The 226,824-nt window shown below is 65.2% G+C and carries 210 protein-coding genes, 1 tRNA gene, 1 pseudogene and 1 riboswitch (2 of these 213 cut by a window edge); of the genes and pseudogenes, 97 read left to right on the forward strand and 115 right to left on the reverse strand.

The window, feature by feature from the left end:
• Positions 1–135: the 5' end (the start) of a threonine synthase gene (thrC, locus tag HAP40_RS35200; protein WP_166812645.1), read on the reverse strand. It extends 1,284 nt beyond the left edge of the window; the window shows 135 of its 1,419 coding nt (coding positions 1–135); it begins with the start codon at positions 133–135; its stop codon lies beyond the left edge, outside the window.
• A gap of 556 nt (positions 136–691) precedes the next feature.
• Positions 692–1,336, reverse strand: coding sequence for a response regulator transcription factor (locus HAP40_RS35205; protein WP_008541266.1), 645 nt, complete (start codon positions 1,334–1,336; stop codon positions 692–694).
• Positions 1,337–1,421: 85 nt separating this feature from the next.
• On the opposite strand from HAP40_RS35205, the gene HAP40_RS35210 reads away from it, so the two are divergent.
• Positions 1,422–2,762 (forward strand): histidine kinase, encoded by a 1,341-nt coding sequence (locus HAP40_RS35210; protein ID WP_166812643.1) that lies wholly within the window; start codon positions 1,422–1,424, stop codon positions 2,760–2,762.
• Here HAP40_RS35210 and HAP40_RS35215 read toward each other — a convergent pair.
• From HAP40_RS35215 to coxB, 9 genes are all read right to left on the reverse strand, one after another.
• Entirely contained in the window at positions 2,759–3,124 is a 366-nt protein-coding gene (locus tag HAP40_RS35215) for a nuclear transport factor 2 family protein (protein ID WP_166812641.1), read from the reverse strand. The two genes, HAP40_RS35210 and HAP40_RS35215, sit on opposite strands and share 4 nt — an antisense overlap.
• A 103-nt stretch (positions 3,125–3,227) precedes the next feature.
• The gene (locus HAP40_RS35220) at positions 3,228–3,992 is read right to left on the reverse strand and encodes an SURF1 family protein (RefSeq protein WP_166812637.1); all 765 of its coding nucleotides are present in this window, start codon (positions 3,990–3,992) and stop codon (positions 3,228–3,230) included.
• A complete protein-coding gene (locus tag HAP40_RS35225; RefSeq protein ID WP_166812635.1) occupies positions 3,989–4,390 on the reverse strand; it encodes a DUF983 domain-containing protein in 402 nt (133 codons plus the stop codon). Before HAP40_RS35225 ends, HAP40_RS35220 begins: the two co-directional genes overlap by 4 nt.
• A 100-nt stretch (positions 4,391–4,490) precedes the next feature.
• Positions 4,491–5,387 (reverse strand): cytochrome c oxidase subunit 3, encoded by an 897-nt coding sequence (locus HAP40_RS35230; protein WP_166812633.1) that lies wholly within the window; start codon positions 5,385–5,387, stop codon positions 4,491–4,493.
• A 78-nt stretch (positions 5,388–5,465) separates the two neighbouring features.
• Positions 5,466–6,119, reverse strand: a complete 654-nt coding sequence (locus HAP40_RS35235) for a cytochrome c oxidase assembly protein (protein WP_166812631.1) — start codon at positions 6,117–6,119, stop codon at positions 5,466–5,468.
• A gap of 5 nt (positions 6,120–6,124) precedes the next feature.
• Complete coding sequence (locus HAP40_RS35240) at positions 6,125–6,289, reverse strand: CoxF protein (RefSeq protein WP_166812629.1); 165 nt, start codon at positions 6,287–6,289, stop codon at positions 6,125–6,127.
• A gap of 7 nt (positions 6,290–6,296) precedes the next feature.
• Positions 6,297–7,241, reverse strand: a complete 945-nt coding sequence (locus tag HAP40_RS35245; protein WP_166812627.1) for a heme o synthase — start codon at positions 7,239–7,241, stop codon at positions 6,297–6,299.
• A gap of 61 nt (positions 7,242–7,302) precedes the next feature.
• Positions 7,303–8,928 carry a cytochrome c oxidase subunit I gene (gene ctaD, locus HAP40_RS35250; protein ID WP_166812625.1) on the reverse strand — a complete coding sequence of 542 codons (1,626 nt, stop codon included), beginning with the start codon at positions 8,926–8,928 and terminating at the stop codon, positions 7,303–7,305.
• 87 nt (positions 8,929–9,015) lie between these two features.
• The gene (gene coxB, locus HAP40_RS35255; RefSeq protein ID WP_166812623.1) at positions 9,016–9,855 is read right to left on the reverse strand and encodes a cytochrome c oxidase subunit II; all 840 of its coding nucleotides are present in this window, start codon (positions 9,853–9,855) and stop codon (positions 9,016–9,018) included.
• 449 nt (positions 9,856–10,304) lie between these two features.
• Here coxB and HAP40_RS35260 point away from each other — a divergent pair, with 449 nt between their 5' ends.
• The 5 genes from HAP40_RS35260 to HAP40_RS35280 all read left to right on the forward strand — a co-directional run bounded on the left by HAP40_RS35260 (position 10,305) and on the right by HAP40_RS35280 (position 14,102).
• Complete coding sequence (locus HAP40_RS35260; RefSeq protein ID WP_166812621.1) at positions 10,305–10,838, forward strand: invasion associated locus B family protein; 534 nt, start codon at positions 10,305–10,307, stop codon at positions 10,836–10,838.
• A gap of 116 nt (positions 10,839–10,954) precedes the next feature.
• Positions 10,955–12,382 (forward strand): metalloprotease TldD, encoded by a 1,428-nt coding sequence (gene tldD / locus HAP40_RS35265; protein ID WP_166812619.1) that lies wholly within the window; start codon positions 10,955–10,957, stop codon positions 12,380–12,382.
• Positions 12,379–13,158, forward strand: coding sequence for a signal peptidase I (gene lepB, locus HAP40_RS35270; RefSeq protein WP_166812617.1), 780 nt, complete (start codon positions 12,379–12,381; stop codon positions 13,156–13,158). The genes tldD and lepB overlap by 4 nt, the downstream gene beginning before the upstream one ends.
• Positions 13,159–13,181: 23 nt before the next feature.
• Positions 13,182–13,523 carry an MmcQ/YjbR family DNA-binding protein gene (locus HAP40_RS35275; RefSeq protein ID WP_166812615.1) on the forward strand — a complete coding sequence of 114 codons (342 nt, stop codon included), beginning with the start codon at positions 13,182–13,184 and terminating at the stop codon, positions 13,521–13,523.
• A 12-nt stretch (positions 13,524–13,535) separates the two neighbouring features.
• A complete protein-coding gene (locus tag HAP40_RS35280; protein WP_166812613.1) occupies positions 13,536–14,102 on the forward strand; it encodes a nucleotidyltransferase family protein in 567 nt (188 codons plus the stop codon).
• A gap of 42 nt (positions 14,103–14,144) precedes the next feature.
• On the opposite strand, the gene HAP40_RS35285 is transcribed toward HAP40_RS35280, so the two are convergent.
• From HAP40_RS35285 to HAP40_RS35295, 3 genes are all read right to left on the reverse strand, one after another.
• Positions 14,145–14,738, reverse strand: a complete 594-nt coding sequence (locus HAP40_RS35285; protein WP_166812611.1) for a PAN domain-containing protein — start codon at positions 14,736–14,738, stop codon at positions 14,145–14,147.
• Positions 14,739–14,852: 114 nt separating this feature from the next.
• The gene (locus tag HAP40_RS35290; protein WP_166812609.1) at positions 14,853–16,223 is read right to left on the reverse strand and encodes a glutamate--cysteine ligase; all 1,371 of its coding nucleotides are present in this window, start codon (positions 16,221–16,223) and stop codon (positions 14,853–14,855) included.
• A gap of 96 nt (positions 16,224–16,319) precedes the next feature.
• Entirely contained in the window at positions 16,320–16,817 is a 498-nt protein-coding gene (locus HAP40_RS35295) for a MarR family winged helix-turn-helix transcriptional regulator (protein ID WP_166812607.1), read from the reverse strand.
• A gap of 126 nt (positions 16,818–16,943) precedes the next feature.
• Here HAP40_RS35295 and gstA point away from each other — a divergent pair, with 126 nt between their 5' ends.
• Positions 16,944–17,558: a glutathione transferase GstA gene (gstA, locus tag HAP40_RS35300; RefSeq protein WP_166812605.1), complete on the forward strand. Its 615-nt coding sequence runs from the start codon at positions 16,944–16,946 to the stop codon at positions 17,556–17,558.
• Between the two features lie 112 nt (positions 17,559–17,670).
• Complete coding sequence (locus tag HAP40_RS35305; RefSeq protein WP_166812603.1) at positions 17,671–18,015, forward strand: hypothetical protein; 345 nt, start codon at positions 17,671–17,673, stop codon at positions 18,013–18,015.
• Positions 18,016–18,069: 54 nt separating this feature from the next.
• On the opposite strand, the gene HAP40_RS35310 is transcribed toward HAP40_RS35305, so the two are convergent.
• From HAP40_RS35310 to HAP40_RS35325, 4 genes are all read right to left on the reverse strand, one after another.
• Positions 18,070–20,283, reverse strand: a complete 2,214-nt coding sequence (locus HAP40_RS35310) for an FAD-dependent oxidoreductase (protein WP_166812601.1) — start codon at positions 20,281–20,283, stop codon at positions 18,070–18,072.
• A 149-nt stretch (positions 20,284–20,432) separates the two neighbouring features.
• Positions 20,433–21,641, reverse strand: coding sequence for an acetyl-CoA C-acetyltransferase (locus HAP40_RS35315; RefSeq protein ID WP_166812599.1), 1,209 nt, complete (start codon positions 21,639–21,641; stop codon positions 20,433–20,435).
• A gap of 56 nt (positions 21,642–21,697) precedes the next feature.
• Complete coding sequence (locus HAP40_RS35320; protein WP_166812597.1) at positions 21,698–23,488, reverse strand: acyl-CoA dehydrogenase C-terminal domain-containing protein; 1,791 nt, start codon at positions 23,486–23,488, stop codon at positions 21,698–21,700.
• Positions 23,489–23,583: 95 nt separating this feature from the next.
• Positions 23,584–23,967: a nuclear transport factor 2 family protein gene (locus HAP40_RS35325; protein ID WP_166812595.1), complete on the reverse strand. Its 384-nt coding sequence runs from the start codon at positions 23,965–23,967 to the stop codon at positions 23,584–23,586.
• Between the two features lie 196 nt (positions 23,968–24,163).
• On the opposite strand from HAP40_RS35325, the gene HAP40_RS35330 reads away from it, so the two are divergent.
• From HAP40_RS35330 to HAP40_RS35345, 4 genes are all read left to right on the forward strand, one after another.
• Complete coding sequence (locus HAP40_RS35330) at positions 24,164–24,751, forward strand: PadR family transcriptional regulator (RefSeq protein ID WP_166812593.1); 588 nt, start codon at positions 24,164–24,166, stop codon at positions 24,749–24,751.
• A 390-nt stretch (positions 24,752–25,141) separates the two neighbouring features.
• On the forward strand, positions 25,142–28,582 hold the full coding sequence (locus tag HAP40_RS35335; protein ID WP_166812591.1) for a tetratricopeptide repeat protein: 3,441 nt from the start codon (positions 25,142–25,144) through the stop codon (positions 28,580–28,582).
• 202 nt (positions 28,583–28,784) lie between these two features.
• Complete coding sequence (locus HAP40_RS35340; protein ID WP_166812589.1) at positions 28,785–29,702, forward strand: sulfite exporter TauE/SafE family protein; 918 nt, start codon at positions 28,785–28,787, stop codon at positions 29,700–29,702.
• Positions 29,699–30,469: a TIGR02186 family protein gene (locus HAP40_RS35345; protein ID WP_166812587.1), complete on the forward strand. Its 771-nt coding sequence runs from the start codon at positions 29,699–29,701 to the stop codon at positions 30,467–30,469. The genes HAP40_RS35340 and HAP40_RS35345 overlap by 4 nt, the downstream gene beginning before the upstream one ends.
• Before the next feature lie 107 nt (positions 30,470–30,576).
• Here HAP40_RS35345 and HAP40_RS35350 read toward each other — a convergent pair whose 3' ends face one another.
• Complete coding sequence (locus tag HAP40_RS35350; RefSeq protein WP_166812585.1) at positions 30,577–31,350, reverse strand: MBL fold metallo-hydrolase; 774 nt, start codon at positions 31,348–31,350, stop codon at positions 30,577–30,579.
• Between the two features lie 12 nt (positions 31,351–31,362).
• A complete protein-coding gene (locus tag HAP40_RS35355) occupies positions 31,363–32,274 on the reverse strand; it encodes a DMT family transporter (protein ID WP_166812583.1) in 912 nt (303 codons plus the stop codon).
• 100 nt (positions 32,275–32,374) lie between these two features.
• Here HAP40_RS35355 and HAP40_RS35360 point away from each other — a divergent pair, with 100 nt between their 5' ends.
• Entirely contained in the window at positions 32,375–33,238 is an 864-nt protein-coding gene (locus HAP40_RS35360; RefSeq protein ID WP_166812581.1) for a LysR family transcriptional regulator, read from the forward strand.
• Positions 33,239–33,376: 138 nt separating this feature from the next.
• On the opposite strand, the gene pdeM is transcribed toward HAP40_RS35360, so the two are convergent.
• From pdeM to HAP40_RS35380, 4 genes are all read right to left on the reverse strand, one after another.
• Entirely contained in the window at positions 33,377–34,048 is a 672-nt protein-coding gene (pdeM, locus tag HAP40_RS35365; RefSeq protein WP_166812579.1) for a ligase-associated DNA damage response endonuclease PdeM, read from the reverse strand.
• A 53-nt stretch (positions 34,049–34,101) separates the two neighbouring features.
• A complete protein-coding gene (locus tag HAP40_RS35370) occupies positions 34,102–36,687 on the reverse strand; it encodes a ligase-associated DNA damage response DEXH box helicase (RefSeq protein WP_166819228.1) in 2,586 nt (861 codons plus the stop codon).
• A 194-nt stretch (positions 36,688–36,881) separates the two neighbouring features.
• Positions 36,882–38,111, reverse strand: a complete 1,230-nt coding sequence (locus tag HAP40_RS35375) for an ABC transporter substrate-binding protein (protein WP_166812577.1) — start codon at positions 38,109–38,111, stop codon at positions 36,882–36,884.
• 116 nt (positions 38,112–38,227) lie between these two features.
• Entirely contained in the window at positions 38,228–39,154 is a 927-nt protein-coding gene (locus HAP40_RS35380) for a class I SAM-dependent DNA methyltransferase (RefSeq protein ID WP_166812575.1), read from the reverse strand.
• A 135-nt stretch (positions 39,155–39,289) separates the two neighbouring features.
• Between HAP40_RS35380 and HAP40_RS35385 the strand changes: the two genes are divergently transcribed.
• The 5 genes from HAP40_RS35385 (at position 39,290) to HAP40_RS35405 (ending at position 44,750) form a co-directional block, all read left to right on the forward strand.
• A complete protein-coding gene (locus HAP40_RS35385; protein WP_166812573.1) occupies positions 39,290–40,327 on the forward strand; it encodes a ligase-associated DNA damage response exonuclease in 1,038 nt (345 codons plus the stop codon).
• Positions 40,324–41,985 carry a cisplatin damage response ATP-dependent DNA ligase gene (locus HAP40_RS35390; RefSeq protein WP_166812571.1) on the forward strand — a complete coding sequence of 554 codons (1,662 nt, stop codon included), beginning with the start codon at positions 40,324–40,326 and terminating at the stop codon, positions 41,983–41,985. Before HAP40_RS35385 ends, HAP40_RS35390 begins: the two co-directional genes overlap by 4 nt.
• A gap of 376 nt (positions 41,986–42,361) precedes the next feature.
• Positions 42,362–42,667, forward strand: a complete 306-nt coding sequence (locus HAP40_RS35395; protein WP_166812569.1) for a DUF6460 domain-containing protein — start codon at positions 42,362–42,364, stop codon at positions 42,665–42,667.
• A gap of 21 nt (positions 42,668–42,688) precedes the next feature.
• A complete protein-coding gene (locus HAP40_RS35400) occupies positions 42,689–43,423 on the forward strand; it encodes an MBL fold metallo-hydrolase (protein WP_212286898.1) in 735 nt (244 codons plus the stop codon).
• Between the two features lies 1 nt (position 43,424).
• Positions 43,425–44,750 carry an MATE family efflux transporter gene (locus tag HAP40_RS35405; protein ID WP_166812567.1) on the forward strand — a complete coding sequence of 442 codons (1,326 nt, stop codon included), beginning with the start codon at positions 43,425–43,427 and terminating at the stop codon, positions 44,748–44,750.
• A 121-nt stretch (positions 44,751–44,871) separates the two neighbouring features.
• Here the strand turns inward: HAP40_RS35405 and HAP40_RS35410 are convergent, their stop codons facing one another.
• Together HAP40_RS35410 and HAP40_RS35415 are read right to left on the reverse strand one after the other, a co-directional pair.
• Positions 44,872–45,969: a quinone-dependent dihydroorotate dehydrogenase gene (locus HAP40_RS35410; protein WP_166812565.1), complete on the reverse strand. Its 1,098-nt coding sequence runs from the start codon at positions 45,967–45,969 to the stop codon at positions 44,872–44,874.
• Positions 45,966–46,310, reverse strand: a complete 345-nt coding sequence (locus HAP40_RS35415) for a DUF952 domain-containing protein (RefSeq protein ID WP_166812563.1) — start codon at positions 46,308–46,310, stop codon at positions 45,966–45,968. The genes HAP40_RS35410 and HAP40_RS35415 overlap by 4 nt, the downstream gene beginning before the upstream one ends.
• Before the next feature lie 215 nt (positions 46,311–46,525).
• On the opposite strand from HAP40_RS35415, the gene HAP40_RS35420 reads away from it, so the two are divergent.
• Positions 46,526–47,179, forward strand: coding sequence for a S24 family peptidase (locus HAP40_RS35420; RefSeq protein WP_166812561.1), 654 nt, complete (start codon positions 46,526–46,528; stop codon positions 47,177–47,179).
• Between the two features lie 188 nt (positions 47,180–47,367).
• On the opposite strand, the gene HAP40_RS35425 is transcribed toward HAP40_RS35420, so the two are convergent.
• The 5 genes from HAP40_RS35425 to HAP40_RS35445 form a co-directional block, all read right to left on the reverse strand.
• Positions 47,368–49,011: a lysine--tRNA ligase gene (locus tag HAP40_RS35425; protein WP_166812559.1), complete on the reverse strand. Its 1,644-nt coding sequence runs from the start codon at positions 49,009–49,011 to the stop codon at positions 47,368–47,370.
• Positions 49,012–49,193: 182 nt separating this feature from the next.
• Complete coding sequence (locus HAP40_RS35430) at positions 49,194–50,129, reverse strand: transporter substrate-binding domain-containing protein (protein WP_166812557.1); 936 nt, start codon at positions 50,127–50,129, stop codon at positions 49,194–49,196.
• Between the two features lie 260 nt (positions 50,130–50,389).
• Positions 50,390–50,980 carry an SCO family protein gene (locus HAP40_RS35435; RefSeq protein WP_166812555.1) on the reverse strand — a complete coding sequence of 197 codons (591 nt, stop codon included), beginning with the start codon at positions 50,978–50,980 and terminating at the stop codon, positions 50,390–50,392.
• A gap of 24 nt (positions 50,981–51,004) precedes the next feature.
• Positions 51,005–51,196 (reverse strand): hypothetical protein, encoded by a 192-nt coding sequence (locus HAP40_RS35440; RefSeq protein WP_166812553.1) that lies wholly within the window; start codon positions 51,194–51,196, stop codon positions 51,005–51,007.
• A 102-nt stretch (positions 51,197–51,298) separates the two neighbouring features.
• A complete protein-coding gene (locus HAP40_RS35445) occupies positions 51,299–51,820 on the reverse strand; it encodes a hypothetical protein (protein WP_166812550.1) in 522 nt (173 codons plus the stop codon).
• A 266-nt stretch (positions 51,821–52,086) separates the two neighbouring features.
• On the opposite strand from HAP40_RS35445, the gene HAP40_RS35450 reads away from it, so the two are divergent.
• From HAP40_RS35450 to HAP40_RS35465, 4 genes are all read left to right on the forward strand, one after another.
• Positions 52,087–53,745, forward strand: coding sequence for an FAD-binding dehydrogenase (locus HAP40_RS35450; RefSeq protein ID WP_166812548.1), 1,659 nt, complete (start codon positions 52,087–52,089; stop codon positions 53,743–53,745).
• A gap of 3 nt (positions 53,746–53,748) precedes the next feature.
• The gene (locus HAP40_RS35455) at positions 53,749–54,666 is read left to right on the forward strand and encodes an alpha/beta hydrolase family esterase (protein WP_166812546.1); all 918 of its coding nucleotides are present in this window, start codon (positions 53,749–53,751) and stop codon (positions 54,664–54,666) included.
• A gap of 100 nt (positions 54,667–54,766) precedes the next feature.
• Positions 54,767–55,117 (forward strand): RidA family protein, encoded by a 351-nt coding sequence (locus tag HAP40_RS35460; protein ID WP_166812544.1) that lies wholly within the window; start codon positions 54,767–54,769, stop codon positions 55,115–55,117.
• Positions 55,118–55,268: 151 nt separating this feature from the next.
• Positions 55,269–55,634: a nuclear transport factor 2 family protein gene (locus HAP40_RS35465; protein ID WP_166812542.1), complete on the forward strand. Its 366-nt coding sequence runs from the start codon at positions 55,269–55,271 to the stop codon at positions 55,632–55,634.
• 180 nt (positions 55,635–55,814) lie between these two features.
• Here the strand turns inward: HAP40_RS35465 and HAP40_RS35470 are convergent, their stop codons facing one another.
• The 11 genes from HAP40_RS35470 to HAP40_RS35520 form a co-directional block, all read right to left on the reverse strand.
• The gene (locus HAP40_RS35470) at positions 55,815–56,663 is read right to left on the reverse strand and encodes an amidohydrolase family protein (RefSeq protein WP_166812540.1); all 849 of its coding nucleotides are present in this window, start codon (positions 56,661–56,663) and stop codon (positions 55,815–55,817) included.
• A gap of 3 nt (positions 56,664–56,666) precedes the next feature.
• On the reverse strand, positions 56,667–57,644 hold the full coding sequence (locus HAP40_RS35475) for an aldo/keto reductase (RefSeq protein WP_166812538.1): 978 nt from the start codon (positions 57,642–57,644) through the stop codon (positions 56,667–56,669).
• Positions 57,645–57,751: 107 nt separating this feature from the next.
• Entirely contained in the window at positions 57,752–58,684 is a 933-nt protein-coding gene (locus tag HAP40_RS35480; RefSeq protein WP_166812536.1) for a sugar-binding protein, read from the reverse strand.
• A gap of 88 nt (positions 58,685–58,772) precedes the next feature.
• On the reverse strand, positions 58,773–59,855 hold the full coding sequence (locus HAP40_RS35485) for an ABC transporter permease (protein WP_166812534.1): 1,083 nt from the start codon (positions 59,853–59,855) through the stop codon (positions 58,773–58,775).
• Complete coding sequence (locus HAP40_RS35490; RefSeq protein WP_166812532.1) at positions 59,855–60,613, reverse strand: ATP-binding cassette domain-containing protein; 759 nt, start codon at positions 60,611–60,613, stop codon at positions 59,855–59,857. The genes HAP40_RS35485 and HAP40_RS35490 overlap by 1 nt, the downstream gene beginning before the upstream one ends.
• A gap of 12 nt (positions 60,614–60,625) precedes the next feature.
• Positions 60,626–61,948 (reverse strand): xylose isomerase, encoded by a 1,323-nt coding sequence (xylA, locus tag HAP40_RS35495; RefSeq protein WP_166812530.1) that lies wholly within the window; start codon positions 61,946–61,948, stop codon positions 60,626–60,628.
• Positions 61,949–63,403 carry a xylulokinase gene (gene xylB / locus HAP40_RS35500; RefSeq protein ID WP_166812528.1) on the reverse strand — a complete coding sequence of 485 codons (1,455 nt, stop codon included), beginning with the start codon at positions 63,401–63,403 and terminating at the stop codon, positions 61,949–61,951.
• Positions 63,404–63,488: 85 nt separating this feature from the next.
• Positions 63,489–64,547 carry a LacI family DNA-binding transcriptional regulator gene (locus tag HAP40_RS35505; RefSeq protein WP_166812526.1) on the reverse strand — a complete coding sequence of 353 codons (1,059 nt, stop codon included), beginning with the start codon at positions 64,545–64,547 and terminating at the stop codon, positions 63,489–63,491.
• A 90-nt stretch (positions 64,548–64,637) separates the two neighbouring features.
• Positions 64,638–65,102: a GNAT family N-acetyltransferase gene (locus tag HAP40_RS35510; protein ID WP_166819227.1), complete on the reverse strand. Its 465-nt coding sequence runs from the start codon at positions 65,100–65,102 to the stop codon at positions 64,638–64,640.
• Positions 65,103–65,104: 2 nt separating this feature from the next.
• A complete protein-coding gene (locus HAP40_RS35515) occupies positions 65,105–65,617 on the reverse strand; it encodes a GNAT family N-acetyltransferase (RefSeq protein WP_166812524.1) in 513 nt (170 codons plus the stop codon).
• A complete protein-coding gene (locus HAP40_RS35520) occupies positions 65,617–66,198 on the reverse strand; it encodes a helix-turn-helix domain-containing protein (protein ID WP_166812522.1) in 582 nt (193 codons plus the stop codon). Before HAP40_RS35520 ends, HAP40_RS35515 begins: the two co-directional genes overlap by 1 nt.
• 173 nt (positions 66,199–66,371) lie before the next feature.
• On the opposite strand from HAP40_RS35520, the gene HAP40_RS35525 reads away from it, so the two are divergent.
• Entirely contained in the window at positions 66,372–67,364 is a 993-nt protein-coding gene (locus HAP40_RS35525; RefSeq protein WP_166812520.1) for an alpha/beta fold hydrolase, read from the forward strand.
• Between the two features lie 37 nt (positions 67,365–67,401).
• Here HAP40_RS35525 and HAP40_RS35530 read toward each other — a convergent pair.
• Positions 67,402–67,475 (reverse strand) — tRNA-Gly (locus tag HAP40_RS35530).
• A gap of 173 nt (positions 67,476–67,648) precedes the next feature.
• Here HAP40_RS35530 and HAP40_RS35535 point away from each other — a divergent pair.
• The 6 genes from HAP40_RS35535 to HAP40_RS35560 all read left to right on the forward strand — a co-directional run bounded on the left by HAP40_RS35535 (position 67,649) and on the right by HAP40_RS35560 (position 71,292).
• Complete coding sequence (locus tag HAP40_RS35535; protein WP_166812518.1) at positions 67,649–68,227, forward strand: methylated-DNA--[protein]-cysteine S-methyltransferase; 579 nt, start codon at positions 67,649–67,651, stop codon at positions 68,225–68,227.
• A gap of 95 nt (positions 68,228–68,322) precedes the next feature.
• A complete protein-coding gene (locus HAP40_RS35540; protein WP_166812516.1) occupies positions 68,323–69,162 on the forward strand; it encodes a helix-turn-helix domain-containing protein in 840 nt (279 codons plus the stop codon).
• A 48-nt stretch (positions 69,163–69,210) separates the two neighbouring features.
• Positions 69,211–69,651 carry a hypothetical protein gene (locus HAP40_RS35545; RefSeq protein WP_166812515.1) on the forward strand — a complete coding sequence of 147 codons (441 nt, stop codon included), beginning with the start codon at positions 69,211–69,213 and terminating at the stop codon, positions 69,649–69,651.
• A gap of 103 nt (positions 69,652–69,754) precedes the next feature.
• A complete protein-coding gene (locus tag HAP40_RS35550; protein WP_166812513.1) occupies positions 69,755–70,114 on the forward strand; it encodes a VOC family protein in 360 nt (119 codons plus the stop codon).
• A gap of 174 nt (positions 70,115–70,288) precedes the next feature.
• On the forward strand, positions 70,289–70,687 hold the full coding sequence (locus tag HAP40_RS35555) for an SRPBCC family protein (protein ID WP_166812511.1): 399 nt from the start codon (positions 70,289–70,291) through the stop codon (positions 70,685–70,687).
• Between the two features lie 113 nt (positions 70,688–70,800).
• A complete protein-coding gene (locus HAP40_RS35560; RefSeq protein WP_166812509.1) occupies positions 70,801–71,292 on the forward strand; it encodes a hypothetical protein in 492 nt (163 codons plus the stop codon).
• On the opposite strand, the gene HAP40_RS35565 is transcribed toward HAP40_RS35560, so the two are convergent.
• The 4 genes from HAP40_RS35565 to HAP40_RS35580 all read right to left on the reverse strand — a co-directional run bounded on the left by HAP40_RS35565 (position 71,289) and on the right by HAP40_RS35580 (position 75,812).
• On the reverse strand, positions 71,289–72,734 hold the full coding sequence (locus HAP40_RS35565; RefSeq protein WP_166812508.1) for an MATE family efflux transporter: 1,446 nt from the start codon (positions 72,732–72,734) through the stop codon (positions 71,289–71,291). The two genes, HAP40_RS35560 and HAP40_RS35565, sit on opposite strands and share 4 nt — an antisense overlap.
• Before the next feature lie 166 nt (positions 72,735–72,900).
• Positions 72,901–73,956: a hypothetical protein gene (locus tag HAP40_RS35570; RefSeq protein WP_166812506.1), complete on the reverse strand. Its 1,056-nt coding sequence runs from the start codon at positions 73,954–73,956 to the stop codon at positions 72,901–72,903.
• 139 nt (positions 73,957–74,095) lie between these two features.
• Positions 74,096–74,506, reverse strand: a complete 411-nt coding sequence (locus HAP40_RS35575; RefSeq protein ID WP_166812504.1) for a PAS domain S-box protein — start codon at positions 74,504–74,506, stop codon at positions 74,096–74,098.
• A gap of 169 nt (positions 74,507–74,675) precedes the next feature.
• Entirely contained in the window at positions 74,676–75,812 is a 1,137-nt protein-coding gene (locus tag HAP40_RS35580; RefSeq protein WP_414645359.1) for a 2'-deoxycytidine 5'-triphosphate deaminase, read from the reverse strand.
• 80 nt (positions 75,813–75,892) lie between these two features.
• Positions 75,893–75,972: riboswitch (SAM riboswitch) on the forward strand.
• Positions 75,973–76,046: 74 nt separating this feature from the next.
• Between HAP40_RS35580 and HAP40_RS35585 the strand changes: the two genes are divergently transcribed.
• The gene (locus HAP40_RS35585) at positions 76,047–77,234 is read left to right on the forward strand and encodes an O-succinylhomoserine sulfhydrylase (RefSeq protein WP_166812500.1); all 1,188 of its coding nucleotides are present in this window, start codon (positions 76,047–76,049) and stop codon (positions 77,232–77,234) included.
• 140 nt (positions 77,235–77,374) lie between these two features.
• Here the strand turns inward: HAP40_RS35585 and HAP40_RS35590 are convergent, their stop codons facing one another.
• The 3 genes from HAP40_RS35590 to HAP40_RS35600 are packed head-to-tail and all read right to left on the reverse strand — an operon-like array spanning position 77,375 to position 80,394.
• Positions 77,375–78,346 carry an SGNH/GDSL hydrolase family protein gene (locus HAP40_RS35590; protein WP_166812498.1) on the reverse strand — a complete coding sequence of 324 codons (972 nt, stop codon included), beginning with the start codon at positions 78,344–78,346 and terminating at the stop codon, positions 77,375–77,377.
• Between the two features lie 12 nt (positions 78,347–78,358).
• A complete protein-coding gene (locus tag HAP40_RS35595; RefSeq protein WP_166812496.1) occupies positions 78,359–79,138 on the reverse strand; it encodes an SGNH/GDSL hydrolase family protein in 780 nt (259 codons plus the stop codon).
• Entirely contained in the window at positions 79,138–80,394 is a 1,257-nt protein-coding gene (locus HAP40_RS35600) for an OpgC domain-containing protein (RefSeq protein WP_166812494.1), read from the reverse strand. Before HAP40_RS35600 ends, HAP40_RS35595 begins: the two co-directional genes overlap by 1 nt.
• A 181-nt stretch (positions 80,395–80,575) precedes the next feature.
• Between HAP40_RS35600 and apaG the strand changes: the two genes are divergently transcribed.
• Entirely contained in the window at positions 80,576–80,968 is a 393-nt protein-coding gene (gene apaG / locus HAP40_RS35605; protein WP_166819226.1) for a Co2+/Mg2+ efflux protein ApaG, read from the forward strand.
• Between the two features lie 235 nt (positions 80,969–81,203).
• Here apaG and HAP40_RS35610 read toward each other — a convergent pair whose 3' ends face one another.
• From HAP40_RS35610 to HAP40_RS35620, 3 genes are all read right to left on the reverse strand, one after another.
• Positions 81,204–82,211, reverse strand: coding sequence for an Hsp33 family molecular chaperone (locus HAP40_RS35610; protein WP_166812492.1), 1,008 nt, complete (start codon positions 82,209–82,211; stop codon positions 81,204–81,206).
• A 258-nt stretch (positions 82,212–82,469) separates the two neighbouring features.
• Positions 82,470–83,393 (reverse strand): ornithine carbamoyltransferase, encoded by a 924-nt coding sequence (gene argF, locus HAP40_RS35615; protein ID WP_166812490.1) that lies wholly within the window; start codon positions 83,391–83,393, stop codon positions 82,470–82,472.
• The gene (locus tag HAP40_RS35620) at positions 83,393–84,601 is read right to left on the reverse strand and encodes an aspartate aminotransferase family protein (RefSeq protein ID WP_166812488.1); all 1,209 of its coding nucleotides are present in this window, start codon (positions 84,599–84,601) and stop codon (positions 83,393–83,395) included. The genes argF and HAP40_RS35620 overlap by 1 nt, the downstream gene beginning before the upstream one ends.
• A 470-nt stretch (positions 84,602–85,071) precedes the next feature.
• Here HAP40_RS35620 and HAP40_RS35625 point away from each other — a divergent pair, with 470 nt between their 5' ends.
• A complete protein-coding gene (locus HAP40_RS35625; RefSeq protein WP_008541008.1) occupies positions 85,072–85,584 on the forward strand; it encodes a GcrA family cell cycle regulator in 513 nt (170 codons plus the stop codon).
• A 244-nt stretch (positions 85,585–85,828) separates the two neighbouring features.
• Here HAP40_RS35625 and phoB read toward each other — a convergent pair whose 3' ends face one another.
• The 11 genes from phoB to HAP40_RS35680 all read right to left on the reverse strand — a co-directional run bounded on the left by phoB (position 85,829) and on the right by HAP40_RS35680 (position 95,804).
• Positions 85,829–86,536 carry a phosphate regulon transcriptional regulator PhoB gene (phoB, locus tag HAP40_RS35630; protein ID WP_008143479.1) on the reverse strand — a complete coding sequence of 236 codons (708 nt, stop codon included), beginning with the start codon at positions 86,534–86,536 and terminating at the stop codon, positions 85,829–85,831.
• Between the two features lie 22 nt (positions 86,537–86,558).
• A complete protein-coding gene (phoU, locus tag HAP40_RS35635; RefSeq protein ID WP_166812486.1) occupies positions 86,559–87,275 on the reverse strand; it encodes a phosphate signaling complex protein PhoU in 717 nt (238 codons plus the stop codon).
• 11 nt (positions 87,276–87,286) lie between these two features.
• Entirely contained in the window at positions 87,287–88,108 is an 822-nt protein-coding gene (gene pstB, locus HAP40_RS35640; protein ID WP_166812484.1) for a phosphate ABC transporter ATP-binding protein PstB, read from the reverse strand.
• Positions 88,105–88,950 carry a phosphate ABC transporter permease PstA gene (pstA, locus tag HAP40_RS35645; RefSeq protein ID WP_145642195.1) on the reverse strand — a complete coding sequence of 282 codons (846 nt, stop codon included), beginning with the start codon at positions 88,948–88,950 and terminating at the stop codon, positions 88,105–88,107. Before pstA ends, pstB begins: the two co-directional genes overlap by 4 nt.
• Before the next feature lie 4 nt (positions 88,951–88,954).
• Entirely contained in the window at positions 88,955–89,944 is a 990-nt protein-coding gene (gene pstC / locus HAP40_RS35650; RefSeq protein ID WP_166819225.1) for a phosphate ABC transporter permease subunit PstC, read from the reverse strand.
• A gap of 161 nt (positions 89,945–90,105) precedes the next feature.
• The gene (gene pstS, locus HAP40_RS35655) at positions 90,106–91,119 is read right to left on the reverse strand and encodes a phosphate ABC transporter substrate-binding protein PstS (RefSeq protein WP_166812482.1); all 1,014 of its coding nucleotides are present in this window, start codon (positions 91,117–91,119) and stop codon (positions 90,106–90,108) included.
• Between the two features lie 144 nt (positions 91,120–91,263).
• Positions 91,264–92,562: an ATP-binding protein gene (locus tag HAP40_RS35660; RefSeq protein ID WP_166812480.1), complete on the reverse strand. Its 1,299-nt coding sequence runs from the start codon at positions 92,560–92,562 to the stop codon at positions 91,264–91,266.
• A gap of 33 nt (positions 92,563–92,595) precedes the next feature.
• Positions 92,596–93,651, reverse strand: coding sequence for a lysylphosphatidylglycerol synthase domain-containing protein (locus tag HAP40_RS35665; RefSeq protein ID WP_166812478.1), 1,056 nt, complete (start codon positions 93,649–93,651; stop codon positions 92,596–92,598).
• A complete protein-coding gene (locus HAP40_RS35670; protein WP_166810870.1) occupies positions 93,652–93,963 on the reverse strand; it encodes a hypothetical protein in 312 nt (103 codons plus the stop codon).
• Positions 93,964–94,104: 141 nt separating this feature from the next.
• Positions 94,105–94,407 carry a hypothetical protein gene (locus HAP40_RS35675; protein ID WP_166819224.1) on the reverse strand — a complete coding sequence of 101 codons (303 nt, stop codon included), beginning with the start codon at positions 94,405–94,407 and terminating at the stop codon, positions 94,105–94,107.
• Positions 94,408–94,409: 2 nt separating this feature from the next.
• Positions 94,410–95,804: an OmpA family protein gene (locus HAP40_RS35680; RefSeq protein WP_166812476.1), complete on the reverse strand. Its 1,395-nt coding sequence runs from the start codon at positions 95,802–95,804 to the stop codon at positions 94,410–94,412.
• Positions 95,805–95,969: 165 nt separating this feature from the next.
• On the opposite strand from HAP40_RS35680, the gene HAP40_RS35685 reads away from it, so the two are divergent.
• Entirely contained in the window at positions 95,970–97,028 is a 1,059-nt protein-coding gene (locus tag HAP40_RS35685) for a polysaccharide deacetylase family protein (RefSeq protein WP_166812474.1), read from the forward strand.
• Positions 97,029–97,271: 243 nt separating this feature from the next.
• Positions 97,272–98,072 (forward strand): SDR family oxidoreductase, encoded by an 801-nt coding sequence (locus HAP40_RS35690; RefSeq protein ID WP_166812472.1) that lies wholly within the window; start codon positions 97,272–97,274, stop codon positions 98,070–98,072.
• 190 nt (positions 98,073–98,262) lie between these two features.
• Here HAP40_RS35690 and boxB read toward each other — a convergent pair whose 3' ends face one another.
• The 5 genes from boxB to HAP40_RS35715 form a co-directional block, all read right to left on the reverse strand.
• The gene (gene boxB, locus HAP40_RS35695) at positions 98,263–99,714 is read right to left on the reverse strand and encodes a benzoyl-CoA 2,3-epoxidase subunit BoxB (RefSeq protein ID WP_166812470.1); all 1,452 of its coding nucleotides are present in this window, start codon (positions 99,712–99,714) and stop codon (positions 98,263–98,265) included.
• A gap of 150 nt (positions 99,715–99,864) precedes the next feature.
• Complete coding sequence (boxC, locus tag HAP40_RS35700; RefSeq protein ID WP_166812468.1) at positions 99,865–101,553, reverse strand: 2,3-epoxybenzoyl-CoA dihydrolase; 1,689 nt, start codon at positions 101,551–101,553, stop codon at positions 99,865–99,867.
• A 119-nt stretch (positions 101,554–101,672) separates the two neighbouring features.
• Positions 101,673–102,194, reverse strand: a complete 522-nt coding sequence (locus HAP40_RS35705; RefSeq protein ID WP_166812466.1) for a DUF309 domain-containing protein — start codon at positions 102,192–102,194, stop codon at positions 101,673–101,675.
• 21 nt (positions 102,195–102,215) lie between these two features.
• On the reverse strand, positions 102,216–103,034 hold the full coding sequence (locus tag HAP40_RS35710) for an alpha/beta fold hydrolase (protein WP_166812465.1): 819 nt from the start codon (positions 103,032–103,034) through the stop codon (positions 102,216–102,218).
• 115 nt (positions 103,035–103,149) lie between these two features.
• Positions 103,150–104,691 carry a benzoate-CoA ligase family protein gene (locus HAP40_RS35715; protein ID WP_166812463.1) on the reverse strand — a complete coding sequence of 514 codons (1,542 nt, stop codon included), beginning with the start codon at positions 104,689–104,691 and terminating at the stop codon, positions 103,150–103,152.
• 122 nt (positions 104,692–104,813) lie between these two features.
• Between HAP40_RS35715 and HAP40_RS35720 the strand changes: the two genes are divergently transcribed.
• Entirely contained in the window at positions 104,814–105,722 is a 909-nt protein-coding gene (locus HAP40_RS35720) for a helix-turn-helix transcriptional regulator (protein WP_166812461.1), read from the forward strand.
• Positions 105,723–105,724: 2 nt separating this feature from the next.
• Positions 105,725–106,120, forward strand: a complete 396-nt coding sequence (locus HAP40_RS35725) for a group II truncated hemoglobin (protein ID WP_166812459.1) — start codon at positions 105,725–105,727, stop codon at positions 106,118–106,120.
• Between the two features lie 6 nt (positions 106,121–106,126).
• Here the strand turns inward: HAP40_RS35725 and HAP40_RS35730 are convergent, their stop codons facing one another.
• On the reverse strand, positions 106,127–106,906 hold the full coding sequence (locus HAP40_RS35730) for a cobalamin B12-binding domain-containing protein (RefSeq protein WP_166812457.1): 780 nt from the start codon (positions 106,904–106,906) through the stop codon (positions 106,127–106,129).
• A gap of 166 nt (positions 106,907–107,072) precedes the next feature.
• On the opposite strand from HAP40_RS35730, the gene HAP40_RS35735 reads away from it, so the two are divergent.
• The gene (locus HAP40_RS35735) at positions 107,073–107,753 is read left to right on the forward strand and encodes a transglutaminase-like domain-containing protein (protein WP_166812455.1); all 681 of its coding nucleotides are present in this window, start codon (positions 107,073–107,075) and stop codon (positions 107,751–107,753) included.
• Positions 107,754–107,831: 78 nt separating this feature from the next.
• On the opposite strand, the gene HAP40_RS35740 is transcribed toward HAP40_RS35735, so the two are convergent.
• The 4 genes from HAP40_RS35740 to HAP40_RS35755 all read right to left on the reverse strand — a co-directional run bounded on the left by HAP40_RS35740 (position 107,832) and on the right by HAP40_RS35755 (position 111,074).
• The gene (locus tag HAP40_RS35740; RefSeq protein WP_166812453.1) at positions 107,832–108,164 is read right to left on the reverse strand and encodes a PRC-barrel domain-containing protein; all 333 of its coding nucleotides are present in this window, start codon (positions 108,162–108,164) and stop codon (positions 107,832–107,834) included.
• Between the two features lie 113 nt (positions 108,165–108,277).
• On the reverse strand, positions 108,278–108,538 hold the full coding sequence (locus tag HAP40_RS35745) for a hypothetical protein (protein WP_166812451.1): 261 nt from the start codon (positions 108,536–108,538) through the stop codon (positions 108,278–108,280).
• Entirely contained in the window at positions 108,492–110,225 is a 1,734-nt protein-coding gene (ybaL, locus tag HAP40_RS35750) for a YbaL family putative K(+) efflux transporter (RefSeq protein ID WP_166812449.1), read from the reverse strand. The genes HAP40_RS35745 and ybaL overlap by 47 nt, the downstream gene beginning before the upstream one ends.
• Positions 110,226–110,288: 63 nt before the next feature.
• Positions 110,289–111,074, reverse strand: a complete 786-nt coding sequence (locus tag HAP40_RS35755) for an IclR family transcriptional regulator domain-containing protein (RefSeq protein WP_166812447.1) — start codon at positions 111,072–111,074, stop codon at positions 110,289–110,291.
• A 111-nt stretch (positions 111,075–111,185) separates the two neighbouring features.
• Here HAP40_RS35755 and HAP40_RS35760 point away from each other — a divergent pair, with 111 nt between their 5' ends.
• The 3 genes from HAP40_RS35760 (at position 111,186) to HAP40_RS35770 (ending at position 114,742) form a co-directional block, all read left to right on the forward strand.
• Positions 111,186–112,544: an aromatic ring-hydroxylating dioxygenase subunit alpha gene (locus tag HAP40_RS35760; RefSeq protein ID WP_166812445.1), complete on the forward strand. Its 1,359-nt coding sequence runs from the start codon at positions 111,186–111,188 to the stop codon at positions 112,542–112,544.
• A gap of 113 nt (positions 112,545–112,657) precedes the next feature.
• Entirely contained in the window at positions 112,658–114,094 is a 1,437-nt protein-coding gene (locus HAP40_RS35765) for a glutamine synthetase family protein (protein ID WP_166819223.1), read from the forward strand.
• 291 nt (positions 114,095–114,385) lie between these two features.
• Positions 114,386–114,742: a hypothetical protein gene (locus HAP40_RS35770; RefSeq protein WP_334270870.1), complete on the forward strand. Its 357-nt coding sequence runs from the start codon at positions 114,386–114,388 to the stop codon at positions 114,740–114,742.
• Positions 114,743–114,776: 34 nt separating this feature from the next.
• Here the strand turns inward: HAP40_RS35770 and HAP40_RS35775 are convergent, their stop codons facing one another.
• The 7 genes and pseudogenes from HAP40_RS35775 to HAP40_RS35805 all read right to left on the reverse strand — a co-directional run bounded on the left by HAP40_RS35775 (position 114,777) and on the right by HAP40_RS35805 (position 120,233).
• On the reverse strand, positions 114,777–115,490 hold the full coding sequence (locus tag HAP40_RS35775; protein ID WP_157330819.1) for an ABC transporter ATP-binding protein: 714 nt from the start codon (positions 115,488–115,490) through the stop codon (positions 114,777–114,779).
• Positions 115,483–116,250: an ABC transporter ATP-binding protein gene (locus HAP40_RS35780; RefSeq protein ID WP_166812443.1), complete on the reverse strand. Its 768-nt coding sequence runs from the start codon at positions 116,248–116,250 to the stop codon at positions 115,483–115,485. Before HAP40_RS35780 ends, HAP40_RS35775 begins: the two co-directional genes overlap by 8 nt.
• On the reverse strand, positions 116,243–117,187 hold the full coding sequence (locus HAP40_RS35785) for a branched-chain amino acid ABC transporter permease (protein ID WP_166812441.1): 945 nt from the start codon (positions 117,185–117,187) through the stop codon (positions 116,243–116,245). The genes HAP40_RS35780 and HAP40_RS35785 overlap by 8 nt, the downstream gene beginning before the upstream one ends.
• A pseudogene (locus tag HAP40_RS35790) lies at positions 117,184–118,102 on the reverse strand (branched-chain amino acid ABC transporter permease). Before HAP40_RS35790 ends, HAP40_RS35785 begins: the two are co-directional and overlap by 4 nt.
• Before the next feature lie 430 nt (positions 118,103–118,532).
• A complete protein-coding gene (locus tag HAP40_RS35795; RefSeq protein ID WP_166812437.1) occupies positions 118,533–118,748 on the reverse strand; it encodes a hypothetical protein in 216 nt (71 codons plus the stop codon).
• A gap of 1 nt (position 118,749) precedes the next feature.
• On the reverse strand, positions 118,750–119,409 hold the full coding sequence (locus HAP40_RS35800) for an acyl-homoserine-lactone synthase (RefSeq protein ID WP_166812435.1): 660 nt from the start codon (positions 119,407–119,409) through the stop codon (positions 118,750–118,752).
• 86 nt (positions 119,410–119,495) lie between these two features.
• Complete coding sequence (locus tag HAP40_RS35805) at positions 119,496–120,233, reverse strand: helix-turn-helix transcriptional regulator (RefSeq protein ID WP_166812433.1); 738 nt, start codon at positions 120,231–120,233, stop codon at positions 119,496–119,498.
• 164 nt (positions 120,234–120,397) lie between these two features.
• Here HAP40_RS35805 and HAP40_RS35810 point away from each other — a divergent pair, with 164 nt between their 5' ends.
• The 10 genes from HAP40_RS35810 to HAP40_RS35855 all read left to right on the forward strand — a co-directional run bounded on the left by HAP40_RS35810 (position 120,398) and on the right by HAP40_RS35855 (position 130,395).
• The gene (locus HAP40_RS35810; protein ID WP_166812431.1) at positions 120,398–120,574 is read left to right on the forward strand and encodes a hypothetical protein; all 177 of its coding nucleotides are present in this window, start codon (positions 120,398–120,400) and stop codon (positions 120,572–120,574) included.
• A 216-nt stretch (positions 120,575–120,790) separates the two neighbouring features.
• A complete protein-coding gene (locus HAP40_RS35815) occupies positions 120,791–121,729 on the forward strand; it encodes a LysR family transcriptional regulator (RefSeq protein ID WP_166812429.1) in 939 nt (312 codons plus the stop codon).
• 132 nt (positions 121,730–121,861) lie between these two features.
• Positions 121,862–122,740 carry a shikimate dehydrogenase gene (locus tag HAP40_RS35820; RefSeq protein ID WP_166812427.1) on the forward strand — a complete coding sequence of 293 codons (879 nt, stop codon included), beginning with the start codon at positions 121,862–121,864 and terminating at the stop codon, positions 122,738–122,740.
• Positions 122,741–122,796: 56 nt separating this feature from the next.
• A complete protein-coding gene (locus HAP40_RS35825; RefSeq protein WP_166812425.1) occupies positions 122,797–123,927 on the forward strand; it encodes an ABC transporter substrate-binding protein in 1,131 nt (376 codons plus the stop codon).
• Between the two features lie 186 nt (positions 123,928–124,113).
• Entirely contained in the window at positions 124,114–124,989 is an 876-nt protein-coding gene (locus tag HAP40_RS35830; RefSeq protein WP_166812423.1) for a branched-chain amino acid ABC transporter permease, read from the forward strand.
• Complete coding sequence (locus HAP40_RS35835; protein ID WP_166812421.1) at positions 124,986–125,984, forward strand: branched-chain amino acid ABC transporter permease; 999 nt, start codon at positions 124,986–124,988, stop codon at positions 125,982–125,984. Before HAP40_RS35830 ends, HAP40_RS35835 begins: the two co-directional genes overlap by 4 nt.
• Entirely contained in the window at positions 125,981–126,724 is a 744-nt protein-coding gene (locus HAP40_RS35840) for an ABC transporter ATP-binding protein (protein WP_166812419.1), read from the forward strand. Before HAP40_RS35835 ends, HAP40_RS35840 begins: the two co-directional genes overlap by 4 nt.
• Positions 126,725–126,734: 10 nt before the next feature.
• Positions 126,735–127,472: an ABC transporter ATP-binding protein gene (locus HAP40_RS35845; RefSeq protein WP_166812417.1), complete on the forward strand. Its 738-nt coding sequence runs from the start codon at positions 126,735–126,737 to the stop codon at positions 127,470–127,472.
• Positions 127,469–128,527 carry a Gfo/Idh/MocA family protein gene (locus HAP40_RS35850; protein WP_166812415.1) on the forward strand — a complete coding sequence of 353 codons (1,059 nt, stop codon included), beginning with the start codon at positions 127,469–127,471 and terminating at the stop codon, positions 128,525–128,527. Before HAP40_RS35845 ends, HAP40_RS35850 begins: the two co-directional genes overlap by 4 nt.
• Positions 128,524–130,395 (forward strand): bifunctional sugar phosphate isomerase/epimerase/4-hydroxyphenylpyruvate dioxygenase family protein, encoded by a 1,872-nt coding sequence (locus tag HAP40_RS35855; protein WP_166812413.1) that lies wholly within the window; start codon positions 128,524–128,526, stop codon positions 130,393–130,395. The genes HAP40_RS35850 and HAP40_RS35855 overlap by 4 nt, the downstream gene beginning before the upstream one ends.
• Before the next feature lie 40 nt (positions 130,396–130,435).
• Here the strand turns inward: HAP40_RS35855 and HAP40_RS35860 are convergent, their stop codons facing one another.
• Positions 130,436–130,726, reverse strand: coding sequence for a hypothetical protein (locus tag HAP40_RS35860; RefSeq protein ID WP_166812411.1), 291 nt, complete (start codon positions 130,724–130,726; stop codon positions 130,436–130,438).
• Positions 130,727–130,937: 211 nt separating this feature from the next.
• Positions 130,938–132,110, reverse strand: a complete 1,173-nt coding sequence (locus tag HAP40_RS35865) for an ABC transporter substrate-binding protein (RefSeq protein WP_166812409.1) — start codon at positions 132,108–132,110, stop codon at positions 130,938–130,940.
• A 299-nt stretch (positions 132,111–132,409) separates the two neighbouring features.
• Between HAP40_RS35865 and HAP40_RS35870 the strand changes: the two genes are divergently transcribed.
• Complete coding sequence (locus HAP40_RS35870; protein WP_166812407.1) at positions 132,410–133,672, forward strand: NAD(P)/FAD-dependent oxidoreductase; 1,263 nt, start codon at positions 132,410–132,412, stop codon at positions 133,670–133,672.
• 168 nt (positions 133,673–133,840) lie between these two features.
• Here HAP40_RS35870 and HAP40_RS35875 read toward each other — a convergent pair whose 3' ends face one another.
• The 3 genes from HAP40_RS35875 to HAP40_RS35885 form a co-directional block, all read right to left on the reverse strand.
• Positions 133,841–135,052 carry an ABC transporter substrate-binding protein gene (locus HAP40_RS35875; protein WP_166812405.1) on the reverse strand — a complete coding sequence of 404 codons (1,212 nt, stop codon included), beginning with the start codon at positions 135,050–135,052 and terminating at the stop codon, positions 133,841–133,843.
• Between the two features lie 86 nt (positions 135,053–135,138).
• The gene (locus tag HAP40_RS35880) at positions 135,139–135,462 is read right to left on the reverse strand and encodes a 2Fe-2S iron-sulfur cluster-binding protein (RefSeq protein ID WP_166812403.1); all 324 of its coding nucleotides are present in this window, start codon (positions 135,460–135,462) and stop codon (positions 135,139–135,141) included.
• Between the two features lie 11 nt (positions 135,463–135,473).
• Positions 135,474–136,694: a cytochrome P450 gene (locus tag HAP40_RS35885; RefSeq protein ID WP_166812401.1), complete on the reverse strand. Its 1,221-nt coding sequence runs from the start codon at positions 136,692–136,694 to the stop codon at positions 135,474–135,476.
• Between the two features lie 83 nt (positions 136,695–136,777).
• Between HAP40_RS35885 and HAP40_RS35890 the strand changes: the two genes are divergently transcribed.
• Complete coding sequence (locus HAP40_RS35890) at positions 136,778–137,284, forward strand: MarR family winged helix-turn-helix transcriptional regulator (RefSeq protein WP_166812399.1); 507 nt, start codon at positions 136,778–136,780, stop codon at positions 137,282–137,284.
• Between the two features lie 232 nt (positions 137,285–137,516).
• Here HAP40_RS35890 and HAP40_RS35895 read toward each other — a convergent pair whose 3' ends face one another.
• A complete protein-coding gene (locus HAP40_RS35895) occupies positions 137,517–139,367 on the reverse strand; it encodes a feruloyl-CoA synthase (protein WP_166812397.1) in 1,851 nt (616 codons plus the stop codon).
• 148 nt (positions 139,368–139,515) lie between these two features.
• On the opposite strand from HAP40_RS35895, the gene HAP40_RS35900 reads away from it, so the two are divergent.
• Together HAP40_RS35900 and atzF are read left to right on the forward strand one after the other, a co-directional pair.
• The gene (locus HAP40_RS35900) at positions 139,516–140,010 is read left to right on the forward strand and encodes a MarR family winged helix-turn-helix transcriptional regulator (RefSeq protein ID WP_166812395.1); all 495 of its coding nucleotides are present in this window, start codon (positions 139,516–139,518) and stop codon (positions 140,008–140,010) included.
• A 179-nt stretch (positions 140,011–140,189) separates the two neighbouring features.
• Positions 140,190–141,995, forward strand: coding sequence for an allophanate hydrolase (atzF, locus tag HAP40_RS35905; protein WP_166812393.1), 1,806 nt, complete (start codon positions 140,190–140,192; stop codon positions 141,993–141,995).
• A 147-nt stretch (positions 141,996–142,142) separates the two neighbouring features.
• Here atzF and HAP40_RS35910 read toward each other — a convergent pair whose 3' ends face one another.
• The 10 genes from HAP40_RS35910 to ugpB form a co-directional block, all read right to left on the reverse strand.
• Positions 142,143–142,865: a GntR family transcriptional regulator gene (locus HAP40_RS35910; RefSeq protein WP_166812391.1), complete on the reverse strand. Its 723-nt coding sequence runs from the start codon at positions 142,863–142,865 to the stop codon at positions 142,143–142,145.
• A gap of 4 nt (positions 142,866–142,869) precedes the next feature.
• Complete coding sequence (hpxZ, locus tag HAP40_RS35915; protein WP_166812389.1) at positions 142,870–143,262, reverse strand: oxalurate catabolism protein HpxZ; 393 nt, start codon at positions 143,260–143,262, stop codon at positions 142,870–142,872.
• 1 nt (position 143,263) lies between these two features.
• The gene (locus HAP40_RS35920; protein ID WP_166812386.1) at positions 143,264–144,658 is read right to left on the reverse strand and encodes an AtzE family amidohydrolase; all 1,395 of its coding nucleotides are present in this window, start codon (positions 144,656–144,658) and stop codon (positions 143,264–143,266) included.
• Between the two features lie 7 nt (positions 144,659–144,665).
• The gene (locus HAP40_RS35925; protein ID WP_166812384.1) at positions 144,666–144,845 is read right to left on the reverse strand and encodes a DUF4089 domain-containing protein; all 180 of its coding nucleotides are present in this window, start codon (positions 144,843–144,845) and stop codon (positions 144,666–144,668) included.
• A gap of 29 nt (positions 144,846–144,874) precedes the next feature.
• Positions 144,875–146,650 carry a dipeptide ABC transporter ATP-binding protein gene (locus tag HAP40_RS35930; protein WP_166812382.1) on the reverse strand — a complete coding sequence of 592 codons (1,776 nt, stop codon included), beginning with the start codon at positions 146,648–146,650 and terminating at the stop codon, positions 144,875–144,877.
• A gap of 106 nt (positions 146,651–146,756) precedes the next feature.
• Positions 146,757–147,656, reverse strand: a complete 900-nt coding sequence (locus HAP40_RS35935; protein ID WP_166812380.1) for an ABC transporter permease — start codon at positions 147,654–147,656, stop codon at positions 146,757–146,759.
• Between the two features lie 3 nt (positions 147,657–147,659).
• Positions 147,660–148,673: an ABC transporter permease gene (locus tag HAP40_RS35940; RefSeq protein ID WP_166812378.1), complete on the reverse strand. Its 1,014-nt coding sequence runs from the start codon at positions 148,671–148,673 to the stop codon at positions 147,660–147,662.
• Positions 148,674–148,924: 251 nt separating this feature from the next.
• Positions 148,925–150,547, reverse strand: a complete 1,623-nt coding sequence (locus HAP40_RS35945; protein ID WP_166812376.1) for an ABC transporter substrate-binding protein — start codon at positions 150,545–150,547, stop codon at positions 148,925–148,927.
• A 349-nt stretch (positions 150,548–150,896) separates the two neighbouring features.
• Positions 150,897–151,844 (reverse strand): aminoglycoside phosphotransferase family protein, encoded by a 948-nt coding sequence (locus HAP40_RS35950; protein ID WP_208024850.1) that lies wholly within the window; start codon positions 151,842–151,844, stop codon positions 150,897–150,899.
• Positions 151,845–151,999: 155 nt separating this feature from the next.
• The gene (gene ugpB, locus HAP40_RS35955; protein ID WP_166812372.1) at positions 152,000–153,340 is read right to left on the reverse strand and encodes a sn-glycerol-3-phosphate ABC transporter substrate-binding protein UgpB; all 1,341 of its coding nucleotides are present in this window, start codon (positions 153,338–153,340) and stop codon (positions 152,000–152,002) included.
• A gap of 194 nt (positions 153,341–153,534) precedes the next feature.
• Here ugpB and HAP40_RS35960 point away from each other — a divergent pair, with 194 nt between their 5' ends.
• The 11 genes from HAP40_RS35960 to HAP40_RS36010 all read left to right on the forward strand — a co-directional run bounded on the left by HAP40_RS35960 (position 153,535) and on the right by HAP40_RS36010 (position 165,890).
• On the forward strand, positions 153,535–154,524 hold the full coding sequence (locus tag HAP40_RS35960) for a TRAP transporter substrate-binding protein (RefSeq protein WP_166812371.1): 990 nt from the start codon (positions 153,535–153,537) through the stop codon (positions 154,522–154,524).
• A gap of 6 nt (positions 154,525–154,530) precedes the next feature.
• Positions 154,531–156,609, forward strand: coding sequence for a sensor histidine kinase (locus HAP40_RS35965; RefSeq protein ID WP_166812369.1), 2,079 nt, complete (start codon positions 154,531–154,533; stop codon positions 156,607–156,609).
• On the forward strand, positions 156,579–158,327 hold the full coding sequence (locus HAP40_RS35970) for an ATP-binding response regulator (RefSeq protein ID WP_166812367.1): 1,749 nt from the start codon (positions 156,579–156,581) through the stop codon (positions 158,325–158,327). The genes HAP40_RS35965 and HAP40_RS35970 overlap by 31 nt, the downstream gene beginning before the upstream one ends.
• 4 nt (positions 158,328–158,331) lie before the next feature.
• Positions 158,332–159,069: a response regulator gene (locus tag HAP40_RS35975; protein ID WP_166812365.1), complete on the forward strand. Its 738-nt coding sequence runs from the start codon at positions 158,332–158,334 to the stop codon at positions 159,067–159,069.
• A 366-nt stretch (positions 159,070–159,435) separates the two neighbouring features.
• Positions 159,436–160,047 (forward strand): sigma-70 family RNA polymerase sigma factor, encoded by a 612-nt coding sequence (locus HAP40_RS35980; protein WP_166812363.1) that lies wholly within the window; start codon positions 159,436–159,438, stop codon positions 160,045–160,047.
• Positions 160,048–160,389: 342 nt separating this feature from the next.
• Positions 160,390–161,088, forward strand: a complete 699-nt coding sequence (locus HAP40_RS35985; protein WP_166812361.1) for a cytochrome c biogenesis CcdA family protein — start codon at positions 160,390–160,392, stop codon at positions 161,086–161,088.
• A 31-nt stretch (positions 161,089–161,119) separates the two neighbouring features.
• Complete coding sequence (locus tag HAP40_RS35990) at positions 161,120–161,683, forward strand: thioredoxin family protein (protein WP_166812359.1); 564 nt, start codon at positions 161,120–161,122, stop codon at positions 161,681–161,683.
• Between the two features lie 109 nt (positions 161,684–161,792).
• Positions 161,793–162,776: a hypothetical protein gene (locus HAP40_RS35995; RefSeq protein ID WP_166812357.1), complete on the forward strand. Its 984-nt coding sequence runs from the start codon at positions 161,793–161,795 to the stop codon at positions 162,774–162,776.
• Between the two features lie 90 nt (positions 162,777–162,866).
• Positions 162,867–163,841, forward strand: coding sequence for a hypothetical protein (locus HAP40_RS36000; protein ID WP_166812355.1), 975 nt, complete (start codon positions 162,867–162,869; stop codon positions 163,839–163,841).
• Between the two features lie 364 nt (positions 163,842–164,205).
• Positions 164,206–164,799 (forward strand): L,D-transpeptidase, encoded by a 594-nt coding sequence (locus HAP40_RS36005; RefSeq protein ID WP_166812353.1) that lies wholly within the window; start codon positions 164,206–164,208, stop codon positions 164,797–164,799.
• 53 nt (positions 164,800–164,852) lie between these two features.
• Positions 164,853–165,890, forward strand: coding sequence for an amino acid ABC transporter substrate-binding protein (locus HAP40_RS36010; protein WP_166819221.1), 1,038 nt, complete (start codon positions 164,853–164,855; stop codon positions 165,888–165,890).
• A gap of 304 nt (positions 165,891–166,194) precedes the next feature.
• On the opposite strand, the gene HAP40_RS36015 is transcribed toward HAP40_RS36010, so the two are convergent.
• Positions 166,195–167,334, reverse strand: coding sequence for an acyl-CoA dehydrogenase family protein (locus HAP40_RS36015; protein WP_166812351.1), 1,140 nt, complete (start codon positions 167,332–167,334; stop codon positions 166,195–166,197).
• Between the two features lie 129 nt (positions 167,335–167,463).
• The gene (locus HAP40_RS36020) at positions 167,464–168,678 is read right to left on the reverse strand and encodes an acyl-CoA dehydrogenase family protein (protein ID WP_166812349.1); all 1,215 of its coding nucleotides are present in this window, start codon (positions 168,676–168,678) and stop codon (positions 167,464–167,466) included.
• Positions 168,679–168,815: 137 nt separating this feature from the next.
• Here HAP40_RS36020 and HAP40_RS36025 point away from each other — a divergent pair, with 137 nt between their 5' ends.
• Together HAP40_RS36025 and HAP40_RS36030 are read left to right on the forward strand one after the other, a co-directional pair.
• A complete protein-coding gene (locus HAP40_RS36025; protein ID WP_166812347.1) occupies positions 168,816–169,361 on the forward strand; it encodes a carboxymuconolactone decarboxylase family protein in 546 nt (181 codons plus the stop codon).
• A gap of 89 nt (positions 169,362–169,450) precedes the next feature.
• Positions 169,451–169,945 (forward strand): VOC family protein, encoded by a 495-nt coding sequence (locus HAP40_RS36030; protein WP_166812345.1) that lies wholly within the window; start codon positions 169,451–169,453, stop codon positions 169,943–169,945.
• 91 nt (positions 169,946–170,036) lie between these two features.
• Here HAP40_RS36030 and HAP40_RS36035 read toward each other — a convergent pair whose 3' ends face one another.
• Complete coding sequence (locus tag HAP40_RS36035; RefSeq protein ID WP_166812344.1) at positions 170,037–171,275, reverse strand: MFS transporter; 1,239 nt, start codon at positions 171,273–171,275, stop codon at positions 170,037–170,039.
• A 222-nt stretch (positions 171,276–171,497) separates the two neighbouring features.
• Positions 171,498–172,745, reverse strand: a complete 1,248-nt coding sequence (locus HAP40_RS36040) for an MFS transporter (protein WP_166812342.1) — start codon at positions 172,743–172,745, stop codon at positions 171,498–171,500.
• 209 nt (positions 172,746–172,954) lie between these two features.
• On the opposite strand from HAP40_RS36040, the gene HAP40_RS36045 reads away from it, so the two are divergent.
• Complete coding sequence (locus tag HAP40_RS36045; protein WP_166812340.1) at positions 172,955–175,024, forward strand: prolyl oligopeptidase family serine peptidase; 2,070 nt, start codon at positions 172,955–172,957, stop codon at positions 175,022–175,024.
• Between the two features lie 116 nt (positions 175,025–175,140).
• On the opposite strand, the gene HAP40_RS36050 is transcribed toward HAP40_RS36045, so the two are convergent.
• Entirely contained in the window at positions 175,141–175,812 is a 672-nt protein-coding gene (locus HAP40_RS36050) for a DUF938 domain-containing protein (RefSeq protein ID WP_166812338.1), read from the reverse strand.
• Positions 175,813–176,072: 260 nt separating this feature from the next.
• Here HAP40_RS36050 and soxX point away from each other — a divergent pair, with 260 nt between their 5' ends.
• The 11 genes from soxX (at position 176,073) to HAP40_RS36105 (ending at position 185,739) form a co-directional block, all read left to right on the forward strand.
• A complete protein-coding gene (gene soxX / locus HAP40_RS36055; RefSeq protein ID WP_166812336.1) occupies positions 176,073–176,426 on the forward strand; it encodes a sulfur oxidation c-type cytochrome SoxX in 354 nt (117 codons plus the stop codon).
• A 25-nt stretch (positions 176,427–176,451) separates the two neighbouring features.
• Complete coding sequence (gene soxY / locus HAP40_RS36060; protein ID WP_166812334.1) at positions 176,452–176,943, forward strand: thiosulfate oxidation carrier protein SoxY; 492 nt, start codon at positions 176,452–176,454, stop codon at positions 176,941–176,943.
• A gap of 15 nt (positions 176,944–176,958) precedes the next feature.
• A complete protein-coding gene (soxZ, locus tag HAP40_RS36065) occupies positions 176,959–177,270 on the forward strand; it encodes a thiosulfate oxidation carrier complex protein SoxZ (protein WP_166812332.1) in 312 nt (103 codons plus the stop codon).
• Positions 177,270–178,133: a sulfur oxidation c-type cytochrome SoxA gene (soxA, locus tag HAP40_RS36070; protein ID WP_166812331.1), complete on the forward strand. Its 864-nt coding sequence runs from the start codon at positions 177,270–177,272 to the stop codon at positions 178,131–178,133. The genes soxZ and soxA overlap by 1 nt, the downstream gene beginning before the upstream one ends.
• Positions 178,130–178,438, forward strand: a complete 309-nt coding sequence (locus HAP40_RS36075; RefSeq protein ID WP_166812329.1) for a hypothetical protein — start codon at positions 178,130–178,132, stop codon at positions 178,436–178,438. Before soxA ends, HAP40_RS36075 begins: the two co-directional genes overlap by 4 nt.
• A gap of 157 nt (positions 178,439–178,595) precedes the next feature.
• Complete coding sequence (gene soxB / locus HAP40_RS36080) at positions 178,596–180,347, forward strand: thiosulfohydrolase SoxB (protein ID WP_166812328.1); 1,752 nt, start codon at positions 178,596–178,598, stop codon at positions 180,345–180,347.
• On the forward strand, positions 180,347–180,802 hold the full coding sequence (locus tag HAP40_RS36085; protein WP_414645360.1) for a hypothetical protein: 456 nt from the start codon (positions 180,347–180,349) through the stop codon (positions 180,800–180,802). Before soxB ends, HAP40_RS36085 begins: the two co-directional genes overlap by 1 nt.
• Before the next feature lie 136 nt (positions 180,803–180,938).
• Complete coding sequence (locus HAP40_RS36090) at positions 180,939–181,976, forward strand: MBL fold metallo-hydrolase (RefSeq protein WP_166812324.1); 1,038 nt, start codon at positions 180,939–180,941, stop codon at positions 181,974–181,976.
• 88 nt (positions 181,977–182,064) lie between these two features.
• Entirely contained in the window at positions 182,065–182,235 is a 171-nt protein-coding gene (locus HAP40_RS36095; RefSeq protein WP_166812322.1) for a hypothetical protein, read from the forward strand.
• 358 nt (positions 182,236–182,593) lie between these two features.
• A complete protein-coding gene (locus tag HAP40_RS36100; protein WP_166812320.1) occupies positions 182,594–183,802 on the forward strand; it encodes an MFS transporter in 1,209 nt (402 codons plus the stop codon).
• Positions 183,803–184,023: 221 nt separating this feature from the next.
• A complete protein-coding gene (locus HAP40_RS36105; protein ID WP_166812318.1) occupies positions 184,024–185,739 on the forward strand; it encodes an N-acyl-D-amino-acid deacylase family protein in 1,716 nt (571 codons plus the stop codon).
• 194 nt (positions 185,740–185,933) lie between these two features.
• On the opposite strand, the gene HAP40_RS36110 is transcribed toward HAP40_RS36105, so the two are convergent.
• Complete coding sequence (locus HAP40_RS36110; RefSeq protein ID WP_166819220.1) at positions 185,934–187,256, reverse strand: MFS transporter; 1,323 nt, start codon at positions 187,254–187,256, stop codon at positions 185,934–185,936.
• 146 nt (positions 187,257–187,402) lie between these two features.
• On the opposite strand from HAP40_RS36110, the gene HAP40_RS36115 reads away from it, so the two are divergent.
• The 4 genes from HAP40_RS36115 to HAP40_RS36130 are packed head-to-tail and all read left to right on the forward strand — an operon-like array spanning position 187,403 to position 192,000.
• Positions 187,403–188,056 (forward strand): ABC transporter ATP-binding protein, encoded by a 654-nt coding sequence (locus tag HAP40_RS36115; RefSeq protein WP_166812316.1) that lies wholly within the window; start codon positions 187,403–187,405, stop codon positions 188,054–188,056.
• Positions 188,053–190,515 (forward strand): FtsX-like permease family protein, encoded by a 2,463-nt coding sequence (locus HAP40_RS36120; RefSeq protein ID WP_166812314.1) that lies wholly within the window; start codon positions 188,053–188,055, stop codon positions 190,513–190,515. Before HAP40_RS36115 ends, HAP40_RS36120 begins: the two co-directional genes overlap by 4 nt.
• Entirely contained in the window at positions 190,505–191,587 is a 1,083-nt protein-coding gene (locus tag HAP40_RS36125) for a lipocalin-like domain-containing protein (RefSeq protein WP_166812312.1), read from the forward strand. Before HAP40_RS36120 ends, HAP40_RS36125 begins: the two co-directional genes overlap by 11 nt.
• A 26-nt stretch (positions 191,588–191,613) precedes the next feature.
• Positions 191,614–192,000, forward strand: a complete 387-nt coding sequence (locus HAP40_RS36130) for an MAPEG family protein (RefSeq protein ID WP_166812310.1) — start codon at positions 191,614–191,616, stop codon at positions 191,998–192,000.
• 138 nt (positions 192,001–192,138) lie between these two features.
• Here the strand turns inward: HAP40_RS36130 and HAP40_RS36135 are convergent, their stop codons facing one another.
• The 3 genes from HAP40_RS36135 to HAP40_RS36145 form a co-directional block, all read right to left on the reverse strand.
• A complete protein-coding gene (locus tag HAP40_RS36135; protein ID WP_166812308.1) occupies positions 192,139–193,329 on the reverse strand; it encodes an ABC transporter substrate-binding protein in 1,191 nt (396 codons plus the stop codon).
• 267 nt (positions 193,330–193,596) lie between these two features.
• A complete protein-coding gene (locus tag HAP40_RS36140) occupies positions 193,597–196,761 on the reverse strand; it encodes an efflux RND transporter permease subunit (RefSeq protein ID WP_166812306.1) in 3,165 nt (1,054 codons plus the stop codon).
• A complete protein-coding gene (locus HAP40_RS36145) occupies positions 196,758–197,957 on the reverse strand; it encodes an efflux RND transporter periplasmic adaptor subunit (RefSeq protein WP_166812304.1) in 1,200 nt (399 codons plus the stop codon). Before HAP40_RS36145 ends, HAP40_RS36140 begins: the two co-directional genes overlap by 4 nt.
• Positions 197,958–198,260: 303 nt before the next feature.
• Here HAP40_RS36145 and HAP40_RS36150 point away from each other — a divergent pair, with 303 nt between their 5' ends.
• From HAP40_RS36150 to HAP40_RS36180, 7 genes are all read left to right on the forward strand, one after another.
• The gene (locus HAP40_RS36150; RefSeq protein WP_166812302.1) at positions 198,261–199,415 is read left to right on the forward strand and encodes an iron-containing alcohol dehydrogenase; all 1,155 of its coding nucleotides are present in this window, start codon (positions 198,261–198,263) and stop codon (positions 199,413–199,415) included.
• An 18-nt stretch (positions 199,416–199,433) separates the two neighbouring features.
• Entirely contained in the window at positions 199,434–200,984 is a 1,551-nt protein-coding gene (locus tag HAP40_RS36155) for an AMP-binding protein (RefSeq protein ID WP_166812300.1), read from the forward strand.
• A 370-nt stretch (positions 200,985–201,354) separates the two neighbouring features.
• A complete protein-coding gene (locus HAP40_RS36160; RefSeq protein ID WP_166812298.1) occupies positions 201,355–202,953 on the forward strand; it encodes an ABC transporter substrate-binding protein in 1,599 nt (532 codons plus the stop codon).
• 42 nt (positions 202,954–202,995) lie between these two features.
• Positions 202,996–203,943: an ABC transporter permease gene (locus HAP40_RS36165; protein WP_166812296.1), complete on the forward strand. Its 948-nt coding sequence runs from the start codon at positions 202,996–202,998 to the stop codon at positions 203,941–203,943.
• 9 nt (positions 203,944–203,952) lie between these two features.
• A complete protein-coding gene (locus HAP40_RS36170) occupies positions 203,953–204,846 on the forward strand; it encodes an ABC transporter permease (protein WP_166812294.1) in 894 nt (297 codons plus the stop codon).
• A complete protein-coding gene (locus HAP40_RS36175; protein WP_166812292.1) occupies positions 204,846–205,853 on the forward strand; it encodes an ABC transporter ATP-binding protein in 1,008 nt (335 codons plus the stop codon). Before HAP40_RS36170 ends, HAP40_RS36175 begins: the two co-directional genes overlap by 1 nt.
• Entirely contained in the window at positions 205,850–206,836 is a 987-nt protein-coding gene (locus tag HAP40_RS36180; protein ID WP_166812290.1) for an ABC transporter ATP-binding protein, read from the forward strand. The genes HAP40_RS36175 and HAP40_RS36180 overlap by 4 nt, the downstream gene beginning before the upstream one ends.
• Here HAP40_RS36180 and HAP40_RS36185 read toward each other — a convergent pair.
• The 8 genes from HAP40_RS36185 to HAP40_RS36220 all read right to left on the reverse strand — a co-directional run bounded on the left by HAP40_RS36185 (position 206,808) and on the right by HAP40_RS36220 (position 216,695).
• On the reverse strand, positions 206,808–207,521 hold the full coding sequence (locus tag HAP40_RS36185; protein WP_246741217.1) for a hypothetical protein: 714 nt from the start codon (positions 207,519–207,521) through the stop codon (positions 206,808–206,810). The genes HAP40_RS36180 and HAP40_RS36185 overlap by 29 nt on opposite strands.
• Before the next feature lie 307 nt (positions 207,522–207,828).
• Positions 207,829–209,805, reverse strand: a complete 1,977-nt coding sequence (locus HAP40_RS36190) for an acetyl/propionyl/methylcrotonyl-CoA carboxylase subunit alpha (protein WP_166812288.1) — start codon at positions 209,803–209,805, stop codon at positions 207,829–207,831.
• Positions 209,802–211,418, reverse strand: a complete 1,617-nt coding sequence (locus HAP40_RS36195; protein WP_166812286.1) for an acyl-CoA carboxylase subunit beta — start codon at positions 211,416–211,418, stop codon at positions 209,802–209,804. The genes HAP40_RS36190 and HAP40_RS36195 overlap by 4 nt, the downstream gene beginning before the upstream one ends.
• A 110-nt stretch (positions 211,419–211,528) precedes the next feature.
• Positions 211,529–212,395 (reverse strand): 3-keto-5-aminohexanoate cleavage protein, encoded by an 867-nt coding sequence (locus tag HAP40_RS36200; RefSeq protein WP_166812284.1) that lies wholly within the window; start codon positions 212,393–212,395, stop codon positions 211,529–211,531.
• A gap of 210 nt (positions 212,396–212,605) precedes the next feature.
• Positions 212,606–213,406 carry an AraC family transcriptional regulator gene (locus HAP40_RS36205; protein WP_166812282.1) on the reverse strand — a complete coding sequence of 267 codons (801 nt, stop codon included), beginning with the start codon at positions 213,404–213,406 and terminating at the stop codon, positions 212,606–212,608.
• Between the two features lie 213 nt (positions 213,407–213,619).
• Positions 213,620–214,276 carry a glutathione S-transferase family protein gene (locus HAP40_RS36210; RefSeq protein ID WP_166812280.1) on the reverse strand — a complete coding sequence of 219 codons (657 nt, stop codon included), beginning with the start codon at positions 214,274–214,276 and terminating at the stop codon, positions 213,620–213,622.
• On the reverse strand, positions 214,276–215,433 hold the full coding sequence (locus HAP40_RS36215; protein ID WP_166812278.1) for an acyl-CoA dehydrogenase family protein: 1,158 nt from the start codon (positions 215,431–215,433) through the stop codon (positions 214,276–214,278). The genes HAP40_RS36210 and HAP40_RS36215 overlap by 1 nt, the downstream gene beginning before the upstream one ends.
• Before the next feature lie 125 nt (positions 215,434–215,558).
• Entirely contained in the window at positions 215,559–216,695 is a 1,137-nt protein-coding gene (locus HAP40_RS36220) for an acyl-CoA dehydrogenase family protein (protein WP_166812276.1), read from the reverse strand.
• A gap of 269 nt (positions 216,696–216,964) precedes the next feature.
• Between HAP40_RS36220 and HAP40_RS36225 the strand changes: the two genes are divergently transcribed.
• Entirely contained in the window at positions 216,965–218,515 is a 1,551-nt protein-coding gene (locus tag HAP40_RS36225; protein ID WP_166812274.1) for an acyl-CoA synthetase, read from the forward strand.
• 76 nt (positions 218,516–218,591) lie between these two features.
• Positions 218,592–219,815 carry an ABC transporter substrate-binding protein gene (locus HAP40_RS36230; RefSeq protein ID WP_166812272.1) on the forward strand — a complete coding sequence of 408 codons (1,224 nt, stop codon included), beginning with the start codon at positions 218,592–218,594 and terminating at the stop codon, positions 219,813–219,815.
• A 77-nt stretch (positions 219,816–219,892) separates the two neighbouring features.
• Here HAP40_RS36230 and HAP40_RS36235 read toward each other — a convergent pair whose 3' ends face one another.
• Positions 219,893–220,663, reverse strand: coding sequence for a helix-turn-helix transcriptional regulator (locus HAP40_RS36235; RefSeq protein ID WP_166812270.1), 771 nt, complete (start codon positions 220,661–220,663; stop codon positions 219,893–219,895).
• A gap of 186 nt (positions 220,664–220,849) precedes the next feature.
• Between HAP40_RS36235 and HAP40_RS36240 the strand changes: the two genes are divergently transcribed.
• The 4 genes from HAP40_RS36240 to HAP40_RS36255 all read left to right on the forward strand — a co-directional run.
• Positions 220,850–223,111, forward strand: coding sequence for a marine proteobacterial sortase target protein (locus tag HAP40_RS36240; RefSeq protein ID WP_166812268.1), 2,262 nt, complete (start codon positions 220,850–220,852; stop codon positions 223,109–223,111).
• Between the two features lie 176 nt (positions 223,112–223,287).
• The gene (locus HAP40_RS36245) at positions 223,288–223,857 is read left to right on the forward strand and encodes a class GN sortase (RefSeq protein ID WP_166812266.1); all 570 of its coding nucleotides are present in this window, start codon (positions 223,288–223,290) and stop codon (positions 223,855–223,857) included.
• A 136-nt stretch (positions 223,858–223,993) separates the two neighbouring features.
• Positions 223,994–226,213 (forward strand): acetate--CoA ligase family protein, encoded by a 2,220-nt coding sequence (locus HAP40_RS36250; RefSeq protein ID WP_166812264.1) that lies wholly within the window; start codon positions 223,994–223,996, stop codon positions 226,211–226,213.
• 152 nt (positions 226,214–226,365) lie between these two features.
• Positions 226,366–226,824 carry the 5' portion of an MlaD family protein gene (locus HAP40_RS36255; protein WP_166812262.1) on the forward strand. 363 nt of this gene lie beyond the right edge of the window, so only the first 459 of its 822 coding nucleotides appear in the window; it begins with the start codon at positions 226,366–226,368; its stop codon lies off the right edge, out of view.

The raw sequence follows: 226,824 nt of genomic DNA on the forward strand, positions 1-226,824 counted from the left end.
GGCGATCGTGTCGGCCGAAAGCTGCGGCCAAACGGACGGCACGTACAGGCCGCCATCCCGGGCGAGCCCGGTCAGCATCACGTCACAGAAGCCGAGTTCGGGGGCCTCGCCCCGGGTCGAGATATAGCGAGTCAAACTGCCCTCCAAAGGCCGACCAAGCCTGAGCTCACCCGTTAAGCCTTTGATTTTACGAAAATACTTGTTAACAGCCAGAGGCTTTGGGCCACCATAAAGTGTTTTGCTGCATCGGGAAACCGCTTCCGGTCGCCGCCCCTTGCCCAATGAAAAATGAAAAAGGGCTGCGGCATCGCCGCAGCCCTTCTCTTGGAAGGTCTGTCGTTGTGTGCAGACCGGTTTGCCTCGTCCGGGGTCTCCGACCCACAAACCTGTTCGTCCAAGCCTTCGCCAGCTGTCGTCAGATCGTCAAGAGCCAAAACGGCAGGCGAGCAAAAATGTTCCTGTTCTTCCCGGCCCGGTCAGCGCTTCTTTCGCGTCCGCAAGCCATGGCACGCTTCATATTGCCGCTTCTTCCCGAAATATCAGCGCCGCGAGGAACGAAATGCCCTGGCGACCGATTGGGGTCTGCGGATGGCGCCGCCCATCGTCCATGCATTGCCCGGCCGATGGCGACGCCGATCCGTCGACCGAACCCGCTGCATCCTGGAGCAGCCGGTTCGGTCACCGGCGGCGGTCAGTTCATCCCGATCTCCACGGCGATCCGGATCAGGTCGGAATGGTTCTTGGCTCCTAATTTCTGCTTGAGCAGGGACGTGGTGTTCGCGACGGTCTTGTAGGAGATGCCCAGCGCCTCGGCGACCTCGACGATCTTGTCGCCGCGTCCGAGCAGGCGAAGAATCTCGAGCTCCCGCGGTGTCATCTGCGAGGCCGGATTGGCCTTGATCGCCGCGCCGGAAAACGTCACGGCTTCCGCAAGCTGCGGCGAGATGAAATTGTCGCCCGCGACCACCTTGCGTACTGCCTTCAGCAGGATCCTGGGATCGTCGCCCTTGGAGACATAGCCCTGCGCCCCGAGCTCGACCGCCCGCACCACGAAGGCGGGGTCGTCGTTCATGCTGAACATGATGATCTTGGCGTCCGGGTCGTCCTTGCGGATGCGCCGCATCAGCTCGAAGCCGGAGACATCGGGCAGGCTGATGTCGATCACGGTCACGTCGGGCCGCTTGCTGACATAGGCGCGATGCCCGGATTTGGCGTCGGTCGCCTCGTCGATACGGATCGAATGGTCGGAGGCGAACAGGGTGCGGCAGCCGGACAGCACCACAGGATGGTCGTCGACGATCAGGACCCTGGTTGCGGGCTTGGCGGTATCTTGCATCGCGCGCTCTCTGTTTTTCGACTCATAGACCGGCGGGAATAAATGGAAAGAGAAAATCCCGCCGATGCGCGTTAGAATTGACCTAATGTGGCATCGGCTTTCGTTCAGAACGCAACTGTTTCTTCCGCTCGGCGCGAGCCTTCTCGCCGCGCTGATCCTGGGCGGCATATTGCTGCAGATATTCTCAACCCATCAGCTGGCTGACGAGCACGAGCCGGCTCGACGTTCGATCGGGACGATCACCGCCGCGCTCAACGACGCTCTGCGCGCATCGGACAATCCCCGAGAAACGCTTGATGCGTTCGTTCGGTCCCTGGACGCCTCCACAGATATCCAATTTCGTCCCATGGAGGGAGCCCCCCCACCCTCTCCGAAGGATGCCTTGCGCAACCTGAAGGCGGTTCCGCAATGGTTCGTCAACCTCATCACTCTGCCGGAGATGGAAGCGGCGTCTCCGGTCGTCATCGACGGCAGACATGTCGGCGATATCGTGTTCCTGTCGGACCTGTCGGCCGACCTGTTCGAGAAGTGGATCGGCTTCCTCGCGCTGACCAGCCTGGTCGCCGTCCTGATGGTGCTCACCGGCATCGTTGCCTATGTCTTCGCTGGTTCGGCCTTGCGCCCCCTGCAACATCTCGGCGAAGGTCTCACGCGGATGCGGCGCGGCGACTACACAAAGCCGATCCCGGTCGCAGGACCGCCGGAGATCCGGAAAAGCTGCGAGGAAGCCAATGCGCTGGCTGCGACATTGGCGCAACTCAGTCAGGACAATCGCGACCTGATGCACCGCCTGGTGTCGCTCCAGGACGACGAGCGGCGCGACCTCGCCCGCGAGCTGCATGACGAGCTCGGCCCGCTTCTGTTCAGCATCCGCGCCGGCACGATCGCGTTGATCGAGATCACGCGTCCTGCGGGAAATCTCGGCAGTTCGGCGCAGGACGTGCTGCAATCGGTCGAGGCGCTCCAACAAACCAACCGCCGAATCCTCGACCGGCTGCGACCGCTCTATATCGAGGAACTGGGCCTTCCGACCAGCGTGCAGACGCTGCTCCGGAACTTTCGCAAGCAGGCACCTCATGTCGGCCTGACGGACACGATCGATCCCAGGCTCGACGGCATCGACGGGCCGCTGGCCCAGACCGTCTATCGCCTGATACAGGAAGCGCTGACCAACGTGCTGCGCCATGCCGAGGCCAATCATGTGCAGGTGCAGGCGGTGGTCGTCGAGGGCACTCTCGTCATCGAGATCGCCGACGATGGCGGCGGCTTTCCCGCGGGCAACGTCTTCGGCCGAGGCCTGACCGGCATGCATGAGCGCGTGCGCGCGCTCAGCGGCTCACTGTCACTGCTGCGCGCGGATCAACGGACTTACGTGCGATGTCGTTTGCCGGTCGAGACGACCCGGGACGCAGCCTCATCCGGCTAGCATAGGCAGCCGTGATGCGCGTTCTGTCGGGCCGGCTCGCATACCGTGCTGAGGATCTTGCCTTCCGAGCTGAAGCGAAACGCCGCGCGAATGCGCAGCGCGCCGGCAACGGAATATTCGAGATCGACGCCATGAGGCGCGGGATGGATCTCCTCCAGCCCGAAACCCACCGACGAGAAAGTGCTGAGCCGCGGCTGCCAATAGGCTTCCAGCTCGCTCCGGCCGTGATAGCGACGCTGGCCGTTGCAGGTGCATTCGAGTTCCGCGTCCTCGGCATAGAGGCCGAGCAGCAGCGCGAGGTCGCCCTGCCGGCAGGCGTCCACCCAATCGATGACAAGTCCCATCTGATCAAAATCGCTCACGCCGCAATCCTCTGCCGCAGACAATCGATCGCGGCTTAGGACCACCCTCGTGAATGTGCGCTGAACGGTAAAGCCCGGGCGATACCGGGTTCCCTCGGGGTATCTACGGAGGCGTTCCGCTTTGCCGCCGCCCTCGCACCCACACTGCAAAAGCGATCAACACGGCGCCTGCGAGCGTGAACCAGGTGATGGCGTATTGCAGGTGATCGTCTTTCAGGTGCACGTCGAGCGGACCGGGGCGCGGAATCCCGTTCTCGGGCACCGGCTGCTCGAGATCGACGTAGAACGGCGCAACCGTGCCCCAGCCGAGCGCGCTCGCGATGCCCGGGTGATCGCGCACGAACCAGAGCCGCTTGTCGCGGTTCTCCGTCGGCGTCAGCCAGCCCGGAAGCTCGGGAAAGCGGAGATAGCCGGTGAGCGCGACCGGCTGTCCCGTGACGAGCTTCTTCACCGCGCGGTCCTCGACGCTGCGATCCTGCATCGTGTTCTCGACGAAGCCGGCATCGATCACGACCATCTCGCCGCTCGGAAGCCGCGCCGGCAGGAACGCCCAGGTGCCGGGGCCGGAGGCGTCCTTGCGCACGGCCGAGCCGGAGGAATAGACCATCGCATCGGGCAGGGCTGCGTAGATTGCGGTGAAGCTGACGCGGCGGAATTCATCGCGGGCGGGATTCAGAGCCGCCCATTGCGACGACGGCGGCAGCGCGACGGGAGCCTTCGCCAGACGCTCGGTCAGCGCCGCGATCAGCTCGTGCTTGGCTGTCCGGCGCTGCAATTGCCAGACGCCGAGCGCGACGAAGACGGCCGTCAGGAACAGCGTGAACAGCGCAAAGCCGGCCACGCGAGGCTTGCGTACGGTCCTGTTCATTTCGCGCGGTCGATGAGCCGGCCCGGGGCCGCCTTGTGATGGAATTGCAGCGCGATCAGCAGCGACTTCATCGCGCGCAGCGGCAGTAGCGTGGTGGCGAGGATCAGCGGCAGCCAGAGCACCGCATGCAGCCAGAACGGCGGTTGATACTTGACCTCGACAACGAGCGCGCAGCCGACCACGATCGCACCGGCCAGCATGATGATGAAGATCGCCGGGCCGTCGCCCGTATCGATGAAAGCGTAGTCGAGATCGCAGCGGTCGCAGCGAGGCGCGAGCGTCAGGAAGCCCGCATAGAGCTTGCCCTCGCCGCAGCGCGGGCATTTGCAGGCGAGTCCGCGCAGCGCGCTTTGCATGACAGTGGTTTCGGACCCGGATGGGCCGGCGGCGTCGTTCATGATGACAAACTCTATCACAGTTTCCGCCAATGCTTCCGGCGGCCGCAAAGCGAAAGGGCGGCCCTGCGGCCGCCCTTCCTGATGATCTGCTTCGCGAAGCTCAGTGCGCGCCGTGGGCCATGGTCTCGGCGCCGTGTCCCCAGACGTAGATGCAGAGGAACAGGAACAGCCAGACCACGTCGACGAAGTGCCAGTACCAGGCGGCGAACTCGAAGCCGAGGTGCTGCTTCGGCGTGAAGTGGCCGGCATAGGCGCGGAACAGGCAGACCAGCAGGAAGATGGTGCCGACCAGCACGTGGAAGCCATGGAAGCCGGTGGCCATGAAGAAGGTCGCGCCGTAGACATTGCCGCCGAAGGAGAACGCCGCGTGGCTGTACTCATAGGCCTGCACGCAGGTGAAGAGCGCGCCCAGCACGACGGTGAGGATCAGGCCGTACTTCAGACCCTGGCGATCGTTCTCGAGCAGGGCGTGATGCGCCCAGGTCACCGTGGTGCCCGAGGTGAGCAGGATGAGCGTGTTCAGGAGCGGCAGGTGCCAGGGGTCGAAGGTCTCGATGCCCTTCGGCGGCCAGGTGCCGGGAACGGCGCAGGCGCCGGCCTGGGTGCCGAGGCCACAGCCGAACACCGCGTCGCGGGTGGCATGGACGGCATCGGCCGGAAACAGCGCGGCGTTGAAATAGGCCCAGAACCAGGCCACGAAGAACATCACCTCCGAGGCGATGAACAGGATCATGCCGTAACGGTGATGCAACTGCACGACGCGGGTGTGGTCGCCCTTGTACTGGGCTTCCTTGATCACGTCGGCCCACCAGCTCGCCATGGTGTAGAGCACGCCGACGGTGCCGACGCCGAACACGATCGGCGCGGCCGAGAACATGTGGTGCATCCAGGCGATCGCGCCGACCGCCATGATGAAGGCCGAGAGCGAGCCGACGGCCGGCCACGGAGAGGGATCGACCAGATGGTAGTCGTGATGCTTGGTGTGCGCCGTTGCCATTGCGGTCTCTCTCCTCAATCCCGTGCCTGTGAGGCACTTATCCCCTTGCGTCCAACCGTCCGGGCGTGAGCCCGGCGATCAGAGATTTCCCTTGCGTTTGTCGTCCTCGCCCGATGCCAGCGGCTTCACCACGGGATCCTTCACCGGATAGAAGGTGTAGGACAGCGTGATCGTGTTCAGCCCGTCGTTCTCGTGATCGTCGGCGATCGACGGATCGACGTAGAACACGACCGGCATCTCACGCTTTTCGCCCGGCGCCATGGTCTGCTCGGTGAAGCAGAAGCAGTTGATCTTCTGGAAGTACGACCCGACCGTCAGCGGCGCGACGTTATAGGCGGCCTGGCCTGATGTGGTCCGCGCAGCCTGGTTGGTCACGGTGTAGTAGACGGTCGTGACCTGACCGATATTGACCTCGATCTCGTTCTGCTCCGGCTCGAACTTCCAGGGCAGGCCGGGCGCGATGTTGGAATCGAAGCGCACCGAGATCTTGCGCGCGATCGGGCCGGTGGCTGGTGCCGACGTCGCGACCTGGGTCGTGCCGTTGAAGCCGGTGGCGCGGCAGAACCAATTGTAGAACGGCACCGCCGCGTAGGACGCGCCGACCATCAGCGCCACCACGCCGCCGCAGATGGAAGCGACCACCACATCGCGACCCAGCCCGCGGCCCTTGGCCGACTGACGATTGGCCGGCTTGGCGCTGACGTCCCGCGATATGGTCGGCTCGTGATCCATGTTTCCTACATCGGCCGGACTAGCACCGCCGGTCCCTTGACCATGGTGACGGCGAAGAACAGCAGCACGAGCACGCCGAGCGCCAATGCAATGGCGACGGAGCGCTGACGACGGCTCCTCTTTTGCGCCTCGGTGAGGACGATTCCATCTGGCTCGGGTTTGTCGGCCATCCCTGCCTCATGCGCCCCATGCCATCGGAGCAAGCGCCCGGAACACGACCTCGGCCAGCAGAGTCGCGAACAGCGCGAACAGATAAAGGATGGAGAAGGCAAACAGCTTGCGGGTCGCACGCAGCGACTGGCTGCGCTCGCGGCGCACATAGACGTTGATCGCGAGCACCAGCATGCCCGCGCCGAGGATCAGCGAGACGATGCCATAGACGGCATCGAAATAGCCGAGCGCCCAGGGCGCGGCGGCGACCGCGATCAACACGATGGTATAGAGCAGGATCTGGAGTCGCGTCGCATCTGGACCAGCGACGTTGGGCAGCATCGGAATGCCGGCGCGGGCATAGTCGTCGGAGCGGAACAGCGCCAGCGCCCAGAAGTGCGGCGGCGTCCAGAAGAAGATGATGGCGAACAGCAAAAGCGGCTCGACGTCGACCGTGCCTGTCACCGCGGCCCAGGCCACCACCGGCGGCAGCGCGCCGGCGGCGCCGCCGATCACGATGTTCTGCGCAGTCCAGCGCTTCAGCCACATCGTGTAGATCACGACGTAGAAGAAGATGGTGAAGGCGAGCAGCGCGCCCGCGATCCAGTTGACGAGGATGCCGAGCGTCATCACCGAGAAGAAGGCGAGCGTCAGGCCGAATGCCATCGCCTCGCCGCGGGTGATGCGGCCGCGCGGAATCGGCCGGTTCGCGGTGCGCGACATCTTGGCGTCGATGTCGCCCTCGAGCGCCATGTTGAGCGCGCCGGAGGCGCCCGCACCGACCGCGATGCAGAGCAGCGAGGTGATCGCCAGCACCCAGTGGAAATTCCCGGGCGCCATCGCCATCCCGACCAGTGCGGTGAAGATCACCAGCGACATCACTCGCGGCTTGAGCAGCGCGATGTAATCGCCGACCTCCGCTTCGGAGATGCGGGGATTGATGTCGATGGCGTTGTGGTCGAGGACGGACACTTAATTCAACTCGCTTCGTGATAGATCCGCGGCGCCCGTCACGGGCGCCGCGGCTGATGGCTTACTGCACGCGGGGCAGCACTTCGAACTGGTGGAACGGCGGCGGCGAGGGCAACGTCCACTCCAGCGTGGTCGCGCCTGCACCCCACGGATTGTCGCCCGCCGGCACCTTCTTCATGAAGGCGTCGACCACGCAATAGAGGAAGATCAGGACGCCAAAGCCCGAGATGTAGGAGCCCAGCGACGAGATCAGGTTCCAGCCCGCGAACGCGTCGGGATAATCGACGTAGCGGCGCGGCATGCCCGACAGGCCGAGGAAGTGCTGCGGGAAGAACACCAGGTTGACGCCGATGAAGGTGACCCAGAAGTGCGCTTTGGCGAGGCCTTCATTGTACATGTAGCCCGACATCTTCGGGAACCAGTAGTACCAGCCGGCAAAGATCCCGAACACCGCGCCAAGCGACAGCACGTAGTGGAAGTGCGCGACGACGTAGTAGGTCTCCTGCAGCACGCGGTCGACGCCCGCGTTCGCCAGCACGACGCCGGTGACGCCGCCGACCGTGAACAGGAAGATGAAGCCCACCGCCCAGATCATCGGCGCACGGAACTCGATCGAGCCGCCCCACATTGTGGCGATCCACGAGAAGATCTTCACGCCGGTCGGAACCGCGATCACCATCGTCGCCGCGACGAAATAGGCCTGCGTCGCCGAGGACATGCCGACCGTGTACATGTGGTGCGCCCACACCACGAAGCCGATGCCGCCGATGGCGACCATGGCGTAGGCCATGCCGAGATAGCCGAACACGGGCTTGCGCGAGAAGGTCGAGACGATCTGGCTGACCATGCCGAAGGCAGGCAGGATCAGGATGTAGACCTCGGGGTGACCGAAGAACCAGAACAGATGCTGGAACAGCACGGGATCGCCGCCGCCCTCGGGCGCGAAGAACGTCGTGTGGAAATTGCGGTCGGTCAGCAGCATGGTGATCGCACCGGCGAGCACCGGCAGCGACAGCAGCAGCAGGAACACCGTCACCAGGATCGACCACACGAACAGCGGCATCTTGTGCAGGGTCATGCCCGGCGCGCGCATGTTGAAGATCGTGGTGATGAAGTTGATGGCGCCGAGGATCGACGAGGCGCCCGCCAGATGCAGCGACAGGATCGCGAAGTCGACGGCCGGGCCCGGGTGACCGGAGCTCGACAGCGGCACGTACATGGTCCAGCCGGCGCCGACGCCGTTGGCGCCCGGCTCGCCCTCGACGAAGGTCGACATCAGGAGCAGCGCGAAGGAGGCCGGCAGCAGCCAGAACGAGATGTTGTTCATGCGCGGGAACGCCATGTCGGGCGCGCCGATCATCAACGGCACGAACCAGTTGCCGAACCCGCCGATCATCGCCGGCATGACCATGAAGAAGATCATGATCAGGCCGTGAGAGGTCACGAACACGTTATAGGTGTGCGTCTCGTGGAAGATCTGCACGCCCGGATACATCAGCTCGGCCCGGATCGCGATCGACATCGCGGCGCCGATGACGCCGGCGATGACCGCGAAGATCAGGTACATCGTGCCGATGTCCTTGTGATTGGTCGAATAGACGTAGCGCCGCCATCCGGTCGGATGGGCGTGCTCGTCATGTCCGTGGTCTTGCGCGTGATCGCCGTGTGCCGCTGCGCTCGTTGCCATTTTCAAATCCTGCCTTGCGTCCCGTTCGGACCTGATGCGGTCCCGCCCTTCATGTCGCTTCCAGTCCCCAGAGCCTCTGCCCGGCGCTTACTGCGTCGGGCCGGCCGCGGAGGCGTAGGTGCTGGTGCCGCCGCTCGCAAACTTCTTCTTCGCCGTCTCGACCCAGGAGGCGAACTCCTGGTCGTCGACCACGCGGATCGCGATCGGCATGAAGGCATGATCCTTGCCGCACAATTCCGAGCACTGGCCGTAATACATGCCGGTCTTGGTGGCCTTGAACCAAGTCTCGTTCAGCCGACCCGGAATGGCGTCGATCTTGACGCCGAAAGCCGGCAGCGCGAAGGCGTGGATGACGTCCGCGCCCGTGACCTGGACCCGAACCACCTTGTTGACCGGCACCACCATCTCGTTGTCGACGCCGAGCAGGCGGGGCTGCTTGTCCTGGGCCATCAGCGAGTCGAACTCGAACTTGCCGTTGTCAGGATAGGCATAGGACCAGTACCACTGCTTGCCCGTCGCCTTGATGGTCAGGTCCGCCTTGGGGATGTCGAGCTCGAGGAACAGCAGGCGGAACGACGGCACCGCGATGCCGACCAGAATCAGCACCGGAACCAGGGTCCACACCACCTCGATCAGCGTGTGGTGGGTGGTCCGCGACGGCACCGGATTGGCCTTCGCATTGAACTTGACGACCACGATCACGAGCAGCGCGAGAACGAACAGCGTGATCAGGGTGATCAGCACGAACAGGAAGTTGTGGAACCAGACGATGTTGTCCATCACCGGCGAGCCGGACTCCTGAAGCGTCCACTCCCAAGGCCTGGGTTGCCCGAGCTCCGCGGAGGCCACGCCGCCCGTCGCCAGCGTCAGACCCGCCACGGCCAATCCCAGCAACTGCCGGCCCATCCGGCCCATCGACATCCTCATGCCGTTCGCGCTCCCCTTACGAAATCACCCCAAGTGCATTCCCCTGATTTTGCGGGAAACGCTTATTCGATCCGCCCCTCTGACAAACCGCCGCGCAAGAATACCTCTAAGAGGGACTGGGGCCAGATCGCTAGAACGCCGAAATCAAGCCTCTCAAACCATAATTCTTGATCTATCGCAATGCAGTCTTGGGGCTCATCTGCCCGGCATCACCCGCAAGATATTTCCTAGTAACATCAGACAAAAATACCGTTCCCCGGCATGCTGCGGCTTGACAGCGGAATTGCCCGCGGTAGGCACTGGCAGACAGCCGCGCAGGAACCTGATTCGTGCGGGCGACGGTGATGCGCGGCGGCGCGGAATTTGCTTGGGAATTGCCTTCAAGACGCCGTCATTCCCGTATCAGTCCGCCAGGTGCGAGCGACCCAGCGAGCAGAGGGACCGACCCGATGGGGCTTTCGAGATGCATGGCAAGGCGGACTGGCGGCCCCAGGATGCTGGCCGCCCTGCTGGCGGCGATCGCCGTCCTGGCGCTGCCCGGCCTTGCCCATGCGCAGGGCGCGGTGCGCTCGGTTCATGGCGACTGGCAGATCCGCTGTGACACCCCGCCGGGCGCCCAGAGCGAGCAATGCGCCCTGATCCAGAGCGTGGTGGCGGAGGACCGCTCCAATGCCGGCCTGACCGTGATCGTGCTCAAGACCGCCGACCAGAAGAGCCGCCTGATGCGGGTGGTCGCTCCCCTCGGCGTGCTCCTGCCCTCCGGGCTGGGCCTCAAGCTCGACAACCAGGACGTCGGTCGCGCCGGCTTCGTTCGCTGCCTGCCCAACGGCTGCGTTGCCGAGGTCGTGATGGACGACAAGCTGCTCGGCCAGCTCCGCAACGCCAAGACCGCGACCTTCATCATCTTCGAGACCCCGGAAGAAGGCATCGGCTTCCCGCTCAGCCTGAACGGGCTCGGCGAGGGCTATGACAAGCTGCCCTAGGGCAGTCACTGCGGGTGAGCGATCCCTATTGTTTCCGTAATGTGAGGCCTGGCGCCCTCGCGGAACCGGTCCGAAACCATTATCTTGCCCTACATCTTCCGACAATGGACGGACGCATGACCAACCCTGCCACAACCTCCCTGCTCGACCGCGCCAATCTCGATCGCGACCAGGTTCGCAACGAGGTCGCGCGCGGGCTCGCCGGTGCCGACGACGGCGAGCTGTTCCTGGAATACAGCCAGACCGAAGCGCTGATGTTCGACAATGGGCGGTTGAAGCAGGCGACCTACGACACCTCGCAGGGTTTTGGCCTGCGCGCCGTCAAGGACGATGCGGTCGGCTATGCGCATTCCTCCGACGTCTCGCTGCCGGCGCTGATCCGCGCCGCCGATGCCGTCGCGGCCGTGCGCGGCGGCTATTCCGGCAGCTTTGCCGCCGCGCCGGCGCATACCAATGTGCGGCTCTATAGTGACGACAATCCGCTCGACGCGCCGGGCTTCGAGACCAAGGTCAAGCTGCTCGCCGAGATCGACGCCTACTTGCGCGACAAGGATCCGCGGGTGCGGCAGGTCAGCGTCAGCCTGGGCGCGACCTGGCAGGTGGTCGAGATCCTGCGGCCGGACGGCGAGAGCTATCGCGACATCCGCCCGCTCGTGCGCGTCAACGTCTCCGTCGTCGCCGGCCAGGGCGATCGCCAGGAGAGCGGCAGCAAGGGCTATGGCGGCCGCGCCGGCTATGCCGAATTCATCGAAAGCAAGAACTGGCGCGACGCCGCCGACGGCGCGCTGCGCGAGGCCCTGGTCAATCTGGAATCGATCCCGGCGCCCGCCGGCGAGATGGATGTGGTGCTCGGGGCCGGCTGGCCCGGTGTGATGCTGCATGAAGCGGTCGGCCATGGCCTCGAGGGTGACTTCAACCGCAAGAAAACGTCTGCGTTCGCCGGCCTGATGGGCCAGCAGGTCGCGGCCAAGGGCGTCACCGTCGTCGACGACGGCACCATTGCCTCGCGGCGCGGCTCGCTGTCGATCGACGACGAGGGCACCCCGACCAACCGCACCGTGCTGATCGAGGACGGCATCCTGGTCGGCTACATGCAGGACCGCCAGAATGCGCGCTTGATGAACATGAAACCGACCGGCAACGGCCGCCGCCAGGGCTATGCCCATGTGCCGATGCCGCGCATGACCAACACCTACATGCTCGCGGGCGACCGCGATCCCGCCGAGATCCTCGCTTCGGTGAAGAACGGTGTCTTCGCTGCGAATTTCGGTGGCGGCCAGGTCGACATCACCTCGGGCAAATACGTGTTCCAGTGCACCGAGGCCTACAAGATCGAGAACGGCAAGCTGGGCGCACCCTTGAAGGGCGCCATGCTGATCGGCAACGGGCCGACCGACCTGCATCGCATCCGCATGATCGGCAACGACCTCGCGCTCGACACCGGCATCGGAACCTGCGGCAAGAACGGCCAGGGCGTGCCTGTCGGCGTCGGCCAGCCGTCGCTTCTGATGGAACGCATTACAGTGGGTGGAACGGGCGCATGAGCGTGGAAGAAAAGGCAACTGTCACCACCAAGCGGAAGAGCAGCGGGTGGGCCGGGCAGCTGATGCAGCTCGCCGGCATCGTCGCCGCCGTCTTCATTGCCAAGGGCGCGCTCGCCGAGCCGTTCTACGTGCCGTCGGGCTCGATGGAGCCGACGCTGCTGATCGGCGATGCGCTGCTCGCCTCGAAATTCCCCTATGGCTACGGCACCTCGTCGCTGCCGATCCAGATCAACCTGCCGGAGACCGGCCGCGTCTTCGCGGAGACGCCGAAGCTCGGCGACGTCGTCGTGTTCCGCTGGCCCGGCGATCGCTCGCAGGCCTGGGTCAAGCGCGTCGTGGGTCTGCCCGGCGACCGCATCCAGATGCGGCAGGGCCAGCTCTTCATCAATGACCGCCCCGCCGAGCTCAAGCCCGACGGCGTCGGCGCGGCCGAGGACGACAATGGCGGCAGCGAGCCCGCCTACCGCTATGTCGAGACGCTGCCGAATGGCGTCTCGCACCTGATCTTCAAGATGCGCGAGAACGGCCCGCTCGACAATACGCCGGAGGTCACGGTGCCGCCGGGCCATCTCTTCGTGCTGGGCGACAACCGCGACAATTCCGCCGACAGCCGCGTGCCGCTGCGCTCCGGCGGCGTCGGCCTGCTGCCGATTGACAATCTGGTCGGCCGCGCGGACGCCGTGCTCGGCTCCTGGGATCTCGGCATTCGCGGCCAGCCGGTGTGGACCTGGCTCTCCGGCTTCAGGCTCGCGCGGTTCTTCACCGCCGTGCATTGAACCGATCCCAAGGTCTTGATCAAATGACCTTCGACGACGTCAGAAAATTTGCGCTGACGTGGCCGGAGGTCGAGGTCGGCACCTCCTACGGCACGCCCGCGCTGAAAGTGCGCAAGAAGATGCTGGCGCGTCTGAAGGAAGACGGCGACAGCATGGTGATGCCTGATGTCCCGATCGACGAGCGCACGATGCTGATCGAGAGCCAGCCCAAGATCTTCTATTTCACCGATCATTACGCCGATTATCCGATCGTGCTGATCCGGCTGTCCAAGGCGAAACGCGCAATCGTCGAGCCTCTTCTGCGGCGGCGCTGGCGCGGCCTCGCCTCGAAGGCGGCGCGTGCGGCGTTCGACGCCAGCCTGTAGGTCGTGGCCGCGATGGATCGCGATCGCTTCCGCGCACTTGCGCTCGAGAATCCGGTCAATGTAGCGATTATCGAGGAGCTCCATCGTCTGGGGCTGCCGGATGCGTGGCTGGTTGCGGGATGCCTGGTGCAGACGGTGTGGAACGTGATCACCAAGCGCGCGATCGACCATGGCATTTCCGACTATGACATCTTCTATTTCGATCCTGATACCTCCTGGGAGGCGGAGGACGCGGTGATCCGCACGCTGCAGGCGCGGCTCGACCATCTCGGCGCCAAGATCGAGATCCGCAACCAGGCGCGCGTGCATCTGTGGTACCCCGACAAGCATGGCCTGCCCTATCCACCGTTGACGCGCTCGACCGACGGCATCGACCGCTTCCTCACCGAGAATACGCAACTGGGCATCCGACCTGCCGATGGTGATTTCGAGGTCTATGCGCCGCATGGGTTCGACGACGTCGCGAGACTGATCGTGCGGCCAAACCGGGCCGTGAACTTTTCCGCCATCAATTACGAGGCGAAAGCTGCGCGATGGAAGGCGCTGTGGCCGGAGATCACGGTGATTGCAGCGGAGTGACCCGCTGCTCCATCCGCCTCGTCATTGCGATAGCTTCCTTGCCTACCGCACCACGCCCGACGTAAATCCCGCCTTCCGCCGCGGCGGCTTGATTTCCTTTTTCAGGAAGCAGCGCGCCTCCCGTCCGGTGTAGCCGGGACGGGCATAGGTGAAGGCGCGGCATTTGTTGTCGGCGGTGCAGGCAGCCTTGCAGGCCTCCTCGCCCTCGCCGCTCTTGAGCTCGAAATTGCGCAGATCCCCACCCGGGCGATCGATCGACGTTTCGACGCCCTCGATGCGCGGCTCGATCACGCCTGCGCCGCGCACACCGGAGATGCAGCAACTGCCGGGAACGCGTGCCGGCACCGTGTTCTTGAGCCAGCATACGGCCGAGCCGCCCTCGACGTCGGGATAGTTGAAGCTCCAGGAGCGACACCGGCGGTCGCGCTCGCACAGCAGCGCACAATCCTCGGGATCGCCCGACGTGACCGGCGTGTTGAAATAATCGCCGCCCGGGCGGTCGAACGCCGTCTGGGCCTGCGCCGGCACACTCGCGAGCGCGAGCGAAAGCAGCGCGGCGCATGCCACGACGCCTGCCAAGACCTTTGCGATCAAGACCTTTGCAATGACGCCCCCGCGCAGGCGGCCCTTCCCCATCGGAACAGCTTTCGATTTATTGACGACGCTCAGGTTTTTTTCAGCCGATCATTTGATCGCCGCAAACCTGTATGGGCGATGAACGGCTCGAGACCCGGTCGTTAGCCCATGGGACTAGAAAGCGTATTCCGCGTAGGCCGGTTCCACCGAGCCCTTCCAGGGACCATTAAACTTGTCCAACATCTCCTCGGCCGGCGTCCGGCCGGAATCGATGATGCGATCGAGCGGCTCCAGATGCCGGGTCTCGTCGCGGCCGAGCTGGTCGATCCGGCCACGCCGGCGCAGGCCGGCATGGGCCAGAACCAGGCACTCCTTGGCGATCTCGAAGAGATAGCGATCCTTGATTCGCGACTTGAAGCCGAAGCGCGGCACGTCGTCGCGCAAGGCCTGACGTTCATGCGCGCTCCAGTGCTTCACGATCTCCCAGGCGGCGTCGAGCGAAGCATCGTCATAGAGCAGCCCGACCCAGAACGCCGACAGCGCCGGCAAGCGGCCCCACGGCCCACCGTCGGAGCCGCGCATCTCGAGATAGCGCTTGAGCCGGACTTCCGGGAAGATCGTCGAAAGATGGTTGGCCCAGTCCGACAGCGTCGGCCGTTCGCCGGGAAGGTTGTTGTTGCGGCCGTCGAAGAAGGCGCGGAACGAGGAGCCCGACACGTCGATGTAGTGCTCGCCGCGCTTGACGAAATACATGGGCACGTCGAGCGCGTAGTCGACATAGCGCTCGAAGCCCATGCCGTCCTCGAACGCCCACGGCATCATGCCCGCACGGGCATTGTCGGTGTCGCGCCAGATCTCGGAGCGGAAGGAGAGGAAGCCGTTCGGCTGGCCCTCGGTGAAGGGCGAATTGGCGAACAGCGCCGTCGCGACCGGCTGGAGCGCGAGTGAAACCCGCAACTTCTTGACCATGTCGGCTTCCGAGGAGAAGTCGAGATTGGTCTGCACCGTGCAGGTCCGATACATCATGTCGAGGCCGTATTGACCGACCTTCGGCATGTAATTGGTCATGATCTTGTAGCGGCCCTTGGGCATCACCGGTATGTCCGCACGCGACCAGGACGGCGTCATGCCGAGTCCGAGGAAGCCGATGCCGAGCGGAGTTGCGATCTCGCGCACTTGCGCCAGATGCGCCATCAGCTCGCTCTGGGTCTGGTGCACGTTCTCGACCGGCGCACCGGAGAGCTCGAACTGCCCGCCGGGCTCGAGCGAGATGGCCCCGCCGCCGGTGACGTCGTAGAGGCCGATGATGTTGCCCTGCTCCATGATCGGCTCCCAGCCGAGCAGGAGCTTCATGCCTTCGAGCAGCGCGCCGATGCCACGCGCGCCCTCGTACGGCACGGGACGGTGGCCCTCGAGCGTGAACGGCGTCTTCTCGTGCTCGGTGCCCATCCGCCACTCGGACGGTGGCTTGCAGCCGGCCTCGAACCACGCGACGAGCTCGTCGCGCGATTGCAAGGGTGTCATATCGATCTGGTCTCGCGCCATATCAAACTCTAATCAAAAGCGCTTCGACCGAACGCGCGGGTGACGGGATGGTCCGCGAACCCGCCGGGCGCGCGGACGTGCTGGTTTGCCGCGCGATCATCGCGACGGTGTGCTTTCGTTGACGTTGGCGACGGGCGGCAATTTCATCTCGCCGCACGAGCAGCCCAGGCGATCGAGCAGGGTGCTGAGCTTGACCGCGTCGGCATCCGACAGTTTCGAACCGACATATTTCTCGATCGCCGCCGAATAGGCGCCCCACATCCGCTTCTGCAACTCGCGGCCGGCTTCCGTGATCTCGACGAACTGGCCGCGCTTGTCGATCTTGCATTCGCGCCGCGAGGCGAGGCCCTCGTCGACCAGGCGGTCGATCAGCCGCGAGGTCGAGTATTGCGGGATCAGCATCTGGCGTTCGAGTTCCACCGGCCGCAGCTCGCCGGTGGGGGCGCGGGATAGTTCGAGCAGCGCGTCATACCAGGCGAGCGGCGGGAACCCCGCCTTCTTCAGGTCCTGCTCGACGCAGTCGAGCACACGGCTCTGCACCCGCATCAAGCGGATCCAGGCCGAAGTTGCCTCGGTCGATGGTTTGCGTTTCATGGTCCCGCTCAAGCTCGTCGTCCGCTCTTTACCTCACTCGATGCACCTGCATCAATCTTGACTATTTCATGCAGGTGCATGTAGTCGTTCTTTCGCCCCAACCAAGCGTCACGAGGAGGAAATTCCATGAAACTGTATTATTCGCCAGGCGCCTGCTCCCTGTCCCCCCACATCGCGCTTCTGGAAGCCGGCCTGCCCTACGAGCTGGTCAAGGTCGATATCCGGGCCAAGAAGCTCGAAAACGGTGAGGATTATCTGAAGCTGAACCCCAAGGGCCAGGTCCCGGCGCTGGGCCTCGACAGCGGAGAGATCGTGACCGAAGGCCCGGTGATTGTCCAGATGATCGCCGACCGGGCCTCAGCCAAGGCGCTGGCGCCGGCCCGCGACAGTTCCGAGCGTTACAAGCTGCTCGAATGGCTCAATTTCCTCACCTCCGAGGTGCACAAGAGCTTCGGCCCGCTGTTCGCCCCGGCGCTGAACGACGAGGCCAAGGCCTTTTTCAAGGATCGCGTCATGGGCAAGCTGAAATACATCGACAGCCAGCTCGCCGGCCGCGACTACCTCATGGGACAGCAGTTCACGGTCGCCGACGGCTATCTCTTCACGATGCTGACCTGGGGCGACCGGATGAAGTTCGATCTCTCGGCGATGCCGAACCTTGCCGCCTACAAGGCCCGTGTCGCCGCGCGGCCGCAGGTGCAGGAAGCGCTGAAGAAGGAAGGGCTGGTCCAGGCAAAGTAAGCGCTCGCAAGCTGCAACAAGCGAAGGCCGGATCGACGATTCGGCCTTTTTCTTGCTGAACCGTTCGATCGGCGATCACGTCAAAGGAACATCTTCGGGAGACAGTCGCCTCATGAACATGATCGTCCTCATGACCGCCGCCGGCGCGCCGCTCGCTATGCTTGGCTTGTCGACGCCGGTCGCGCCACAGCGCGATTGCGTTTTCATCATCCACCCGCAGATCACCTCGGCGGTGTTCGAGAGCAAGGAAGGCAAGATCGTCTTTCCGGACCGGCCGACCGAATATCCCTGCAGCTACGCCAGGGCGAAGGGCGGCGCTGACATCGCCTTCACCAACCAGAATGGCTGGCGCTTCGAGGTCCGCATCGGCCGTGGCGACGAAGGCACATGGAAAGCCAGTCTCGCCGACGATGCGGTGTCGGGCCGCGCATTCTCGCCATTCGGCGACCGTAAGTGAAAAGGCCGGATCGATGATCCGGCCCCTTGTTTCTGCGTATCCCCGACGTTTCCGTCAGGCTGCCGCCTTCTTCGGCGCGAAGCGGCCATAGAAGGTCTCGCCCTTCGCCGCCATCTCCTCCAGTAGCTTCGGCGGCGTGAAGCGCGAGCCGTATTTCGCCTCCAGCTTGTGGCAGAGCTCGACGAATTTCTTCGTGCCCATGAAGTCGATGTAGGACAGCGTGCCGCCGGTGAAGGGCGCGAAGCCGAAGCCGAGGATCGAGCCGACATCCGCCTCGCGCGGATCGGTGATGACGTGATCCTCCACCGTGCGCGCAGCTTCCACCGCCTGCACCACCAGGAAGCGCTGCTTCAGCTCCTCGATGTCGAGCGTATCGGGGTCGAGCTGCTTCGGCTGAAGCGCCGACAGCCCCGGCCACAGGCTCTTCTGGCCTTTGCCCTTCTCGGGATAGTCGTAGAAGCCCTTGCTGTTCTTGCGGCCGAGGCGGCCCTGCTTCTCGACCATCTCCACCATCAGCTTCTTCTGATCGGGGTTGATGGCGTTGGGGCCGAGATCGGCCTCCGTCGCCTTCATGATCTTGAGGCCGAGGTCGAGCGCGACTTCATCCGAGAGCGAGAGCGGGCCGACCGGCATGCCGGCCATCTTGGCGCAGTTCTCGATCATCGCCGGCGGCACGCCTTCGAGGAACATCTCGTTGCCTTCGGCGACATAGCGGCCGACGCAGCGGTTGGCGAAGAAGCCTCTGGAGTCGTTCACCACGATCGGCGTCTTGCCGATCTGGCGGACGTAATCGAGCGCGGTCGCCAGCGCGAGATCGCCGGTGTTCTTGCCGAGGATGATCTCGACCAGCATCATCTTCTCGACCGGCGAGAAGAAGTGGATGCCGACGAACTTGCCCTGGTCCTTGAAGCTCTCGGCCAGCGACGTGATCGGCAGCGTCGAGGTGTTGGAGGCGAAGATCACGTCCCGCTTGAGATATTGCTGCGCCTTGGCGAAGGTCTCCGCCTTGACCTTGCGGTCCTCGAACACGGCCTCGATGACGAGATCGACGTCCTTCAGCGTGGAATAGTCCGCCGTCGGCGTGATGCGCGCGAGCAGGGCTTCGGCATCGCCAGGCTTGGCGCGGCCCTTCTTGATCTGCTCCTCGATCACCTTCTGCGCATGCGCCTTGCCCTTGTCGGCGCTCTCCTGGTCCCGATCGATCAGGACGACGTCGAGGCCGGCGCGGGCCGAGACGTAACCGACGCTCGCGCCCATGAAGCCGGCGCCGATCACGGCGATCTTCTTCACCTTGGTCGGGGCTACGTCCTTCGGACGGCGCGCGCCCTTGTTCAGCTCCTGCATCGACAGGAACAGGCTGCGGATCATCGCGGCCGCTTCCTTGGAGCGCAGCACCGAGGTGAAGTAGCGCGACTCGACGCGCAGCGCCGCGTCGATCGGCAGCTGCAGGCCCTCATAGACGCAGCTCATGATCGCGCGCGCGGCCGGATAATTGTCGTAGGTCTCGCGGCGATAGATCGCGTTGCCGGCCGGGAACATCATCATGCCGGCCTTGGAGAACACCGGGCCGCCGGGCAGCTTGAAACCTTTCTCGTCCCAAGGCGCGACGGCCTTGCCGCCGCCCTTGATCCAGTCCTTCGCCGCCTTGATGAGGTCGGCGGCGGGAACGATGGCGTGGATCAGGTTCAGCGCCTTGGCCTTCTCGACCGTGACGGGGTCGCCCTTGAGCAGGATCGTCATGGCGTCCTGCGGCGGCACCAGGCGCGGCACGCGCTGCGTGCCGCCGGCGCCGGGGAACAGGCCGACCTTGACCTCGGGCAGGCCGAGGCGCGTCTTGGGATTCTCCGCCGCCACGCGATAGTGGCAGCACAGTGTGATCTCGAAGCCGCCGCCGAGCGCGAGGCCGTTGATCGCGGCCCCCCACGGCTTGCCTGATGTTTCGATCGAGCGCAGCACCTGCGAGAAGCGGCGGCTCTGGTCGAACAGCATCTGGTTCGCGGCCGTCTCGCCCTGCTCCTTGAGAACCTTCGCGTAAGCCTGGTTCATGCCTTCGAGCATCGACAGGTCGGCGCCGGCGCAGAACGCTTCTTTGGCCGAGGTGATGACGACGCCCTTGACCGCGGCGTCGGCCGTGGTCGCCTTGACGATCGCGTCGAGCTCGCTGGTCGAGGTCTCGTCGAGCACGTTCATCGAACGACCCGGGATGTCCCAGGTGACGAGCGCGATGCCGTCGGAATCGGTCTCAACCTTGAAGTTCTTGTACGACATGTTGGTTGCTCCTCGGTGCCGCAGCCATTGTCAGGCGCGGCGGTTGACTGTGATCTCGTAGGGTGGGCAAAGGCGGTCTTGCGCCGTGCCCACCATCATTCGCGAAGACAGCAGAGGTGGGCACGCTTCGCTTTGCCCACCCTACGCAGTTACACGCGCTCGATGATGGTCGCGGTGCCCATGCCACCGCCGATGCACAGCGTGACCAGGGCGGTGGACTTGTTGGTACGCTCGAGCTCGTCGAGCACGGTGCCGAGGATCATCGCACCGGTCGCACCAAGCGGATGGCCGAGCGCGATGGCACCGCCATTGACGTTGATCTTGGCGTTGTCGATGTCGAAGGCCTGGATGTAGCGCAGCACGACCGAAGCGAAGGCCTCGTTGAGCTCGAACAGGTCGATGTCCGACTTCTTCATGCCGGAACGTGCGAACAGCTTTTCGGTGACGTCGACCGGACCGGTCAGCATCATCGCCGGCTCCGAGCCGACATTGGCGAATGCGCGGATCTTTGCGCGCGGCTTCAGGCCGTATTTGGCACCCGCCTCCTTGCTGCCGAGCAGCACGGCGCCGGCGCCATCGACGATGCCGGAGGAGTTGCCGGCATGGTGCACGTAATTGACGCGCTCGATCTCCGGATGCGACTGCACCGCGACGCCGTCGAAGCCGCCCATCTGCGCCATCATCGTGAACGACGGCTGCAGCTGCGCCAGCGACTGCATCGTCGTCGAGGGCCGCATGTGCTCGTCCTTGGCGAGGATGGTGAGGCCGTTGATGTCCTTGACCGGCACGATCGACTTGTTGAAACGGCCCTCATCCCAGGCCCTGCCCGCGCGCTGCTGGCTCTGCACCGCATAGGCATCGACGTCGTCGCGGGAGAAGCCGTATTTGGTCGCGATCAGATCGGCCGACACGCCCTGCGGCATGAAATAGGCCGGCACCGCCATCGAGGGATCCATCGGCCAGGCACCGCCGGATGCGCCGATGCCGACGCGGCTCATCGATTCGGCGCCGCCGCCGATGACGAGCTCATGCTGGCCGCTCATCACTTGCGCGGCGGCAAAGTTCACGGCATCGAGGCCGGAGGCGCAGAAGCGGCTGATCTGCACGCCGGGCACGGCTTCGCCGAGGCCGGCCTTCAGCGCGGCAAAGCGCGCGATGTCGCTGCCGGCTTCACCGACCGGATCGACCACGCCGAGCACGACGTCGTCGACGGAATCCTCAGGCAAGTTGTTGCGATCCTTCAGCGCCTTCAGCGGCACGGTCGCGAGCGCGAGCGCCGTGACTTCGTGCAGCGCGCCGTCCGCCTTGCCGCGGCCGCGCGGGGTGCGAACGTGGTCGTAGATGAATGCCTCAGGCATGACGCCCTCCTGATGTGTTGTTCAGATCCGATTGGGAGCAGGCAGCGGAAGCACGCTCAGAACGCTTCCGCCGGCAATTCCATGATGGTGGCGCAGCCGGCCTGGATGCGCGCGAGATTGGCCGCGGTCTCCGGCAGCATCCGCTCCATGAAGAAGCGACCGGTGACGAGCTTGGTCGAGAGATAGGGCGTCGCCCCGCTCTCGGCAATCTTGGCATTCGTCACCTTCGCCATCCTGGCCCACATGTAGCCGAGCGCGACGAAGCCGAAGAGATGCAGGTAATCGGTTGCGGCAGCGCCCGCATTGTCAGGCTTCGCCATCGCGTTCTGCATCAGCCACGTCGTGGCCTGCTGGAGATGGCCAAGCGAGGTCGAGAGCGGGGTGACGAAGGGCTTGAGCGCCTCGTCGCCGCCATTCTCCTTGGCGAAGGCCATGACCTCGCCGAAGAAGGCCATGATGGCGCGGCCGCCGTCGCGCGGCAGCTTGCGGCCGACGAGGTCGAGCGCCTGGATGCCGTTGGCGCCTTCATAGATCATGGCGATGCGCGCATCGCGCACGAACTGCTCCATGCCCTGCTCGGCGATGTAGCCGTGGCCGCCATACATCTGCTGCGCCTGCACTGCGTTGGCGAAGCCGTAATCGGTGAGGAAGCCCTTCAGCACCGGCGTCATCAGGCCCATGTGGTCGTCGGCGGCCTGGCGGTCCTTCGGGTCCTCGGAGCGGTGGGCGACGTCGCTCTTGAGCGCGGTCCACATCACGAAGGCGCGCGCGGCCTCGTTGAAGGCGCGGATCGAGAGCAGCGTGCGGCGCACGTCGGGATGCACGATGATCGGATCGGCTTGCTTGTCCGGCGCCTTGGCACCGGTGAGCGCGCGGCCCTGGATGCGTTCGCGGGCATAGGCGACGGCATTCTGATAGGCGACCTCAGACTGCGCGAGGCCCTGCACGGCGACACCGAGCCTCGCCTCGTTCATCATCACGAACATGCCCTGCATGCCCTTGTTCTCTTCGCCGATCAGCCAGCCGGTGGCGTTGTCGTAGTTCATCACGCAGGTGGAATTGCCGTGGATGCCCATCTTGTGCTCGATCGAGCCGCAGACCACGCCGTTGCGCGCGCCCACCGAACCATCGGCGTTCACAAGGAATTTCGGCACCACGAACAGCGACACGCCCTTGATGCCGCTCGGCGCGCCCTCGATGCGGGCGAGCACGAGGTGGATGATGTTCGGGGCGAGGTCATGCTCGCCGGCCGAGATGAAGATCTTGGTGCCCGTGATCTTGAAGCTGCCGTCGGCCTGGCGCACCGCCTTGGTGCGGAGCATGCCGAGGTCGGTGCCGCAATGCGGCTCGGTCAGGTTCATGGTGCCGGTCCATTCGCCCGCCACCATCTTCGGCACATAGGTCTGCTTCTGCTCCGGCGTGCCGTGCACCAGCAGCGCCGCGGTCGCGCCCATGGTGAGGCCGCCATACATCGAGAACGCCATGTTGGCGGAGATCTGGAACTCGTTGACGGCCTGGCTCAGCGTTACGGGAAGCCCCTGCCCGCCGAACTCGGTCGGCGCCGACAGACCGAGCCAGCCGCCCTCGGCGACCTGCTTGAAGGCGTCCTTGAAACCCTTCGGCGTGGTGACGCTGCCGTCATCGGCGCGCTTGCAGCCTTCGAGATCGCCCACGCGATTGAGCGGCTGGAGCACCTCTTCAGCGAGCTTGGCGGCTTCGCCGAGGATGGCTTCGCGCACGTCGCTCGACGCATCGGAGAAGCCGGCCAGATTGTCGTAGCGGTCGATCTGGAAGACGTCGTTGAGCAGGAAGTTCACGTCTTCGACGGGGGCTTTATAGATCGGCATGGCGTTCTCCCGGCATGGGCCTTGGTGATGTTCGCATGTCCTGCGGCGCAGCCTTTGCCCGCGAGCTTAGCGGGTTCGGCAACCTCAGGGCAGTGTCATGATTGGACGGCCAGCTGCTCCGCCATCAGGCGGTGCAGCATGTTGATCGCCTTGAGCGGACGCACCATCACCTTGAAATGCGTGATGCGTCCCTCGCTGTCGAAGCTGATGATGTCGACACCGTTGATCTCGATGCCGTCGATGATGGTCTTGAATTCGAGCACGGCGCCATTGTCGCTGCGCCATTCACCGACATAGGTGAAGCCCGGGCCGCCGAGCACCTTCTCGGCGCTGGAAAGATATTTGAAGGTGATGTCGCGGCCGCGCTGCGGCGAATGCACGACGGGGCTCTCGAACACGGCATCGGGGTGCAGGAGGTCCCAGAGCGCGGCGCGGTCATGGGACTTCATGTAGGCGTACCAGGAGTCGAGGCCGGTCATTCTCAGGTACCTCCCTAGGCCAAGGGCAATAAGTGCGAAAACAACCCCATGCACAGTAGCCAGAGGTTTGATTTCGCTGGATTTTCCAGTCGAGCCTTTGGCCCGGCTGCAAGCTGCCTCATATGCACATTGACGCATATGCGCCGATGCGCATAAAGTCAAGCAGGTTGGTCAAACCTCAGAAGGGAGGCCGGTCATGGCACTGGGCGACGCAATCCTCGCATGCCTGACGGAACGTCCGATGACGGGTTACGAGCTCGCCAAGACATTCGATTCCTCGATCGGCTTCTTCTGGAAGGCCGACCACCAGCAGATCTACCGCGAGCTCTCCAAGCTGCGCGACCGCGGCTTCATCCAGGGCCGCGAGGTCGTGCAATCGGGCAAGCCCAACAAGCTGGTTTATACGCTGACCCCCGAGGGCAGAACAGCGCTGCGGCACTGGGCCGCGCGGCCAAGCACGCCAGCCTCGACCAAGGACGACCTCCTGGTCCGCCTCCATGCGCTCGACAGCATCGATATCGAGCCGCTGCGCACCGATCTGATGGCCCGCCTCGAGCACCACCGCGACCGTCACGCCAATTACGAGCGCATCCTGAAGAAGCGTTTTCCTGACGGCACGGCGGAAGGCCGGCTCGACCTCGGTAACCTCCTCCTGCTCCGCCTCGGCGCCCGGCACGAGCAGATGGTGGCCGACTTCTGCGAGGAAGCCCTGGCGGCACTGTCGGCGATGAGCGGCAAGGCCACGGTGGTGCCGCTGGAGGACGGCAAGCGCGAGAAAGGCTAGGGGCTGTCGAGCCCGACGCGACGGGAGACTTTAGCCCACCCAACGGTGTCATGCCCCGCGAAGGCGGGGCATCCAGTACTCCGCGGCAGGGCGGCTGGAATCGAGCCGCCGCGGCGTACTGGATCGGCCCCTTCGCGGGCGATGACAGGGGAGTGTAGGGCGACCGCAAGCCGCGAATGCATCGCATCGCTGTCGAGCACGCAGCCCCAAGGTTCCCCCGCCCAACTTTAAGACACCGCCGCCGCATTCCTTAACCCGTTATTTACCGTAACAGGAAAAAGTCGGTTTTCGAGGCAGACGACCCGCGCCAATTCGGTTGTGATTGCAACCGGCACGCGAGGGAAGGCTGGAGGCGCCGGGTGGGGCGCCGAGTCGGAACCGGACAGAGTCATGAATTCGCGCGTATCGTGGAGTGTTGACGGCATCGATCCATCCGTCCGGGAGCGGGCCGAGGCTGCTGCGCGTCGCGCGGGCATGTCGCTCAACGACTGGCTGAACTCCACGCTTGGCGACACCGCACCACCGAACTTTCGCGGACCCTACGACCAGCGTCCGCAGCCCATGCCGCAAGCACCGAGCCAGGAGAGCCGCGAAGTCGCCGACATCCACCAGCGGCTCGATGCGATCACCCAGCAGATCGAACGGATTTCAAAACCCACGCAGCGCCTGGACGCGTCGCGACAGGACGTCTCGCGCGAGCAGGGCGTCGCCCGCCAGCTGAACGATGCGATCTCGCGGCTCGATGCGCGGCTGTCGCAGATCTCGAAGCCGCAGCAATCCCACCCGCAGTCCCATCAGGCGGCGCGGCCGGCGCCGTCACCGGTCGAGGCGCGGCAGCGCCAGGCCGATGCGGTCGAACGCGCGGCAGCCCAGGTCTATCGCAGCTCGCCTCCTTTGAGCCCCGCATCTTTCGACGTCGCGGTCGCCGAGATCACGGCGCGGCAGAGCGAGCTCGATGGCTTCGCACCGCGGCAGATGCCGCCGCGCGCCGCGCCGCCGATTGCGCCCATGGCAGCGCCACCCGCCGCTGCCTATGCGCCGCCGGCCCCGCAGCCGGGGCCGGATTTCTCGTCGCTCGAGCGCCATCTGCTCAAGATCACGAGCCAGATCGAGTCGCTGCAGCGGCCGGACAATACCGAGCAGGCGATCACCGCGTTCCGGAGCGAACTGGCCGAGATCCGTGCCGCCATCACCGAGGCGATGCCGCGGCGTGCGATCGAATCGATCGAGAACGAGATCCGCTCGCTGCATCGCCGGATCGACGAGACCCGCTCCAACGGCACCGACGGCCAGGTCCTCTCGGGCATCGAGCGCGCGCTGTCCGACATCAAGCAGGTGCTGCGCACGCTGACGCCGGCCGAGCAGCTCACCGGCTATGACGAGGCGATCCGCAATCTCGGTGCCAAGCTCGACCTGATCCTGCGCGCCAATGACGATCCCTCGACGGTGCAGCAGCTCGAAGGCGCGATCTCCGCGCTGCGCGCCATCGTCTCCAACGTCGCCTCCAACGAAGCGCTGGCACGTCTGTCCGACGACGTGCAGCTGCTGTCGTCCAAGGTGGACCAGATCACCCGCGCCTCCGGCCACGGCGACAGCTTCGCGGTGCTGGAGCAGCGCATCGCGGCGCTTACCGCCGCACTGGAAGCGCGTGAGCGGCCGCAGCCGGCCGAGAGCACCGAGCATCTGGAAGCCGCCATCCGCGCGCTGTCGGACCGCTTCGACCGCATGCACGTCGGCAACGACTCGGCCTCGACCTTCGCGCATCTCGAGCAGCGCGTCTCCTATCTGCTGGAGCGGATCGAAGCCGCCTCCGATCCGCGCAACGGCAATCTGAGCCGCGTCGAGGACGGGCTGCACGACATCCTCAGGCACCTGGAGCGGCAGCAGGCGACTTATTCCGCCCTGGCCGAGAGCCGCAATGCGGCACCGCCGCCGGATTCCGGCGTGGTCGATCTCGTCAAGCGCGAGCTCTCCGACATCCGCTTCAGCCAGGCCGAGACCAACCGCAGCACCCAGGATTCGCTCGACGCGGTCCACAGCGCGCTCGGCCATGTCGTCGATCGTCTCTCGATGATCGAGGGCGATCTGCGCGCGGTGCGCACCGCCCCGCCCGCCGCCGCCCCTGCGCCGCAGCCGATGCCGATGCCAATCGCCGCGCCGTTCGAGCCCGCACCGATGGCGCGCGAGGTACGGCCGCAACCGCAGGCCCAGCAGCCGAAATACGATCCGAAGCCGGAGCTGCCCAATCCCGCCGCCGCGCAAGCCACGCAGGCCGCCTTCGTCGCTGCGCCGCGCGAATTCCACGCCGCTGCCCCAGTCGTGCCGCCGCCGATGCCGGCGGCACCGCAAGTCGCACCGCAAGTCGCACCGCCCTTGCCGCCGCGCGCGATCAGCGAGATCCTGGAGCCGCACACCGCGCCCGCGCGCACAGCGCTCGCGCCGGAATTGCCGCCGGATCATCCGCTCGAGCCGGGCACACGACCGGGCGGGCGCGTCGCCACGCCGTCGGAGCGCATCGCCGCCTCCGAGAGCGCGATCAGCGACATTCCCGCCGCGCCGAAAGAGCCGGTGTCATCGTCGAGCTTCATCGCCGCGGCCCGCCGCGCCGCGCAGGCCGCCGCCGCGCAGCCGCCCGAGAAAGCCGGCCGCGCCGCCAAGGCTTCGGCGAGAAGCGGCAAGGCCAAAGGCCAGGAAGGCGGCTCGACCATCACCTCCAAGATCCGCTCGCTGCTGGTCGGCGCGAGCGTGGTCGTGATCGTGCTCGGCACTTTCAAGATGGCGATGAACCTGCTCGACGGCGGCAGCGCGCCACCGGCCCCGCAGGCGATGCAGAATATTCCGAGCGAGCCGGTATCGCCCGCCCCGCCGCCGCCTCCGGTCGAGACCAAGCCAGCCGCCCCCGAGCAGATCACGCCGTCGATGACCTCGCCGACGCCGATCGGACGGCAATCCCAGAACAATGCCGCGCCGGCGCTCGCGCCCACGCCGGGCAGTTCGGCCTCGGTCGAGATCCCGCCCGCGCCCGCGGCGGCCCCGCCGCCTGCCTCCAACGATGTCACCGGCGCGCTGTCGGGCGCGAGCCGCGCCAAGCTCGGCCTCATCCAGGTGCCGCCGAGCGAGAAGCTGCCCGACGCGATCGGCGGCCCCGCCTTGCGCAGCGCTGCGATGAAGGGCGATGCGACCGCGGCCTACGAGATCGGCTTGCGCTTTGCGGAAGGCAAGGGCGTCACCGCCAACTATGACGAAGCCGCCAAATGGTACGACCGCGCGGCGCAGGCCGGCGTGGTGCCCGCGACCTTCCGCCTCGGCACGCTCTACGAAAAGGGCCTCGGCGTGAAGAAGGACGCCGACATCGCCCGCCGCTACTACACGCAGGCCGCCGAACGCGGCAATGCCAAGGCGATGCACAATCTCGCGGTGCTCGATGCCGATGGCGGGGGCCGCGGCGCCAACTACAAGAGCGCGGCGCAGTGGTTCCGCAAGGCCGCCGATCGCGGCGTCGCCGACAGCCAGTTCAACCTCGGCATCCTCTACGCCCGCGGCATCGGCGTGGAGCAGAACCTCGCCGAATCCTACAAATGGTTCAGCCTGGCAGCCGCGCAGGGCGACACGGATGCGTCCGGCAAGCGTGACGACGTCGCAAAACGTCTCGACCCGCAATCGCTCGCCGCCGCCAAGCTCGCGATCCAGACATTCAGCCCCGAGCCGCAGCCCGACGATGCCGTCAACGTTCCCGCCCCGAACGGCGGCTGGGACAGCGCGCCACAGGCAAGCGCAAAACCGGCGCCGAAGGCGGTGGCGGCGAAGCGCTCGGCCTCGGCCGCGCATTAGGCGAGATATCTCCGCGTCGTCCTGGCGAAAGCCAGGACGACGTTCGTGAGCTACGGCGCCTCGATCATCCTCTTAGCTCATTCACCACGCTCGAAGTTCCCGGTCCCTCCCCGCGCCGAATTCCGCTATTGAAGGGCGCGGCAATCGTTCCGCCCTCCCGCGAGCATTCCGCGTTCGATCCGTCCCGCCGGCGCGTGGTTCAATGCAGCTCTACCTTCCGATCGCCGATCTTCCGGTCAACGTCTTCCTGGTGCTCGCCATGGGCGCCGCGGTCGGCTTCGTGTCCGGCATGTTCGGGATCGGCGGCGGCTTCCTGATGACGCCGCTGCTGATCTTCATCGGCATCACGCCGGCGGTGGCGGTCGCCTCCGTCGCGAGCCACATCGCGGCCTCGTCCTTTTCGGGCGCGCTGTCTTACTGGCGGCGGCGCGCGATCGATCCGGCGCTGGCGAGCGTCCTGCTTTGCGGCGGCGTGACCGGCACGGCAATGGGGGTCTGGACCTTCACCCAGCTGCGCGCGCTCGGCCAGCTCGATCTGATGATCGCGCTGTCTTACGTCGTGCTGCTCACCACCGTGGGCAGCCTGATGTTCTCGGAAGGCCTGCGCGCCCTGATGCGAACCCGGCGCGGTGCCGTGCCGCCACGCCGCAGCCACAACTGGATCCACGGCCTGCCGCTGAAGATGCGGTTCAAGCGCTCCAAGATCTATTTGTCGGTGATCCCCGTGGTGGTCGTCGGCATCATGATCGGCTTCATCGGCGCCATCATGGGCATCGGCGGCGGCTTCATCCTGGTGCCGATCATGATCTATCTGCTGAGGGTTCCGACCTCGACGGTGATCGGGACCTCCATGGTCCTCACCTTGGTCACGATGCTGTTCGCGACCATGCTGCACGCGGTGACCAATCACCTCGTCGACGCGGTGCTGGCGCTGATCCTGATGGTCGGCGGCGTTACCGGCGCGCAGTTCGGCGTCCGTGCCGGACAGAAGATCCGCGGCGAGCAGCTGCGGCTGCTGCTGGGCCTTCTGATCCTCTCGGTCGGCATCCGCTTCGCGGTCGAGCTGGTGATCCGCCCCGCTGACCTCTTCACCATCCGTGAGCTGGGGGTGACCGGATGACACGCGTGCTCCTTACACTCTGTGTCCTCGTGCTGCTCGGCGGCGCCGCGCGCGCCGAGCGGCTGATCGTGTCGGTCTCCAACCATCGCGTCACGGTGACGCCGAATTATGCCGGCGAGGAGCTGGTGCTGTTCGGCTCGGTCGAGAAGGATGCGACGACGCCGGCCGACCGCACCAATTACGATCTCGTGGTCACCGTGATGGGTCCGCGCGCCGACATGGTGACGCGACGGAAGGAACGCACCTTCGGCATCTGGATCAACACCGACTACCGGCAGTTCCTGGAGGTGCCGAGCTATCTGGCGCTGTTCGCCAACCGTCCCTTCGACGTCATCACCTCGCCCGAGATCGCGCGGCGGCAGCAGATCGGGCTCAACAACGTGCTGCTGACCCAGCGCGTCAGCGGCGACTATGCCGACGTGGTGCCGAACGATGCGTTCCGCTCGGCCTTCGTCCGCCTGCGTACCCAGCGCGGGCTCTATCGCGAGGATGCGAGCGCGGTGACGTTCCTGACACCGACGCTGTTCCGCACCGGCATTCCGCTGCCGGCCGAGGTGCCGATCGGCACCTATGAGGTGGAGATCAAGCTGTTTGCGAACGGCGCGTTCCTCGGCAAGACCGAGACCGCGTTCGAAATCGTCAAGGTCGGCTTCGAGCAGTTCGTCGCCACCAGCGCGCGCCAGCACGGGCTGCTCTACGGCCTCGCCACGGTGGCGATGGCGCTGATGTCGGGATGGATGGCGTCGATCGTGTTCCGGAAGGATTGAGCCACATCCTTCGTCATTGCGAGGAGCGAAGCGACGAAGCAATCCAGACTGCCTCTGCGGAAAGACTCTGGATTGCTTCGCTGCGCTCGCAATGACGGTTGCGGCAACTACGGCGCCTCGACCACCGTCGGCACGCCCGGCTCCAGCAGCCGCAGCCGCGTCCCGAAGCCGAGCACGTCGAAGGTCTTGCGCAGGTCCTCGCCGTTCTGGCGGAAATGCGCCCAGCCTTCGGTGTGCACCGGCACGATCATCGCATCGGGGAAGGCGCGCGCGGTCTCGACGGTGTCGTTGGTGTCCATGGTGAGATGGAACGGTCCGCGCGTCTGCGCCGCGCCCGCGAAGGGCACCACCACGCCGCATTTGAAGCGGCGCGCGACTTCGGCGACGCCGTCGAACCAGGTGGTGTCGCCGCTGATATAGACCGGACGCGTGTCCTTCCGGCTCGACGACACCACGAAGCCGATGACGTCGCCCGACAGCGGCTCGATGCCGGCCGGACCGTGGCGCGCCGGCGTCGCGGTGATGGTCAGCGAATTGCCGTCACCGTCCCTCAGATGTGCGACGCTCCAGGGCGCAAGGCCCTCGACATGACCGCCGAGGCGCTTTGCGCCCGCCTCGGTCGTCAGCACGCGGTTGACCTTGAAGAGATATTCGCGGCCGGAATTGTCGAGATTGTCGGAGTGCTGGTCGTGGCTGAGCAGCACCGCATCGACCGGTCCGATCGCGTCGGGCTTCACGGCAGGTCCGATCGTCTTCTCCAGCTTCACATGCGGCAGCTGATAGGCGCCGGGCGCATCGAAGGTCGGGTCGGTAAGCAGGCGAAAGCCGTCGATCTCGATCAGCGCGGTGGGACCGCCGATCAGCGTGATGGAAACGGGCATGGTGAACTCCTGTTAGGAGACGGGCTTTGCAGGGCGCGTCACCAGATAGATGCCGAGCGCGACCGGAATGATGCCGAGCAGATCGCGGGCCTCGACCTGCTCGCCAAGCACGAGGAACGCGAACAGCATGCCGAGCGGCGGCATCAGGAAATGATAGGCGCTCGCGGCGGTGGCGCCACACACTTTCAGGAGATGAAACCAGAGCCAGTAGGCCAGGATCGAGCCGCCGAGCACGAGGAAGGCGAAGGCGCCGATCAGGCCCGGCGTATAATCGATCGCGTGGATATCGGCGAAGGTGAATGCGATCGGCGCGAGCACGATGCCGGCGGCGAGGTTCTGCACGCCGTTGCCGATCCACAGGGATCCCTTCGGCGCGAGCAGCTTGAACAGGATGGTGCCGGCGACGATCGAGGCGAGTGAGGCCAGCGTGAAGACGATGCCGTGCAGGCTGTCGGTGCCGACGGAGAGACGGTGCCAGACGATCGCGGTGACGCCGATGATTCCGAGCAACAGGCCGCTCGCCTTGCGCCAGGTCATGCCTTCGCCGAGCAGAAGCGCGGCGAGCGCCGCCGTGAACACCGGGTTGGCCGAGACGATCAGGCCGCCGAGCCCCGCGGAGACCGATTGCAGGCCGGTATAGCCGAGCCCGAGATAGAGCGCGTTGTTGGCGATGCCGAGCACGGCGAAGATCGCGGCGTCGCGCCAGGACAGGGACCAGGCGTCGCCGCGGATCAGCGTCGCGCCCAGGATCAAAATGCCGGCGAGCGAGAAGCGGGCGGCGAGCAGGATCAGCGGCGGGCAATGGGTGACGCCGATCTTGCCAGCGACGAAGGCGTAGCTCCAGAGCAGGCAGAACAGGCCGATGGCCAGCGGCAGCGTGTTGAAGCGGCTGCGGGGAACCGAGATCGAAGGGGCGAGCGACATGAGGGCATTTCTCCTGGAGCCCTCGATCTAGGGATGCCGCTTGTCATTTGGAAATTAAATGATTAACTGCCCATAAGTGGATTTTCGAATGGAGACGGCCATGCTCGATCTCGAGCTCCTCCGCAGCTTCGTCTCGGTGGTCGAGGCCGGCGGCTTCACCCGCGCCGGCGAGCGCGTCCACCGCACGCAATCGACCGTCAGCCAGCAGATCAAGCGGCTGGAGGAGGATGTCGGCCAGGTGCTGCTGCACCGCGACGGCAAGGACGTGCGCCCGACAGAGGCCGGCGAGCGGCTGTTGTCCTATGCGCGGCGGCTGCTCTCGCTCGCCGAGGAGGCGCGCGACGTGCTGCGCCAGCCGGGTGGTGAAGGCGCGATCCGGCTCGGCATTCCCGAGGATTTTGCGGCATATCGCCTGGCAAAACTGCTCGGCGCCTTCTCGCGCTCGCATCCGGGCCTGCGGATGGATGTGCGCGCCGACCAGAGCAAGAACCTCTCCCGCGACCTCGAACGCGGCGAGCTCGACCTTGCGCTGTTCAAGCGCGAGGCCGGCGCGAAAGGCGCGATCGCGGTGTGGCCAGAGCGGGTGCACTGGGTCACCAGCAAGAGCCATCCGGTCGACGTCAACGCATCGTCCGTGCCGCTGATCGGATTTCCGCGCGGCTGCCTCTATCGCGCCGGCGCCATCCACGCGCTGGAGAGCGCCGGCCGCCCCTGGCACATGGCGTATTCGTCATCGAGTCTCGCCGGCATCCAGGCCGCGGTCGCGGCCGGCATGGGGCTGAGCATCCTGTCGGAGATGGCGATCCAGTCCGACCACCGCGTGCTGACCGCCAAGGACGGCTTTGCGCCGATCAACCGCACCGAGGTCGCATTGATGGCCTCGCCCGGCGCCAGCCCCGCGACGCTGCGGCTGGCGGGCCGCCTGGCGCAGTTTTGCGATGACGTACAGGCGAAGGCGGCGTGAGCCTGTGAGATCGTTGGCCGTCGCCAAACGAAAGGTCTCGTAGGGTGGGCAAAGGCGCAGAGCGCCGTGCCCTCGAGCTCTAACCTAATGAGCAGATCGTGGGCACGCTTCGCTTTGCCCACCCTACGGGAGCGCGGCCTAGTAACACCGCGACGCTGCAATGGCATGGACGCGGCGGTCGCCGAGCAGATGCGCGACGAAGCCGTTCCTCGGAAAGATCCTTGCAAACGCCGCGTCGCGGATGCTGAGGCCGCCGGCATAGGCGCCGAAGGCGGGCATCACGGCGCGCATCCCGTCACTGGCAAAGCAGCGGCGCTCCATCGAGCGGCCGCGCGCGGAGACGCGGGCCTTGGGATGCAGATGGCCGGCGATCTCGCCATGCGCGCCGGTCGGCTCATGTCGGAAGGTGATGGGGCCGATCGCGACTTCGTCCGCAACGGTGCCGCCGAGATCGCGCGGCAGCATGGGATCGTGATTGCCGGAGATCCAGATCCAGTCGCGACCCGACTGGAGCGCGGCGACGGCGTTGCGATCCTCGACGGACAACCGCTCATGCGCGCTGCGATCGTGAAAACTGTCGCCGAGCGCGATGACGGTGCGCGGGTTATGGCGGGAGATGACAGCAGCGAGGCGGCCAAGCGTCGCCAGCGTGTCGTAGGGCGGCAGCAGCACGCCGCGCATGGCGAAGCTGGAACCCTTTTCCAGATGCAGGTCGGAGACGACGAGCAGGCGCTGCTCTTCCCAGAACAGCGCGCCGGAGAGATCGGCGGCGAACGTCACATCGCTGATGGTGACTCTGGACACGCGCATGTCCTCGACATCTCCCGAAATCAGCGCGCCTGCCGTCACGTCGAAACCTGCTTCTATCCCATCGCCTCTTTGACCAGCTCGTCGGCGGCTTCCGCCAGCAGCTCGTCTGCAGCTTCGCCATAAACTGACTCGCGGCCGATTTCCAGCATCACGGGGACGGCGAGCGGGGAGACATGGTCGAGTTCCCGGAGCGTGATGCGGCCCTGGATGCGCATCAGCATGTCGCTGAGGCGGCGCAAATCGAGCAGGCCGGTGGCGGCGTCGGCGCGCGCCGCGCGCAGGAGGACGTGGTCGGCCTGGTGCTTGCGCAGCACGTCGTAGACGAGATCGGTCGAGAACAGCACCTGGCGGCGGCTCTTCTCTTCGCCGGTGTGGCGGCGTGCGATCAGGCCGGAGATGATGGCGCAGTTGCGGAAGGTGCGCTTCATCAAGGCCGACTCGGCGAGCCAGGCCTCGAGATCGTCCCCGAGCATATCGGGGTCGAACAGCGCATTGAGATCGATCCGGCCATCGCGGATCATGAAGGACATGTCGCCGAGCGCCCAGACCGCGATGGCGTATTCGTTGGCGACGAAGCCGAGCGGCCGGGCGCGGGCGCGCTCCAACCGGCGCGTGAGCAGCATGCCGAGGGTCTGGTGCGCGAGGCGGCCTTCGAAGGGATAGCAGACGAGATAATGCTTGTTGGCGCGCGGAAAGCTTTCGACCAGAAGCTCGCGCACCGCCGGAACGCGCGAGACGTCCTTTTGCAGCGACAGCCAGTCGCGCACCTGCTCCGGCAGGCCACCCCAGGCGCGGCCGTCATCGAGCAGCCGGCGCACGCGCTCGGCAAGGTAGGTCGAGAGCGGGAATTTGCCGCCCATATAGGACGGCACCTTCGGATCCTTGTCATGCGCGCGCGAGACATAGACCTGGTCCTCGACCAGGGCCTCGTAGCGCACGACCTCGCCGCTGAACACGAAGGTATCGCCGGGGCTCAGGCCTTCGATGAAGGCCTCCTCGATCTCGCCGAGCAGCCGGCCGCCGCGCGCGATCACGCCGGTCGAGCCGCCTGATTTTCCCTGACCGCCACGCGAGCGCACCAGGCGTACCTTCAGCATGTCGTCCTCGACGATGGTGCCGACATTCATGCGGTAGCTCTGCCGCACCTTGGGATTGGCGACGCGCCAGCGGCCCTCCTTGTCCTGCTTGATGCGGGCGAAGCGCTCATAGGTCTTCAGCGCGTAGCCGCCGGAGGCGACGAAATCCACGACGTCGTCGAAATCCTGGCGCGAGAGATCGGCATACGGCGCGGCGGTGCGGACCTCGCGGTAGAGCTCGTCGGAGAAGAATGGCTCGCCGCAGGCGCAGCCGAGCACGTGCTGGGCGAGCACGTCGAGGGCGCCGGTGCGAAGCGGCGGCGTGTCCTGCGCGTTCTCGGCGATGGCATCGATGGCGACGCGGCACTCCAGCACCTCGAAGCGATTGGCGGGCACCAGCACCGCGCGCGAGGCCTCGTCGAGGCGGTGGTTGGCGCGGCCGATGCGCTGCATCAGGCGCGAGGAGCCTTTGGGCGCGCCGATATTGACGACGAGATCGACATCGCCCCAGTCGACACCGAGGTCGAGCGAGGAGGTGCAGACCACGCCACGCAAGCGTCCTGCCGACATCGCGTCCTCGACCTTGCGGCGCTGGGCGACATCGAGCGAGCCGTGATGCAGCGCGATGGCGAGGCCGTCGTCGTTCATGCTCCAGAGATTCTGGAACAGCATCTCGGCCTGGCTGCGGGTATTGACGAAGACCAGCGTGGTCTTGTTGGCCTTGATCAGCTCGTAGATCTCAGGCAGCGCATGGCGCGCGCTATGGCCGGCCCAGGGCAGCCTCTCGCGCGTATCCAGCATCTCGACCTCAGGCGGCGCGGCGCCGCCGGCCACCACGATGTCGGCGGCCTCCTCCTTGCCGTCGGGTTGCGGCACCAGGAAGCGCGCGAGCTGGTCGGGCTCGGCGACGGTCGCCGACAGGCCGATGGCGCGCAGCTGCGGCGCCAGCCGCCACAAGCGCGCGAGCCCTAGCGAGAGCAGATCGCCACGCTTGGACGTCACCAGCGCATGCAGCTCGTCGAGCACGATGCGCTTAAGCGAGGAGAACAGGAACGGCGCGTCGTCGGAGGACAGCAGCAGCGCGAGCTGCTCGGGCGTCGTCAGCAGGACATCCGGCGGATAGCGGCGCTGGCGCTGGCGGCGCGACACCGGCGTGTCGCCGGTGCGGGTCTCGACCTTGATCGGCAAACCCATCTCGGCGATCGGCCGCTCCAGATTGCGCGCAATGTCGACGGCGAGCGCTTTCAGCGGCGAGATGTAGAGGGTGTGCAGGCCACCGGTGCGCCGCACGTCGCGGCCGGTGGAAACGAGGCTCTTCTTCTCACCTGTGTTCCGTTCGGCCACCTCAGTGGAAAGCTCCACCAGCGTTGGCAGAAACCCGGCCAGCGTCTTGCCGGCGCCGGTCGGCGCGATCAAGAGCGCGGACCTGTCCTCGCGCGCCTTCTCCAGCAGCGCCAATTGATGCGCACGCGGCGACCAGCCGCGCGCCGCGAACCATTGCTGGAAGCGGGCTGGCAGCAGCGCAGGCGTCTCGGCCGGAATTTTGAGGATGCGGGGCGGCACGGCATAAGAGGTAAGCCGTGGGGTCGCGTTCGTCGAGGGGTGGGCGGTCCCGTAGGGTGGGCAAAGGCGCATTGCGCCGTGCCCACCATCTGTCCAGGGCCGCGAAAGAGGTGGGCACGCTTCCGCCTTCGCTCTTCGAGCTACGGCGGACAAGTCGCTTTGCCCACCCTACGGCATCTCAATTGCGGAGAGCCTTACTCCGACATCGGCTTGTCGGAGATGTCCCAGTCCTTGCCGGTGAAGGTGGAGATGAACAGCGTCTTCATCGGCGTGTAGTCGTCGGGCGTGTAGCTGTAGGTGACGCCGTCGAGGAAATAGGGCGAGTGGAAGCCCTTGAGGTTCGAGGCCTGCTTGAGCACGTTGGCGCGGGTGAGCTCGTCGCCGCAGCGGCGCAGGATCTCGGCCATGCTCGCGGCCTGGCCGTAGCCGGCGAAGGCGATGGTGTTGTCGGGATCGATCGCCGGCGTGTACTTCTTGCGTAGCTCCTCGAACGCCATCACATCAGGATCCTTCTCCCATTTGGGCAGGCCGACCTCCTTGTTGTAGCGAATGGCGACGATGCCGGTGGCGTTCTCCAGGCCCGCGGCGCTGAGGATGGAGCGGCCGGTCGAGCCCGCCGACAGAAGCTGCAGCGGCTTCCAGCCGAGCTCGGCCACTTTCCGGATCGACTGCGACGAGGCCTTGCCGGTGGAGATGTTGTAGAAGACGTCGGCGCCCGACTTCGAGAGATTGATGAGCTGGGAATCGACGGTCGGCTCGGTGAGATCATAGGTCTGCTCCATGATCACCTGCGCGGTGCCGCCGGCGTCAGCCAGCACCTTCTTGAACGGCCCCAGGAAATCACGGCCGAAATCGTCGTTCTGGTAGAGGATGCCGATCTTCGCGTTCGGCTTCACGCTGACGACGTGCCGCGCGAGAATGCGCGCCTCGGTCGGATAGAGCGGCAGGCCCGCCATGGTCCATTTGAACTCTTTCGGGTTATTCCACTTCGACGCGCCGGTGTTGAGCAGGAGCTGCGGCACGCCCTTGGAGTTCAGGTATTTGTGCACGGCGGTCTGCGGCGCGGTGCCGAGCGAGCCGTAGAGCGCGAGCACCTCTTCCTGCTCGACGAGGCGCCGCGTCGCCTCGACGCATTTCGGCGCGCTGTAGGCATCGTCCATGGTGAGGAACTTGACCTTGCGCCCGTTGATGCCGCCCTTCTCGTTCAGCATCTGGAAATAGGCTTCGCCGATGCGCCCGAGCACGCCGTAGAGCGAGCCGGGGCCGGAATGCGGCACGGTCTGCCCGATCTTGATCTCGGTGTCGCTGGCGCCCGCATCGTATTTCTTCTCCGCCGCCCAGACATAGGGCGCGGGCAGAGTGGATGCGGCGATGGTGGCGAGCGCGGCGGCGCTGAAATCGCGCCGCGATGGATTTTTCGTCATTATTGTTTTCTCCCTGGTGCGCGCATTGTGCTGACATCGCAGCTCGGCTCGCAAGTGGGAAGTCACGGCTTTGCGACGCAATGACGCTGAATTTGCCGCTGATGCAGCGCCTAAACTCAAGTTTTCTCGGCGACGACGACGAGACCGCGCACCGGCTCGTTGTTCTCGTTGCGCGGCGAGGCCGGCTCCAGTGTGAGAAGCGCGAGTCCCGCTTTCGCCAGGACGCCGCGCACATATTCCGCGGAATGGGCATAGCGCAGGCCGGCGCCGAGCACGACGCCGCTGCCGTCATGCGTCTCCAGCGTGAAGGCGAGCACGCCGCCCGAGACGAGCACGCGCTTTGCCTCGGTTAGCACCGGCGCGAGATCGGAGAGATAGACGAACGCATCCGCGGCGACGACAAGGTTCGCGCTCGCGTCAGGCTTGCCGCGCAGGCCCTCGATCATGTCGGCGATCTCGAGCTCGGCATAGAGCTCGGTCGCACGCGCCTCCTTGATCATGCCGGGCGACAGATCGATGCCGATGAAATGATCGACCTGCCTGACGAAGGCGGCGGCCGCAAGCCCGGTGCCGCAGCCGAGATCGATGGTGCGCTTGAAGTAGGCCGGCTTCTTCGCGGCAACGCGCGCGGCCAGCACAGCCTTGAAGATCAGCGCGGGCGCGCGATAGTCGAGGTCGTTGATCAGCGCATGCTCAAAGCGCGGCGCGTATTGATCGAACAGCGCCTGCACATAGGCCTTGGGCATCTCCGCCATATCCGCATCGCCGAGCCGCATCAGATGCAGGCCGGCGCCGTGCTGATCCTCCGGGTCGGACCGGCGCGCTTCCCGGAACGCCGCGATCGCCTTGTCGCGCTCGCCGAGCTGCTGGCGGATTTCGCCGAGCGTGAACCAGGCCGAGGTGAAGTTTGGCGCGAGCTCGATCGCCTGTTCGATGAGGTCGGCGGCCGCGGGCAGATCGCCCTTGAGCTGGAGGTCGCGCGCGAACTCGAAGCGGCGGTCGGCCATGAGATCGCCGGAGGTCAGGAACAGGCGCAGAGGCATTGGGGAACCGACACTTGTCGCTGCCAGGCTCGCCCGGCAATCCATCAAAAAAGGAACTCTTGAGGGCGATGGATGCGCGGGTCAAGCCCGCGCATGACGGCTTAATTTGGAGCGCCCGCTCCCTATATGAACCCCATGCGTCCCCAAGACATCCTGCTGCCAGTTGCTGCCGGTCTGTGCTGCAAGCCCGGCGGCTTCCACATCGATCCTGTGCGCCCGGTCGAGCGGGCCGTGATCACCCACGGTCATTCCGACCATGCCCGCGCCGGGCATGGCGCCGTGCTGGCGACGCAGGAAACGCTCGACATGATGCGGCTGCGCTATGGCGAGAACTTTGCCGGCTCGACGCAAGCGATCGGCTACGGCGAGGAGATCCGGCTCGGCGATATCCGCGTGAAGTTTCACCCGGCCGGCCATGTGCTGGGCTCGGCGCAGATCGCCGTGACCTGCAAGGACACCTGCATCGTCGCCTCCGGCGACTACAAGGACGCACCCGACCCGACCTGCACGCCGTTCGAGCTGGTGCCCTGCGACGTCTTCATCACCGAGGCGACGTTCGGCCTGCCGGTGTTCCGGCATGGCGATGCGGCCGACGAGGTGAAGAAGCTGCTGGCCTCGGTCGCGCTGTTTCCGGAGCGCGCACATCTTGTCGGCGCCTATTCGCTCGGCAAGGCGCAGCGCGTGATCGCGCTGCTGCGCCAGGCCGGCTATGTGGCGCCGATCTACCTCCACGGCGCGATGGAGAAGATCACCGAATATTACCAGAGCCGCGGCATCGACCTCGGCGAGCTCAGGCCGGTGAAAGGCGTGAAGAAGGCGGCGCTGGCCGGCACCATCACGCTGGCGCCGCCCTCGGCGACATCCGATCTCTGGACCCGGCGCTTTCCCGATCCCGTCACCGCCTTCGCATCGGGGTGGATGCGCGTGCGCGCCCGCGCACGACAGCGGGGCATCGAACTGCCGCTCGTCATCTCCGACCATGCCGATTGGGACGGCCTCACCGCCACCATCGAGGCGACCGGCGCCGGCGAGATCTGGGTCACCCACGGCCAGGAAGACGCGCTGGTGCATTGGTGCCGAAGCAAGGGCCTGAAAGCGCAGCCGCTCGATCTCGTCGGCTATGGCGACGAGGAGGAGAACGAGACGCCAATTCAAGGCGAGGCCGAAGCATGAATCGCTTCGCCGAACTGCTCGACCGCCTCGCCTACGAACCCGGCCGCAACAACAAGCTGCGGCTGATCACCGGCTATTTCCGCGAGGTCGGGGATCCCGACCGCGGCTACGCGCTGGCGGCGCTCACCGGCGCGCTCAGCTTCAAGCACGCCAAGCCCGCATTGATCCGCGACCTCATCGCGGCGCGCACAGACGAGGTGCTGTTCGGCTTGAGCTACGACTATGTCGGCGATCTCTCGGAGACGGTGGCGCTGATGTGGCCGAAAGCGCCGTTGGCCGCCCACAACAATCCGCCGCCTCCATCCCTCACCGAAGTCGTCACCACGCTGCGCACGCTCGGCAAGACCGAGCTGCCAAAGCAGCTCGAACGGTGGCTCGACGAGCTGGACGAGACCGGCCGCTGGGCGCTACTCAAGCTCGTCACCGGCGCGCTTCGTATCGGCATCTCCGCGCGCCTGGCGAAGACCGCGGCAGCGGCACTCGGCGACAAGGACCCGCACGACGTCGAACTGATCTGGCCGGGGCTCGCGCCGCCCTATCTCGACCTGTTCGCCTGGCTGGAAGGCCGCGGCGACAAGCCGGTCAATCGCGATCCCGCGCCGTTCCGGCCCGTCATGCTCGCGCATGCGATCGAGGACACGGATTTCGCTGCACTCGATCCCGTCGACTACATCGCCGAATGGAAATGGGACGGCATCCGCGTGCAGGCGGTGGCGGGACGCGACGAGCACGGCCATATCACGGTGCGGCTCTATTCGCGCACCGGCGAGGACATCACGGGAAGTTTTCCGGATCTCGTGCCGTCGCTGCGCCTGCCAGGCGCGATCGACGGCGAGCTTCTGATTTTGCGCGAGGGCCGCGTGCAGAGCTTCAACGTCCTGCAGCAGCGACTCAACCGCAAGGTGGTCTCGCCAAAGCTGATCAAGGAATTTCCGATCCACCTGCGCGCCTACGATCTGCTCGGCGACGACGAGAACGACCTGCGCGAGCTGCCGTTCGCGGAGCGGCGCGAACGGTTGGAAGCCTTCATCGCAAAGCTCGGCGATCCCCGCATCGATCTGTCGCCCATGGTGCCCTTTGCGAGCTGGGAAGCGCTCACCGCGGCGCGCGCCGATCCCGCGAGCGCCGGCGCCGGCGAGGACGCCGACGCGGTCGAAGGCGTAATGCTGAAACGGCGCGATGCGGCTTATCTGCCGGGCCGGCCGAAGGGGCAATGGTGGAAGTGGAAGCGCGATCCGCACATCATCGATGCCGTGCTGATGTATGCGCAGCGCGGCCACGGCAAGCGCTCGTCCTATTATTCCGACTACACCTTCGGGGTCTGGACCGGCGGTGGCGGCGGCGACGAGCTGGTGCCGGTCGGCAAGGCCTATTTCGGCTTCACCGACGAGGAGCTGTTGCAGATCGACCGCTTCGTCCGCCGCAACACCACCGAAAAATTCGGCCCCGTCCGCCATGTCGTGCACGAGCCGGACAAGGGCCTCGTGCTGGAGGTCGCGTTCGAGGGGCTGCAGCGCTCGCCGCGGCACAAATCCGGCGTCGCCATGCGCTTTCCCCGGATCAGCCGCCTGCGCTGGGACAAGCCACCGCGGGAGGCGGACAGGCTGGAAACGCTGGAAAAGATGCTGAAGACGGACGCGGCGGAGCTTGAAGCTTAACCGAGGAATGGTCCCGCCGCCGACCAGCGCAACGCCAGCCAGCCTATGCGCAGAGGACCTTCAATTGGCCCCGGCGGCGGTCCCACAGACCTGCGCGATACCTTTTCGGTAACGCACGCGCTCTCTTATGAGCGGGGGCTATCCGGAGCAATTGATGGGCATTCACATGCACATAAACATCTGCGTTTACCTTACCCGTTGTTGCTTTCCGGCGACTAGCCCGATCGGAGCGCCGCTCGCCGCAGCCTGACGGCGCCGAGCTTTTGCCGGGTGACCGGATTAAAATCCGGTAAGTCGATTGACGGCCGGCCCCGGGTTCCCCATGTGCCCCGCCGTGACCTATAATGGGGTCGATTCCCCGCGAGGAGTTTTCGAGATGGTCCAAGACGTCAGAGATTTGCCGGCCGGCCGCAGCGACGGCCTGAACCGCTTTCTCGGCGGCACGCCGCTGGCGGTCGCGTTTCGGCTGGTCCTGCTCTCGATCCTGGTCGGTGTCGTGCTGGCGGCGATCGGCTTCGATCCCTGGAACATCATCTACAGCATCCGCCTCTTGTTCCAGCGGCTGTGGGATCTCGGCTTCGATACGATCAACTGGCTGTGGCGCTATTTCCTGCTGGGCGCGGTCATCGTGATCCCGATCTGGCTGCTCTCGCGCGTGTTCGGCGCGCCGCGCGGCCGCTGACATCGAGGAGCTGCGCAGCCGATGCAACTGCGTTTCGTCGGCTGCGGCGACGCCTTCGGCTCCGGCGGAAGGCTCAACACCTGCTTCCACGTCTCGGGTCGCGAGAGCAATTTCCTGATCGATTGCGGCGCGTCAGCCCTGCCGGCCCTGAAGCGGCTCGAGATCGCCCGCGACGACATCGATCTCATCCTCATCACGCATTTCCACGGCGACCATTTTGCGGGACTGCCGTTTGTCCTGCTCGACGCGCAATTCTCGCGGCGGACGCGGCCGCTGACGATTGCGGGCCCGCAAGGCATCGAGGCGCGGCTCCGCACAGTGATGGAAGCACTGTTCGAGCATTCCTCGACAACCAGGCAGCGCTTCGCGCTCAACGTCGTGGAGCTCGCGCCCGGGCAAAGCCGAGGCTTCGGCGCGGTGACGGTGACGCCCTATCCGGTCGTGCACGGCGAGTCCGGGGGGCCCTTCCTGGCCTATCGCGTCGAGGCCGAGGGCCGCACGCTCGCCTACAGCGCCGATACCGAATGGACGGAGGCGCTCATTCCGCTGGCGCATGGCGCGGACCTTTTCATTGCTGAAGCCTATATGTACGAGAAGGTGGTCAAGAACCATCTCAGCCTGAAGACCCTGGAGCAGCATTTGCCCGCCATCGGCGCAAAACGCCTCGTCCTCACCCATATGAGCGACGACGTGCTGTCGCGTCTGGACGACATCGCGCATCTCGCCGCCGAAGACGGCATGGTGCTCGTGTTCTGACATGCACGCGCCCATTCCCCTCAAGATCGGTTCCCGCCAGGTCTTCGCCATCGCGGGCCCAGCGATGGTTGCCAACCTCACGACGCCGCTGATCGGCGTGGTCTCGACCACCGCAATCGGCCGCCTCGACGATGCCGCATTGCTCGGCGGCGTCGCGATGGCGTCCGTGATCTTCGACTGTCTGTTCTGGCTGTTCGGCTTCCTGCGCATGAGCACGCTCGCCTTCACGGCGCAGGCGATGGGCGCAGGCGAGACGCGCGAGCAGACCGTGATCCTGGTGCGCGGCTTCATCGTCGCCGGGCTGATCGGCGCCACGCTGATCGCGCTGCAACTGCCGCTGGCTGCCGTGCTGTTCGACCTGATGGGCGGCAGCGAGGGCGTGACACGCGCCGCGAAGACCTATTTCATGATCCGGATCTGGTCCTCGCCGTTCGCCTTCGCCAATTACGTCATCCTCGGCTGGCTGGTGGGACAGGCCCGCGCCCATCCGGCGCTCGCGCTCCAGGTCGTCATTAACCTGATCAACATGGCGGCGACGATCCTGCTGGTGCTGGTCTACGATACCGGCATCGCCGGCGCCGCGATCGCAGCCTTGCTGTCGGAGACGACCGGCTTCGTGCTGGGTGTGATCGTGTGCCGGCGCTATGCGGTCGGCGGTTTTGCAGTACCTCGCACGACGCTGTTCGATCGCGCCAAGCTGATGCGGCTCCTGGCGGTGAACACCGATATCCTGATCCGCACCGCGGCGCTGATCGCCGTATTCCTGTTCTTCACCGCCAAGGGCGCCCGCACCGGCGACGTCACGCTGGCGGCGAATTCGGTGCTCAACAACTTCCTCCTGGTCAGCGCCTTCTTCCTCGACGGCCTCGCCAACGCGGCCCAGCAGCTCTGCGGCCGCACCTTTGGCGCCCGGGACGCCACGGGCTTTGCGAATTCGACCCGGCTGGTACTCACATGGGGCCTCGGCTTCGCAACGGTCGTCGCGGTGCTGTTCGCCTTGTTCGGGCCTGATATCATCAACTTCATGACCGCGAGCGAGGACGTTCGCCGCGCCGCGCGCGAATTCCTGCCGTTCATCGTGCTTGCGCCCATTCCCGGCGTATTCGCCTTCGGCTTCGACGGAATCTATGTCGGCGCCACCTGGGCGCGGGAGATGCGCAATCTGATGCTGGCCTCGCTCGCGATCTTCCTCATCACATGGTGGGCGCTGCAATCGTTCGGCAATGCCGGACTGTGGTGCGCGCTGATCGCGTTCTATGTCGCCCGCGGCGGATTGCAGGGCGCGCGGTATCCGGTGCTGTTCAGTGCGACGTTTGCCAAACCGTAGCTCTCGTGTCCCGGACGCGGCGCACGGAGTGATGCGACGCAGAGCCGGGGACCCAGCAGGCATGGGCCCCGGCTCTGCAGCGCACCGCTAAAGGAGCGCTGCGTCCGGGCACGAAGCTACCTTACATCCCGGGCCAGTCTTCCGCCGTCAGCGTCGCCGCATCCGCACCGACGATCTCGGAGAGCGAATCCCGTCCCGTGCGCAGCAGCGTCGAGGCGAGGTCGCGCTTGATCTCGTCGACGAGGCCGAGGCCCTTGTAGACCAGCGACGAATAGAGCTGAATCAGGCTGGCACCGGCGCGGATCTTGGTCAGCGCGGCGCCGCCCGAATCGACGCCGCCGACGCCGATCAGCGGGAATGCGCCCTCGACGCGCACATAGGTCTCCGCGACCATGCGCGTCGACAGGCGGAACAGCGGCCGGCCGGACAGGCCGCCCTGCTCCTTGGCGCGCGTCTCCTCGCGCAGCGTGCTCGGCCGCGCGATGGTCGTGTTCGACACGATCATGCCGTCGACCCGGCGCGAGCGCGCGACCTGCACGACGTCGTCGAGCTGGGCGAGGCTGAGATCCGGCGCGATCTTGAGCAGCACCGGCGTATCGCCCGCCTTCTGCCTGACACGCTCGCGCGCGTCGATCACGCGGGCGAGGAGATCGTCGAGCAGCGCACCTTCCTGCAGATTGCGCAGGCCCGGCGTGTTCGGCGAGGAGACGTTGACGGTGAAATAGCTCGCGACCGGCGCGAAGGTCTCGATCAGCTTGACGTAATCGGCGACGCGATCGGGCGAATCCTTGTTGGCGCCGACATTGACGCCGACGATGCCGCCATGCTGCGCGCGCGCAGCGAGCCGCCGCAACGCCACCTCCGCGCCGTCATTGTTGAAGCCCATGCGGTTGATCACGGCCTCATCGCGCTCGAGCCGGAACAGCCGCGGCCGCGGATTGCCGCCTTGCGGCTTCGGCGTGACCGAGCCGATCTCGACGAAGCCGAAGCCGAGGCGCAGCAGCGCATCCGGCACCTCGGCGCTCTTGTCGAAACCCGCGGCCATGCCGATCGGATTGGAAAAGTTGAGACCGAAGGCGCGCACCGCGAGCTTGGGGTCGTCGGCGCGCGGCTTGACCGGCGGCAGGAAGCGCAGCCCCTGGATCGCGAGGCGATGCGCATCCTCGGGATCGAGCCAGCGCAGCACCGGCAGCGAAAAGGCGTCGAAAGCGCGGATCACGGGGCAAGCTCCGGAACGTCATGGCTGCCATCGGAGCGCATGTTGAGGTTCATCACCGCGAGCACGGCGCCGAGATCGAGCTCGCCATAGAGATGCGGAAACAGCTCGTCATTGCGCGAGCGCTCCCAGCGCAGTTCGCTGCCGAGCGCATCGGCGTCGACCTCGACCAGGAACAGCGCGCGCTGCCCGGAATAGTGCTTGCGCAAGGTCTCGGGAACCTGGGCGGCGGTCGAGAAATGAATGAAACCGTCGCGCGCATCGTCCGCGCTGCCGAGATAGACACCGTGCCGTTCCGCCTCGCGCCAGGCCGAGGCCGGACAGATTTTGTAGATCTTGACCACCGCTTCCGCAGCCCTGTTTGCTCTTTGAGTCTTTTGGGTTTTTTCGTCTCGTGCGGGTCCTCGAAACCCGGGCGCGACCGTAATGGCGGCCCCCTCCGAACTCAAGCCTAGAGCTTTTCCGTTCCGGTGAAATTGCCGCCCCTTGCGCGAAAAACGGAAAACCGGTTGATTTGAGGACAATTTTCCTGGGTTGCGACGGGCTGGACGGACCTTGCATGGTCAAACAGGCCAAAGCGCAGAGGATACTGACTCACGACCAGATCTGGGTCGCGCTGGATCGGCTGGCGGCGCGCGCCGGCCTGTCGCCGTCCGGCCTTGCCAAGCGCGCCGGGCTCGATCCCACCACTTTTAACCGGTCCAAGCGCGTCACCTCCGACGGCCGCGAGCGCTGGCCCTCGACCGAATCGATCGCGAAGGCGCTCGCGGCGGCCGGCGCCTCGATCGACGGCTTTGCGAGGCTGGTCGACGAGGACGCCGGCGACGGCCGCTCGGTACCCTTGCTCGGCTTCGCGCAGGCCGGCGCGAGCGGCGCCTTCGACGAATCCGGCCATCCATCCGGCAAGGGATGGAGCGAAATCGCGCTTCCCACCGCCGAGGACGGCCAGGCCTTTGCACTGGAGATTTCCGGCGATGCGCTGCTGCCTGCCTATCGCGACGGTGACATCATCCTGGTCTCGCCGGCTGCGCCGATCCGGAAGGGCGATCGCGTGGTGGTGAAGGCGAGGACGGACGAGGTGACGATCGCGACGCTGAAACGGCGCACGGCAAAGGCGTTGGACCTGCAGGCGCTCGATGCATCGCAGGCGGCCCGGACCGTCGCAGCGGCTGACGTTGCGTGGGTGGCGCGGATCGTGTGGGCGAGCCAGTGAGGCGCAAAGCTGAGGCTCCGCAACTAGTGTCGTCCCGGCGAAGGCGGGGACCCATAACTACAGGGAGAGGTTTGGCGACGGGTAGGAGTTAGGCCTCCTGCGGGACGAAGACCGCCATTCCTCGATAGATCACGCGGTATGGATCCCGGCCTTCGCCGGGACGACACCGGAGTGTTAAGCGAAGAACATCACGCACTCCGTGCCAGCGCGCCGTCGATCATGTTGACTGCGTTCTGGATGCCGTACACCGCGACGAAGGAGCCGAAACGCGGGCCCTTCTCCTGGCCGAGCAGCACCTGGTAGAGCATGTTGAACCAGTCGAGCGTGACACCCGGACGGCCGTCCTTGCCCTTCTTGACCTGGTCGAGGAACGGCTCGCGGCGTCCGATCTCGTACACGACGTTCTGGATGTCCTCGGCCGATGCCTCCGGGGCCAACTGCGACAGTGCATCGCGAAGGTCCTGCAGCGCGGCGCGCTCCGTGTCCGTGGGCACGCGGAACTGCTTCGTCGGCGCGACGAAATCGCGATAATAGTTGATGGCATAGCCGACCATCGCATCCAGCTTCGGATGCGTCTGCGGGCTGACGCCGGGGCGGTAGCGGCCGATGAAGCCCCATAGCGTCTCGGCATTCTCCGCGTTCGACGACGACACCAGCGTCAAGAGGAGCTGGAACGTGACGGGCATGTCGCCCTGCGGCGGATGGCCGTTGTGGATGTGCCAGACCGGATTGCCGAGCTGCTGCTTGCCGTCCTGCCTGGCAAAGCCGTCGATGAACTGCTGGTAGTCGTCGACGTTGCGCGGGATGACGTCGAAGTAGAGTCGCTTGGCCGCCTTCGGCTCGCGATACATGAACAGCGACAGCGATTCCGGCGAGGCGTAGCGCAGCCATTCGTCGATGGTCAGGCCGTTGCCCTTGGACTTCGAGATCTTCTGGCCCTGCTCGTCGAGGAAGAGCTCGTAGTTGAAACCTTCCGGCGGCGTGGCGCCGAGCGCCCGCGCGATCGCGCCGGACAGCTTCACGGAGTCGATGAGGTCCTTGCCGGCCATCTCGTAATCGACGCCGAGCGCGACCCAGCGCATGGCCCAGTCGGCCTTCCATTGGCACTTGACGTTGCCGCCGGTCACGGGCGTCTCGACCTCCTGGTTGGTATCGGGATCGAGATAGGTCACCGTGCCGGCCGCGACGTCGCGGCGGATCATCGGCACTTGAAGCACGACACCCGTGGTCTTGCTGATGGGGAGAAACGGCGAATAGGTCGCGCGGCGATCGGGGCCGAGCGTCGGCAGGATGATCGCCATGATCTTGTCGTAGGCGGCCAGCATCTTGAGCAGCGTCGCGTCGAAGCGGCCGGATGTGTAGTAGTCGGTCGAGCTCGCGAACTCGTAATCGAAGCCGAAATGATCGAGGAAGGCGCGCAACCGCGCGTTGTTGTGGTGCCCGAACGACGGATATTCGTTGGAGAACGGATCCGGCACCCGCGTCAGCGGCTTTCCGAGATGCGCCGCCAGCATCTCCTTGTTGGGGACGTTGTCGGGCACCTTGCGAAACCCGTCCATGTCGTCGGAGAACGCCAGCAGGCGCGTCTTGATCTTGTCCTCGGTCAGCACGCGGAAGGCGTGCCGCACCATCGAGGTGCGCGCGACCTCGCCGAACGTACCGATATGCGGCAGGCCGGAAGGACCGTAGCCCGTCTCGAACAGCACCTCGTCCTTCGGGCTTTTCTTCAGCCGCGCGACAATGGCCTTCGCCTGCTCGAACGGCCAGGCGTTGGATTGTTCGGCGAGCGCGCGCAGGTCGCTCGGGTTCGCGGCAAGATCGATAACGGACATCAGGGCCTCCGGGCCGCGGAAAATAGCGATTTCCGGGCAGAATGCAATTTTGTGAGGCGAAGCACGGCCCCCCCGTCGTCATTGCGAGCGAAGCGAAGCAATCCAGAATCTTTCCGCGGAAACAGTCTGGATTGCTTCGTCGCTACGCTCCTCGCAACGACGGCGGAGGGAGCAGCGCCCGGCTAAAACGGGCTCACCGAAAAATAGCGCAGCCACAGATCGGTATAGCGCCCCTTTTCCCAGACCCGGAACAGCGCCCAGTTCAGGGCCTGGCGCAGCACGTCGTTGCCCTTGCGCACGGCGATGCCGACGCCCTCGCCGAAGAAGCGGCTCTCGACGAAGGGGCCGCCGGAGAAGGCGCAGCAATCGCCGGAATCGGTGCCGTTGATCCAGAATGCGAGCGAGATGGCGTCGCCGAAGATGAAATCGACCTCGCCCTTGCGGAGCGCGGCGCGAAGCGCATCGTCATTGGGATAAGGGTGCAGCTCGGCGTCGGTGAACATCGCCTTGAGATACGCCTCATGCGCCGAGCCGGCGATGACGCCGACCTTCTTGCCCTCGAGATATTCGGGGCGGATCTCCGGCATCACGGCATCCTTGCGCGAGACGAAGCGCGCCGGCACACGGTAATAGGGATCGGTGAAATCGACGCGGGCGCGAAGCTGGGGGCTCACCGCCATCGAGGCGATGATGGCATCCCCACGGTTGGACGTCAGCGCGTCGACCAGCGTCTCGAAACGGCGCATCTGCACGGTGCAGCTGACCTTGATCTCGTCGCACAGGCTGCGTGCGAGATCGACGTTGAAGCCGGCCGGATTGCCGTCGGCGCCGGTGAAATTGAACGGCGGGTAGTCGGTCTCGGTCAGGAAACGGATCACGGTCAGGCGCGACAGGTCCGGCCGCTCAGGCCGGCGCCGTGGGTCCCAGAAGCCCGGCACGGCCTGCGGGGCGGCCTGGGGCGCGGCTTGCGGGGAGGCCTGCGGCGCCGCCGGAGGCTGCCTGGCCGGCGCCTGGGCGTTCGCGGCGCCGAGCCCTGCCAGCAGGCAAGCACCGACGGCCAGCCCGAGCAGCAAGCCACGGACAGATTTGGACGATTTCGCCTGTTGCGATGGAGCCATCGGCCGGAAATGAACGAATGTCGTTGGGATCGGAGGGCCTTATAGACCATCCCGCCGGGAACGCGAGCGCGGAATGTGGCCAGGCGACGGTGCGCTCCCTCCCCCGCTTGCGGGGAGGGCCGGGGAGCGGGCGCCTCCGCGGGCGAAAATCCCCAAGAGGCGAGGACCCTCACCCGGCGCGCGGACGCTGCTTCGCATCGCCCGGACGCGCCGACCTCTCCCGCAGGCAGGGGAGGTGCAGCGGAGTTCGCGGCTCCCTCTCAGAGATACTTCTTCAAATCAGCCGCCGCCTCTTCCGGCGTGCGCTTCAGGTTGAACGGCGAGACGAAGCGGCCGTCGCGGTCCATCAGATAGATCAGCGCGGTGTGGTCCATGGTGTAGTCGCCGTCCTTGGTCGGGACCTTCTTGGCGTAGACCCGGTAGGAGGTGATCACCTTGGCGGTCTCGGCGGGATCGCCGGACAGGCCCTGAAGATGCGGATCGAAGCTCGACAGATAGTCCTTCATCGCGGCCTGCGTGTCGCGTTCGGGATCGACAGAGATGAAGACGGCATTGACCTTGTCGGCATCCTTGCCCATCGCGCGCAGCACTTCCGAGATCTCGAACAGCGAGGTCGGGCAGACGTCGGGGCAATGGGTGTAGCCGAAGAAGATCAGGGTCGGCTTGCCCTTCAGGTTCTTGTCGGTGACGGCCTTGCCGTTCTGGTCGGTGAGCTGGAAGGGACCGCCGATCGCGGCCGGCTGCGCCACCTTGCTGACCCCGCCCATGGCCCAGAACATGATCAGGAGCCCGACGATGAGGCTTGCGGCGAAGGCAGTTGCGATCACCAGCGGACGGGCCATGGAGCTCATAGGCGAAACACTTCCTGTCGGGGATCAGAAGCAGGCAGCGAGGCCGGTCCTGATCATTTCGAAGAACAATTGGGTGCCATAATGGAACCAAAGCGCGAGGGCAGCGATCACGAGGAGCGCACCGAGACCTGCGCCCGTCCACAGCAGCACGGACGGCATCCGGCCGGCAGTGGGCGAATTGTCCTGTGGATGGGCGGGGTGCACTGGTTGAGCCATGGCAATGACCGGGGCGGAGGCCCCGGTTCCCTGCCTCTCAGATAAGCGTTGGCCCACCGGCGAGCAAGCGCCGGCGGGCCAACGTCAAATCGTGCCTATGGTTTAGCGAACTAACTGGCCTCGGGCGGACTCCAGCTGTTCCGGAGGCGGAAGAGCCCGGCGCAAGGGCCTGTTGGTCGAAGCCTGCGCATCCAGGTAGCACGGCTTGTACATTGCCTGGAGTTGCTTGCCCCTCAGGAAGAGCATGTGCGGGGTGAGGCCGCCGCGCTGCGCGATCCAGCGCCTCACCTGCGAGGGATACATCGAATAGAGCATCTGGGTGGCTTCGGGATTGGTGACGGCGCGGCCGTTGCTGCCGAAATCCCAGGCGGCGTGGAAGCCGAGCGTTGCGTGCGAGGTCACGCAGATGCGGTCACGCGGGATGGCGCCGAGGACAATGGTACAGGCGGAGGCGCACAGGCCGTCGATGATGACGGTATCACCCGATTGTCGCAGGTCCTGATATTTGTCGACGTAGGTCCCGATCCGACCGCCGCGGTCGTCCGCGATCCGGACCACTGCTTGAGAAGCCCCCGTGCAAGCGATTAGCAGAACCGTCGCAAGCAGCCCCGTCAGAAACCTCATTGTCCCCCCGCCCCAGTCGATTTCGAATCTGCGTGTCAGGTTCGTGATGCGCGGCTAGCGTCCGTCGTAACCGTGGTTTTGTCTAGGCGCGCCGGCTTGGTCAAAACAAATTCAAATCCAGTGTTGCGTCGGCGCTGCACCAGGTCCGCTTCGGTCCCAACCTGGAACAAGTTAAGGGACTCTTACGCGTCCTACCCTTGATCTCAGCTGCACCCGCTGGCTTCAATCCGGGTAACTACAGGGGGGAACCGTGGGAGGGGAATACAATGGCGGAAGAGACTGACGTCATCGTCGTCGGAGCGGGGCTATCGGGGTTGGTGGCCGCAACCGAGATCGCCGACGCCGGCAAGCGCGTGATCGTGGTCGACCAGGAGGGCGAGCAGTCGCTCGGCGGTCAGGCGTTCTGGTCGTTCGGCGGATTGTTCCTGGTCGATTCGCCGGAGCAGCGCCGGCTCGGCATCAGGGATTCCTACGCGCTCGCGCTCCAGGACTGGATCGGCACCGCCGGCTTCGACCGCGACGAGGATTTCTGGCCGCGGCAATGGGCCGAAGCCTATGTGGCGTTCGCGGCCGGCGAAAAGCGCGACTGGCTGCGCGCGATGGGGCATCGCATCTTTCCCGTGGTGGGCTGGGCCGAGCGCGGCGGCTATGACGCGATGGGCCATGGCAATTCGGTGCCGCGCTTCCACGTCACCTGGGGCACCGGGCCCGGCATCGTCGAGCCGTTCGAGCGCCGTGCCCGCGAAGCCGCCCAAAGCGGCCGGCTGACCTTCAAGTTCCGCCATCGCGTCGATGCGCTGTCCATCACCAACGGCACGGTGGATGGCGTCAGCGGCGCCGTCCTTGCGCCCGACAATGTCGAGCGGGGCAAGAGCTCGTCGCGCAACGTGGTCGGCGAGTTTGCGCTGAAGGCGCAGGCGGTGATCGTCGCCTCCGGCGGCATCGGCGGCAACCATGAGCTGGTGCGGCAGAACTGGCCGAAGCGGCTCGGCGAGCCGCCGAAATTCATGATCTCGGGCGTGCCGGAGCATGTCGACGGCCGCATGATCGGCATCACGGAGAAGGCCGGCGCCCGGCTGATCAATCGCGACCGTATGTGGCATTACGTCGAGGGTATCCAGAACTGGTCACCGATCTGGCCGCGCCACGGCATCCGTATCCTGCCCGGCCCCTCCTCGATGTGGTTCGACGCGACGGGCACGCGGCTGCCGGCGCCGCTGTTCCCCGGCTCCGACACGCTCGGCCAGCTCAAATACATCATGTCCACCGGCTATGATTATTCCTGGTTCATCCTGACCCAGAGCATCATCAAGAAGGAGTTTGCGCTGTCGGGCTCGGAGCAGAACCCCGATCTCACGGGCAAGAGCTGGCGCATGACCCTTCGCCGCGCCACCAACAAGGGGGCACCCGCGCCGGTCGAGGCGTTCAAAAGCCATGGTGTCGACTTCATCGTGCGCGACAAGCTCGATGAGCTCGTTGCGGCCATGAACAAGCTCGCCGGCAGCGACCTCTTGAAGCTCGAGCACATCAAGATGCAGATCGAGGCGCGAGACCGCGAGATCGCCAACCCTTACGTCAAGGACGCGCAGGTGATGAACATCCACAATGCGCGCCGCTATATCGGCGACAAGCTGATCCGCACCGCCTCCCCGCACAAGATCCTCGATCCCGCGCACGGACCGTTGATCGCGGTGAAGCTGAACATCCTCACCCGCAAGACGCTGGGCGGCTTCGAGACCGATCTCGACTCCCGCGTGTTCGGCGAGCAAGGCAGCGTCATCCCCGGTCTCTATGCAGTTGGCGAGGCCGCCGGATTCGGCGGCGGCGGCGTGCACGGCTACCGCTCGCTGGAGGGCACGTTCCTCGGCGGCTGCCTGTTCTCGGGCCGCAATGCCGGCCGCGCCGCGGCAAAGGCCGTGGGCTAGACCATGCGAAGGTGGCTGCAGATCGCGACGTTCGTTGCGGCATTGGCCGCCGGCTCCGCTGCATCCGCTGACACGATCGATATCAACGGCGTGAAGCGCTCCTACACCGCGCAGCTGCCGGCCAGGAAGCCGGCACCGCTGGTGATCGTGCTGCATGGCAAGACCCAGCGCGGGGCCGACATGATCACGCGCACGGCATGGCCGCAGATTGCCAAGCGCGAGGGTCTTGCCGTCGTGTTTCCCGACGGGCTCAACAATGCCTGGGCGGACGCGCGGACGAAGGCGGGGCCGGCCCTGCGCGGACCACCGGCCGGCACCGACGACGTCGCGTTCATCGCAAAGCTCGTCGAGAAGCTGGTGGCCGACGGCACCGCCGATGCAAAACGAGTCTACGTCACCGGCGTCTCCAACGGCGGTGCCATGGCGATGACGCTGGTCTGCGCCCGCGCCGATCTGTTTGCAGCGGGCGCGAGCGTGATCATGAATCTCACTGACGAGGCCGCCGTCACGTGCCATCCGTCGCGGCCGTTGCCGATGCTGCTCATGAACGGTACGGCCGACCCGCTGGTGCCCTATGAGGGCGGGCGGGGATCGAGCTATTATGCCGCAGATGGGTTCTGGTCGACGGACGAGACGCTGGCGTTCTGGCGCAGGCTCAATGGCTGCGACGCGGACGAGGCGACCGAGACTAACCTGCCTGCCAGGAATGCCGCAGACCAATCCACCGTGACGCGGATTTCCTCACGCTGTCCGACCGGACACGACGTCGTGCTTTACCGCATCAACGGGGGCGGTCATCGCATGCCCGGATTCGCACCGGACGCGCGTTTCCCGAGAGTCGCGACCAAACTGCTCGGCCCGCAGAACGGCGCCATCGACGGCGCCGAGACGATCTGGTCGTTCTTCAGCCAGTCTCGCTAAGCGGGCAACACATGCGTGCCTGGCAACGCATGCGTGCCTGGGGTGGCAGAGCGCGGGACGCTGGGCTAGACAGGGCCGCCATTCCACCAGGAGATCCCCAATGAGCATTCAGCGTTTTGAAACCGGCCCGCGTATGAGCCAGGTCGTCGTGCACGGCAACACCGTCTATCTCGCCGGCGTCGTCGCCAACAAGGCTGCCGGCGAAAGCGTGACGAAGCAGACCCAGGACATCCTGGCCACCATCGACGGCCACCTCGCCAAGGCGGGCACCGACAAGTCGAAGCTGCTCTCGGCCACGATCTACATCGCCGACATGAAGACCTTCGGCGAGATGAACGCAGTGTGGGACGCCTGGGTCTCGCCCGGCAACACCCCGGCCCGCGCCACCGTCGAAGCCAAGCTGGCGGCGCCGCAATACACCGTCGAGATCATGGTGACCGCGGCGAAGTGATTTTCGCAGACAAATGCGAATGAAGCGCGATGAGGCCATCATCGCGCTTTTTTTTTTGCGCCCATCGATGACCTCCGAGGTAATCGATCCGAGCGAGCAAACCTTCGATAGTGACGGTCAGCCACACACGGCTTCATCGAAGGAGAGCAACATGACCGACCATAGCGCGATCGCCCACTGCTATATCGATCTCTGGAACGAGCGCACGACGAGCCGCCGGCGCGAGCTGCTGAGCGTGACCTGGACCGCAGACGCAAGCTATGTCGATCCGCTGATGAAGGGCGACGGCCGGGACGGCATCGACGCGCTGATATCGGGCGTTCAGCAGCGCTTTCCCGATTTCAAATTCAAGCTGATCGGCGAGCCCAACGGCTTCGGCGACCATGTGCGCTTCAGCTGGGGCCTAGGTCCCGACGGCGTCGACAGCCCGATCAAGGGCACGGATTTTGCCGTGCTCAAGGATGGGCGCATCAAGAGCGTGACGGGATTTCTGGATCAGGTGCCCACGGAGGCGTGAGGTCTCGAGCGCTCCCTCAAACTCCGTCGTCGTCTCGGCGAAAGCCGGGACCCATAACCACCGGAGTAGTTTGGCGAAGATTCGTCGTTGGGTACTGCTGCCTTGGGCAACCCGAGAGATCACGCGGTATGGGTCCCGGCGTTCGCCGGGACGACACCTGTGGTTGGGCGCGGGCTTCACTCACGTCATCGCCAACCGATACGCAGCCTTGGCATTCACTCCAAACGCCTTCTCCCGCACACCGGGCCCAAGTCTTGCCAGACACGCCTCCAGCGCGCCCTTGATCTCGCCGTAGCTGCCCGCAAGCAGGCACACCGGCCAGTCCGAGCCGAAGATCAGGCGATCCTCGCCAAAGCAATTCGCGGCATGCGCGACGAAGGGGAACAGCCGCGCCGCATCCCAATCGTTCCAGACCGCTTCCGTCGCCAGGCCCGATATCTTGCACCAGACGTTGCTGCAGGCGGCGAGCGCTGCGATGCGATCGCTCCATTCGTCGCTGCCGCCATCGGCAATCGGCGGTTTGGCAGCGTGATCGAGCACGAAACGCGCTTGCGGGAAGGCCTGCGCGGTTGCGACGGCCGAGGGAAGCTCGCGGGTGCGGACCAAGAAGTCATAGCTGAGATCGCGGGCGAACACGGCGGCAAGGCCGCGCTGAACGTCTTCGCGCAGCAACCATTCGGGATCGGCCTCGTCGTGAACCTGATGGCGGATGCCGACCAGCCTGTCGCCGCCGGGCGAAGCCCGCAGGCGGTCGAGGGTTTCGTCAAGCGCAGCGTCGGTCAGATCGGCCCAACCGACGACGCCGATCACAGACGGCGTCGCATGCGCGATGCGCAAGAATTGCTCGGTCTCCTCCAGCGCGGAGCGGCATTGCACCAAGATGCTGGCGTCGATGCCGTTTGCTGTCAGGAGCGGCGCGAGATCAGCGGGACCGAAGGCGCGTCGGATCGGTGACAGCTCGGGCGCCTCCATCCAGGGATAGTCGGCGCGCGCCGGATCCCAGAAATGTTGATGGCCGTCGATGATCATGGCTTACGCCCCGCCCGGCAGCGGCGCGCGGGGGTCGACGAGATTGCGCGCGCGCAGCTCCTGCCAGAATGCCGGCGGCACCGCGCGCGTCGACATCGCCATGTTGTCGGACACTTCCGCTTCGTTGCGCGCGCCCATCACGGCGACCGTCACCGCCGGATGCGCCATGCAGAACTGGAACGAAGCGGCCTTCAGCTCCGTGCCGTGCTTGCGGCAGAACGCGTCGAGCTCGCGCGCACGCGCGATAAGTGCCGGATCGGCGTCCTGATAGTTGAACTTCGCGCTCGTATTGGGATTGGCCAGGATGCCGCTGTTGTAGATGCCGCCGAGCAGGATGCCGATGCCCTTTGCCTGGCAGACCGGAAACAGCGCATCCAGCGCCCCCTGGTCCAGCAGCGTGTAGCGGCCGGCGAGCAGGAAGCAGTCGACCGGCACCGCCTCTGCGAAACGAACCAGCATCTCCGATTGGTTCATGCCGGCGCCGATTGCCTTGACCGTGCCCTCGCTGCGCAGCCGCTGCAGCGCGCGGAAGGCGCCCGTGACGGCATCGTCATGATGGTCGTCGGGATCATGCACGAGCAGGACGTCGACGCGATCGAGCCCGAGCCTGGCGAGGCTTTCCTCGACCGAGCGCATTACGCCGTCATGGCTGAAATCGAACACCGGCCGCTCGCGCGGCGTGCCCTTGTAGTGCTCGTCCTCGGCAGCAGCGCCATCGGGCGTGCGCAAGAGGCGTCCGACCTTGGTCGAGATGACGTAGGAGTCGCGCGGCTGTTGCCGCAGGAAGGCGCCCAGCCGCCGCTCGGCGAGGCCAAAGCCGTAAAGCGGCGCGGTGTCGAAGAAGCGGATTCCGGCCGACCAGGCGCGTTCCATCGTGCCTTGCGCATCGGCATCGCTGACGGGGGTGAACAATCCGCCGAGCGGAGCGGAACCGAGGCCGATTGAGGTGACGTCGAGAGAGCCGAGCCGCGACCGTTTCATTCCCATTGCCTTCCAGGAGTGTTCTTTCCGACAGTCCAAATCATCTCCCCCGCTCGCGGAAATCGCAAGCGGGGGAGGCATGCAGGAGCGCGGGGCTGGCGGCGCTCCTACTTCAACATCTGTGCGACGTTGTCCTTGGTCACCAGATCGAGGCCGGTGTAGACGATCTCCGGCACCTTCTCGCCCTTCTTGATGGCGAGCAGCGTGTCCATCGCCTTCTCGCCCATCTCGAACGGACGCTGGCCGACCAGCGCATTGGCATAGCCGTCGCGCAGCAACTCGAGCTGCATCTTCAGCGTATCGGCAACGACCAGCGTGAACTTACCGGAATCGATGTCCTTCTTGTTCCTGGAGGCGAACGCCTTGAAGCCTTCCGGGGCGAACATCGGCCAGCCGCCGACCGGAACGATGGCGGCGAGATCCGGCGTTGCGGTGCGCATGTCCGTCATCTGCTGCACCGCCAGCGCGGGGTCGTCGTTGCAGAAGGTCGGCGAGCCCGCGACCTCGGTCCATTTCGAGCCCTTCAGCGCCTCGCGCACGCCATCCACGCGTTCGGCGAGGTTCTTGGCGCCGGGACCGCCCGAGACCATGGCGTATTTGCCGCCGTCGGGCCGCATCTTCAGAAGCTGCTTGCCGAGGGCTGTGCCGAACTCCTTGTTGTTCGTGCCGATATAGGCGATGCGCTTGGAGCCCGGCGCATCGGCATCGAAGGTGATGACGGGGATGCCGGCGGCGGTCGCCGCCTCAATCGACTTGGTCATGGCGGCGACGTCGGCGACCGAGATGGCGAGACCGTCGACCTTCTGGGTGACGAAGTCCTGGATGATCTGCGCCTGCGTCGCCGGCTCGTGCTCGACCGGCCCCTTGTAGATGCACTCGATATTGCCGAGCTCCTTGGCGCGCTTCAGGCAGCCGTCGCGCGCGAAGTCGAAGAACGGGTTGTTCATCGCCTTGGGCACGATGACGAAGCGGTAGTTCGCGGCGAACGCCGGCGTTGCCATCATCGCAAGCGCGATGCCGGCAAGAAGAAGTTTCCTCATTGTCTCCTCCACCCTTGTCTGGCGCCCATCCTGTTGGGAGCGTCCGGGAAGCGGACAGGCGGCGTTTCGTTGCCTTCCCGGAACGACGTCACGTCATCCGCGAGCGGATGCGATCGACCAGCACGGCTAAAATGATGATCACGCCCACCAGCGTCTGCTGCCAATAGGAGGAGACCTGCGCCAGCACGAGACCGTTGCGGATCACCTCCAGCAGCACGCAGCCGACGATGGCCCCGAGCGGGCCGCCGATGCCGCCGGCGAGGTTGGCGCCGCCGATCACCGCCGCCGCGATCACATTGAGCTCGTAGGACGTCGCCATGTTGGCGGGCGCCGATCCGAGCCAGCCGGAGATGATGATGCCCTGCAGGCCTGCGGCGAGCGCACAGATCACGTAGACCTCGATCTTCACCCGCACCACCGGAATGCCGGTGAGCTCGGCCGCCTTCTCGTTGCCGCCGAGTGCGAAGACGTGGCGACCGAACGAGGTATGGTGCAGCACCACGGCCATCGCGAGCGCAAGGATCACGAGATAGATGAAGGGCACGGGCACGCCGAGCACGTCGCCCGAGGTTACCGCGTAGAAGTAATCGGCGTCGGGCCCGCCCGGAAAGCTGCCGCGGCCGTTGGAGACGACATAGCCGAGCCCACGCACGATCGAGAGCATGCCGAGCGTGGTGACGAAGGGCGACAGGCCGAGCACGGCGATGCAGAAACCGTTGACGAGCCCGGCGAGAAGCGCGACGCCGAGGCCGGCGAGAACGGAGACCAGCAGGATCAGCCCCGGCACGTTGGCAACGACGGTCTTGCCGTCAGCCGCCACGTGCACGAACAGCGATCCCACGGGCGAGCCTGGCGCCGACAGCTCGGTCATCACCATCGAAGTGATCATGGCGGAGAAGCACATCATCGAGCCGACCGAGAGATCGATGCCGCCGGTGATGATCACGAAGGTGACGCCGAGGGTGGCGATGGCGATGAAGGAAAAATTCTTCGCCACGTTCTGCATGTTGCCTTCGGTGAAGAAGTACGGGCTGGCGAAATGCATGATCACCAGCAGCATGGCCAGCGCGAGCAGGACATAGCCGGTCTGGGAGGCGAAGATGCCGCGCTGCCACCATTTGATCCGGCCGACATTGGTGAAGCTGATCGGGGATTCCATGGGCATGGCCATCACGCCGCCTCCTTCGCGCCGGTGATGAGGGCGGTGATCTCCTCCGGGGAGGTCTGGTGGATCGGCTTGTCCGCGCGCTTCTCGCCGCGGCGCATGACGACCACGCGGTCGCACACGGCGAACACGTCGGGCATGCGGTGCGAGATCAGCATCACCGCGACGCCCTGCTCCTTCAGCCGGTGAATCAGGCCGAGCACCTGCTCGACCTGGCGCACCGAGATCGCGGCGGTCGGCTCGTCCATCATCACCAGCCGCGCATTGGAGAGCCGCGTCCGCGCGATCGCGACCGCCTGGCGCTGGCCGCCCGACATCTGCTTGACGAGGTCGTCGGGGCGCGTCTCGGAGCGCAGCTCGCCGAACAGCTCCAGCGCACGCGCCGCCATCGCCTTGTGGTCGAGCAGGGCGACGGGTCCGAACTTGCGCTTCAGCTCGCGGCCGAGGAAGACATTGGCCGCGGCCGTCAGATTGTCCGCGAGCGCAAGGTCCTGGTAGACGACCTCGATGCCGACGGCACGGGCATCGACCGGGCGGTTGAAATGGACCGCATTGCCGGCAAAACGCATCTCGCCATGGCTGGGGCGGAAATTGCCGGCAATGATCTTGACCAGCGTCGACTTGCCGGCGCCGTTGTCGCCCATCAGGCCGACGACCTCGCCCGGGAAAACCTGCATGTCGACGTCGTGCAGCGCGCGGATCGCGCCGAACTCCTTGCCGATGCCGGTCAGCTCGAGGACCGGGCTCGCGTCAGCATTTGCCATCAGCGGACTTCCTCAGACATGGCGGTTGACCAGGGATTCCAGATATTCCTGCCGGCCCGAACGCGGCTGCGGATCGAAACCGGGCGCAAGCGCGCGGTCGGCAAGATCGGCGAGCGAACGCTGGCCGCCGAGAATGGCGCGGCCCTCAGGGCCAGCCCATCCCTCGTAGCGTTTGGCGAGCGGCGTGGTGAGCGCGCCGGCATCGAGCATGTCGGCCGCGGCCAGGAAGGCGCGCGCGCAGGCATCCATCGAGCCGACATGGGCATGGATCAGGTCGTCGGGGTCGATCGACTGGCGGCGGATCTTGGCGTCGAAATTCAGGCCGCCCGAGGTGAAGCCGCCGCGGTTCAGGATCTCGTGAAACACCAGCGCCAGCTCCGGCACGTTCATCGCGAACTGGTCGGTGTCCCAGCCGAGCAGATCGTCGCCGCGGTTGATGTCGAGCGAGCCGAACACGCCGAGCGCCTCCGCCAGCGCGACCTCATGATGGAAGGAATGACCGGCGAGGATGGCGTGATTCTGCTCGATGTTGAGCTTGACGTCCTTGAGGAGATCGTAGCGTTCGAGGAAGCCGTAGCAGGTGGCGACGTCGAAATCATATTGATGCTTGGTCGGCTCCTTGGGCTTCGGCTCGATCAGGACCGGGCCCTTGAAGCCTATCTTGTGCTTGTGCTCGACGACCAGCGAGACGAAGCGGCCGAGCTGGTCGAGCTCGCGCTTGAGATCGGTGTTGAGCAGCGTCTCGTAGCCCTCGCGTCCACCCCACAGCACATAGTTCTGGCCGCCAAGCCGGTGCGTCACCTCCAGCGCGGCGCGGACCTGGCCGGCGGCATAGGTGAAGATCTCGGGGTCGGGATTGGTTGCCGCGCCCGCCATGTAGCGGCGATGCGTGAACAGATTGGCGGTGCCCCAAAGCAGGCGCACCTTGCTCGTGGCCATCTTCTGCTCGAACAGATCGGCGATCGCGTTAAGATTGGCAACGGACTCGCGGAGCGAGGCGCCTTCCGGCGCCGCGTCGACGTCGTGGAAGGTGAAGAAGGGCACGTCGAGCAGACGGAACAGCTCGAAGGCGACATCGGCCTTGGCGCGCGCCTGCGCCATCGCATCATTGCCGTGATGCCAGGGCCGCAAGAATGTTTCGCCGCCAAAGGGATCGCCGCCGGGCCAGCACAGGGAATGCCAATAGCAGACTGCAAAACGCAAATGGTCTTCCAGCCGGCGGCCATGCACGAGGCGGTCCTTGTCGTACCAGCGGAAGCCGGGCGCGTTGTCCGCATCCTGGCCGGCAAAGGCGACGGCTGCACTGGCCTCGAAGAATTTGGCTGACGCGTTCACTTAGGACGACTCCTTCAATGCGGGATAGAGCGCGCGCCAGCGACGATAGGCCTCGCCATAGGCCGCAGTGACGGACGTGCGCGGCGTGAAGCTCGCGAGCCGTCTTGGACGGGTGCAGACCTCCGCCGGATCTTCGCCTGTTACGGCGAGCCGGCCGAGCCGCGCGGCGCCGAGCGCGGCTCCGACTTCGCCTTCCTCGACGCGATGGACGGGAATACCGAGCACGTCGGCGCAGATCTGCGCCCACAGCGGCGAGCGCGAGCCGCCGCCGACGAGATCGAGTTCAGTGATCGACCCGCCTGCCGCGCTCAGCGCCGCCAGATTGTCGCGCGCGGCAAAGGCGACGCCTTCGAGCACGGCCTGGACGATCTGGCTGCGCCCGGTCGCGCCGCGCAGGCCGACGAAGGCACCGCTGGCGGCGGCATCGTTGTGCGGCGTGCGCTCGCCGTCGAGATAGGGCAGGAACTTGACGGGGCTCGGCCCGTCGACGCACTCACCAAGCGGCGCCAGCAGCCCTGCCGCCGGCGTCTCCATCACGCCCGACAGCCAGGCCAGCGAGGCCGCCGCCGAGAGCATCACGCCCATCTGGTGCCAAAGGCCGGGCAGCGCGTGGCAGAACGCATGCACGGCCGAGGCCGGCGCCGGCGCGAACCGGTCGGTGACGCGGAACACCACGCCTGATGTGCCCAGCGACAGGAAGGCATCGCCGGGCGCGATCGCGCCAAGCCCGATCGCGCTCGCTGCATTGTCGCCGGCGCCGCCGGCAACCACGACATTCCCCGCCATGCCCCATCGCTGCGCGTAGACCGGCGCCAGCATCGCGCTCGCCGCACTGCCCTCGACGAGGCGCGGCATGTGATGCAGATCGAGCCCGGCGGCATGCAGCAGCAGGGCCGACCAGCGGCGCAGACCGACGTCGAGCCACAGCGTGCCGGCCGCGTCCGACATATCCTCGACCATCTCGCCGGTGAGGCGATAGCGCACATAGGCTTTGGGCAGCAGCACCTTTGCGACGCGGTCGAAGATCTTTGGCTCGTGCCGCGCTACCCAGAGCAGCTTTGGCGCGGTGAAGCCGGGCATCGCCAGATTGCCGGCAATCGCGTGCAGCGATGGACAGCGCCGCTCCAGCGCAACGCATTCGGCCTGCGAGCGGCCGTCGTTCCAGAGAATGGCCGGGCGCAGCGGCCGTCCATCCTCGCCAAGCAGCGTCGCGCCATGCATCTGGCCCGACAGCCCGATGCCGCGGACCTGCGCGACATCGCGCGGATGACGGCTGGCGAGATCGTCGACCGCGCCGATCGCCGCATCGACCCAGGAATCGGGGTCCTGCTCGGACCACAGCGGCGCCGGATGCGACAGCGCAAGCTCGCGCGCGGCGGTCGCGACAATCGCGCCGGCTTCGCTCACGAGCACCGCCTTCACACCGGAGGTGCCGATGTCCAGTCCGAGATACACGCCATCCTCCCTTTCGCCCTGTTCGCAGTGCGCGATCTTGAAGAAGTCGCGTTCACCAGCGGGGCCCTTTCGAAATCCACCTGCGCTAGGGCAGATTGTCCCGCATCACTATATCGATCCTGATCTTCTCCTGTTCGCGCAAGATCGGCTCGCCACGGGCGAGCGCGAGCAGCACGCGCACGGCGGCACGCGCCTCATGTCCCGGATTTTGCGAGATCGCCGCATCCATCACGCCCTGCAACAGCAGCCGCCGTGTCAGCGCGGTGACGTCGTGTCCAACGAACACCACCTGCCTGTCGCGGCCCGCAGCGCTCGATGCCCTGTCGCCCAACGCCTTGGCCACGCCCTGCGTGCCGGCGCCGACGTTATAAAGGCCGACAATGTCAGCATGCCTGCCGAACAGCCGCGTCAGCAGCTGCTCCGAACGGCCGTCCTCGTCGCGCCCTTCCAGCACCGGCAGCACGCTGAGACCGGGGAATTCCGCGGCCATCACCTGGTTGAAGCCGAAGATGCGCTCGGCATGGTCGCGCAGGCCCTGCGAACCCGCAACGATCGCTACCTTGCCCAACCGCTGGCCGACCAGCCGTCCCACCAGCGCGCCGGCGGTGCGGCCCGCAGCGATGTTGTCGATGCCGACGTAATGGTGGCGGCGCGAGGACGGCACGTCCGAGACCAGCGTCACCACCTTGCTTCCGGCATCGACGAGATCGTTGATGGCGGCGCGGACACTCGGATGGTCCAGCGCCACCACGGCAACGCCGTCGTAATCGCCCGACAGCGCCTCCAGCGACGATGCGAGCGCGGAGGGATCGAACACGTCGGTTGCGACCGTCTCGACCCCGAGGCGGCGGGCCGACAGCCAGGACGCCATTTCGCCGAGATAGGCTTCGATCTGCTGCATGAACGGGTTCGGCCCCGACGGCATCACGAAGGCGAAGCGGCGGGCGCGGCTGCGCGCGAGCTCGGCGGCGGCCACATGCGGCTGGAACGCATTGCGCTCAATCGCGTCCTTGACGCGCCGCACCGTGTCCGGCCGGACACCCGGGCGATTGTGCAGGACACGGTCGACCGTCGCGAGACTGACGCCGGCCTCGCGGGCGATGTCCTTCAATGTCAGCGCAGTCGGAGTGAACGTCTCGGCCATGTCTGAAGGCTAGCAGAGGTATTTTGAGGTACGCAACTCATTTTGAGGAAAGAAGCCGCGTTTTCGAGCCGGCGCTGCGCCCCGCCGGCCTCAGCGTCCGATCAGGTCGAGCGTCAGGAACAGGCTGTTGGGATCCTCGACATAGCCCTCGAACGGACCGCAGGGGACGAAGCCGTGGGCCTGATAGAGCGCGTGCGCCGGCTTGAAATAATCCCACGAGCCGGTCTCGAGGCTGACGCGCCCCATGCCGCGGGCGCGCGCTTCCGTGATGATATGGCGAAGCATCTGGCCGCCGAAGCCGCGCCGGCGCGTGGTCTGGAGCGTGTGCATCGACTTCACCTCGCCGTGGCCGGCCGCGAGTGTTTTCAGCGCGCCGGTGGCGACCAGCGTCTCGCCGTCCCAGCCGGTCCAGAACGCGATATCGGGCGCGCGAAGCCCGGCGAGATCCAGCGCATGGGCGCTGCCCGGCGCGGTCTGCGCCCGCGCCGCCGTGACGTGATGATCGAGCAGCGCGATCACGCGGGGATCATAGGTGTCGCCGGTGCGGATCTGCATCGTCACGGCCGGACCTCGCTCGCCAGTCGCTTCTGCATGAAGACGAGATCGAGCCAGCGGCCGAACTTGCAGCCGACCTCCGGCATGCGCGCAACCTCGACGAAACCCAGCGAGCCGTGAAGGCCGATCGAGCCGGCGTTGGCCGCGTCGATGCCCGCAATCATCGCATGCTTGTTCATCGCATTGGCGCGATCGATCAGTGCGGCCAGCAGGCCGCGGCCGATGCCGAGCCGATGATGCCGCTCGTCGACATAGACCGAATTCTCCACGGTGTGGCGGTAGCCTGGAAAGGGACGGAAATCGCCGAAGGATGCGAAGCCGACGACGTCCCTGCCCTTCGTTGCGACCAGCACGGGGTAGCCGGCCTCCTGCCGTGCGCGAATCCACGCGCGCCGCGAGTCGAGGTCGGCCGGGCCGTCGGTCCATACCGCCGTGGTGTTGATCGCAGCGTAGTTATAGATGGCCAGGATTTCCTCGGCGTCTTCCAGCGTTGCATCCCGCACGATCAGCGACATCACATTTTCCCGTATGAGGATCCGCGCCGCGTGATGATGACGTAGCGCGCCTCCTGCTTGGTTTCGTTCTCGAAGGTCACCGCCCGCATCACGTCGAAATCGAGACAGTCGCCATCACGCAGGCGCACCGTCTTGGCGTCGATATGCACGCAGACCGCGCCTTCCAGCATCAGGAGCTGCTGGGTGAAGGCGTTGCGGCCCCAGGGGCTGTAGGAGACGCGGGCACCGGCCGGCAGATCGACGACGATGATCTCGATCCCGCTCGCCGCATCCGGCGGCGAGGCGTGACGCCGCCGATAGCCGCTGTCGGGATCACGCCAGTGCGGCTGGTCGGCAAGCCGCATCAGCCGCTCCGGCGGCTTCTCCGCGAGCGCGACGACGTCGCTGAGGGTGACGTCGAGCGCCGCGCAGAGCTTGTTGAGCAGCGCCGCCGTGGCGCTGCTCTGCGCCCGCTCCACCCGCCCGATCATGGCCCGGCTGACACCGGAGCGCGCTGCGAGCTCGTTCAACGTCATGCCGGCCTGCGTCCTCAGGGTCTTCAAGCGGCGACCGATCGCACGGTCGAGTTTCTGCTGGTCCATTGCCTCTATCCAAACATTGCCCGGCACCTGGACCGCATCCGCCGGGCGAGAGGAGCTTAGGTCGGGGAAGCGATGCGTGCCGGGAGCGAGGAGCTAATATATTGGAATCTTTGCGTGCCAGGCGGCAACGTCTAGGATGCGCCAAAACGACAATGCAGCGGGGAGTCGATGACATGAGCGGGCCGACGCAGCGGACGATCAAGGCCAACGGCATCAGCCTCAACGTCGCGGAGCAAGGCAAGGGGCCGATGGTGCTGCTCTGCCACGGCTTTCCGGAAGGCTGGTACTCATGGCGCCACCAGCTCGAGGCGCTGGCGGCGGCCGGCTTCCATGCGGTTGCGCCCGACATGCGCGGCTACGGCAAGAGCGACCGGCCCGAGGCGGTCGACCAGTACACGGTCTTCCACATGGTCGGCGACCTCGTCGGCACACTCGACGCCTTCTCGGTGAGCGAGGCCGTCATCGTCGGCCATGACTGGGGCGCGGCCATCGCCTGGCACGCCGCGCGCCTGCGTCCCGATCGCTTCCGCGCCGCCTCCATCCTCAGCGTTCCCTATCGCCCGCGCGGTCCGGTGGCGCCGACCAGCGTCATGCCACACACGGTCGATGCGCAGTTCTACCAGTTGTACTTCCAGGAGCCGGGCGTTGCCGAGGCCGAGTTCGAACGGGATCCGCGAGCCACATTGGCCGCGATGCTCTACGGCGGTTCAGGCGACGGAGTGATGGCGATCCGCGCCAATGCCGAACGTCAGGGGCGGACCGTCGGCGTCGGCATGGTCCCGCGCAAGGACGGCATGTTGCCGAAGATGCAGGTGCCGCTGCCGTCATGGCTGAGCGCCGCCGATCTCGACGTTTACGCCGCCGAGTTTGCCCGCAGCGGTTTCCGTGGCCCGCTGAACTATTACCGCAACGTCGATCGCAATTGGGAATTGATGGCCGCATTCGAGGGCGTGAAGGTGAACGTGCCCACGCTGTTCATCGCCGGCGACCACGACATGGTCCTCGCCTTCCCCGGTGCCGCCGAGCACCTCGCCAATATGAAGCAGTTTGTGCCGCAACTGCGCGAGATCAAGATGCTGCCCGGCTGCGGACACTGGACGCAGCAGGAACGACCGCAGGAGGTGAACGCCGCGATCATCGAGTTCTTGCGGAGCCTGCCGAACTAGCTCGGCGAGCAGCCGGCACGTGCCGATGCGAGGAAGCTGGAGCGGGCGAAGGGAATCGAACCCTCGTATGCAGCTTGGGAAGCTGCCGTTCTACCATTGAACTACGCCCGCTTATTGCGCTTCGCGCCCGTCCTGATTAGCCGAGACGGCGCGCCTCGCCAAGCGCTTTGGCGGCGGCGCGCCCGACGCTCCTTAACTTTCTGGTAAGATTCCAGGTGCGCTGGATTGTGGCGGTGTTATGATCGTAGGTCTGGGGAGTAACGTGCACTGAGTGGGGCGTGTGCATGGTGGGGCGTGCTTACGCGATATTCGACACGGCGATCGGCCGCTGCGGCATCGTCTGGAGCAGCACTGGCGTGGTTTGCGTGCAATTGCCGGAGGCGCGGGAGATCGACACCCGCCGCCGGATCTTTGCGGTGCATCCCGAGGCGCGCGAGCAGCGGCCGTCCGAAAGTGCCGACCTTGCCATCGAGGGCATCACAGGCCTGCTGCAAGGCGGCGACCCCGATTTTTCCGAGGTCAGCCTGGATGCTGGCGGCGTGCCCGGCTTCAGCCGGCGTGTCTATGAGTACACCTGCACGATCCCGCGCGGGGAGACGCGCACCTATCACGAGATCGCCAAGGCGCTCGGCGCCTCCGGCGCAGCGTATTCGGTGGCGCAGGCGATCGCCAAAAATCCCTACATGCTGATCGTGCCCTGCCACCGGGTGCTGGAGGCCGGCAATTATGCCGACCGGCTCTCGCCTTACGGCGGGGTGATCTCCAAGCGGCGGCTGCTGGCGCTCGAGGGCGCCCATCCGATCGCCAGCAAGACGCTGTTCGAGGTGCTGCTGCCCGTTGCTCCGCCGCGCGCGCCCAGCTAAGGCGCGGTCCTGACCGCACCTGAGCTTTGATTTTTTGGGCATGACTTGCCGGACGACCGCTACACACTCGTCGGGATCATGCCTAGATAGGCCGGATGGACGCGACCACGCTGCTGACGACACGTTCGATGATCGTCTCCGAGTTTCGCTGCGATGCGGGACCGGAGGACACGCCGTTTGCGGAGTGCCGCACCGGCCATTCCATCGCCTATGTCCGCTCGGGCAGCTTTGGCTGCCATTGCCGCGCCGGCTTCTTCGAGCTGGTGGCGGGCTCGATGCTGGTCGGCGCCCCCGGCGAGGAATACACCTGCACGCATGAGCACGTGTCCGGCGACGTCTGCCTGTCCTTCTTCCTGAGTGACGGGCTGGTCGATGCTCTCGGCGGACGTCGCGAGGTCTGGCAGGTCGGCGCGACGCCGCCGCTGCCCGAGCTGATGGTGCTCGGCGAACTCGCCCAGACGGCGGCAGATGGCAACAGCGATCTCGGCCTCGACGAAATCGGCCACATCCTGGCCGGCCGTTTCGTCGACGTCGCCTCGGGCAAGACACGCAAGCAGACGCCGCCGACCGCGCGCGACCGCCGGCGCGCGGTGGAAGCTGCGCTGTGGATCGACGACCATTCGCAATCCGAGGTCGATCTGGAACAGGCCGCGCGGCAGGTGGGCCTCAGTCCGTTTCATTTCCTGCGACTGTTCTCGAGCGTGCTCGGCGTCACGCCGCATCAATATCTGGTGCGCTCGCGGTTACGGCGCGCCGCGCGGCTGCTCGCTGACGAGGATATCGCAGTCACCGACGTCGCCTATGACGTCGGCTTCGGCGATCTCTCCAACTTCGTCCGCACCTTCCATCGCGCCGCCGGCGTGTCGCCGACCAAGTTTCGCCAGGCCTCGAAAGGCGAGCGCGGAATCTTCGGGGAACGCCTCGTCCTCAACTGAGACAGGCCGGCCGCGTTGCAGTAACCGTCTGTTGACCAGACAGGCGCGATGCGCTGGCGCTCGCGGCTCATCGCGCTGTACTACAACCGGAGGGCGAATCGGCGCCCCTCCAAGGCGGCGGGCCGGCGGATGGACATTGCCTCAGGGGACGTGATTGCGGCCGCGCTGATCGCGCTCGCCCTGGGGCTCGCCTTCATCGCGGGCTGCGCCGTCTACTACGGCCGCCGGATCAGCTCGCGCAGGATTCCGATGCAATGGGGTCCCGACGGAGAGCCAACCTGGTTTGCACCGCGCCTCATCGGGCTCTGGTCCAGCTTCGGTGTCACCGCGGCCCTTTCCGCGTTCCTGCTCGGCCTCGCCTGTCTTGAACCGCAGAAGCTCACCGCGTTGATCGTCGCGACGGTCAGCGTGATCGGAACCAACATGTGGGTCCAGGTCCATCACCTGAAGCGGGTGATCCGGTGGCAAGCGGAGACGCCGGCGACGTAACTGGGTATCGAGCGCAAGATTCTCCAAGAGCCCCTCACCTCCCTCGCCTAGCTTCGGCTCCGGCGCGCGCCCGTTGCGGCGCGCTTTGCAAATGGAGACGAGCATGTACGACCACATCGGACTTCGCGTTGCCGACCTCGACGCCGCGACGCGATTCTACACCGCAGTGCTGGCGCCGCTGGGCCATGTGCTGTGCTCGAGCGGCGACGGCTATGCCGGCTTCGGCCCGAAGGGCGAGCCCGCACTCTGGCTGCATCTCAACAGGGGCCGGAAGGCCGACGGCGTCCACGTCGCGTTCCGCGCCAAGGACCATGACGCGGTGAAGGCCTTTCACAGCGCGGGCCTGAAGAGCGGCGGCCGCGACAATGGCGGCGCGGGTCCGCGCAAGGATTACAGCCCGACCTATTATGCGGCATTCCTGATCGATCCCGACGGCAACAATGTCGAGGCGGTGTGCAGCTGAGCATTTTCCGCTTGCTCCCGTCATTGCGAGGAGCTCGCGACAAAATTGCGTAAGCAATTTTGCGCTGATGCGACGAAGCAATCCAGACTGTCTCCGCAGAGACAGCACTGGATTGCTTCGCTGGCGCTCGCAATGACGGAGTTCCTGCACCTAACGCAATCAAGGACATCTTTCATGGCCTCCATCCACAACGACATCCCCCTCCCCGCCTCCGCGCACGACGTCTGGGAGGCGGTGCGCGATTTCGGCGCGCTGCATCAGCGGCTGGTGCCGGGCTTCGTCACCGCCTGCACCCTCGACGGCGATGCGCGCATCGTCACCTTCGCCAACGGCTCGGTGGCGCGCGAGGTGCTGGTCGATTGCGACGATGCGCGACGGCGCCTCGTCTATGCCATCAGCAACGAGCGACTGAAGCACTACAGCGCTTCGGTGCAGGTGGTTGCCGACGGTGAGACGCGGTGCCGCCTGGTCTGGACCATCGACATGTTGCCGAACGAGCTTGCGCCCTATGTTCAGGGGCAGACGAAGGAGGCCGTGGCCGCGATACACAACGCGTTTCCGCCGGCGGCTTGATCCTCCTCTGTGCGTTTTCTCACAGAGCTTCATCCTCGCCCGCCGTAACCATGGCGACGTGCGCCCGGTTGGCTCCGCTCTCCCGGCGGAGCCACGCACACGAGGAGCATGCCATGAGAGGTGCGGACAAGGTGATCTGCCAGGCGGCCGCCGTGCTGCTGTTGTTTTCCGTCGCGAGCACGCCGGCGAAGGCGCAGTTCGCCGGCTTTGGCGGCGCCGGCGGCGAGGACATGATGACCCAGATGGCCCCGATGCTGGAGATGATGAAGGCGAAGATGGGCAAGCGCCGCTTCGCGATGCTGATGCAGACCATGGGTCCGATGATGAGCCGCATGATGGAGAATGGCGGCGGTGGGATTGGTGGCATGATGGGCGGTGGCGGTCTTGGCGGCGGCTTTGGTGCGCCGAATTATGGCGGGTACACGCCGATGGGCGGAGGCGGCTATATGCCGGCCGGGCTCGGCGCCATGGGCGGCGGCGACGTCATGGGCATGCTCGGCGGTTCCGGAGGCAGCGACATGATGGCGATGATCCCGCAATTGATGCGGCTCGCCAATGCCGGCGGCGGAGGCGGAGGCGGCCATCGCCGCCACAAGCGTCGCTAATCCGCAGCGCCCGACAGTGCCGGCCTGATCGCGGGCCTGCCCTCGCGCGGTCCCCAGCGCGTCAACACCACGCTGGAGCACGACAACAGGCCGAGCACCACCATCGAGCTTGCGGCGAGCCAGAAGAAGCTCTGCGCGGTGGCGTCGTGGGTCGACAGCCACCAGCCGACGGCCGCGATGTAGATCAGCCGCGCCGTCTGCGCCAGCACCGGCCCGATCACCTTGGCCGCACCTTGCGAGGAGAAATACATCGTCGTCGCAAGGCCGAAGAAGGCGTAGAACGGTCCGACCGTCGAGAGATATTGATGGCTCGCCGCGCGGACGGCCACGCTGTCGGTGAAGATGTTGACCCACAGATCGGGGAAGATCGCAACCAGGCATGCCGGCGCGCCGACCGCCACGAAGGCGGCAGCGCTGGCGATCCAGGCGATGCGCCGGGCCCGCGCGATGCGGCCCGCGCCGATTGCCATTCCGACCATCGGCACACAGGCAATGCCGAACGAGAACGCGATCGAGGTCAGCAGGAATTCCAGGCGGGCGCCTATGCCGTAGCCGGCGAGGATCGCGGTGCCGAACTGCGCCAGCATGTGGGTGAAGATCGAGATCGTCAGCACCGATTGTAGCGGCGAGAAGCAGGCGATGGCGCCGACCTTGAGGATGTCGAAGAACATCGCCCATTGGATGCGCAAGCCCCGCAAGCTCAGCACGATCCCGGCGCGGCCCGAGAACAGATACCAGCCCATGATGCAGATGTTCATGCAATAGGCGATCAACGCACCGGCGGCGACGCCGCGCATGCCGAACTGCGGCACCGGGCCGAGCCCGAGGCCCAGGGTGCCGCCGAGCACGATCTGCCAGGCCGCCGAGTTGAGAATGAGGAACGACGGCAGCTTCATGTTTCCGGTGCCGCGCAGGACGCCGGCCATGGTGTTGAGCAGCCAGGGCAGCACCGCGCCGCCGAAAAACACCTGGGTGTAGGCGATGGCGTGGCTCAGCACGTTGCCGCGGCCGCCGAGCAATTCCAGAACGCGCGGCCCGAAGATCAGCATGCCCAGCATGAAGACGAGACCGAAGCTGATGCCGATCAGCAGCGCATGCATCGCGAGCGTGCCGGCGCGTTCGCGATCCCCCGCGCCGAGCGCGCGCGCGATGGCGGAGGCCACCGCCCCGCCCATGGCGCCGCCCGACATCGTCATGGTCAGGATCACGGTCGGAAACACCAGCGCCATCGCGGCCAGCGCCTCGACACCGAGCCGGCCGACATAAGAGGTCTCCGCGATCACCACGCAGATGCCGGCCGATAGCCCGATGACATTCGGCCAGGTGAGGGAGAGCAGCGTGCGCAGGATCGGACCGTCGGTCAGCGCGCTCATGATCGGCCGCGGTGGCGGCGGCAGCGGACGCTCTTGTTCATCGACCGGAATTTCGGCGATGTCGGACATGTCCTCTCCGGGGCGCGAGCGCCATTTGCGGCGCGGCAATGAACAGGTGTGCCAAGAAATCTATTCGCGCGGAGCGCGCGACCGGGGCTTGTTAGCACGGTGCGCGCCGATTCCTCCTGCGCAGGGTGCAGGCGTGCCCTGCGGCAGCGCATTTCGACAGGTGAAACTACCGGATCGTCCACACCAACGGCGGCCGGCCGCCTGCAGATGGCCGCGGATGCACGCCGATGTGCCGCCCGCATCCCGCAGCGAGGCCTTCGAACAGCCCCTCCAGCACCTTGGCGCAGGCGGGATGATAGTCGGTGACGTCGTCCATCAGTTTCCAGCTCTGCTGAGTTGTTTCGAACGCGCCCGCTGATTGCGTCATCTCGGCTGCATCATCCTGCGCGGCGAACAGCGCGTTCAGGAACGTTGCGAAATCGGCCGCACCACCGCGGCTCATCGACAGCGCGGCTGCGACCTCGTCGAAATATTGCATGCCGATCAATTTGCCGGTGAGGTGCAGGAGATAGCCGGCATCCTCGGGGCCGAACAGCTGCACCATGACGGGCGCTGCGGTGCGGACATATTCCATCGCATAGTTGCGATAGGCTTTTTCGAGCCGCGGCTTCGGCCAGCTCGCGACCGGCAGCGCCGGCGCGCTCGTCGCATCGAACAACGGCGCCTCGAGATGACGCGCGAAGACAAGCCGCTGGTCGAGCTCGAGCGGGTGGTCGTATTGATGGTAGTAGCCTTCGAGGCCGTCCTGGCCGTCGACGCTCTGCTTGGTGCAGACGAAACCCAGGCGGAGATCGCCGAGCGCGACGCCGTTGTTGGCGTGCCAGCCGCGCAGCATGGCGCGCGATACCTCGCCGGGCACGCCGCAGATCGCGGTGCCCTTCCAGATCCAGCGCGGCGGCGGATAGCGGATCCAGGCCTTGGTGTCGCTCTCATACATGTATTCGACGTGCACGCCGCCGATCCAGTTGGAGAGATAGTGATATTGCGCAGCGGCCACCGCCGGCGGCAGATGACGGAGGCCGAGCTTTTCGAGCCCCGGCAGGAAGCGCTCCTGCTGCTGTCGGCGGAACACGCGAAAGACGAATTCAGCGGCATCCGCCGTGCCGCGCCGCGTGACTACGGTGAGGATGAGGCCGGTGAAGTAAGCGTGATAGAGATCGGCGACCGCGCGCCAGCGCTTCCATTGAGCTTCCTGCGCGAGGTCTGATGCGGCGGCCGTCATGTTCGCTCCCGATCGTCATTTTGATCGAGTGTGTCACTGCGTCGGGTAGCAGGCAACATGACGCGGGTGCAGGCCGCCCTGCACGGCGCGCCGTCAATTCCGCATCACGAATTTTGCCAAGCCTTAATCATGTAAAGCCTTAATTACGTGAAGCCTTGGCCGCTCGCTCGCGCTCGACGCGTTCGGTCACGTCGCGCGCCATCGCCGCCGACCCTTGCACAAGCCCGCCGGCGTCGCGCACGAGCGCGAAGGTCATCTCGATGTAGAGCTTGCGCCCGCTCTTGTGCAGCGCGCGTGTCAGCGTCGGCCGCCCCGCAAGCTTCATCGCGCCACTGGCGAGCGCGGCTTCAAAACCCTTCCAGTGCGCAGGCCGCAGATGTTCGGGAATGATCAGGTCGAGGTTCTGGCCGAGCGCTTCCTCCGCCGTGAAACCGAACAGCGCGGTGGAGGCACGATTCCAGCGTGTGATGGTGCCGGAGCGATCGGAATAGATCAGAGCGTCGGCGACGTCGTTGAGAATCTGCGCGTCGAGTTCGGATTGATCGGCCATCTCGTCACCTCGCGTGCACCCTGGATGCGCTTTGCGTCCCGACACATTCGGTGTCGCCACCCGACTTGATCGGGTGATCCCGTATTCCAGAGGCGATTGTTATAGCGCAGATTGGCCGCGGCGTACTGGATGTCCCGGTCAAGCCGGGGCATGACAGTGACGGATGTGGCTACACCCGAAAATGCTTCGATAGCTTGAGGCCCTGTGCCTGGTAGTTCGAGCCGATGCGCTGGCCGTACATCGCATCGGGCCGGGCCAGCATCTTCTCGTAGACCAGGCGGCCGACGATCTGGCCGTGCTCGAGGATGAACGGCACCTCGCGCGAGCGGACCTCCAGCACGGCGCGCGATCCCAGCCCGCCGGCGCCGGCATAACCGAAGCCGGGATCGAAGAAGCCGGCATAGTGCACGCGGAATTCGCCGACCAGGGGATCGAACGGCACCATCTCCGCGGCGTAGTCGGGCGGAACCTGCACAGCTTCCTTGGAGGCGAGGATGTAGAACTCGCCGGGATCGAGGATCAGGCTGCCGTCGGGGCGGGCCGAGATCGGCTCCCAGAAATCCTCCACCGCGTAGCCGGAGCGGCGATCGACGTCGACCACGCCGGTATGGCGCTTGGCGCGATAGCCGACGAAGCCGTTCACCTTCTCGCCCGACAGATCGACCGACACAGCGACGCCGCCCGAGAGATCGGCATCGTCGATGTCGACGAGGCGCTCGGCGGCGTGCAAGCCATCGAGCTCGTCGGCATTGAGGATGGCATCGCCGGTGCGGAAGCGCACCTGCGACAGGCGCGAGCCCTCGCGCACCAGCACCGGAAACGTCTTCGGGCTGATCTCGGCATAGAGGGGGCCGTGATAGCCGGCGCCGATCATGTCGAAGCGGCGGGTGCCGTCGGCGATCACGCGGGTGAAGACGTCGAGCCGGCCGGTCGAGCTCTTGGGGTTCGCGGCCGCGACGATCTCCGGCGGCAGCGCGAGGCTTTCCAACAGCGGCACGATGTAGACGCAGTTGGTCTCGAGCACCGCGCCGTCGGCGAGGCTGAACTCGTGCAGCTTCAACTCGTCGATGCGCTCGGCGACGGTGGCGCCGGGCCCCGGCAGGAAGCTGGCACGGACGCGATAGGCGATGTCGCCGAGGCGCAGATCGAGGCTCGCCGGCTGGATCTGGCTTTCGACGAAATCGTAAGCGGGCAGGATGAGGCCCGCCTCCGCCATCGCCGCGATCATGCGGTCGGGCAGGATACCATTGGCGTCGGCAGCGACCGTGAACGTCAACCCGGGGTCCTCATCAGGGGTCCAGTGCATCCGGACATGCCGGAAATACTAGCCTTTTACGGCTATCCGATGGACGCCTTGACGAAAAGGGCAATGCGGAATATGAGCATCACTTATCCCGTGGTGATTTGAGCCGGCCGGCTTGCAGCCACGTTAAATAAGTCGCTAAACAGGCCGGGGACCTCTGTGATCCCGGCCCGTGGTTTTATCCAGGCCGGTTTTTTTGTGACCGTTTTCGACGAGACGGTCATTTCGGAGGGTCCTATGTCGAAGCCGACTGCCACTTACCGCCCCGAAACCCGCCTGGTCCATTCCGGCACCCTGCGCTCGCAATATGGCGAGACGTCAGAGGCGCTGTTCCTGACGCAGGGCTACGTCTACAACAGCGCCGAGGAGTGCGAGGCGCGGTTCAAGGGCGAAGATCCCGGCTTCATCTATTCGCGCTATTCCAACCCCACCATCGCGATGTTCGAGCGCCGCATGATCGAGCTCGAAGGTGCTGAAGCCGCCCGCTCGGCGGCAACCGGTATGGCCGCGGTGACGACTGCGATCCTGGCGCCGCTCAAGGCCGGCGATCACGTGGTGGCTTCGCGGGCGCTGTTCGGCTCGTGCCTCTACGTCATTCAGGATCTGCTGCCGCGCTACGGCATCGAGACCACGCTGGTCGACGGGCTCGATCTCGACCAGTGGCAGCGGGCGGTGAAGCCGAACACCAAGACGTTCTTCCTGGAGAGCCCGACCAACCCGACGCTCGACGTGCTCGACATTCCCGGCATCGCCGAGATCGCGCACAAGGGCGGCGCGCGGCTCGTCGTCGACAACGTGTTCGCGACCCCGATCTGGCAGAGCCCGCTTGCGCTCGGCGCCGACGTCGTCGTCTATTCCGCGACCAAGCACATCGACGGCCAGGGCCGGTGTCTCGGCGGCATCATCCTGTCCTCGGAAGCCTTCATTGCCGAGCACATCCATAATTTCATGCGCCAGACCGGCCCGTCGATCTCGCCGTTCAACGCCTGGGTCCTGCTCAAGGGCCTGGAGACGCTGGGCGTGCGCGTGCGCGCGCAGACCGACACCGCAGCGCGTATTGCCGAGGTGCTGGCGAGCCATCCGAAGATTTCACGGCTGGTCTATCCCGGCCGCGCCGATCATCCGCAGGCAGCTCTGGTGAAGAAGCAGATGCGCGGCGGTTCGACGCTGGTCGGCTTCGAGGTCAAGGGCGGCAAGCAGGCCGCGTTTCGCGTGCTCAACGAGTTGAAGCTGGCGAAGATCTCGAACAATCTCGGCGACGCCAAGAGCCTTGTCACGCATCCGGCCACGACGACGCATCAGCGCCTCAAGCCGGAAGACCGCGCCGCGCTCGGCATCAGCGAAGGCTTCATCCGCTTCTCCACGGGGCTGGAGCATGCGGATGACCTGATCGAGGATCTGACCGCGGCGCTGGAGAAGGCGTGAGGGTTGGAAATCGTAGGGTGGGTTAGCCCTGCAGATGTGCGAAGCGCATCTGCTCGGCGTAACCCACCACTTCTGTTACCGCGGGCACACAAGAGGTGGGTTACGCCTTCGGCTAACCCACCCTACCTACGGCACCGATATCACATCGGCCGGTACGTCTTCACATCCGCGGGCACGTTCACGCCCAGCTTGATCTGGCCGACGGAACGGATGATGTCGTCGCCGAGGAGCTGGGCGAAGCAGGCGTAGCCCCAATCGTTCATGTGCAGGCCGTCGGCGATGACGAAGCTCTCGACCGGGATCGATTGGTTCTCGTGCCAGTCGCGCATCACCTCGAAGCGCGGGAAGATGCCGACGTGGCGAAGCTCGGCGACCTTGCCGAGCAGCGTCACCATCTTGCCGGCGCTCTCCTTGCGCTGGTTGACGGCCGGCGAATATTGCGGATCGACCAGCACGATGTCGGCGCCGCCCGCAGCCTGGATGCGGCTGATGCCGTCCTCGACCAGTTTAGCGGTCTCGCCGGGATCGAGGTTGCGCAGCACGGCGTTGGTGCCGACCTGCCAGATCACGAGATCCGGATGCACGTCGATCACCTGCGTCTGGAGGCGCTTCATCATCTCGGGCGCATCCTCGCCGCCGACGCCGGCATTGATGACGGTGATGTCGGCGGTCGGATAGTGCCGGCGCAATTGTGCGGCGAGACGGTTCGGATAGTTGAAGTCCGGCGAGCTCGCACCGAAACCTGCGGTCGACGACGAGCCGAACGCGACGATGACGACGGGCTGGCCGGCGACGAGCTTGCTTGCGACATGCGGCAGCGAGCCCATCGCCTTCGAGGCGCCCTTCGGCGGCAGGCAGGGCACGCGGCTGAAGATGTCGCCGGCGGATTTTGCGACCTCCTTCACCTTGTCGATGGCCCGCGCCGCGACGCCGCGGTGTTCGGGGGACGTCGCTGCGACGGTGGTTTGGGAGGGCGCCGCGGACGCGGGATCAGCCGCTTGCGCGGCGTGCGTCTGCGCGCCGGCCTGCGAAGCGGGCATCAGCAACAACAGCATCGCCGCTGCGGGCGCAGCCAGCCATGGCGTCAGGCAAAAAGGGCGGAGAGAACTCATTAACGCTAGACCTCAATTTTGCTGCTGGGCCGGCTCCAGATGGGCAGCGTCGATCACGAATTGTGCCAACGCCCGGCCAAGGCAATCATGGACCTGTTTCGCCAGCTCGGGCCCGCGGGACGGGTTGAACAGGTCGAACTGGCCCTGATCATTCCACTGCCTCATGATCGCGAAACGGTCAAACAGCGGGATATCATGCTCCTGCGCCACTACCCGCATGTTGTCGAGGTATGGCGGCACCGAGATCATGGTTTCGGTACGCGGGCTGTACTGCAAATTCATCAAGACGACGTCGGCCCCTGCCTTTTGCAACGCAGTAACCCCTTCGGTCACTGCGCCGCGAAAATCGTCGGGATCGATGGCGCGGATAGCATCCACGGTCCCGGTCTGCCAGATGACCAAAGTAGGCGTTTTTGCTTCCATCAGCTTAACGAAAGTCGCCGCGGTCTCCTCTGCTGTCTTCTTGCTCTGTATTTCTACGGAGACGTGCACCGCCTCCGAGGGGGGCAGCTTGTCCTTGAGGCTCGCCTCCATGCGCGCCGGATATGAGCTGCTCTCCGAGGATGGAATCGTCGTCGAGCGGCTGCCGATGACCAGGATCTCCAGCGGCTTGCCGGCCTTGACGGCATCGGCGACCTTGGGAAGCTGGCTTTCGCTGGTCAGCAGATAGGACGGCAATTCGCACGCAGGGGGCACGGCGGAGGCCGCAGGCGCAGCATCGCCCGCGCGCGCCGTGGGCGCGGCGAGGCTACCGCATAGCAGGATCAGGCTCAGGAGAACCTTCGCCTTCATCAGCCCCCTCCCGCCAGATCGGCGTTGCCGACGGCGTTTTTGGTTTTCGCACCGCTCTTGTCAGCTACCCGCTTGTACCATGAAATGACCCAGGCCACCCCCCACATGATCAGGATTCCGGAGAGACTAATCAACGCATGCATGGCTGCGCCGCCCGAGACTTCGGCCAGGATGAAATGGCCGGCGAACGCCAGGAAGACGCCGAGGCAGAATATCTCGAGGGAATGCTGGCCGCACAGGATCAGGGGCCGCAGCCAGGGCGATTTCAGGCCCGGCCAGGTCCGCGGCAGGAAGCGCACGGTGAGCGCGGCCAGCGCCAGGAAATGCGTGAAACGCAGAACGTCGAGATCTGTCTTGTCGATCGGATACATCCATTGCTCGATGCGCTTCGGCATCAGGAGGCCGAGCTGCGGCACGTACCAGGTCAGCGTCACGTAAAATGCCGCGACGAGGTAGGCGATCGAGATCCACATCGTCACCGGTGACGCCAGGATACGCGACATGCGCCGCGCGCCTCCCAGCGCACACCAGGCGCCGAAGACGAACAGCAATTGCCAGGCGAAGGGATTGAAGGCCCAGAAGCCGTTCGGATATGCCGAAAGATAAAGATCGTATTCCCAGGTAACCGCGTAGAGCACGACCGAAAGGCCGAGCGTGACGTCGGGCCGCCACTTCATCGACCACAGGATCAGCGGCAGCGCCAGCATCAGAACGATGTAGAGCGGCAGCACGTCCATGTTGACGGGACGGAAGCGCAGCAGCAGCGCCTGCACGATGGTGACGTCGGGCTGCTTGAGGAAATCCAGGATTCCCATCTCTTCGGTGTAGAGCGGGTTTTCGAAGCTGGTCGCGACATAGGAGATTTCGGCGAGGAAGATGGTGAACAGGAAGACGTGGGCGACATAGATCTGCCAGACGCGCCGCAGGATGCGCGCGGTGGCGATGACGACGCCGCTCTCCAGCATCGCCCGACCATAGACGAAGGCGGCGGTGTAGCCGGAGATGAAGATGAAGATCTCGGTGGCGTCGCTGAAGCCGTAATTGCGGATGGTGAACCAGGTCAGCAGGCTGGGCGGCAGGTGGTCGATGAAGATCAGCCAGAGCGCCAGCCCGCGGAACAGATCGAGCCGCAGTTCGCGCTCGCCGATGGCCGGCAGCGTGATGGCCGGCGCGGCGGCGCGGGGCTTGGTGCCTGCGGGTTTGGCACCCGCGGTTCCCGCGATCGTCGATCCCGTCACTTGGTCGGCAATGGTCATCGGGACCCAAAAACCCTTCCGCAAATCGCGACGTGTCAGGCAGTGTACCGGTCCGGCCGATGTCTCGCAAAGCGGCCGGATCACATCGAGGTGTCCTTCCCCGCGAATTCTGGCGGGACGATGTCGCCAAAGCCGTGTTGCGGCGTTTGGTTCCCAGCCGGGATTCGGTATGATGACCACCATGTACCGCGCCGTGACCCGCCAGATCGAAGTGACCGTCGAGCCGAACTTTGTTCCGGAGCAGTCGTCGCCGGACCGCTCCCGCTATTTCTGGTCCTACACCATCGTCATCATCAATTCCGGCGGGGAGACCGTGCAGCTGAAGACGCGGCACTGGATCATCACCGACGCCTCCGGCCGCCAGCAGGAGGTGAAGGGCGAGGGTGTGGTCGGCGAGCAGCCGATCCTGGCCCCCGGCGAGCGCTTCGAATACACCTCCGGCGTCCCGCTCACGACCGCCTCCGGCTTCATGACCGGGCGTTACCAGATGGTCAGCGAAAGCGGCGAACGCTTCGAGATCGACGTGCCGACGTTCTCGCTCGACAGCCCCGACAACAAGCGGGTGTTGAATTAGCCTCCAGTGTCATTCCCCGCGCAGGCGGAGAATCCAGTACGCCGCAGCCCATCGATTGAATCGCAACCCTCTCGGAGTACTGGATCGCCCGATCAAGCCGGGCGATGACACCGCGTATGTGGCGTGCCGCTTCTCCGTCGTCATTGCGAGCGCAGCGAAGCAATCCAGAATCCCTCCGTCGAGACAGTCTGGATTGCTTCGTCGCAAGGGCTCCTCGCAATGACGGACGATAGGTTTACGCGTCCTCGACGCCCGCTTCATCCGGCGTGAACTGATAGACCGAGCTGCAGAACTCGCAGGTCACCACGACCTTGTCGTCCTTGACCATCGCGGCGCGGTCGTCGGACGAGAAGCTCTTGAGCATGGCGGCAACCGCATCCCGCGAGCAGGAGCATTGCGCCCTCAGCGACAGCGGGTTGAACACGCGCACGCCGCGCTCGTGAAACAGACGGAACAACAGCCGCTCGCCGGACAGCTCGGGATCGATCAACTCGACGTCCTCGACCGTCTCGATCAGCGAACGCGCCTCGACCCAGGCGTCGTCTTCAGCGACGCTGTGCACCTCGGTGCCTTCGGGCGCGTCACCGGGATGCAGATCGGCCTGCCGCGCGCGCTCCGGCGCCTTCGGCAGAAACTGCATCAGCATGCCGCCGGCACGCCAGCGATGCTTGCCGCCGTCGCTCGAGCGCCATTCCTCGCCGACCGCAAGGCGCACGCGCGTCGGGATCTGCTCGGAGCGCAGGAAATATTCGTGGGCAGCCTCTTCCAGACCGCCGCCGTCGAGCGCAACCAGGCCCTGGTAGCGACTCATGTCGGGGCCCTGGTCGATGGTCATGGCGAGATGGCCGCGGCCGAGCAGCGCGCCGGAATCCCTGACGTCTCCAAGCCGCGCGGCATCGTAGCGCGCGTAGGCACGCAAGCGATCCGGCGCCGTGTAATCGACGACCAGGAACGACACCGGACCGTCGGTCTGGGCTTGAAGAATGAAGCGCCCCTCGAATTTCAGCGCCGAGCCGAGCAGCGTCGTCAGCACGATGGCCTCACCGAGCAGCTTGCCGACGGGCGCGGGATAATCGTGCTTGGTCAGGATCTCGTCGAGCGCAGGGCCAAGCCGCACCAGGCGACCGCGCACGTCGAGCGCATCGACCTCGTAGGGCAGCACGGCGTCATCGATCGGAACCGCTGATGGTGCGCGAACCGGGCCTTCCAGCCCGGTTTTCATGTCAGGAGATTGGGAAACCATGGCGCTCTATCTGGGGTCGGAGGTGGGGGATTGGAAGGGGGCGTGGCGCGGCCTCAAACTCAGTGTCGTCCCGGGGCGCGCAACGCGCGAGCCCGGGACCCATAGCCACAGGACCATGTTATCGCTGGCGATGACAACTCCGAGTCTTCGCCACACGACTGCCTGTGGCTATGGGTCCCGGATCGGCGCGCCGCTGTGCGGCGCTTGTCCGGGACGACAGCGGATAATGGGGCCGGCGACGCAGCCCCACCACCGAGATCACTTCACCGCGTCAAAGCACCAGGCCAGAATGCCCTTCTGCGCGTGCAGACGGTTTTCTGCCTCGTCGAACACGACCGATTGCGGGCCGTCGATCACTTCGTCCGTGACCTCCTCGCCGCGATGAGCGGGCAGGCAGTGCATGAACAGCGCGTCGGGCTTGGCCAGCGACATCAGCTTGGAATTGACCTGATAGGGCTTGAGCACGTTGTGACGATGCTCGCCTTCCTTGTCGCCCATCGACACCCAGGTATCGGTGACGACGCAATCGGCGCCCTTCACGGCGGCCTCGGGATCGGAGCCGAGCACGATCGGCGCGTTGGTCGCCTTGATCCAGTCGCGCATCACCTTCTTGGGGGCGAGCTCCGGCGGCGTCGCGACATTAAGCTGGAACTTGAAGCGCTCGGCGGCGTGAGCCCAGGATGCCAGCACGTTGTTGTCGTCGCCGGTCCAGGCCACCGTCTTGCCCTCGATGGGGCCGCGATGCTCCTCGTAGGTCATGAGGTCGGCCATCACCTGGCAGGGATGCGAGCGCCGCGTCAGGCCGTTGATGACGGGCACGGTCGCATGGGCAGCAAGCTCCAGCAGCGCCTCGTGATTAAGGATGCGGATCATGATGGCGTCGACATAGCGCGACAGCACACGCGCGGTGTCGGCGATGGTCTCGCCGCGACCGAGCTGCATCTCGGCGCCGGTGAGCATGATCGGCTCGCCGCCGAGCTGGCGCATGGCCACATCGAACGACACCCGCGTCCGCGTCGAGGGGCGCTCGAAGATCATCGCCAGCGTCTTGCCTTCGAGCGGCCGGACCGGCTGGTGCGCCTTCTGCTTCGCCTTCATGGCGGAGGATGCGGCGAGCATGCGCTTGAGCTCCGACAACGGGAGCTCGTTGATGTCGAGGAAGTGTTTCGGCGAGTTGCTCATCAGCTTGCCGCCCGCTTGGTCTGACTGGACGAGATCGCTGCGCAGGCACGCTCGAGCCGCCCGACGCTGTCCTCGATCTCGGCCTCGGTGACGATCAGAGGCGGCAGGAAGCGCACGACATTGTCGCCGGCGCCGACGGTGAGCAGCTTTTCGTTGCGCAAGGCGGCGACGAGATCGCCCGACGGCACCACCGCCTTGATACCGATCAGGAGACCCTCGCCGCGGACTTCGCTGACGACATCGGGATGACGATCGATCACGGAGGCGAGCTTCTGCTTCAGCAACAGCGACATCTTCTGCACGTGATCGAAGAAGCCGGGCTTGAGCATGACGTCGAGCACGGCGTTCGCAGCCGATATCGCGAGCGGATTGCCGCCGAAGGTCGAACCGTGCGAGCCGGGACCCATGCCGGAAGCCGCCTCAGCGGTCGCCAGCACCGCGCCGATCGGGAAGCCGCCGCCAAGCGCTTTGGCCAGCGACATCACGTCAGGCGTGACGCCTGTGCGCCTATAGGCAAAGAGATCGCCGGTGCGGCCCATGCCGGTCTGGACCTCGTCGAAGGCGAGCAGCAAGCCCTTCTCGTCGCAAAGCTGGCGCAGCGCTTTGAGGAAGGCCGGCGTTGACGAACGCACGCCGCCCTCGCCCTGGATCGGCTCGATCAGGATGCCGGCTGTCTGCGGACCGATCGCTTTCTTCACGGCCTCGATATCGCCGTGCGCGACCTGGTCGAAGCCGTCCATCGGCGGGCCGAAACCTTCGAGATATTTTGCGGATCCCGTCGCGGCCAGCGTTGCCAGCGTGCGGCCGTGGAAGGCGCCTTCGAAGGTGATGATGCGATAACGTTCCGGATGGCCCTTGGAGAAGTGATGATGGCGGACCAGCTTGACCACACCTTCCAGCGCCTCCGCACCGGAATTGCAGAAGAAAACGAAGTCGGCAAAGCTCTCATGGCACAGACGCGCAGCGAGCTTCTCGCCGTCCGGGCTCTGGAACAGGTTCGACATGTGCCAGAGCTTCGTCGCCTGCTCCTGCAAGGCCTTGACCAGCGCCGGATGACAATGGCCGAGCGCGTTCACCGCAACACCCGACGTGAAATCGAGATAGCGATCGCCATTGGTCGCAATCAGCCAGCAGCCCTCGCCGCGCTCGAAACCAAGGTCGGCCCTGGCAAAAACGGGAAGCAGATGCGGCGCGGCGCTGTTGGTCATGATCATCACTTGGATGTTGAATTTGGACGTTGAGACCTGCCTGGCATGCCTTGCGCAGCGCACCATCGACCGGTCCGGAAAACGAAACGTGCCGCCTTTTAAGGGCGGCACGCGTCACTATCTTATGCCTGGCAAGACGGGTGTCAATGCCGCCCGGAAAGCCTGGCGAAACGCTGAATCCGTAGTCTTGCGGTGCCGATTTTGCGGGGTTTTCACCACGGAACATGTGGAAGCGAGTCGGCGGACTCTTGCGCGGGAGTCACGCCATATTGTAGCGTTTGGCCTGTCAGATACGACATCTCGTGCAGCGGTTCTGATCCCAAGAGTCCTCATGTACCGGCGTAAACGTTCGGGCGTTAGTCACGCGCCCGGCGAGCCTTAAGGGATTCTGGCGGCACGGGTTTTTCAAGGCTTAGGCATTCGCTGTGAGGCCCCAGGATGGCTGGCCTGGCAGCGAGGGAAAGGGTGCAATGACGGTTTTGACCTGGTCCGACGATCGCGTCGAGCAGCTGAAAAAGCTCTGGGAGGCCGGACTTTCGGCCAGCCAGATCGCGGCCGAGCTCGGCAATGTGACCCGCAATGCCGTGATCGGCAAAGTCCACAGGCTCGGCCTGTCCGGCCGCGCCAAGAGTCCGTCGTCTGCCGCGCCCCGGCCGCGCAAGGCGCGCCCGGCGCAGCATATGATGCGAGTGACCCGTCCGATCTCGCGCGGCAACACCGCGCTGGCCCAAGCCTTCGAGGTCGAGGTTGAGGCCGAGCCCGTCACCTACGACAACGTGGTGCCGATGAGCCAGCGGCTGTCGCTGCTGGAATTGAACGAGGCGACCTGCCACTGGCCGGTCGGCGATCCCTCGAGCCCGGACTTCTTCTTCTGCGGCGGCAAGGCGTTGTCCGGCCTGCCCTACTGCGCCCAGCACTCGCGCGTCGCCTATCAGCCGGCCGCCGATCGCCGGCGTGCACCGGCCAAGCCGAGCACGCGGTGAGTTAGAGCAATTCTCTGATCGACAAGACTGCAGCCGTCACACGATGACGGCTCCAACTCCTCGGTGCCATCCCCGCGAACGCGGGGATCCATAACCACAAGGCGCGCAATTGTTGCGCGAGATGGTCACTCCGAGTCTTCGTCAAGCCACGTCCTGTGGTTGTGGGTCCCGGGCTCGCGCAGCGCGCGCCCCGGGACGACAGCTGAGATTGTGGACACAGCTGCCAACCAAAAGCTCGTAAACCTTACGTCTGCTCGGCCTTCGCGAACCGATCATCGAGCGCATAGCCTGCGCCGCGAACGGTGCGGATCGGGTCCTGCTCGCGGCCGAGATTGAGCAGCTTGCGCAGGCGGCCGATGTGGACGTCGACGGTGCGTTCGTCGATGTAGATGTCGCGGCCCCAGACGCTGTCGAGCAGCTGCTCGCGCGAGAACACGCGGCCGGGATGCTCCAGGAAGAACTCAAGCAGGCGATATTCGGTCGGGCCGAGATCGATCGGCCGGCCCGAGCGCGCCACGCGGCGCTTGTCGCGGTCGAGCTCGATGTCGCCATAGGCGAGCACGGTGGCCAGCCGCTCCGGGCTTGCCCGCCGCAGAAGGCCCTTCACGCGCGCCAGCAGCTCCGGCACCGAGAACGGCTTGACGATGTAGTCGTCGGCGCCGGTCGCGAGCCCCCGCACCCGCTCGCTCTCCTCGCCACGCGCGGTGAGCATGATGATAGGAAGCTGCTTGGTCTCGGGACGGGTGCGCAACCGCCGGCACAGCTCGATGCCCGATAGCCCCGGCAGCATCCAGTCGAGCACGATCAGATCGGGGATGTGTTCCTTGAGGCGGGTGTCGGCGTCGTCGCCGCGCATCACCGTCTCCACGTCATAGCCGTCGCCTTCGAGGTTGTAACGCAGAAGCTCGGTGAGAGCTTCCTCGTCTTCAACCACCATAATGCGTGCGCCCATGTGGTCGTCGCTCCTTAAGCAATCAGGTATTCGGGACCGTCGTGGCGAAGGTCGTCATGTCGCCCTTCGGCCGCTTGTCGGTGATCGCCTGCCCCTCGATCATGTAGAACACGGTCTCGGCGATGTTGGTGGCGTGATCGCCGATCCGCTCGATATTCTTGGCGCAGAACATCAGATGGATGCAGAACGAAATGTTGCGCGGATCCTCCATCATGTAGGTGAGGAGCTCGCGGAACAGCGAGGTGCAGATGGCATCGACTTCCTCGTCGCCCTTCCACACCGCCATCGCCGCCGGCAGGTCGTGCGCGGCATAGGCGTCCAGCACCGACTTGACCTGCTGCTGCACGAGATCGGTCATGTGCTCGAGGCCGCGGAACAGTTTCAGCGGATGGAAGTCCGTCTCCAGCGCCGCGACGCGCTTGCCCATGTTCTTGGCGAGGTCGCCGATGCGCTCGAGATCGGTCGCGACGCGCATGGCGCCGACGATCTCGCGCAAATCCACCGCCATCGGCTGGCGCCGGGCGATGGTGAGCACGGCGCGCTCCTCGATGCGCTTCTGCAGCGCATCGAGCTCGGCGTCGATGGTGACGACGCGCTGGCCGAGCGCGACATCGCGGCGGATCAGCGCGTCGACGGAATCGACGATCATGCGCTCGGCGATGCCGCCCATCTCTGCGACCAGGCGGGTGAGCTCCTGGAGGTCGGTGTCGAAGGCCTTTGCGGTATGTTCAGAACCCATGTCCCGTCTCCTCAGCCGAACCGGCCGGTGATGTAATCCTGCGTGCGCCGATCGGTCGGCGACGTGAAGATCTTGCTGGTGTCGTCGAACTCGATCAGCTCGCCCAGATACATGAAGGCGGTCTTGTCGGAGACGCGTGCCGCCTGCTGCATGTTGTGGGTGACGATCGCGATCGTGTAATTCTCGGACAATTCCTGGATCAGCTCCTCGACCTTGGCAGTCGAGATCGGATCGAGCGCCGAGCAGGGCTCGTCGAACAGGATCACCTCGGGCCGCACCGCGACCGTGCGGGCAATGCAGAGGCGCTGTTGCTGGCCGCCGGAGAGCGACAGGCCGGAGGCGTTGAGCTTGTCCTTGACCTCGTTCCACAACGCGCCGCCGCGCAGCGCCTTCTCGACGCGGTCGTCCATCTCCGACTTCGAGATCTTCTCGTAGAGGCGGATGCCGAAGGCGATGTTCTCGTAGATCGTCATCGGGAACGGCGTCGGCTTCTGGAACACCATGCCGACACGGGCGCGCAGCAGATTGAGGTCCAGCTTGGGATCGAGGATGTTGGTCTGGTCGAGCAAAAGCTGGCCGGCGGCGCGCTGGCCCGGATAGAGATCGTACATCCGGTTGAAGATGCGCAGCAGGGTCGACTTGCCGCAGCCCGATGGGCCGATGAAGGCCGTGACGCGGTTGGTGCCGAGCGTCAGATTGATGTTCTTCAGCGCGTGATGCTCGCCGTAATAGAAATTGAGATTGCGCACGGTGACCTTGGCAGGGGCCTCGGGCAGCGGCTGCGAGCCGGGATGAACGGTCGGCGCACTTACGGAAACAGACATTTCACTCATTTTGCGGTCCTCTCGGCGCCAAGGATGCGCGCGCCAATGTTCAAGGCAAGCACGGTCAGGGTAATGAGCAGCGCGCCGCTCCAGGCGAGTTGCTTCCAATATTCGTAGGGGCTCTGCACGAAGTTATTGATGGTGACCGGCAGGTTCGCCATCGTCTTGTTCAGGCCGAGACTGAAGAACTGGTTCGACAGCGCCGTGAACAACAGCGGCGCGGTCTCGCCCGCGACGCGGGCCGTCGCCAGCAGCACGCCGGTGATGAGGCCTGAACGCGCGGCACGATAGGCGATGCGCTTGATCACCAGCGAGCGCGGCAGGCCGAGCGCGGAGGCCGCCTCGCGCAGCGGGTTCGGCACCAGCAGCAGCATGTCTTCGGTGGTGCGCACCACGACCGGGATCACGATCACGGCGAGCGCCAGCGCGCCGGCGATGGCCGAGAAGCCGCGCATCGGCACCACCACGGCGCCATAGATGAACAGGCCGATGATGATCGAGGGCGCCGACAGGAGGATGTCGTTGATGAAGCGGATGACCGAGGTCAGCTTGTCGTTGCGGCCGTACTCGGCAAGATAGGTGCCGGCGAACAGGCCGAGCGGCGCGCCGATGCCGACGCCGATCACGGTCATGATCAGCGAGCCGACGATGGCGTTGAGCAGGCCGCCCTCGTTCGATCCGGGCGGCGGCGTGTTTTCGGTAAAGACCTGGAGGTTGAGCCCGGCCAGGCCGTTGTAGAGCAGCGTGGCCAGGATCAGTGCGAGCCAGGTGACGCCGAAGGCGGCGGCTGCAATGCAGAGCCCGCGAATGACGATGTCCCAGCGGCGGCGGCGTGAATAGATCGGGTTCATGGCTTCACTTCCCGGCCTTGGTTTCCAGGCGCAGCAGCATCAACCGCGCGGCCGCGAGCACGAAGAACGTCAGCACGAACAGCAGGAGGCCGAGCAGGATCAGTCCGGACTGGTGCAGGCCGTCGCTCTCGGCGAATTCGGAGGCGATCGCCGCCGAAATCGTCGTGCCCGGCGCGAAGATCGACGAGGAGATGCGGAACGAATTGCCGATGATGAAGGTCACCGCCATGGTCTCACCCAGCGCGCGGCCCAGCGCCAGCATGACGCCGCCGATGATGCCGACGCGGGTGTAGGGGATCACCACGCTGCGGACGACCTCCCAGGTGGTGCAGCCGACGCCGTAGGCGGCTTCCTTCAGCACCGGCGGCACCGTCTTGAAGACGTCGACCGAGATCGACGTAATGAAGGGCAGCACCATGATGGCGAGGATCAGCGCGGCGTTGAACAGGCTGAGATAGGATGGGGGCCCTGCGAAGATCGCGCCCAGCACGGGGACGCCGTCGAAGATCTTGATCATGAACGGCTGGAAGGTGTTGGCCAGGAACGGGCCGAGCACGAAGAAGCCCCACATGCCGTAGATGATCGAGGGAATGCCGGCGAGCAGCTCGACCGCCATGCCGATCGGGCGGCGCAGCCATTGCGGGCAGAGCTCGGTGAGGAAGATCGCAATGCCGAGACCGACCGGAATGGCGATCAGCATCGCAATGAAGGAGGTGACGAGCGTGCCGTATATCGGCCCGAGCGCGCCGAGCACGGGCGGATCGGCCGATGGGGCCCAGCGCTGCGTCCACAGAAACGGCAGGCCGTATTCCTTGATCGCCGGGAAGGCGCCGACGATCAAGGAGATGATGATGCCGCCGAGGATCAGCAGCACCGAGATCGCGGAAAGCCGTGTGATCCAATAGAAGGTGACGTCGCCGAGCTTGAACGCGCCCAAGGCCTTGGCGCGATCGTAAGGTCCGGCGCTGTCGATTACATCGCTCTGAACGGCCATATCTGCCACGCCGATCCCCTGTACCCGTTTATGTATACGCTTGTTTTTGTGGTTCGGTGCCCCGGATGCGGCGCTCGCCGATCCGGGGCTGGTTCTTGTGGGCCCCGGTCAGCGGCGCAGCACCTCTGGCTGCGCCGTGGCGGGGACGCGAGAGAGCGCGCTCAGCTCTTGATCTCGGCAGCCCAGGTCTTCTCCACCTGCTGCACGACGCTGTCGGGCATCGGGATGTAGTCGAGATCCTCAGCCATCTTGCCGCCGTTCTTGAAGGCCCAGCGGAAGAACTTGATGGCTTCCTGCGAGGCCGCCTTGTCGGTGGCCGACTTGTGCATGAGGATGAAGGTCGCCGCCGTGATCGGCCAGGACTTGTCGCCGGGCTGGTCGGTCAGGATGACGTAGTAGCCGGGAGCCTTGGACCAGTCGGCATTGGAGGCGGCCGCCTGGAAGGCCTCGACGGTCGGCTGCACGGGCTTGCCGGCCTTGTTGACGAGACCGGCGTAGGTCAGCTTGTTCTGCTTGGCATAGGCGTACTCGACATAGCCGATCGAGTTCTTGGTCTGGCTGATGTTGCCCGACACGCCTTCGTTGCCCTTGGCGCCGACGCCGACCGGCCACTCGACCGCGGTGCCCTCGCCGATCTTGCTCTTCCAGTCCGCGCTGGCCTTGGAGAGGTAGTTGGTGAAGTTGAAGGTGGTGCCCGAACCATCCGAACGGCGGACCACGGTGATCGCGTCCGACGGCAGCTTCACGTTCGGATTGAGCTTCTTGATCGCGGCATCGTCCCACTTGGTGATCTTGCCGAGATAGATGTTTGCCAGCGTCTCGCCGTCGAACACCAGCTCGCCCGGCTTCACGCCCTCGAGGTTGACGACGGGGACGATGGCGCCCATCACCATCGGCCACTGGACGAGGCCGTCCTTCTCGAGCTGCTCGGCCTTGAGCGGCGCGTCGCTGGCGCCGAAGGTCACGGTCTTGGCCTGGATCTGCTTGATGCCGCCGCCCGAGCCGATCGACTGGTAGTTGAGACCATTGCCGGTCTCCTTTTTGTAGGCGTCAGCCCACTTCGAATAAATCGGGAACGGGAACGTCGCGCCGGCACCCGTGATGTCGGCAGCAAAGGCTGCCGTCGCCGATGCGGCGACCAAGCCAGCAGCGACGATAGTTTTGAGGAAATTCATGCTGGTCTCCATACAGGGGAGCGAAGCGCCATAGGCGCCCGATCGCGCTCCCCGCGCCGCCCCTTTAGGAGCGGTCGGCTGTGCTTTTACGAAGGTTTCGTGACAGGTGGATGACACAGTCAAGCAATTGAAATCGCTTGATTTTTAGGCCAATGCCGTTGCCTTGGCCTGGGGAAAACAGGCGGTAAAAGTGGCGCCCTGCCGGGGCACGCTTTCGATCAAAAGCCGGCCGCGATGACGGTTAAGAATATGTTTCACCAGCGATAATCCGAGCCCGGTACCGCCCTGCGAGCGGCTGTCGCCGACGTCCACCCGGTAGAAGCGCTCGGTCAGCCGGGGCAGGTGCTCGGGCGCAATGCCAGGCCCGAAATCGCGGACCATGACCCGGATTTCCTGAGTTCCATCAGTGGCGGCGCTCGAGGTCAGCGACACGATGACGCGTCCGCCCGAAGCGCCGTATTTGAGCGCGTTCTCGATCAGGTTCTCGAACAGGCGGAGCAGTTCCTCGCGGTCGCCGGCGATCATCACGGGGAGTTCCGGCAGATGGGTCTCGACATCGACCTGGCGTTCCCGTGCCAGCGGCTCGAGCCCGTCGGCGACCTGGAGGATGATCGGCAGCAGGTCGACCAGCGTGTCCGGCCGGACATGGGCCGAGAGCTCGACCCGGGACAGCGACAAGAGATCGTCGATCAGGCGCGCCATACGGGTGGCCTGGTTGTGCATGATGCCGAGGAAGCGCTCGCGCGCCTTCGGATCGTCCTTGGCCTGGCCCTGGAGCGTGTCGATGAAACCGGACAATGCGGCGAGCGGGGTGCGCAGCTCGTGGCTGGCATTAGCGACGAAATCGGCCCGCATCTCCTCGACCCGCCGCAGCGGCGTCTGGTCGTGGAAGGTCATCAGCATGCATTTGTCGGCGCCGCCGAAGCTCGTCGGCACCGGCACCGGCGTGATCATGAGCTCCAGCCAGCGATCGACCGGAACATGGTCGAGATACGTCGCACGCCGCGGCTCGGTGGTCGCGATCGCCTCGCGCAAGGCCGTGATGATCTCCGGCGAGCGCAGCGCGAACTGGGCGAGCTCGTTCCTTCGCAGCGCCGGCGCGAGCTGGGCGGCGGCGGCATTGAGATGGATGACGCGGCCGGCGCGGTCGAGCAGCACCGCAGGATCCGGCATGCCCGCGACGACTGCGGCCACCGCCGCACTCTCGACCGGATTGATGCGCCTGACGTCGTCGCGCGATGCGGCGGGGTCGTGCAGGCGCCAGGGGATCAGCGCGGCCGCCGCAATGCAGAGGAACACGATGGCGGCGTGAAGGGCCGACAACTCACCCAGCGAGACCACCACCGACAGCGCCAGTGCCGCAGCGATCAGGATGATGGTCGAGTGCCGCAGCCGATCGGACCAGGGCTGGGTATTGGGAGAAGATGGGGCGTCGATCGCCATCGGGGAGGGCTTCTCCTTAAGGGCTTGCGCCGGTCAGGCGCCGCTGTCGCTACGCTCTCTCACATAGGCGGCCTCGCGCGCCGGGCCGGGATCGAGCTTGAGCGCCGCCTGCTGCAAGCGCTTCGAACGTGCGCCGATTATAACTTCGCGAAACGTCAGCAAGATTACAGATAGGACGAAGGGCGCCAGATAATAGAGGACGCGGAACAGCAACATCCCGCCCAGCAGCTCCTCCCGGTCCATCTGCCAGAGGCCGACCAGCATGGCGGCGTCGAACACGCCGAGTCCTCCGGGCGAATGGCTGGCGAAGCCGAGCAATGTCGCCGAGACGAAGATCACTGCGACCACGACGAAGCCGAGATTGGGTTCGTCCGGAACCAGCACGTACATGGCAAGCGCGCAGAAACCGAGATCGACGATGCCGATCGCGATCTGGAGCAGCGTCAGCGGGCCGCCCGGCAGCACCACGGTCCAGGGACCGCGGCCCACCACCCGCGGCTGGGTCCAGACCCAGACCACATAGGCGATCAGCGCCACGATGATCATCAGCGCCAGGGTCCGGTTCAGCCAGGCCGGCAGCTGATCGATCGAGGCGGCCGCCTCCGGATGGTAGGCGATGCCGAGCCCGAGCACGGCGGCATTGCCGAGCCAGAAGGTCAGGCCGGCGAGGAAACAGATCTTGGCGACGTCGATCGCGTTCAACCCGTAGGCCGAATAGATGCGGTAGCGCACCGCACCGCCGGTGAAGACGGAAGCGCCGACATTGTGGCCGATCGAATAGCTGGTGAAGGCGGCGAGCGCGTTGATGCGGTAGGGCACGTGGGCGTGGCCGATCGCACGCGTGGCGAACAGGTCGTAGAAGGTCAGGGTGAAATAGCCCGCAGCGACGAACAGCGCCGCCATCGCGATCTGGCTCGGCTCCGTGCTCTTGATCGCCTCGATGACCTCGTTGCGATCGATGCCCCGCAGCATGTGGTAGAGCACATAGCAAGCGACGCCGATGACCGCGATGCTGATCACAACTCCAAGCTTATGCAGGATTTGCTTCTGGCGCAGAAACGTCATCGCCCTGCGTATGGCTTCCAGCATCTAGACCTCGAACAACGCTTCAGCGGCCAGGGTGGCCGGCGGACAGGCGGACGACGCACAGGCACTCAACGAACCCTCGCCGCCGGCTCCGGCCTCGCGCATGCCCCCCTGCCCTCCACTAGCGCGTTTTCGGGCGAAGTGGAATTCGCCAATTCGAACAAAAACACGTGCCTTCAATATTTTAGGCAGGGTTGCGGGCTCCTGATGCACGGTTTGGCGCATTTGGCGGCAAGGCTTGACGCGAATCTCCTTGGCAATCCTGCGCAGACGCCATGAAGTTTTGATGATTTCGAGCGGACAATGTTCCGTCACGGCTTAAGCCGACGTCAATCTATGGGGCACGCCGGCCTCTTGAAAGAGGGGATCATCGAGGCGGCCGGTCACGGGTTTCTGATGCGCCGAAAGGCCGCGGCGACCGCGTCCCCGGCCCCGGAGCAAGTGTGCACGGCAACATCACGGGGCGGCCGGAGGCGCGCTCCGTGACACCACCCGGTCGCGCAGCCACGCGCCGATGGTGCAGCCGACCAGGTAGCAGGCGAACATGATCAGGCCGAGGTCGAGCCAGTAGCCGAAGCGGCCGGGGATCACATGGGCGAACGACGCCGCGACCAGGGCGGCAGCAAGGGCGGCGAGCCAACGTGCGGTCACCTTGGAGGTGCCGTTGCCGCGCTGGACCACCGAGATCCAGCCCATGCAAAAGCCCAGCAGCAACGAGCCGATCAGCCAGCCCATATGGAACGAGACGAGATAGGGCATCATCACCTCACCAGAAATTCGATGCGGCGGTTCTGCGCCTTGCCTTCGTCGGTGTCGTTGCCGGCGAGGGGCTGCGTGCTGCCGTGGCCGACCGCCGTGAAGCGGCTGGCGGGCAGGCCGGCCTTGACCAGGTAATCGATCACCGCCTGCGCGCGCTTCTCCGAGAGAGCCCTGTTGAAGCCGTCCTCGCCGTCGGCATCGGTATGCCCGGCGACCTCGACGTTGATGGTGGGGCAGCGCAGCGCCGTCTCGATCAGATGATCGAGAATGCCGGCGGAATCCGGATCGATGTCGGCGCGCTTCGCCGCAAAGCGGATCTTGCCCTTGGCCAGCAGGTCCGTGAACAATTGCTGGCACACGGTGCCATCCACCGGCCCTGCCGCAGGCTTTACCGTGATTTCCGGCTTGTATTGCCAATTCTTCGGAAAGTCCTTGCCGAGCCCTGCGCGGATGTCATTGGCTGCCCCCTCATAGAGCGCATCGCCCGACAGCTTCACCTCGCGATCGGAGACCACGAGCGTGCCGGTGGACAGTCGCGACAGCGCGCCGAGCGCTGCGACCACGGCGATGTTGAAGGAGCCGGGCGCGCCGATGCTGGCCTTGAGGTTGTCGACGACCTTCTCGTTGAAGAACTTTCGCGAGGCGCTGGTAGCGATCGCGGCGTGGACGGCGTTGTCCGGCACGTAGCCGGTCAGCGTCACCGTCGCGGCCACCGGGTCCTTGTAGGCCTGGAAGATGTAGGGCGGCGCCTTGACCTCGTTGGCGGCAATCGAGAAGCCCTCGGGCAGGTTCTTCAGTGCGGCCGCAATCGCCTCACGGCCGCCGAGATCGCGCGCCATGCCCGACAGATTGACCTTGGTGTCCGTGATCGTGATCTTGCCGTCCTTGAGCCGGCCGATCTGGTCGAGCAGCAACATCGCGGCAGCCTCGAACCGTGCCGGCGCACCCCGCGCCAGACCCATCTGATCGGCCACCTCAACGCCGGCGACTTCCTTGCGCGCCGCCTCGGTCAGGCGCGCCCGCATCGAGGGCAGCGGCGCGGAGCCCGACAGGGTGACCCGCACCACGTCACGTTCGGCGTTCCAGACGAAGGGTTTGGCCTCGGGAACAAGGCGAGTCCGGTCGTCGACCAGCCGCACGCCGGGGACGGTTTCGACCGCCATCACAGCGTCGCGGCGCCCCTCCTCGGAGAAGGCGTCCGCGGCCAGGCTGACATCGCGGCCGTCGACCGCGATCCGGGTCTTGTCCAGAACGGTATCCTTCAACGCCGCCGAGCTGCGGGCGGACAGGTCCGCCTCGACCGGCAAGGTATTATTCCAGGCCGCAAATCCCCACATGACGGCCAGGGGAATCAGCCCCGGCCACCATTTGCTGGCCCACCTGAAAAGCTTCTGCATTCGACGACCCGAACTCTGGAACCGGAGACAAAACAAACCCTTGGCAGGCTGTCAAACCGGAAATGGTGCCCTTCTGGAGGCCCCGCGTGGACAACTGGAATAACTTTTTCTTCAAGGGTCCTTCCGTAAGTTGTGGGTGGAATGCCCGGGGATCGACCAGCCGTAATGAAACAACTCCGCAACAATGTGATCCGCGCCGGGCTGGAGGCGCTCTATTTCAGCGGGGCGCACCATTTGTTGCGCCCGTTGCTGTCGGGCGTCGGCGCCGTTTTCATGCTGCATCACGTGCGCCCTGCCCGCGAGGCTGAGTTCCAGCCAAACCGGCATCTCGAAGTCACCCCCGATTTCCTGCGCGCGACACTGTGTCATTTGCGCTCGCGTGACATCGACATCGTCAGCATGGACGAGTTGCATGAACGGCTGGTGCAAGGCCGGTTCGCGCGCCGCTTTGCCGCCTTCACCCTGGACGATGGCTATCGCGACAATCTGGAGCATGCGCTGCCGGTGCTGCGCGAATTTGACGCGCCTCTGACCGTCTATGTCGCGAGCGATTTCGCCGAGGGCACCGGACGTCTGTGGTGGATCGCGCTGGAAGCGGTGATCGCCAAGGCCGCGCAGATCGAGGTGAGAATCGGCTCGTCCGCGCTGCGGCTCGATGCGGCGACCCCTGCTGCCAAGCGCGTGGCGTTCGACCGCCTGCACGACTGGCTGCGCGCGCTACCGGGTGAGCACGACCTCAAGCGCGAGATCGAAGCCCTCTGCACGAATTACGGCGTCGACATGGAAGCGCTGTGCCGCAGCCTCTGCCTGTCCTGGGACGAGGTGAAGACATTGGCCGCCGATCCTCTGGTCACGATCGGCGCACATTCCATCAGCCATTGCAATCTCGCCAAGCAGGCCGAAGAGATCGCCGCGCAGGAGATGGCGGTGAGCCGCGCACGGATCGAGCAGGCACTGGAGCGGCCGGTGCTGCATTTCGCCTATCCCTATGGCGACCGCGAGGCGGCGGGCGAGCGCGAATTCGCGCTGGCTGCCGCAGCCGGGTTCAAGACCGCGGTGACCACGCGGCCGGGCATGCTGTTCGCCGAGAACGCCGACCACATGACCGCGCTGCCGCGCGTCTCGCTCAACGGCAACTACCAGGACGCGCGGATTCTGCCGGTGCTGACCTCGGGTGCGGCAACGGCGATGTGGAACGGCTTTCGCCGCATCGCGGCGGCTTAGCCTTCGCTGTCGTCCCTGCGAAAGCAGGGACCCATACCGCGGAATCTACCGGTTGTGATCGGTAGACGGACCGCACCACAAATCTTCGCCAAACCACTCCCTGGGGTTATGGGTCCCCGCTTTCGCGGGGACGACATTGAGTTGGTTGGGCGGCTGCTGCGCCAGACTCCCAGCTCGTCCCGGCGCGTTCCTTGACTCCCCTCCCCGCCGCGCCCACAACGCGCAACAACCAAGGGAGGCACCATGTTCAACGATTTGTTCTCGCTCAAGGGCCGCGTCGCCCTCGTGACCGGCGGCTCGCGCGGCATCGGCAAGATGATCGCAGCGGGTTTCCTGGCGCAAGGCGCTGCTAAGGTCTACATCACCGCGCGCAAAGCCGGGCCGTGCGAGGCGACCGCAAAGGAGCTCACTGCGCAATATGGCGGCGAGTGCATCGCGCTGCCGATCGACATCTCGACGGTCGAAGGCTGCGACAGGCTCGCCGCCGAAATCATCAAGCTGGAGCCGAAGCTCGACATCCTCGTCAACAATGCCGGCGCGGCCTGGGGCGCGGAGTTCGACGAATTCCCCGAGAGCGGCTGGGACAAGGTGATGGACCTCAACGTCAAGTCGCTGTTCTTCCTGACCAAGGCGCTGGCAAAGCCGCTGCGCGCGGCGGCAAGCGCAGAACGGCCGGCAAAGGTGATCAACATCGCCTCGGTCGACGGCATTTTCGTCAATCCGAGCGAGACCTATTCCTACGCCGCCAGCAAGGCCGCCGTGATCCATCTGACGCGGCGGATGGCGACGAAGCTGATCAAGGACAACATCAACGTCACCGCGATCGCGCCGGGCGCCTTCAAGTCCGACATGAACCGGGCCGCCCGCGACCACGCGGACGAGGTCGCAAAGCGCATCCCGGCGCGGCGGATCGGAACCGACGAGGACATGGCTGGCGTGGCGATCTATCTCGCCTCGCGCGCGGGCGATTACGTGGTCGGCAACACCATCGCCGTCGATGGTGGTGTGGTGTACGCGAATGCCGGCTTGGAGATTGCGGGGTAAGCCGCCGCGTCACTCTCCGCTGTCGTCCCGGCGAAAGCCGGGATCCATACCGCGGAAACTATCGATTGTGATCGGTAGAAGTACCGAACCATGAGTCTTCGCTAAACCACTCCCTGTGGTTAAGGGTCCCGGCTTTCGCCGGGACGACAGGTGAGTGTGTTGCGCAACCGTCGCGTCTCGCGAACAGCCCTCACGACTCGATCTTCACGTACTCGAAATCGCCGGGCTTGTTGTCGATGCCGACTTTCGGCGGCGAGATCCAGGAGGCGAACTTGCCGGTTTCGGTGACGGGCTGCATCAAGGAGGTGATGAAGTCGCCGTCGCTGGTCGACGGCAGCCAGTCGTCCTTGCGCTTCGACCAGGTGGCCTCGTCAATCAGGATGCCGTCGGGCGTGGCATGAATATCCTTGAACTCGCCGATATGGCGGTGGAAGGCGACGTTGGGCAGCGTCAGCTTGAAATCGTAGCCCGCGGTCGAGATCACCTTGTTCCAGCGCAGCATGCCCTTGACGCAATCCTGGCTGTAATCGTCGCGCAGACGCATGTTGAGCGCGGTCAGCGCGGGCTCGTCGACCAGCTTGATCTCGCCGTCGATGAACTTGAGCACCGGATAGGTGGCGTTCTTGAGCTGGTGATCGTCCTCGATCTGGGTCTCGTGATAACGGCCCTTGATACCGGCGTTGAAGGCATTGGCCGCGTTGGTCGAGACTTCCGAGCCGAACAGGTCGAGCGACAGTGTATAGTGCAGGTTCAGCTTCTTCTGGATGGTCGGCAGGTCGATCACCCCCAACGCGCGGACCTTGGCGATGTCGGTGGGATCGGTGATGCCGGCCTCGCGCATCGCGTCGCAGGTGCGCTGCACGACACGGGTGATGCCGGTCTCGCCGACGAACATGTGGTGCGCTTCTTCCGTCAGCATGAAGCGACAGGTACGCGACAAGGGATCGAAGCCCGATTGCGCCAGCGAATGCAGCTGCATCTTGCCGTCGCGGTCGGTGAAATAGGTGAACATGAAGAAGGACAGCCAGTCCGGCGTCGCCTCGTTGAAGGCGCCCAGCATGCGCGGCGCATCGGCGTCTCCCGAGCGGCGGCGCAGCAAATCATCCGCTTCCTCGCGGCCGTCGCGACCGAAATATTTCTGGAGCAGGTAGACCATCGCCCAGAGGTGGCGGCCTTCCTCGACATTGACCTGGAACAGGTTGCGCATGTCGTAGAGCGAGGGCGCGGTCTTGCCGAGATGGCGCTGCTGCTCGACCGAGGCCGGCTCGGTGTCGCCCTGGATCACGATCAGGCGGCGCAGCATGGCGCGACGCTCGCCCGGGACTTCCTGCCAGGCCGGCTCGCCATAATGCTCGCCGAACGGCACGACGCGGTTCTCTTCCTGCGGCGCCAGCAAAATGCCCCAGCGATAGTCGGGCATGCGGACATAGTCGAACTTGGCCCAGCCGCGCGGATCGACCGAATACGCCGTACGTAAATAGACCAGCGATTCCTGGAAGCCCTCGGGTCCCATGTCGCTCCACCAGTCCATGTAGCCGGGATGCCATCCCTCCAGCGCCTTGAGCACCTGGCGGTCTTCGGCGAGGTTCACGTTGTTCGGAATCTTGGTCGAGTAGTCGACGTTCATGATGTTCATGTTCATGGCCGTGCTCCTTGCTCCGTCTCTTGTCCCGGACGTAGTGCGGCGCGAAGCGGTGCGCTGCAGAGCCGGGACCCATTGTTCGGTCCACTATGGGTCCCGGTTCTGCGTCGCATCACTCCGTGCTGCGCCGCGCCCGGGACACAGAAGTCATCAAACCCGCGTCATATCGAATTTCGGCTTCTGCCCGCTGCCGTAGCGGCGTAGCGCGCCTTCCTCGCCGACGGCGTTCGGGCGCTGGAAGATCCAGTTCTGCCACGCCGTCAGGCGCGCGAAGATCTTCGACTCCATCGTCTCGGGGCCGACGAAGCGCAGGCTGGCTTCCATGCCGGTGAGGCTGTCGGGCGAGAAGCTGGCGCGCTCCTCGAGGAACACGCGGACCTCGTCGTCCCAATCGATGTCGTCGAGCGCGAAGGTGACGAGACCGAGCTCTTCCGCCTGCTCGGCATCGAGCGCGGTGCCGAGCGTGGCTTCGGCGCGTTCAACGTCCGACGGATCGGCCTGGAAGCGCGATTCCAGCCGTGTCAGGCCGTGGCTCATCGGATAGGAGCCGAAATTCATCGCGGACAGTTCGATCGACGGCGGCGGGCGGTTGTCGCCCTGGCGCGTGCCGATCAGCATGTAGGAGCGGTCGGCGGCGAACACGAGCTCGGCGAGCGTGCCGGCAAAGCAGGAGCCGGGCTCGACCAGCGTCACCAGCGTGCGCGAGGTGACGTCGATGCGCTTCAGGACGCGCTTCCAATAATGCCTGATCTCGTTGACCAGCCAGTGCGCCTTGTTGGCCTCGAGGAAGGCGTCGGAGGCGAGCACATGGGCGCGCTCGCCGTGGCTCTTGAACACCAGCATCGCGATCTCGAGCTCGTTGATGCGCAGGTGCAGGATGGCATCGTCGAGCTCGCGCGCGACCTGGAGCGGCCAGAACGCCGCGCCCTGCGCCATCATGCCGTCGATGTCGGCCGGCGGTGCCGCCTCCGGTGCCTTGATGGAGATGGTGGCGATGCGGGCAGTGCGGTCGATATCGACTGTGACGAAGCCGTAGCGGATGCTGGTTTCGTCGAGCACGCGCTTGAGCGGCGTCAGCGCAATGCCCTTGCCGCTGCCCTTGCGTTTCGATTGGCCTGCGAACTCCTTGGCACGCTCGGTGATCTTGGCCTCGAGCTTGGAGTTCGGCGCGATCTCGTCGACGAGGCGCCATTGCACGGCGCGCTTGCCCTTCACGCCCTCCTCGATGGTGCAGAAGAAATCGGCATGGTCGCGGCGCACCTTTCGCTTGTCGACGACGCGCGTCAGCCCGCCTGTTCCCGGCAGCACCGCGAGCAGCGGCACCTCGGGCAGCGCAACGGCGGACGAGCCGTCATCGGCGAGGATGATGTGGTCGGTCGCGAGCGCGAGCTCATAGCCGCCGCCGGCGGCGGAGCCGTTCACCACGGTGATGAAGCGCTGGCCGGAATTCTCGGAAGAATCTTCCATGCCATTGCGGGTCTCGTTGGTGAATTTGCAGAAATTGACCTTGTGAGCATGCGTCGAGCCGGCGAGCATGCGGATATTGGCGCCGGCGCAGAACACGCGGTTCTTGGCCGAGCGCATCACCACGACCTTCACCTCCGGGTGCTCGAAGCGGAGCCGCTGGACCGCGTCGGCGAGCTCGATGTCGACACCGAGATCGTAGGAGTTGAGCTTGAGCAGATAGCCCTCGAACAGGCCGCCGTTCTCGTCGACGTCCATGGTCAATGTCGCGACGTCGCCGTCGACCGCAAGCTTCCAGTGCTTGTAGCGGGACGGTTCGGTCTGGAAATCGATGAATGTCGCGCCGCCTGCGAGGCGCCGATCTTCCCCGGCCATGGGTCATCCCTGAGCTTGGTTTTACATTGCCGCCGTAGCGTTAGATGCACAATAATGCATCTTTTTAAACGCGTCTAGTCCTTAACGGCCATCACATGCACTTTGTTTCATGAGCGGGTTTATGACCGCACGATTGCCCCGAGCCCGATCCAGTCCGCCTTGGAGAGCTCTGGACGGCCGAGCTTGGCTTGCAACAGCGCAATCAGGGCCGGGACAGGGAGGGTCTCGACGAAGCCGTCACCGGCCGCAGCCGCCTTGCGCGAATTCAGCGTCCGCAGCTCGCCGAGCGCATCCCCGAACAGGCGCACGGCCGAGCGCGGCCGCTGCATCCGCAGTCGCAGATTGGCGTTGGCGATGTGGATGCAGGCCCGCAATAGAATGCGTTCGCGGCCGCCTTGAGGCGCGGCTGCCCACACCGCCTCGAGCACCTCCTGCGCTTCCCAGAAATACCCGCGGTCGTTGAGCGCAAGGGCGTAGCGCAGCGCCGGATGCCGCGCCGGCACATAGCCGCGGAACGCCGACGGCACCAGCGCCTTGGCCAGGTCCAGCGTCTCGTAGTCGGCATTGGCGCTGGTCTCGCCCGGCACATAGGCCCATTGCGGCCATGGCAATGGCCCGCTCGCGTTCGAAGGCACACTCATTGAAGGTGTGCCTCCGCAACATCATGCGGCGCGTCCCTGAAGTCCCTGATCGTCGCGCAGGGCCGCTCTTGCAAATTGCTCAATCGCGTCAAGCGTCGCCCCCGGCGCTTCACGATGCGGGGAATGCCCCGCGCCTGAAATGACTTTAAAATCTACCGGACAATAGCATTCTTCTTGCGCAATTTCGAGCTGACGCAGTGTCCCATATTGATCATCCTGCCCCTGCACCACCAGGAGGGGAACGCGGACATAGGCGAGGGATTCGGAGATGTCCCAGTCGCGGAATTTCGGATCGAGCCAGGCTCCGTTCCAGCCGTAGAAGGCGTTGTCGACATCCTGGTGCCAGCGCGCGAGCTTTGCCTTGAGGTCCGTGGTCTCGAAGGCGGTCTTGATCGCGGCGATGGACTGGACCGAGATGTCCTCGACGATGAAGTGCGGCGCGATCAGCACGAGGCCGCTCAGCCGATGATCCTGATGCGCGCCGGCATAGATCGTCGCGATCGAGGCGCCGTCAGAATGGCCGAGCAGGAGGCCGCGCTTGAATCCGATGGCATCGAGCAACTTGGGCAGCACATCCAGCGCCTCGCGCTGCATGTAGTCGAGCGGACGCGGCAGCGTCACCTTGCTCGACTGGCCATAGCCCGCGCGCGAATAGACGAAGATGCCGGCGCCGGTCGCCCGCTGAAGCGTCTCCGGAAAATCGCCCCACTGCCCGACCGAACCGAGGCCTTCGTGGAGCATCACGATCGTCGGAGCGTCAGCAGATTGCGGCGCGAGCCATTTGTATTCGAGACTGGCGCTGCCGATGCTGAGGAAACCGGTGGGGGTGAGGTTGGTCATGCTTGCGCTCTTCTCTCTCCGTCGTCATGCCCGGGCTTGACCCGGGCATCCACGTCTTTCCTCGTTCGCGGCGGCACGTGGATGGCCGGGACAAGCCCGGCCATGACGGCCGTGCTCAATTCGCCCCTTCGCGCAGCTTGAACCGCTGGATCTTGCCCGTCGCGGTCTTCGGCAGCGAGTCCACCACGTCGATCCAGCGCGGATATTTCCAAGGGCCGATCTTCTGCTTGACGTGCTCCTTCAGCACGTCCTGGAGGTCGCTCGTCTTGGCGCCGGGCCGCAGCACCACGAAGGCCTTTGGCTTGAGCAATCCTTCCGGATCGGCCTCGGGTACAACGGCAGCTTCCAGCACGGCCGGGTGTGTGATCAGCGCGCTTTCGACCTCGAAGGGCGAAACCCAGATGCCGGAGACCTTGAACATGTCGTCGGCGCGGCCACAGAAGGTGTAGCGGCCCTCTGCGTCGCGAACATATTTGTCGCCGGTGCGGGTCCACGGACCCTCGAAGGTGCGGCGGCTCTTGTGGCGCTGATTCCAGTAGCCCTCACCGGCCGAGGGCGCGTCGACCAGGAGCTCACCGACCTCGCCGTCGGCGACGTCCTGGCCGGCCTCGTTGACGAGCCGCACCGCATAGCCGGGCACCGGCTTGCCGGACGAGCCATATTTGATGTCGCCGGGCGCGTTGGACAGGAAAATGTGCAGGAGCTCGGTCGAGCCGACGCCGTCGAGAATGTCGACGCCGAAGCGTGCCTTCCAGCTGTTGCCGACGGATTCCGGCAGCGCCTCGCCGGCCGAGGTGCAGATGCGCAAGCTCTTGCCGCCACGCTCGGCCTTCATCGCCTCGTCGTTGAGCATCGCCGCGAACAGCGTCGGGACGCCGTAGAAGATCGACGGGTTGTAGCGGTTCATCAGGTCGAACATGCGTGCCGGTGTCGGCCGCTCGCTGTTGAGGACCACGGTGGCACCGACCGACATCGGGAAGGTCAGCGCATTGCCGAGGCCATAGGCGAAGAACAGCTTTGCCGCGGAGAGGCAGACGTCGCTCTCGCGGATGCCGAGAACCTGCCTGGCGTAGGTGTCCGCGGTCGCCTGCAGATTCGCATGCAGATGACGCACGCCCTTGGGCATGCCGGTCGAGCCCGATGAATAGAGCCAGAACGCCGGCTCATCCGGGTGCGTCGCCGCGGTGGTGAACTGATCGCTCTCGCCAGCGATCTCCTCAGTGAGCTGCTTGTGGCCGTTCTGCTTGGCGCCGGAGACCACGACATGCTCGAGATCGGGCATGCGGCCGACGACGTCCTTGATGACGGGATAGAGCGCTTCGGAGACGAACAGCACGCGGGCGCGGCAGTCGGCGAGGATGTAGGCGTACTGGTCCGCGGTGAGCAGCGTGTTCAGGGGCACCGGCACGATGCCGGCGCGGATCGCGCCCAGGAAAACGATCGGGAAATCGACCGTATCCAGCATGATCATCGCCACACGCTCCTCGCGGCGGACGCCGAGCCGGCGCAGCATGTTGGCAGCGCGGCGACTCTCGCACTGGAGCTCGCCATAGGTGAGCCGCGAGACGGTGTCGTCGAAGACGAGCTTGCTTCCCCTGCCCTCCTCGACGTTACGGTCGAGCAGCCAGGTCACCGCATTGTAGGATCCCTCGCTCACGGGCGTCTCCCCAGAATTTAGAATTATAATTCATAGAAAGACACTGTGGCGGCTTGCTGTCAATGCCATCAGGCACTATGTTTCATTAAAACGCGCCGCAGGACACCCGTTAAAGAAGGCTCATGACCGACAGTCCCGACGCCGAATCCCAATTCCTCGAACAGCTCGGCCAGCGTGTGCGCACCATGCGCGCGCTGCGCGGCATGTCGCGCAAAGTGCTCGCCAAGGTATCAGGAATTTCGGAGCGCTACATCGCGCAGCTCGAGAGTGGCAAGGGCAATGTCTCGATCGTGCTGCTCCGCCGCGTCTCCGACGCGATGGGCGCGCATCTGGAAGATCTGCTTCCTAGCGCCGATCCGACGCCGGACTGGCCGATGTTTCGCGACCTCCTGCGCAAGGCGACGCCGGCGCAGATTGCACAGGCAAAAGACCTGCTCGCCGGCGGCAGCGCGTCGGCGCCGCGGCGCGCGCCGTTCTGCGGCATCGCGCTGATCGGCCTGCGCGGCGCCGGCAAATCGACGCTTGGGCGGATGCTCGCAAAGAAGATCGGCTGGAGCTTCGTCGAGCTCAACAAGGAGGTCGAGCATCAGAACGGACTCTCGGTCGCAGAGATCATCGCGCTCTACGGCCAGGAAGGCTTTCGCCGCATGGAGCAGGCGGCGCTGCAACAGCTGCTCGCGCGCAACGAGCTGCTGGTGCTGGCGACCGGCGGCGGCATCGTGTCCGAGCCTTTGACCTTCGACCAGATCCTGACGTCGTTCTACACGATCTGGCTGAAGGCCGAGCCTGAGGAGCACATGGCCCGCGTCCGTCGCCAGGGCGACCTGCGCCCGATGGCGGACGATCGCTCCGCGATGGCGGAGCTGCGCAACATCCTGCTGAGCCGCGAGCCGCTGTATTCGCGCGCGACGGCCGTGGTGGATACTGCGGGCCTGTCCGTCGACGCCGCCGCCGCCCGGCTGATCGATGCGGTGCGACCGGTCCTGCAAAACGAAGCGCGCAGTTTCGGACTGCGCAGCGTGGCGCTGTAGAGATGACCGATAGCGATGTCGCAATCTCCATGTTCGAACGGATTGGCGGCAGCGCCACGATCGACCGGCTGGTCGACCGCTTCTACGAGCGTATGGACACCCTGCCGGAGGCGAAAGTCGTCCGCGCGATGCACGCGGACGATCTCGGCCTGATCAGGGACGTACTGAAGCGCTATCTCACGGAATGGACCGGCGGCCCAAAACTCTACTCCGTCGAGAAGGGCCATCCGCGGCTACGGCAACGGCACATCGGTTTTGCCATCGGTGATGCCGAGCGCGACGCCTGGATGATTTGCATGCGCGGCGCGCTGGAGGAGACGGTGGCAGATCGCGCCGCGCGGCAGGATCTCGACAAGGCGCTGTCCGGCCTCGCCGACTGGATGCGCAACCGCAGCTAGCCGCTTTCAGTCGAGGCCCAGCGCGCTGATGTCGCGGGCGAGCATCACCCCGGGGATACGAGGCACCAGGCGCGTTTTGACGGCGTAGCCGCCGAGGACGATCTTTGGACGACGAGGTGCCGGCAACGCCTGCACGCGCTCGACGAGCGCTCTGACGGCATCGCACTGCTCGGGCAGGGCGATCGAGACGAGCAGCGTCTTGGATTCGCCGGCAAGCGAAGGCTCGGACAGGGCATCGAGAACCGTACGCTCGTCGACATGACGCGTCGGCCATCCCTGGTTCTGCAGCCAGAGCGCGAGAATGCGAATTCCCACCACATGGGCGTTGCCGGGCGCGTTCATCAGAAAATAGCGGCCGTCACCGGCAAACCGCGCCGGCTGTGACCAGGCCTGCTTCATCCGCGCCTCGACAAGATCGACCACCCGCTCAGCGAAGGCGGTGAACTCGTGCTCGCCCGCGACCGTGAGCGTGCCGCGCTCCCAGGCGCGGCCGATCTCGTAGAGCATCGGCGCGATCATGCCGACGAGGATGTCCACCGGCCGGCAATTGGCGACGATGGCCCGGTCGACTAGCGGCCCGGCCGCATCGAAATCGTTGCTGCGACCGGCGGCAAACAGCGCCTGAAAGATGTCCCGCAGCACCACCGCATGGGCATACTCATCGTCGCGGAGCAGATCCGGCTGCTCGCCCGCGCATTTCCGGCACAGCCCGTGCGTGATGCTGAGGTCCGCGTGCGGCGGCATCTCCCCAATGAACTGCTGGCAATGGGCACACCATCTCAGCACGCTACGTCTCCCCAGGGGTCGACGGTCCCAGTATCCTAGCGCAGCGTCGCCGCTTGCAAAAGCGGTAGCGGCTCGACGCAAGCGGTGACGGGGTAGTGCCGCAAGCATGGGCGGCCTGCAACGAATGAAATTGAGCCCGGCGAAAGCCGGCTGCTAAGCTCAGATCATGACCGAAACCCTGCCCGATACCATCCGCCGCCTCTACACCGACCCCGGCGAGTACATCGACAGCGACCACCCCGCCGTGCAGCAATTCGCCGAGACAGCCGTGCGCACGGATGCGAGCGTGCGCGGCAAGGCGAGCGTGCTCTACAAGGCGGTGCGCGACGGCATCCGCTACAATCCCTATGTCAGCATGCGCGCCGCCGAGACCTTCCGAGCGTCGAGTGTGCTCGCCGCAGGGCAGGGCTATTGCGTCGGCAAGGCCGCGCTCTATGCGGCCGTCTGCCGCGTCCACGGCATTCCGGCCCGCGTCGGTTTTGCGGATGTGAAGAACCACCTCACCACCGAGAAGCTGCGCCGGAGCATGGGCACGGACATCTTCACCTGGCATGGCTTTACCGAGGTTTATGTCGATGACGCCTGGCGCAAGGCGACGCCGACCTTCAACGATACGCTCTGCGCCAAGGTCGGCGTGGCCCCACTCGATTTCGACGGCCACACCGACGCGCTGCTACATCCCTTCGACGGCGAAGGACGCGCCTACATGCAATATGTCAACGACCGCGGCACCTATCACGACGTGCCGGCGAAGTTCTTGATGCGGGAGATGGCGCGCGACTATGCCAACATGCAGGGCGAGGATCTCTCCGGGCGCGACATGGAGCGTGAGGCGGCTGAGCGGTAAGGACGGGCGCGGGATGCCGTCTCCCGGATGAGCGCAGCGACGTCCGGGCTGGCCCGGGCAACAACGATTGCTGCTCCGCTAGATCGACCAGTAATTCGGATGCTGGTACGGCCGCGAGCGGTCGCCCCAGTCGAATTCATCGCCATCGACTTCGCAGGGGCCGCTGCTCAATTGTTCCGGCGTCAGATCGACCTGGAAGGCCTGACGTCCCGGATCATATTTGAGTGCGCTCCACTGCACGGGATAATGATGATGGGTGCCGAGCAGCCGCCCGGTCTTGATGACGGCATAGGCGACGGTTCCGCTCACCTTGTCGAGCATCAATCGCTCGATCGTGCCGAGCTTGCTGCCGTCGCAACCAAAGACGGCGACGTGCTCGACGCGGTCGCTGGGAACCATGGTGTGTTGCATGGCGTGCTCCCTTGGACTCGTGTGGAGCGGATTATAGGCCCGCACCCCCGGATGTGCGAAGCGACATCCGGGGTCTTGCGACACTTTCGCAGGTATCGCTTCGCTTGCCCGGGTTACGACATTCCGACAGGCTGCCGCGCCCTATCGTTGCATGCGTCAAACACCGACCGATCCAAGGCCTCGGCGGCAAAGCCCGCGACATAGATCAAGGCCAGGATTGCCACCGAGATCGCCACCGTTTCCGCATGTGCGAGCCCCCACCGCAGCAGCCGCTGCGACAAGGTCGGCGGCGGAAACCGGTAGATCCGTCCCGCAGGCGTAATCAGATCAAACGACCGAACCGGCCGCGCGCGCGCGGGGAGTTTGGGCAGCATCTGGATATCTCCTTTCCAGCTCCTCGATCATGCCGCGCGCGATTTCGCGTTCACCCATGATCACGACATCAGCTCCCAGTCCCTTCAAGTGATCGACTTCGGCATCCGCATGCGCCCGCGCGATGATCTGGATGTCGGGATTGGCCGCACGCGCCTGCTGCACGATCTGTCCCGCCTCGAACGCTTCGGGGATCGCGATCACCAAATGTCTCGCCCGCGAGGGGTTGGTCGCGCCGAGGATCTCGGGCTGCGCGGCGTTGCCCATGATGGTTTCGATGCCGCCCTGCTTCAGCTTCTCGAGCGCGCGCTCTCCGACTTCGGCGACGAGAAACGGCAATTGCCGCTGCGTCAAGGCATCGCCCACCAGCGCGCCGACGCGGCCATAGCCGATCACGATTGTATGGTCGGTCAGCTCGGTCGTGCGGATCGGCTCGGGCACGGCGGCCGCGGCTTGCGGCTTATCCCGGCGCGGATCCAGCAGCGGCGCGAGCCAGGTGACGGCCGCGAACATCAGCGGATTGAGCATGATGGAAAGGATCGCGCCCGCCATGATCAGGTCGCGGCCCTCCTTCGGCAGAATCTGCGAGGCGACGCCGAGCTCGGCCAGGATGAAGGAGAACTCGCCGATTTGCGACAGGCTCGCCGAGATCGTCAGCGCGGTCGCGACCGGATGCCGGAACAGGATCACGATCAAAAATGCCGCAGCCGATTTGCCGAGCATGATGATCGCGAGCGTCGCCAGCAAAGGCCAGGGCTCGCGGATGACGCTGAGAGGGTCGAACATCATGCCGACGGAGACAAAGAACAGCACGGCGAAGGCATCGCGCAGCGGGAGCGATTCCTGCGCGGCGCGTGCACTGAGCGGCGATTCCCGCAGCATCATGCCGGCAAAGAAGGCGCCCAGCGCCAGCGAGACATCGAACAGCTTCGAGGCTCCGAACGCGATGCACAGCGCTATCGCGAGCACGCCCAGGCGAAACAGCTCGCGCGAGCCTGTGTGCGCGATGTAGTGCAGGATCCAAGGGATGAGCCGGCGTCCGACCACGAGCATCAGGCCGATGAACACGACGATCTTGACGACCGTCAACATCACGACCCCGGCGAGTCCGAGGCCCAGCCGTGCGGCCAGTGGATCGAAAGCTGGCTGGCCGTCCGCGCCGCCCTGAAGGCTCGCGATAGCCGGAAACAGCACCAGCACGAGCACCATCGCGAGGTCCTCGACGATGAGCCAGCCGACGGCGATGCGGCCGCGATCGGTTTCCATCAAGCGCCGCTCCTGAAGCGCGCGAAGGAGGACGACGGTGCTCGCGACCGACAAGGCCAGTCCGAACACGAGGCCGGCGCCGGCGCTCCAGCCCATCAGGAACGCAAGGCCAAGCCCCATCAGCGTCGCAGCCGCGATCTGCACGACGGCGCCGGGTACGGCGATGTTGCGGACACTGAGCAGATCTTGAAGCGAGAAATGCAGCCCGACGCCGAACATCAGCAAGATGATGCCGAGTTCCGAAAGCTCGGTGGCAAGCGCTTGATCGGCAACGTAACCCGGCGTGAACGGCCCGACTGCGACACCCGCGAGGAGATAGCCGACCAGAGGCGGCACACGGAACCGCTGCGCGATTGTTCCAAGTACGAAGGCTAATCCAAGTCCAGCGACGATGGTGGCGATGAGAGGTGTGTCATGCGGCATTTTTTCCTTTTGACACAGCAGGTGCGCGGGTGCACCGCGACCTGTGCGCGCGGTCAGCCAAGCTCACAGCAGTTGCGAGCGCACCGACTCCGCGCCGTCGCGCAGCAACGGCAGAAAACGATCGATCAATTCCCGTTCCGTCACGCGATCGACGTGGGCGCCCATGTTGATGGCCGCGACGATCACATTGTCGTAACGATGCACGGGAACCGAGATCGAGCGGAAATGCGGCTCGGCTTCGCGATCGACCAGTGAATAGGCTTGCGCGCGGTCGGACGCGATGCGCGCGAGCAGCGCCTTCGGGTCCGTCACCGTCAGCGGCGTCAACGCCGCGCGCGCCATCGCCTTCAGACGCGCAGCGAGCTCGGCATCGTCGAGCTGGCCGAGCATGGCGCGGCCTACCGAGGTGCAGAAGGCCGGGAGACGATAGCCGATCTCGAGGCCGCCGGAGAACATCCGCGCCGGGCTGCTGCGTGCGACGAATACGACATCATCGCCGTCGAGCACGGCGAGCGAGGAGATTTCATTTGCCGCGGTCGCGACGCGATCGAGCACCGGCTGGAGCACCGCGACGAGCTGATTGGAGCGCAGATAGGACGCCGCCAGGGTCAGCACATGCGGCGTCAGCGAGAACAGCTTTCCGTCGCCGCTGACGAAGCCGCCGCGCTGGAGCGTGAACAGCATGCGCCGCGCGGTGGCGCGCGGCAGATCGGCGGCCCGGGCAAGATCGCTCAGCGTCATCGGGCCGGTGGTGGTGCCGAAGCATTGCAGCAGACGGAGGCCACGATCGAGGCTCTCGACGAAATCGGTCGCACGCTCGTCGCTCTCGCTTCGCTTCAGCTTGGGCATGACCTCGGGACAATCCTGCAAAATAGTGCTTGCTGCCGCTCCAAGGCATGTCATAATTCGCCCATTCGTTCAATAGGCGAACAAACGCCACTCCACAAGGATGCATGCGCCATGATGAGCCAGGAGCAGAACGACCTGATCACCCGCACCGGGCCTAAGGACCCTTGCGGCAAGCTGATGCGGAGCTACTGGCAGCCGGCGGCGCTGGTCGATGAGTTGGAGGGTGCGCGACCGATCCGTCCCTTAAAACTGCTCGGCGAGAATCTGGTGCTGTTCCGCGACGAAGCCGGCCGCTACGGCCTGATCGATCGCCATTGCGCGCATCGCGGCGCCGACCTCGCCTTCGGGCGGCTCGAACATGGCGGCCTGCGCTGCGCCTTCCACGGCTGGCTGTTCGACGCCACCGGCCAGTGCATCGAGACGCCGGCCGAGCCGAAGGATTCCAAGCTCTGCCAGAACATCCGCCAGCGCTCCTATCCCGTGGTCGAGAAGAGCGGCATCCTCTGGGCCTATCTCGGCGAGGGTGAGCCGCCCGCATTCCCGGAGCTTGACTGTTTCGTCGCGCCCGGCACGCACACCTTTGCGTTCAAGGGCCACATGGCCTGCAACTGGCTGCAGGCGCTGGAGGTCGGCATCGATCCCGCGCACGCTTCCTATCTGCACCGCTTCTTCGAGGACGAGGACACGTCCACCGCCTACGGCAAGCAATTCCGCGGTGCCTCCGCCGGCTCCGACCTGCCGATGACGAAGATCCTGCGCGAATATGATCGCCCGATCATCAATGTCGAGCACACCGAATATGGCCTCAGGCTGATCGCGCTGCGCGAGATCGACGAGGAGCGCACCCATGTGCGCGTCACCAACCAGCTCTTCCCGCACGGTTTCGTCATCCCGATGAGCACGGAGATGACGATCACGCAGTGGCACGTGCCGGTCGACGACGAGAACTGCTACTGGTACGCGATCTTCACCAGCTATTCGAACCCGGTCGACAAGCAGAAGATGCGCGAGCAGCGCCTCGAGCTTTATGAGCTGCCTGACTACAAATCGCGCAAGAACCGCAGCAATGATTACGGTTTCGATCCGCACGAGCAGCAGACCGCGACCTATACCGGCATGGGCAATGACATCAACGTCCACGACCAGTGGGCGGTGGAATCGATGGGCGCGATCCAGGACCGCACCAAGGAGCATCTCGGTCAGAGCGACAAGGCGATCGTGCAGTATCGCCGTCTGCTCCGGCAGGAGATCGAGAAGGTCTCGGGCGGCAAGAAGCCGATGCTGCATCTCGACGAAGCCAACGCTCGCTCGATCCAGGGTCCGGCGACCATGGACGGCATCGGGCCGACCCGGGGCTGGGAGACCTACTGGATGGAGGTCGACGTCAAGCGCCGCCGCGGCGCGCCGTGGACCGCGCCGGTGCCGAAGGACATTGCCGACAACGTGCACCGGCTGACGGCGGCGGAGTAAATTGAGGCACCGTCGTTCCGGGGCGATGCGCTAGCATCGAACCCGGAAAACTCGAGCTTCCGGGTACTCGCTTCGCGAGTCCCGGAATGACAGAGCAGCAAGGAGCAGCCAAAGTGACTTTCGTCGCGCGTCATGCGCTGTGGTCGGACGAGCAGAAAGACGCGGCGGCGCGCATGCGCCGCATCGCCACCGAAAAGAACCTCGAGGTCATCCGCCTCGCCTTCCCCGACCAGCACGGCATCTTGCGCGGCAAGACCATCATCGCCTCGGAGGCGATTGCCGCGCTGGAGAGCGGGTGCTCCATCACCACCACCATGCTCGCCAAGGACACCTCGCACCGCACGGTATTCCCGGTGTTCACCTCGGGCGGCGGCTTCGGCATGAAGGAAATGGAGGGCGCGGCCGATGTGCTGATGGTCGCCGATCCCACGACGTTTCGCGTGCTGCCGTGGGCACCCACGACGGGCTGGGTGCTGTGCGATCTCTATTTCAGCGATGGCCGCCCGGTGCCCTTCGCCACGCGCGCGCTCTACAAGCGGGTGCTGGATGAGCTCGGCACGCGCGGCCATGATTTCGTCGCGGGCCTGGAAGTCGAATTCCACATCTTCAAGCTCGATGATCCACATATGCGGCCCGAGGACGCCGGTCAGCCCGGCACGCCGCCCTCCGTGAGCCTGCTCAGCCACGGCTATCAATATCTCACCGAGCAGCGCTTCGATCAGATGGAGCCGGTGCTGGAGATCTTGCGGCGCGATATCGTGGCGCTTGGACTGCCCTTGCGCTCGGTCGAGGTCGAGTTCGGGCCGAGCCAGTGCGAGTTCACCTTCGCGCCCAAGAAGGGGCTCGAGCCCGCCGACAACATGGTGCTGTTCCGCTCTGCCGTGAAGCAGATCGCGCGACGGCACGGCTATCACGCCACCTTCATGTGCCGACCCAAATTGCCGAACGTGTTCGCAAGCGGCTGGCACCTGCACCAGTCGATCGTGTCGCGCGCGAGCGGCGACAATCTGTTCATGGCGAAAGACGGCGGCGAGCCGCTCAGCGCATTTGGCAAGGCCTACCTTGCCGGCCTGCTCGATCACGCCCGCGCGTCGGCCGTGTTCACCACGCCGACCATCAACGGCTACAAGCGCTACCGGTCCTATTCGCTGGCACCGGACCGCGCCATCTGGGGCCGCGACAATCGCGGCGTGATGATCCGCGTGCTCGGCGCGGCCAATGATGCCGCCACGCGTCTGGAGAACCGCATCGGCGAGCCCGCTGCCAATCCCTATCTCTACATGGCTTCCCAGATCCTCTCGGGCCTCGACGGCGTCGATCGCAAGCTCGATCCAGGCCCGTCCGCCGACACGCCCTACGAGACCAAGGCGCCGCTGTTGCCGAGGTCACTGCGCGATGCGGTCAGCGCGCTGAAGGACGATCCGTTTTTCCGCGAGAAGTTCGGGCCTGAATTCATCGATTATTACACCCACATCAAGAACGCGGAGATCGACCGCTTCCTGTCCGAGGTGACCGACTGGGAGCACCGCGAATATTTCGAGGTGTTCTGATGGCGATACGCCTCACGCGGGCGTGAGGCGACTTCGTCCGGCCTGTTCCGACGACATCACCGCAGGCGTCGACGAAGCCTTTTTCCCCTCGCCGCGAAAACGGCCGGAAAGACGCGGGGTCTAGCCTGCCCTCCATGATCAACAGAGGAGTTCGATCATGTGGGGTCGATTGTTCAGCCTGATCTATCGCCTGTCCTGCCGGACAACCCTGATCGAAATCGGTGCCCATCGGCTGGCGCGTTAGCGGCTTGTGGGTGAGATTAGGTAAGACGGATTGACCGGTTAATGGGCATGGCCATGCGCAAACTGATCCTGATCGCCGCTCTGTCGCTGGTCGCAAGCCAGGCGTATGCCGGTGGCTCGCGCAGTCTCAGCCTTGCGGCGAGCACCTCGAATCAACAGCCAAGCGAGCAGCCGGCCGCACCAGCGGCTGGCACGCCGCAAGCGATGCAGTCGCCGGCAGCGGCACAGCCTGCGACCAATCAGACGGCAACGGCGACTGCGCCGAACACGCCTAAGACGACCGCGACGACAACGACAGCCGCATCAGAGGCTCCGACCCAGGCCACCGCCAAGCCGAAGCGACGCGCGCCGTCCGTCGAGTCTCGCGTGGTCCGCGAGTTGCACCGCCACGGGATCTATTGGTGAACGCGGCTGCGCGTGGTCAAAGACAACGGACGCGTCAGATTCCCAGATATTTGTGCTGGAGATCCGGCTCCGCCATCAGCTCGTCGGAGGTGCCACTCCACACCGTCTTGCCGCGCTCGATGATGTAGTGGCGATCGCAGATGCGGGCGAGGTGGTCGACGTTCTTGTCGACGACCAGGATCGACTGGCCCCGGCTCTTGAGCAGCGACAGGCAATTCCAGATCTCTTCGCGGATCAGGGGCGCGAGGCCTTCGGTCGCTTCGTCAAGAATGAGAAGCTTCGGGTTGGTCATCAGCGCACGGCCGATGGCGAGCATCTGCTGCTCGCCGCCGGAGAGCTGGTTGCCCATATTGGCGGCGCGCTCGGCGAGACGCGGAAACAGCACGTAGATCGCGGCCAGCGTCCAGGGATTGGGACTGCCGAAACGATCAGCGGCGGCCGCGACCAGGTTTTCGCGCACGGTGAGGTTCGGGAATATCTGGCGTCCCTCAGGCACGAGACCGACGCCGAGCTTTGCGATTCTGTAGGACGGCAGCTGCCGCACCTCGGCGCCGGCAAAGCGGATCGCGCCTGCCCGCGCCGGCGTCAGGCCCATGATGGAACGGATGGTCGTGGTCTTGCCCATGCCGTTGCGGCCCATCAGGGAGACCATCTCGCCCGGCTTGATCGCCAGCGACAGGCCGAACAGCACCTGGGACAGGCCGTAGCAGGTTTCGATGCCGTCGACGTCGAGCAGCGTGTCAGCCATGATGCGTCACCACATGCTGATCGCCGAGATAAGCGCGCTTGACGTCTTCGTTCGCCCGGATCGCCGCCGGATCGCCGGAGGCGATGACACGGCCATAGACCAGCACCGAGATGCGGTCGGCGAGTGCGAATACCGCCGGCATGTCGTGCTCGACCAGCACGATCGACACTTCTTTCCGCAGCTCCTGGAGCAGCTTCACCATGCGCTGGGATTCGGTGACCCCCAGGCCGGCCATCGGCTCGTCGAGCAGCAACAGCTTCGGCTTGCTCGCGAGCGCGACCGCAAGCTCGATCTGGCGCCGCTCGCCATGGCTGAGCCTGGACACCACGACGTCGGCGCGATGCGACAGGCCGACGCGATCGAGCGCGGCATGGGCGGCATCGCGCAGGCCCTTCTCCTTGCGCGCATCGGCGAAGAAGCGGAACGAAGTACCGGCATGCGCTTGCGCCGCCAGCGCGACGTTGTCAGCGGCGGTGAAATCGAGCAGCAGCGAGGTGATCTGGAACGAACGGGCCAGGCCCAGCGCGCAACGGCGATAGGCCGGCAAATAGGTGATGTCGCGCCCGGCCAGCGAGACGCTGCCCGAATGCGGTTCGAGATGCCCGGTGAGCTGGCTGATCAGCGTCGTCTTGCCGGCGCCGTTCGGGCCGATGATGGCGTGCAGCTCGCCGCTGGCGACGTCGAGCGAGACGTTGTCGGTCGCGATGATGCCACCGAAGCGGCGCACCAGCTTTTCGACGCGGAGCAAGGGTTCAGCCACGGCCAGCCCTCCCGAGCGCGCCCATGATGCCGCCGCGGCCGAACAGGACGATGAGCAGCAACAGCGGGCCCATGATCAGCGCCCAATATTCGGTGATCTGCGACAACAGCTCTTCCAGCAGCAGGAACACCACCGCGCCCATGATCGGGCCGAACAGGGTGCCCATGCCGCCCAGGATCACCATCACCATGAGATCGCCGGAGCGGGTCCAGTACATCACGGCCGGACTGACGAAATCGGTGTTGTTGGCGAGCAGCGCGCCGGCAAGGCCGCACATCGTGCCTGATATGACGAAGCAGACCAGCTGGTAGCGCTTGGCGGGGAAGCCGATCGCCTGCATGCGCTGCTCGTTGGAGCGCAGGCCCTGCACGACGAGGCCGAAGCGCGAATTGACGATGCGCCAGATCAGGAAGATGACGCCGAACAGGCAGGCGAGGCAGAGATAATAGAACTGCGTGCGGTTCGACAGATCGATCAATCCGGAGAAGTCGCTGCGCTTGTAGACGGTGAGACCGTCGTCGCCGCCGTATCGCGCCAGGCCCGATGCGACGTAATAGGCCATCTGGGCGAAGGCCAGCGTGATCATGATGAAATAGACGCCGCGCGTGCGCAAAGAGAGTGCGCCGATTACCAGCGCATAGAGAGCGGAGGCCGCCAGCGCGACCGGAAACTGGACGAAACCGGAACCTACGCCTTCCTGCGCGAGCATGCCGACCGCATAGCCGCCGATGCCGAGATAGGCGGCGTGGCCGAAGCTCATCATGCCGCCAAACCCCATGATGAGGTTGAGGCTCGCAGCCGCCAGCGCCAGGATGACGATGCGGGTGAACAGCGTCAGGATGAAGATGTTGCCGGTCAGGTGCGAATAGAGCGGCAGCAGCGCGAGGCCCGCCAGCATCAGGGCCGTGACGGCCTTGCTCACAGTGAAAGCCTTCATCGGCGATTGGCCGGAAACAGCCCCTCCGGCCGCACCACCAGCACGATCGCCATGAGAAGATAGATCAGCATGGACGACAGCGCAGGCGCAGCGGTGGAGGCGGCGGCGCCGCTCAGCACCTGCCGGAGCAGGTTCGGCAGGAAGGCGCGGCCGAGCGTATCGATCATGCCGACGAAGATCGCGGCGAGGAACGCGCCGCGGATAGAGCCGATACCGCCGATCACGATAATGACGAAGGCAAGGATCAGGATGTTCTCGCCCATGCCGATCTGCACCGTGAGGATCGGCGCCTGCATCAGGCCGGCAAGGCCGGCGAGCGCGGCCCCGAGGCCGAACACCAGCGTGTAGAGCAGCTTGATGTTGATGCCGAGCGCCCCGATCATCTCGCGGTTGGACGCACCGGCCCGGATCAGCATGCCGATGCGGGTGCGCATGACGCCGAGATAGAGCAAGAGCGCGACCAGCAGCGCGACGGCGATGATGGCAAGGCGATAGGCGGGATAGTGGATGCCGGGCAGGATCGGCACCGGCACGGGTAAGCCAGGCCGGCAGCGGCAGCGCAAGGCCTGCCGGGCCCCAGATCAGACGTACGGCTTCATTGAAGAACAGGATCAGGCCGAAGGTCGCGAGCACGTGGTCGAGATGGTCGCGGCCGTAGAGATGCCGCAATGCCGACACCTCGAGCACGATGCCGAGCACAAGCGTCGCGCCAAGCGCCATCAGCGCACTGAGCAGGAAGCTGCCGGTCCACGCCGCGAAGGTCGCGGCGAAATAGGCGCCCATCATGTAGAGCGAGCCATGCGCGAGGTTGACGAGATCCATGATCCCGAACACCAGCGTCAGGCCGGCGGCGAGCAGGAACAGCAGCAGGCCGAACTGCAATCCGTTCAAGAATTGTTCGACGACGAGCAGCATCAAGACTCTTTCAGGCGCACGTAGAGTCGCGCCGATGTTCGAACACGGTCGCCATCAGTGAAAGAGCTCCCCCTGCCTGTTCAAGGCGGAAAAATGGGTAATGGCAGTATCGTTCCGAGGCAAGAGCGATTCTGCGCCAAACATGCACTTTGTTGCATGCCGTTGCATGAGATAACGGCATTGCAAGAAAACTGCCGCGCAGCATGGGGCAACCTGCCGCACCCGAGAGACCGCGTAAGAGGCCGCCCAAGAGAATACCCAAAAGAACACCCTCCCTCCGGCCGGCTGCCGAGGGGAGGGTGCGATCGAACGTCATCGAACGTGAGCGTCTAGAACATGATCCGGAAGGCGTGCAGCGGTTTTCCGAGAAAGATCATGCTCAAACAATAATCTGAAGCGCGAGGACGATGAGTCCTAACCTCATCGCGCTCTAGTGCGTCATCTGCCGGGCAAGGTCGTCGGGTTCGCCGAGCACGCTGTTGGCCGTCGAGGCCTCCAGGGCGGCCATCCGGAACAGGTAGGCCAGCGTTGCCAACCCGGAATCGTCCGCCATCTGCGCCAGCTCGAGCGCCATGTCGGACATGTAGCCGAGATTCTCGTCCTTGGTCTGCGCCATGATCTGGCTGTCCCGCATCATGTTCGACATCTCAGACGCTCTTTCGTTGTGCGGCGGCAAGGCCGCCGCGGTTGGCACGGGCAATGCAATCGATCCGCGGACCATCGTGCTGGAGGACGCTCGTCGTTCCGATCCGGTCACACACGACATCGAGCGACTCCTGGCGGACCTCGATCGTCGCCGCCATGGTCCAGGAATTTTCCACCAGCGCTGGCAATCCCAGCGGCGTGACGGCGAATCCGATGTCGTGGAAGCGCGGCAACCACCAGGTCTCCATGACGAGGCAGAGACGCTCGATGCCCTGATCGAGACAGAACTCCTGCGCAGCCGCCATCAATTGCAGATTGAACGCGCCGTCGCGGCGCTCGCGCGAGACGAAGAAGCGCGACCACTCCCAGGCTAGCGGGTCCGAAGGGCATCCGCGCACCGCCGCGAGATGCGGGAACACCTCGCTCATCATCGTCGGCCTGGTGGTCGGATACAGGCGGAAGCCGCCGAGCACCCGGCGGTCGTCGAGAGCCAGCAGATAGATCGCGTCCTCATTGTCGTAGCCATCGATCTCGCGGCCATCGGGCTTGCGCAGCGCCTCCCATTTCCGCTCCTCGACGAAAATCTCGTGACGAACCCGAAAATGCTGTTCGAGGACGTCCTCGTACAGGTGCCGATTGGCGGCAGAAATCACATGAATCATGAACTCCCCCCATGGTTCGAAATGAGGGGAGCCTCAGCGAAAAAGGCAAAATCGACTATTGGGAAATTTCCCAGTAGGCGAAGATTTCAGGGATTTATGATTCTGTGCCGGATCGCGATCGCGACCGCATGCGTCCGGTTGACGGCACCGAGCTTGCGCGCGGCAGTTGCAAGATGCTCTTCCGCGGTGCGTTGCGTGATGTGCAGGATCTCGCCGATCTCCCACGCGGATTTTCCTTGCGAGGCCCAGGCGAGCACCTCGCGCTCGCGGGGCGTGAGGCGCGTCGAAGGATGCGGTGCCGGGTCGAGCAGACGACGAATGTGATCGAAGCCGTACATCCCGATCAGGTGCAGCGCCGGCTTGCTGCGCGCGTTGAGATCGAGGTGGACGCCGCCGAGCGAGACGCCGGCCTCGTAGCCGGTCAAGCCGTGGATCGGCACGACGAAGCCGCGCGACATGCGGAAATCGGCGGCGCGCCGCATCACCTCCAGCGCACCCGGCTCCAGCTCCGGATCGTACGGCGCTTCGGACCACTCGAAAGGATTGACCGTCTGCCGGCACTTGCGGATCACGGGATCGACACGGTCGTAGCTCTTCTGGGTGTAGAGGCTGAACCACTCCGCCGGCCACTTCTTGGCGAGTACCATCTGGGAAAAGCGCTGCTCGGGATTCGGCAAGCCCGTCACGATGATATGTTCGAAACCGTACCGGCCGAACGCGGTTGCAAGCGCGTCCATGGCGTCCGGAACGTTGGTATGGGCTCCGAGCCCTTCGATGAAGTCGAGCGCCTCCCGGCCATAATCAACGGCGTTTGCGGCGGACATCGGTACGTTTCCTGACCTTGCCCTTCCATATAGCACGTATTCGGGTGCTGCCTCAATTCGCTGTGGCCGTAGTTTCCCGGTGCACTTCTGCTCTGAAGATTTAAACTACTTGTGGCAGAATTGACGTCAAGTTACACCTGAGGCGTCCGCAGCGGGAAAACCAAATGCAAGATGAGGACATTGCCCTCAACAGCGTGCTCGGTCTGGAATTGAACCGCGTGTTCTTCGCCGTCCGCCAAACGGCAAACAAGCAGAAGATCATCGAGTTCGCGCGCGAGGTGCTGCAAAGCGAGCGCACGGAGCTGGCCGGCAGCCGTTTGCCCGAGGGCCCGGCGAGTTAGCGCTTGCAGCAACCGACGCCGATGCAGATCGCGCGACGATGCCGCCGTTTTATTCGAACGCGCTGATTTTGGTCGAAACAATCTGACAGCGAAGTTGAGCTTCTCCCACAAGGGCGAGGGGAAGACGGCGTCCATGCTGCCTCGGACACTTGCCGCTGGATGACGACACCGCTCTCATGAGATGATCGCCGCCAAATCCTCTCGGATGCCCAGGACATGATGACGCTGCGCCAGGTTGAAGTGATCCGCGCCGTGATGGTGACAGGCACCATCGGTGGCGCGGCGAAGCTGCTCAACGTCTCGGCGCCGGGAATCAGCCGCCTCGTCAAATACACCGAGCGCTCGCTCGGCATCCGCTTCTTCCAGCGCCAGAACGGGCGCTATTTCCCGACGCCGGAAGCCGAGAACATCTTCGAGCAGATCAACGGCGTCTACAAGAAGGTCGACGACCTCTCCGAGATCATCTCCAAGATCGGCCGCGGCGGCTTGTCGGAGCTGCGCATCGGCTCGGTGCCGAGCATTTCGCAGGTGATGGTGCCCCGCGCGATCGAGCGCGTCCGCCGCCGCTATCCGGATCTCGGCATCGACATCAACATCCTCAAGCTCGAGGAGGCTATCGACTATCTGATGCTCGGCCGCGGCGAGTGCGTTGCGATGAGCTACCGCCTGGAGCATTCCGGGCTCGACTTCATGCCGCTCGCCTCAGGCGAGCTCTATTGCATCGTGCCGCCGGGGCATGAGCTCGCCGGCCGCAAGCAGGTTTCGGCCGCCGAGATCACCCGCTATCCGCTGATCGGCATCGATCCGAACGATCCCTATGGCCGCATCATGGCCGAGATCTTCGCGCGCAACCGGCTCGACTACAACATCACCATCCGCGCGCGCTTCGGCACCACGGTCTGCGCGCTGGTGAAGGCGGGGCTCGGCATTGCCATCATCGACCAGTTCACGGTCGCCCATGGCGGCTATCCCGGAATCGAGCTGCTAAAGATCACCGAGCCGACGCGATTCGACACCTATATCGCCGTGAAGCGCGGCGCGCCGCTGTCGCTCCATGCCGAGTATTTCATCGACGCTCTGCGCACCGAGATGCGCGCGGTAGAGCCCGCCCGCGGCAACGGCAGGGCCGCACCGGCACGCAGCCGAAGGAAATAACATTATGTTAGGTTTGCCGGATAAAAGGGTAATTGTGTTAGGCGAGGGAAAGACTATCGTCCTGGCTGGAATTGCGTGGATTTCCCCGTTAATGGCCGGGACCGGACGCTCCCAACAAGACGATAGCGAACCATGTCGAAGCGCGGATACGCCGCCAGCAAGAAGCTTCTCACCGGCCTGATCGGCGCGCCGATCGCGCATTCCGCGTCCCCCGCCATGCATGAGGCCGCCGCCGATGCGCTGGGCCTGCGCGGCCACTACCAGCTCATCGAGGTCGCCGGCGCCGACCCGGCCGGTCTTGCCATGATGCTCGAAGGTGTGCGGCGGCTCGGCTTTGCCGGCGTCAATGTCACCTATCCCTATAAGGAAGCCGTCGTCCCTCTGCTCGACACGCTGGCACCTGGGGCTGCCGCCTTGGGCGCGGTCAACACCGTCGTCGTCAGGGATGGCCGGCTGACCGGCCACAACACCGACACGACCGGCTTTGCGCGCGCGGTGGCGCCGCTGCTGGCACCATCCGCCAATGCCGTTGCCCTGATCGGTGCCGGCGGCGTCGGCAAGGCGATCGCGTTTGCGCTGGCGAGCCTTGCCGTGACCGACATCCGCATCTTCGACAGTGAGCCGGCCCGTGCCGAAAAGCTGGCCGCCCTGCTCGCCCCGCGCGGCGGCGCCCGCGTTGCCGCCAGCGTCGAGGACGCGCTTCATGGTGCAACCGGCCTCGTCAACGGCACGCCGGTCGGCATGCTCCCGAACCGGGATACGCCGGTGCCGGCGGTGCTGCTCAGGACAGACTTGTGGGTCGCCGACGCCGTCTATTCGCCGCTGATCACGCCGCTGCTTGCCGCAGCGCAAGAGAAAGGCGCCCGGATCATGACCGGCCGCGAGCTCGCCATCTACCAGGCCGCCGACGCCTTCGAACTGTTCACCGGCCTTGCCCCATCGACTGAGATCATGGGAGAGGCTTTTGATGCCGTGATGGCGGCGCGCAGCGCTGCCTACCAGGCAGCTTGAGGCGAAGCGGCCGGATACAAGGCCGCTTGCAAAATTTGAAGCGGGAGGAGAGGACGATGAAATCAACGCTACTGGTGGGTGCGCTGCTCACCGCCATGACGGCGACGAGCGCCTTGGCCCAGGCGATCAAGCTCGCGGACGTCGCCGAGCTCTCGGGCGGCGGGGCTACCGTCGGCACCAATTGGAAGAACGGCATCGATCTCGCCATCGAGGAAATCAACGCCAAGGGTGGCGTGCTCGGTCGCAAGCTCGAGGTCACCCACGCAGATTCGCAATCCAACCCCGGCGTCGCCCGCGCCCAGGTGCAGAAGGCACTCGATGCCGAACCCTACGTGCTGCTCGGGCCCGGCTATTCCGGCTCCGTGAAGGTTACCGCGCCGCTCGCGGCCGAAGCCGGCATCGCGCAGATCATGGGCGGCGAGGCTGCCGAGCTGACGCAAACTGGAAACAAGTTTCTGTTCCGCACCTCGTTCGGCCAGCAATCCTCGATGCCGAAGGTCGCAAAGTACATCCACGACGAGATGAAGGCGAAGACGGTTGCGGTGGTCTGGGTCAACAACGATTTTGGCCGCGGTGGCCGCGACGTCGTGGTCAAGGAGCTCGACCGGCTCGGGTCCAAGGTGGTCGCCGACCTCTCGACCGAAGCGGGCCAGGCCGATTTCGCCGCCGACGTCGGCAAGATCAAGGCTGCCAATCCCGACGCCGTGTTCGTCTACCTGAACGAAGAAGAGAGCGCGCGCATCCTCAAGGAGCTGAAGCGCCAGGGCGTCACCGCGCCGCTGATGGGCGAGACCACGTTGATCGGCCAGAAGGTGATCGAGCTCGCCGGCGACGCCGCCAACGGCGCGCGCGGTCATGTCGGCCTCACCACCGACGCGCCGGTCGATTTGATCAAGGCGTTCCGCGAGAAGTTCTCCAAGAAGTACAATTACGTGCCGGACCACAACGGCCTGAAGGGCTATCTCGCGGTCTACATGGTGAAGGCCACCACCGAGAAAATGGGCAAGGTCGACCCGAAGAAGTTTGCCGACACGCTGCACGGCCTCACCATCAAGGCCGCGGACGAGCCGGGCATCCTGATGGACGTGACCTTCAGCGACACCGGCGACATCGACCGCCAGAGCTTCCTGGTCGAGGTGGTCGAAGGCAAGCAGGTGGTGAAGCAGGTACTGCCGAAAGTGAAGTGAGGTCTCCCCTTCTCCCTCGCCCGCGTTTCGCGGGAGAGAAGGGTGCTTCAGCATAGACGGTGAGAATGCGCACGCGGAGAAAGCACCTGGCCCCACCGTCTCCCCACTCTTGGCGGGGAGACGGAACGATGGAGCTGAATTTGCGTCGACCCAGTTTCTTCGGGCTCTAACGATCAAAGAGAACCCATGCCTCATCTGTTCGATCTTCTGGTCGCCGGACTTGCCACCGGCGCGATCTATGCGCTGGTCGCGGTCGGCTTCACGCTGCTGTGGCAGACCTCGCAGACCATCAATTTCGCGCAAGGCGAGTTCGTGATGCTGCCGGCCTTCCTGATGCTCGCGGCGATGCATGTGGGCGCGCCGATCTGGCTCGCGATCATCCTCGGCATCCTCCTGTCGATGATCCTGCTCGGCCTCGCCTTCAAGCTGCTGCTGGTGGACCCGATGATGCGCCACGGCGTGTTGCCGCTCGCGATCGCGACCATGGCGCTGGCCATCGGCATCAAGGAATCCGTCAAGCAATTCTACAGCGCCGAAGCCTCGCCCTTCCCGTCGATCGTGCCGACCGGCGACGTCTCCATTCTCGGCCATGCGGTGTCGCTGCAAAGCATCGGCGTGCTCGCCGTCGCCATCCTCGCCGTGGTCGGCCTGACCACGCTGCTCAACAGGACCTCGCTCGGCCACCAGATGCAGGCCGCCGCGCAGAACCCGACGGTGGCGCGCATCATCGGCGTGCCGGTCGAGCGCATGATCATGCTGACCTTCCTGATCAACGCCTTCCTGGTTGCGCTGGCGTCGCTTTTGATCACGCCGATCTACCTTGCAAAGTTCTCATCCGGCGAGGTGCTGGGCCAGGCCGCCTTCATCGCCGCGATCGTCGGCGGCTTCAACCAGGTGCGCGGTGCGATCGCGGGCGGCCTCCTGATCGGGGTGCTCGACAACCTCGCGGCTGCCTATGTCTCGACGCAGTATCGCGCAGCCGTACCGATGATCTTCCTGATCGCCGTCATCCTGTTCCGGCCGCAAGGACTGCTCGGCCGCGCCGAGGAGCGGACCGTATGAGCGGCTTCGCCAAACCCCTCAAGATCGCGCTCGGCCTTGCCGTCGTCGCCGCGTTGATCATCGTCCCCATGAACTTCAACCGCTACGGCCTGTTCATCCTCAGCCAATGGGCGGTGATGAGCATCGCCGCGATGGGGCTCAATCTCACGCTCGGCTATGCCGGCCAGGTCTCGCTGGCGCAGGGCGCCTTCGTCGGCATCGGCGCCTATGCGGCCGCGATCATGACCACGCATGGCTGGCCGCTGCCGGCGGCGATTCTGGTCGCGATCGCCTTGAGCTTCGCGGTCGGCTGGGTGCTCGGCTATCCCGCGCTGCGCGTGCAGCATCACTACCTCGCCTTCGTCACGCTCGCCTTCTCCACCCTCGCCTTCCTGGTGTTCCGCAACGAGAGCTGGCTCACCGGCGGCATCTACGGCATCTCCAACATCCCGCGCCCGCACGTCTTCGGCATCGCGACCAACAAGCCGCTGCCGTTCTACTATGTCTGCCTCGGCTCACTCGCGATCGTGTCGCTGGCGGTATGGTGGCTGATCCGCTCGCCATGGGGACGCGCCTTCATGGCGCTGCGCGAAAACCCGTTGCGCGCGCAATCGCTCGGCGTCGACACCCGCCGTTACACGCTGATGGCCTTCGCGATCGGCTCGGCGCTCGGCGGCGTCGCCGGCGCGCTCTACGCGCCGCTGACGCAATATATCGACCCCGTTCCCTTCAACCTGTCGCTCTCGCTCGATCTGTTGATGATGGTGATCGTCGGCGGCGCCGGCTTCTATTTCGGCCCGTTCCTCGGGGCGATGATCGCGGTGCTGCTGCCCGAATGGCTGCGCTTCACCGAGGGCTACTATCTGATGCTCTACGCGGTCGCGGTGATCCTGCTGCTGATCTGGTCGCCGACCGGCATTCTCGGAATCCTCGATCGCTATCTCGCCGAACGGCGCACCAAGGCGGCGTCCGCACTGCGCGCGGTCGCAAAATCCCGCCTGGAGACGGCGCAATGAGTGCGGTTCTCGAAGTTACCGGCATCAAGAAGAATTTTGGCGGCATCAGCGCCGTCGACGGCGTCAGCTTCGACGTGCGCGAGGGCGAGATCCTCGGCCTGATCGGACCGAACGGCTGCGGCAAGTCGACCCTGTTCAACTGCATCCTCGGCCAGCTCACGCCATCAGGCGGCGAGGTCAAGCTCGACGGCAAACTCGTCACGGGCCTGCGGCCCGCGGAGCTCAACAAGCTCGGGGTCAGCCGCACCTTCCAGCTCCTGCAGGTGTTCCCGAAGCTCTCGGTGCGCGAGAACCTGATCCTCGCCGGGCAGGAGCACCAGGGCAACATGGCCTCGCGCCTCGTCGGCCGCTCCGATGCCGGGTTGACCGAGGCCGCCAACCGAATGATCGGCTTCTTCAAGCTCGACCATCTCGCCGACGAGCCGGCCGGCGGCCTCTCCTACGGCCAGCAAAAGCTGCTCGATGCCGCCATGGCCTTCATGGGTGGACCGCGCCTGGTGCTGCTCGACGAGCCCGCGGGCGGCGTCAATCCGTCGATGCTGGCGGACCTGAAGGACCGTCTGGTCGCGATCAACCGCGAGAAGAACGCCACCTTCGTCGTGATCGAGCACAACATGGAATTCGTGATGTCGCTGTGCTCGCGCGTGATGGTGATGGCGGAAGGCAAGGTGCTGGCGATGGGACGGCCGGACGAGGTCCGCAAGAACCCCGCCGTGATCGAAGCCTATCTCGGACATTGAGGAGGCGATCATGAGCGACCCCATCCTCTCGGTTCACAATCTCGTCGGCGGCTACGGCAAGATGACGATCCTGAACGGCACGAATTTCGCCGTGCCGCAGGCCACCATCACCACCATCATCGGCCCGAACGGCGCCGGCAAGTCCACCGTGTTCAAGGCCATCTTCGGCCTGCTTAGGCTGCGCGAGGGCAAGATCAGTTTCGCTGGCCGCGATGTCACGAATTTGAGCCAGCGCGCGCTGCTCAATGCCGGCATCTGCTACGTGCCGCAGGGCCGTAACATTTTCCCCGAGCTGTCGGTTCGCCACAATATCGAGCTCGGCGGCGTCGCCGCCGGCAAGGGCCTCGACCTGCCCAAGCGGATCGAAGCGGCGCTGGATCTGTTCCCCGCGCTGCGGCGCAAGTCGGCGCAGCAGGCCTCCACGCTCTCGGGCGGCGAGCAGAAGCAGCTCGAGATCGCCCGCTCGCTGCTGCTCGAGCCGAAGCTGGTGCTGGTCGACGAGCCTTCGATCGGTCTGTCGCCGCTGATGGTACAGCAGACCTTCGACATCCTGAAAAGCCTGCGCGACCGCGGCGTCACGATCCTGATGATCGAGCAGAACGCCCGCTCGGCGCTGGAGATCTCCGACATCGGCATCGTGCTCGAGCTCGGCCAGACCCGCATGGTCGACGACGCCAAGCGCATCCTGGGCGATCCCCGCATCGGCCAGCTCTTCCTCGGCGGCGCCATGGAGGAGAGCGCGGCATGAGCGCGCAAATGCGCATCGCCGTGGCCGGGGCCGGCCTGATCGGCCGCCGCCACATTGAATTGATCGAGTTCTCCGGGGCCTGCGTGCTGGCCGGCATCGCGGACCCCTCGCCCGCCGCGAAGGCGTATGCGCTGGCGCGTGGCGCGCCCTGCTACGCGGACCATCGCGCCCTCTTGGCGGAGAAGAAGCCTGACGGCCTGATCATCGCTTCGCCCAACACGCTGCATTTGCCGATGGCGCTCGACTGCGCAGAAGCGGGCGTGCCCGTCTTGATCGAGAAGCCGGTCACCGAGACGGTCGCCACCGCGCAGCGCCTGTGCGCGGCGGCAAGACGCACTGGCGTGCCGATGCTGGTCGGCCATCACCGCCGGCACAATCCGATCATCAAGGCCGCACGTGAGACCGTGGCGAGCGGCAAGCTCGGTCAGCTCACCGCCGTGGTCGGGCTGTGGCTCCTGAAGAAGCCCAACGACTATTTCGAGGTTGCGTGGCGGCGCGAGCAGGGCGGCGGGCCGCTGCTGATCAACCTCATTCACGATATCGACAATCTCCGCTTCGTCTGCGGCGAGATCGTCGAGGTGCAGGCGTTGACCTCGAACAAGACGCGCGGCTTCGCGGTCGAGGACACGGCCGCGCTCCTGTTGCGCTTCGCCAACGGCGCGCTCGGAACGGTGACGGTGTCGGATGCGACGCCGGGACCGTGGAGCTGGGAGCTGACCGCCGGCGAGAACGCGGTCTATCCGCGGCAAGATCAGCCCTGCTACGTCTTCGCCGGAACCAACGGCTCGCTCTCGGTCCCGACCATGGAGCTGTGGTCCTATCCCCAAGATCCCGGCTGGCACGCCCCGCTGTCGCGCAAGCCCGTCGAGCTCGCTGGATACGATCCGCTCGTCGAGCAGCTCCGGCATTTCCTTGCCGTCATCGCCGGCCGCGAGCAGCCGCTGATCTCCGTCGCGGACGCGATGGGCACGCTCGCCGTCGTCGAGGCGATCAGCGAGGCCGCACGCACGGGCCAGAAAGTATCGCCGGCGCGGATCATGGAGCAGGCTGCATGAGCAAACGTTCGATCGCCACCGTCTCCCTCTCGGGTGCCCTCGACGAAAAGCTCCGCGCCATCGCAGCCGCCGGCTTCGATGCCGTCGAGATCTTCGAGAACGATCTGCTGTCGTTCGGCGCGGGCCCGCGCGACATCGCAAAGCTCTGCAAGGATCTCGATCTTGCGATCTGCGCGTTCCAGCCGTTTCGCGATTTCGAGGGCATGCCCGAGCCGCAGCGTGCGCGCAACTTTGCCCGCGCGGAGCGGAAGTTCGATTTGATGCAGGAGCTCGGCACCGATCTGTTGCTGATCTGCTCAAACGTCTCGCCCGCCTCGCTCGGCGGCATCGACCGCGCCGCTGACGATTTTCGCGAGCTCGGCGAGCGCGCCGCGAAACGTGGCTTGCGCGTCGGCTACGAGGCGCTGGCCTGGGGCCGCCATGTCAACGACTATCGCGATGCGTGGGAGATCGTGCGGCGCGCCGATCATCCCGCGATCGGCGTCATCCTCGACAGTTTTCACGCGCTGGCGCCCGGTTTTCCGACCCGTGCAATGGCCTCGATCCCCGGCGACAAGATCTTTCTGGTCCAGCTTGCGGACGCGCCGAAGCTGGAGCTCGACATCCTGTCCTGGAGCCGGCACTTTCGCTCCTTCCCCGGCCAGGGCGACCTGCCGGTCGGCGAGTTCATGGCTACGATCGCGGCGACCGGCTATGCCGGGCCCCTGTCGCTGGAGATCTTCAACGACCAGTTCCGCGCCGGCTCGGCCGCGCAGACCGCGATCGACGGCCTGCGCTCGCTGATCCTGCTGGAAGACCAGCTTGCGCCGGACTGGCCAAAGCTTGTCCGCGAGCCGCTAGCGCCGAAGGCCAAGAGCGGCGGCACGGGCTTCATCGAGTTTGCCGTCAACGAGACCAAGGCCGCCGAACTCGCGCGCCTGTTCTCGCAACTCGGTTTCCGCAAGTCCGGCAAGCATCGCAGCAAGGCGGTGGAGCGCTGGTCGCAAGGCAAGGTCGAACTCGTGATCAATTGCGAGACCGACGGTTTTGCGCATTCGCATTACGTCACGCACGGTCCCGGCGTCTGCGCGATCGCGCTCGACGTCGACAATGCCGGCCTTGCCATGCAGCGCGCCGAGGCGCTGAAGGCACGCACCTTCTACCAGCCGGTCGGGCCGGGCGAGCTGGAGATTCCGGCAATCCACGGCGTCGGCGGCAGCCTGCTCTATTTCCTGGATCAGGCCGGCAAGAACTGGGACACGGATTTCGAGCCGGTTGCGGGCAACGCAGACAACGATGCGCTGATCGCCGTCGATCACATCGCGCAATCGATGCCCTATGACGAGATGCTGTCCTGGCTGCTGTTCTACACCGGCATCCTCGACCTCAAGCGACTGCCGCAGATGGAGATCGCCGATCCCAGGGGCCTCGTGCAGAGCCAGGCCATCATCAATGCCGACCAGAGCCTACGCTTCGTGCTCAACGGCTCCTCCGCCAACCGTACCCTGCCGTCGCGCTTCATCTCCGAGTTCTTCGGCTCGGGCGTCCAGCACATCGCGTTCTCGTGCCGGGACATCTTTGCGACGGTCGCCGAAATGCGTCAGCGCGGCGCGGACTTCCTGGATATCCCCGACAATTACTACGACGACATCGAAGCCAAATACGACCTTGCGCCCGAGCTGATGGCCCAGCTGCGCGCCAACCACATCCTCTACGACCGCGAGGGCGACGGCGAATTCTTCCAGGTCTACACCCACATCTTCGACGAGCGCTTCTTCTTCGAGATCGTCGAGCGGAGGAGCTATCAGGGCTTCGGTGCGGCAAATGCGGGTATCAGACTCGCAGCGCAGGCCCGCGAAGTGCGCCCCGCGAGCGTGCCGCGGGTGTGAAGCGGGTGCGGCGGCCGTCGCGCCGCGCCCGCTGCAACGGCTATGTCGCAATCTTTCGGCGAATGGAGCGGATCGCGTCCGCTGACGTCAACGCAGCACGCCACTCGCCATCAGGCAGATTGCCGAGCAGGTTCGAGAGTTCGACCGCGAGCGCCCGAAGCCGCGCATTCTCCTCGAGCAACCGCAAGATCTCGTTTGACGGCGCTTCATCGTCGTCGAAGTCATCCAGAAGCTGTGGCGACAGACGTTCGAGAGCATCACCGGACATAACGTCGTCCGCGGTTGAATTCATTTTCCGCGTCTTGCTGTGCGGCAAATCTTTATCAGTCATTGGCAAGTCCCCCAAGGACATGCCCCCGGCCTTTATTCAGGCAGGTTCGAGTGAGTCGCGGGCGAATTTGAGTCTGAAATCGGACCGCCCCGCGACCGTGCGCGGACACAGGTCGTACGAAAGCTGTCATAAATCGGGCGCGGACCTCGCCGCATGCGACAGAAGGTCCTCCCCCTCTCCCCGCAAGCGGGGAGAGGGGGAGGTCGTCACCTCACTTCATCTTGCACTTGTCGTGGAAGCGATCCTGATCGTTCTCCACGATGGTGGCGACGGTCTTCAGCGCCAGCTGGCCTTCGGAGTCCTTGACCACGTCCTGGAGATAGAAGCTCTGCACCGGGATGTGGTTGTTGCCGAACTTGAACGCGCCGCGGAGCGACTTGAAGTTGGCCTTCTCCATCTCGGCCTTCATCGCGTCCTTCTTGCTGGTGTCGCCCTTCACCGCGACCACCGCGCTGTTGATGAGCTGGGCCGCGTCATAGGATTGCGCGCCGTAATAGGTCGGCCGCAGGCCGGTGTACTTCTTGCGATAGTCGGCAACGAAGCGCTTGTTCTGCTCGTTGGGGAGATCGTTGACCCATTCCTGCGCGCCGGGAACCCCTAACGCGTTCTCCTTCTGGAGCGGCAGCGACAGCTCGTCGATGGTGAAGGCGGTGTAGAGCGGCATCGTGCTCTTCAGGCCGGCCTGGGCATATTGATTGAGGAACTGCACGCCGGCGGCACCGGGATAGAACACGAAGATCGACTCGGCCCCGGAAGCGCGGGCCTTGGAGAGCTCGGCCGAGAAGTCGAGCTGGCTCGGCCAGACCGTGTACTCCTCGCCCTTGACCTCGCCCTTGAAGGTGCTCTTCAGGCCCGCGAGCATGTCCTTGCCGGCCGCGTAGTTCGGCCCGATCAGGAACACGCTCTTGACGCCCTTCTGGTTCATGTAGAGGCCCATGGCCTGCGGCGTCTGGTCGTTCTGCCAGGAGGTCGAGAACACGTAAGGCGAGCACAGCTCGCCCGCGAGCTGCGACGGGCCGGCATTGGCCGAGATCAGGAAGGTCTGGGAGTCCACCGCGGTCTTGAGCGAGGCCAGCAGCACGTTCGACCAGATGTAGCCGACGATGAAGTCGACCTTGTCGGACTGCACCAGCTTCTCGGTCTTCTGCTTGCCGACGTCGGGCTTCTGTCCGTCGTCCTCGTAGATGACCTCGACCGGCTTGCCGTTCATCTTGCGGCCGAGATGATCGAGCGCGAGCTCGAAGGAATTGCGCATGTCGTTACCGATCACGGCGGTCGGGCCGCTGAAGGTCGAAACGAACCCGATCTTGATGGTGTCGCCGGCAGATGCCGGGCCTGCCAGCACCAGCGCCGCTGCGCCCGCCAGCCAGAATGCCGTCCTCATAACCACTCCCCTCCTTATTATCGGTCCCGTAAGGCGGGTGATCGCCGCCCCGGGCCAGTCTCTATTGAACGCAAAATCTGTCGCACCGCCAATGGCTCAGCGGCCGCTCCTGCACCATATTTCGCCCCAATCGGCGATGGCAAGAAATATAATTCTACTTACTTCGGCCTAGGCTGCGGCGCTTTTTCGCGCCGCATCGATGCCTTAGGCCTATCCGGCCATTGATGAGGGCTATTGGACCGCAGCCCCCAATCCGCACTTAAATGAGCAGGAAGAGCAGCGAGATTCGAGGGCGCATCATGACCACGACACCGCATCGCGTCGTCATCGTCGGAGCCGGCTTTGGCGGGCTGGAGACGACCTACCGGCTCGCTGGTACGCCGGTCGAGGTCACGCTGATCGACCGCCGCAACCACCATCTGTTCCAGCCGCTGCTCTACCAGGTCGCGACCGCCTCGCTGGCGACCAGCGAGATCGCCTGGCCGATCCGACATCTCATGCGCGGCCGGCGCGAGGTGACGACACTGTTTGCGACCGTGAGCGGCGTCGATGCGGCAAGGCGGTGCGTGCTGATCGACGACGGCAGCGAGGTGCCTTACGACACCCTGGTGCTCGCGACCGGGGCGCGGCACGCCTATTTCGGCCATGACGAATGGGAGGCCTGGGCGCCGGGCCTGAAGACGCTGGAGGACGCGACCACGCTGCGGCGTCACATCCTCGTGGCGTTCGAGCGCGCCGAACGCGAGACGGATCCCGCCCGGCGCGCGGCACGGCTGACCTTCGTCATCGTCGGTGCCGGCCCGACCGGTGTCGAGCTCGCCGGTACCATCGCCGAGATGGCGCATCACACCCTGCCCGCCGACTTCCGCAACATCGACACGACGAAAGCGCGCGTGGTGCTGATCGAGGCCGGCCCGCGTGTGCTCGCAGGCTTTCCCGACGAGCTCTCGGCCTACGCGCAGGCCTCGCTGGAAAAGATCGGCGTCGAGGTGGTGCTCGGGCAGGCGGTTACCGAGATCAATCGGGAGGGCGTGGTGTTCGGCGGCAGACTGCTGGAGGCAAAGACACGGATCTGGGCCGCCGGCGTGCGCGCCTCGCCGGCCGCAGAATGGCTGGGCGCGCCAAGTGATCGCGCCGGGCGCGTGCAGGTCGAGGCCGACCTGACGATTCCAGGCCATCCCGAGATCTTTGCGATCGGCGACACCGTCAGCATCAACGCCTGGGACGGCAAGCCCGTGCCCGGCATCGCACCGGCGGCGAAGCAGCAAGGCCGCCACGTCGCCGAGACCATCAAGGCGCGGCTCCGCGGACAGACCAAGGGCGCATTCCGCTACAAGCACGCCGGCAGCCTCGCGCAGATCGGCAAGCGGCTCGCGGTGATCGACTTCGGCAAGGTCAAGCTGCGCGGCACCATCGCATGGTGGATCTGGGGCATCGCCCACATCTACTTCCTGATCGGCCTCCGCCACCGTCTCAGCGTCGCACTGAGCTGGCTCTGGATCTACGCGCGAGATCAGCGGGCGGCGAGGTTGATCACGCAGGGGTCAAGCAAGGTGGTGTAGCCTTTCTTCCTTCTCCCTTGTGGGAGAAGGTGGCGCGAAGCGCCGGATGAGGGGTCTCTCTCTCCACTTGCAAGACCATTCGTGAGGAGAGAGACCCCTCACCCGGCTTCGCCCACGCGAAGCCACCCTCTCCCACAAGGGGAGAGGGTGCAGTGGCGCTCGCGGCCGCTACTTCACCAGCTCGCACCCGCCTTCCGCCAGCGGGCGGAAGGCCTGATCCGCGGGGATGGTCGAGACCAGCTTGTAATAATCGTACGGATATTTCGACTCCTCCGGCTTCTTCACCTCGAACAGGTACATCGGGTGCACGACACGGCCGTCCTGGCGGATGGTGGTGTCGCCGAACAGCTTGTCCTTGCCTTTGAACTTCTTCATCTCTGGCACGACGTTCTTGGCGTTGTCGCTGCCGGTGGCGGCGACGGCGTTGAGATAAGCGAGCGTGGAGGCGTAAACGCCGGCCTGGTTGCCGCTCGGCATCTTGCCGTTCATGCCGGGCCGGACGGCGAACCGCTTGGCGAACGTCCGGGTGTCCTCGTTCATGTCCCAGTAGAAGGCTTCCATGAGCTGAAGGCCCTGGGCAACCTTGATGCCCATGCCGTGAACGTCGTTGATGAAGAGCAGGAAGGCGACGAGCTTCTGGCCGCTCTGCTGGATACCGAACTCGGCAGCCTGCTTTACGGCGTTGATGGTGTCACCGCCGGCATTGGCGAGGCCGATCACCTGCGCTTTCGAGCTCTGCGCCTGCAGCAGGAAGGACGCGAAATCGGAGGTGCCGAGCGGATGCTTGGACGAGCCCAGCACCTTGCCGCCGTGTCCCTCAATGTACTTCTGCGCCTCCGCTTCGATACCCTTGCCGAGCGCATAGTCGACCGTGAGGAAATACCACTCCTTGCCGCCGCGCGACATCATCGCCGCTGCCGTGGTGTTGCCGGTCGCCCAGGCGTCGTTGACCCATTGGATCGTATTGGGCGAACAAGCCTTGCCGGTGAGGTCGGAGCTCGCGGTCGAGGATGCCAGGAAGGTCATGCGGCTATCGCGCAGCAGTGAGTTGATGGAAAGGCCCACGGCCGAGTTCGGCACGTCGACGATGGCATCGACGCCTTCGACATCGAGCCATTTTCGCGCGATGGCGTTGCCGACATCGGCCTTGTTCTGGTGATCGGCGTAGACGATCTCGACCTTGATGCCCTTGCCGCCGCCGTTGAAGTCCTCCGCCGCCATGCGCGCGGCCTCAACCGAGCCCATGCCGTTGGTGTCCTGGAAGATGCCGGAAATATCGTTGAGCACGCCGACGCGCACGACATTGTCGGATATCTGGGCGCTCGCCGCTCCGGTCATCAGGCTCGCAGCCAGTGCGAGCGTCCACTTCAGATGTTTCATCATTCCCTCCCCTGTTGGATGTGTTGCCACGCCGATCGTTGCCGGCGCGTTTCGGACGTCAGACTTGCAGCTTCAGACTTGCCTTTTCAGACTTGCCGCTGCGGCAGTCGCAGCACGAGGCCGTCGAGCGCCGGCGTGACCTGAATCTGACAGGACAGCCGACTGTTCGGCAGCCGCTCGCTCGCGGTGCCGTCAAGCAGCGCATCCTCGTCGTCGGCCACGTCGGGCAGGCGCGTGAGCCAGTCGTCGTCGACATAGACGTGGCAGGTTGCGCACATGGCGTTCCCGCCGCATTCGGCCAGAATGCCGTCGAGACCGTGGCGGGTCGCGGCCTGCATGGCGCTTTCGCCGTCACCGGTCTCGACGCGGTCGGACCTGCCGTCCGGATGGATGAAAGTGATGGCGGGCATGAAACTCCTCGTCAGGCCGGGGTGATGGTGACGGGCAGGCTGTCGAGCCCGCGCAGCGTGTTGTTGAAGCGGCGTTTCGGCTCGCCTGAAATTTCGATCTTGGCGATGCGCCGCGCCAGCGCAGTCAGCATCACCTCGCCTTCGAGGCGGGCGACGAGTTGCCCGACGCACATATGGATGCCGGAGCCGAAGCCGACATGACCAGATGTGCGGCGGGTGATGTCGTAATTGTCGGGCTTGTCCCAGCGCCGGGGATCGCGATTGGCGGCGGCGAGGAACATCAGCACCTTCTCGCCTTCGCCGATGCTCGCGCCGGACAGCTCAACCTCCCGTGCGGTGGTGCGGAAGAAGGTCTGCACCGGGCTTTCGAAGCGCACGGCCTCCTCGAAAGCGCCGCGCGCGAGCGTGGGATCCTCGCGCAGGCGCTGCCATTGATCCGGGAAGCGCGCGAGACAATAGACGGCGGCGCCGATGCCGTTGACGGTGGTGTCGAGGCCGGCCGACAGCAGCGAGCGCACCAGCAGCGGCGCTTCGCTCGCCGTGATCTCGCCGTCGTCGACACGGGCGTGGATGCAGGCTCCGAATCCGCCGGGCGCAAGATTCTCGCGCTGGCACTGCTCGGTGACATAGGCCTGGTGCGGCGCCGAGCGCTCGATCGCCTCCTGGCGCAGCTGGTTGGGCGGACCGAACGCGTTGAACACCACGCTCGCATAGGGGATCAGATGCTCGCGCCCGTCAGGCTTCAGCCCGAGCGCGTCCGGAAAGATCGAAAGCGGATAGGCCTCGGCCAGATCCGCGATCGCATCGAAGCTGCGCTTCTCCAGCAGCGCATCGACCCGCGCCTCGGCTGCCGCAGCAAAGCGGTCGCGCACCTGCTTCATCACGGTCGGCGACAGCACCTTCGACAGCACGGCGCGGGTGCGGGTGTGCGCGGGCGGATCGGCCTCCAGGATCAGGCTCGGCGGCCGCCACGGCGTCTCCTTCTTGAAGTCACTGAGGCCGACGCCCCGGCTGGAGCAGAAGGTCGCAGGATCGTTCAGCACCGCATGAACCTCGGCGTAGCGCGCCACGCCATAGACATTCCATTTGTCGAGATAGACCACCGGCCCGGCCTCCCGCAGCAACTCATGCGTGGGATAGGGATCGGCAAAAAAGCTCATCGCGAAGGGGTCGACGTCCAGATGCGGGACGGAAGCGACGCCGGACGATACCGAGGAGCCGGATGCGGTCATGGGAGACCTCCCTCATTTTGAACTTGTGAAAGGGCGGCGCATGCCCTTAGGTCACGAGGCCCGCCGCGAGTCAGAAGCCCGACATGCCTGTGCCTTCGACCAGATCCCGCCCTAAGCCTGCGCCCACTGACGTCGGACCAACGCTCGATCTCGACCGTTACGTCCCGGCGTTCGTCACCTTCATCGCCAACAAGCTCTCGAACAGCGCGACCGCATTCTATCAGCGGCAATTCGGCGTCAACGTCACGGAATGGCGGATCATGTCGCTGCTGGCGATCGAGCCCGGCATTCCCGCCTCGCGCATCTGCCACGTCATCGGCTTCGACAAGGGGCCGGTGAGCCGGACGCTCGCGGGGCTCGAGAAGCGCGGGCTGGTGTCGATCCGCACCGACCCGAACGACGGCCGCACCCATTCGATCTCGCTGACCGCGAAGGGCCGCACCACCCATGACAAGGTGATCGTCGCCGCCCTCGAGCGCGAGCGGCGCCTGTTGTCCTGCCTCAGCAAGGACGAGCGCGAGGTGCTGATCGATCTCTTGCGCCGGCTGCACGAAAATCTCGGCGCGGTCACCAGAGGCACCGAGGCCTGACGGGCCGCGCGCGGGACGCCGGGTCCCGTCAACCTCAATCATGCGTCGGCCATTGCCGACGGCCTTCGTTCCGCCGCGCATTGCTTCCTCCAGAAAGGGGTGCAGCGGTTTGCCCGCCGTCATCCTTGTCTGGAACGGTTCGCATAGATTAGTTGCTTAGGCAACAAAAGAATCGGCAGGATATTGCGGCAGGGTTGCTGGCCTAATGGAGGACGGCGGCGCGCTTCAGCCACTACAGCCCAATCCACTCACCGGGTGCCTCATCATTCAACCGCGCCACGGCGTCGGCACGCCTGGTCAGCACGGCGCGCTGGTTGATGTAGCCCTTATCGGTGATCTCGCCACCGTCGACCGAGGCCGGCTCGGCGAGCAACAGCGCGCGCGTGGCATGGCCGGAGGAGTTGCCGCTCTGCTGCCTGAGTCTCACCAGACCTTGCGCGATCGCCGACCTGACCTTGTCATGCGCCAGCACGTCGCTCACAGCCGTCGTCTCAGGGAGCCCGGCATGGGCGCGGCATGCCGCGATGTTCGGAAACACGAGGAAGCGGACCTCATCGCCGCCATGACCGGCGACGACGATGTCCTGTGCGAGCGGCGCCAGCGCGGCAATGCCGGCGACGCGCAGCGTGCCGACACTGACCCAGGTGCCGGAATTGAGCTTGAAGTCCTCCGCGACGCGGCCATCGAAGAACAGGCCGCGCTCGGGCCTGTCCAGATCGGCAAGCTTCACGGCATCGCCGATGAGGTAAAAGCCCTCCCCGTCGAAGGCCTGCCTGGTCAGCTCGGGCGCCTTCCAATAGCCCGGGGTGACGTTGGGCCCGCGCACGCGCACCTCCAGCTTGTCGCCGGAGGGGACGAGCTTCAATTCCGTGCCGGGAATCGGCACGCCGATATTGCCGGAGCGCTCGGCGAGAAAATGGCAGTCGGTTGCCAGCGGCGAAGTCTCGGTCGAGCCCCAGGCCGAGACCATCGGCAACGCGCGGCCCACGGACTCGACGGAAAGCTGCTCCAACGCGTCCCAGAGATTCTGCGGGAGCGCGGCGCCGGCGTAGAAGGCGAATTTCACCTCGCCGAAGAAGCGCCGGCGCAGATCCGCGTCGCCGCGCAGCGCCGCGATCAGCATGTCGAAGCCGCGCGGCACGTTGAAATAGACCGTCGGTATCACGCTTTTCAGATTGGCGAGCGAGGTCGCAAACAGGCCTGGAGCCGGCTTGCCGCCGTCGATATAGAGCGAGCCGCCGTTGCGCAGCACCAGATTGAAATTGTGGTTGGCGCCGAAGGTGTGGCTCCAGGGCAGCCAATCGAGGATCACGAGATCGCCGCGGCCGGGTTCGAGAAACGTCCAGGTCTGTGCCTTGGCCTGCTGGCTCGAGGTCAGCATGCGCTGGGTATTGATGACCGCCTTCGGCGTGCCGGTCGAACCCGAGGTGAACAGGAATTTTGCGATCGTGTCCGGCGTCACCGCGGCGAAGGCTTTTGCGACCTCACTCGTTTCAGGCGTTGCCGAGACATCACGGAAAGCAAGCGCATCGGCATCGCCGGCCCTGCCGCTGATAATCTGCGCTTTGTGCAGCGGCTTGATCGCGGCCAGCGCCGCGGCAAACGGCTTCGTCGCGGAAACATAGATCGCCCCCGGCTTAAGCAGCGATATCATATCCTTGAGCTTGTCGAAATCCTTCGACATCAGCGAATAGGCCGGCGAGATCGCAGCAGAGGGAACGCCGACATGCTGGGCGGCCAGCGCGAGCAGCGCGTGATCGATGCTGTTGTCGGAGAGGATGACGACGGGGCGTTCTACGCTGAGCTTCTGCGCCAGGATCCAGGACGCCGTCGCGCGAACCCGACGCAGGGCACCCGCGTAGGTCATGATGCCCCAGGGCGCATCGGCGCCGTCGCGCTCGGCGAGGAAGATCGCATCCGGAGTTTGCCGCGCCCAATGCTCCAGCCAGTCGCCGGTGCAGCGTGCCCCCTCACGCAATGGCTCGGGCGAACGCAGCACGATGCTGCCGTCGGCGCGATGCTCCGCGATGGTCCTTGGCGTTGCGAACAGGCCTGCAACGTCACCGCGTGGCGCGGTTGTCATGGTTTCCTCCTCGCCCGGAAGTCCGGATCGTCCGCAGCCTCGTTCGGGCTGCTTCGGCGATAATGTTGGGCACGACAATTGTTGTCGTCAATAACAATCTTTCGTCAGGCCCGCCGAGGCGCTAAGGTCGCGCCGAGGGAGACACGATGTGACCAGCAGCGCAGCCCAGACATCCCCGCGCAAACGCGCCGGCAACGGCGCGGCACAGCGGAACGACGCCGATGAAATCGGCCTCGACGCGCTGGTCGGGCACGCCGGCTACGCGGTGCGGCGCTTCCAGATCTGGATCTTCCAGGATTTCATCAAAACCCTGGGCGAGGTCGATATCCGGCCGACGCAATATTCGGTGCTGACGGTGATCGGCGCCAATCCGGGCCTGTCGCAGATGGCGGTGGCCAAGCGCCTTGGCATCGAGCGTGCCCGGCTGGTGCATCTGCTCGACAGCCTCGAACAGCGCAAATATGTGAAGCGGATCAAGTCGAAGACCGACCGGCGTTCGCACGCGCTGCACCTCACCGCGCAGGGCGCGACGGCGCTGGCCAGGTTCAAGCGCCTCGCGGCCGAGCACGAGCGGCATGTCGAGGCGAAGATCGGCAGGGAGAACCGGCAGCACCTGCTCCGGATCCTCGCCGACTTCACCTGACGCAAACTGCACATAATTCAGGCAGATGCTGCAGCTGAGCGCTTGCGCCAGGCTTTCGCGGCTTCGTCAAGATATTGAAATATAGTCAATATCTGGCACGTCCGGCCAACGCCACAAGTGTACACAATGGCACATCGCTTGCTTCACCGGGGAAGGAATGATGCCGGAGTTTTGTCGCCATGGGGGCTGAGCAGCCTGAAACGATCGCCGCGATTGTGGCCGCGCATCGCGCGGGCACGCTGACGCCGGCGCAGACGGTCGCACGCACCTACCAGCGCATCCGCGACCGCAACGATCCCGCCATCTTCATCAGCCTGCGCGACGAGAGTGACGCGGTCGCGGAGGCCGAGAGACTTGCCGCGAAGGATGCCGCAACCCTGCCGCTCTACGGCGTGCCCGTTGCGGTAAAGGACAATATCGACGCGCTGGGCTTCCCGACCACCGCGGCGTGCCCGGCCTTCTCCTACACGCCGGCGCATGATTCCGCCGCCGTGGCGCGCCTGCGCGCCGCAGGCGCCATCATCATCGGCAAGACCAATCTCGACCAGTTCGCGACCGGCCTTGTCGGCGTGCGCTCACCTTACGGCATTCCCAGGAATTCGGTCCGCGACGATCTCATTCCCGGCGGCTCGAGCTCCGGCTCGGCGGTCGCCGTCGGTGCAGGCCTGGTGCCGCTCTCGCTCGGCACCGACACCGCCGGCAGCGGCCGCGTGCCGGCGATGCTCAACAACATCGTCGGGCTGAAGCCGAGCCTCGGCATGATCTCCAACACGGGCCTCGTGCCGGCCTGCCGCACGCTCGACTGCATCTCGGTGTTTGCCTTGACCGTCGACGACGCGGCGCTGGCACTGTCCGTGGTGGCCGGACCCGACCAGGCCGATCCGTTCTCGCGCGACCGGCCGCTGCAGCCGATCACACCGTTCCCCCAGAACCTGCGCCTCGGCGTGCCGCGCAACGGACAACTGATCTTCTTCGGCGACAAGACGGCGGAAGCAGCCTATGCTGATGCGCTGAGGCGCTGCACCGCGCTCGGCGCCGATCTGATCGAGTTCGACCTTGAGCCGTTGTACGAGACGGCGCGGCTGCTCTATGAGGGGCCGTGGGTCGCGGAGCGTTATCTGGTGATCAAGGACCTGCTCGCGTCCGCACCCGATGCGATCCATCCGGTGACGCGCGAGATCACCGCCGCCGGCGTGCGGCTGACCGCTGCGGACACTTTCTCGGCGCTCTATCGTCTGCAGGGCTTGCGCAAGATCGCCGAGCGGACTTTTGCTGATATCGACGCGCTGGTGCTGCCGACGGCGCCGACGGCCTATACGACCGCGCAGGTGCTGGCCAATCCGATCGAGCTCAACAGCCGGCTCGGCACCTACACGAACTTCGTCAATCTGCTCGATCTCTGTGGACTTGCCGTGCCGGCGTCGATACGCGCGGACGGCATTCCGTTCGGAATCACGCTGCTCGCCCCCGCAGGACGCGACTCGCTGCTTGCAAGCATCGGCCGCGTATTCCATGCCGATACGAAGCTGAGCCTCGGCGCCAAGGGCGTGACGCACCCACCGCTCGCGCCGCTTGCCGCGAACAGCGGCGAGGAGATTCCGATCGCTGTGGTCGGCGCCCATCTCTCCGGCATGGTGCTGAACGGCGAATTGACGGCGCTGAACGCGCGTCTGGTCGAGGCAACCAAGACAACGCCCGACTATAAGCTCTATGCACTCAACACCACGCCGCCGAAGCCGGGCATGCTGCGCGTCGGTGCCGGCAAGGGCGCGGCGATCGAGCTGGAGATCTGGGCGCTGTCGCCGTCCGCCTTCGGCAAGTTCGTCAACGCGATCCCCGCCCCGATGGCGATCGGCACGGTGCGGCTTGCGGATGGCCGGAGCGTGAAGGGCTTTCTCGTCGAGCCGGAGGTGCTGGGCGACGCGCGCGATATCACGGCGTATGGCGGCTGGCGGAAGTATGTGGCGGAAGCTGCGAAGGGATAACGGGTCTCGTGTCCCGGGCGCAGCGCATCACGCAGTGGTGCGCTGCTGAACCGGGACCCATGAGGCGACTTGCAAGACAGATAGATGGGTCCCGGATCTGCGGAGCAGCGCTGCGCACTGCACCGCGTCCGGGACACGGGCACCGCCCTACACCGACACCGCGTAAATCTCATACTCCCCGCGCACCAGCTCGATATGCGCGCGCATGGCGGCTGCCGCGCCCTGCTTCTCGCCGCGCATGATGGCGACGACGACGCGGTCGTGCTCGGCTTGCGATTTCGCCAACCGGCCGAGATTGCGGAACTGGGCGCGGCGGAACGGCTGCACGCGGACGCGCGTCGCCAGCGTGATCTCGGCGATGTAGCCGTTCTGCGACCCCGCATAGATCGCGTTGTGGAAGCGCTCGTTGACCTCGTGGAAACGTTCGGGATTGCCGGCATGGCTCAGCACCCGCAGCTCTTCGTGAATGGCCTCCAAGCCATGGCGCTCCGCGGCGGACATGCGTTCGGCGGCAAGCCCGGCACACAATGCCTCGAGCTCGGCCATTGCCTCGAACATGCTGGTCAGCCGCTCGATCGAGGGCCGCGCCACCACCGCACCGCGATGGGCGCGCGCTTCGACCAGGCCGCTCGCCACCAGCTGGCGCAACGCCTCGCGCACCGGCGTGCGGGAGACGCTGAAGCGCCGCGCGATGTCGGTCTCGTCCAGCGGCGCGCCGGGCGCCAGGGTTCCCTGCACGATCTCGTCGGCGAGCTGAAGCCGCAGCTCCTCGGCGCGCGTGACCTTGTGCAGGCTGGGTTGCGCCCGGTCGACGCGCGGCACCACCGGCTCGGCCGGCAATGTTCCCTGCGGAAGATCGTCAAGCGTCATACGGTCAGGTCTCGTTCGACTCGTCGATGATGCTGACATGGGCGGCGACGACGCGCCAGCCCTCAGGGAAGCGTATCCAGGTCTGCATCTGCCGGCCGACCTTGCCGGGCGCCGTGTCGCGATAGAACAGGGTGGAAGCCACGGCCGTGTCGCGGCCGTAGCTGCTGATGACCGTCTTGGCGGTGCGCCGGTTCAGGCCGACGGGCGAGCGCGCGGCGCGGAAACCGGAGATCGCCTCGTAGCCATAGAGGTTCTCGCCGATGCCGTAGCGTATGGTGCGGGGATCGTTGCGGAACAGCTCACCCAGCACGGCGACGTCGTTGCTGATGAGGGCCTGCTCATAGCGATCGAACGCGGCTTTGACTTCCGCGATGACGTCGGGGAGATCGATCTCCATCTCACAATCCTCTTGGGCTGGGCGCGGAAGCGACACCCATCTGTTCCAATGCGTAGGCGACCCGCAACGCGATGTCCTCGCGCCAGGGCGCAGCGATGATCTGCACGCCGATCGGCAGCGGCGCGAGCGGCACCGGCACCGCCACCACCGGCAGGCCGACGAACGAGATCGGCTGGGTGTGGATGCCGATATTGGCGCGCACCGGCATCTCGACGCCGTCGAGGTTGAAGTTCACCTGTCCCAGCTTCGGTGCCGTGCAAGGCGTTGCGGGTGCAAGCAGCACGTCGACCGATCTGAAGATCTCGGCGAGCTGGGCGCGATACCAGCGCCGGAATTTATGCGCGCGGTCGACCAGCGGCGCCGGCACCATCGCGCCGGCGATCAGCCGGTCGCGCACCGCCGGATCGAAATCGTTCGGGCGCTTGCGCAGGCGATCGAGATGCAGCGAGGCGCCCTCGGTGGTGGTGATGACGTAAGCGGCGGCGCGGGCGCGCGAGGCCTCGGGCACGTTGACGACCTTCGTCGGGCCCAGCGCCTTGGCGACGCGGCTGACGGCTTCGACGGCCTCTGGAAACACGTTGTTCTGGAAGTGGCCGCCGGCAATGGCGATGCGCAGATCCGAAACCGGATTGGCAAGCAGCGGCAGCGTTGGTTCGAGCCCACGCGTTGTGCAGGCGCTATCGTCGGCGTCCGGCCCCTGCATCGCATCATAGGCGAGCGCGAGATCGGTGACGGAACGCGCCAGCGGACCGAGATGATCGAGGCTCGCCACGAATGGGAACGTGCGCGCGCGCGACAGCCGGCCATAGGTCGGCTTGAGGCCAAAGATGCCGCAGAAGGACGACGGCACGCGGATCGAGCCATTGGTGTCCGATCCCAGCGCGATCGGCACCAGCGCGCCGCCGACGGCGCTGCCGGACCCACCGGAGGAGCCGCCGGTCATCCGCGTGGTGTCGTGCGGATTGCGCGAGGGACCGTCATGAATGTTCTCGCCGGTGAAGTCGTAGGCGTATTCGCCCATGTTGAGCGCGCCGACCAGCACGGCGCCGGCGGCCTCCAAGCGCTCGATCAGCGTGGCGTCACGTTTGGCGGGTGCGAGGTCGCGGTTGATCTTCGAGCCCGCGCGCGTCGTGACGTGAGCCACGTCGAACAGGTTCTTCACCGCGAAGGGCACGCCGGCGAGCGGGCCGGCCTGCTTTCCCGCCGCGATGTCGGCGTCGATCGCGCGCGCCCTCGCGCGGGCGCGATCGGCAGTGACGTCGGTGAAGGAATTGAGGACGCCATCATGTTGCTTGATGCGCGCGAGCGCAGCTTCGGTGGCATCGAGTGCCGACAATTGACCGCCTGCGACCGCTTTCGCGATCTCGGCAGCCGTCATCTCTGGCTTGGTGGTCATGGCAGCATCAGGCCGTGAAGATCGGCGCCGGCTCGGTCTCGTCCGGCAGCGCGAATTCGTCGACGAGGCGGGCGAGCCGCAGCGAGACGTCCAGATTGGCGCGCACCGCGGGTCGCCAGGCCTCCTCGACCGGCAGCGCCAGCGCTTTCGATACGGCGTCGATATAGTCGTCCAGGGGTTCGGCCATCACGCTCTCGAGCTGATCTCAGTGCACTCTCAGTGGATCTGCAACGGCGGATGCGGGATCGCCGTCAGCAGTTCCTTGGTATAGTCGTCCTTGGGATCGCTGAGCACCTGCTCGGAAGAGCCCTCCTCGACGATCCGTCCCGTCCGCATCACAATGACACGATCGCACAACAAGCGCACCACATTCAAATCATGCGAGACGAACAGATAGCTCATACCTAGCCGCTGCTTCAGGTCCTGGAGCAGATTGAGCACCACCGCCTGCACCGAGACGTCCAGCGCCGCGGTCGGCTCGTCCAGGATGATGAGCTTTGGATGCAGCGCGATGGCGCGGGCTATGCCGACACGGGCCTTCTGGCCACCTGAAAGCTGATGCGGGAAGCGATCGAGCAGATCGTGCGGCAGGCCGACCATGGTGGCAAGTTCCTCGCAGCGGGCACGCAGCGCGTCGCGCTCCCTGATGTCGCCGAGCTGCAAAATCGGATCGGCGATGGCGCGCGCGGCGGTGAAGCGCGGGTTGAGGCTGTCGGTCGGGTCCTGGAACACCATCTGGATGCGGCTGCGCTGCGGCAGCCGGGCGAAGGCTGATGGGGCGATGCCGGAGATGTCCTCGCCGTCGAACTGGATCAGGCCGGAGGTCTGGTCGAGCAGCCGCATCACCATCATCGACGTCGTCGACTTGCCGCAGCCGGACTCGCCGACGAGGCCGACGCTCTCGCCAACGCTGATCGAGAAGCTGATGCCGTCGACGGCGCGGAACACGTCCGGCTCCACGGGCGGCCTGCGGCCGAACAGTTTTCCCAGCACGGCGGTGGCGCCCTGGCGGGGATATTCTTTCACGAGCTTGTCGACGAGGAGGAGCGGCTTTGATGTCTCGTCACCCCCGGAGTTGACCCGGGGGTCGCTCGACTGAGAGGAGTCTTGCGAAGCGCGATGGATGGCCGGGTCAGGCTCGGTCATGACAGATGAGGATTGCGGCTGCTCCTCCGGCAGCAGATCCCGCAGACTCACGCCGAGCCGCGGCGTCGCGCGCATCAGCTTCTTTGTGTACGGGTGCTGCGGGTTCGCGAAGATGTCGGCGGCCTTCGCGGTCTCGACCACGCGGCCCTTTTCCATCACGACGACGCGGTCGCAATAGGCGGCGGCAAGGCCGAGGTCGTGGGTGATCAGGATGGTCGACATCGCCTTGCGCTTGGTCAGCTCGACGATGAGATCCATCACCGCCTTCTGGGTGGTGACGTCGAGACCGGTGGTCGGCTCGTCCGCGATCAGCAACTGCGGATTGCAGGCGAGCGCGAGCGCGATGACGACGCGCTGGCACATGCCGCCCGACAGCTCGAACGGATAGGCGTGGTAGCGCTCGCGCGGGCGGGCGATCTTGACCTGCTCCAGCGCCTCGATCGCCTTCTCGCCGTGATCGGCCACCTGGGCCTGCTGCACATGGGTGCGCAGCACGTCCTCGATCTGGTCGCCGACTTTCCGGATCGGATTGAGGGCGGCGCGCGGGTTCTGGAAGATCATCGAGACCTCGCGGCCGCGCAGGTCGCGCATCTGGTCTTCGGTCGCGGCCTTGACGTCGATGCCGGAGAACATCACCGAGCCCTCGGCGATCCGCCCCGCGCGGTCGAGGATGCGCATCACCGCATAGGAGGTCACCGACTTGCCGGACCCGGACTCGCCGACGATGGCCAGCGTCTCGCCCTTGGCGACGGAGATGTTGACGTGCTGCACCGCCTTGACGATGCCACGGCGGGTGGTGAATTCGACCGTGAGGTCCTGGACGTCGAGCAGGGGCTGGGCGGTCATGCAGCCCTCCCGACACTCAAAAAGTGCGAAAACAACCCCATGCACAGTAGAACAGCGTTGAATTCATTTGGGAATTTTCGCGGGACATTTGGGCGTTGCGCAGCCATCACGTCCTCCGCTGCGGATCGACGATGTCGCGCAGGCCATCGCCGAGGAGGTTGAAGCAGAACACGGCGATCATCAGAGCGAGGCCGGGGAAGAGCGCGATCCACCATTCGCCCGACACCATGAAGCCGGCGCCTTCGGCGACCATGATGCCCCATTCGGCGGTGGGCGGGCGGACGCCGAGGCCGATGAAGGAGAGGCCGGCGGCATTGAGGATGGCGTAGCCCATGGTCAGCGACATCTGCACGATCATGATCGGCATGATGTTCGGCAGGATGTGCACCAGGACGATGCGGAATTCGCCGTTGCCCGACAGACGCGCCGCCTGCACGAAGCCGGCATTGCGGCGGACATTGGCCTCGGCGCGCGCGACGCGGGCATAGAGCGGGAAGTTCACGATCGCGGTGGCGAGGATGATGTTCTGCACGGTGTTGCCGAGAGCGGCGACGATGCCCATCGCCAGTACGAACAGCGGGAACGCCATGATGGTGTCGGCGATGCGGCCGACGATGCGGTCGGTCCAGCCGCCGAAATAGCCGGCGGCAATGCCGGCGAGGCCACCCATCAGGAACACCAGCGCGACCGAGGCGACCGCGATGAAGACGTCGAGCCGGGTTGCCACGATGACGCGGCTGAAGATGTCGCGCCCGAGCTGGTCAGTGCCGAACCAATGCGCCGCCGACGGCGGCTTCAGTGCCGCGGCGGTGTCGGACGCCAGCGGATCGTAGGGCACCATACAAGGGCCGAACACCGCAGCCATGAGGATCAGGATCAGCAGAACGAAGGCAAAGCCCGTGACCTTGTTCTCGCCGAGCACGTAGCGAGTCTGTTCGAGGATCGCGACGAGTCCCGAGGTGCGGGCGGGGCCGACGGGCTCAACAGCAGGTGCAACGGAGCTCATGGTTCAGCCCTCAAGCCTGACGCGTGGATCGATCACGCCATAAAGAATGTCGATCACGAGATTGAGCAGTACGTACATCACCGCCATGGTCAGCACGAAGCCCTGCACCGGCGCGAAATCCGACGAGATCAGCGCCTCCACCGCGTAGGAGCCGATGCCGGGCCAGGCGAACACTTTCTCCACCAGCACGTTGGCGCCGAGCAGGAACGAGAACACCATGCTGAGCGTGGTGATCACGGGCAGCATCGCATTGCGGAATGCGTAGGTGACGATCACCGTCGACGGCGACAGGCCACTGGCGCGGGCGGTGCGGACGAATTCGGACGCCAGCACCGCCAGCATCGAGGCGCGCGTCATGCGCGCGATCGGCGCCAGCGAAAAGATCGCGAGCGTCGTCGCCGGCAATATGAGCTGGCTCAGTGCCGAGCGGAACGCCTCGACGTCGCGGGCGATCAGGGTGTCGATCAGATAGAAGCCGGTCACCGTCGGCGGCGCGCTGTAGAACACGTCGAGACGGCCGAGCGGCGCCGGCGACCAGCCGAGCCGGAAATAGAACACGTAGACCAGTACGAGGCCGGTGAAGAACACGGGCAGCGAGACGCCGGCTGTCGTCGTGATCCGGCAGAGATGGTCGATCCATGATCCCGGCCGCGTTGCCGCCAGCACGCCGAGCGGGATGGCGATCACGATGGAGACGAAGAGGCCGAGCAGCGTCAGCTCGGCGGAGGCCGGCAGACGATTGCGGATCTCGGCCGCGACCGGCTGTCCCGTGGTGAGCGAGTTGCCGAAATCGCCATGGGCGAGGTCGTTGGTGTAGCGGAAGAACTGCTCGATCAGCGGCTTGTCGAGCCCGAGCTTCTTGCGGATCTGCTCGACGGCCTCCTTGGTCGCGGCCGGGCCGGCGAAGTAGGCGGCGGGATCACCCGGCAGCGCGCGCGTCAGCAGGAAGGTGACGATGACGACCCCGATCAGCGACGGGATCGCAAACATCAGGCGTTTGCCGATCATGGTGAGCATGACGGCCTCCTGGCGTGGAAATGAGATCGCGCCGCGCGTACCGCAGCGCCCCCTCTCCCCTTGTGGGAGAGGGTTGGGGTGAGGGGTCGCCAGAAGCGGGGTTGGAGTTCGTGGCGACCCCTCACCCGTCTCGCCGCTACGCGGCGAGCCACCCTCTCCCTCAAGGGGAGAGGGAATGAGAGTGTTGTGCTCGCCTCACTCGACCGAGACATACAGAGAGACGCCGCCATCTCGCGCGCGCTCATGACGACTCACCCCTTCGCCATCGCGCGATAGTCCAGGCGGCGGTGGAACCAGTATTGATAGCCGCTGATGTTCTTCTGCATCGCGACGTTGACGAAGGGCTGGTACAGCGGGATGCGCGGGATGTCGGCGTAGGCGAGATCGACGAAGCCCTTCACGTCGGCATCGTAGGCCGCCGTGTCGCCGGTCGCAGCGGCCGTGCGCGCGCCGTCGATCAGCTTGTCCATCGCCGCCGACTTGTAGCTCATGGTGTTGAAGACGGAATTGTTGCCGTGATAGCACCAGTAGAAGAAGTATTCGGGGTAATCGAGCCAGCCCGAGAACACGTTGGTGAAGAGCGGCATCTCCTTCTTGTTCAACTCGGTGCGCCAGTTGGCGCCGGGCACCTTGTTGATGGTGGTCTTGATGCCGAGCTGGGCGAGGCTCTCCTGCACGAGCACGCAGAGCGGCTCGTTGACGCCGGCAAAGTTCAGGTCGAACGAGATCGTGGTTTCGAAGCCGTTGGCGTAACCGGCCTCCGCCAAGAGCGCCTTCGCCTTCGCCATGTCGGTGTTGTATTTGTGCGGCTGCGGCCAGGCGACCTCCGTGGCCTTGTCCGCGGGCGCGCCGAACATGGGATTGCCAAGCCCGAACAGCACGGCGTCCATGATCTTCTGGTACGGCATCGCATAGGCCATCGCCTGCCGCACCTTCGGATTGTCGAACGGCGGCTTGGTCACGTTCATGCCGATATACTGGATGCCGTTGGAGAACGGCAGCGACACCACGTTGAGCTTGCCGTTCGCCTTCATCTCCTGGAAATCCTTGAACGGCAGCTCATAGGAGATGTCGGCATCGCCGCGCTCCAGCAGCGCACGGCGGTTGCCGGCCTGCGGCACCATGCGCCAGATCACACGCTTGATCTTGGGCATGGGACCGCCGACCCAATCCTCGTTGCGCTCCATCACGACCTCGGTGCCGGCCGTCCACTTCGTGACCTTGTAGGCACCGGAGCCCGCGGTCTGCTGCTTGGTGAATTCGAGACCCCAGGGGTCCTTCTCGCTGGCGTTCTTCTTGACCAGCTCGGAATTGACGACGCAGGGCACGATCACCGCGAGATCGGGAATCGTCAGCTTGTCCTTTTTCAGGAAGTCGACGCGTATCGTGTGGTCGTCGATCACGACGAACTGCTCGGGCTTGGTCAGCGAGCCCGCGCTCATCTGGAAGGTCGGGAAGCCGCCGACGTTGACGGCGCGGTCGAGCGACCATTTCACGTCCTTGGCGGTGACCGGTGCGCCGTCGTGGAATTTGGCGTTCTTCTTCAACTTGAAGGTGACCGACATGTCGTCGATCTTGAAATCCTCGGCGAGCTCGCCCTTGAACTTGTCGCGGTCGTAATAAGGCACCCCGCCGGGGCCGACTTTCATCTCGTGGCTGATCAGCCGGTCGTAGCAATTCCAGGACACCTCATAGCCGGGCACGTTGGTGCCGATGCCGTGGATGTCGAGATTGTTGGGGCCGCCCTCGGAGACGATCAGCAGCGTCTCCGAACGGGCATCCGCCTTGGCCGAGGAGATCACGGACGGCATGGCCGGAAGCGCCGCGCCAGCGGCCAATCCGGAAACGGACTTGAGGAAATCGCGGCGCTTCATGAAATCGCTCCAACACAAGGTTTTTGGTTGGAACCGGATTCGCAAGGTTCGTGCCAAGGCTTAACAGAAGCTTACGGCCTCGATAACCGACTGAATTATCGAGAAGAATCCGAAACCTTAGTAGCCTGGGGTGCTTGGCGCAGGCCCGATATTGCATACAAAGATGCTGAACTGCTCATAAAATGAGCTGTGCGAAATGCAAGCCCGTCCAATAAGCACCACCTGTCATGCCAAGGCGAGGCGCAGCATCGAGCCCGGAATTCATCGAGCCGCAGAACACGCGCAAATGGATTCCGGGCTCGCCGCTCTGCGGCGCCCCGGAATGACGGAGAGAGCGGGGCACGATCACTCACCCCGGCCAGATCATCTCCTGCAGCTCGATCAGATTGGCCGCCTTCTCCTGCCAGCCCTCGATGCAGACATGGCTGTTGAGATCGCTGGCGCGGTGCAACAGCATCAGGGCCATCAGGCGGCGCTTGAACGCGAAGTCCAGCTTTGCGTCGCCGAAGCCTTCCAGCAGGCTCTTTACCCGGCCCGGCCGGCCCGCCGCCATGAAGGCGCTGGGACCGAGCAGATCGTAATCGCGCCACCCTGCGAGCACGTCGCCGAAATCGAACAGGCCCTTGAGCGACCAGTTGCCGTCGTCGCAGCCGAGCAGGAAGTTCTCCGGGATGTATTCGCCGGTCAGGATCACCGGCGGCGCGTCCATCGGGATCAGCTTCTCCGCATCGCGCAGGAGATCGTCGAGCCCGGCGAGAAACCTGGGCGCGAGGCCGAGACGCGTATGCCGCGCCCTGCAGCCCTGCATCTGCCGGCGCATGAAGTCGGCCCAGCGCGGCTCGATCTGCGCGAGCGCGCCGAGCGGGGCGCGCTGCACGGCGGCGATGGTCTCGCCGATCTGGCGCAGCAGGTGCTCCTTCTGGTCTTCCGGCAGATGCGGCCAGACCTCGGAGCCGAGCGTGCCGGCAAGGCGGGTGATGACCAGATAGGGCCAGCCGTCGCGCTCGCCCTCTGCGACGATTTCGGGGATCGGCAGATGCAGACGGCCCTTGAGCTGCGTCAGCGAGCCGCGCTCTGAGACGAATTGCGCGCGCAGCAGCGGCGGGAAGATCTTCAGGATCAGCTTGTCGCCGAGTCCGACCACGAGGTTGGTGCCGGTCGCAAAGACATGCGGCGCGCCGGCATCAAGGCCATGGCCACGCGCGATGTCGAGCGCGATGGATAGCCATCGCGAGGCATCGGTACGAAAGGCGCAAAAGCTTTCCGCATCGGTGAAGTGAGGCAGTGTCATCGACATCACGTGCTTGATGCGTTTGAGTTCGTCATGCCCGGGCTCGTCCCGGGCATCCACGTTCTTCGTGCTGCGGCTAAGGCGTGGATGGCCGGGACAAGCCCGGCCATGACGCTGTGGAAAGGTCTCTTGCGCTCTAACGCCGAGCTTCCATCCCGCCGCTACCGGTCCGGACTTGCGCGCTCGAACTGGCGCAGCAGCTTGTTGCCGCGTTCGACGGCGGAATCGAGCGCTGCCTGCGCGCTCTTCTGGCCGGCAAAGGCCTGCTCCAGCTCTTCCTCGATCGCACCGCGGATCAGGTTGAAGGAGCCGAGCCGGATGCCCTTTGAATTCTCCGTCGGCGGATTGAGCGTGATCTCCTCGAACGAGATCGCCGAGCCCGGATTGCGCTCGTAGAAGCCCTGCGAGCGCGTCAGCTCGAAGGCGGCGCGGGTGATCGGCAAGTACCCGGTGTTCTGGTGCCAGGCGGCCTGCACGCCGGGCTGCGACAGATAGGCGAAGAACCGCGCCACGCCCTTGTATTCCTCGCGCGGCCGGTCGCGCAGCACCCAGAGCGTGGCACCGCCGATGATCGAATTCTGCGGCGCGCCCTTCACGTCGGGCCAGTACGGCATCATGCCGTAGCCGATCTCGAATTTCGAGTTCGCCTTGATGTCGGCGCGGGTCGCCGAGGAACCGATGAAGATGCCGCATTCGCCCTTCTGAAACCGTGGCTCCGCCGACTGGCCGCGGCCGCTATAGTCGAACAACTTGGTCTTCTGCCACTCGCTGAGCGCTGCGATGTGCTGCACGAGCGACGGGTTGTTGATGGTCAATTCCGCATCCAATCCAGCAAAGCCGTTCGCGCGCGTCGCCAGCGGCAGATTGTGGAAGGCGGAGAAATTCTCGACATGGATCCAGGACGGCCAGGACGTGGTGAAACCGCAGGCCGCGCCGCGATCGCGCAGGCGTTTTGCGGCAGCCCCCAATTCCGGCCAGGTCTTCGGCGGTGTCTCCGGATCGAGGCCCGCATCGCGGAACATGGTCTTGTTGTAATAGAGGATCGGCGTCGAGGAGTTGAACGGGAACGACAACAGATTGCCGGCCGCGTCGGTGTAGTAGCCGGACACGGCGGGAAGGTAGTCATCCAGCGAGAACGGCTCGCCCTGGTCCCGCATCAGGCTGAACACCGGGTAGATCGCGCCCTTGGCCGCGGTCATGGTGGCGGTGGCGACCTCGTTGACCTGGACGATGGCGGGCTGGCTGCGCGAGCGGAAGGCGAAGATCGCCGCAGTCACCGTCTCGGTGTAGTTGCCCTTGTAGCTCGGCACTATGCGGTAATCGGACTGCGAGGCGTTGAAGTCGGCAGCGAGCTTTTCCAGTTGCTTGCCGAGCTCGCCGGACATGGCGTGCCACCACGCGATCTCGGTTGCCGCCTGCGCTTTCGAGATGAACGTGAGCGCCGCAACGATGGCGACGACCGGCAATAGGCGCAAGGCTGAAATCACGATGGCTCTTCCCATCTGGCGCGGCAAACGGCAACCGCCCCTGCTTAAGGCGCGGCCGTTGCGGTTTCAACCGGGAATGCGCGCCGGCCGCGCCGCACAATCGGCCCCAGGGCCCGTGGCCGGGATGGCCTTCCCCTAACCATTTGCTAGGTTGCGTTGAACCTTTTCCTTCCGCCATAGACTCCACCACTGAGGGGTTGAGTGTACCAGTGCTGAGCCGTGCCGAACTCTCGCGGGCCGGGGTGATCTTCGTCGCGCTTCTGCTGACCGTCTGGACGACGGGCGCCGTCGCACGCGAATTTCGCGCCGCCGACACCCAGGCCGAGAATTATCCGACCGTCCAGGCGCTGCGCTACATGGGCGCCCTGATCGCCGAGCGCACCGGCGGGCGGCACGAGATCAAGGTGTTCCATTCCCGCCAGCTCGGTGAGGAAAGGGAGACCATCGAGCAGACCCGGGCCGGCGCCATCGACCTCAACCGGACCAACGTGGCGCTGATCGGCAATTTCGTCCCGGCGATGAACGTGCTGGCGATGCCGTTCCTGTTCCGGTCCATCGAGCACATGCAGAAGGTGCTGGACGGGCCGGTCGGCAGCGAGATCTTAAACAGTTTCGAGCCTTATGGCTTCGTCGGGCTCGCCTTCTACGATTCCGGCGCGCGCTCGATCTATAATGGTCTTCGCCCGGTCCGGAACGTCGCGGACCTCAAGGGGTTGCGGATCCGGGTGCAGCAGTCGGAGTTGATGAGCCAGATGATTCGCTCGCTCGGCGCCGAACCGGTCGAGCTGCCCTACGGGCAGGTGCTCACCGGGCTTGCCAACCATCTGATCGACGGCGCCGAAAACAACTGGCCATCCTTCGTGACGACAGACCATTACAAGTACGCCGGCCATTACACCCTCACCGCGCACACGATGAGCCCGGAGGTGCTGGTGATCTCGCTGAAGGCCTGGCAGAGCCTCTCGGCGGAGGAGCAGACCATCTTCAGGGAGGCCGCGCAGCGCTCCAGCCACTTCATGCGCGAGAAATGGCGCGACCTGGAGGAACAGTCGCAGCGCAAGGCGGAAGCCGCCGGCGTCACCATCATCAGAGAGATCGACCGCCAGCCGTTCGAGGACGCCATGGCTCCGATCTATGCCAACACCGCGCGCGATCCGTCCGCAGCTGCGCTGATCGAACGCATCCGCAAGGTGGAGTAGGTCCAGTTGGCCGCAGCCGGACATAGCGAGCACGCGGACAGGCCGGCCGGCCCGCTCGGGCGGCTGCGCGCGCGGCTGGTCGGCGTGCTGCGGGCGGTGCCGATCCGCTGGCGCATCCTGTCGATCGCGGCGCTGAACTCCGCCGTGGTGGTGGTGCTGGTCGGGATGATCTGGAACGGCGCGCAGGTCCTGGGCTCGGCCTGGGAGGACGTGCGGCAGGTGCGCGAGTCCGACCGGATCCTGGCGCTGCTCGAAAGCGAGACCGGGCGGCTGCAAAACCTGATCCACCGCTACATCAACCAGCCGAGTCCGGACCTGTTCGCCGAGATCCTCCTGCTGCGCGAGGCGGTGCTGGGCACGCTGACCAACCGCGCCACCAAGGACCCGATGCTGTCGGGCTCGGTCGAGGAGCTCGAACGCACCACCGACCGCTTCCTCAACGGCTTCGGCGAGCTGCGCGGCGTGCAGGCCACCATCGCCAAGACCTATGAGGAGCAGGTCCAGGGTCCGGCCAAGGACATGGCGGGGCTCTATTCGATCATCGAAGGCGCGACCGGCCATCGCGACGCCCTGATCTGGCCGTCGCTCGGCAAATCCCGCGAGGCCTTCACCGCCATGCTGGTCGCGGCCAATTCCTATTATCTGTCGCTGTCGCCTGGCGCCGCCGACGACGCCCGCCGCAACACCGAGACGATCGAGAAGACCATCCCCGTGATGATCGATCTCGCCGACAACGACCTCCAGCGCATGGCCCTGCGGCGGCTCGGCGCCCGGACCACCGCGCTGCGCGAGGGTTTTGCAAAGCTCTCCGAGCAGCTGGCGAGCCGGACCGAGCTGCTCCGCAACACCATCGACGCCAGCCAGGCCGAGGCGATCGGCGCCATCGACGATCTCTCGACCAAGATGCGCCAGCGCGAGCAGAAGGCGCAGGAGACCTTCGACCGCACGCTGGCGGACATCTCACGCCGCGTGCTGTCGATCGCGGTGATCTTCCTCGGCATCATCCTCACCGCCGGCGTGATGATCGCGCTGTCGATCCGCCTGCCGCTGCAGCAGATCATGACCGCGATGCGCGCGATCACGCTCGGCGACCTCGACCGCGAGGTGCAGGGCACCAAGGCACGCGACGAGGTCGGCGCCATGGCGCGCGCGGTCGAGGTATTCCGCGAGAACGCGATCGCCAAGCGCGAGACCGAGGACGAGCTGCGCGCGTCCAAGGAGAAGGCCGAGAGCGCACTGCTCGAGCTCAACACCGCGCAGCAGAACCTGATCGACGCCGAGCGGCTCGCCGCGCTCGGCGGCCTGGTTGCCGGCGTCGCGCACGAGGTCAACAACCCGATCGGCATCAGCCTCACCGTGGCCTCCAGCTTTGCCCGGCGCACCGAGATCTTCGAGGCCCAGCTCAAGGGCGACGGGGCCTTGCGCCGCTCACAGCTGGAGGAATTCGTACAATCCTCGCGCGACGCCTCGCAGCAGCTCGTCGCCAACCTGCAGCGCGCCGGCGAGCTGATCCAGTCGTTCAAGCAGGTCGCGGTCGACCGGTCCCATGCCGAGCGGCGGCAGTTCTCGCTCAGCGAGGCCACCGACCAGATCATCGCCAGCCTGCGTCCGGTGCTGAAGCGCGCGCCGATCACGCTTCAGGTCGACGTGCCCGAGGGGCTGCTGCTCGACGGCTATCCCGGCTCCTACGGCCAGATCCTGACCAACCTGTTCCTCAATGCCGCCAACCACGCCTTCGCCGACGGCCGGGCCGGCACGATCGCGATCTCGGCGCGGCCGCGCGGGGCCGACGACATCGAGATCAGCTTCGCCGACGACGGGGCCGGGATGACCCCCGACGTGCAGCGCCAAGCCTTTGACCCATTCTTTACCACTCGGCGCAATGAAGGTGGTACGGGACTCGGCCTGCATATCGTCTATAACCTCGTGACCCAGCAGCTCGGCGGCCGCATGATGCTGGAATCCAAGCTGGGACAAGGCACTACTTTTCGGATTATCATGCCCCGCGTCGCCAGGGGCGGCGCGCAAAACACAGAAAGTGACGGGACTTCTCAATGGCCGAACAGGACGATGTCCTCCACCTGATCGACGATACCGGTACCGCGTCGGAGGATGCCAACGCCCGGAAATGGAAGATCGCCGTCATCGACGACGATCCGGCCGTGCATGACGGCACCCGTTTTGCTCTCTCGGATTACAGCTTGAACGGCCAGAGCCTGGAGATCCTGTCGGCCTATTCCGCGGCGGAAGGTCGCAAGCTGATGGCCGAGCACGGCGACATCGCCGCCGTGCTGCTCGACGTCATCATGGAGACCGACGTCGCGGGCCTCGAGCTCGTCGAGTTCATCCGCAACGAGATCAGGAACGAGACCGTCCGCATCATCCTGCGCACCGGCCAGCCCGGCCAGGCGCCGGAGCGGCGCGTGATCGTGCAGTACGACATCAACGACTACAAGGCCAAGACCGAGCTCACCGCCGACAAGCTTTTCACCTCGCTGACCGCGGCGCTGCGCTCCTATCAGCAGCTCGAGCGCATGGTGCAGACGCGGCGCGGGCTGGAAATCATCATCGACGCGGCCTCGACGTTGTACGACTTCAAGTCGATGCAGCGGCTCGCCGAGGGCGTGCTGACCCAGCTCGCCTCGCTGCTCAACGTCGACTGCGCCGGCATCCTGGTCCTGCGTGACAATGGCGGCATCGACCCCGAGCTCTCGGTGCTCGCCGGCAGCGGCTGCTACAGCCGCTTCATCGGCACCACCACGTCGAAGGCACTCGACCCCGATCTGCGGGCGATGGTGGAGGCCGCATTCCAGCGCCGCAAGAACGAGTTCGCCGACCATCGCAGCGTGATCTACTTGCGCACCGGCAGCGGCCGCGAGGTCGTGGTGCTGCTGCAGGCCGAGCGCGAGCTGTCCGAGACCGACCGCTCGCTGGTCGAGATCTTCTCCTCAAGGCTCTCGATCGCCTTCGACAACGTCATCCTCTACCAGCAGCTCCAGGACGCCAACACGCAGCTGGAGGACCGCGTCGCCCAGCGCACCCGCGCGCTGATGCAGGCCAACCGCCGCCTCTCCGCGCAATGGCTGCGGCTGCAGCGCGCCAACGGCTTCAAGAACGAGATCCTGGGCACCGTCGCGCACGATCTGAAAAATCCGCTCGGCGTCATCCTCGGCCGCACCGAGATGCTGAAGGAGCTGATCTCGACCGGCGCCTCGGAAAACGGCGTGGTCGCCCAGGTCGACCACATCCGCGACGCCACCAAGCGGCTGACCACGATGGTCGACCATCTGATCTCGGACGCGATGGCGGATGCCTTCGACATCACCATCCGCCGCGAGCCGGTCGACGTCGCCACCCTGGTCAAGGAAGTCGCCGACGCCAACCACCCGCTGGCGGTCAACAAGCAGCAGACGATCAGCGTCACCGCACCGCCCAACATCGTCACCATGTGCGATACCGACCGCATCCGCGAAGCGATCGACAACCTCATCAGCAACGCCATCAAATACTCGCCGATCGGCGGCAAGATCGCCGTGGCCGTGGGCCATGAGGGCGGCGAAACCATCGTCCGCGTCAGCGACGAGGGCGCCGGCCTGTCGCCGGAGGATCTCGGCCGCCTGTTCGGCCGGTTCCAGCGGCTGTCGGCAAAGCCGACCGGCGGCGAGAGCTCGACGGGGCTTGGGTTGTCCATCGTCAAGCGTATTATCGACATGCATGGCGGCGAGGTGACCGCCGACAGCGAGGGCCCCGGCAAGGGCTCGACCTTCACCATCACCCTTCCCGCGACTGAGATGCCGACCTAGTGACATGACACAAAGCCAGCACATCATGATCGTCGACGACGAGGCCCCGGCCCGGGAGATGGTCGGTGATTACCTCAAGATGCACGGCTTCACCGTGACGCTGTGCGACGGCGGCAAATCCTTGCGCGCCGCGATCGACGGCAGCATGCCCGACCTCGTCGTGCTCGATCTCAACATGCCCGAGGAGGACGGCCTGTCGATCGTCCGCGACCTCAAGAGCCGCATCAACGTGCCCGTGATCATGCTGACGGCGACCGCGAGCCCGATCGACCGCGTCGTCGGGCTCGAGCTCGGCGCCGACGATTACGTGGCAAAGCCGTGCGAGCTGCGCGAGCTGATGGCCCGCATCCGCTCGGTGCTGCGGCGGAGCGTGCCAGCCAAGGCCGCCGCGCCGGAGGCTGCGGCTGCGAAATCCGACAAGGACCAATTGGTGCGCTTCGGCACCAAATGGCTCGATCTCGAAGCGCAGGCCTTGCGCGACGACGAGGGCAACGAGCATCCGCTGACGGCGTCCGAGTTCGGGCTGCTCAAGGTGTTCGCGGCCAATCCGAAGCGTGTGCTGTCGCGCGAGCGCCTGCTGGAGCTCGCCAATGCGCGCGACGCCGAAGCATTCGACCGCGCCGTCGATCTCCGCATCATGCGCATCCGCCGCAAGATCGAGCCCGATCCGGCAAAGCCCGCCGTGATCCGCACCATCCGCGGCGGCGGCTATCTGTTCTCGCCGGCGGGCGAGAAGGCTTGATTTCTCCGTTGTCGTCCTGGCGAAAGCCAGGCCCCATTACCCCGAGCGGGGGTTGTGACACGAGACTGGTAACTCCGAGTCTCCGCCTCACGCCGCGCCTGGTTGAAGCGGCACCAAACGCCAAACTCCGAAAAACGTTCCCGCCTGCTCCGTTCAGGCCTCAGATCTCCACTCCCGTATTTTCCGTACATTGAAATTCCACGGCTTTTTGTTCCGAATGTTTCGTCGCGGCGATTTCGACGAAACAATTTGGCGGCGCACGAAACCATTTTCCCCTTTTCGTGCAGACGTCCCGAAACGTTGGCTCATTAACACTTCGATCCAAGGAAACGCCGCTCGGTTGCGGCGCTACGGGGAGCTAAGTCAATGCCGAACGTCATCGCCATCAACGCCCAGGCCAGCCAGAGCATCATTGCCGTTCAGGCGACTTCGGACGAAATGCTTCTCGAAAGCATTGCGGGCGGCAACCGGACGTCCATGCACATCCTCTATTGCCGGCACAATGTGCGGGTTTACCGCTTCATCCTGCGCATCGTGCGCGACGCCACCACGGCGGAAGATCTCGTCAGCCAGGTGTTCCTGGACGTGTGGCGCACTGCCGGTCAGTTTCAGGGCCGCTCGCAGGTCTCGACCTGGCTGCTCTCGATCGCCCGCTTCAAGGCCCTGACCGCGATGCGCCAGCGGCGCTTCGAGGATATCGACCAGGAAGACGTGCGCCAGATTCCCGACGATGCGGAGACGCCCGAGACCTCGCTCGACCGCAGCGACACCAGCGCCATCCTGCGCGCCTGCGTGCAGAAGCTGTCGCCCGCCCATCGCGAGATCATTAACCTCGTCTACTACCACGAGAAGTCGGTGGAGGAGGTCGGCCAGATCATCGGCATCCCCCAGAGCACGGTGAAGACCCGCATGTTCTACGCCCGCAAGCAACTGGCCGAATTGCTTAAAGGCTGCGGCGTCGAGCGCTTCGCCGCCTAACCTCAACGAATTCAAAGGGATAGGGTCATCGATCTGACCCTTTCCCCGGACACGGAAGTGTTACCGCCGACGAAACAATTGAAACAAAGCACAACATCAGGCGGAAAAACTTCCCTCCTATAAAGCTCTCATACGGTTTCGTTAAACCTCCCAAGACCTCCAGCGACCCGGACGATGCCCCCGTCCGGGTCGTTTTGTATTTGGCAACATTGCAGCCGCGGGCTCCCGCCTCTTGGGGAGAATCCCGTTGCGAGACGGAGCCCCGTCACGAACCCGTGACGGCGCGTAACGACCCGCTGGCTCATCGCGAACAGCCCTCGTGCCCCTCATCACGAGTGCCTCATGCTCGAACTTTTGTTCGCCGTTCTCGCCGGAATTCTCACCATCGCGGCGCCCTGCACGCTGCCGATGCTGCCGATCCTGCTCGGTGCCTCGATCGGGCGCGCGGGGCACTTGCGCCCCGCGATGATCGCGCTCGGCTTCGTCCTCTCGTTCTCCGCGACCGCGCTGCTGCTGGGTGCGATCACCCAGCTGTTCGATTTCGATCCGAATGTGCTGCGCGAGGCCGCCTCGATCCTGCTGCTCGGCTTCGGCCTGTTGATGTTGTGGCCAACCCCGTTCGAATGGCTGTCGATCCGGCTCAATGGCTGGCTCGATCTCGGCAATTCCGGCGCCACGCAGCGCGAGGGCGCGCTCGGCGGCCTCGTGCTCGGCACCACGCTCGGCCTGGTCTGGACACCCTGCGCCGGCCCGGTGCTCGGCTCGATCCTGACGCTGGTTGCGACCTCGAAGAACCTGTCATGGGCCGGCACGCTGCTGGTCGCCTACGCCATCGGCGCGGCGATCCCGATGCTGGGAATAGCCTATGGCGGACAGGCCGCGACCACGCGCGTGCGCAGCCTCGCCCGGATCTCGCCGCGGCTGCAGCAGGGCTTTGGCGTCGTCGTGATCGCCTTCGCGGTCGCCGCCTATTTCCAATACGACACGCTGATCGTGGCGTGGCTCACCGGCTTCTATCCCACCGGCCAGATCGGCCTGTGATCACCGCTTCATTTCACCGGAGGACTCATCCATGACGTTCAAACTTCTTACCGTGGCCGCTGCATTGATCGGCTTCACCGTCACCGGCGCCGTGATCCCCGGCATCTGCGACGAGGCCGCGCGCGCTGCGCCCATTGTTACCGCTGCCGCGAACCAGGAGAGCGCCCCCGATTTCACCGGCATCAACAATTGGTTCAACTCGAAGCCGCTGAGCATGGCCGACCTCCGCGGCAAGGTCGTGCTGGTCGATTTCTGGACCTATGGCTGCGTCAACTGCGTCAACACGCTGCCGCACGTCACCGACCTCTACGCCAAGTACAAGGACAAGGGCCTCGTCGTGGTCGGCGTGCACACGCCGGAATTCCCGTTCGAGCGTTCAGCCTCCAACGTGCAGGCCGCGTTGAAGCGCCACGGCATCACCTATCCGGTGGCGCAGGACAATGCGTCCAAGACCTGGAACGCCTACCGCAACCGGTACTGGCCCGCGCAATACATCGTCGACCAGAACGGCAAGATCGTGTTCCAGCACGAAGGCGAAGGCAGCTATGACGAGATCGACCGCACGGTGGCGAAGCTGCTGAACGCGAGCAGCTGAGCACGGCAGCCAATCCTGAGGTTGCTGCAGGGCTCAGACACTCTTCTTGCTTGACTCACCCGAGCCGTTCGCGGAGCTTCCGCCGCGACGTGGGAGTCTGACGCACGCAATGAACGACACAACGACCGGAAGCGAAATTTGTCTCCGCAAGAATACATCTTCAGCAGGTCGCCTTGTTGGGGCTGGCTTTGCGACCATCGTGTTGGCTTTTTCTGTTTGCGGCCTCGCGACATGGGCCCGGAACGGATACGCAGAGGTCGTTGCAGCGTTGGTCGGCTTGGTGATCGGCGTTCTGATGCTCCGCGAAACGACATTCGGCGCCGATGAGCTTTGGACAATCGCTTTAGACATCATCGTCGTCGAAAAGACGCGGCCATTCGGCCAGCCGAATGTCCGATTCATTCGGAGAGAGGAGATATCCGGAACTCGGATCAATCGCGACGGGACCAACCCAACATGCTTCCGCCTCGCTTTGCAGCTGACGTCAGGAGAGCGCCTGATCTCGCCGCCATTCCCGGAGGTCACGCACGTCCGCGAAACCGCAGCACGGATCGCCGAGCAGCTTAGCGCCCTCGATATCGATTCTCCCGTGAACCCGCTTGACGCCACCAATTTGGAGATGCGGATCGGCGAACCTGTCCGAAAGGCCCCCGGCACGTTCAAGCGAGTCATTATCCTGATCATCGCGGGCCTCTGCACCATTTTCTACGCGTTCAAATTCTGGAACGGCCTGCCTCTCGCGACCGCCGAAATCATATTCGTGTCGATCGTCGCCATTATTTTCCTCCTCTCTTTTCGATATGCGCACACATCCGTCGGCGCATTCTGGATCGTCCGCCACGGCGAAGTGCGCGCCGAACGGCTGACACGTGATGGCAAGCCAATTGCTGAGACGATCACAGGCAGCGACGTTGCCACGATTGGGTTGGAGCGTGATAGCAGGGCCGAGGAGGAGCGCTACGTTGTCAGGATCGACCTCTTGAGCGGGCAGAAGTTCCTCAGCCAGGGCATCGGAACGGAAGCAGAGACGCAGGCGGTGAGCGACGAGATTGCCCGACGGCTGGGGATCGCTCCTGAGCGGGTGCGCCGTTGAGTCCCGTGACCGGCCCGGGTCTCGTCCTTGTTGCTTGACTCCACGGACCCGTCCGTGGAGTTTCCAACGCGACGCAATCAGCCGCCCGCGATGGACGATACAACGACCGCTCCCGACATCCGCCTTCGTGAAGGCTCCTCGATCGCGCAGCGGCTGGTGATGTCCGCTTTTGCGGCGGCCGTTGCGCTGTGCTTCACGCCCGGCCTGTTCACGCGCGACGCGTTGGAAATCGTTATCTCGGTGGTCGCGCTGCTGGTGGGGGCGGGATTCGTCGTCGGCATCATGATGGCGCCGGCGGTGGTATGGATCATCACGGCGAACGAAATCCTGATCGGACGGCAAAGTCCGTTCGGCAAGCTGCGCACGCGGATCGTCGCGAAGGACGACATCACAGCGCTGCAGGTTCCCGGCAGCAAGCGGGTGAAGGCCCGCTTTCAACTCGTCTTCACGCTGACTTCCGGGGAACGCCTGACGTCGCCGCCGATCTCGGACGTCACCCATGTTCATGACACCGTGGCGCGGATCGCGGCACAGTTTGAGGTTCCCAATGTCGAGGAGCCCGTCAATCCGCTCGATGCCAGCAATCCCGAGATGCATCTCGGCGAGCCGCTCGAGGCGTTTCCCGCACGGGACATCCGCATCGTCGCGCTGATCGCCGTCGCGTTGTCCGCCGTGCCCTATGCCTACAAGCTCTGGCGCGGATGGCCGCCGAGCCATGTCGACATCCTGCTGCTGCCGCTCGGCGCGCTCGCGGCGTTCGCGGTCTATCGCTACGCCAACCTCGTGACCGGAGCGTTCTGGGTGATCCGGCAGAGCGACATCCGGGTCGAACGGCTGTGGGGCGACGGCACCCCGCGCACGGACCATATCGAGGGGCCCGACGTGAAGACGATCACCGTGGACCGCCGTGGCCGCTCCGAGGACGAGCATTGCATCGTCACGATCCGGACACGCTCAGGGCGGCGGTTTCGCAGCCCCCGGATCGGCTCGCGGGTGGAGGCGCGCGCAGTGGGGGCGGAGATCGTGCGGCGGCTGGGGATTCCGGCGGAGAGCAACAAGATTTAACTGGCGTCCAGTGCCAATTGCGAAAGTTGATCTTGCGGCGAGTTCGGTCTGAGCCTCTCCCGCTTGCAGGAGAGGTCGGCGCGTAGCGCCGGGTGAGGGTTCTTTCCTCTTGGGGGGTGTCCCATTGCGGGAGACACCCTCTCCCCGACCCTCCCCCGCAAGCGGGGGAGGGAGCGCACCACCGCTGCGGCCGCGAACACTGCTTTTCGCGCCATCCCCCGTTTGTGGCATTGCGGGGCTCGTCAAAAAACCAAAGCATTCTCGTGACATACCAGAGCGGCGCGCCATCAACTTGCCATGAACCTGCCCCTCAGGTTTGATGCTTCAGAATGATTTTGCGCTGTGGCAGCGGGGAGAGCTTTACATGACGGATTTTCGTCGCCTGACCGGGATGTTTTTGGCTGCGATCGGCCTGACCCTGTCCGCGCCTCAAACTTTCGCCCAGCAGCCCGACCGCGGCGACGAGCCGGGCCTGATCGCCGATGACGGCTATCAGCTCGAGCCGGAATGGCAGAAGCAGGTCGTCTATTTCCGCACCACCGAGCCGCCGGGCACGATCATCGTGTCGACCGCCGAACGGCACCTTTACCTGGTGCAGCCCGGCGGGCGTGCGATCCGCTACGGCATCGGCGTCGGCCGCGACGGTTTCCAGTGGCAGGGGCTCGTGACCATCACCAACAAGAAGGAATGGCCGGACTGGGTGCCGCCGCCGGAGATGATCCAGCGCCAGCCCTATCTACCGCGCTTCATGGCCGGCGGCCCCGGCAATCCGCTGGGCGCCCGCGCCATGTATCTCGGTACCACCGTCTACCGCATCCACGGCACCAACCGCCCCGACACGATCGGCACGAAGGTGTCCTCGGGCTGCTTCCGCCTCGTCAACAATGACGTCGCCGATCTCTACAATCGCGTCCCCGTCGGCACCAAGGTGGTCATCCGGCAGAAGCCCGAGCTCTAAAGCCCTTCCCTTCGACCACACTCCTTTTCCCGATTTTTCGAGAGAGCAACATGATGCGCACTTTTCGTGGCGGCCTGCTGATCGGGCTCGCCGTCGCCGTGCTGGTCGCCGTCTCGGCCATCATCTATGAATTCTACGACACCCGTACCCTGAAGCGCACCGTTCGGCGCGGCGAAGTGCTGTGCGGCGTCAACAGGGGCCTGCCGGGCTTCTCGATTCCCGACGACAAGGGCAACTGGACCGGCTTCGACGTCGATTTCTGCCGCGCGGTGGCTGCGGCGATCTTCAACGACCCGGGCAAGGCGAAGTTCGTCCCGCTCGACGCGGGCGAACGCTTCAAGGAATTGCAGAGCCGGAAAGTGGACATCCTCTCGCGCAACTCGACCTGGAGCATGGCGCGCGAGCTCGACTACGACCTCTATTTCCCCGCGGTCGCCTATTACGACGGCGCGGGCTTCATGCTGCCGCGTTCGCGCAACAAGGAGACCTCGCTGGACCTGACCGGCAGCAAGGTCTGCATGCAAGCCGGCACCACGACGACGCTTAACGTTGCCGACTACTTCCGCGCCAACAACATGAAGTATGAAGAGGTCAAGTTCGACAAGCTCGACGACGTCGTGAAGGCCTACGACACCGGCAAGTGCGACACGCTCTCGGCCGACGTCTCCCAGCTCTATGCGCTGCGGCTGAACCTGTCGAAGCCCGGCGACCACATGATTCTGCCGGACATGATCTCCAAGGAGCCGCTCGCCCCCGTCGTGCGTCAGCGCGACGACGACTGGATGATGATCGTGAAATGGACGCTGTACGCCATGATCAACGCCGAGGAGCTGGGCGTCACTTCCGAGAACATCGACGAGGCGCTGAAGTCGAAGAAGCCGGAAGTGATGCGCCTCGTCGGCACCGAGGGCCGTTACGGCGAGCAACTCGGCCTCACCAAGGACTGGGCTGCACGCATCATCCGTCACGTCGGCAATTACGGCGAGATGTATGAGCGCAATATCGGCGAGAAGTCGAAGCTGAAGATCCCGCGCGGCATGAACCAGCTGTGGAACGCCGGCGGCGTGCAGTACGCACCGCCGATGCGGTAAGGCAGGTCTCTCCGCCGCCGTTGCGAGCCAACGGGTCCGCGCGAAGCGCGGCCCGATGACAGGCTCCGCGAAGCAATCCAGAATCCCTCCGCGGCAACAGTCTGGGTTGCTTCGTCGCTACGCTCCTCGCAATGACGAGCTTGGCGCGAGCGCTCTCCACACTCTCCACTGTCATCGCCCGCGAAAGCGGGCGATCCAGTATTCCAGAGACCTCAAATGTAGACAGGGAAGCTGCGGCATACTGGGTCGCCCGGTCAAGCCGGGCGCCGACACCGCGTGTGAGGCAGGGCCTTCGCGTCCCGCCTCAATATCCCCGCGCCCGCGCCAGCTGCTCGGTGTGGTAGTTGGCGTCGCCGAACAGCTCCTCGCATACCCTTGCGCGCTTCATGAAGAAGCCGATGTCGAACTGGTCGGTCATGCCCATGCCGCCGTGCATCTGGACGCCCTCCTGCACCGCGCGCGTGGCGGTGGTGCCGGCACGGGCCTTGGCGACGGCGACGCTCGATGCGGCCTTGGCGACATCGGCATCCAGTGCCTGCAACGCCTTCATGGTGGCGGCGCGGGTGATCTCGATGTCGACATAGAGCTCGGCGGCGCGGTGCTGCAGCGCCTGGAATTCGCCGATCAGCTTGCCGAATTGCTTGCGGCTCTTCAGATACTCGACGGTGCGGTTGAAGACTTCGTCGCTCAAGCCCACCATCTCGGACGCCACCGCGCCGCGGCCGATATCGAGCACGCCGTCGAGCAGGCCGGCGGCCTGATCGACCTCGCCGAGCACGCTGTCGGCATTGACCTCGACATTGGCAAATTCGATCCGCGCCGCGTTGTGCGCGTCGACCATGATGGTGCGCTCGATCGCAACGCCCTTCGCCTTGGGATCCACCAGGAACAGCGTCAAGCCTTCACGTTCACCGGCAGAGCCGGAGGTGCGCGCGGCGACGACGAGGAGGTCGGCCGCGTGACCATCGACGACAAGTGCCTTGGCCCCGGAGAGCTTGAAACCGTTGCCGGCACGCGCGGCCTGCAGGCTGGTCTGGAGCGGACGATGCTTCGCGCCTTCGTCGACCGCGAGCGTCGCGAGCAGCGAGCCGTTGGATATCTTCGGCAGGTACTCGGACTTCTGCGCGGCGTTGCCGCCGCGGTTCAGCGCGGAGGCCGCGACCACGCTGGTGGCGAGGAAGGGCGAGGGCATCAGCGTGCGGCCGATCTCCTCCATCACGATTCCAGCCTCGACATGGCCGAGACCGCTGCCGCCGAACTCTTCCGGGACCAGGAGGCCGGCAAACCCCATCTCGGCAAAGGAGTGCCAGAGCTCCCTGGAGAAGCCAGTGCGATCTTTGCTGTCGCGCAAATGGCGCAAGTGCGACACCGGCGCCTTGTCGGTGATGAGCCCGCGTGCGGAGTCGCGGAGCATTGATTGTTCTTCGGTGAGGACGAGGGCCATGGTGTTGAATCTCAAACGTCTGATGGAACGCGTGTTCGTTGCTGTCATTCCGGGGCGCCTCGAAGACACGACCCCGGAATCTCGAGGTTCCGGGCTCGCGCTATCGCGCGCCCCGGAACGACGGTGGAATCAGGCGCCCGGCAGATCCAGGATGCGCTTGGCGACGATGCCGAGCATCACTTCCGTCGTGCCGCCCTCGATCGAGTTGGCCTTGGTGCGCAGCCAGGCGCGCGGACGGGCGCCCTGGCTGGAGCGTTCGCTCTCCCATTCCAGCGCATCGACGCCGCCGGCCGACATCAGGATCTCGTGGCGGCGCTTGTTGAGCTCGGTGCCGTAATATTTCATTGCCGAGGAGAATGCCGGATGGGCCTGGCCCGCCTTGGCGAGATCGACCGCACGCTCGGCGCAAGCCGCGAGCGCGGCTTCGTCGACGTCGAAGCTGGCGATCTTGCCGCGCAGCATGGAGTCATCGAGCCGCCCCTGCGCATCGGTGCCGACGGAATCGGCCGCGATCTGGCCGAGCGGCCGGCCGACGCCGCGCTCGCCCATTCCCGAGATCATCGCGCGCTCGTGCTGGAGCAGATATTTTGCGACGTCCCAGCCGCGGTTGACGGTGCCGACCACATGCGACTTCGGCACGCGCACGCCGTCGAAGAAGGTCTCGCAGAACGGCGAATAGCCGGAGATCAAGAGGATCGGCTTGGTCGAGACGCCCTTCGAGGTCATGTCGAACAGGATGAAGCTGATGCCGTCGTGCTTCTTAGCCGCGGGATCGGTGCGGACCAGGCAGAAGATCCAGTCGGCGTAATTGGCATAGCTCGTCCAGATCTTCTGGCCGGTGATGATGAAATCGTCGCCGTCGCTCTCGGCGCGGGTCTGGAGCGAGGCGAGATCGGAGCCGGCATTCGGCTCGGAATAGCCCTGGCACCAGCGGATCTCGCCCGCGGCGATTTTCGGCAGATGCTCCTTTTTCTGGGCGTCGTTGCCGTACTTCAAAAGCGCCGGCCCGAGCATCCAGATGCCAAAACTCGACAACGGCGGACGCGCGCCGATTTTCGCCATCTCCGCGCGCAGCACCTTGTGCTCGGCGGCGCTGAGGCCGCCGCCGCCATACTCCTTCGGCCAGTCCGGCACGGTCCAGCCCTTGTCGCGCATGCGCTCGAACCAGACGCGCTGCGGCTCGGAGGAGAATTTTGTATTGCGTCCGCCCCAGAACACGTCGGCATCCGACGTCGCGGGCTTGCGCATCTCCGGCGGGCAATTGGCTTCCAGCCAGGCGCGCGTCTCGTTGCGGAATGTTTCGAGATCGGCGGTCTCGGAATCTGTGGACTTGGAGTCGCTCATGGTCGTTTCCATCAATCAAAATCGACTTGTTGGGCGCGACTCTGGGCCATCGCACCGTGGAATTCAACCACTTCCATGTCGCGCATTCGGCTATAGTCGCTGTCACGACGGTGCTTGAAAACAAAGAGGAAACGACAATGCGCCTAAGACTTCTTTCGCCTGGCGAAATGAACGAGAGCCAGCGGCAGACCTACGACGAATCGATTGCCGGCAAGCGCGGCAAGCCGCCGGCCCCGATGATGGCCTGGCTCAACAGTCCGGAGATGGCGCGTCATGCCACGCGGCTCGGCGAGGTACTGCGCTTCGACACGATCTTCCCGGCAAAACTCTCGGAGATCGCGATCCTGGTGACGGCGCGGCACTGGACCGCGCATTACGAATGGTACGCGCACAAACGCCTCGCGCTCGCCGGTGGCATGGACCCCGGCATCATCGAGGCGATCCGCGACCGCCGCACGCCAGACTTCGACGACCCCAAGGGCAAGATGATCTACGACGTCGCGAAGTCGCTGCATGAGGGACACGGCGTCGAGAAGGGCCTGTATGACGAGGCGGTGAGGGTGCTGAGCGAGCGCGGCGTCGTCGAGGTGATCGGGCTGTGCGGCTATTACACGCTGGTGTCGATGACGCTGAACACGTTCGAGTTCGGCCTGCCCGAGGGAGAAGTCTCGGAGCTGGCCTAGTTTCTGATCCGGAAACGATGGGTTTCGGGATGGGCAATGGCGCTGTCCCGAGTCCCGCTCTATGTGCATGTTTTCAACGGAGCATTCACATGTCGCAGAACCAAGCCGTCGCCGCCGGCACCAGGATCGGCCACGTCCATCTCAAGGTCGCCGATCTCGACCGCGCGCTGGGCTTCTATTGCGGCGTGCTCGGCTTCGAGCTGATGCAGCGCATGGGCTCGGGCGCGGCCTTCATCTCGGCCGGCGGGTACCATCACCACATCGGGCTCAACACCTGGGAAAGCAAGGGCGGCTCGCCGCCGCCGCCGGGCACCACGGGGCTATTCCACACCGCGATCCTCTATCCGACGCGGCCGGCGCTGGCGGATGCGCTGCACCGGGTGCTCACGGCCGGCATTGCGCTGGACGGTGCCAGCGACCACGGCGTCAGCGAAGCGCTTTACTTGCGCGATCCCGACCAGAACGGCGTCGAGCTGTATTGGGACAAGCCGCGGGAGCAATGGCCGTTCGGGCCGGACGGGAAGCTTGCGATGTTCACCAAACGGCTGGATGTCGAGGCGTTGTTGAAGCAGCGGGAAGCTTAACTGCGTAGGGTGGGTTAGCCGAAGGCGTAACCCACCATGCCTCAGCGAATGCGGGACGCAGTTGGTGGATTACGCCTTCGGCTAATCCACCCTACGCAGTCTTCGTGTGCCGCTTCCCCCGCACCATGATCAGCGCCGCCGCCACCACCTCCAGCGCGATGCAGAGATAGAACGGCAGCGAATACCCGCCGGACCAGTCGCGCAAGGCCCCGACGACGCCGGGGCCGAATGCGTAGGTCACCTGGTTGATCGCGGTGTTGAGGCTGATCAGCACGCCGAACGAGGCACTGTCGAACTCCCGCTGCACGATCAGCGACGGCAGCGTGATGAGGTTGCCGACCGAGAAGCCGAACAGGGCGCAGGCCGCGATCAGGGCGTAGTCGTTGTGCAGATTGATGACGACGCATAGCGCCGCCGCCTGGCTCAGGAACGACAGCGCCGAGGCCAGCCGCTGGTTGAGGCGGTCGATCACCAGCGAGAACAGCACGCGGCCGACCACCGCCATCGCCGTCAGCACCGCGACGGCGACTGCGGCACGCTCGCGGCCGATCACGGGATCGAGGAACGAGATCAGGTGCACGATGAAGCCGACCTGCGCGAACAGCACCAGGGCAAAGGCAATGGTCACGGTGAGGAAACCGACGTCACGCATCGCCTGCGCGCGGATCTCCGCCGAGGATTGCGGCTTCGGCTTTGTCGCCGCGTGCGCGCCGTGAAGATCGGGCGGCCGTCCGACGAGAACGAGGATCACCGGCAGCAGCAGCACCAGCATGGCGCCGGCCGTGGCGTACATCGCACTGGCGAAACCGATATGGCTGATCAGCATCACTAGCAGCGGCACGCCGACGATGCCGCCGAAGCTCGCGCCGTTCAGCGCGAGGCTGATCGCCATGCCGCGCCTGTGGTCGAACCACAGGCTGATCGTGTTGGTGATCATGGCAAGGCTGGTGCCGGCCCAGCCGAAGGCGAGCACGGCATTGGCGAGATAAAGCTGCCAGGGCTCGCGCACCGCGCCGATCGCGACCGCGGCCGCTGCCATCGCCAGCGTGCCCGCGATCAGGCACAGCCGCGCACCATATTTTCGGACGGCTTCGCCGACGAACACGACGAGCAGCGCACCGAACAGATAGAAGAACGTCGTGCCCGCGGAGATCAGCGAGGCCGGCCAGCCCCGCGCGCGCTGCAGCTCGGCGACATAGACGCTCTGGCCGTAGAAGCCGAGCCCCCAGCCGAAGGTCGCGAGCAGGAAGCAGACCGCGACGATGCGCCAGCCTTCGTAGCGGAGGGAGGTTTCGTCGATCGGCATGGTGGGACGTGGATTGTCGAGCATTTCTTTGCTCCTCGCCGTCATTCCGGGGCGATGCGACGCATCGAACCCGGAATCTCGAGATTCCGGGCTCACCCTTCGGGTGCCCCGGAATGACGGCGGAAATTGAAGGACGTTGATGGCCTGACGAGCCTGTTCATGACGAGCATCATGTAACAACCGCGCTCCCGAAAATCACTTCGACCGCGGTCGAAGCATCAACGTTGCTGACAGCCTCCTGCCAACTCAGATCGCATCCGGGAACTCGCCCATCGCGGCATCCAGCTGGGCCTTGCGGCGGCGCGCCCAGGACGCCAGCGTGAGCACGGCGAGACCGAGCACGATGGGCGGAAACACCACCATGTTCACCGCGGACCAGCCGTAATTGGCCAGCAGCTGGCCGGAGGAGAACGAGCCGATCGCCATCATGCCGAAAACGAGGAAATCGTTGAAGGCCTGGACCTTGTTGCGCTCCTGCGGACGGTGCGTCTCCAGCACCAGCGCGGAAGCGCCGATGAAGGAGAAATTCCAGCCCACGCCGAGCACGATCAGCGTCGCCCAGAAATGCATCGCGGTGATCCCGGACAGGCCGATGCCGGCGGCGCCGGCCTCCAGCAGCAGCCCGGCCGCGACGACCTTGGGGGCGCCGAAGCGCGCGATCAGCGCACCCGTGAAGAAGCTCGGCCCGTACATGGCGACGATGTGCCACTGAATGCCGAAATTGGAATCGGACACGGACAGGCCGCACATCTTCATGGCGAGCGGCGCCGAGGTCATCACCAGGTTCATCATGGGATAGGAGATGACGCCGCACAGGGCGGCCGCGATGAAGCGCGGCTGGGTCACGATCTCGAGCAGCGGTCGTCCGCCATGCAGATCGGCCGGCGCGGGCCTGGGCATATCGACCCCGGCGACGATGCCCATCGCGACCAGCGCCACCGCGGCCTGCACCAGGAAGCTGAAGGCGAACAGATAAGGCGACCAGACGTCCATCGTCCATTGCACGAGCTGCGGACCGAGCACGCCGGCGAACACGCCGCCCGCCATCACCCACGACACCGCCTTGGGCCGATAGGCCGCGCTGGCGCCGTCGGCGGCGGCGAAGCGATAGGATTGCGCGACCGCGCCGTAGAGACCGCCGAGGAAGGTCGCGATGCAAAACAGTGCGAACGAGCCGTGCAGGATCGCGTACGATCCCAGGAGACCGGTAAGCATGCCGAGGCCCGCGCCGACGACGAAGGCGGCGCGACGGCCGAAGCGGCGCGAGATCGCGCCGGTCGGCAAGGTGCCGGCGGCGAGCCCCAGCACGTACATCGACAGCGGCACGGTTGCGAGCGACATGTCCGGCGCAAGCGTCGCGCCGACGATCGAGCCGGTGGCGAAGATCACGGCGGAATTTGCGCCCGTCAGCGCCTGCGCGGCAGCGAGGCGTACCACATTGGCGCGGACGCGCGAATCGTCGGTGATTTCGGCGATAGAGGTGACGTCAGACATTGGGGTTTCCGCCCCAAGGGGGCTCAAAGGGGGCTCACGGAGGACCTTGATGATTCCCGGCACTATGGCGGGGCCCGGGAGGGCGGGCAACCGGCGCAAACGGGCGCGGGCCATGCCCGTGACGCAATCGGGCGGATGATAGCGGGCCGTGCGCTTGACGGCTTGCGCTCGATCAAATCCTATCCGCTGCGCTTCCCGGAGTTTCGCTCATGACCGTCGACGACAAGCCTACGCTCAGTGCTCCCGACGACGATCCCTGGCTCTGGCTGGAAGAGATCGACGGCACGCAGGCGCTCGATTTCGTGACGCGGCAGAATCAACTGACGCTCACGGCGTTCGGCGGCGCGGCGTTCGCGCGCGACCGCGACATCCTCGCGGCGATCTACGATCGGCCCGACAACATTCCCTATGTCGGCCGGCGCGGCGATCACCTCTACAATCTCTGGAAGGATGCCGCGAACCCGCGCGGCCTGTGGCGGCGGACCACGCTGGAGGAATTCCGCAAGCCCGCGCCCGGCTGGGAGGTCGTGCTCGACATCGACGCGCTCGCGGCCAGCGAAGGCGAGGACTGGCTGCTGAACTGGGTGATCGCGCAGCCGGCCGACGGACGTCGCGCGATCCTGTGCCTGTCACGCGGCGGCAGTGATGCCGTCACCATGCGCGAATTCGACATCGACACGCGAAGCTTCGTTTCGGACGGCTTCGTGCTGCCGGAGGCCAAGAGCAGCCTCGACTGGCTCGACCACGACACCGTGCTGCTGTCCAGCGCTCATGGCGAGGGCATGGCGACGAGCTCTGGCTACGCCAGGACCGTCAGGTTGTGGCGTCGCGGCCAACCGGCCGCGCAGGCTGATGTAATCTTCGAGACCTCCGCCGATCACATGAGAGTCTATGGCGGCGTCGACCGCACAGGCGCGGCACCGCGTGCCTGGATCGTCGATCAGACCGACTTCTTCAACTTCGCGATCTGGCTCCGCGACGAAGCCGGCACGATGACCAAGCTCGATCTGCCGACCGGCGTCTGGATGCAGGCGCATGGCGACTGGTTCGCGCTGAAGCTGCGCCACCCCTGGTCCCTTGCCGGACATACGCATGCCGCGGATACCGTGCTCGGCATCTCGCTTTCGGCCTTCCTGTCGGGCAGCCGCGACTTCGCGGTGCTGTTCGAACCCGGCCCCCGGCGTGCGCTGCAGGGCCTGTTCTGGACCGGCGGCAAGCTCGTCCTGCCGATTCTGGACGAGCTGCGGCCGCGCTTCGAGGTCTGCACGCCGTCGCCGTCCGGCTGGACTCGTGCGCCGCTTCATGGACTTCCCGGCATCGGCGTGGTTGACGTCTGGCCGCTCGACCAGGATGCGTCAGAGAGCAACGGCGATCTCCTCGCCAACGTACAGGACCCGCTGACGCCGCCCTCGATGTCGTTGATCCCGCATGGCATCGCAAGCCCGACCGTGCTGAAGCAGGCGCCGAGGACATTCACCGCCGACGGCCTCGTGGTGACGCAGCACGAGGCCGTCTCTGTTGACGGCGAGCGCATTCCCTATGTCCAGACCGGCCCCGTCGGCGAGACCGGCGATGCGCCGGTCTACATGAGCGCCTATGGCGGCTTCGCCCATTCGGTGAAGCCCTATTACAACCCCTCGCTCGGCAAGCTGTGGCTGGAGCGCGGCGGCACCACGGTGCAGGCGAATTTACGCGGCGGAGGCGAGTTCGGCACGCGCTGGCACGATGCCGGCCGGCTCGCCGGCAAGAAGCTGTCGCACGACGATTTCGCCGCGGTCGCGGCCGATCTCGTTCGCCGCGGCGTGACGAGCGCGAAGCGCATCGCCGCGCAGGGTGGATCGAACGGCGGCATCCTCATCACCAACATGCTGGTGCGCTATCCCGAGCGGTTCGGCGCGCTGTTCTGCACCATCCCGCTGATCGACATGCGCCGCTACACGAAGCTGCTCGCCGGCGCGAGCTGGATCGCGGAATATGGCGACCCCGACAAGGCCGAGGAATGGGCGTGGCTGCAGACTTATTCGGCCTATCACAATGTGAAAGCCGGCCAGTCCTATCCGCCGATCCTGATCGCCACCACGCGGCGCGACGACCGCGTTCATCCCGGCCACGCGCGCAAGATGGCCGCCAAGCTCCAGGCGATGGGCTATGAGGCCTGGTTCTACGAGCCGGAAGCCGGTGGCCACGGCTACGGCAAGGACAACAAGGAGCGCGCCGGTTTCGAGGTGCTGGGCTATCGGTTCCTGAAGGACAGGATCGGGTGGCGGGATGAAGGTTAGCATTCGGGCGCTGACGCTTGCGCCTCGTCATGGCCGGGCTTGACCCGGCCATCCACGTCTTACCTTGCCGCACGAAGAACGTGGATGCCCGGGACAAGCCCGGGCATGACGACCGACTAGCGCGAAAACACCAAAGTCAGATTGTTTGCGGGCATGTCGATCGTATCGACCAGCCGAAGGTGTGCGCCTTGCGCCAGCGTCTCGACGTCGGCGATGTCGCGCACGCCCCATTCGGGATTGCCTTCGCGCAAGGACGTATCGAACACGGCATTGCTGAGCGCCGTGTGCTTGCCGGCGCGCTTGAAGGGGCCGTAGAGGAACAGCTTGCCCTCGGCACGCAAGTAACGGCCGGCACCGGCGAACAGGCCCTCGGCCACGCTCCATGGCGCGATGTGGATGACGTTGGCGCAGAACACGGCGGCAAGACTGGTTGGCCCCTGCCCGCTTCGCATCTCCGGACACCAATCGGGATCGGTCAGATCGATCCGCAGCGGGCTGCGGACGTTGGGCAAGCCGGCATGAATCCGCCAGGCCTCGATGCTCTTGAGATGGCGCTGGTTGAGATCGCTCGGCCACCAGATCAGGTCGGGCGTGTGACGGGCGAAATGAACCACGTGCTGGCCGGTTCCGCTGCCGAGCTCCACCACGTTGCCGGTGCTGCCTGCGAGATGTTTTTCCAGCGCCGCCCAGATCGGCTCGTGATTGCGATGAAAGGCCGGCGCATCGAGCCGCCCATCCGGCTCCACCCGTCCGCCGTCCCTGCCAAATTCGACGACATAGTCAGCCAAGTGAGGTCCCCTTGAAAAAACGAGAACGCGTTGAAAACGGAATGGGCGCTTAAAACGCCCTGGAAAGAGCGGCCCGCGCCCATTGTCCTTATCGTTGGGGCCAAATCGACCGAACAAATAGGCTCATGAGTTGCAATGCGGAAGATATTAACGCCATTTTGCCCCGTGCATAGTCTCGATTGTCAGGCGATGCCCTTTGTGCTTTGGAACGCCTCAATTTCGCGATTGTGACCTTCGCCAAAACGCCTCGGAATGACGCCTTGACCGCCCTGTCCCGGACGCCCGTCCTGTTCCTCCTGCTCGCCATTGCCGCGGGCCTCGCCACCCCGGCGCGGGCGCAGTCCGCGGTGGCCGAAGGACGAAAGCTCGCCTTCGACCGCAGCAAAGGCAACTGCCTGACCTGCCATGTCATCAAGGGCGGCGACCTGCCGGGAACCATCGGGCCGGAACTGAAGGACATGAAGGCCAGATATCCGGACCGCAACGAGCTGGCCGCGATCATCTTCGACGAGACCAAGCGCAATCCGCAGACCATGATGCCGCCGTTCGGCCGGAACCGGATTTTGACCGAACAGGAGATCAGCGCGATCGTTGATTTCCTGGAAACGCTGTAGCGGCCGGCACGCCAGGAGATTTCCGATGAACACGACCACCGGCCCTACCCCGACGCGGCGCCTGATCCTGCAGGGCGCGGCTTCTGTCGCGCTGATCGGCCTCGGCAACCTGCCATTCGCGGCCGGTCCGGCGCGCGCGGCGGCGAACGACAAATATCCGGAAGAGGCCTTCAAGCAGAAGAGCGAGGCCGACGCGATCAAGGCGCTCTATGGCAAGAGCGCCGAGCCCTCCGACAAGGTCAAGCTGGATGCGCCGGAGATCGCCGAGAACGGCGGCGTGGTGCCGGTCTCGGTGACGACGACGCTCGACAAGGTGACCTCGATCTCGTTCTTCGTGGCCGAGAATCCGTTCGCGCTCGCCGCGTCCTATCAGATCGCTGACGGCACGGTCCCGGCCGTCGCCAACCGGCTGAAGATGGCCAAGACCACAAAACTGGTCGCAATCGTCGAAGCCGATGGCAAGCTCTACAGCGCGACCAAGGAAGTGAAGGTCACCGTCGGCGGTTGCGGCGGTTAAGCGAGGCAGTTCGACATGGCATCCAGCATCCGCGTGCGCGCGACATCCAATGGCGACATCACTGAGGTGCAGGCGCTGATCCAGCACCCCATGGATACCGGCCTGGTCAAGAATCCCAGCGGCGAGCTGATCCCGGCGCACTACATCCGGGAGCTGAAATTCGAATGTAACGGTAAGGATGTCTTCGTCGCCGATTGGGGCACCGCGGTCTCCAAGGACCCCTACGTCAAGTTCAGCTTCAAGGGCGCCAAGAAGGGCGACGACCTCAAGATCTCGTGGACCGACAACAAGGGTGGCTCGGACACGACCACTGCGAAGATCGCGTGATGAAGGCCCGCCTCTCCCTCCTGCTCGGATCCGTGAGCGCCGCGCTCGTCGCGTTCGTCCTCACCTCTCCGCACGTGGTCGCAGCCGACAAGGTCGATCCCGTTGCCGACGCCGAGGCGTTCCAGAATTTCTTCTTCCAGAAATTCCCGAACGTGAAGCACGAGGATTTCGTCAACGGTCCGTATTCGATGAACGAGGACATGAAGCGGCAGTGGCAGGAGAAAGAGGAATTCCCGCCCTACGAGTTCGCGCTCGATGCCGGCAAGGAGATGTTTTCGACCCCGTTCAAGAACGGCAAGACCTATGCCGATTGCTTCCCGAACGGCGGCATCGGTATCCGTCAGAACTATCCCTATTTCGACGAGAACGAAGGCAAGGTCGTCACGCTGGAGCTCGCGCTCAACCGCTGCCGCGAGGCCAATGGCGAGGCGCCCTATTCCTACGTCAAGGACGAGATGGCCTCGCTCACCGCCTACATGGCGTTCACCTCGCGCGGCAAGCCGATGGACATCAGGATTCCCGACGATCCCCGCGCGCTGGCGGCGTTCGAGAACGGCAAGCGCTATTTCTACACCCGCCGCGGCCAGATGAACTTCTCCTGCGCGAGCTGCCATGTGCAGAGCCCGGGTGAGCGCATCCGCGCAGAAATCCTGGCGCCGGCGCTCGGCATCGTCAACGCGATGCCGATCTACCGGTCGGAATGGAGCGGCATGGGCACGACCAGCCGACGCTTCGTCACCTGCAACAGCCAGACCCGCGCGGTTCCGCTGGAGCCGCAATCGGACGAATATCGCGACGTCGAATACTTCCTGTCCTATGTCGCCAACGGCCTGCCGATCTCCGGGCCTGGAGCACGGCCATGAAGCGGACCGGTTTCCTCGCCATCTTGCTTGCGTCGACCATCACGATGCCGTCGGCACGCGCGGCAAACGAAGCGGACTACAAGGCGGCCTATGCCGCTGCGGAAGTTGCATCGAAGGAGGCCGCCGGGATGCGCAACCAGTGGACCGTCACCGTCTCGGCGCTGGTCGCCGCCAAGAAGGCGGCCGATGGTGGCGATTTCGACCGCGCGACCGCCGCCGCCAAGGAAGCCGAGGCGCTCGCAAAGGCTTCCATCTACCAGGCAACCTCCGAAAAAGAAGCCTGGAAGGCGATGGAAATCCGCTAGACTGGGCTGGCGCGCGCGTAGCTCACGCTCCAGATCATCCTTTGAGCACGATCTTGTCGGAAAGCAGCTGCACATTTTGCGCTAAGGCAGAGCTTCGGATCCGGATCATGCCTGTGGAACCGTTGCGTAGCCGAGAAAAGGCGCGGAGAATTTGAGGATGGCCATCCGCCGCCGCGATTTCCTGAAGAGCGCAGGCCTTGCCGCCGCATCCCTCGGACTGCCGCGGCTCGCGCGCGGCGCCGACACCGCGAGCATCTATGACATCGAGCGCTTCGGCAATGCGCGCATCCTGCACATCACCGACACGCATGCGCAGCTCAATCCGGTCTATTTCCGCGAGCCCAGCGTCAATATCGGCATCGGCGAGATGGCGGGGCGACCGCCACATCTGGTCGGGCGGGCGTTCCTGGAGCGCTTCGGCATCCGGCCCGACAGCGCGGATGCCTATGCCTTCACCTGTGTCGAGTTCGAGAAATCCGCGGGCCGTTTCGGCAAGCTCGGCGGCTTTGCCCATCTGAAAACGCTGATCGACCGCCTGCGCGCCGACGCCGGCGAAAAGCATTCGCTGCTCGTCGACGGCGGCGACCTCTGGCAGGGCACGGGACTCGCCAACGCCACGCAGGGCCGCGACATGGTCGAGGTCGCCAATCTGCTCGGCATCGACGCGATGACCGGGCATTGGGAATTCACCTATGGCGAGCAGGCGCTGCGCGACAATCTCGAGCGCTTCAAGGGCGAGTTTCTGGCGCAGAACGTGTACCTGACCGAGGAGGCCGCATTCAACGACGCCCCCGCCTTCGACAAGGCCAGCGGCCGCGTGTTCAGACCGTCCATCATCAAAGAGCTCGGCGGACATCGCATCGCGATCGTGGGTCAGGCCTTCCCTTACGTGCCGATCGCGCATCCGAAGCGGTTCACGCCGGACTGGACCTTCGGCATCCGCGAAGAGGAGTTGCAGAAGCATGTCGATGCCCTGCGCGGCACGGACAAGGTCGATGCCGTCATCCTGCTGTCGCACAACGGCATGGATGTCGACCTCAAGCTCGCGAGCCGGGTCACCGGCATCGACGTCATCTTGGGCGGCCATACCCATGACGCCGTGCCGCAGCCGATTCCGGTGAAGAACGCCGGCGGCACCACGCTCGTCACCAATGCCGGCTCCAACGGAAAATTTCTGGCCGTGCTCGACCTCGCGATCGGCAAGGGCAAGGTCAACGACATTCATTACCATCTCATGCCGGTCTTTTCCGAGCTGCTGAAGCCAGACCCTGTCATGGCCGAGTTGATCGGACGGCTGCGCGCGCCGCACGTGACCGACTGGTCGGAGAAGATCGCAACGCCCGATCGCCTGCTCTACCGCCGCGGCAATTTTTCCGGCCCCGTCGACGAGCTGATTTGCACGGCGCTGCGCAACGAGCTCGATGCCGAGATCGCATTGTCGCCGGGCTTCCGCTGGGGCGTCACCGCGCTGTCTGGGCAGGCGCTGACCATGGAGGATCTGCTCGCGGAAACCGCGATCACCTATCCCGAGACCTATGTGCAGGAGATGACCGGCACACAGATCAAGGACGTGCTGGAAGACATCTGTGACAACCTCTTCAACGCCGACCCCTATTATCAGCAGGGGGGCGACATGGTGCGCGCCGGCGGCCTCAGCTACACCTGCACGCCGGAGGCCGCGATCGGCAAACGCATTTCCGAGCTGAAGCTCGGCAACGGCAAAACGCTCGGCGCCAATCACCGTTACAAGGTCGCAGGCTGGGCCTCGGTCAACGCTCAGCAGGGCGCGCCGGTGTGGGACGTGGTCGGCAAATATCTGCGCTCGGGCCGGATGATGCCCGAACGGCTCGGCGCCGGCGTCACGCTGAAAGGCGTCGACGGCAATCCGGGCATTGCAGGACAGGGATGATGCGGTTGAGGATCACATCCGCGCTGCTGCTGACGCTGCTCGCCTGGACGGCGATGCCGTCGGCTCGTGCGCAGCAGGTGCCGCTCCAGGACAAGCCGTTTGCCGAGCACAAGGTCGTGCTGCAGCTCTCCGACGGCGATGCGAAGAAGCAGGCGCTGGTGCTCAGCGTCGCCAACAATCTGCTGAAGGCCTACGACCCCGACAAGATCGCGATCGAGGTGGTGGCGTTCGGACCCGGCATCGACCTCTTGCTGTCCGGCAGCGAGCGGCAGAAGCAGGTCGAAAGCCTGATCGCACAGGGCGTGCGCTTCGACATCTGTCTCAACACCGTCGACACGATCGAGCGCGAGACCGGCAAGCGGCCGGGGTTCATCCCCGGCGCGACGCCGGTGCAGGTCGGGGTCGGGCAGATCCTGTTCCTGGCAGAGAATGGCTACACCTTGGTGCGGCCGTAACCTGGGTCGCGACGACGGCTTCGCCGGGGCATGCAAAATAATATTCCCTATTTTGCCATCAACACAGTGAGTTGCTTCTCTTTTGAGTTCATTGCGTAGTAGAATTCCGGAAATTAACTCACCCCGGGTTCCAGCCATGATCTTTCGCCAGCTCTTTGACAGCGTTTCAGGCACCTACAGTTACCTGCTTGCGAGCCGCCCCGGCGGCGAGGCGCTGATCCTCGATCCCGTACTGGAGAAGGTCGACCGCTACTGCCAGCTGCTGCGCGAGCTCGACCTCAAGCTGGTCAAGGCGGTGGACACCCATCTGCATGCCGACCACGTCACCGGACTCGGCGAGCTGCGCGACCGCACCCATTGCATGACCGTGATGGGCGACCAGACCAAGGCCGACGTCGTCGCCATGCGGGTCGCGGACGGCGACAAGGTGACGATCGAAGGCCTGTCGCTCGACGTGATGTACACGCCGGGCCATACCGACGATTCCTATTCCTATCTGATGGGCGACCGCGTCTTCACCGGCGACACGCTCCTGATCCGCGGCACCGGCCGCACCGATTTCCAGAACGGTTCTTCGCGCGCGCAGTACGAGTCCATTTTCAACCGGCTGCTCAAGCTGCCGGACGAGACGATGGTGTTTCCGGCCCATGACTACAAGGGCGACACCGTCTCCACCATCGGCGAAGAGAAGCGCTACAATCCCAGGCTCCAGGTGCGCTCGGTCGACGAATATATCGAGCTGATGGCCAACCTGAAGCTGCCCAATCCGAAGATGATGGACGTGGCGGTGCCCGCCAACATGCATGTCGGCCTGCATCAGGAAGAACTAGAGAAAGAGGGCCGCGCGCTCAGCGCAATCGATGCGATCCGCACCCTCGGCCGGCCGGACATCCTGCTGGTCGATCTGCGCGAGAGCAACGAGCGGATCAAGCACGGCATGCTCGAAGGCGCGCTGCACACGCCCTATCAGTCCGTGGAGGAGAGCCTCAAGCCCGGCGGCATGCTGCGCGAGGTCGCGGCCGCTACCGGCCGCCGTGTCGTCTTCTTCTGCGCCTTCGGCGAGCGTTCGGCGATGGCGGTGGCCGCCGCCAAGCAAGCCGGCCTGACCAACACCGCCCATATCGCCGGCGGCATCGATGCCTGGAAGAAGGCGGGCGGACCGGTGCTGCACTGAACGGCCTCGTCGCCATTCTTGAGATAGATCAGGAACCACCCATATATTTCGGGTAGGACGGATGCAGCATCACCATCCGGGAACAGCGATGGCAAAGACCGGCAAGCCGAGTGAACCGCCCAAGGTTGCGGACAACAAATCGGCGGGCGACAAGGCGAAAAAGCCGCCGCCGCCGCTCGACAGTGACGACGATTACGACGACGGCGACATCGCAACGCCGAAGCGCGACCGCTATGGTCCGGATGACGAACCGTTTTGAGAGGGTGGCGGGCGGGTTGATTTGACGGCGCGCTGGCCCCTCACCCTCCGCCGTCGTCCTGGCGAACGCCAGGACCCATACCGCGTGATTTCTCGATCGCGTCCGGTCGCACTTATCGGACGACGATCCGCCGCCAAACTCCTCCCTGGGATAATGGGTCCTGGCTCCCGTGCGCAATTGCGCACTAGGCGAGGACGACGATGAGGATGGACCGCGCGCTCTCTCGGGACGACGATGCTGAGGCACGGAGCCCCCTCACGACCCCACCCGCACTACCTGCCATGCGCCTGCGTTCATGGACAAATAACCGCCCTCCCCGATAGTTTGCGCCTCCATCGGGAGCGAAACGGAACTGCCAATGGTCGACATTCTCGCCGCACCGCAGCAAGGCAAGGCGGACAGCGCCCTGCGTACGCTGACGGGCATCTCGATCGCGCATTGGGTCAGCCATTTCCATCTGCTGGTGCTGCCGATGCTGTTCCCGTTCCTCAAGGGCCAGCTCGGCGTCGGCTATATCGAGCTCGGCTTCGCACTCACGGTGTTCGCGGTGGTGTCAGGATTGACCCAGGCGCCGACCGGCTATCTCGTCGACCATTTTGGCGCGCGGCGCATTCTCTTGGCCGGGCTCGCGCTCGGCGGCTTCGCGCTGATCCTGCTCGGCCTGCATCTCAGCTACGCCTCGCTGATCGCCTGCGCCGTGCTGCTGGGTCTCGCCAACAGCGTGTATCATCCCGCCGATTACGCGATCCTGGCCGAGCACATGGACGAGGCGCGGATGGGCCGCGCCTTCTCGATTCACACCTTTGCCGGCTTTCTCGGCGGCGCGGTGGCGCCGGCGATCGTGGCTGCGCTCGTCACCCTGTCCGGCGGCGCGGGGGCACTGATCGCTTCGGGCGCGATCGGTGTCGCGGTGGCGCTGCTGCTGATCGTCATGAACATTCCCGACGCCGGCGCGCACAAGAAAAAGCCCGGCAACGAGAACGCGCCGAAACAGGCCGTGATCACCCCGGCGCTGATCACGCTGACCGCGCTGTTCATGCTGCTGAGCCTGTCGGTCGCCGGCATCAACAATTTCGGCGTGGTGGCGCTGATGAGCGGCTACGGCGCCTCCTACTCCGCCGCCAACATCGCGCTGACCGCATTCCTTGGCGCCAGTGCCCTCGGCGTGCTCGCAGGCGGCGTCCTCGCCGATCGCACCGAGCGTCACGGCCAGGTCGCCGCGGCCTGCTTCGCCGTCAATGCGGCGATCGTGCTGCTGATTGCGCTGGTGACGCTGCCGGGCCCGGCTCTCACCGCCGCAATGACGGCCGCGGGCTTCCTCTCCGGCGTGATCGCCCCCTCGCGCGACATGCTGGTGCGCAACGCGGCGCCCGCCGGCGCTGCAGGACGCGCCTTCGGTATCGTCTCCACCGGCTTCAATCTCGGCGGCATCGTCAGCCCGCTGCTGTTCGGTTGGATCATGGATCAAAGCGCGCCGCACTGGGTGTTCGGCGCGTCCGTGATCTTCATGCTGGCGACGGTGGTGCTGTCGCCGTTCACGGAGCGGAAGCGGCAAGCCGAGGCGTAGCTAGAAATTCAGGTGTCGTCCCGGCCTAGTGCGCAATTGCGCACGGGGGCCGGGACCCATAACCACAAGGAGGAGTTGTGGCGCGAAGCTGCTCACTCCGAGTCGTCGTCTAACATCTCCCTGTGGTCGTGGGTCCCGGATCTGCGCGCGCTTGGGGCGCGCTTGTCCGGGACGACGGGCAAAATAAAACGCGTAAGAAACAACAAACGGGAAGAAACACCATGAGCACCCCTGATCTCGTGATCCGCGGCGGCACTGTTGCGGATGGGCGCGGCGGCGAAATGTTCGAGGCTGATATCGCCATCAGCGACGGCAAGATCAGCGAGGTCGGGAAGGTCTCGGCCAAGGGAGCGGAAGAGATCGACGCGCGCGGAAAGCTGGTGACTCCGGGCTTCGTCGACGTTCACACCCATTACGACGGTCAGGTCACCTGGAGCCAGGACATCACGCCGTCCTCGCAGAACGGCGTCACCACCGCGATCATGGGCAATTGCGGCGTCGGCTTCGCACCGTGCAAGCCGGCCGATCACACCCGCCTGATCCAGCTGATGGAAGGCGTCGAGGACATTCCCGAGCCGGTGCTGAGCGCCGGCATTCCCTGGGCCTGGGAGAGCTTTCCCGATTACATGGACTGGCTGTCGAAGCGCGATTTCGACATCGATGTCGGCGCGCAACTGCCGCATGCCGCGCTGCGCGTCTACGTCATGGGCGAGCGCGGCGCCCGCCGGGATCCCTCGACCGCCGCGGACAACGCGGCGATGGCAAAGCTCGCGGGCGAGGCTGTGCGCTCCGGCGCGCTCGGCTTCTCGACCTCGCGCACGCTCAATCATCGCACCTCGACCGGCGATTTCACGCCGACGCTGAAGGCCGGCGAGGACGAGCTCACCGCGATTGCCGGCGCGATGCATCGGCAGGGCCGCAGCGTGCTGCAATTCGTGCTGGATCTGTCGACCATCCACGAGGACCTGCCGATGATGCTGCGGGTGGCGGACACGACGAAGTGCCCGATCTCGTTCTCGATCACGCAGAACGACAAGTCACCGCAGCGCTGGCGCCAGACGCTGGACGAGATCAATGCCGCCGCACGGCGCGGTCTTTCCATCACCGCGCAGATCGCCGCACGCCCGGTCGGGCTGCTGCTCGGGCTCGAGCTGTCGCGCAATCCCTTCCAGACCCATCCGAGCTACAAGGCGATCGCGCATCTGCCGCTGCAGGAGCGCCTCGCGCGGCTGCATCAGAGCGACGTGCGCAAGGCGATCCTGAGCGAGACGGCGACCGCGACCGACGATCCGCTGTTCTTCCGTCCGAACTACGACAAGATGTTCCTGCTCGGCGATCCCCCCGATTACGAGCAGCCGCCGGAGAACGCGCTCGGACCGCAGGCGCGCAAGCAGGGCCGGCAGCCGGAAGAGCTCGCCTATGACGCGATGCTGTCCGACGAGGGCCGCGGCATGCTTTACGTGCCCTTCCTCAACTATGCGGACGGCAATCTCGATGCGACACGCGAGATGCTGATCGATCCGCAATCGGTGCCGGGCCTGTCCGACGGCGGCGCGCATTGCGGCATCATTTGCGATGCCAGCTTCCCGACTTATCTGCTGACGCACTGGACGCGGGACCGCAAGCGCGGCGAGAAACTGTCGATCCCGTTCGTGGTCGCGGCGCAGTCGCGCAAGACTGCGCTCTCGGTCGGCCTCACCGATCGCGGCCTGATTGCCCCCGGCTACAAGGCCGACGTCAACGTGATCGACTATGACCGGCTGCATCTGCATCCGCCGAAGGTGCATTACGATCTGCCCGTGGGCGGCCGGCGGCTGCTGCAGGATGTCGACGGCTATGAGGCCACGATCGTGTCCGGCGTGGTGACGCGGCGGCAGGGCGAGGCGACGGGAAAGCGGCCGGGGAAGTTGATTCGCGGTGCGCAGGGGGTGAATTGAACGATGCGAGTTGCGAGGCGCGAAACCCGCGCCTCACTCTCGCTGTCGTCCCGGCGAAGGCCGGGACCCGTAACCACGAAAGGGAGTTGGGGCGCAGGGCTCCCACTCCAAGTCTTCGCCAAACCACTCCCTGGGGGTATGGGTCCCGGCCTTCGCCGGGACGACAGTTGTTCGTTGGGGCTAGCAGCCGCCCCTTACGTCGGCGACACCGCGCTCTTCAACGGCGCGGCCTGCGAGGCTGCACCACCGGTCAGCCTGGCGCGTTCGGTGTTCGGCCAGAGCAGCAACAGACCGAGCAGGCCGGAGCCGACCATGATCGCGGCGTTGATGGTGAAGCCGGTCATGTAGCCGTCGAGCGTGCTGCTGGCGTGCTGGATGACCGTGCCCATCACGGCGGGCGCGATGATGCCCGAGAGCGTGTAGAGAGCGCCGTAGATCGCGAGGATCGCGCCGCGCTGCGAGGTCGGCGTGAACTCGCCGAGCATGGGCGGGCAGACCACGTAGATCGCGCCGCACAGGCCCGTTCCGACCACAAGCAAAGCGAGCTGAAGGCCGGCGCCCTGGACGTGCGGCATCATCGCCAGGATCAGGCCGCCGATGACCAGCGGCACGGAGCCGAGCACGCCGCGAGCGACGCGGGTGGTCGAGCCGCGGGCCATCATCAATTGCGAGATCCAGCCGGTCAGGATCACGATGGTGGCGCCGAAGATCCAGGGCAGAGTGGAAATCCAGCCGGCCTGGCTCTGCGAGAAGCCGAGGCCCTTGATGATGAAGGGCGTGAACCAGGTCAGCCCGAGCGACAGCGCCCAATAAGCGCCGAAGGTCGCGGCAACGCAGCCGAGGAAGGTGCGCGAGGTGAGCAGCTGAATGTAGGGAATCTTCGTCTCGCTGACGGCGAGGGCCTGGGTGTCCTCCAGCGGGCCTTCCTTGCCGAGCGCGAGCCAGGCACAGACCCAGATCAGGCCGACGATGCCGAGCGCGCCGAAGGCATAGTGCCAGGAATGGTTGACGATGATCCAGTTCAGAGCCGGCACCGCGATGATCACGCCGAAGGCCGAGCCTTGCGACAGGATCGCGGTCGGCAGCGTGCGCTTCTCGTCGGGAAACCATTTGTAGATGGCGTGCGCGGCGACCGAGAAGGCCGGGCCTTCGCCGGCGCCGAGCACGATGCGGCAGATCAGCAGCGTGGTGAAGGAGACGGTGCCGACCATCGGAAACTGTGCCAGCGCCCAGACCACCGCGAGCGACAACAGCACCCAGCGCGTCGGCACCTTGTTGACGATGAAGCCGACCACGATGGCCGAGATCGAGAACAGGAAGAAGAACGAGGAGCCGAGCAGGCCGAATTGCTCCGGCGTCAGCTTGAGGTCCGCCATGATCGGCACGCCGGCGAGACCCACCACGATCTTGTCGGCGAAGTTCACCAGCATGAAGAGAAACAGGAGAAAAGTGATGGTCCAGGCGCCCTTCGGTGTTCCGGTCGTCCTGCCCGCATTGGGCGTTCCCTGAGCGCTCATCATTCTCCCCGTATGTCCTTTTCGGCACTTTTTTTGATTTGGCCGTCTTGGAAGCTAACAACGGCTTCGGGACCAACGCAACCCGGCATTTCCGGAGCAAGTGTGCTACGCAACATTTCCGTCAATTCGGTCCGGCGCCAACCATCGTGCTGAGTATCAAGAATCTCTCCAAGACCTTCTTCTCGGCCGGCGAGCCGGTCCACGTGCTGCGCGGTGTCGATCTCGACCTTGCGGCGGGCGAGCGCGTCGCACTGACCGGTGAATCCGGCAGCGGCAAGAGCACGCTGCTGCACCTGATAGCGGGGCTCGATGCCGCCGATGGCGGCACGATCCGGCTGGCTGACGTCGAGGTCACCAAGCTGTCCGATGCAGGCCGCGCGGAGCTTCGACGCGATCGGATCGGCCTGGTTTTTCAGCAATTCAACCTGATCCCGAGCCTGTCGGTTGCGGACAATCTCGCTTTCCAGGCCCGGATCGCGGGCCGGCACGATGCCGCCTGGACCCAAGAGCTGACCGAGCGGCTCGGACTCGGCAGCCTGCTGAAGCGTTATCCAGAGCAATTATCGGGCGGGCAGCAGCAGCGCGTCGCGATCGGCCGGGCGCTGGCGACAAAACCCTCGCTGCTGCTGGCGGACGAGCCGACCGGCAATCTGGACGAAGCCACCGCCGAGGACGTGCTGGCGCTGACGCGCGATCTCGTCGCGCGCACCGGCTGCGGCTTCCTGATGGTGACGCACAGCCTGCATCTGGCCGGCACGCTTGATCGTCACCTCACCTTGCATGCGGGGCGGATCGCATGAGGCGCGCGCTGTGGGTCCTCGCCGTACTGCTGAGCCATTGGCGGCGCCACAAGATGCAGTTCGCAACGCTGCTGATCGGGCTGATCGCGGCGACCGCGCTGTGGAGCGGCGTGCAGGCGATCAACCAGCAGGCGCGCAGCGCTTATGACCGCGCCGCGGCGACGTTCGGCGGCGTGCGCACCGCGATGCTGGTGGCGCCTCATGCGGCGACCTTTCCGCAGGAGCTGTTCGTCAAGCTGAGGCGTGCCGGCTGGCCGGTCTCGCCGGTGCTGGAAGGCCGGGTCCAGATCAATGGACGCTCGGTGCGGCTGCTCGGCATCGAGCCGGTGACACTGCCCGCCGATGTCGGCAACGCGCCGCGCCTTGGTGCGGCGGATCTGAGCAGTTTTGTTGCACCGCCGGGCCAGACACTGGCGGCGAAGGAGACGCTGGCCGACTTGCACGAAACGGAAGGCACGGCGCCGGCGATCAGCAACGGCGCAAGACTGCCGCCGCTGCGCGTGCTGCCGCAGCTCGTGCCCGACGTGCTGGTGGTCGATATCGGCGTGGCACAGCGGCTTCTGAACAAGCCGGATCAGGTGTCGCGGCTGCTGATCGGCAAGGCGAAGGGCAAGCCCGCCCCGCTGCAAAGCGTCGTCGGTGAGCAGTTGCGGCGGATCGAGCCTGACGCAGAAACGGAGCTGGAGCGCCTCACCGACAGCTTCCACCTCAACCTCACGGCCTTCGGCCTACTGTCGTTCTTCGTCGGGCTCTTCATCGTCAACTCGGCCGTCGGCCTTGCCTTCGAGCAGCGGCTGCCGATGCTGCGCACGCTGCGGGCTTGCGGTGCCTCGGCGCGGCTGGTCAACACGGTGCTCGTCGTCGAGCTGATCGTGCTGGCGCTGGCCGCCGGGCTGATCGGTCTCGCCTGCGGCTATTTCATTGCAGCCGCGCTGTTGCCCGACGTCGCGGCGTCGCTGCGCGGGCTCTATGGCGCGCAGATTCCGGGACAGCTGACGCTGCGTTCCGAATGGTGGCTGGCCGGCATCGGCATCAGCATCGCCGGCGCGCTGGTCGCGGCGGCGACCAGCCTGATCAAGGCGATCAGGATGCCGGTGCTGGCGACCGCGCAACCGCGCGCCTGGCAGCAGCGCCAACACCGCTGGCTGGTCCTGCAAAGCGCCGCGGCGGGCATGGTGTTCGCGGTCGCGCTGCTGCTGCTTCACTACGGACAATCGCTGATCGCGGGTTTTGGCGTGCTCGCGGCACTGATGCTCGGCGCAGCGCTGATCCTGCCCGCCTTCCTCGAGGTCATCCTGCTCGCCGGCCAGCGTCTCGCGCGAGGACCGCTCGCACAGTGGTTCTGGGCCGACAGCCGGCAACAGCTCTCCGGACTGTCGTTGGCGCTGATGGCGCTGCTGCTGGCGCTCGCTGTCAATGTCGGCGTCTCGACCATGGTGGAGACGTTCAGCCGGACCTTCACCGGCTGGCTCAATGGACGGCTGGCGCCCGACGTCTACATCAGCGCCTCCGACAATGCGCAAGCCGTCGCCATTCGAAACTGGCTGCGCGAGCGCAGCGATGTCCAGGCGATCCTTTCGGGCGGACGCGCCGACGCACAGATCCAGGGACAACCGGTGGAATTGCTCGGCCTGCCCGACCATGCGCTCTATCGCGAGCGCTGGCCGCTGCTGGAAACCGCACCGCGCGCCTGGACCCGGCTCGTGCCCGGCAATGCCGCCTTCATCAGCGAGCAGCTGAGCCGCCGGCTGAACGTTCGCGTCGGCGACGTCGTGGAGGTGCCGGCGCCGGGCGGGATCTGGGAGCTCGACATCGTCGGCATCTATGCCGATTACGGCAATCCCAAGGGACAGCTCGCGGTCAACGTCGCGGCGCTGATCCGGCATTTTCCGCAGACGCCGCAAACCCGGATCGGCCTGATCGTCGCGAATGAGAGTATCCCCGGCCTGATCGCGAGCCTGCAGAAGCAATTCGCGCTCGACGACCGCAGCGTCGCCGACCAGGCGACGGTGAAAGCGGAATCGATCCGCATCTTCAACCGCACCTTTGCCGTGACCTCCGCGCTGAATGCGTTCACGCTCGGCGTCGCCGGGATCGCGCTGCTCACCAGCCTGTTGACGCTGGCGAGTTCGCGCCTGCCCCAACTCGCCCCGCTCTGGGCGATCGGCCTCACCCGCCCGCGTCTCGCCGCGATCGAGCTGACCAAGACGCTGTCGGTCGCGCTGTTCACATCCCTGCTGGCGGTGCCGCTGGGCCTTTTGGTAGCGTGGTGCCTGATCGCAATCGTGAATGTAAAGGCGTTCGGCTGGCGGCTGCCATTCCATGTGTTTCCGCTGCAACTGGTCGAGCTGGTTGCGATCGCGCTGCTCGCCTCGCTGATCGCCGCACTGCTGCCGATGATCCGGCTGGCGCGGATGCAGCCTGCGAGCCTCGTCAAGGTGTTCGCCAATGAGCGCTGACAGGATCTCGCGGCGCGCCTTCACCGTCGGCATCGCCGCGCTCGCCGCCGCGCGACGCGCAAGCGCGCAGGGCTATGCCGGGCTCGGCGAGACCGCCGACGGTTTTGCCAAGGTGACGCCGGGAAGGCTGTTCAGCTTCCCCGGCGATCACGGACCGCATCCGGAGTTTCGCATCGAGTGGTGGTATCTCACGGCGAATCTCGTCGATCCCGGCGGCGCGGCGTGCGGGCTGCAATGGACGCTGTTCCGCCAGGCGGCGCAGCCAGGGCCGCAAGGCGAAGGCTGGGCCAACCAGCAGGTGTGGATGGGACATGCGGCCGTGACGCGTGCCGACACCCACCGCTTCAGCGAAACGTTTTCACGCGGCGGCGTGGGGCAGGCCGGCGTGACGGCCAAGCCGTTCGATGCCTGGATCGACGACCGGGGCATGAAGAGCGTCGAGCGCACCGACGATCGCACACTGGCACCATTGACGCTGAAGGCGTCCGGCACCGATTTCAGCTACGCGCTGACGCTGGAGGCGGACCGGCCGGTGGTGCTGCAGGGCGATCGCGGCTACAGCCGCAAATCCGAGCGCGGTCAGGCGTCCTACTATTACAGCCAGCCGTTCTACCGCGCCCGGGGCACGCTCAGCATCGACGACAAGCCGGTCGACGTCTCGGGTCAGGCCTGGATGGACCGCGAATGGAGCAGCCAGCCGCTCGATGCCGACCAGACCGGCTGGGACTGGCTGTCGCTGCATCTTGCGTCCGGCGACAAGCTGATGCTGTACCGGCTGCGGCAGAAGGACGGCCACAATTATCCGTTCGGCAATTGGATCGGTGCCGCGGGCGACACGCAGATGATTGCGGGCAGCGATATCCAGATGAGTCCCATGGCGACGGTCGACATTGCGGGGCGCAAAGTGCCGGTGGAATGGCAGATCGCAATTCCCTCGCGATCGTTCGCGATCGCCTGCAAGCCGCTGAATCCGAAGGCCTGGATGGGGACCGGCTTCTCCTATTGGGAGGGGCCGATCAGCTTTGCCGGCACGCATGACGGCGTTGGCTATCTCGAGATGACCGGCTATTGAAGCGCGATCTCTTCGAGGGACCAACGATGTATCATCTCACCGCTCTCGTCACGCTGCTGGCGATCGCATTTTATTTCTTCACCACCATCAACGTCTCGCGCTCGCGCACCAAGACCGGCATCAAGGTGCCGGCAACGTTGGGCCATCCGGATTTCGAACGCGCCTTCCGCATCCAGATGAACACGCTGGAATGGATGCCGATCTTCCTGCCGGCGCTCTGGCTGTTCGCGATCAATATCGGCGATGCCATTGCAGCGGGGCTCGGTGCAGTCTGGATCATCGGCCGCGTCGTCTACTTCGTGGGCTATTCGAAAGCGGCGGCCAAGCGTGGCCCGGGCTTTGCAATCCAGGCGCTTGCCGCGATGGCGCTGTGGGCGGGGACGCTGGGAGCGGTGGTGTTGCGGCTGGTGTGAGGCCCATCTGCGGCTTCAAATTCCACCGTCATTCCGGGGCCGGCGCACTGGCGCCGAACCCGAAATCTCGAGATTCTCAGGTGCGCAATTGCGCACCATAGTTCGATGCTTGGCATCGCCCCGGAATGACGCTGCGCGTCACTTCGTCAGCGGACAGCCGCTTTCCTTGGCGGTGAAGAACGCCTTGTCACCGGGAACGGTGGCGAGCAGCTTGTAGTAATCCCAGGGCTTCTTGGATTCCGAGGGCTTCTTGACCTCGAACAGATACATGTCGTGGACCATGCGGCCGTTCTCGAGCACCTTGCCACCTTGCGCGAAGTCGTCGTCGACCGGGAGCTCCTTCAGCTTCTTGGCGACGGCATCCGGATCCTTGGTACCGGCGGCCTTGACCGCCTTGAGATAGCTCAGCGTCGCCGAATAGGTGCCGGCCTGGATCATGTTCGGCATCCGCCCGGTGCGCTTGAGGAAGCGTTCGCCGAGATTGCGCGACTTGTCGTTGACGTCCCAGTAATAACCCTCGGTCAGCACCAGGCCTTGCGCGGCCTGCAAGCCCAGACCGTTGACCTCTGCGAGCGTCATCAGCAGGCCCGCGAGCTTCTGGCCGCCGGAGACGACGCCGAACTCGGACGCCTGCTTGATCGAGTTGGTGGTGTCGAGGCCGGCATTGGCGAGGCCCACGATCTTCGCTTTCGAGCTTTGCGCCTGGAGCAGGAAGGAGGAGAAGTCGGAGGAGTTGAGCGGCACGCGTACCGAGCCGACCACCTTGCCGCCATTGGCGGTGACGATCTCGCTGGTGTCCTTTTCCAGCGCGTAGCCGAAGGCGTAGTCGGCGGTGAGGAAGAACCAGGTGTCGCCGCCGGCCTTGGTCAGCGCACCGCCGGTGCCGACGCCGAGCGCGCGGGTGTCGTAGGCCCAGTGGAAGCCATAGGGCTGGCAGGCATCGCCGGTTAGGCGCGAGGTCGCGGCGCCGACAACGATGTCGATCTTCTTCTTTTCCTTGGACAGCTCATGGATCGCGAGCGCGACCGATGAGGTCGTTAGCTCTGTGATCATGTCGACGTTCTCGACATCATACCAGCGCCGCGCGATCGAGGCGGCGAGGTCCGGCTTGTTCTGGTGGTCGGCGGTGACGAGCTCGATCTTCTGGCCGAGCACCTCTCCGCCAAAATCCTCGATCGCCATCCTGGCCGCCTCGACCGACCATTTGCCGCCGTAATCGGCATAGACGCCGGACTGGTCGTTGAGGATACCGATCTTGACGCCCTGCGCGGCGGCCGGCCCCGCAATCAATACGGCTGAGGCCGCTGCGGCCAAAAGTGCTGATTTCATCTGTGAGCTCCCAGCAGTTTTCTGTTTTGAAATCGCGCGGATACTAGTGAACAACCCCGCTCCTGCCCATCCATTTCAGCTAGGCCGTTAGTATGGGCGCGGCTATCAAAGGACGTCGTCCCGGCGAAGGCCGGGACCCATACTCCGCAGCAGTGGTTTTACGAAGACTCGGAGTTACCGGCTCGCCCCACAGCTCTCCCCTGGGGTTTATGGGTCCCGGCCTTCGCCGGGACGACACCGTAACTTTGGACGCGTCGGGGCCACCAACTACGCCACCACCTCCGGCTTCTTGTCGCGCCGCCCCTCTGCCAGGTTCCGCACCACCACATAGAAGATCGGCGTGAACAGCAGCCCGAACAGGGTGACGCCGATCATGCCGAAGAACACGGCAACGCCCACGGCCTGCCGCATCTCCGAGCCGGAGCCGCTCGAGATCACCAGCGGCAGCACGCCGAGGATGAAGGCAAAGGACGTCATCAGGATCGGCCGCAGGCGCAGCCGGCAGGCCTCGATCACGGCCTCCAGCCGCGGCTTGCCTTCGTTCTCGATGTCGCGCGCGAACTCGACAATCAGAATCGCGTTCTTTGCCGCTAGTCCTACGAGCACGACAAAGCCGATCTGGGTGAGGATGTTGACGTCCTGACCCATGATGCGCACGCCGAGGGTGGCGGCCAAGAGGCACATCGGCACGATCAGGATCACCGCGAACGGCAGGGTCCAGCTGCCATATTGCGCGGCGAGCACGAGGTAGACGAACAGCACACAGATCGGAAACACGTAGAGGCCGGCATTGCCGCCGGTAACCTGCTGATAGGACAGGTCGGTCCATTCGAAGGTGAAGCCGCTAGGCAGGGTGTCGTCGGCGAGCTTCTTGATGGTGTTGAGCGCGGTTGTCGAGCTGACACCCGGCGCCGGCTCGCCCTGCAGCTCGGACGACGCATAGAGATTGTAGCGCGCGACACGATCCGGACCCGAGACGTCCTTGAAGTCGACCACGCTGCCCAGCATCACCATGTCGCCGGAGGCGTTGCGCGTGCGGAGGCGCGCGAGGTCCGCGGGCTCCTTGCGGAACGGGAAGTCAGCCTGGGCCGTGACGTGATAGGTACGGCCGAACAGATTGAAATCGTTGACATAGGTCGATCCGAAATAGGTCTGGATCGTGTCGTTGATGCTGGCGATGGGAACGCCGAGCTTCTGCGCCTTGGTGCGGTCAATATCGACGAAGAGCTGCGGCGTGTTGGCCGTGAACGGCGAGAACACCGTGGGGCCGAGCAGCAAGGGCGATTTGCGCGCCGCGGCGACAAGCTCGTCGGTGGCCGCGGCGAGCAGCTCGGGCCCGCGGCCCTGGCGGTCCTGGATACGGATGGTGAAGCCACCGCCGGTGCCGATGCCGGGCACGGCCGGCGGCGGGATGACGATGATGAACGCGCCCTGGAGCGCGGCGAGCCGCTTGCGCAACTCCGCCGTGATGGCGTTCGCCGTCAGCCCCTTCTTCAGCCGCGCTTCGGGCTCGTCGAACACCGGAAACAGCGCCGCTGCGTTGCCCTGCTGCGTGCGCGTCGCCCCCGAGAAGCCGGCGAAGACGGCAACACGGATGATGCCGGGCGTATCCAGCGCGATTCGTTCAATTTCGCGCACAATCTGGGTCGTGCGCTCCAGCGATGCCGCACCCGGCAATTGCACGGAGACGATGATGTAGCCGCGATCCTGCGCGGGGATGAACCCCTGCGACGTGGTCCCGATCAGCCAGCCGGCACTGCCGATCAGCACGACATAGAGCAGCAGCATCACGACGGAATGACGGATCACGAAATTGGCAAGGCCCGCATAGCCATGCGCGAGCCGGTCGAACACGCGGTTGAAGACGCCGGTGAAGGCACCCCACGCCCGCGCGATGACGTTCCAGGCGGCCGGCGGTCGCTTCTCCTCGTGCGGCGTGAGGATCAGCGAGGCCAGCGCCGGCGACAGCGTCAGCGAGCAGAAGCAGGAGATCGCGGTCGCAACCGCGATGGTAACGGCGAATTGCTGGAAGAACTGCCCGGAAATGCCGCCGAGGAACGCCGTCGGAACAAACACGGCGCATAACACCAGCGCGATCGAGACCAGCGCGCCGCCGACTTCCTCCATGGTTTTCAGCGCGGCATCGCGCCGGCTGAGGCCATGCTCGAGGTGCCGCTCGACATTCTCGACCACCACGATGGCGTCGTCGACCACGATGCCGACGGCGAGCACGAGGCCGAACAAAGTGAGATTGTTGATGGAGAAGCCGAGCGCCGCCATCACCGCAAAGGTGCCGACCAGCGAAACCGGAATGGCGATGATCGGGATGATCGCTGGGCGCCAACCCTGCAGGAACACCAGCACCACGATCACCACGAGCAGCATGGCCTCGTAGATGGTCTTGATCAGCTCATGGACGGATTGCGCGATGAACTCCGTCGGATTGTAGCCGATATTGTAGTCGAGGCCTTTCGGAAAACTCTCCTTCAGCTTGGCCATCGTATCGGAGATGCTTTTCGCGGTCGCCAGCGCGTTCGACCCCGGCCGCTGGGTCACCAGCATGCCGACGGCCGATTTGCGCAACAGGAAGCTGTTGGTGGAGTAGGAGAGCGCGCCGAGCTCGATGCGGGCGACGTCACGCAGGCGCACGGTTCGGCCGTCCGAGCCGGCCTTGATCAGAATATCCTCGAACTGTCGCTGATCCTTCAGCCGTCCGGTGAAGACGAGGTTCGGCTGGAAGGCACGGTCGGTGATCGGCGGTTCGGCGACCTGGCCGCCCGCGATCTGGATGTTCTGCGCGCGGATCGCGGCGATCACCTCGGTGGAGGTCAGGCCGAGATTGGCGATACGGTCGGGATCGAGCCACAGCCGCATCGAATAGTCGCGCGCGCCAAAAATCTGGATGTCGCCGACGCCGTCGAGGCGCAGCAGCTGGTCGCGGACCTGGAGCAGCGCATAGTTGGAGATGTAGAGCTGGTCGAAGGTGTCGTCCGGCGACAGCATGAACACGACCATGAGGATGTCGGGCGAGTTCTTGCGCGTGGTGACGCCGTTGCGCTGGACCTCTTCAGGCAGACGCGGCTGCGCGATGGCGACGCGGTTCTGCACCAGCACCTGGGCCTTGTCGAGATCGGTACCGAGCTTGAAGGTGACGGTGATCGTCAGCTGGCCGTTCGAGGTGGCCTGGCTGTAGAGATACAGCATGTCCTCGACGCCGTTGATCTCCTGCTCGATCGGCGCTGCGACCGTGTCGGACACGGTCTGGGCGGAGGCGCCGGGATATTGCGTGGTGACGACGACGGTCGGCGGCACCACTTGCGGGTATTCGGAGACCGGCAGCGTGGTGTAGGCGAGCGCGCCCACGATCAGCAGCACGATCGACAGCACCATCGCGAGGATAGGCTGGTTGATGGAGAGACGGCCAAGATTCATGACTTGCCACCGGCCGGGGCTTGCGCGGTCTGGGGGGCGACCTTGGCGCCGACGCGGGCGCGCTGGATGCCGTTGACGATGACGCGGTCGTCCGCCTTCAGCCCCTCACGGATCACGCGCAGGCCGTCGTCGAGCGGCCCGAGCACCACGGGGCGCGCCTCGACGGTGTCGTCAGGCTTGACCACGAACACGATCTTGCGGGACTGGTCGGTCGCGATCGCAACGTCGGGGATCAGCAGCGCCTCATAGGGCGCACTGCCGATTAGCCGGACGCGGCCGAACTGGCCGGGCAGGATCGACAGATCGGCGTTCTTGACCACCGCGCGGCTGCGCAGCGTGCCGGTCGAGACGTCCAGACGGTTGTCGAGGAAGTTGATGGAGCCGTCATGGGACGGCTTGGTCTCGCCGGCAAGCGAGATCTGCACCGGGTTTGCCGTATCACGCGAACTCGGGCGCCGGCCTTCGAACCAGAGCTTGCTGTATTTGATGAAGGTCGCCTCATCCATGTCGAAATAGACGTAGATCGGGTCGAGCGTCACGATCGAGGTCAGCAGCGTCGAGGTTCCGGTGTCGCTGCCCTGCACGAGGTTGCCGGGGCTGACGAGATGCCGGCTGACGCGACCCGTCAACGGCGCCGTCACATGCGTGAATTCGATATTCAGCCTGGCGGCCTTGAGCGCGCCTTCCGCCTGCACCTCGGCGGCGTGCGCAGCCTGCAAGGCCTGGCGGCGCTGGTCGACGACCTGCTCGGAAACCGCGCTGGTCTGGACCAGATTCAGGCCACGGTCGAGCTCGCGCTTGGCCAGCTCCACCTTGGCGCGCGCATCGGACAACTGGCCGTCCGCCTGCGCCGCCACCGCCTCGAACGGACGCGGATCGATGACATAGAGCAGATCGCCCTTACGCACGATGGCGCCGTCCTGGAATTCGACCGAGTTGACGAAGCCGCCGACGCGCGGGCGCACCTGCACCTCCTCGACCGCCTCGAAGCGGCCGGTGAACTCGTCCCAATCGGTGACGGTGCGCTTGACGGGCTGGGCGACAGTGACCGGCGCCGGCGGTGGGGCAGCGGCCTGTGACGCCGGCTTGTCGCAGCCGGTCAGGGCGAACGCTGCGGCGAGAAGGCCGGCGAGTGCGCTGTGCTGAACGAAATCGTGCCTTTTGACAAAATGCTCGCTTCCGTCCTGTCCGCTCATCCCAGGTCCTCGCATAAGAGCCGCAGAAACAGCAGGTTACTCGCCTGCCCGCGGGCGACACAAGATGTGTTGCGATAATGAAGGCTTCAAGACGACGGCGGACGCAATGCTGGGGTAGAGACCCTGACCAGATGACGGGTTGACAGAGACAGACGGTCGCACACGAGTGTGCGCCGGTTGACGAAGAGCGGCGTCCGCCACCTCGCCTGGAGGGGAGGAGGAGCGTCTTCGCACATGACGCGCGGCGTCCACGCGGCTAGGTTACACTCACAAAAACAAGCGAATTGTCCGGGGAGGACAGGCGTGCACCAGGGACGTGTCGTTTACGGCGCGATCGAGGAGGTCGTGTTCGGCCATCCCGCGGCCGAGGCCATCGAGGCGCAGATGGACCGGCTGGGAACGCGCCGCGCCTTCCTGATGGTTTCGGGCACGCTCAACCGGCAAACCGGCGAGATCAATGGGATCAGGCAGGCGCTCGGCGAGCGCTGCGCCGGACTGTTCGACGCCATGCCGGCACATACGCCGCGCGAGGCGGTGATCGCCGCCACACTTGCCGCGCGCGAGGTGGACGCCGATCTGATCGTCACCGTCGGTGGCGGCTCCATCACCGACGGCGCCAAGGCGGTGCAGCTCTGTCTTGCCAACGGCATCGACGATATCGAGGGCATCGATCGCATTCGCGTGCACAAGGGCGTCGCGCCGGAGATGAAGGCGCCCGTCGTGCGCCAGATCAGCGTGCCGACCACCATCGCCGGCGGCGAGTTCAGCGCGATCGCGGGCGTCACCGACCGAGCTGCGCATGTGAAGCAGATGCTGCGGCATCCGCTTACGGTGCCGCGCGCCACCATCCTCGATCCCGCCATCACCGTGCACACGCCGGAATGGCTGTTTCTGTCGACCGGCATCCGCGCTGTCGACCATTGCGTTGAAGCGATCTGCTCGCGCGAGACGCACCCCTATGCCGATGCGCAATCGGTGAAGGGCCTCGCCATGCTCGCCGATGCGCTGCCGCGGGTGAAGGCGGACCCCGCCGATCTCGACGCCCGAATGGACGCGCAGATCGGCACATGGCTGTCGATGGGGGCGCTTTCGGCCGGCGTCCCCATGGGCGCGAGCCACGGCATCGGCTACGTGCTGGGCGCAGCTTTCGACGTGCCGCACGGCTACACCTCCTGCATCATGCTGCCGGCGGTGATGCGCTGGAACGCGCGCGACAATGCCGAGCGCCAGATGATCGTCGCGGCCGCGATGGGCTATCCCGGCCAGAATGCCGCCGATGTGCTCGACGCCTTCATCCGCTCGCTCGGCATGCCGCGCAGCCTCGCCGATGTGCGCGTGTCGCCGGAGCATTTCGATGCCATTGCCGAACAGGCGATGCGCACGAACTGGATCCCGCGCAACCCGCGCAGGATCGACGGCCCCGCCGACGTGCGCGAAATCCTGCTTCTTGCCGCATGATCCACAGCCGGAGGACTGATGTACCCAGGTCAGCATGCCCGCCTACGCCCGCTCCAGCCCGCCTTCATCATGGCAGCGACAGGCGAGACCGTCACCTATCGCGAACTGGAGGCGCGCAGTAACCGCCTCGCGCATCTGTTCCGCAAGCACGACCTGAAGCGGCTCGATCATTATTCGATCTTCATGGAGAACAATGCGCGCTATCTCGAAGCCTGTGGCGCGGGCGAACGGTCGGGTCTCTACTACACCTGCATCAACTCCTTCCTGACGCCGGGCGAGCTTGCCTATCTCCTCGTCAACAGCCAGTCCAAGATCCTGATCACGTCGGTGGCCAAGCTCGACATTGCGCGCGAGGCGATCCAGGCCTGCCCCGAGGTCAAGCTCTGCATCGTTGCCGACGGTCCCGGCGAGAGCGACCGCATCGTCGGCCTTGCGGAGGTGACCGCGGACCTGCCGACGACGCCGATCTCCGACGAGTGGCTCGGCACCGCCATGCTTTATTCATCGGGCACGACCGGACGTCCCAAGGGCATCCTGCGGCCGCTGCCGGAGGAGCCGCCGAAGCACAATCTGCCGCTGTTCGATTTCCTGACGAAGCTTTGGCACTACCGCGAGGGCATGGTCTATCTGTCGCCGGCGCCGCTCTATCACTCCGCGCCGCAAGCTGCCGTGAACCTCACGATCCGCATGGGCGGCACCGTGATCATCATGGAGAGTTTCGATCCCGAGCGCTACCTTCAGCTCGTCCAGCAATGGGGCATCACCCACACCCAGCTGGTGCCGACGATGTTCTCGCGCATGCTGAAATTGCCGGAGGAGGTGCGAAAGCGCTACGCCCTGTCCTCGCTGGAGATCGCGATCCACGCCGCCGCGCCCTGCCCGGCCCTGGTCAAGGACGACATGATCAAATGGTGGGGACCGATCATCCACGAATATTACGGCGCGACCGAAGGTCTGGGCTTCACTGCCTGCAACAGCGCGGAATGGCTGGCCCATCGCGGCACCGTCGGCAAGGTGCTGCTCGGCGACCTCCACATTCTCGACGAGAACATGCAGGCGTGCCCGGCCGGCACGCCGGGCCAGGTCTGGTTCAAGACGGGGTCGCCGTTCGAATATTTCAACGATCCGGAGAAGACCAAGGAAGCGCGCTCGGCCGACGGCAGCATGAGCACCGTCGGGGACGTTGGCTATGTCGACAACGACCGTTTCCTCTACCTCACCGACCGCGCGACCTTCATGATCATCTCCGGCGGGGTGAACATCTATCCGCAGGAATGCGAGAATTTGCTGATCACCCATCCGAAGGTCGCCGATGCCGCCGTGTTCGGCGTGCCCAATCCCGACCTCGGCGAAGAGGTGAAGGCCGTGGTGCAGCCAATGCCCGGCGTCATGCCGGGTCCCGCGCTCGCGGAAGAGCTGATCGCGTTCTGCGCCAAATCGCTGTCGCGGCAGAAGGTGCCGCGCTCGGTCGATTTCGAGAAGGAATTGCCGCGACTGCCGACCGGCAAGCTGTACAAGCGGCTGCTCAGGGACCGCTATTGGGGGAACAAGGCGTCGCGGATCGTGTGAGGGGCAACCACAAGCTCGGCGTCATCCCGGGGCGCGACGACGTCGCGAGCCCGGGATCCATAACCACAGGGAGGAATTGCGGCGCAAGCTGGCAACTCCGAATCTTCGCCAAACTGCGCCCTGTGGTTATGGACCCGGATCGGCGCGCTTGTCCGGGACGAACAGCGGAGTACTGGAAGGGCAGCGATGCACTTCAGTTCCGCCTGCGCCTTCGCACCTGCACTCTCACATGATGAAAGTGTGAAACCCCGCGTCCTTCCGTCATCCGAATTGTCGAGGCGGCCTGCGGCCTTGCCGGTTGCCTCGCCGCGCGTGCGTCGCTATCGTCTGACAAACAGGCCGCAAAGGCCGTTGTCCAGGGAGGATGAGAATGCGGAGCGTTTGGGCGCTCGCCGCAATGGCGGCGCTATCTGTGCTGACGGCCTCAACCGCAACGCTGGCTGGCGAGCCCAAGCAGGGCGGTGTCCTGCGGATGTATCACCGCGACAGTCCCGGCAATGCCTCGATCCATGAAGGCGCGACCTACTCGCTCAACGTTCCCTTCATGCCCGTGTTCAACAACCTCGTCATCTACAAGCAGGACGTGGCGCAGAACAGCATGGACAGCATCGTGCCCGAGCTCGCCGAGAGCTGGGCCTGGGTGAACGACAACAAGACGCTGACCTTCAAGCTGCGCCAGGGCGTGAAATGGCACGACGGCAAGCCGTTCACATCGGCGGACGTCAAATGCACCTTCGACATGCTGATGGGCAAGGCGCAGCAGAAGTTCCGGCAGAACCCGCGCAAGACCTGGTACGACCAAGTCAACGACATCACGACCAACGGCGACGCCGAGGTCTCCTTCAACCTGAAGCGGCCGCAGCCCTCGCTGCTGGCGCTGCTCGCCTCGGGCTACACGCCGGTCTATCCCTGCCACGTTTCGCCGGCCGAGATGCGCACCCACCCGATCGGCACCGGCCCATTCAAATTCGTCGAGTTCAAGGCCAATGAATCCATCAAGCTGACCCGCAATCCCGACTATTGGCGCAAGGGGCGACCCTATCTCGACGGCATCGAGTTCACCATCATCCCGAACCGCTCGACGGCGATGCTCGCCTTCGTCGCCGGCAAGTTCGACATGGCCTTCCCGACGGAGGTCACGATCCCGCTGGTGAAGGACGTCAAGTCGCAGGCGCCGAACGCGATCTGCGAGATCGCGCCGACCAATGTGGCGACCAACATCATCGTCAACTCGACCTCGCCGCCGTTCGACAACGTCGACATCCGCCGCGCCATGGCGATGGCGCTCGACCGCAAGGCTTTCATCTCGATCATGTTCGAAGGCCAGGGCGACATCGGCGGCACCATGCTGCCGCCGCCGAACGGCCTGTGGGGCATGCCCAAGGAGATGCTGGAGACCATTCCGGGCTATGGCCCCGACGTGAAGGCCAACCGCGAGGAGGCGAAGAAGCTGATGCAGAAGGCCGGCTACGGGCCGGATAAGCATCTCGCCGTGAAGGTCTCCACCCGCAACATCCCGATCTATCGCGATCCCGCGGTGATCCTGATCGACCAGCTCAAGAACATCTATATCGACGGCGAGCTCGACGTCGTCGAAACCGCGAACTGGTTCCCGAAGGTCGCGCGCAAGGATTACATGATCGGGCTCAATCTCACCGGCAATGCCGTGGACGATCCCGACCAGTCCTTCTACGAGAACTATTCCTGCGGCTCGGAACGCAATTACACCAATTATTGCAACAAGGAGATCGAAAAGCTGTTCGACGTGCAGTCGCAGGAGACCAACGTCGAGAAGCGCAAAAAGCTGGTCTGGGACATCGACAAGAAGTTGCAGGAGGACGTCGCGCGGCCCATCATCTTCCACAGCCGCATGGGCAGCTGCTGGCAGTCCTACGTCAAGGGCATCACGATCATGACCAACAGCTCCTATAACGGCTATCGCTACGAGGATGTGTGGCTGGACAAGTAGCGCGGGCCGCGGGCAGCTGACAGGTTCGACGGGAGGCGGTGCATGTTTGCCTATCTGGTGCGGCGCCTGTTCCTGATGCTCGTGACCCTGTTCGGGATCTCGATCGTCATCTTCTTCCTGCTGCGCATCGTCCCCGGCAACATCGTCGACATCCTGTTCGCCGCCGCCGGTTATGTCGATCCCGCCGATAAGGCCAATCTGGAGAAGGAGCTCGGCATCGACGGGCCGCTGATCGTGCAATATTGGCACTGGATCAGCGGGTTCCTGCGCGGCGATTTTGGCTATTCCTACGTCTCCGAAAAGCCGGCACTCCAGGAGATCCTGCCGCGGATCCCGATCACGGCGCGCCTTGCCGGCCTCGCATTGTTGTTCTCGGCCTCCATCGGCATCCCGCTCGGCGTCATCAGCGCGGTGAAGCAGGGCACGAAACTCGACTACGCCCTGCGCGTCGTCAGCCTCAGCGGATTGTCGCTGCCTTCGTTCTGGCTCGGCCTTCTGATTCTGACCGCATCGGTGGCGATGTTCGGCCAGATGCCGATCTTTAATCCCAATCCGCAGACCTGGCTCGAGGCGTTCGCAACCTATGCCGTCCCGGCCGCCGCCGTCGGTTTCCGCAGCGCGGCGCTGACCATGCGCATCACACGCTCCTCGATGCTGGAGGTGCTGCGACAGGATTACATCCGCACCGCCCGCGCCAAGGGCGCGTCCGATGCCGCCGTGAACTATCACCACGCGCTGAAGAATGCGATCCTGCCCGTCATCACCGTGATCGGCATCGAGGCCGCGTTCCTGATCGGCGGCCTGATCGTGACCGAGACGGTATTCAACATTCCCGGCGTCGCCCGCTACCTGGTCGAGGCGATCCGCTGGCGCGATTATCCGATCGTGCAGAACCTCGTGATGTTCATTGCGGTCGTGGTGGTGTTCGCGAATTTCACCGTCGACATGCTCTACGCGGTGTTCGATCCGCGGATCAGGTACACGGATTAGGAGATCAGCTTGGCCGCGATCGACTTCGACGTTGAACTGAGACGCGCCGGGGCGCATGCGACCGGCGGCTGGCGGCGCGTGCTGTTCATGGCGCAGCGGCACGTGCTGGGCGCGGCCGGGCTCGTCATCATGACGGCGTTCGTGCTCACCGCGATCTTCGCCGACTTCATCGCGCGCTACGATCCGCTGACGGTCGATTCCACCCGCGCACTGATGCGGCCCAGCCTGGCGCACTGGATGGGCACCGACTCCTTCGGCCGCGACGTCTTCAGCCGCGTCATCCACGGCGCACGGATCTCGCTTGCGGTCGGGCTCGGCTCGACCGCGCTCGGCGGCACCATCGGGGTGATCGTGGGGCTCACCTCCGGCTATCTCTCCGGATGGGTCGACCTCATCTTCCAGCGCGTCTCGGACGTCCTCCAGGCGCTGCCGCTGCTAGTGCTCGCGCTGGTGATGACGGCGGCGCTCGGTCCGTCCTTGCCGAACGTCATCCTCGCCATCGCCATTCCACTGATCCCGACGGTCGCGCGCGTGATCCGCGCCAACACGCTGGCGCTGCGCGAGCAGCCGTTCGTGGAAGCCGCGAAATCGATCGGCATGAGCGAGATGCGGATCGCGCTGCGACACGTGCTGCCGAACACGCTGGCGCCCCTGATCGTGCTCGCCACCGCGCAGCTCGGCTCGACCATCCTCACCGAAGCCTCCCTCTCCTTCCTCGGCCTCGGCATCCCCGAGCCTTATCCGTCATGGGGCCGCATGCTCTCGGAATCCGCCGCCGAATATGTCCGCACGGCGCCTTGGCTGGTGATATTCCCGGGCATCGCCATCAGCCTCGCCGTATTCGGCGCCAACCTGTTCGGCGACGCCTTGCGCGACGTCCTCGACCCACGGCAGCGCGGCTGATGGCTGACAAATCCGATCTCGTGCTCGACGTGAAGAACCTGAAGACGGTGTTCTTCACCAATTCCGGCCTGTTCAAGGCCGTGGACGATCTCTCCTTCAGCGTGAAGCGCGGCGAGACGCTGGCGATCGTCGGCGAATCCGGTTGCGGCAAGAGCGTCACGGCGCTCTCGCTGATGCGGCTGGTGCCCGATCCGCCTGGCCGCATCGTCGGCGGCTCCGTGTCGCTCGAAGGCACCGATGTATTGGCGCTGGAGGAAGCGGAGATGCGCGCGATCCGCGGCAATCGCATCTCCATGATCTTCCAGGAGCCGATGACATCGCTCAATCCGGTCATGCGGATCGGCGATCAGATCGTCGAGGCGGTGCGGCTGCACCGGAACCTGTCGGCCAAGGAGGCCGGGAATATCGCGGTCGAGATGCTGCGGCTGGTGCGCATCCCCGAACCGGCGCGGCGCGCACGGGAATATCCGCACCAGCTCTCCGGCGGCATGCGCCAGCGCGCGATGATCGCGATGGCGCTGGCCTGCCGGCCGGCGCTGCTGATCGCGGACGAGCCGACCACCGCACTCGACGTCACCATCCAGGCGCAGATCCTGGCGTTGATCCTCGATCTTCAGAAGGAGCTCGGCACCGGCCTCGTGCTGATCACGCATGATCTCGGCGTCGTCGCGCAGACCGCGCAGCGCGTGATCGTGATGTATGCGGGCCGGAAGGTCGAGGAAGCCAGCGTCGAGGCGCTGTTCGCGTCGCCAAAGCATCCCTATACGCGCGGGCTGATGGCCTCGATCCCGGCGGTGCCGGCCTCCGGCGCCGCTGCGCAGGCGCGGCTGAACGAGATTCCCGGCACTGTGCCCTCGCTGGTGCGGCTGCCACAAGGGTGCGCCTTTGCGCCGCGCTGCAAGCTCGCGATCAAGCGCTGCGAGGCCGAATATCCGCCGCTGACGGATTGGGGCGGCGGCCATCTCGCGGCGTGCTGGCGTGCGGCGGAAGTTGCGGAGGTGGCATGACCGAAGCGCTGCTCGAAGTCACCGATCTCAAGAAGCATTATCCTGTGCGAGCGGGCGTGCTGCGCCGGCGGGTGGGCACCGTGCATGCGGTCGATGGCGTGTCGTTTTCACTCGGCACCGGCGAGACGCTCGGCCTCGTCGGTGAATCCGGCTGCGGCAAATCGACGGTGGCGCGCAGCGTGCTGCGGCTGGTGGAGCCGACCTCGGGGCAGATCCGCCTCGAGGGAGAAGACATCACCCATCTCTCCAAGTCCGATCTTCGTCCGCACCGCCGTTCGATGCAGATCGTGTTCCAGGACCCCTTCGCCTCGCTCAATCCGCGCATGACCGCGGGCGACATCGTCGGCGAGCCGCTCGCCGTGCATGGCCTTGCGACCGGCAAGGCGCTGGAGGCGCGCGTCGCAAGGCTGTTCGAGCAGGTGGGCTTGAGGCCGGACCAGATGCGCAACTTCCCGCATCAATTCTCCGGCGGCCAACGCCAGCGCATCTGCATTGCGCGGGCGCTGGCGCTGGAGCCGCGCCTGATCGTTTGCGATGAGCCGGTCTCCGCGCTCGACGTCTCGATCCAGGCGCAGGTGATCAACCTGCTGATCGACCTGCAACGCCAGCACGGCTTCTCCTATCTCTTCATCGCGCACGACCTCGCCGTGGTCGCTCATATCAGCCACCGCGTCGCCGTGATGTATCTCGGCCGTATCGTCGAGATCGCCGACAAGGACGAGCTGTTCCGCAACCCGCGGCACCCCTATACGCAAGCCCTACTCGCCTCCGTGCCGGTCGCCAATCCCCTCGCGAAGAAGCTGGCCCCGCTGGTGGACGGCGATGTGCCGAGCCCGGTCAACCCACCCTCGGGCTGCGCGTTTCACACGCGCTGCCGGTTCGCGATGGAGCGATGCAAGACCGAGCGGCCGGCGCTGGTGGACGCCGGCGACGGGCATCAGGTCGCGTGCTTGCTCAATGAGGGGACGGGACGGAGCCAGTAGGCCGTAACGCCCGGATCACCGGCCAGGCCGCCAGCGCGGCCGAGAGATGCTTGAGCGTGTGGCCCGAGACGATGTGTCCGGTCGCTTCGAAGATCGTCGCGTCGCCGAGTTCGAAGAGCTTGGCGAGCACGTAGAAGACGATCACGCCGCCCAGCGGCACGCCAAGCGCACCGGGCCGGGAACGTGTCAAGGCCAGCCCCACGGCAATCGCCATGCCGCCGAACTGTACGACAACCCACGGCGTGAGATTCTCTCGTGCCACCCAGGCCGCGAGCAGTCCCGCAACCATCATCAGAACCAGCACCGCTTCGCCCGCGCGCACGCTGATGCGCTCGCTGGCAGCGATGCCCAGAAAACCCGCGAAGGCCACCGCCATGCCGAGACGATCGGCCACGAGCCGCTGCGGCATGTCGGGATCCAGATGATAAAAACCAGAGCCCAGGCAAGTGAGGATCAGCCCGATGAAAAACCAGCTCGCACCCACGGGCGCGTCCTTGCGGGCGCGCAGCCGCTCCGAGCCCCAGACACCCATCGCGAGAAAGGCAAGATTGCTCAGCACGTCACCGGCGTTGGGGACGCCGAGCCAGTCGCGCGTATCGACGAAATGCGGGATGTGCCAGCCGGCGGCCGGCAGCGCGGGCGCGAAGAGCGCCGCGAGCGCGAGAACGAAAATCGCGATCGTCAAATATTTTTCGCGGAGTTGCGGGGCGACGAAAGGGAAACGGCGAGACACTGAGCTGAGGATGGCATCGGTCGCCTGGACGGGATCATGTGCGCGGGACATACGGGCTCCGAATCGAATTGAACAATGTTCAATGTTTGTAGCACAAACATGAACAACGTTCAATATCGAATAGCACAAGATTGAGCCTGAATTATATTATTGGAATCATTTGTATTTCTACGATTCGCCAGAGGCAGGCAAGGCGACGGGCGCCGGTGGGCACGGCGCTTCGCGCCCTTGTCCACCCGACGGGACCGAGTAGGCCGCGCTAGGCGACCCCAATCTCGGCGACGATCCTGCCCGTCGTGACTTGCTCGCCTTCGGCGACGTCGATCGCCGCCACCACGCCGTCGACGCCGGCCTTGTGGACGTGCTCCATCTTCATCGCCTCCAGTGTCAGCACCGGCTGGCCGGCGGTGACGCGCTCGCCGGGCTTCACCAGCACGGCGACGACGCGGCCGTTCATGGCGGCGCGGACTTTTCCATCTCCGCCGTTGCTCGCGGCAGCCTTCGGTGCGGCGAGCGTCAGGTCGGTTGCCGCGAGCGGAATACCGTGGTGCTGGACGTATAGAAGGTCGCCGTCGCGCAGGAACCTTGCGGTGTCCATCACGCCGTCATGGCGGAAGCGGATCGCGTCGGCATCGAGCTGGTCGATCTCGAATTTCCCCAGGCCGCCGCCGGCGGCAACGATGTAGATGCCGTCGCGCTCGCGCGTGACCTCGAGCTCATGCGCGTGGCCAGCGATCTCGATTCTTGCGGGCAGCGGAAATGTTGCCGACAGGCTCCGGCCACGGCGCCATGAAGGCGCGCGGGGATTCGTGACGTAGAGCAGCAGGCCGGCCAGCAGGGCAGCGAACGCGCCATCCGCCCGCGGCGCCAGCAGCTCGTCGCGATGCGCACCGATGAACGCCGTCGTGGCATCACCTTTGGCGAAGCCGGGATGCCGCAGGCACGACATCAGGAACGCCTGGTTGGTGGTCACGCCAAATGCCGCGAGCTGCTCCAGGCCGACGATCAACCGTCCCCGCGCCTCCTCGCGGCTCGCACCATGGCTGATGATCTTGGCGATCATGGAATCGTAGAACGGCGGAATCTCCGAGCCCGATTGCAGCGCATGCTCGACGCGGATGCCATCCGGCACCTGCCAGCGCACCATCCGGCCGGACTGCGGCATGAAATCCTGCGCGGCATCTTCCGAGCAGACCCGCACCTCGATGGCGTGGCCGGAGAATTTGATGTCCTGCTGCTTGACCGGCAACGGCTCGCCGCGCGCGACGCGCAGCTGCAGCTCGACGAGATCGAGCCCGGTGATCGCCTCGGTCACGGGATGCTCGACCTGGAGCCGGGTGTTCATCTCCATGAAGTAGAACTCACCGCTCGCATCGAGCAGGAATTCGAGCGTGCCGGCGCCTTCGTAACGCAGCGCCTTGACGGCGGCGACCGCGACCTCGCCCATCTTGGCGCGGAGCTCCGGCGTTACCGCAGGTGACGGCGCCTCCTCGATCAGCTTCTGGTGCCGCCGCTGCACCGAGCAGTCACGCTCCCCGAGATGGATGGCGTTGCCATGGCTGTCGCCGAACACCTGAATTTCGATGTGGCGCGGGTTCTGGATGGCGCGTTCGAGGATCACCGTGGGGTCACCGAACGCCGCCTTGGCCTCCGATCGCGCGCTGCGCAGGGCATCGGGAAACGATGCTGGGTCTGTGACAAGCCGCATACCGCGTCCGCCGCCGCCGGCAACGGCCTTGATCATCACGGGAAAGCCGATCTTTCCGGCTTCCACCAGCATGATCTCGTCGCCCTGCTCGGCGCCTTGATAGCCGGGCACGCAGGGCACGCCGGCCTTCTTCATGATTTCCTTGGCGCCGGCCTTGTTGCCCATCGCCTCGATCGCCTGCGGCGACGGGCCGATGAAGACGAGGCCGGCATCCTTGCAGCTTCTCGCAAACTCCTCGTTCTCGGCGAGGAAACCGTAGCCGGGATGGACGGCGTCAGCGCCACTGGCTTTGGCCGCTTCAATGATCGCGGGGATGTTCAGATAGGATTGCGCCGGCAAGGCTTCGCCGATGCGCACGGCCTGATCGGCCTGCTTGACGTGGAGCGTGTCGCGATCGGCATCCGAATAGACCGCAACGACGCCAAGGCCCAGCTGCCGCGCACTGCGCATCACACGCAGTGCGATCTCGCCGCGATTTGCGACCAGAACCTTGAAGAACGGCCGATGCTGCACTGATCCGTTCCTCATGGGCGGGCCACCGAGAACTGCATGCGCTGGGGCGTGCGCGCGTCGCCCTCGCGGCAGATCGCGAGCACTTCGGACAATACCGCGCGGGTGTCGCGCGGATCGATGACGCCATCGTCAAGCACACGCGCGCTGGTGGAGAACACGTCCATCTGGCCGTCGAACACGCCGATGATCTGTGCCTTCATCGCGTCCAGCTTGTCCTTTTCGATCGGCTTGCCGCGGCGCGCGGCAGCGGCCTCGGTCACGATCGCCATGGTCTCGGCGGCCTGCTCGCCGCCCATCACGGCGGTCTTGGCGTTTGGCCAGGAGAAGCAGAAGCGCGGATGGAAGCCGCGGCCGCACATGCCGTAATTACCGGCGCCGAACGAAGCGCCGCAATAGATCGTGATCTGCGGCACCGTCGCCGAGGTCACCGCCTGGATCATCTTCGAGCCGTGCTTGATCATGCCGGCTTCTTCGTAGGATTTGCCGACCATGTAGCCGGTGGTGTTGTTCAGATAGAGCAGCGGCGTGCGGGTCTGGCAGCAGGCCTGAATGAAATGCGTCGCCTTGTTGGCGCCGGCCGGATCGAGCGGACCGTTATTGGTGATGATGCCGATGGCTTGGCCCTCGATGCGGGCATGGCCGCAGACGGTGGCCGGGCCGTAGTTCGGCGCCATCTCGGTGAAATCGGAATCATCGACGATGCGCGCGATCACCTGCTTCATGTCCACCGGACGCTTGTGGTCCATCGGCATGATGCCGAGCAGCTCGTCCTGATCGTAGCGCGGCGGCTTGAATTGCGGCGTCGCCTTGCCCGGCCGCTCCCATTCCATCGCGGCCATGATCTCGCGCGCGATGCGCAGCGCGTCGCGGTCGTCTTCGGCGAGATAATCGCCGAGGCCGGAGACCTGGGTGTGCATCTCGGCGCCGCCAAGCTCCTCCTCGGTCGCGATCTCGCCGGTCGCGGCCTTGAGCAGCGGCGGCCCTGCGAGGAAAGCGCGGGTGCGGCCGCGCACCATGACGATGTAGTCGGAAAGACCGGTCTGGTAGGCGCCGCCAGCGGTGGACGATCCGTGCGTGACCGTGACGACCGGCAGGCCGGCCGCCGAGAGCCGGGCGAGGTTGCGAAAGATATTGCCGCCGCGAACAAAATCCTCGACACGATAGCGCAAGAGATTGGCGCCGGCGCTTTCGACGAGCTGGACGTAAGGCAGCTTGTTCTCCAGCGCGAGCTCCTGCACCCGCAGCGTCTTGTCGAGACCATACGGCTGAAGCGCGCCGGCATCGATGCCGGCGTCGTTGGCACTGACCATGCAGCGGATACCCGAGACGAAACCGATGCCGGCGATGACGCCGCCGCCTGGGACGCTCTTGGCCGCATCCGCTACGTCGAACATGTAGCCGGCGAGCGTCGACAACTCGATGAACGGCGCGCCGGGATCGAGCACCAGCGCGACGCGCTCGCGAGGCAGCAGCTGCCCGCGCTTGTGGAAGCGGTCCTTCGCTGCCGCCGAGGCAGCGCGCGTGCGCTCTTCCAGCGCGCGCATGCGGTCGATCAGGCCGAGCATGCCGTCACGGTTGGCGTGGTAGGCGGCACCGCCGGGGGAGATGGTGTTTTCGAGAATGGACACAGTTTACTCCGTCATTCCGGGGCGATGCGTAGCATCGAACCCGGAATCTCGAGGTTCTCAGGTGCGCAACTGCGCACCCAGTTCGCGCTGCGCGCGCCCCGGAACGACGTTCAGCGATTCGTCCCAAAGATCTTCCGCGCCTCGGCGGGGCTCGCGATCTCGCGGCCGGCGCGGCGGGCGCAGGCGGCGACAGCCTCGATCAGCTGGCCATTCGACGTCACCTTCTTGCCGTCGGCGAGGTAGAAGGTGTCCTCGAGGCCGGTGCGCAAGTGACCGCCGAGCTCGGCGCAACGCTGGTGCAGCGGCCAGATCTCCTCACGGCCGATCGCGGTGACCTGGAAATGCGCCTCGGGGCGCTTCAGCTTGATCAGGATCGGCAGCAACTCCGGGTCCGAAGGCATTCCCGAAGCAACGCCCATCACAAAGTTATATTCGAGCGGGCCCTTGTACATGCCGACCTGGTGGTACATGCCGACGCAGCGGACGATGCCGACGTCGAAACATTCGAACTCGGGAATGGTCCCGACCGCGTTCATGACGTCGAGATAGTCCTTCACCTTCTCGACCGCGTTGTCGAACATCATCGGCGGCCAGGCCCAGGTATTGTCGGCCTTGACCTTCAGATAATTCAGCGAGCCGGCGTTGCAGGCGGCGATCTCAGGTTTCGTCTCGCGGATGCAATCCAGCGCACCCGAGTAGTTCGGCCCCGATACGCCCGAGGTGTGGTTGATGATGACGCCGGGGCAGGCCTCGCGAATCGCCTGCTGGATTTCCTTGCTGACCGCGACCTCCCAGGACGGCAGATGCCCCTTGTTCGGCGCCTGCTGGCGCAGATGGATGTGCATGACGGACGCGCCGGCATCGAACGCAGCTTTGGCCTCGCGCGCCATCTGTTCGGGCGTCACGGGCACGTTGTGCTGCTTCGGATCGGTGAGCACGCCGTTCAGCGCGCAGGTGATGACGGCCTTGTCGCTCATGCCTTGACGCTCATGACTTGGATGTCTCGCATGTTGAGAATTCAACGCTTGCGATCATGTGACGCGCCGCATGCGGCTTCTTGCGCGGAGAAGCTGAAGAAACGAGATGCCGTAGGGCGGGCAAAGGCGCTCCTGGCCGTGCCCACCATGTTTCGGCGATCAAGAAAGGTGGTGGACACGCTTCGCTTTGCCCACCCTGCGAGAGCGAGGTTAGCTCGCCTCAGCCAGCCTCACCGTCTCGGTGCTGCGATAGATCGCAAGGTCGCGCGAGCCGACGAAGATCGCGCGCGGCTTCAATCCGTAGAAGCGGCGGATCGAGTGGCTGAAATGCGTGGAATCGGGATAACCGATATCCTGCGCGAGATGGGCGAGGTTGAGGTCCTGGTTGGCGAAGTGCAACAGATGCCGCGCGCGCTTCCAGGCGCGGAAGGAGCGGAAGGAGATCCCGGTCTCTTCCTTGAACAGATGCAGGAAGCGCGAGGCCGAGAGGCCCGCTTCGGCCGCGCACGTGTCAGCCGTCACCGGCTCGCCGGAGAAGCGCTCGATGCGCGCGACTGCACGCGTCACACGCGGGTCGAGCACGCGGCGCGGCAGCGCCTCACCAAAACACATCTCGTCGAATTCGGCGGTGGTGATGTCACCATAGCGACGCTCGCGCAGCAGCGCGTAAGCAGCGAGGATCTTGCGGGCAAAGACGGCCCGGTCCGGTCCCATCAGCCGCTGGGCCAAGGCCTCGATCACGCCATCCGGCATGCTCTCAGGCTCCAGCGTCACGCTGATTGCAGTGCGGTAGTCACTGGCAATGGAATGCCGCTGGTTCGGCAGGGTGACGAACAGCTCGCCGGTGGCGAGGACATCGTCGATCGTCAGATACAGGTTGCCCTTGACCGCGACATAGACGTGGCAGCAGCCAGGAGTCCGCTTGCGCGGCCGGCCGAGCAGGCCGGCATAGAACACGCGCTCCGGCGTGATCAGCATCAGATGGTCGGATTCGCGACCTTTATCTTCCATTGGGATCCTCCTCGCGCGGCTCTCTGGCCGCTGCGGACGAAGGTCACCTTAGCGGAAATTCGGGCGCTGTCACGACGGGATAGCGCTGTCATGAAAACAGCCGCTATCGTTCCGGGCGGTCCATTGGACCGAACCCGGAACCTCGCGATTCTCAGCTGCGCAATTGCGCACCATAGTTCGATGCTTCGCATCGCCCCGGAATGACAGCGTCCGTTACGCCCTCACCCTCGGCGCAATATTCTGCTCTTTTCCGGCCTTTTGCTCCGCAGCAACGGCGCGCTTGAAGCCGTCCCGCTGCTGCAGGCGCGCCCAATAGGCTGCGACATTTGGCCCGAAATCCTTGGCGAGGCCGATATTGTCGGCAAGGCGAAGCGCATAACCGATGACAATGTCAGCGGCAGTGAAGCGGCCTGCGCACAAGCTTTCGGCATTTGCGGTGGCTGCCTCGACGGCGCGCAGGCGTCCCAAGAACCATTTGGCATAATCGCCGGCGACCTGCGGATTGCGCCGCTCCTCCGGCTCGAGCTGGGTGTATCTGAGCACCAGCGTCTGCGGGAAAGTCAACGTCGCATCGCTGAAATACATCCAGTTCAGGAACGCGCCGTAGGCGGGATCTTCGGGGCCGACCATCAGCGGTGTCGGACCATATTTGATGCCGAGATAATGGCAGATGCCGGAGGACTCGGTCATCCGCGTCTCACCGTCGATCAGGAAGGGGATGGTGCCGAGCGGATTGATGCCGAGATAGTCCTTGGCGAAGACCCGCGGCGGGAACGGCAGCATCTTCAGTTCGTAAGGCAGCCCCATCTCCTCCAGCATCCAGAGCGGACGGAACGAGCGCGCGGCGTCGCAGTGATAGAGCGTGATCATCAGGCCTTACTCCCGGGCAGCGTGCCCATCATCTTGCACAGGACCATCAGCATGACCTCGTCGGCGCCGCCGCCGATCGAGGTCAGGCGGCTGTCGCGATAGGCGCGGCTGACCGGCGTCTCGTTGGTAAAGCCCATTCCGCCCCAATATTGCAAGCAGGCGTCGGTGAGCTCGCGGCCGAGCCGCCCGGCCTTCAGCTTGGCCATGGTCGCAAGCCGCGTCACATCCTCGCCGGCGACCAGTTGCTCCGCGGCCCGATAGATCAGCGCGCGCAACAGCTCGACCTCGGTCTGCATCTCCGCGAGCTTGAAGTGCACGATTTGGTTGTCGAGGATCGACTTCCCGAACGCCTTGCGGTTGCGGGTGTACTCGATGGTCTGATCGATGATGTATTCATGCGCCTTCAGGCAGGCCGCCGCGCCCCAAAGCCGCTCCTCCTGGAACTGGATCATCTGATAGGTGAAGCCCTTGCCCTCCTCGCCGATCCGGTTGCGCTTGGGTACGCGAACATTGTCGAAGAAAATCTGCGCGGTGTCCGACGAGCGCATGCCCATCTTGTCGAGCTTTCGGGCCACCGTGACGCCCTTGCTCTTCATGGGCACGCAGATCAGCGACTTGTTGCGGTGAACCGGACCGTCGCCGGTGTTCGCGAGCAGGCAGATCCAGTCGGCCTGGGTGCCGTTGGTGATCCACATCTTGCCGCCATCGATGACGTAGTCGTCGCCGTCGGCGCGCGCATTGGTCTTGATCGAGGCCACGTCCGAGCCTGCACCGGGCTCGGAGACGCCGATGCAGGCGACGTAGTCGCCGGAGATCGAGGGCGCCAGGAATTCGCGCCGCACCTCGTCCGAGCCGAACCGCGCCAGGGCCGGCGTCGCCATGTCGGTCTGCACCCCGATCGCCATGGGTACGCCGCCGCAGGTGATCGCGCCAAGCTCCTCCGCCATCATCAGCGCGTAGGAATAATCGAGGCCCGAGCCGCCGAATTCCACGGGCTTGTTCAGGCCGAGGAAGCCGAGGCTGCCCATCTTCTTGAAGAGGTCATGCGCCGGGAAGATGTCCGCCTTCTCCCACTCATCGACGTGCGGATTGATCTCATTGGCGATGAATTTCTGCAGGGACCGGCGGATGTCGTCGTGATCGGCGGTGAATAGCATTTCTTTCCTCTTCGTCATTCCGGGGCGCGCGAAGCGCGAACCCGGAATCCATTCCTCTACGGAGTCTGGAGCCCGATGGATTCCGGGCTCGTGCGCGTTGCGCACGCCCCGGAATGACAGAGAGGTCACAACCCCATCTGCCTCGAAGCCAGATCCTTCATGATCTCCTCGGTGCCGCCGCCGATGGCGTTGACCTTGACCTCGCGGTAGATGCGCTCGGCCTTGATGCCGCGCATGAAGCCGGCGCCGCCGAAAATCTGCACAGCCTCGGAGGCGCAGAAGGCCATGGTCTGTGTCGCCTGGTTCTTCATCATGCAGATTTCGGCGACCGGGCTCTCGCCCTGCTCCAGCCGCCAGGCCAGCATCTCCAGCATCGCCTGGCTTGCGGCGACCTTCTGCGCCATGTCGACGATCTTGTGGCGGATGACCTGATGCTGGGCCAGCGGCTTGCCGAAGGTCTTGCGCTCCCTGGCATAGGCGATCGCCTCGTCGACACAGACCCGTGCGAAGGCGGTGCAGCTCGCCGCCATGCCCATGCGCTCGCTGTTGAAGTTCTGCATGATGATCTTGAAACCCTGTCCCTCCTCGCCGATCAGATTTGCGGCGGGCACGCGGCATTCGTCGAAATGCAAGGTCGCGGTGTCGGAGGCCCACCATCCCATCTTCTTCAGCTTGGTCCGCGACAGGCCCGGCGTATCCCCCTCGATCAGGAGCAGGCTGACGCCGCCGGCGCCCTCGCCGCCGGTCCGCACGGCAACGGTCAGATAATCGGCACGCACGCCCGAGGTGATGAAGGTCTTCTCGCCGCTCACGACGTAGTGATCGCCATCGCGACGGGCTCGGGTGCGCAGGTTCGCGACATCGGAGCCGCCGCCCGGCTCGGTGATCGCGAGCGCCGAGATTTTCTCGCCCGACAGCACCTGCGGCAGCACGCGTGCCTTCACCTCGGGCCGTGCCGCCCGCGCGATCGGCGGCGAACCGATGGTGTGGCTCATCAGGCTGGCGCTGATTCCGCCGGCACCGGCTTGGGCCAGCTCCTGGCTGGCCACGATCTTCATGAACTGGTCGGCGGCGATCCCGCCATATTCCTCGGGGAATCCGAGTCCTAGCAGCCCGATCTCGGCCGCCTTGCGATAGAGCGCGCGCGGGAATTCGCCGGCCTCGTCCCATTCATGGGCGAACGGCGTGATCTCCTTTTCGACGAAGCGGCGCATCGCGTCACGGAACGCGTCGTGCTCGGCGGTATAGAACGGGCTCTTCATCGCAGTCTCGCCTCGTTGGCGGATTCGTCTCAGCCACCATCGCCGGAACATGGGCGGCCCACTTGCGCGCAGTGGCTGATCCGGACGAGCCACGTCGCGCAGATCATGGTCCAGCAACTCAACGCAAGACGATTTTCGTCCCTCGCGGGCCAACTCCGGATCAAAAAAAGACGTGGTGGTGCACAAACTCAGGCTGGCCCCAGGGCCATGCCGGGCATGGTGCACGGTAACAAGGATGCGGGCGGTGCAGGGCCGCCGTGGGAGGACCTTTGGCCGTTCGTTACTACGATTGGATCGCCCATCATGGCCGCCGCACGCCTGGTAAGGTTGCGGTGATCGATCTCGCAAGCGAGCGCCGCTTCACCTATGCGCAGCTCGATGCCCGCGTTGCGCGCCTCGCCTCTTTCCTGCGCCACACGCTCAACGTTTCGCGCGGCGACCGCGTCGCGGTGCTGGCGCTGAACACGACCGATACGCTGGAAGTGCAGTTCGCCTGCGGGCGCCTTGGTGCCATCTTCGTACCACTGAACACCCGACTCACGGTTCCCGAGCTGCAGTTCATCGCCGCTGACTGCGCGCCGAATGTGATGATCCACGACACTGATCTGGCTGAGACCGCGCTCAGCGTCGCAAAGCTCTGCGGCGTCGCCACCAGCCTGCTGCTCGGCCCCGGCGGCGCCTATGAAGCCGGCATCGCCGCCGCAAAGCCGCTCGACCGCGCCGAAGAGGTCACGCTCGATGACGTCTCGACCATCATGTACACGTCGGGCACGACCGGACATCCCAAGGGCGCGACCATCACCCATGGCATGACCTTCTGGAATTGCGTCAATCTCGGGGGCCCGGCCTGCATCGGGCCGTCCTCGGTGCTGCTCACCGTGCTGCCGCTGTTCCACACCGGCGGGCTCAATTGCTACACCAATCCCGTTCTGCACGCCGGCGGCACCGTGATGATCATGCGCGCCTTCGATCCCGGCGCGGCGCTTGGCCTGATCAACGACCCCGCGCAGGGCATCAACGTGTTCTTCGGCGTGCCCGCGATCTACCAGTTCATGGCGCAACACCCCGCCTTCGCCACGACCGACCTCAGCCGCCTGATCGTCGGCGGTGTCGGCGGCGCGCCGATGCCGGTGCCGCTGCTGAAAGTGTGGGAGGCCCGCGGTGTCGCACTTCAGCAAGGCTACGGCATGACCGAAACCTCGCCGGCCGTGCTGGTGCTCGATCGCGAGGATGCGGCGCGCAAGGCCGGGTCCGCCGGCAAGCCGGTTCTGCATACCGAGGTGCGCATCGTCCGTCCCGACGGCAGCGACGCCGATGTCGGCGAGCTCGGCGAGCTCTGGGTCAAGGGCCCCAACATCACGCCGGGCTACTGGAACAGGCCGGAGGCGAACAAGACCTCCTTCACCGACGGCTGGCTGCATACGGGCGATGCCACCCGTGTCGACGAGGAAGGTTTCTATTACATCGTCGACCGTTGGAAGGACATGTACATCTCCGGCGGCGAGAACGTCTATCCTGCCGAGGTCGAGAACGTCCTGCACCAGCTCAATGCCATCGCCGAAGCTGCCGTGATCGGCATTTCCGATCCGCAATGGGGCGAGGTGGGCCTCGCCATTGTCGCGGTCAAGCCCGGACAAGAGCTGACGGAGAGCGAGGTCTTCGCGCATTGCTCGGCCAATCTGGCGCGCTTCAAATGCCCGCGCCAGATTCGCTTCGTCGAGGCGCTGCCGCGCAACGCGACCGGCAAGATCCACAAGCCAACCTTGCGCAAGGAGTTCTCGGTGGCTTCCGAAGTCGACAAGAAAGTCGCCACCGGCTGATCAAAGCGCCCTTCACGGGCGCTTTTTTTCTTTTTGAAGTGCCTGCCCAACCCACAAGAAACGCCAAGGAATTTCCATGAAGAACAAGAAACTCGTCCTCCTCGCCGCGGCAGCGGCCCTGACATTGCTCTCGGTTCAAGGCGCCTACGCGCAGAAAAAATACGACACCGGCGCCAGCGACACCGAGATCAAGATCGGCAATGTCGAGGCCTATTCCGGCCCGGCTTCGGCCTACGGCATCATCGGCAAGACCGAGGAAGCCTATTTCAAGATGATCAATGACCAGGGCGGCATCAACGGCCGCAAGATCAACTGGGTCTCCTACGATGACGGCTATTCGCCGCCCAAGACCGTGGAGCAGGTCCGCAAGCTGATCGAGAGCGACGAGGTGTTCCTGGTCTTCAACGCGCTGGGCACGCCGACCCAGACCGCCGTGCAGAAGTATCACAATTCCAAGAAGGTGCCGCAGCTCTTCCTCGCCACCGGCGCCAGCAAATGGAACGACCCGAAGAACTTCCCCTGGACCATGGGCTTCCAGCCCAGCTACCGGGTCGAAGCCCAGATCTTCGCAAAATACATTCTGAAGGAGAAGCCGGACGCCAAGGTCGCGATCTTCTATGCCAACGACGATTTCGGCAAGGACTACGTCGCCGGCATCAAGGACGTGTTCGGTGACAAGGCATCGAAGCTGATCGTGGCCGAAGAAAGCTACGAGACATCGGAGCCGTCGATCGACGCCCATATCGTCAAGCTGAAGGGCACCGGCGCCGATGTGTTCGTGAACATCGCAACTCCGAAATTCGCGGCGCAGGCCATCAAGAAGATCGCGGAGCTGGAGTGGAAGCCGATGCACCTCATGACCGACGTCTCGGTGTCGATTGGTGCCGTGATGAAGCCGGCCGGTCTCGAAGCATCCGAAGGTGTGCTGTCGGCTGGCTACCTGAAGGATGCATCGGATCCCCAGTGGAAGGACGACGAAGGTATGAAGAGATTCATGACCTTCATCGACAAGTACATGCCCGGCGCCAACATTTCGGATGCCAATCTGGTTTATGCCTACGCCGCGGCCCAGACGATGGTGCAGGTGCTGAAGCAGTCGGGCGACAATCTAACCCGTGAGAACGTGATGAAGCAGGCCGCCAGCCTGAAAGACTTCGTCCCCGACACGCTGATCCCGGGAATCAAGATCAACACCTCCGCCACGGACTTCGCACCGATCGAGCAGCTCAAGATGTGGCGGTTCAAGAAGGGCCAGTGGGAGCTGTTCGGCGACATCATCAGCGCCGAAACGGGTGGCTAGCTCGCGGCGATCAGGCCCTGACCCGAAAGATGGCGGCCGAGAGGCCGCTATCTCTTTATCTGCAAGCCACCAAGAGCCTATACCGGAAGAAACAGTGCAAATGGCTCCTCGACGGTGCGCCGCAGATGCTTCCGGTACAAGGCATGGTTGGGGTCGTCGGGCGCAACACGCCCCAAGGAAGGCTTCGGGACGTTCTTGAGCGGCACGTAGGCGATCGGCGCGGCGATCGGCGTGAGCTGCGAGCCGGGACCGGCGCGGAGAGTCGAGATGATGCCGTACATCTCGCCGGCAACCGTCGGCCGCGACACCGTGATGACGCGATGCTGACCGTGCTTGATGATGACGAGGTAGATGAAGCCGGATTGGTGGGGAACGGCGACCTCGCCGGTATGTTCATAGGCAGCATCGGTCCGATCACCCTCGCGAAAGACCAATGAAGAAACTTTCGGCTCCCAGACGATCTCGGTGCGATAGGCGAAGATCGCATCCTTGTCGCCGAACGACGGCCGCAGAGTGATGTAGACGTCCTCGAGCCAGGTCACCGCGCGATGCGCATAGGAGCCGAGGCTGTCGGGCGCGACATCGCTGGCGGCGGGCGGCATCGCCACGACGACGCTTTTGCGCAGGGAGACGCCCAGCGCCTGCTCCAGCCGGACGGTCGTCGCCAGCGTGAACGGCCTGCGGCCGCCGAGGACCTTCTCCAGCGTCGACAGGCTGAGCTTGGCTTGCTCGGCCAGCGCCTGCCGGGAGATCCGGCGTCTGGCAAGCTCCTCGCGAATGGTCTCGGCAATCTCCCGGCTCTGCTCGTCCGAAAGCTGCTTGTCGGTGATTTTATCCTGCGTCTGCATCAAAGCCCCGCTCCAGGACGGCCATTCTAGCAGGGCGGACAAACCAGCACAAAACCGCACATGGCCCTTCCGGCGGCGGCGCGCCCGGGCCGGCCGCGGCGGAACATTGCCGATCATTCTGCTCGCGAAATCGCCCCCTCCCGACCGATGCTCGCCATCGTCACACACCCTTCGGGAGCAGACCAAATGGACAATTGCAACACGGTCGACAGCAACGAACACCCCTGGCTGGGCAGACTGATCGTGGTCGGACTGTTCCTTCTGGCACAAGGCATCGCGGTGATCCTGGTCGCCTTCGTCGCCCTGCTGGTCAGCTTCGAGCCGGGCTGGTCGGCGACGACGGAGCAAGCGAGCCTTCTCCGGCCCGGCGATGCCCGCTCCGGCACGCTCTTCCTGAAGCAGGACGGCGCCACCACCGAAGCAATCCGCCTCGGCATCGACGTCGACGTCACGGTATCGGGCCCGACGCTGCGCGCCCGGGTCACGCAGATCTTCCGCAACCCGACCAAGGACTGGGTCGAAGCGACCTATGTCTATCCGCTCCCGACCGATGGTGCCGTGGATACGCTGAAGATGGTGGTGGGCGATCGCATCATCGTCGGCGACATCAAGGAGCGGCAGCAGGCCCGCGTGATCTACGAAGAGGCGCGTCGCGCCGGTCAGAAGGCCGCGCTCACCGAGCAGGAACGGCCGAACATCTTCACCAACTCGGTCGCCAATATCGGGCCCGGCGAAACCGTGCTGGTGCAGATCGAGTACCAGGAGCCGGTGCATCAATCCGGCAACGAATATTCGCTGCGCCTGCCGTTGGTGGTCGGGCCGCGCTACAATCCGGCGCCGATCGTGCAGAGCGTCGACTTCCGCAAGGACGGCTCGGGCTGGGGCGCCACCAGTTCGGACCCGGTTCCGGACCGCGACCGCATCTCGCCGTCCGTACGGGACCCTGCGCAGAATGCGCCGGTCAATCCGACCAGCATCACGGTGCGCCTGAAGGCCGGCTTTGCGCTCGGCGACGTCAGGAGTCACCACCATGGCGTCAAGATCGAGAGCCCGGACAATGCGACACGAATCGTCACGCTCGCCGAAGGCGCCGTGCCAGCCGATCGGGATTTCGAGCTGACCTGGAAGCCCGCTGCGGAGAAGGCGCCGTCGGTCGGCCTGTTCCGCGAGCATGTCGGGGATGCCGATTACCTGCTCGCCTTCGTCACGCCGCCCAGCGTCGATCAGGCAACGCAGAAGCCGCTGCCGCGCGAGGTCGTGTTCGTGATCGACAATTCCGGATCGATGGGCGGCACGTCGATCGTTCAGGCCAAGGCCAGCCTGACCTACGCCCTCTCTCGCCTCCAGCCGACCGATCGTTTCAACGTCATCCGATTCGACGACACCATGGATATGCTGTTTCCGGCCTCCGTGCCGGCGGATGCCGCGCATGTCGATGAGGCGACCTCTTTCGTCAGCGCCCTGCAGGCGCGCGGCGGCACCGAAATGGTGCCGGCGATGCGCGCGGCGCTGACCGACAAGCTCGGCGACACCGGCATGGTCCGCCAGGTCGTGTTCCTGACCGACGGTGCGATCGGCAATGAGCAGCAATTGTTCGAAACGATCACGGCGATGCGCGGCCGCTCGCGCGTGTTCATGGTCGGCATCGGGTCTGCGCCCAACACTCATCTGATGACACGCGCCGCCGAGCTCGGCCGCGGCGCCTTCACCCATATCGGCTCCGTCGAGCAGGTGGAGGAGCGCATGCGCGCCCTGTTCGCCAAGCTGGAAAATCCGGCCGTGACCGCTCTCACCGCGACGTTCTCCGAAGCCAAGGCCGACGTCACTCCGGCGATCATTCCCGACATCTATCGCGACGAGCCGCTGGTGCTGGCGGCGAAGCTCGACAAGCTCGCGGGCTCGCTCGAGATCAGGGGCCGCGTCGGTGATCGCCCGTGGTCGGTGACGCTGCCGCTTGAACATGCCGCCGAAGGCAAGGGCCTGTCAAAACTCTGGGCCAAGCGCAAGATCTCCGATGCCGAGGTGGCGCGCGCGCTGCGAGCGATGACGCCTGAGGAATCCGACAAGGCGATCCTGGCGCTGGCGCTCGACCATCAGATCGTCACACGGTTGACCAGCCTGGTCGCGATCGACAAGACGCCGAGCCGTCCCCAAGGCGAGTCGCTCAAGCTCAACGAGCTGCCGATCAACCTGCCGTCCGGCTGGGATTTCGAGAAGGTCTTTGGCGAGCGGCAGCAAGTGCCGGCCCAGTTGCGCGAACGCCACGCGGATGCGCGCAACCAGCCGACCGCGCGGCGGCCTGCTCCCACCGCGCCTGAGGCGATCCGCCTGCCCAAGACCGCAACCCCGGCCGGGCTGAAGATGATTGCAGGACTGATCCTGATCGTGCTCGCCCTGATCCTGTTCGTGGTCAACCGGCGTCGGCCTTTGCTCACCGACGCCGCTTGAGAGAGGAGCCCCCCGACTCCTCTGTTAGCGCGCGCGGCTGCCCGTCCTCTATCCAACGGCCGCGCGCGCCCTTTTTTGAGCAACCGTCACTGCGAGCGCAGCGAAGCAATCCAGACTGCCTCCGCGGAAAGACCCTGGATTGCCTCGCTTCGCTCGCAATGACGAGTGTGGAACCAATGTCCCGCCTCATCTCTCCCCTGGTCCTGGCGCTGATCGGCGTCATGCTGTTCGGTGACGGCGCCTACATCCACGCCAAGGCGTGGCTGGCGCAGCTGCTGCTGGAGCGCGCATTCGACAAGAGCGTTGCGGCGGGACAGGCGGTCAAGCCGTGGTCGTGGGCCGACACCTGGCCGGTGGCGCGGATCGAGGTCAAGCGGATCGGCGCCAGCGCCATCGTGCTGGAAGGCGTGAGCGGTCAGGCGCTCGCGTTCGGACCCGGTCATATCCAGCACACGGCTGCCGCGGGCGAACGCGGTATGGCCGTGTATGCCGCGCATCGCGACACGCATTTCCGTTTCCTGCGGGGTGTTGCCATTGGCGACGTCATCGATGTGACGCGCAGCGACGGTCAACAGTTTCGCTATCGCGCGGATTCCTCGGCCGTGGTTCGTTTCGATGCATCGGGTCTCGATGCCACGGCGGACGGTTTCGAGCTTGTTCTCGCGACCTGTTGGCCGTTCGACGCCGTCACCTCCGGTCCCGAGCGCTACATCCTGCATGCGACATTGATTGGAGCCGTCAAATAGACCGACCACGGGGCGACGCGCCGAGGCGCCACGCATTCCACCACGCGGCATTCCACTCACATGGTTGCCACCCCGGAGTTCTCGCCATAGAACAGAGTGACACACCACCAAGAACAACAACAGGTGAGGTCACGCCATGGAAGCTCAGGTGCCTGCTGCGTCGGTCTCTTCGCATCCATGGTCTCCGTCGCCCGACGCCAGCGATATCGTCAAGGGCATCCATGCCATGCTGCATCCGCACAACATCGTGCTGGTGGGCGCGACCGACAAGCCTGGCAACTATGCCGAGCGCATCTGGAACAATCTGGTCAAATACGGCTACGAGGGCGGGCTCTATCCGGTCAACGCCAGGCGCGACACCATCTGGAACGTTCCTTGCTACAAGGACTTTGCCAGCCTGCCGGAGAAGCCCGATCACGTCCTGGTGCTGGTGCCGGCGCGCGCAGCCGTGCAGGTGGTCCGGGATGCCGCCGCAGCGGGCGCGCGTTCGGCGACCATCGTCACGTCGGGCTTCAGCGAGTTGCAGGACGAGGAGAGCCAGAAGCTCGCCGCCGAACTGCAGGCTGCGGTGCGCGAGACGGGGCTGGCGGTCACCGGGCCGAACTGTCTCGGCAATTTGAGTGCCGGCGAAAAGCTCTTCACCAACATCGACGACCGTATCGTCACCATGGAGCAGGGGGCGGTGGCGATCGCCGGACAATCCGGCGCCATCGTCATGGCGATCCGGCAGGCGTTGGAGGATCGGGGCGTCGGCGTCGGCTACATGGTGACGACCGGCAACGAGGCCGGGCTCGAGACGCCGGACCTGATGCGCTATTTCGCCGAGGATCCGAGCATCAAGGTGATCGTCGTCTATCTCGAAGGCGTGCGCAACACCAAGGCCTTCCGTGACGCCTGCAAGGCGGCGCGTGCCGCGAGCAAGCCCGTGATCGCGCTCAAGCTCGGGGCGTCCGAAGGCGGCCGCGCCGCGGCGATGGCCCATACCGGCGCGCTCGCCGGCTCGATCGAGACCTTCGATGCCATCGCAACGCGCGAGGGCGTGATCCGGGTCGGCGGGCTCGACGAGCTGATCGAGACCACCGAATGCTTCGTTCACGCGGCCGTGCCCAGAGGCGACCGGCTCGCGGCAGTCACGCTCTCCGGCGGCAAGCGCGGCATGCTGCTCGACGCCTTCTATGCCGAGGGCCTGAACTTTGCGCCGCTGAGCCCGCATGTCGGCTCTGAGCTGGCAAAAATGCTCGGGCCGGGCTCGATCGTCGGCAATCCGCTTGATGCGGGCTTTGCCGCCGTGGTCGATCCCTCCGTCTACATGAAGTCGATCGAGCTGATGATCGACGATCCCGATATCGACATCGTCATCATCGACGCCGAGCTGCCGAAGGCGCCGCACGAGCTGCGCGAACGCAACTTGCGCATCGTCAACGAGATGGCGAGCAAGGCCGCAAAGCCCGTGATCTATATCAGCGCCATGTCGATCGGCTTCACCGAATTCACCAAATCCCTGCGCAAATCGCTACCGCATCTCGCCGTCATGCAGGGCATGGACCGCGCGGTGACGGCGATCAAGTCGCTGCTCGACTATGCGAAGCTGCGCAAGGAAGTCCCCGACATCGTCTCGGCCTCGAAGCCGGCCGCACGTGCCGTGCTGGAGAAGACGCTGAAATCAGCCAGCGGTGCCGCGCTCGACGAGGTTGCCTCCAAGAAGCTGCTGAAGGCCTACGGCATTCCAATCTCGAAGGAGGCGATTGCGCAGACGGCGGCGGAGGCAGTGAAGATTGCCAAGCAGATCGGTTTCCCGGTCGTGGCAAAACTCGTCAGCGCCGAAATCCTGCACAAATCCGATATCGGCGGCGTGGTTCTGAACCTCAACAGTGCCGCCGAGGTGAAGAAGGCGTTCGCCGACATCACTGCGCGAGTTGCGAAGCTGAAGGGCAAGCCGAAGCTCGACGGCATCCTGATCGCGCAGCAGGTCAAGGCCGAGCTCGAGCTCGTGGTCGGCGCCTCGCTCGATGCCGAGATGGGACCGGTCGTGCTGTTCGGCACCGGCGGCATCGACATCGAGCTGATGAAGGACGTCGCGCTCGCCGGCGCGCCGCTGGACGAGGCGGAGGCGCGACTGCTGATCGGCCGCACCAAGGCCGGGATCAAGATGCGCGGCTATCGCGGCAAGCCGGCGCTGCATGAAGCTTCCGCGGTGAAGGCGCTGGTCGGCCTGTCCAGCCTGATCGCCGATGCCGGCGACCGGATCGCCTCGATCGACATCAACCCGTTCCTGATCAACACCAAAACGGGCGTGGCGGTCGATGCGCTCATCGTGCTGAACAACGCAGCCGCCAAACGTGCCGCCGGGCATTGATGTCGCGTATGGCGGATGAGCGCAGCGTAATCCGCCAATGTGCACCGCGATGTTAGGTAAGGCGGGTTACGCTTCGCTAACCCGCCTTACCTAACATCGCGACCAAAGCAGCTCCTTCCAACTTCCCCGCTTTGGCCGTAAAATCGTCCTGCATGGCACGCGCGAGCAATCTGGTGATCGGAACGGCGACGCTGATGGCGATCGTCGTGGCGTTCGGCGGCGTGCTCGGCGTCCAGAAATGGCGCACCATTCAAAGCCGCAGCCAGTTGCGCGTGGTGTTCGAAGGCGGCTCCGCCAGCGGCTTGCGGCGTGGCGGGCCCGTCAATTTCGACGGCGTGCCTGCGGGCCAGATCCTGTCGATCAAGCTGGATAGTCCCCGCAGGATCGTGGCGCTTGTGATGCTCGACAACACCGCACCGATCCGCAAGGACACCGTCGCAGGCATCGAGTTCCAGGGGCTCACTGGCGTCGCCGCCATCTCGCTGATCGGAGGCGCTCCCTCCGCGCCGCCGGTGCCGCTGGACTTGGACGGCATCCCCATACTGACCGCCGACCTCAGCGACGCCGAGTCCATCGTGGAGACCCTGCACAGCGTCGATCGCACGATCGTG

Source organism: Bradyrhizobium sp. 1(2017), from assembly GCF_011602485.2.
Taxonomy (GTDB): Bacteria; Pseudomonadota; Alphaproteobacteria; order Rhizobiales; family Xanthobacteraceae; genus Bradyrhizobium.

Bases quoted from the DNA above. Each gene is read 5' to 3' on its own strand.
- HAP40_RS35975 (WP_166812365.1), top strand. From the start codon at position 158,332: ATGACACAAAGCCAGCACATCATGATCGTCGACGACGAGGCCCCGGCC.
- HAP40_RS35435 (WP_166812555.1), bottom strand. From the start codon at position 50,980: ATGAGCTCCATGGCCCGTCCGCTGGTGATCGCAACTGCCTTCGCCGCA.
- HAP40_RS36135 (WP_166812308.1), bottom strand. From the start codon at position 193,329: ATGAAATCAGCACTTTTGGCCGCAGCGGCCTCAGCCGTATTGATTGCG.
- HAP40_RS35610 (WP_166812492.1), bottom strand. From the start codon at position 82,211: ATGGTTTCCCAATCTCCTGACATGAAAACCGGGCTGGAAGGCCCGGTT.
- HAP40_RS35345 (WP_166812587.1), top strand. From the start codon at position 29,699: ATGACACGCGTGCTCCTTACACTCTGTGTCCTCGTGCTGCTCGGCGGC.
- HAP40_RS35260 (WP_166812621.1), top strand. From the start codon at position 10,305: ATGGGGCTTTCGAGATGCATGGCAAGGCGGACTGGCGGCCCCAGGATG.
- coxB (WP_166812623.1), bottom strand. From the start codon at position 9,855: ATGAGGATGTCGATGGGCCGGATGGGCCGGCAGTTGCTGGGATTGGCC.
- HAP40_RS35785 (WP_166812441.1), bottom strand. From the start codon at position 117,187: ATGAAGGCTTTCACTGTGAGCAAGGCCGTCACGGCCCTGATGCTGGCG.
- HAP40_RS35850 (WP_166812415.1), top strand. From the start codon at position 127,469: ATGAGCGCGCAAATGCGCATCGCCGTGGCCGGGGCCGGCCTGATCGGC.
- HAP40_RS35515 (WP_166812524.1), bottom strand. From the start codon at position 65,617: ATGTCGCTGATCGTGCGGGATGCAACGCTGGAAGACGCCGAGGAAATC.
- HAP40_RS35550 (WP_166812513.1), top strand. From the start codon at position 69,755: ATGTACGACCACATCGGACTTCGCGTTGCCGACCTCGACGCCGCGACG.
- HAP40_RS36025 (WP_166812347.1), top strand. From the start codon at position 168,816: ATGCGCCTAAGACTTCTTTCGCCTGGCGAAATGAACGAGAGCCAGCGG.
- HAP40_RS35625 (WP_008541008.1), top strand. From the start codon at position 85,072: ATGACGGTTTTGACCTGGTCCGACGATCGCGTCGAGCAGCTGAAAAAG.
- HAP40_RS35540 (WP_166812516.1), top strand. From the start codon at position 68,323: ATGGACGCGACCACGCTGCTGACGACACGTTCGATGATCGTCTCCGAG.
- phoB (WP_008143479.1), bottom strand. From the start codon at position 86,536: ATGGGCGCACGCATTATGGTGGTTGAAGACGAGGAAGCTCTCACCGAG.
- apaG (WP_166819226.1), top strand. From the start codon at position 80,576: ATGTACCGCGCCGTGACCCGCCAGATCGAAGTGACCGTCGAGCCGAAC.
- HAP40_RS36100 (WP_166812320.1), top strand. From the start codon at position 182,594: ATGGTCGACATTCTCGCCGCACCGCAGCAAGGCAAGGCGGACAGCGCC.
- HAP40_RS36105 (WP_166812318.1), top strand. From the start codon at position 184,024: ATGAGCACCCCTGATCTCGTGATCCGCGGCGGCACTGTTGCGGATGGG.
- HAP40_RS36180 (WP_166812290.1), top strand. From the start codon at position 205,850: ATGACCGAAGCGCTGCTCGAAGTCACCGATCTCAAGAAGCATTATCCT.
- HAP40_RS35205 (WP_008541266.1), bottom strand. From the start codon at position 1,336: ATGCAAGATACCGCCAAGCCCGCAACCAGGGTCCTGATCGTCGACGAC.
- HAP40_RS36145 (WP_166812304.1), bottom strand. From the start codon at position 197,957: ATGAGCGGACAGGACGGAAGCGAGCATTTTGTCAAAAGGCACGATTTC.
- HAP40_RS35570 (WP_166812506.1), bottom strand. From the start codon at position 73,956: ATGACGGCCGCCGCATCAGACCTCGCGCAGGAAGCTCAATGGAAGCGC.
- boxC (WP_166812468.1), bottom strand. From the start codon at position 101,553: ATGGCCGGGGAAGATCGGCGCCTCGCAGGCGGCGCGACATTCATCGAT.
- HAP40_RS35890 (WP_166812399.1), top strand. From the start codon at position 136,778: ATGCCTGTGCCTTCGACCAGATCCCGCCCTAAGCCTGCGCCCACTGAC.
- HAP40_RS36040 (WP_166812342.1), bottom strand. From the start codon at position 172,745: ATGTCTGACGTCACCTCTATCGCCGAAATCACCGACGATTCGCGCGTC.
- HAP40_RS35705 (WP_166812466.1), bottom strand. From the start codon at position 102,194: ATGAGTGTGCCTTCGAACGCGAGCGGGCCATTGCCATGGCCGCAATGG.
- HAP40_RS35840 (WP_166812419.1), top strand. From the start codon at position 125,981: ATGAGTGCGGTTCTCGAAGTTACCGGCATCAAGAAGAATTTTGGCGGC.
- HAP40_RS35595 (WP_166812496.1), bottom strand. From the start codon at position 79,138: ATGAAGGCGAAGGTTCTCCTGAGCCTGATCCTGCTATGCGGTAGCCTC.
- pstB (WP_166812484.1), bottom strand. From the start codon at position 88,108: ATGAGTGAAATGTCTGTTTCCGTAAGTGCGCCGACCGTTCATCCCGGC.
- HAP40_RS35945 (WP_166812376.1), bottom strand. From the start codon at position 150,547: ATGAAGCGCCGCGATTTCCTCAAGTCCGTTTCCGGATTGGCCGCTGGC.
- HAP40_RS35510 (WP_166819227.1), bottom strand. From the start codon at position 65,102: ATGCAGATCCGCACCGGCGACACCTATGATCCCCGCGTGATCGCGCTG.
- HAP40_RS35775 (WP_157330819.1), bottom strand. From the start codon at position 115,490: ATGGCTGACACGCTGCTCGACGTCGACGGCATCGAAACCTGCTACGGC.
- HAP40_RS36200 (WP_166812284.1), bottom strand. From the start codon at position 212,395: ATGAGCGACAAGGCCGTCATCACCTGCGCGCTGAACGGCGTGCTCACC.
- HAP40_RS35390 (WP_166812571.1), top strand. From the start codon at position 40,324: ATGAATCGCTTCGCCGAACTGCTCGACCGCCTCGCCTACGAACCCGGC.
- HAP40_RS35820 (WP_166812427.1), top strand. From the start codon at position 121,862: ATGTCGAAGCGCGGATACGCCGCCAGCAAGAAGCTTCTCACCGGCCTG.
- HAP40_RS35225 (WP_166812635.1), bottom strand. From the start codon at position 4,390: ATGAACGACGCCGCCGGCCCATCCGGGTCCGAAACCACTGTCATGCAA.
- HAP40_RS35825 (WP_166812425.1), top strand. From the start codon at position 122,797: ATGAAATCAACGCTACTGGTGGGTGCGCTGCTCACCGCCATGACGGCG.
- HAP40_RS35755 (WP_166812447.1), bottom strand. From the start codon at position 111,074: ATGCCCAAGCTGAAGCGAAGCGAGAGCGACGAGCGTGCGACCGATTTC.
- HAP40_RS35380 (WP_166812575.1), bottom strand. From the start codon at position 39,154: ATGCCTCTGCGCCTGTTCCTGACCTCCGGCGATCTCATGGCCGACCGC.
- HAP40_RS36075 (WP_166812329.1), top strand. From the start codon at position 178,130: ATGAAGCGGACCGGTTTCCTCGCCATCTTGCTTGCGTCGACCATCACG.
- HAP40_RS35895 (WP_166812397.1), bottom strand. From the start codon at position 139,367: ATGACAACCGCGCCACGCGGTGACGTTGCAGGCCTGTTCGCAACGCCA.
- HAP40_RS35310 (WP_166812601.1), bottom strand. From the start codon at position 20,283: ATGTCGTACAAGAACTTCAAGGTTGAGACCGATTCCGACGGCATCGCG.
- HAP40_RS35400 (WP_212286898.1), top strand. From the start codon at position 42,689: ATGCAACTGCGTTTCGTCGGCTGCGGCGACGCCTTCGGCTCCGGCGGA.
- HAP40_RS35385 (WP_166812573.1), top strand. From the start codon at position 39,290: ATGCGTCCCCAAGACATCCTGCTGCCAGTTGCTGCCGGTCTGTGCTGC.
- HAP40_RS35470 (WP_166812540.1), bottom strand. From the start codon at position 56,663: ATGATCATCGACGGCCATCAACATTTCTGGGATCCGGCGCGCGCCGAC.
- HAP40_RS36160 (WP_166812298.1), top strand. From the start codon at position 201,355: ATGCGGAGCGTTTGGGCGCTCGCCGCAATGGCGGCGCTATCTGTGCTG.
- HAP40_RS35800 (WP_166812435.1), bottom strand. From the start codon at position 119,409: ATGATTCATGTGATTTCTGCCGCCAATCGGCACCTGTACGAGGACGTC.
- HAP40_RS35240 (WP_166812629.1), bottom strand. From the start codon at position 6,289: ATGGCCGACAAACCCGAGCCAGATGGAATCGTCCTCACCGAGGCGCAA.
- HAP40_RS35505 (WP_166812526.1), bottom strand. From the start codon at position 64,547: ATGGCCGAGACGTTCACTCCGACTGCGCTGACATTGAAGGACATCGCC.
- soxA (WP_166812331.1), top strand. From the start codon at position 177,270: ATGAAGGCCCGCCTCTCCCTCCTGCTCGGATCCGTGAGCGCCGCGCTC.
- HAP40_RS36175 (WP_166812292.1), top strand. From the start codon at position 204,846: ATGGCTGACAAATCCGATCTCGTGCTCGACGTGAAGAACCTGAAGACG.
- atzF (WP_166812393.1), top strand. From the start codon at position 140,190: ATGGGGGCTGAGCAGCCTGAAACGATCGCCGCGATTGTGGCCGCGCAT.
- HAP40_RS35950 (WP_208024850.1), bottom strand. From the start codon at position 151,844: ATGTCGATGACACTGCCTCACTTCACCGATGCGGAAAGCTTTTGCGCC.
- HAP40_RS36045 (WP_166812340.1), top strand. From the start codon at position 172,955: ATGACCGTCGACGACAAGCCTACGCTCAGTGCTCCCGACGACGATCCC.
- HAP40_RS35940 (WP_166812378.1), bottom strand. From the start codon at position 148,673: ATGCTCACCATGATCGGCAAACGCCTGATGTTTGCGATCCCGTCGCTG.
- HAP40_RS35880 (WP_166812403.1), bottom strand. From the start codon at position 135,462: ATGCCCGCCATCACTTTCATCCATCCGGACGGCAGGTCCGACCGCGTC.
- HAP40_RS35360 (WP_166812581.1), top strand. From the start codon at position 32,375: ATGCTCGATCTCGAGCTCCTCCGCAGCTTCGTCTCGGTGGTCGAGGCC.
- HAP40_RS35685 (WP_166812474.1), top strand. From the start codon at position 95,970: ATGAAACAACTCCGCAACAATGTGATCCGCGCCGGGCTGGAGGCGCTC.
- HAP40_RS35330 (WP_166812593.1), top strand. From the start codon at position 24,164: ATGGCACTGGGCGACGCAATCCTCGCATGCCTGACGGAACGTCCGATG.
- boxB (WP_166812470.1), bottom strand. From the start codon at position 99,714: ATGAACATGAACATCATGAACGTCGACTACTCGACCAAGATTCCGAAC.
- HAP40_RS35340 (WP_166812589.1), top strand. From the start codon at position 28,785: ATGCAGCTCTACCTTCCGATCGCCGATCTTCCGGTCAACGTCTTCCTG.
- HAP40_RS35555 (WP_166812511.1), top strand. From the start codon at position 70,289: ATGGCCTCCATCCACAACGACATCCCCCTCCCCGCCTCCGCGCACGAC.
- HAP40_RS35465 (WP_166812542.1), top strand. From the start codon at position 55,269: ATGACCGACCATAGCGCGATCGCCCACTGCTATATCGATCTCTGGAAC.
- HAP40_RS35485 (WP_166812534.1), bottom strand. From the start codon at position 59,855: ATGGCCATGCCCATGGAATCCCCGATCAGCTTCACCAATGTCGGCCGG.
- HAP40_RS35675 (WP_166819224.1), bottom strand. From the start codon at position 94,407: ATGCCCTATCTCGTCTCGTTCCATATGGGCTGGCTGATCGGCTCGTTG.
- HAP40_RS35560 (WP_166812509.1), top strand. From the start codon at position 70,801: ATGAGAGGTGCGGACAAGGTGATCTGCCAGGCGGCCGCCGTGCTGCTG.
- HAP40_RS35710 (WP_166812465.1), bottom strand. From the start codon at position 103,034: ATGACCAACCTCACCCCCACCGGTTTCCTCAGCATCGGCAGCGCCAGT.
- HAP40_RS36005 (WP_166812353.1), top strand. From the start codon at position 164,206: ATGACGGATTTTCGTCGCCTGACCGGGATGTTTTTGGCTGCGATCGGC.
- HAP40_RS36220 (WP_166812276.1), bottom strand. From the start codon at position 216,695: ATGAAGAGCCCGTTCTATACCGCCGAGCACGACGCGTTCCGTGACGCG.
- HAP40_RS35875 (WP_166812405.1), bottom strand. From the start codon at position 135,052: ATGAAACATCTGAAGTGGACGCTCGCACTGGCTGCGAGCCTGATGACC.
- HAP40_RS35535 (WP_166812518.1), top strand. From the start codon at position 67,649: ATGGTGGGGCGTGCTTACGCGATATTCGACACGGCGATCGGCCGCTGC.
- HAP40_RS35565 (WP_166812508.1), bottom strand. From the start codon at position 72,734: ATGTCCGACATCGCCGAAATTCCGGTCGATGAACAAGAGCGTCCGCTG.
- HAP40_RS35985 (WP_166812361.1), top strand. From the start codon at position 160,390: ATGCTCGAACTTTTGTTCGCCGTTCTCGCCGGAATTCTCACCATCGCG.
- HAP40_RS35585 (WP_166812500.1), top strand. From the start codon at position 76,047: ATGTCGAAGCCGACTGCCACTTACCGCCCCGAAACCCGCCTGGTCCAT.
- HAP40_RS36010 (WP_166819221.1), top strand. From the start codon at position 164,853: ATGCGCACTTTTCGTGGCGGCCTGCTGATCGGGCTCGCCGTCGCCGTG.
- HAP40_RS35865 (WP_166812409.1), bottom strand. From the start codon at position 132,110: ATGAGGACGGCATTCTGGCTGGCGGGCGCAGCGGCGCTGGTGCTGGCA.
- HAP40_RS35460 (WP_166812544.1), top strand. From the start codon at position 54,767: ATGAGCATTCAGCGTTTTGAAACCGGCCCGCGTATGAGCCAGGTCGTC.
- HAP40_RS35305 (WP_166812603.1), top strand. From the start codon at position 17,671: ATGAACATGATCGTCCTCATGACCGCCGCCGGCGCGCCGCTCGCTATG.
- HAP40_RS36035 (WP_166812344.1), bottom strand. From the start codon at position 171,275: ATGCTCGACAATCCACGTCCCACCATGCCGATCGACGAAACCTCCCTC.
- ybaL (WP_166812449.1), bottom strand. From the start codon at position 110,225: ATGCCGCATGACACACCTCTCATCGCCACCATCGTCGCTGGACTTGGA.
- HAP40_RS35580 (WP_414645359.1), bottom strand. From the start codon at position 75,812: ATGCACTGGACCCCTGATGAGGACCCCGGGTTGACGTTCACGGTCGCT.
- HAP40_RS35930 (WP_166812382.1), bottom strand. From the start codon at position 146,650: ATGACCGCCCAGCCCCTGCTCGACGTCCAGGACCTCACGGTCGAATTC.
- HAP40_RS36235 (WP_166812270.1), bottom strand. From the start codon at position 220,663: ATGCAGACGCAGGATAAAATCACCGACAAGCAGCTTTCGGACGAGCAG.
- ugpB (WP_166812372.1), bottom strand. From the start codon at position 153,340: ATGGGAAGAGCCATCGTGATTTCAGCCTTGCGCCTATTGCCGGTCGTC.
- HAP40_RS35450 (WP_166812548.1), top strand. From the start codon at position 52,087: ATGGCGGAAGAGACTGACGTCATCGTCGTCGGAGCGGGGCTATCGGGG.
- HAP40_RS35575 (WP_166812504.1), bottom strand. From the start codon at position 74,506: ATGGCCGATCAATCCGAACTCGACGCGCAGATTCTCAACGACGTCGCC.
- HAP40_RS36205 (WP_166812282.1), bottom strand. From the start codon at position 213,406: ATGGAAGATAAAGGTCGCGAATCCGACCATCTGATGCTGATCACGCCG.
- HAP40_RS35860 (WP_166812411.1), bottom strand. From the start codon at position 130,726: ATGACTGATAAAGATTTGCCGCACAGCAAGACGCGGAAAATGAATTCA.
- HAP40_RS35720 (WP_166812461.1), top strand. From the start codon at position 104,814: ATGACCGACAGTCCCGACGCCGAATCCCAATTCCTCGAACAGCTCGGC.
- HAP40_RS35990 (WP_166812359.1), top strand. From the start codon at position 161,120: ATGACGTTCAAACTTCTTACCGTGGCCGCTGCATTGATCGGCTTCACC.
- HAP40_RS35665 (WP_166812478.1), bottom strand. From the start codon at position 93,651: ATGCTGGAAGCCATACGCAGGGCGATGACGTTTCTGCGCCAGAAGCAA.
- HAP40_RS35430 (WP_166812557.1), bottom strand. From the start codon at position 50,129: ATGGCTCCATCGCAACAGGCGAAATCGTCCAAATCTGTCCGTGGCTTG.
- HAP40_RS36190 (WP_166812288.1), bottom strand. From the start codon at position 209,805: ATGAGGAACGGATCAGTGCAGCATCGGCCGTTCTTCAAGGTTCTGGTC.
- HAP40_RS35230 (WP_166812633.1), bottom strand. From the start codon at position 5,387: ATGGCAACGGCGCACACCAAGCATCACGACTACCATCTGGTCGATCCC.
- HAP40_RS35325 (WP_166812595.1), bottom strand. From the start codon at position 23,967: ATGACCGGCCTCGACTCCTGGTACGCCTACATGAAGTCCCATGACCGC.
- HAP40_RS35885 (WP_166812401.1), bottom strand. From the start codon at position 136,694: ATGACCGCATCCGGCTCCTCGGTATCGTCCGGCGTCGCTTCCGTCCCG.
- HAP40_RS35925 (WP_166812384.1), bottom strand. From the start codon at position 144,845: ATGGCCGAACCCCTGGACGACTATATCGACGCCGTATCGAAAGCGCTG.
- HAP40_RS35355 (WP_166812583.1), bottom strand. From the start codon at position 32,274: ATGTCGCTCGCCCCTTCGATCTCGGTTCCCCGCAGCCGCTTCAACACG.
- HAP40_RS35920 (WP_166812386.1), bottom strand. From the start codon at position 144,658: ATGACCACCAAGCCAGAGATGACGGCTGCCGAGATCGCGAAAGCGGTC.
- HAP40_RS35320 (WP_166812597.1), bottom strand. From the start codon at position 23,488: ATGCCGATCTATAAAGCCCCCGTCGAAGACGTGAACTTCCTGCTCAAC.
- HAP40_RS35620 (WP_166812488.1), bottom strand. From the start codon at position 84,601: ATGACCAACAGCGCCGCGCCGCATCTGCTTCCCGTTTTTGCCAGGGCC.
- HAP40_RS35910 (WP_166812391.1), bottom strand. From the start codon at position 142,865: ATGACGCTTGACGATCTTCCGCAGGGAACATTGCCGGCCGAGCCGGTG.
- HAP40_RS35455 (WP_166812546.1), top strand. From the start codon at position 53,749: ATGCGAAGGTGGCTGCAGATCGCGACGTTCGTTGCGGCATTGGCCGCC.
- HAP40_RS35235 (WP_166812631.1), bottom strand. From the start codon at position 6,119: ATGGATCACGAGCCGACCATATCGCGGGACGTCAGCGCCAAGCCGGCC.
- HAP40_RS35740 (WP_166812453.1), bottom strand. From the start codon at position 108,164: ATGCAACACACCATGGTTCCCAGCGACCGCGTCGAGCACGTCGCCGTC.
- HAP40_RS35660 (WP_166812480.1), bottom strand. From the start codon at position 92,562: ATGGCGATCGACGCCCCATCTTCTCCCAATACCCAGCCCTGGTCCGAT.
- HAP40_RS36125 (WP_166812312.1), top strand. From the start codon at position 190,505: ATGAGCGCTGACAGGATCTCGCGGCGCGCCTTCACCGTCGGCATCGCC.
- HAP40_RS35735 (WP_166812455.1), top strand. From the start codon at position 107,073: ATGACCGAAACCCTGCCCGATACCATCCGCCGCCTCTACACCGACCCC.
- argF (WP_166812490.1), bottom strand. From the start codon at position 83,393: ATGAGCAACTCGCCGAAACACTTCCTCGACATCAACGAGCTCCCGTTG.
- HAP40_RS35420 (WP_166812561.1), top strand. From the start codon at position 46,526: ATGGTCAAACAGGCCAAAGCGCAGAGGATACTGACTCACGACCAGATC.
- HAP40_RS35590 (WP_166812498.1), bottom strand. From the start codon at position 78,346: ATGAGTTCTCTCCGCCCTTTTTGCCTGACGCCATGGCTGGCTGCGCCC.
- lepB (WP_166812617.1), top strand. From the start codon at position 12,379: ATGAGCGTGGAAGAAAAGGCAACTGTCACCACCAAGCGGAAGAGCAGC.
- HAP40_RS35480 (WP_166812536.1), bottom strand. From the start codon at position 58,684: ATGAGGAAACTTCTTCTTGCCGGCATCGCGCTTGCGATGATGGCAACG.
- HAP40_RS36095 (WP_166812322.1), top strand. From the start codon at position 182,065: ATGGCAAAGACCGGCAAGCCGAGTGAACCGCCCAAGGTTGCGGACAAC.
- HAP40_RS35690 (WP_166812472.1), top strand. From the start codon at position 97,272: ATGTTCAACGATTTGTTCTCGCTCAAGGGCCGCGTCGCCCTCGTGACC.
- HAP40_RS35680 (WP_166812476.1), bottom strand. From the start codon at position 95,804: ATGCAGAAGCTTTTCAGGTGGGCCAGCAAATGGTGGCCGGGGCTGATT.
- ctaD (WP_166812625.1), bottom strand. From the start codon at position 8,928: ATGGCAACGAGCGCAGCGGCACACGGCGATCACGCGCAAGACCACGGA.
- HAP40_RS35335 (WP_166812591.1), top strand. From the start codon at position 25,142: ATGAATTCGCGCGTATCGTGGAGTGTTGACGGCATCGATCCATCCGTC.
- HAP40_RS35280 (WP_166812613.1), top strand. From the start codon at position 13,536: ATGGATCGCGATCGCTTCCGCGCACTTGCGCTCGAGAATCCGGTCAAT.
- soxB (WP_166812328.1), top strand. From the start codon at position 178,596: ATGGCCATCCGCCGCCGCGATTTCCTGAAGAGCGCAGGCCTTGCCGCC.
- HAP40_RS35830 (WP_166812423.1), top strand. From the start codon at position 124,114: ATGCCTCATCTGTTCGATCTTCTGGTCGCCGGACTTGCCACCGGCGCG.
- HAP40_RS35440 (WP_166812553.1), bottom strand. From the start codon at position 51,196: ATGGCTCAACCAGTGCACCCCGCCCATCCACAGGACAATTCGCCCACT.
- HAP40_RS36230 (WP_166812272.1), top strand. From the start codon at position 218,592: ATGAAGAACAAGAAACTCGTCCTCCTCGCCGCGGCAGCGGCCCTGACA.
- HAP40_RS35935 (WP_166812380.1), bottom strand. From the start codon at position 147,656: ATGAGCTCCGTTGCACCTGCTGTTGAGCCCGTCGGCCCCGCCCGCACC.
- HAP40_RS35350 (WP_166812585.1), bottom strand. From the start codon at position 31,350: ATGCCCGTTTCCATCACGCTGATCGGCGGTCCCACCGCGCTGATCGAG.
- HAP40_RS35290 (WP_166812609.1), bottom strand. From the start codon at position 16,223: ATGGCGCGAGACCAGATCGATATGACACCCTTGCAATCGCGCGACGAG.
- HAP40_RS35795 (WP_166812437.1), bottom strand. From the start codon at position 118,748: ATGTCGAACATGATGCGGGACAGCCAGATCATGGCGCAGACCAAGGAC.
- HAP40_RS35745 (WP_166812451.1), bottom strand. From the start codon at position 108,538: ATGCTGCCCAAACTCCCCGCGCGCGCGCGGCCGGTTCGGTCGTTTGAT.
- gstA (WP_166812605.1), top strand. From the start codon at position 16,944: ATGAAACTGTATTATTCGCCAGGCGCCTGCTCCCTGTCCCCCCACATC.
- tldD (WP_166812619.1), top strand. From the start codon at position 10,955: ATGACCAACCCTGCCACAACCTCCCTGCTCGACCGCGCCAATCTCGAT.
- HAP40_RS35805 (WP_166812433.1), bottom strand. From the start codon at position 120,233: ATGTCCGCCGCAAACGCCGTTGATTATGGCCGGGAGGCGCTCGACTTC.
- HAP40_RS36245 (WP_166812266.1), top strand. From the start codon at position 223,288: ATGTCCCGCCTCATCTCTCCCCTGGTCCTGGCGCTGATCGGCGTCATG.
- HAP40_RS35760 (WP_166812445.1), top strand. From the start codon at position 111,186: ATGATGAGCCAGGAGCAGAACGACCTGATCACCCGCACCGGGCCTAAG.
- HAP40_RS35725 (WP_166812459.1), top strand. From the start codon at position 105,725: ATGACCGATAGCGATGTCGCAATCTCCATGTTCGAACGGATTGGCGGC.
- HAP40_RS36110 (WP_166819220.1), bottom strand. From the start codon at position 187,256: ATGAGCGCTCAGGGAACGCCCAATGCGGGCAGGACGACCGGAACACCG.
- soxY (WP_166812334.1), top strand. From the start codon at position 176,452: ATGAACACGACCACCGGCCCTACCCCGACGCGGCGCCTGATCCTGCAG.
- HAP40_RS35770 (WP_334270870.1), top strand. From the start codon at position 114,386: ATGGCCATGCGCAAACTGATCCTGATCGCCGCTCTGTCGCTGGTCGCA.
- HAP40_RS35375 (WP_166812577.1), bottom strand. From the start codon at position 38,111: ATGACGAAAAATCCATCGCGGCGCGATTTCAGCGCCGCCGCGCTCGCC.
- hpxZ (WP_166812389.1), bottom strand. From the start codon at position 143,262: ATGGAGATCGATCTCCCCGACGTCATCGCGGAAGTCAAAGCCGCGTTC.
- HAP40_RS35285 (WP_166812611.1), bottom strand. From the start codon at position 14,738: ATGGGGAAGGGCCGCCTGCGCGGGGGCGTCATTGCAAAGGTCTTGATC.
- HAP40_RS35275 (WP_166812615.1), top strand. From the start codon at position 13,182: ATGACCTTCGACGACGTCAGAAAATTTGCGCTGACGTGGCCGGAGGTC.
- HAP40_RS36250 (WP_166812264.1), top strand. From the start codon at position 223,994: ATGGAAGCTCAGGTGCCTGCTGCGTCGGTCTCTTCGCATCCATGGTCT.
- HAP40_RS35970 (WP_166812367.1), top strand. From the start codon at position 156,579: ATGGCCGAACAGGACGATGTCCTCCACCTGATCGACGATACCGGTACC.
- HAP40_RS36165 (WP_166812296.1), top strand. From the start codon at position 202,996: ATGTTTGCCTATCTGGTGCGGCGCCTGTTCCTGATGCTCGTGACCCTG.
- HAP40_RS35810 (WP_166812431.1), top strand. From the start codon at position 120,398: ATGCAAGATGAGGACATTGCCCTCAACAGCGTGCTCGGTCTGGAATTG.
- HAP40_RS36015 (WP_166812351.1), bottom strand. From the start codon at position 167,334: ATGGCCCTCGTCCTCACCGAAGAACAATCAATGCTCCGCGACTCCGCA.
- HAP40_RS36215 (WP_166812278.1), bottom strand. From the start codon at position 215,433: ATGCTATTCACCGCCGATCACGACGACATCCGCCGGTCCCTGCAGAAA.
- HAP40_RS35295 (WP_166812607.1), bottom strand. From the start codon at position 16,817: ATGAAACGCAAACCATCGACCGAGGCAACTTCGGCCTGGATCCGCTTG.
- HAP40_RS35475 (WP_166812538.1), bottom strand. From the start codon at position 57,644: ATGAAACGGTCGCGGCTCGGCTCTCTCGACGTCACCTCAATCGGCCTC.
- HAP40_RS35220 (WP_166812637.1), bottom strand. From the start codon at position 3,992: ATGAACAGGACCGTACGCAAGCCTCGCGTGGCCGGCTTTGCGCTGTTC.
- HAP40_RS36140 (WP_166812306.1), bottom strand. From the start codon at position 196,761: ATGAATCTTGGCCGTCTCTCCATCAACCAGCCTATCCTCGCGATGGTG.
- HAP40_RS36030 (WP_166812345.1), top strand. From the start codon at position 169,451: ATGTCGCAGAACCAAGCCGTCGCCGCCGGCACCAGGATCGGCCACGTC.
- HAP40_RS35490 (WP_166812532.1), bottom strand. From the start codon at position 60,613: ATGGCAAATGCTGACGCGAGCCCGGTCCTCGAGCTGACCGGCATCGGC.
- HAP40_RS35405 (WP_166812567.1), top strand. From the start codon at position 43,425: ATGCACGCGCCCATTCCCCTCAAGATCGGTTCCCGCCAGGTCTTCGCC.
- HAP40_RS35315 (WP_166812599.1), bottom strand. From the start codon at position 21,641: ATGCCTGAGGCATTCATCTACGACCACGTTCGCACCCCGCGCGGCCGC.
- HAP40_RS36155 (WP_166812300.1), top strand. From the start codon at position 199,434: ATGTACCCAGGTCAGCATGCCCGCCTACGCCCGCTCCAGCCCGCCTTC.
- HAP40_RS35600 (WP_166812494.1), bottom strand. From the start codon at position 80,394: ATGACCATTGCCGACCAAGTGACGGGATCGACGATCGCGGGAACCGCG.
- HAP40_RS35520 (WP_166812522.1), bottom strand. From the start codon at position 66,198: ATGGACCAGCAGAAACTCGACCGTGCGATCGGTCGCCGCTTGAAGACC.
- HAP40_RS36020 (WP_166812349.1), bottom strand. From the start codon at position 168,678: ATGAGCGACTCCAAGTCCACAGATTCCGAGACCGCCGATCTCGAAACA.
- HAP40_RS35870 (WP_166812407.1), top strand. From the start codon at position 132,410: ATGACCACGACACCGCATCGCGTCGTCATCGTCGGAGCCGGCTTTGGC.
- HAP40_RS36210 (WP_166812280.1), bottom strand. From the start codon at position 214,276: ATGATCACGCTCTATCACTGCGACGCCGCGCGCTCGTTCCGTCCGCTC.
- HAP40_RS36090 (WP_166812324.1), top strand. From the start codon at position 180,939: ATGATCTTTCGCCAGCTCTTTGACAGCGTTTCAGGCACCTACAGTTAC.
- HAP40_RS35395 (WP_166812569.1), top strand. From the start codon at position 42,362: ATGGTCCAAGACGTCAGAGATTTGCCGGCCGGCCGCAGCGACGGCCTG.
- HAP40_RS36000 (WP_166812355.1), top strand. From the start codon at position 162,867: ATGGACGATACAACGACCGCTCCCGACATCCGCCTTCGTGAAGGCTCC.
- HAP40_RS35835 (WP_166812421.1), top strand. From the start codon at position 124,986: ATGAGCGGCTTCGCCAAACCCCTCAAGATCGCGCTCGGCCTTGCCGTC.
- soxZ (WP_166812332.1), top strand. From the start codon at position 176,959: ATGGCATCCAGCATCCGCGTGCGCGCGACATCCAATGGCGACATCACT.
- HAP40_RS35995 (WP_166812357.1), top strand. From the start codon at position 161,793: ATGAACGACACAACGACCGGAAGCGAAATTTGTCTCCGCAAGAATACA.
- HAP40_RS35845 (WP_166812417.1), top strand. From the start codon at position 126,735: ATGAGCGACCCCATCCTCTCGGTTCACAATCTCGTCGGCGGCTACGGC.
- HAP40_RS35545 (WP_166812515.1), top strand. From the start codon at position 69,211: ATGCGCTGGCGCTCGCGGCTCATCGCGCTGTACTACAACCGGAGGGCG.
- pstS (WP_166812482.1), bottom strand. From the start codon at position 91,119: ATGAATTTCCTCAAAACTATCGTCGCTGCTGGCTTGGTCGCCGCATCG.
- pdeM (WP_166812579.1), bottom strand. From the start codon at position 34,048: ATGCGCGTGTCCAGAGTCACCATCAGCGATGTGACGTTCGCCGCCGAT.
- HAP40_RS36085 (WP_414645360.1), top strand. From the start codon at position 180,347: ATGCGGTTGAGGATCACATCCGCGCTGCTGCTGACGCTGCTCGCCTGG.
- pstA (WP_145642195.1), bottom strand. From the start codon at position 88,950: ATGAACCCGATCTATTCACGCCGCCGCCGCTGGGACATCGTCATTCGC.
- HAP40_RS35525 (WP_166812520.1), top strand. From the start codon at position 66,372: ATGAGCGGGCCGACGCAGCGGACGATCAAGGCCAACGGCATCAGCCTC.
- phoU (WP_166812486.1), bottom strand. From the start codon at position 87,275: ATGGGTTCTGAACATACCGCAAAGGCCTTCGACACCGACCTCCAGGAG.
- HAP40_RS36130 (WP_166812310.1), top strand. From the start codon at position 191,614: ATGTATCATCTCACCGCTCTCGTCACGCTGCTGGCGATCGCATTTTAT.
- HAP40_RS35210 (WP_166812643.1), top strand. From the start codon at position 1,422: ATGTGGCATCGGCTTTCGTTCAGAACGCAACTGTTTCTTCCGCTCGGC.
- HAP40_RS36120 (WP_166812314.1), top strand. From the start codon at position 188,053: ATGAGGCGCGCGCTGTGGGTCCTCGCCGTACTGCTGAGCCATTGGCGG.
- HAP40_RS35980 (WP_166812363.1), top strand. From the start codon at position 159,436: ATGCCGAACGTCATCGCCATCAACGCCCAGGCCAGCCAGAGCATCATT.
- HAP40_RS36240 (WP_166812268.1), top strand. From the start codon at position 220,850: ATGGACAATTGCAACACGGTCGACAGCAACGAACACCCCTGGCTGGGC.
- pstC (WP_166819225.1), bottom strand. From the start codon at position 89,944: ATGGCCGTTCAGAGCGATGTAATCGACAGCGCCGGACCTTACGATCGC.
- HAP40_RS35425 (WP_166812559.1), bottom strand. From the start codon at position 49,011: ATGTCCGTTATCGATCTTGCCGCGAACCCGAGCGACCTGCGCGCGCTC.
- HAP40_RS35445 (WP_166812550.1), bottom strand. From the start codon at position 51,820: ATGAGGTTTCTGACGGGGCTGCTTGCGACGGTTCTGCTAATCGCTTGC.
- HAP40_RS35815 (WP_166812429.1), top strand. From the start codon at position 120,791: ATGATGACGCTGCGCCAGGTTGAAGTGATCCGCGCCGTGATGGTGACA.
- HAP40_RS35855 (WP_166812413.1), top strand. From the start codon at position 128,524: ATGAGCAAACGTTCGATCGCCACCGTCTCCCTCTCGGGTGCCCTCGAC.